Here is a 227058-nt window from a genome sequence, read left to right on the forward strand (position 1 = left end):
TGGCCGACCAAGTGACGTGACCCACCGGATGACCGGCTCGGGAATCTCCGCTTCGTACGATGACGTTCTGCAGGTCAGAATGCCGCCGCGTCGGCACTCGGTTCGGCATCGGCGGATGACGCCGGTGGCGACGCTCAACACGATTGGGAGATGGCAGTGGACGAGGTCCGCAACCTGATCATCATCGGCTCCGGGCCGGCGGGTTACACCGCAGCGGTCTACGCGGCGCGGGCGAACCTCAAGCCGCTGGTCATCGAGGGCGTACAGTCCGGTGGCGCGTTGATGACCACCACCGAGGTGGAGAACTTCCCCGGCTTCGCGGACGGCATCCTCGGTCCCGAGCTGATGGACAACATGCGCAAGCAGGCCGAGCGGTTCGGTGCCGAGTTCCTGACCGACGACGTCACCCGGGTCGAGCTGGCCGACACCGGCCACCCGGGCGCGATGAGCACCGTCTGGGTCGGTGAGAGCGCCTACCGCGCCTCGGCCGTCATCCTCGCCACCGGTTCCGCCTGGCGGCCGCTCGGTGTGCCGGGTGAGCAGGAGTACCTGGGCCACGGCGTCTCGTCCTGCGCCACGTGTGACGGCTTCTTCTTCCGCAACCAGCACATCGTGGTGGTCGGCGGTGGCGACTCCGCGATGGAGGAGGCCAGCTTCCTGACCCGCTTCGCCGAGTCGGTGACCATCATCCACCGCCGCGACTCGTTCCGGGCCAGCAAGATCATGGCGGAGCGCGCGCTGGGCAACGACAAGATCAAGGTCGAGTGGAACACCGTGGTCGAGGAGGTCCTCGGCGCGGACGGCAAGGTCACCGGGGTGCGGGTCCGCAACGTGCACACCGGCGAGGCCAAGGTTCTCGACGTCACCGGCGTGTTCGTGGCGATCGGGCACGACCCGCGCAGCGAGCTGTTCCGGGGCCAGGTGGAGATGGACGACGAGGGCTACGTCAAGGTCCAGGCGCCCAGCACCCGCACCAGCATCCCGGGCGTCTTCGCCGCCGGTGACCTGGTCGACCACACGTACCGGCAGGCCATCACCGCAGCCGGCACCGGCTGCGCCGCCGCACTCGACGCGGAACGTTTCATCGCCACGCTGCCCAAGGGCTGAACGAGACACATCCCGGAGGAGGGGTCACACAGTGGGAGCAACCAAGTCGGTTACCGACGCTAGTTTCGCCGCAGACGTACTCAAGTCTGACAAGCCGGTCCTGGTGGATTTCTGGGCCGAGTGGTGCGCGCCGTGCCGCAAGGTGTCGCCCTTGCTGGAGGAGATCGCCGGCGAGATGGGCGACCAGGTCAGCATCGTCAAGCTCAACATCGACGAGAACCCGGAGACCGCCCGCGCCTACCGGGTGATGTCGGTGCCGACGCTCACCGTCTTCAAGAACGGCGAGCCGGTGCAGTCGATCGCGGGCGCCAAGCCCAAGGGCGAGCTGGTCAAGCTGATCGAATCGGCGCTCTGACCCCAGCAGCATGATCGCCGACCCCGCCCCGGGACCGCCGGGACGGGGTCGGCGCGTTTTTCCCCGCCCGCACCCGCACCGAACGCCCAACGCCTAACCTCGAACTCGGGGGCCGCCGGACGCCGGTGAGCACCTGGGTCCCCGTCGCATTGCCACGCGTGCCGACACAGGACCCGGTTAGCCACCGATCGTGCAGAGGGGGCCGAACGTGCGTCCGATCCGTCCCGGGGACCGGGGACCCGCCGTGATCGAGATCCGAGCGGTGCTGACCAGCCTCGACCTTCTCTCCAAGGCGACCGGTCCGTTCAGCGACGAGTTCGACGCCGCCACCGAGCGGGCGGTACGAGCGTTCCAACAGTCCCGTGGGCTCAGCGTCGACGGTCGGGTCGGTGCCGAGACCTGGCGGGCACTCGACGCGGCCCGCTGGCGCCTCGGCGCCCGCACCCTCTATCACGCCGTCCCGGTGCCGCTCACCGGCGAAGACGTCCGGTCGTTGCAGGAACGCCTGCTGGAGATGGGGTACGACACCGGGCGCGCCGACGCCATCTACGGCATCCGCACCTCGCGGGCGATGGCCCAGTTCCAGCGCGAGGTGGGGCTGGCACCGGACGGCACCTGCGGCCCGCAGACCATGGACGCGCTGCGGCGGCTCGGCCGCAAGGTGGTCGGCGGCCGCCCGCAGTGGCTCCGCGAGTCCGACGCGATCCGGCAGTCCGGGCCGACCCTGGTCGGTCGCACCGTGGTCATCGACCCGGGCCACGGCGGCACCGACCCGGGCGTGGTGGTGCCCGACGGCCCCTTGCGCTGGACCGAGGCGGACCTGGTGCACGACCTGGCCAGCCGGCTCGAAGGGCGACTCGCCGCATCGGGCGTACGGGTGCAGCTCACCCGGGGACCGGCGTCGGAGACCTGCCTGCCCGACATCGACCGGGCGCAACTGGCCAACTCGCTCGGCGCGGACGTGTTCATCTCGCTGCACGTCGACGGGCACGCCAACCCGGAAGCCGAAGGCGTCGCCACATACCACTACGGCACCGACAACGGGGTGACGTCGGCGACCGGGGAACGGCTGGCCGGGCTGGTCCAGCGGGAGATCGTCGCGCGTACCGGGCTGCGGGACTGCCGTACCCACGCGAAGGCGTGGGACCTGCTGCGGATCACCCGGATGCCGGCGGTACGCGTCGAGGTCTGCTACCTCACCTCACCGGCGGACCGGGCACGGCTGATCGATCCCCGGTTCCGGGACCGGCTGGTCGAGGCGATCGTGGCGGCGGTGCAACGGATGTACCTGCCGATCGAGCGGGACGTGCCGACCGGCTCGATCGACGTGAGCGAACTGCGGGCGGCGGTCGCCGCAGGCACCGTCGTCGACTGACCGCCCGCTGCTGCCTCAGCCCGCCGTGGAGCGGGTGGCCGGTGCGGGTCGGACCGGACGCAGCAGCGACTCCGGGCTCATCGAGCCCAGCAGCTTCTCCAACGCGTACTCGACGTCCGACTTCCAGCTCAACGCCGTCCGCAACTCCAGCCGCAGACGCGGGTAGCGGGGGTGCGGTCGGACGGTCTTGAAGCCCACCGAGAGGAAGAAGTCGGCGGGTGCGACGCAGGCTCCGGCGGGATCGGCGGCGTCACCGAACTTGGCGTCGCCGAACGCCTCGATCGCCTTGATGCCCCGCTTGGTCAGGTCGCGGGCGACCCCCTGCACCAGCATCCGACCCAACCCGCCACCGGCGAAGGCCGGCACCACGTTCGCGGTGGTCAGCAGCGCCGCGTCGGCCGACACCGGCGAGGTCGGGAAGGCCATCGAGCGCGGCACGTAGGCCGGTGGGGCGTACATGACGAAACCGGCGGGCATGCCGTCGACGTAGATCAGCTTGCCGCAGGAACCCCACTCCAGCAGCGTCTGGGAGACCCACGCCTCCTTCTCCAGCCCCGGATCACCCGCGGCGCAGGCGCGATCGGCGGAAACCGGATCAAGCTCCCAGTAGACGCACTGCCGGCACGGACGGGGCAGGTCCTCCAGCGTGTCCAGGGTCAGACTGACCAGACGTCGCGACATTGGCGCTTCCCCACACTAGGCTCGGACTCGGGACCGACCCGGACGGCTCCGCCGCATCCCCGCCCCCGACGAGCGATCGTACGCCGCCGATCGGCGACGCGGGAGGGGACGCGCAAATGCCCTCCTCAGGCACGGTCGACACCGGTCCGGCATGTGGACGCGCGGTAATCGAGGGCGCTCCTGACGGTGTGTGGCGGCTACCATCGACACTCGGCGCGCCGTGTCGCCATGGTCGCCGGTGTCCTGGGTATCCCGGGACGGGAGCTGTCCGAGCAGCATCGAGGTGATGTCATGACCGGCACGACACTCGACGACTACACCGACCGGTACGCGCGCCGGGTGCGGGGCATGACCGCCTCGGAGATCCGCGCACTGTTCGCGGTCGCCAGCCGTCCGGAGGTGGTCTCGCTCGCCGGCGGCGCCCCGTACATCGCCGCGCTCCCGTTGGACGCCGTCGGCGAGATGCTCGGCCGGCTCGCCGCCGAGCACGGCACCACCAGCCTCCAGTACGGCATCGGCCAGGGCACGCTGGAGCTGCGCGAACGGATCTGCGAGGTGATGGCCCTCTCCGGGATCGACGCCGCCTGCGGCGCCTCGCCGGAGGACGTGGTGGTGACGGTCGGCGGCCAGCAGGCGCTCGACCTGGTGGCCCGACTCTTCCTCGACCCGGGTGACGTGGTGCTCGCCGAGGGGCCGACCTACGTCGGCGCGCTCGGAGTGTTCCAGGCCGCCCAGGCACAGGTCGTGCACGTCCCCATGGACGACGACGGCCTGATCCCCGAGGCGTTGGAGATCGCCATCGCCGAGCAGGCCCGGGCCGGGCGGCGGGTGAAGTTCCTCTACACCATCCCCACCTACCAGAACCCGGCCGGCGTGACGCTGAGCGAGGAACGCCGGGAGCGGGTCCTCGACATCTGCGAGCGCGCGGGCCTGCTCGTGATCGAGGACGACCCGTACGGCCAGCTGGGTTTCGAGAGCGAGGCGCCGGCACCGCTGCGCGCGCGCCGCCGGGACGGGGTCTTCTACCTCAGCACGTTCTCCAAGACGTTCGCCCCGGGGCTGCGGGTCGGTTGGATCCTCGCCCCGCACGCCGTGCGCGACAAGCTGGTCATCGCCAGCGAGGCGCAGATCCTCTGTCCCAGCGCCTACGCACAGGCCGCCGTGAGCACCTACCTGAGTACCATGCCGTGGCGCGAGCAGTTGAAGGTCTACCGGGAGGTCTACCGGGAGCGGCGGGACGCGATGCTGGCCTCCCTGGCGGACCTGATGCCGGCCGGGACGAGTTGGACCGTCCCCGGTGGCGGGCTCTTCGTCTGGGCCACGCTGCCCGAGGGCCTGGACTCGAAGGCGATGATGCCCCGGGCGATCGCCGCCCGGGTGGCGTACGTGCCGGGCACCGGCTTCTACGCCGACGGCACCGGCAACGGCCACATGCGGCTCAACTTCTCGTTCCCGCCCCCGGAGCGGATCCGCGAGGGGGTCCGTCGACTGGCCAGCGTGATGGAGCAGGACATCGCCATGCGGCGGGTGTTCGGGGCGGTCGGCGCGCCGGACGCGCGGCGAGGTCGGGCCGGCTCCGACACCCCGGGTCCCGACTTGGCATGATGCCCGGCATGGGTGCCACCGCTGCCAGAGAATCCGCCGTGTCCGGTCCCGCCACCACCGACCTCCGCGTCCTCGTGCTCGCCGGTGGCCTGTCGTACGAACGGGACGTGTCGCTGCGTTCCGGCCGCCGGGTGCTCGACGCGCTGCGCTCCGTCGGGATGGAAGCCGAGCTGCGGGACGCGGACGTGGCCCTGCTGCCCGCGCTGGACTCCGACCCACCGGACGCCGTGGTGATCGCCCTGCACGGCGCCACCGGCGAGGACGGCTCACTGCGTGGCGTCCTCGACCTCTGCGGTGTGCCGTACGTCGGGTGTGACTCCCGCGCCTCCCGGCTCGCCTGGGACAAGCCGTCGGCCAAGACGGTGCTGCGCGAGGCCGGGATCGCCACGCCGGACTGGGTGGCGCTGCCGCACGACCGGTTCAGCGAGTTGGGCGCGGTGGCCGTGCTGGACCGCATCGTCGCCCGGCTCGGACTGCCGCTGATGGTGAAGCCCGCGCAGGGCGGCTCCGGACTGGGCGCCGCCGTGGTGCGGGACGCCGCGTCCCTGCCGGCCGCCATGGTGGGTTGTTTCGCGTACGACTCGACCGCGCTCGTCGAGCGGTACGTGCCCGGCATGGACGTCGCGGTCTCCGTCATCGACCTGGGCGATGGCCCGCAGGCCCTGCCACCGGTCGAGATCGTGCCCCGCAACGGGGTCTACGACTACGCCGCCCGCTACACCGCCGGCCGGACCACCTGGCACACGCCGGCCCGGCTGGACGCGGCGGTGGCCGACGCGGTGGCGGAGGTGGCGCTGGCCGCCCACACCGCACTCGGTCTGCGGGACCTCAGCCGCGTCGACCTGATCGTCGACCCGGCCGGGCAGCCGCACGTACTGGAGGTCAACGTCTCCCCGGGGATGACCGAGACGTCGCTGCTACCACTCGCGGTACAGGCCGCCGGACTGGACTTCGGCCAGGTGATCGCCGACCTCGTCGCCCGAGCCGCCACCCGCTGAGCGCCTCCTGCCGGCTCCGGCGACTCCGTCGGCACCCTGGCCCCTGCCGATCAGCCGTACGGCCGTTCAGCGCCCGCTGGACGCTGTTGTCGGGCGAGGGGTCACTGTGCCGGGCGGGTGCCTTCCCCGCCGGGGGCCGCTGCTGCCGTCCCCGCCTTGGTGGACGACTCCACCGAGGTCACTTCGGCACCCGTCTCGCGGGGCTCCTGCCTCGCCACCGGGCGCTCCGCGGCCGGACCGTCCGCCGTAGCCGCCGGCTCAGCTTCCTGGTCGTCGGCGTCCTGGTCCTCGGCGGGTTCGTCCGCGACGTCCGTCGCCTCCCCGTCCGAATCCTCGACGGCCTGCTCCGGGAGCGTGGTGCCGGGCGGACCGCTCGGCCGTTCGGCCGGAGACTCGTCGTCGGCGAGCGGAACGTCCGGCGGTTCAGCCGTCTCGCCGATGGCGTCCAGAAGCGACCCGCCCTCGCTCGGCTGGGTCTTCTCGGCGGGTGCCGCCTGAGCGGCGAGGCTGGACGGTGCCTGCCACTGGATCCGGGGTGGCTCGGCCAACGGCCGACCGCCGAACTCCGCGAGCCAGGCGGCGACCAGCGCCAGGTTCTCCCGCCACTTGTCCTCGGAGATGGGCGGAAGGATCGAATCCCAGAGGGAGAGGAACGTGCCGCGCAGTTGGAGCCGCCCGTACGGTCGGGCGAGGAACCAGAGGTGCAGGTGCGCCGACCCGTCGCCCCAGCGGTTGACGTGCACCCGGGCCACCCCGTCGAGCGAGCGGATGGCGCGCTCCAGACGTACCGTCATCACCCCCAGCTCGGCCGCGAGCAGGTTGGGCAGGTCGCCGAGATCGAGGTGCGACCGGGACTCCAGGATGAGGACCATCGGCAGGCCGGTAGGACGGTCCATCGCCCGTACGCGCCACCTCTCACCCACCCAGATGTACGCCTCGTCGGGTGCCTGGCATGCGGTGCATTCACGGTGCGCCTCGCCCTTGCGGGGCGGCTCCACCGCGACCGGTTCGTCGAGTCGCTTGACTTGCAGGTCACCTTCGAAGGGGAATGACGGCCACTGGGTGAAGTCCGGGACTGAGGGAGGGGTGTCGTGCACGAGGCTGACCCTAACCGAGTACGGCACCAGTGTCCCTACCCGAAGCATGTTCGATTCCGCAGCGGCTCGGATCGCGGGACAGTGGCCCACCTCCGACTTTCCCCAGAGTTATCCACAGGCTTGCACCTCGACGTGTGGCCATCGTCATCCCCAGTTCGACAAGGGTTTTCGGCCTTTGTTTCACGTGAAACGACGCCGACCTGTGGACAACCGGTGTGGATAACTTTCTGGCCACTGGCGACCACTGCCGCTGCCGCTCGTTTCACGTGAAACGGCGGTGCCGGCGGGCCGGTCCGGTCGGCTCCGCTCCGAGCGGGACGACGCTCTCCGGTCCCGAATCCTCCACGTGAGCGGATCCCTCCGGCCTTGAACCCACGTCCTACCCCGTCTCACCGACCGGGAGACCGAGGTGCTGCGGCTGGTGGCCAAGGGGATGTCCGGCGGCTCTTCCTCCGGCGCAGAACCGGAGTAGTCGTCGTTGATTCCGCCCTCGCGGTAGGTGGCAACGCCCGCCCGCAGCCGACCTGCCGACTGTCGGCGGCAGGTTCCCACGCTCCCACCGCACTGAGCGCCCTCGCCAAGTTCGCTCCCATGGCGGATTCTCTGCCCGGAGCGCGTCCGCTTTACGATCAGGCCGGGCTCGCCCGCAGCGCCCAGGCAACGAGCGGTGGGGCATGCGGGTCGAAGCCCCTCGCTCTTCGGGTTCGCGGCCGACTGAAAGCCGTCGGCCTGATGCGCGGCATGCCAGGCATGCCGTCGACGCGCTGCAGGTGGGATCGACTGTCGGCGGGGTGTACCCCGGACCCCGGTCGAGGCCGCCGGGTCGCCATGCCGCGACGGAGTCGCCTCTTCCCGCTCCCGGCCGCAATCGAGTGTGAGCCGCAGATGGGGTGACGAAGTCGGACTGCACCGGCCCGTTTCACGTGAAACGGGCCGGTCGAGCGGAGCGTTGCCGAACATCACCGGGTCGACTGTGGCGGATACCGGAGGGCAGGAGTCGACTTCACTCAGCCGAATGCGCGGTGGGGACGAGCGGCAGCCGTGACTGCCATCGAGTTGCTCGCTCGACCTCCCGAGTGGGTTCGGCCCCCGCCCCCGCCCCCGCCCCCGCCCCCGCCCCCGGGGCAGCGTCGCCGGTGTCCACGCCGCCATGCACTGGCGTGCTGGTTCGTGCGACTCCGGACCACAGGCGATTTCCGTCGAGATGCGTCCATCCGCTGGCTTCTCCCCAAGACCAGATCCGCAGAGGCCGCTACACCGAGGCGGCCCTCATCGAAGGCGGTGCACCGAGGCTGTTTCGGTGGACTCATCGCCACCCGCACCTGGGGACTCGCGCTCGACCGGGCGGCAGCAGCGCCTTCAATAAGCAGCAGGAGGACCAATCTTCCGCCACCCGTACCCTCGGTTTCGAACTTCTCAGATCGTCCCGGGCCCCGGACGGGTCCGCGCTGGTGGCAGGCGCCTGCCGCACCTCCGCGAGCCCTACCACCCGCCAGCCCTACCGTCCGCGTACCTCCCTGCCGCAAACGGGAGGCCGTCCGCATCGGCCCGAGGCCCAACCACGACGCGGCCCCTCCGCTCGCGCCTCCTCCCGCTACGAACCCCTCCGCTCGCGCAAACTCCCGGCGCACCCTCGACGCCATGGTCGGTCACCGCAACGCGCGCTGGGAGCCCTTCCGCTCGCGCTCCACCGCCTCCGACCCTTGCGATCGCCGAGCTTGCGCCACGGCGAACACCGCCAGTCCGGGAGGCCGGCTCCTCCAGAGCGCTGAGCGGCCCGTGAGCGCCTCGCGCGACGCAGGTGCGTCGAGGAATTAGGGGACACGATCTCGCGACCTCAGGGGGCTCTCAGGCGGCGTTATCGAATGGGCCGTGCGGGTCCCTGGGGCAACGACAACGGCCGCGCCCTCTCGGGACACGGCCGTTGGTCGGAACGAAGGTGAGCTCAGTCCTGTGCTTCCTCGGCCTCGACCCCGATGATGCCGACGATCCGCTCCAGGTCGTCGACCGTGGCGAACTCGATCGTGATCTTGCCCTTGCTCCGCCCGATGTCGACCTTCACTCGGGTGTCGAACCGATCCGAGAGACGGTCCGCGAGGTCGTTCAGAGCAGGTGCGACGGGCTTCGGCCGGCGCTTGGCCGCCTCCTTCGTGCTGGGGCCTTCGCTGAGCGCCAGCGCGACGATCTCTTCGGTGGCGCGGACCGACAGCCCTTCGGCGACGATCCGCAGCGCGAGCTGTTCCTGCGTCTCCGCGTCCTCCAGGCTCAGCAGCGCCCGGGCGTGACCGGCGGAGAGCACTCCGGCGGCCACTCGCCGCTGCACCTGGGCCGGAAGATTGAGCAGGCGGATGGTGTTCGAGATCTGCGGCCGGCTGCGTCCGATACGGCGAGCCAGCTCCTCGTGCGTGGCCCCGAACTCCTCCAGAAGCTGCTGATAGGCGGCCGCCTCTTCCAGCGGGTTGAGGTTGGCGCGGTGGATGTTCTCCAGCAGGGCGTCCCGCAGCATCGCGTCGTCGCGGGTGTCCCGGACGATCGCCGGGATGCTCTCCCGACCGACAGCCTGGGCGGCTCGCCACCGCCGCTCGCCCATGACGAGTTCGAACTTCTCGTCGTCGAGCTGCCGCACCACGATCGGCTGGAGGAAGCCCACCTCCTGGATCGAGGTCTTCAGCTCCTCCAGCGCCTCCTCGTCGAAAACCTGCCGAGGTTGCTTCGGGTTGGGCACGATCGAGTCGACCGAGATCTCGGCGAACCGGGCGCCGGGCACCGGGCTGAGGACCGGGTCGGGAGTGACCGTGGGAAGCGGCGCTTCCGGTACGAGCGGCGCGGGTGCCTCCGGCGCTCCGACGGCAGCTCCGTTCGTGATGACGCCGGCACCGGCACCATCCGGCTCCTGTACCGGCCCGGTCGGGATGAGTGCCCCAAGGCCCCGCCCCAGACCGCCCCGAGGACGGTTCTTCATGCCACGCCTCCCAGCGCCTCTTCCGCACTACGCATTCCGGCCCACCGGCTCCTTGACGCCACGCTCGGCGATCTCCTGGGCGGCCTCGAAGTAACTCGTCGCCCCCCGCGATCCGGGATCGTAAGTCACCACCGACTGGCCGTAGCTGGGTGCCTCGGAGACACGTACGTTGCGCGGGATCACCGCCTGGAGCACCTTGTCGCCGAAGTGGTTCCGGACGTCCTGCTCGACCGCGTCAGCCAGGCGGGTACGCCGGTCGTACATGGTGAGCAGAATCGTGGAGACCTCGAGCTGCGGGTTGAGGTGCTGACGGACCAGGTTGATGTTGTTGATGAGCTGGTTCAGCCCTTCGAGCGCGTAGTACTCGCACTGGATCGGGATGAGCACCTCCTGGGCCGCGACCAACGCGTTCACGGTCAACAGGCCGAGCGAGGGCGGGCAGTCGATGAAGACGTAGTCGAAGTGGCCGGGGTAGGCGGTGATCGCCCGGGCGAGCCGCGACTCACGGGCCACCACCGAGACCAACTCGATCTCCGCACCGGCCAGGTCGATGGTCGCCGGTACGCACCAGAGGTTGGGGATGCCCTCGACCGCCTGGGCCACGTCCTCCAGCGGGACGGAGTTGATCAGGCAGTCGTAGACGTCCGGCACGCCGGTGTGGTGCGGCACGTTCAGCCCCGTGGAGGCGTTGCCCTGCGGATCGAGATCGACCACGAGCACCCGGTTGCCGTGCAGGGCCAAGGCCACTGCAAGGTTCACCGTCGTCGTGGTCTTGCCTACGCCGCCCTTCTGGTTCGCGACGCACATGACCCGGGTCCGGTCCGGCCGAGGCATGGTCACCTCGCCACTGGGGTTCAGGATCTGCACGGCGCGCATCGCCTCCATTGCCAACGGTGGATCATCCTCTTCGCGCGTCGGGGTTTCACGTGAAACGTACGCGGCCTCGGTGTCGGCCGGCTCGTAGGGCCCGGCCGAGGGGGTAGGCGTGTCGGGAGCCGGGCGGGGATCGGGCACCACTCCAGAGGCCGCTTGATATGTCGCCGCCTCGAACCGCGTGGCGGCCGAGGTGTTGCGGCGGATCGGGATCACACGTGCGTCAGGGGTGGCGTTCACAGGTCGACCGGCCCCGTCCGACGCGTCCCGGCCGGACGAGAACTCCGGACTCGGTGACCACGGTACGCCAGACGTCGGCCTGTCCCGCATGGACTCCGGCGGGTCCTGCGCGCCTCCCTGGGAGCGCCAGCTCGGGTAGTCGGTTTCACGTGAAACAGGGTCGCCCGCTGACCCGGTCACGCGCGGATCGTCGTACCTGCCGTCGTCATGCACCTGTCATCCCTGCCCGCTTCGGATGGTCGGTCTGCACCCGTCGTCACCCGGGCCTCTCGCGCTGTCCTCGCAGAGGTACCGCCCGGCGGGAGCGGCCGGTCTTCGGGGGAGACCCATCGCCGCCCGCTCCACACTATCGACGCGCGGTCAGCCTACGGCGCATGGGCGTGGCGGGTCCACGTCGGGTTCGCAACCCGCCGGTCAGGATGACGCGATCCGGGACAGGTGGCGGCCTCACGGAGGTGTTCGATCAGCGATGTCCGGCCGAAGGAGTTAGGAAGGGTCCCTTCCTATGCACGAGGCGTTAGAAAGGGTCCCTTCCTTACATCCGGCGGCGGGACTTCTTGGGGGCGCGCTTGGTAGCCGGGGCGATCACCCGTTCACGGACGACCTCGACCACAGTGGTCGGTGGCGCGATGACGTCCTCGCCACAGCGGCGCAGCACCGGCTCCCCGCCGCCGAGGCGGTGGATCGCCTGGGCGTGCTCGGCGATCTCGTCGGCGGCCGAGGCGCCCTTGAGTGCGATCAGGCGTCCGCCCGGCGCGGCCAGCGGCAGGCACCACCCGGCGAGTCGGTCCAGCGGCGCGACCGCCCGGGCGGTGACCACGTCACTGGGAAGCAGTTCCGGTTCGGCGACTGCCTCGTCGGCCCGTCCCCGGAACACCCGCACCGAGGCGGTCAGACCCAGCGACTCCACGGCCTCGTCGAGAAAGACGGTGCGCCGGGCCAGCGGCTCGACAAGCGTCACCGTGAGGTCGGGGCGGGCGATGGCGAGCACCAGACCGGGCAGACCGGCCCCCGATCCGACGTCGACCACCGTCGCACCCTGCGGGATCAGTTCGCCGACGACGGCGCAGTTCAGCAGATGACGGTCCCAGATCCTGGGTGTCTCGCGCGGGCCGATCAGTCCGCGTACCACGCCGTCGGTGGCCAGCAGTTCGGCGTAGGCGGCGGCGAGGTCGAGCCGGTCACCGAACAGGCGCCGGGCCGCCTCGGCCAGTTCGGGCGGCAGCACGGCCACCGCAGGGTCGGTACCGTCGGATGCGGCCGGGGACGGGTGGGGCCGGGGCGGAACAGCCGCCGGCCCGGGCGGCGTACCACCCGGGCCGGACGGGGAAACGCCCCTGGCGTCGTCTGCGGTCATCCGTCAGCCTGCGGGCTGAACGACGATGCGACGGTTCGGCTCGACGCCCTCGGACTCGCTCTCCACACCGTCGATCGCGTTCACCACGTCGTGGACGCACTTGCGCTCGAAGGCCGACATCGGCTCCAGGCGTACCGCCTCGCCGTGCTCCTTGACCTTCTCGACCGCGTTGCGCGCCACCGCGGCGAGTTCCTTGCGCCGGTTGGCCCGGTAGCCACCCACGTCGAGCAGCAGCCGGCTCGGCGAGCCGGTCTGCCGGAAGACGGCGAGCCGGGTCAGTTCCTGGAGTGCCTCCAGGGTGGCGCCGCGCTGGCCGACGAGGTTCTGCAGCCGGCCACCGACGACCTCCACCACCGGACGGCCGCCCGACACCAGCTCGTCGATGTCGCCGTCGTAGTCGAGGATGTCGAGCAGCCCTTCGACGTAGTCGGCTGCGATCTCGCTCTGCCGGAAGAGGTCACCCTCGCCGGCGGCCTTGCTCGGCGCCTTCTCGGCGTCGGTCTCCTCCGGCTCGCCGTCGACCGGAGCCGCCGCCGTCGGCTCCTCGTCGTCCAGGGGCTGGTCGGCGCGGGGGATGCTGGTGTCGGTCACGGTGTCATCTCCGTACTCACTCGGCCGGACCTCGGGTCCGCTGGTTCCCCGCGGCCGGCGGGACGTCGCCGGTGCCCACGGGCACGTCTGTAGGGCAGTGTCGCCCGTTCGCCGCGTCGTTCGCGGCGCTTCCGCGCTCCGGCGCCGGTCTCTCGGCGGCAGCACGTCGCGCAACGGGCCGCCGTCGGTCTCCCGACGGCGGCCCGGACGATTCAGCCCTGCCGTTTGGCGGGGCGGCCCTTCTTCGGGTTGGCCGGCTTGGCGCCCGGCTTCGGGCCGGCGACCTTCGGCGCGGCCGGCGCGGGCGGCGCCTCGGCCGGCTTGCTGCGGCCGAACAGGCCACGGTTCTTGGCCGGCTGCGCGCCGTTACGCGCGGCGGCGGTGGTGGTGGCCGGCTTGCTGGTGGCGGTCACCGGCGGGGGGAACTTCCGCAGCACCCACTGCTGCTGGCCGAGGGTGAAGAGGTTGTTGGTGACCCAGTAGATGATGACGCCGATCGGGAAGATGGCACCGGAGATGAGCAGCGAGAGCGGGATGCCGTAGAGCATCAGGCGCTGGATCATGCGCTGCTGCGGGTCCTCGGCCCAACCGGTCTTCAGGATCATCTGGCGGCTGGTGAGGTAGGTGGTGCCCATCATCACCAGCACCAGGACACCGGCCATGATCTTCACGACGGTGCCGTTGGCACCGAGCTGCGCCAGCTCCGCGGCGGTGGAGCCGAACTTGCTGGCGATCGGCGCGGTGAAGAGGGTCGCGTCCGAGGCGCTGTTGAACTGGTCGACCGTCCAGCCGTAGATGTCCTTGTTGTTCTTCGCCGGGTCCGGGTTGAGGCGACGCAGGACGTGGAACAGGCCGAGGAAGACCGGGATCTGGAGGAACATCGGAAGGCAGCCCATCAACGGGTTGGCCTTTTCCTTCCGATAGAGCTCCATCATCTCCTTCTGGAGCGTCTCCCGGTCACCCTTGTGCTTCTCCTGCAGCGCCTTCACCTGCGGCTGGAGCGCCTGCATCGCCCGCTGGGACTTGATCTGCTTGACGAAGACCGGGAACAGGATCACCCGGACGGTGACCACCAGGAAGACGATGGCGAGAATCCAGGCCCAGTTCGTGCCGAGGACCGTGGCGTCGGGAATCCCGATGGCCTCCCAGGCCGAATGCCAGGCCAGCAGGATCCACGAGATCGCGTAGTAGATCCAGTCGAGACTCAATTCTCGGCTCCAGTCACGTCGGCAGGTCGGCGGCTGCCCGGCTCCGGTACCGGGTCGTATCCACCAGGATGGAATGGGTGGCAGCGCGACAGTCGCCGGACCGTCAGACCGGCTCCCCGCAGCGCGCCGTGCCGGGCAATCGCCTCCAGGGCGTATGCACTGCACGACGGGTAGAACCGACAGCGGGCCGGCAACGCCGGACTTATCCACCGACGGTACGCGATGACGGGCAGGGTCAGCACTCGGGCACCGGTGGTAGCCGGGCGCGGCGACGTGGGTTCTGAGCTCACCGTGGCCGCCGTTCCCGGCCGGCCCGGGCGGCGGCGAGCGCCGCGTCCAGGTCCGCACCGAGTCGCTGGTACGTCGCGTCGGCGGCGGCCGGCAGCGCGCGTACGACGAGGGTGCTCCCGGCCGGCAGCGCGGCGAGCCGTTCCCGGGTCAGATGCCGCAACCGGCGACGGACCCGATTACGGACCACCGCAGGCCCGACCGCCTTGGAAACCACGAAGCCGGCGCGGGACACCGGTGCGGAGTCTTCCTCCGCACCGCCCCGCGCCGGCTTCGGCGCTACGTCTGCGGCTCCGGGTGTGACCGGCAGTGTCAGGTGCACGACGAGCGTGCCCCGACCGGCTCGTCGGCCACCGCGAACCGCTGCGGCGAAGTCGATGCTGCGCCGCAGTCGTTGTGCGGCCGCCAGCACGACTGCCGTCCCCGGAGCGGACCCTGTCGGCCTCAGGCCGACAGGCGGGTGCGGCCCTTGGCGCGGCGGGTCGAAAGGATGGCGCGGCCGGCCCGGGTGCGCATGCGCAGCCGGAAGCCGTGGGTCTTCGCGCGCCGGCGGTTGTTCGGCTGGTAGGTGCGCTTGCTCACGTCAGGCTCTCCGTTGTCGGACGCCCGGACACGTGGATCGTCCGGGTCGTGGTGGTCCAGGCCGCCGCTGCGGTGGCCCCGATCGGCGCTGCCCGGACGGCTTGTCACCCCGGCGTTACGGGGCGCGACCACGGGCAGCAAGCACCCATCACCCTAGCAGAGGGCGTGAGAGCAGCCCCTCCAGCCTAGGTCGGGGGGCAATCACCGTCAAACCGGCGCAGTCGGGCCTTCACCTGCGGCGACAACCGCCCGAAAGCGGGGGATTTCGCTGATGCCGACAACGTGCCAGGCGCGTCGACGGTTGATGATGCGGCGACATCGCTGTTACCGTGCCCGATTGCGGTCAGCGTCTCCAGTTCCGGGATGTCGCCGCCAGGCAAGACCGGACACGGTAGTGAATCGTTCGGCACGGTGAACCCGCTTCAGCGCCCGGCCACGGCAGGGGGCAGGTCCGACCCGCGCCCGGCGGGCGGCCACAATCGGTCGGTACACAGGCTGTGGATAACTTGTGGAGGACGACCGGTGCGGCGTCCGGGTGGGTGAGAGGTCACACCGCTCGGTACCAGGCATCCGGACAGCCGGGAAACGGCGGCGTCCGGGGGAGCAGAGGCGAGGGGGTGGCACGACGGTGGCCGGTACGACCGACCTTGCCGCGGTGTGGACGGCGACGACGGACGAGCTCGCCGACGAGATCATCTCCGCGCAGCAGCGGGCGTACCTGCGGCTGACCCGGCTACGGGCCATCGTCGAGGACACCGCGCTGCTCTCGGTGCCGGACGCGTTCACCCGGGACGTGATCGAGTCTCGGCTGCGCCCGGCCATCACCGAGGCGCTCACCCGTCGGCTGGGTCGGCCGATCCAGGTCGCGGTCACCGTCCGCGTACCCGAGGACGGGCACCCCACCGGCACCGTCTACCGCAGTTCGCCGGAGCCCGGCATCGGCGCCCAGGACGGCCCAGTCGACTTCGACGCTCGCGGGTCGGACGTCGGCCCCGCCGGTGACCTCGGTCGGCAACAGCTCCCGCTGATCCCGGAACAGCCGCAGCCGGGCCGGTTCGACCTGCCCGTGGCGGAGGTGCCACCGGCCGACGGCGGTGGGCGTACCGGTCACGGTCCTCCGTTGGTCGACGGCCAGGAGATGCTCTTCGGCCACGCCTTCGGTGAACCGTCCCGACCGCACGACCGGCCGACCGAGGTGCCCCGGCGGCCCGTCGACCGACTCGGCTTCACCGAGCAGGGCGGCCGGATGGACCAGCCGCCGGGCGGTCCGCGCGGCTTCGCCGGACGGTACGGCGAGGACCACGGGGTCTCTCCGCGCGACCAGCACGTGATCCGGGCGATGCCGAACGACGGCGGCACCGACAGCGGGCCCGGTCGGGGCAGCGCCGACCACCGCCCGGTCGGACGGGACGACCGTCGGCTGCCGACCGGCGCGGACAGCGGTGGCAACCGGCTCAACCCGAAGTACATGTTCGAGACGTTCGTCATCGGTTCCTCGAACCGGTTCGCGCACGCGGCGAGTGTGGCGGTGGCCGAGTCACCCGCGAAGGCGTACAACCCGCTGTTCATCTACGGCAGTTCGGGGCTGGGCAAGACCCACCTGCTGCACGCCATCGGGCACTACGCCACCACGCTGGGCAACGCCCGCTCGGTCCGGTACGTCTCGACCGAGGAGTTCACCAACGACTTCATCAACTCGCTGCGGGACGACAAGACCAGTGCGTTCCAGCGCCGCTACCGCGACGTCGACATCCTCCTGATCGACGACATCCAGTTCCTGGAGAACCGCGAGCGCACCCAGGAGGAGTTCTTCCACACCTTCAACACGCTGCACAACGCCAACAAGCAGATCGTGATCACCTCCGACCGCTCGCCGAAGCAGTTGGCGACGCTGGAGGACCGGCTGCGGACCCGGTTCGAGTGGGGCCTGCTCGCCGACATCCAGCCGCCGGACCTGGAGACCCGGATCGCGATCCTGCAGAAGAAGGCGGCCCAGGAGCGGCTGTACGCCCCGCCGGACGTGCTGGAGTTCATCGCGTCCCGGGTGTCGAACTCGATCCGGGAACTGGAGGGCGCCCTGATCCGGGTCACCGCCTTCGCCAGCCTGACCCGGTCGAGCGTGGAGCTGTCGCTGGCCGAGGAGGTGCTACGGGACTTCATCCCGGACGGCGCCGGCCCGGAGATCACCGCCGACCAGATCATGGTCGCCACCGCCGACTACTTCGGCGTCAGCCTGGAGGACCTGCGGGGGCACTCCCGCTCCCGGGTGCTGGTCAACGCCCGCCAGGTGGCCATGTACCTGTGCCGGGAGCTGACCGACCTGTCGCTGCCCCGGATCGGGCAGGCGTTCGGTGGACGGGACCACACCACCGTGATGCACGCCGACCGCAAGATCCGTCAGCAGATGGCCGAGCGGCGTTCGCTCTACAACCAGATCGCCGAGCTGACCAACCGGATCAAGCAGAACACCTGAGGCGTACGCCCGCTAAGCGGTGCCCACGACCCGGCCGGAGCCCTCCGGTCGGGTCTCTTTTCGGTCTCGACCGTGGACTCTCGACGAGGTGTAGACCACACCATCGGAGGCGTGTCCGCTCCGGCCCGCGCTCGTTGTCCACAGCTCGTTGTCCACCGCCGGTGGATAACCACAGAACGTCGGCACCCGGTTACCCACAGGCTGTGGAGAAACCCTGGGGACAACCCTGTGGACGCCTGTGGGTGACTGGGGACAACGCGTCGCTCTGTCCACCGACGACGACCCGCCTGTGGACGCCCTGTTGAAGGTTCTGGGGATGACGGGGTCCGAGACCGTCTCGGCTGTCCACAGGACTGGGGAGAAAGTCGGTGGACAACCGGTGGACAACCGGTGGACGACGGTGGACAACGTGGTGCACGACGAGGGCCTGTGGACCACCAGGCGAGTTTTACCCCGGGTTCTCCACAGCGAAACCACACGTGGATAACGTCCTGACCTGCGTCGACGCGAGTTCTCCACAGTTTGCACAGGTGCGATGAAGACGATGGGTTATCTCTGCTAAGAGAACGAAAACCAATCATCACCGTTGGACTTCCTGTGGATCGGGCCGATGCTGTCGGAGGCACCCGTCAGCATCGACTCGATCGCCGGGGTCGGGCGCACAGCCGATACCCTCGCGCCCTAAGGTGCGATGGGTACCCGCACGCCAGGTGGGTCGGTGGGTAGCGGCCGGCATGAGAGAGTTGACGACGTCGACGTCGACGCGGAGGCATTGATGAAGTTCCGAGTGGAGCGCGACGCGCTCGCCGAGGCCGTGGCCTGGACCGCGAAGAGCCTGCCCAACCGGCCGTCCGTACCGGTGCTGGCCGGGGTGCTGCTCCGGGTGACCGAGGGCAGCCTGCAGGTCTCCGGCTTCGACTACGAGGTCTCCAGCCAGGTGACCGTGGAGGTGCAGGGCGACGCCGACGGCGCCGCGCTGGTCTCCGGTCGCCTGCTCGCCGAGATCACCAAGGCACTACCGGCCAAGCCGGTGGACATCGCCGCCGTCGGCGCGCACCTCGAACTGGTCTGCGGCAGCGCCCGGTTCACCCTGCCCACCATGCCGGTGGAGGACTACCCGACCCTGCCGGAGATGCCGGAGAGCGCCGGCACCGTCGACGCCGCCGCCTTCGCCTCCGCGGTCGCCCAGGTCGCGGTCGCCGCCAGCCGGGACGAGACGCTGCCGATGATGACCGGCGTACGCGTCGAGCTCTCCGGCGGCACGCTGGCCATGCTCGCCACCGACCGCTACCGGCTGGCGCTGCGCGAGATGGAGTGGAACCCGGACGACCCGGAGACCAGCATCAACGCGCTCGTGCCGGCGCGGACCCTCAACGACACCGCCAAGACCCTCGGGCCGCTCGGTGGGCACGTCGTCCTCGCCCTCTCCCAGGGCGCTGCCGGCGAGGGCATGATCGGTTTCTCCGGTGGCACCCGGCGGACCACGAGCCGCCTGCTGGACGGCGCGAACTACCCGCCGGTGCGATCCCTCTTCCCGGCCACCCACAACGCCGACGCCCGGGTGGCCGTCAGCACGCTCATCGAGGTCGTCAAGCGCGTCGCGCTGGTCGCCGAGCGGACCACCCCGGTGCTGCTCAGCTTCAGCGCCGACGGCCTGGTCGTCGAGGCCGGCGGCACCGAGGAGGCCCGGGCCAGCGAGGCCATGGAGGCCACCTTCACCGGCGAGCCGCTCACCATCGGCTTCAACCCGCAGTACCTGATCGACGGACTGGCCAACCTCGGGTCCCAGTTCGCCGTGTTGCAGTTCGTCGACGCCTTCAAGCCTGCGGTGATTTCCCCCGCCGGCGAGGATGGCGAGCTCATCCCTGGGTACCGGTACCTCATCATGCCGATCCGCGTGTCCCGCTGACCGGCAGAGCACACCCGAAACCCACCGAAAGGTAAGAACCGATGCAGCTCGGCCTGGTAGGACTCGGCCGGATGGGCGGCAACATGCGCGAGCGGTTGCGCGCTGCCGGTCACGAGGTGGTCGGCCTCGACCACAACTTGGAGCTGAGTGACGTCACCAGCCTGGCCGAGCTGGCGGAGAAGTTGGACGCGCCCCGGGCGGTCTGGGTGATGGTGCCCGCCGCCGTCACCGATGCCACGATCGACGAGCTGGCCGACGTGCTCGGCACGGGCGACCTCATCATCGACGGCGGCAACTCGCGGTTCAGCGACGACGCCCTGCGCGCGGAGCGACTCAACGAGCGCGGCATCGGCTACGTCGACGTCGGGGTCTCCGGCGGGGTGTGGGGCCGTCAGAACGGCTACGGCCTGATGGTCGGCGGTGCCGAGGAGCACGTCGAGCGGCTGAAGCCGATCTTCGAGTCGCTCAAGCCCGAGGGCGAGTTCGGGTTCGTGCACGCCGGCCCGGTCGGCGCCGGCCACTACGCCAAGATGGTGCACAACGGCATCGAGTACGGCCTGATGCACGCCTACGCCGAGGGCTTCGAGCTGATGGCCGCCTCGGAGCTGGTCACCGACGTACCAGGCGTGATCAAGTCCTGGCGCGAGGGCACCGTGGTCCGCTCCTGGCTGCTGGACCTGCTCGACCGGGCGCTGGACGAGGACCCGGAGCTCAACCAGCTCAGCGACTACACCGAGGACACCGGCGAGGGCCGCTGGACGGTCGACGAGGCGGTCCGGCTCGCCGTACCGCTCCACGTCATCACCGCGTCGCTCTACGCCCGGTTCGCGTCCCGGCAGGACGAGTCACCGGCGCTGAAGGCCGTCTCCGCGCTGCGCCAGCAGTTCGGCGGGCACGCCGTCCGTAAGCGCTGACCGGCGCCCGGCCCCGTGTACGTCCGCCGGATCGAACTGGTCGACTTCCGCTCGTACGAGCGGGTCGGCGTCGACCTCGAACCGGGGCCGAACGTGCTGATCGGCGCCAACGGCGTCGGCAAGACCAACCTGGTCGAGGCGCTCGGTTACGTGGCGACGCTCGACTCGCACCGGGTCGCCACCGACGCGCCCCTGGTACGCGCCGGGGCCGGCGCCGCGGTGATCCGCTGCGCGGTGGTGCACGAGGGCCGGGAACTGCTGGTCGAGTTGGAGATCGTGCCGGGCAAGGCCAACCGGGCCCGACTCGGCCGCTCCCCGGCCCGCCGCGCCCGGGACGTGCTCGGTGCGCTGCGGCTGGTGCTGTTCGCCCCGGAGGACCTGGAACTCGTCCGGGGCGACCCGGCGGAACGCCGCCGCTACCTCGACGACCTGCTGGTGTCGCGTCAGCCCCGCTACGCGGGGGTCCGCGCCGACTACGAGCGGGTGGTCAAGCAACGCAACGCCCTGCTGCGGACCGCGTACCTGGCCCGCAAGACCGGTGGCTCCCGGGGCGGTGACCTATCCACCCTCGCCGTCTGGGACACCCACCTGACCCGGCACGGCGCCGAACTCCTCGCCGGTCGGCTGGAACTGGTCGCCGCGCTGGCACCGCACGTGGCCAAGGCGTACGACGCGGTGGCGGCCGGACGCGGCGCGGCGGGAATCGCGTACCGGCCGTCGGTGGAACTCGCCGAGCCGACCACCGACCGGGAGGCCCTGGCCGAGATCCTGGCCACCGCGCTCGCGGAGTCCCGGTCCGCCGAGATCGAGCGGGGCACCACCCTGGTCGGTCCGCACCGGGACGAACTCGCCCTCACCCTCGGCCCGCTGCCGGTGAAGGGGTACGCCAGCCACGGCGAGTCGTGGTCGTTCGCGCTCGCGCTCCGGCTGGCCGGATACGACCTGCTGCGCGGCGACGGCATCGAACCGGTCCTGGTGCTCGACGACGTCTTCGCCGAGTTGGACGCCGGCCGGCGGGAGCGGCTGGCCGACCTGGTCGGCGGCGCCAGCCAACTGCTGGTGACCTGTGCGGTCGCCGACGACGTACCGGCGGCTCTGCGCGGCGCCCGCTTCGAGGTGGCCGAGGGGACGGTGCGCCGTGTCGGATGAGCCGGACCGGCCGCGTACCGACGCGGCACCTGCCCGCGCCCCGCAGGCCGACGACAGCGCCGCAGCGCCCCGACGAGCGCCCCGGGGCCGGGGTACGCGGGGCGCGGGCCAGAGCGCCCCGACGGGCGGCGTGGAGGCGGGTGCCGGCGGGAAGCCGGCCGATGCTGGGCGGGACGCCGGCCCGGCCGGCGTGAGCGCCGACGCGGGAACGCCGGCAGCCGGGGAGGACGGCGTGTCCGGGCCGCAGCTCGCGCGGGCGGTGCTGGACGCGGCGAAGGCCCGCCGGGAGGCCGCCAAACCGCGCCGACGCGGCGTCACCGGAGCGGGTACGGGAGAGCGGCGGTTGCGCGGCTACTCCGGCCCGGGACCGGATCCGCGTGATCCGCAACTGCTCGGCACGGTGCTGGCCCGGCTGGTCAAGTCGCGCGGATGGCAGCAGCCGGCCGCCGAGGCGACCGTCTTCGGCGCGTGGGAGCGGGTCGTCGGGCCGGAGGTGGCCCAGCACAGCCGTCCGGTGAAGCTGGAGAACGGCGAGTTGACCGTGGAGGCCAGGTCCACCGCCTGGGCGACCCAGCTCCGCCTGCTCGCCGGGTCGCTGCTGCAACAGATCGGCCGGGAGGTCGGCCACAACGTGGTGCGCAAGCTGCACATCCACGGCCCGGCCGCGCCGTCCTGGTCGCGCGGCCCACGCCGGGTACGCGGCCGGGGCCCCCGCGACACGTACGGCTGAGGAATCCGTGTGGCGTACGCCGCACCCCGCGAGGTGCGGCGTACGCCTGCGGTCAGGAGTGCGCGGCGCGACGCGGCGCGGCCGACTCGGCGTAGACGGCGAAGCCCCGTTCGGCGCAGCGTCGGTAGAAGGCCGCCACCACACTCAGCTCGGCGCAGGTGAACGTCCACTGCGGCGGCGCACCGCTCTCGTCCAGCAGGGCGTCCAGCCGGCTGTCCAGCCACCGCAACTGCTGCTCGGCCAGGCGACCGTCGGCGAGCAGCGACCGCAGCACGGTGCCGACCGACTCGAAGGTGACCGCCTCACCGTGCGGACGGTGTGCGATGACGAAGCGCTCGATGCCGCCCGCGATCCAGGCGCAGCCGTCCGGGTCGATGACCGGGTCCTCGTCCTCGGCGGCCGCGTCTGTGGCGTAGAGCACACCGTCGAGTCCGAGGATCAGATCGACCACCTCTGTGTACGCGGTGGCCCGGACCGTTCCTGTCTTCGCGATCAGCTCGGCGAGCGCGGCGGTCGGCGCCGAGATCCCCGGCACGTCGACGATCTCGCCGAAGTCGACGAAGTCGGCCGGCGCGACCGGATCGTAGAACTGGCCGGTCCGCGGCCACTGGACCGCGACGTTGTCCAGCCCCATCTTGGTGTCACCTCTCAACGGCACGGGTGGGTCAATCGGGTCGATCGTCCGGTTCCGGCCGTGAAAGATCAAGGCCGGCCCGCCAACCCGAACGGACGGCAAGACCATGGTGGGCGATACCGGCCAGTAGCGCTGTCGGCAGCGCCGCCCGGGCCGTGTCGCCGTCACGCGACGGATCCGGCGATCATGCCCTTGCGTGTAGGGGGAGTCGCAGACAGCGCGGTTCGGCCCGCTGCGTTAATCTCAGCCGCCGCGAAGGGGTGCCGAGTGGTGGTTCTGTCGCCCGCGCACAGTAAGATTGGCGTGAGACGAAGACCCGGTGCGGAGCGACGGGTCACGGGTCCGGCACGGGCCCGCGATCATTGTCCGACTCGGGTCGAGCCGATCGCGATCCGCGGGCACCCGCGGCGACCGGCGCGTTCGACCCGTACCCCGGATTCTGTCCCCGGTGCCGGTCTGCGTGCCGACGTCGCGTCTGTCCGCCGAACCCGCGCCGGACGTGCCTGACGGCGCGGACGGCGCGAGAAAGTGGCCGAGGGTGGCAGCGCAGGACAATCAGCAGTACGGCGCCGAGTCGATCACCGTCCTCGAAGGTCTGGAGGCGGTCCGTAAGCGGCCCGGTATGTACATCGGGTCCACCGGCGAGCGGGGCCTGCACCACCTCGTGTGGGAGGTCGTCGACAACGCGGTGGACGAGGCGCTGGCCGGTCACTGCGACACGATCGACGTGGTGCTGCTCGCCGACGGAGGCGTCCGGGTCACCGACAACGGGCGCGGCTTCCCGGTCGACCTGCACCCCAAACTGAAGAAGCCGGGCGTCGAGGTGGCGCTGACCGTGCTGCACGCCGGTGGCAAGTTCGACGGCAAGGCGTACGCGGTCTCCGGTGGTCTGCACGGCGTCGGCGTCTCGGTCGTCAACGCCCTCTCCACCAAGATGGCAGTGGAGATCCACAAGGACGGCTTCGTCTGGCGGCAGCAGTACCACCACTCCAAGCCCACCACGCTGGAGAAGGGCGAGCCGACCGACACCACCGGCTCGGCGGTCTCCTTCTGGCCCGACCCCGACGTCTTCGAGACGATCGACTTCGACTTCCAGACGATCTACCGCCGCCTCCAGGAGATGGCCTTCCTGACCCGTGGCCTCAAGATCCACCTGCTCGACGAGCGGGTCGCCGAGGGCGATGAGGGCAAGCTCCGCGAGGTGACCTTCCAGTACGAGGGCGGCATCGCCGACTTCGTCCGGCACCTCAACGCCTCGAAGAGCCCGATGCACAAGACGGTGATCGAGTTCGGTGCCGAGGAAGAGGGCATGTCGCTCGAGATCGCCATGCAGTGGAACGAGTCGTACGGCGAGTCGGTCTACACCTTCGCCAACAACATCAACACCCACGAGGGCGGCACCCACGAGGAGGGCTTCCGGGCCGCGCTGACCAGCGTGGTCAACCGCTACGGCGCGGACAAGAAGCTGCTCAAGGGCGACGAGAAGCTCTCCGGTGAGGACATCCGCGAGGGCCTCGCGGCGATCATCTCGGTCAAGCTGACCAACCCGCAGTTCGAGGGTCAGACCAAGACCAAGCTCGGCAACACCCCGGTGAAGAGCTTCGTCCAGCGGGTCTGCAATGACCGGCTGGTCGACTGGCTGGACCGCAACCCGGCCGAGGCGAAGATCATCATCACCAAGGCGTCCCAGGCCGCTCGCGCCCGGATCGCCGCGCAGCAGGCGCGCAAGCTGGCCCGACGCAAGTCGTTGCTGGAGTCCGGCTCGATGCCGGGCAAGCTGGCCGACTGCCAGTCGACCGACCCGCGCGAGTCCGAGGTGTTCATCGTCGAGGGCGACTCGGCGGGCGGCTCGGCCAAGCAGGGCCGTGACCCGCGTACCCAGGCGATCCTGCCGATTCGCGGCAAGATCCTGAACGTGGAGAAGGCCCGGATCGACCGGGTGCTCAAGAACAACGAGGTGCAGGCGCTGATCACTGCGCTGGGCACCGGCATCCACGACGACTTCGACATGGAGAAGCTGCGCTACCACAAGGTGGTGCTGATGGCCGACGCCGACGTCGACGGTCAGCACATCCAGACGCTGCTGCTCACCCTGCTGTTCCGCTTCATGCGACCGCTGGTCGAGCTCGGTCACGTCTACCTCGCCGCCCCGCCGCTCTACAAGATCAAGTGGAACAAGAAGGGCGACGACGCGCAGTACGCGTACTCCGACCGGGAGCGCGACGGGCTGATCGCGCTGCGTCAGCAGAAGAAGCCGAACGCCAAGCCGGACGACATCCAGCGGTTCAAGGGCCTCGGCGAGATGAACTACCCGGAGCTGTGGGAGACCACGATGAACCCGGCGACCCGGACGCTGCGTCAGGTCACCCTGGACGACGCCGCCACCGCCGACGAGCTGTTCAGCGTCCTGATGGGCGAGGACGTCGAGGCCCGCCGTTCGTTCATCCAGCGCAACGCCAAGGACGTCCGCTTCCTGGACATCTGACGGGCGCGCCTGCCGGACCGGAACCCCGGTCCGGCAGGCCGGTCCACAGAGTTATCCACAACTTGGCCGCTATCCACAGCAGTTATCCACAGGCACAAAAACGACTCTCAGTCTGATAAGGGTTAACAGTGACCGATTCCCCCGAGTCCACACCGAACGAGCCCGAGGTCCCCGAGGCGCCGGCTGCCGTGGTCGCCCACGACCGCATCGAGCCGGTCGGGCTCGAGGTGGAGATGCAGCGCTCCTACCTCGACTACGCGATGAGCGTCATCGTCGGGCGGGCGCTGCCGGACGTCCGGGACGGGCTCAAGCCGGTCCACCGCAAGATCCTCTACGCCATGTTCGACTCGGGCTACCGGCCGGACCGTGGTTACGTCAAGTGTTCGCGCGTCGTCGGCGACGTGATGGGCCAGTTCCACCCGCACGGGGACTCGGCCATCTACGACGCCCTGGTCCGGATGGCCCAGCCCTGGTCACTGCGCTACCCGCTGGTGGACGGCAACGGCAACTTCGGTTCGCCCGGAAACGACCCGGCTGCTGCCATGAGGTACTGCATCACCGCAGATGTCCGTATTCGTACCGCTGGTGGCAGCGTGCGGATCGGTGACGTGGTGCCGGGCGCGGCGTCGAGCAGCGAGAGCGACATCGACCTCAAGGTTCGCGACCGCAACGGCGACCTGGTCCGCGCCTCGGCGTTCTTCCACTCCGGCGAGCACCCGACGCTACGGCTGCGCACCCGCGAGGGGTACGAGCTGACCGGCACCCACAACCACCCGGTGCTCTGCCTGGTGGACGTGGCCGGCGTGCCGACGCTGCTCTGGAAGCTGCTCGCCGAGATCTCCCCCGGTGACCGGGTGGTGCTCCAGCGCAGCGTGCCGGACGAGATCGGCTACCCGATGCTGGAGCACGTCGAGGCAGCCGTCCTCGCGGGTGCCTTCGTCAGCGAGGGCTGGGTCTCCGAGACCCGTGCGGGCTTCAACAACGTCGACCGCGAGTTCTTCGTCCGCGTCCTGGCGGCGTACGACCTCGCTGTCGGTGGGCGCCGGTATGTCAGCGAGCGGGTGATCGCGTCCGGGAGTGTCCTGCACGAGCTCGACATCCAGGATCTCTCCGCGCTCCGGGCCAGCATCCTCGGTGAGATGGTCGGTGCGCGCAGCGCCGACAAGTTCGTGCCGGAGTTCGTCTGGCAGGGACCGGCAGCGATCAAGCGGGCCTTCCTCCAGGCCCTCTTCGAGGGGGACGGCTCCTCCTCGCTGCTGCCGCGCAACACCATCCAGATCTCGTACTCCACGCGCAGCGAGCGGCTCGCCAGCGAGGTGCAGCAGTTGCTGCTGGAGTTCGGCGTCGTCAGCCGCCAGTGCCGGTACGACAACGGTGAGATCAAGGTCGTGGTGACCAACCGCCGGGACGCGCGGATCTTCGCCGCCCAGGTCGGCTTCCTCGGCCGCAAGCAGGCCAAGCTGGAGTCGGAGCTGGCCTCGGTCCCGGCGAGCAGCACGGCGCTCTCCAGCGACCACGTACCGCTGGTCGGTGACTTCATCCGCGAGCACGGCGCCAGCCGCTGGACCGAGCGGGACTGGCTGCGCCGGCACAACGTGGACCGGATCGAGCGCTGGGAGCGCGATCGCGACGAGATCGCCGCCCGGATCACCGAATCCGAGGTGCTCGACGTGGTCGAGCCGTTGGTGGACGGTCGCTTCTACTACGCCGAGGTGGCCGGGGTCACCGACGCGGGTGTGCAGCCGGTCTACAGCATCCGGGTGGACACCGACGACCACTCGTTCGTCTCCGACGGGTTCGTCAGCCACAACACCGAGTGCAAGCTCGACCCGCTCGCCATGGAGATGCTGCGGGACATCGACGAGGACACCGTCGACCTGCAGGACAACTACGACGGCCGGGCCAAGGAGCCCACCATCCTGCCGTCGCGGATCCCGAACCTGCTGATCAACGGCTCCGAGGGCATCGCGGTCGGCATGGCGACCAAGATCCCGCCGCACAACCTGCGGGAGATCGGCGCGGCGGTGCAGTGGTGCCTGGAGAACCCGGAGGCGGACGAGGCCACCACGCTTGAGGCGCTGTTGGAGATCGTCAAGGGTCCGGACTTCCCCACCCACGGTCTGATCGTCGGCCAGTCCGCGATCCAGGACGCGTACCGCACCGGTCGGGGTTCGATCCGGATGCGCGCGGTGGTGGAGGTCGAGGAGGACAAGCGCGGTCGGCCGGCGCTGGTGGTCAGCGAGCTGCCGTACCAGGTGAACCCGGACAACCTGGCCGAGCGGATCGCCGAGCTGATCAAGGAGGGCAAGCTCGGCGGGATCGCCGACATCCGCGACGAGTCCTCCGGGCGTACCGGTATGCGGATCGTGCTGGTGCTCAAGCGCGACGCTGTCGCGAAGGTCGTGCTGAACAACCTCTACAAGCACACCCAGCTCCAGGAGACCTTCGGCGCGAACATGCTGGCGCTGGTCGACGGGGTGCCGCGCACGCTGAACCTGGCGCAGTTCATCCGCTACTACGTCGAGCACCAGATCGAGGTGATCCGGCGGCGGACGGCCTTCCGGCTGCGCAAGGCCGAGGAGCGGGCGCACATCCTGCGTGGTCTCTCCAAGGCGTTGGACGCCCTGGACGAGGTGATCGCCCTGATCCGGCGTTCGCCCACCGTCGAGGACGCCCGGCAGGGCCTGATCCGGCTGCTGGAGATCGACGAGATCCAGGCGACCGCCATCCTGGACATGCAGCTTCGCCGGCTCGCCGCGCTGGAACGGCAGCGGATCCTCGACGACCTGGCCAAGCTGGAAGTCGAGATCGCCGACCTCAAGGACATCCTGGCCAAGCCGGAGCGGCAGCGGCGGATCGTCTCGGAGGAGCTGGGCGAGATCGTCGCGAAGTGGGGCGACGACCGGCGTACCCAGATCATCCCGTTCGACGGCGAGGTCTCGATGGAGGACCTCATCGCCCGCGAGGACGTGGTGGTGACCATCACCCGCACCGGGTACGCCAAGCGGACGAAGGTGGATCTCTACCGCTCGCAGCGGCGCGGCGGCAAGGGTGTCAGCGGTGCCACGCTGCGGCAGGACGACATCGTCAGCCACTTCTTCGTCTGCTCGACGCACGACTGGATGCTGTTCTTCACCAACAAGGGGCGGGTGTACCGGGCCAAGGCGTACGAGCTTCCGGAGGCCAGTAGGGTGGCCAAGGGCCAGCACGTGGCCAATCTGCTCGCGTTCCAACCGGACGAGCAGATCGCACAGATCATCGAGATCCCGAATTACCAGGTGGCGCCCTACCTGGTCCTGGCGACGAAGAACGGCCTGGTGAAGAAGACGCGGCTTGAGGAGTTCGACTCCAACCGGTCCGGCGGAATCATCGCGATCAACCTGCGCGATGAGGACGAGCTGGTCGGTGCTGCGCTGGTTGACCCCGGCGAGGACCTGCTGTTGGTCTCCAAGAACGCCCAGGCGATCCGCTTCAACGCGACCGACGAGGCCCTGCGGCCGATGGGTCGGGCCACGTCAGGTGTGATCGGCATGCGCTTCAGCGACGAGGACGAGTTGCTGGCCATGGAGGTCGTCCGCGAGGGGCTGGACGTGCTCGTCGCCACGAACGGGGGATACGCGAAACGTACCCCGATCGAGGAATACCCGGTCCAGGGCCGGGGAGGTAAGGGCGTACTGACTGCGAAGATCACCGAACGGCGCGGTGGTCTGGTCGGCGCTGTGGTGATCGACCCGGACGACGAGCTGTTTGCCATCACCAGCAACGGTGGCGTTATCCGGACTCCGGTGAAGCCTGTACGCCGTACACGCGACCGGAACACAATGGGGGTCAAGCTGATGGACCTCCCGGATGGCGTGACTATCGTGGCGATTGCTCGCAATGCCGACGAGCCTGACGAACAGGACTAGTTGAATGACGGAGACACAGGCGAAGTCGGGGAACGCGGGGACCTCGGCCAACCCGGTCGACGAGGACGCCGCGAAGACCGGCACGCCAGCAACCGGCCGCGCGGCCGTGGGCCGGGCGACCGTCCCGGCCGACGCGCCTGCCCCGAAGTTCACTCGGGCCCCCGGTATGGCTCCGCCGCCCGACAAGCCCACAGACGGGAAGGACGCCGAGGCGTCCGGCGACAAGCCGGGCACCGAGGCCGCCGGCTCCCCGGGCACACCGACAGTTGCCGCCAGCGCCGCCGGCAAGCCGTCGACCGCGTCGACGACCGGGCCTCGCCCGGGTCAGTCCTCGCCGGGCACCACCGGCGTGCTGCCGGCGGCGAGCACCGGGACGACAGGTACCCAGCCCCGGATCACCGGTCTCGGGGCGAGGCCGGACACCACTCGCCCGCTCGGCACGGGTCGCCCGACGAACGGTGGCGGTCTGCCTCCGGGAGTCGGCTCGTCGGCCGTCGGTGCCGCGCGGGTGGGCGAGGCGGTACGCGCCGCGCGTACCTCGGTCAGCTCGGCCGCGTCGCGCGGACCGCGCCGGGCCCGACTGAACCTCAAGCGGATCGACCCCTGGTCCGTGATGAAGTTCGCGTTCGCGGTGTCGGTGGTGCTGTTCATCGTCATCGTGGTCGCGACGTCGGTGCTCTACCTCGCGCTGGACGCGATGGGCGTCTTCGCCAGCGTGAACGACAGCCTGGCCGACCTGGTCAACGCGGGCGGTGGGCAGGGCACCAGCGGCTTCCAGATCACCGCACGCGGCGTGATCTTCAGTTCGGCACTGATCGGCCTGGTCAACGTCGTCCTGTTCACCGCGCTGGCCACGCTCGGTGCGTTCGTCTACAACGTCTGCGCCGACCTGGTCGGCGGCATCGAGCTGACGCTCGCCGAGCGCGACTGACACCTCAGCACCATCGCCTCCGGGCCGGCCGCTCTTCGCGGCCGGCCCGGTCGCCGTTTCCGCCCCCGACCCGGGGCGTCCCAGGTATCTCGGTGGGCTCGCCACCGGCTCTCGGGTAGGTTCGAGGACGACGGTGTCGGGCAGTCCCGAGGGCCTACCCCGATTTGGGGCGGCGTGAACGGATGGGTTAACCTTGCTCGTCGCTACGCGGGGCTATAGCTCAGTCGGTTAGAGCGCAGAGCTGATAACTCTGAGGTCGCTGGTTCGATTCCAGCTAGCCCCACCGCAATGGTCCGACGGTGCGTCGAGCGTAAGGGGCAGGCCCCATGTTCAAGAAGCTGTTGATCCTGGCCGGCGTCGTCGGTGTGGCCGCCGTGGTGGCCAAGAAGATCAAGGAAGCGAACGACGAGCGCGCGCTCTGGCACGAGGCCACCACCTCCCCGGACCTGCGCTGACCGTCGCCGTTCCGATCGGCGGGCGCCCCAGCCCGCGTACGGGGCCCTAGCTCAACTGGCAGAGCACTGCCTTTGCAAGGCAGGGGTTAGGGGTTCGAGTCCCCTGGGCTCCACTTCAGACGGATACCCAAACGGAGGGGCCAGTGTGGCGAAAGCCGCAGGCCACGGCCGATATCTCGGGTGCTCGTATCGCGGCTCGACGCCGCAATCCCGGACAGCTCGCCGCCTCGGGGCGGGGCGAAGAACGTGGCCAGAATTCTGACCAGTCGCTAGAATGGTTGCTATGGAGACCATTCCGATCACGGAAGCCAAGGCCCGGATCGCCGAGCTTGCCGACCGGGTCGCTCGGGAACACGACCACTTCACGATCACCAGGAACGGCCGCGCCGACGTGATGCTGATCTCGGTCGCCGAGTACGAGTCGATGCGGGAGACGCTCGACCTGCTCTCCGACGACGAGGCCCTCGCGGATCTGCGCCAGTCGCGGGAGGATTTCGCGGCCGGCGACACGTTCTCGATCGACGAGGCTCGCGCCGAGCTGGAACGGCGTCGCGGCAGGGCGGCCTGATGCCTCCGCAAAGCGGGCGGCGGGACGATACGCGCGAGGCGGCCAGCCCGTACACGGTGATGTTCTCGCGGCAGGCCCGCCGCAACCTGCACGAGGACCTGCCGCTGGAGGTCGCGGTCGCGGCGACGGAAACCATCCAGCACGCGATAGCGGTCAACCCCTATCGGGCGGGCAAACCACTCGACGAACCCTTCGACGCCTTCCACTCCGCCCGCCGCGGCACCTACCGGATCATCTACCGGATCAACGAGGCCAAGCGCGTCGTGGAGATCCACTCGATCCGCCACCGACGCGACGCCTACCGCTTCTAGGCCACGTCTGGAATCGCGCTTCATTGGGCTGGCCTGCCCGTTCGCAGCGGTAGTGGGCCACCGGCGATGGTCACCGACTGGTTCGCATGGTGGTACCTCCGGCCCACCAAATAGCACGGCTGCGCAGGCGGAGAGTCGACGGTTCCAGTGGACGCTCGGACGGCTGCTAGGAAGCTGACGACGAAGTCACTAGCACCTTTAGCTCTTCGATCGTCAGCCAAGGGCTGCCGCGGTGTGCCATCCGGTGGCAGTTCGAGCAAATCAGGGCAAGGTCGCTGAGGCGGGTGTTGGTCTCGCCGGAGACGTGCAGTGGAATCCGATGGTGACACTCGATGTAGTCGCGTCCTCTGTCACCGTAGACCCGCTGGAAATCGAATCCGCAGACCTCGCAAGCTATGGCGACGCCGCGACGTTTCGCATCGGCCAGCTTCTGGCGACGGAGCTTGGGGTTGCGCTCGCGTCGAAGATGAGCCCGCAACGTGACGCCACCCTCGCGTACTGATATCTCGTCGAGATCAGGATCGTTGCTCGCCGACTCTGCTTCGACCTCCTCGCGGAGCAACTCACGAATCCGGTCAGCCAGCGACCGCATCTCAGCCGGCCGGGCCCGGAACTCCTCACGGACCACTCTGTCGAGTTGGTTGCCGTTACTGCTGTCGGCAACGATGTTGTAAGTCTTCAAAGCGACACCGGCGGGGTTACGGAAATCCGGATTCCGGCGACCACGGTGGATAGCTGGGCTCTGCAGTAGGTCCGACAGTGCCCGTACCCGTTCGTCGTTGGCGTCGAGCTGATGCCAGCCATTGATCCAGACGAGGTCGCAAGCGAGGACGATCTCGTCTCGAGTCCAATCCGGGTTCGGCAGGAAGGCGACCGCGAAGCCGAGTACTTCCAGCCGCTGGGCCACTGTCTTGTCACCACCACTGAAGTCCTGCGGCCCCCAAGCGGTTCCGGTGCTAGCACCGTGCGCATAGCCGATGATCGCCTTTGAGTCGTAGAGGTTTCCCTGGTAGTCGAGGTAGTAGGCCCGTGACCTGCGAAAGCCGGTCGACTTGAGGAAGTCATCACGACCAAGATCGTCGAACTGTTGTACCGCGGCGAGTACACCGGCACGAGTTACATCGGCGAGGGCCACGAACCGAGGCTACGGGATCACTGCAACAGCGGCCGAGGGCAAGAGCATGGTGGGATTGACGGCAGGTGAGTGCTCCGCGTGGGGTGTCCGGGGCGACTTCACGATCGGTGGTTTCAAGTGAAGGACCGGGGTCGACGTTGGTGCAGGTCTTTGCGGCGTTCGGCGCCGGTTGTCACGGCGTGCCGCAACGGTGACGAGCCGATGGAGTTCGAGCAGACCGTGCTGGCTGCAGTGATGGCGCTGGCATCGACGTCCGGGCCGCTGCTGGTCCTCGATGACAGCGGTCGCCCGTACACCCGAGAGGGGATGGCAATGGGGGCTTCCGCTTTTCTCTACTGCTCGTGCAACCGGATCTGTTGGGGTCTCGGCAAGCCGCTGAGTGAACAGCCTGGCGCTGCGCTGACCCGGTATGCCGGTAACCCCGATCAGCCGGTCTTCTCGCAGTGTCGCTCCGCGTCGAGCGCCTTGTGGAAGCTGCTCGCCGATCACGGTGGGCACCGGTTGCGGGTGGCCCATGACTGGGACCCGGAGTTGCACCGGCAGATGGAGACCGGTTGTCTTCCGGCGATGCTGGACGGCGACGGGGAGAATGACATCTCCTTCTCGGCGTATCTGGCGGGCTGGCCGGAGGGTGGTTTCGCGGACCTGCTGTCTGCTGGGTTCGACGCGTCCGACGAGGGGTTCCTGCGCTGTGCGGAGTGCTCGAAGCGTCTATCGCTGGGCCGCGTGTTGCGGGATCGGGTGGGCGCGCCGTTGCTGTTCCACGCGGGTGCGGTTGACGGGATGCCCAACTCTCGGCAGCCGGACCTGAACCGGGCGGCCTGGCGCTTCCTGGCCGTGCACTTCACCCATCCGATGCGGGTCGTCACGACCGCCGTCGGGGAGGCGGGCGAGTACGCCGAGCAGGACCTTGGGGGTGATGTCACGGTCGGCGGTACGGGACCGGGGGCGGTGCCGCTCACGGCGTACGTCGCCGAGTTCTCCGGGTGAGTCGGGGCATGTCGGGTGAGGCGTCGGACGCAGGCTAGCGTCGAGGGTGTGAGCACTGGATCTCCGCGTGTCCTGCCTGCCGAGGGTGACCTGACCGAGGCCGCCTCGGTGCTGCGTACCGGCGGGTTGGTGGCCTTTCCCACCGAGACCGTCTACGGCCTGGGGGCGAACGCGTTGGACGCGCGGGCGGCGGCCCGGATCTTCGAGGCGAAGGCGCGGCCGAGTTTCGATCCGTTGATCACCCACCTTGCCGACGCCGCTGACCTGGAAGCGCTGGTGGGGGTGGTCTCGGCGGGCGTGGCGGCGTTGGCGGAGCGGTTCTGGCCGGGTCCGTTGACGTTGATCGTGGACCGGCCGGACGTGATCCCGCCGATCGTCACCTCCGGGTTGGCGACGATGGCGGTACGGGTGCCGGACAACGAGTACGCGCGGCGGCTGATCGCCACGGCGGGGGTGCCGGTGGCGGCGCCGAGCGCCAACCGGTTCGGGCAGCTCAGTCCGACCCGGGCGGAGCACGTGGTACGCGGGCTGGGTGGCGCGGTGGACGTGGTGCTCGACGGCGGGCCGACCCGGTGCGGGATCGAGTCGACGATCGTGGACGCCCGGGGGGACCGTCCGGTGGTGTTGCGTCTGGGCGCGTTGCCGGTCGAGGAGTTGGAGAAGGTCACCGGCCCGGTGACGGTGCGCCAGGGTAGTTCGGGGCAGCCGGTCGCGCCGGGGACGTTGGCCGCGCACTACGCGCCGCGTACGCCGCTGCGTCTGCGGGACGCGGGGACGTTGCCTGTCGAGGACGGGGTTCGGCGCGGCTACCTGGCGTTCCGGGATCGGCCGGCGGAGGGTTGGGCGGCGGTGGAGGTGCTCTCGACCGCCGGTGACCTGACCGAGGCGGCGGCGCGGCTCTTCGAGGCACTGCACCGGTTGGACGCCGCCGGGGTCACCGAGATCGTCGCCGAGCCGGTGCCGGAGAGCGGGGTGGGGCGGGCGGTCAACGACCGGCTGCGTCGCGCCGCCGCGACCTGGCATTCTGCGGGCTGACGCTCAGGATTCCTGCCGGCCGGGGCCGACCTGGGAAGCGCGACCGTCCGACGACACCCCATCGGCCCGCGCACCATCGGCCTGAGCGTCGTCACCCCGGTGACCGTCACCCCGCGCACCGTCCACCTGTACACCGTGGGCCCGAGCGTCTTCGACCAAGACGCCTTCGGCCCGGCGTCCGCCAGCCGACACGCCGTCGCCAGCAGCGCCGTCGACCTGAGCGCCGTCAGCAGGTGAGCTGTCGGCAGGAGCGGGGTCGGTCTGGGGTAGGCGGGCGACCAGCCTGGTGAGGGCGCCGTTGGCGAAGGTCGCGCCGAGCGCGGAGCCGGTCGCGATGGTCCAGCCGACCGGTCCGAGCGGAGTGCACCCGAAGAACTGGCTCACGCCGGGGGTCTGCACCACGACGGCCAGCACGCCGACGGAGGCGGCGGTGGAGGCGAGTACGGACGGGCTGGTGCCACCGGCCAGTACGGTCTGGCCGAGTTGGGTGCCGACCAGCGAGACCAGGGCGACGGTGCCGGCGCGGCGGCGGCTGCCGGTGTAGCGGGCGAGCGTCCAGCCGGCGGTGGCGCCGAGGGTGGTGGCGGCGGCGCGTAGCCCGATCTCTCGGGTCATGGTCTCGCCCAGGGAACTGTCGGGGCCCTCACGGAGCAGGCCGTCGGTGTGGTCGCCGTCGCCGGGTGGACGAACGGCGATGGCCAGTGCGGGTGCCATGTCGGTGAGCAGGTTGACCAGCAGCAGTTGGCGTCCGTTGAGGGCGGCCTGACCGGTGGCGGCGGCGGTCAGCACGCTGAACGCGATCTCGCCGAGGTTGCCGCCGACCAGGATGCTCAGCGCGTGGCGGACCGAGGACCACATCGCCCGGCCTTCGACCAGGGTGGCGATGATGGTCTCCAGCCGGTCGTCGGTGACCACCAGGTCGGCGGCGGCGCGGGCGGCCGGGGTGCCCCGTTGGCCGAGGGCGATGCCCACGTCGGCCAGTCGGATGGCGGGTGCGTCGTTGGCCCCGTCGCCGGTCATCGCGACGGTCCGACCGCACTTCTGCAACGCCTGGATGATCCGGACCTTGTGTGCGGGGGTGCACCGGGCGACCACGTCGGTGGCGGCGAGCCGGGCGGCGAGGGCGTCGTCGTCGAGGGTGTCGAGTTCGGTGGCGGTGACCACCCGCTGGGCGTCGCCCGCGCTGATGGTGGCGGCGATGGCCTCGGCGGTCGCCGGATGGTCACCGGTGATCATGATGGTGTGCACGCCGGCCTGCCGGATCCGGCGGACGGCGGGGGCGGCGCTGTCGCGTACGCCGTCGGCGATCGCCAGGAATCCGGTGAAGACCAGGCCGCGTACGTCGTCGTCGGTGAGGTCGGGATCGCTGACCACGCACTCGGCGACGGCCAGGATGCGGTGTCCGGCTCCGGCGCGCTCACCGAGCAGGCGGTGCAGCTCCGCCCGGCCCGCGTCGTCGAGCGGTTCGTCGCGGCCGTCGGTGCGGCGGGCGGCACAGCGGGGCAGTACGCGCTCCGGCGCGCCCTTCACACTGAGCAGCATCCGCCCCTCGGTCTCGCCCACGGTGGCGTGGTAGCCCCGGGACGGCTCGAACGGCAGGCCGCCGATCGCGCGCCAGCCCGGGGCCGCGTACTGCTCGGGGATGTCGGCGGAGGTCGCACCGCGCAGCACCGCGCGGTCGGTCTGCATGGACAGTTCCTCGGGATCGTCGGCGGCGGGGGTGGCGCGTAGCGCGGTGGCGAGGACCCGCCGGAGCCGGTCGTCGAGTCGGTCGGCCGGGGCGTACCCGTCGGCGTCGCCGACGCCCGCCAGCAGCAGGTGTCCCTCGGTGAGGGTGCCGGTCTTGTCGAAGCAGAGAACGTCGACCCGGCCGAGCGCCTCGATGGTGCGTGGGTTGCGGACCAACGCGCCGTGTTCGGCGAGCCGCCGGGCGGCGGCCAGTTGGGCGGCGCTGACCAGGAACGGCAGACCCTCCGGTACGGAGGCCACGGCCAGGTTCGCGGCGGTGGCGGCGGTCTGCGCCAGGGGTACGCCGCGGAGCAGCCCGGCACCGACGACGGCCAGGGCCGACCCGGCGGCCAGCGGGATCGCGGCCCGGGTCAGTCGTCCGAGCCGGGCCTCGACGCCGCTGGCGGGCGGGGCCTGCCGGGCGAGGGCGAGGCTGCGTCCGGCCTCGGTGTCGGTGCCGGTGGCGACCACCACGGCGACGCCGCGTCCGGCGGCGATGGTGGTGCCCTCGTAGAGCATCGACCGGCGGTCGGCGACGGCGGCGGCCACCACCGGCTGGTCGGTCTTGGCGACCGGCAGCGACTCGCCGGTCAGGGAGGACTCGTCGGTCTCCAGACCGACGCTGTCCAGCACGCGGCAGTCGGCGGGTACGGCGTCGCCGGATTCGAGCACGATCACGTCTCCGGGCACGAGGTCCTCGGCCGGGATCACCCGTTCCGTGCCGTCCCGGCAGACCCGGGCGGTGACCGCCGAGCGGGACAGCAGCGCGGCCAGCGACTTCTCGGTGTTGCGCTGGTGCACCGCGCCGACCAGCGCGGACGCGCCGACCACGCCACCGACCAGGGCGGCGTCGACGAGTGAGCCGAAGCTTGCGGAGAGGACCGCTCCGGCGGCGAGCACCGGTGTGAGCGGGTTGGCCAGTTCGTCGACGAAGGCCCGTAGCAGCCCGCCGGGGCCGGAGGTCTCGCCCGGTCCGGCGGCGCGTCGGCGTTCGGCCTCGGTCTCGGTCAGGCCGCCGCGTCCGGTGCCGAGCTGGTCGAGGACGGTCGGGACCGGCATCAGGTGCCAGGCGGTGATGGCCGGGGCCGCCGACTCGGTGCGGGCGGAGAGTCGGCCGGCGCGCCACATGCCGTGCGCGAAGGCCAGTGCCGCCGCGCCGTTGACCGAGGCGAGAGAACGGCCGGGCAGTAGCGCGGGGTCGGCGGTGAAGGCCGCGAGTGCGCCGAGGCCGCTGCCGGCCAGCCCGATGCGCATGTTCTGAGCGGTCATCCGGCGGGCCACCCCGGCCGCCTCGATGATCAGTGCGACCGATCGCAGGTCGGTGCCGACCAGCAGGTGTGCGCCCCAGGGTGGGGTGGCCTCCGGGTCGGCGACGCCCAGTCCGCAGTCCGCCGCGGCGAGCGCCGCGCGGTCGCCGGAGACGACCATCACCACCGCTCCCTCGCGTTGCAGGGTGCGGACCGATTCGGCCAGCCGGTCGTCGCCGGGCAGCAGCGCGTCGGCGGAGACGTACCGCTCGGTGTCGTCGCCGGCCACGACGAGCCGCAGGCCGGCCTGTCGGGCGACGGCGGGCAGGGTGTCGACGCCGGGCGCGGGTTCCGGTTCCACCCGCAGTACGGACGCCAGGGTGTCGCCCTGCACCAGGCCGAGCAGTGTGCCGCCGCGTTCGCGCAGCCGGCGGCTGTCGTCGGTGTCGCCGGGATCGTGGGCGTCGAGGTGGTCGAGGGGGCCGAGTCGCCACCCGTCGAGTCGGCGTACGTCGGTCGGGGCGGCCGGTTCGAACAGGGCGAACGCCCGTGCCGCCACCTGGGAGGTGTCGGCGCCGGGCAGCGGGGCCAGGTCGGCCAGGACGCCCCGGTCGGAGCCGAGCACCCGGGCGTCGAGGACCAGCGTGTCGATCCGGTCGAGTTCGCGCAGCACGCTCCGGTCCATCGCGATGACGCCCCGCCGGGCGAGGATGCGGCCGAGGTGGGCGGCGTACCCCTCACGGCCGCTGCCGGGTGCCTTGGGCAGCGTGGAGAGCCCCAGCGCGGCGGCGCGTTTCGGACCGACGACGGGTGTGGCGGCGGCGAAGGCCGCCGCGCCGGTGCCGAGCATCCGGGTGACGTACCGCTCCGGGGCGCCGTCCGGTTTCGGGCAGGGACGTTCGCCGACCGGCGAACGGGCCACGGCCCGGTCCGGCTCTCCGGTGAGCCGGGGTTCGGCCTTCTCCCAGGCGTGCAGTTGGGCGAGCCCCTCGCCCCACTGCACGATGCGCTGGGCGCCGTCCAGCACGATGCCCGTCCAGCCGCCGGTGAGGCCCTGCACCACCGCTTCGGCGAGCGGGAAGATGACCTCGGCGCGGGGGTCGCGGCGCAGGCCGAAACCGGCGAGGGCGTGCAGCTTCGGGTGCAGGTCGATGGCGCTGAGCAGGCCGGAGACCTCGGCGGGCACCGGGGTCACGGGCAGGATCCGGGTGGCCGCGGAGATGGTCAGGCCGAGCGCGTCGGAGGCGAGCGCACCGAGGGTACGGGCGGTACGCGGCCCCTCCTCGGGTGGGTGCGGGGGCGGGATCTCCGGGTCGGGCTCGTGGGGGCAGGTGCGTTCGACCCGGGAGATGGTGGCGATCAGCTCGCGTACCTTCGGCCCCGGTGTGTCGACGGCGACGACCACCCGTCCGGAGGGGGCGTTGACCCGGGCCCAGAGCACGCCGGGTGTCCGTTCCAGGGCCGCCTCGACCTGCCGGGCCAGCGTGTCGCCGCCGTCCTGGCAGACGCCGTGCACCTCGATGTGGTGGCGTCCCGGCCGGGACCACACCCGGCGGCTGGACAGCCCGATGGCCCGGGCCAGCCGGGTCGCGGCGGCGCCGACGCCGCGCGTGGCGTCGCCGACCAGCGGCGGTACGGATACGGGTCGCCGCATCTCGCCTCCTACCGTTCGGCCCGGCGGCCTGGCTTCCCGGCCGGGCGTCCCTTATGCCCGTCGGGACGGGGAAGTTTCTCGCCTCGGCGGGCATGGACCGCCTCGGCGGTGGAATCCGTGGTGGGCGTCGTCGTCCAAGGGAGGCGTCGTCGTCCACGGGGAGGCCGATATGAGTGCGCTGACACGAGAACTCAGCGGGACGCAGGAGACGCTGCGGGCGTTCGCCCACCGGGTGGAGATCCCATGGCTCGGCATGGTGGCCGTGCCGCCGCCGGACAAGCTCGCCTACTACGCGGGTATCGGGGTGCTCACCGCGCTCCAGGTGATCGAGTGGCCGTTGGCGCTGGTGATCACCGCCGGGCACCTGCTGGCCGATCAGCGCCTGTCGGGACTGGCCAAGGGCATCGGGGAGGCGTTGGAGTCGGCCTGAGGGTAAGCCGCGTCACCCTTGACCTGAACATGGCTTGAGGTCGCAGGATCTGGTCATGCCCATCGTCCCGTACCGGCGTTCCGTCGAGGTCCCGTCCTGCGCTGCGGGTGTTCGGTGACCGCCACCGCCTCGGCTCCTGGCCTGGCGTCGGCGGAGACGATCTTCGCCACCCGGCTGCGGGCGATGACGGTGGGCAGCGTCGCCCTGGTGTCGTTGCTGGCCTTCGAGGCGCTGGCGGTGGGCACCGCGATGCCGACCGTGGCCCGTGCCCTGGACGGTCTGGCCCTGTACGGGATCGCCTTCGGCGGCCCGTTCGCGGCGGGCGTGGTGGCCATGGTGATCTCCGGCATCTGGTGCGACGCCCGGGGACCGCGCTGGCCGATGTGGTCCGGTCTCGGTGGCTTCGTCGTCGGGCTGCTGCTCGCCGGGAGCGCGATCACGATGGGCACGCTGGTGGTGGGCCGGATCGTGCAGGGATTCGGCTCCGGTCTGCTGTCGGTCGCGTTGTACGTGATCGTCGCGAAGGCGTACCCGGAGCACCTGCACCGGCGGATCTTCGCCGCGTTCGCCGCCGCGTGGGTGGTGCCGTCACTGGTGGGGCCGCTGCTGGCGGGCCTGGTGGTGGAGCACGTCGGCTGGCGGTGGGTCTTCCTGGCGGTGCCGGTGGTGGCGGTGCCGGCGGTCCTGCTGGTCCATCCGGGCCTACGGTCGATCGGCGCGGGCCGGGCTACCGGAGCGGGCCGGTCGCCGGACGGGCCGGCGTCCGGCGTCGACGGGCCGGTGCGTCCGGCGACCGGCCCGTCCGGTCCGCTGACGCGGATCGGCTGGGCGTGCGGGGCGGGGGTGAGCGCCGCACTGCTGCACATCGGGGGTCAGCAGCGCGGCGCCACCGCCGTGGCGTTGGTCGCGTCGGCCCTGGTCGGTCTGCTGGTCTGCGCTCCGCGCCTGCTGCCCGGCGGCTTCCTGCGCGCCGGACGGGGCCTGCCCACCGTGGTCGGGCTGCGTGGGCTGGCCTCCGGCGCGTTCGTCGGCGCGGAGGTGGTGATCCCACTGATGCTCTCCCGGGAACGCGGATTCTCGCCCACCGCAGCCGGTCTGGTGCTGACCACCGGGGCGGTCGCCTGGTCGTTCGGGTCGTGGCTCCAGGGCCGGGTCCGCGCGCCACGCAGCCGTGCCACCCTGCCGAGAACCGGCCTGGCCTGCATCACCGTCGGTGTCGCGGTGGTGGGCCTCACGGTGGTGCCGGCCGTGCCGGTGGGAGTGGGCGTGGCCGGCTGGGCGATGGCCGGGACCGGCATGGGCCTGCTCTATCCGTCGCTGTCGGTGCTGACCCTGGAGTTGTCGGCCCCCGGCGAGCAGGGCCGTAACAGTTCGTCGTTGCAGTTGTGCGATTCGCTCGCCGCCGCCGTCGTGCTGGCGCTGACCGGTGCGGTGCTGGCGGCGGGCGCGGCACCGGGTCCGGGCAGCTACGGGGTGACCCTCGCGGCGGCGGCCGGGCTGGCGTTGGTCGGCGCGCTGCTCGCCGGTCGGGTGGTGCCCGGCGTACGGGTCGGGGCCGCCTGAGCCCGGCGGGTGTGCGCATCCGCCGAATCCGGAGTGCAGGGTGGTGGCAGCCGGGAGGATGGGCACGCGATGAACTTCCTGGCTCTCCTGCCGCTGGCCGTGGTCATGGTCGCCGGGACCCAGTTGGTGGCGGCGGTCTTCTTCGCTTCCTCCGACCGGCCCCGGGTCGCCTCGCTGGGCTACCTGGCCGGCGCGGCCATCGTGGTGTGCGGTGGTACGACACTGGCCTGGCTGGTCACCCACCTGTTCCGGATCAGCGTCGACGACCGTGACGGCCGGTTCGAACGGATCGTCGACTGGCTCGTCCTGGTGCTGCTGGCCGTCCTGGCGGTGGTGGTGTTCCTGCGGCGCCACTCCGGGCCACCCGCCTGGATGGGCCGGCTCCAACACGCCACCCCCCGTTATGCGCTCCGAGTCGGCGTGCTGCTCTTCCTGGCCATGCCGGCGGACGACCTGACCATGCTCACGGTCGGTGCCAGTGCCGCCCGGCAGGGTCTGCCGTGGTGGCACCTGCTGCCGTTCATGCTGCTCACCCTGACGCTGCTCGCTCTGCCGCTGCTGGCGTTGCTGCTCCTGGGCCGTCGGGCGGCGGCGGTGCTGCCCCGGATCCGGGACTGGGCCGACAGCCACGCCTGGCTGGTCAGCGAGGCGGTGATCGCGTTCTTCGTCGTACTCACCGTGCTGGACCTGGCCCGGTGAGGTGGCCCACAACTGTCACGCCATCCGGTCCTCGACCCGTCGTCGGAGTAGTCGATGAAGGAGGTTGACATGCGGGTACTGGTCACCGGAGCGGGCGGCCGACTCGGCGGGGCGGTGCTGCCCCGGCTGGTCGCCGAGGGATTCCAGGTGCGGGCCACCAGCCGGCGGGCGCGTACCGGATCGGGTGTCGAGTGGGTGGTGGCGGACCTGGCGACCGGCGCGGGCGTCGCGGCGGCGGTGGCCGGGGTGGACGCGATCCTGCACCTGGCGTCCTCGCCGACCCGGCGTACCCACGAGATCGACGTGCTCGGCACCCGCCGGCTGGTCACCGCAGCGGCCGGGGCGGGCGTGGCCCACCTGGTCTACATCTCGATCGTGGGCGTGGACCGCGTGCCGTACGTGTACTACCGGCACAAGCTCGCCGCCGAGCAGGTGGTGGCCGCCGGTGGAGTGCCGTGGACGGTGCTGCGGGCCACCCAGTTCCCGCAGTTCCTCGACGAGCTGCTGCAGAAGTCGAGCAAGCTCGGCCCGGTGATCGCCGACCGGGCGGTGGTGGCCCAGCCGGTCGATCCCGGTGAGGTGGCGGACAAGCTGATCGAGCTGCTGCGCGACGGTCCGCGCGACGGCATCGTGGAGTACGGCGGCCCCGAGGTGCTGCGGTTCGACGACGCGGTACGCACCTGGCGGCAGGCGCGGAAGTCCCGCCGACCGATGCTGCCGGTGCGGTTCCCCGGCCGCCTCGGTCGCGAGCTGCGCGACGGTGGACTGGTCACCGAGGCCCACCCGACGGGTCGGCGGACCTGGGCGGACTACCTGGCCGACACGTACGGGGGAACGGCGACAAGATGACGCTCGCTCTCGTTCACGTTCGCCCTACCGTCGGCTCATGCTCACGTTCGTCGTCACCTGCCTCCTGTACGTCTGCGGCTTCGTCTTCCTCTACGGGGTGATCCGGCTCGCGGTCCGACACGCCTTCGAGGACATCGAGGCGCGCCGCGTACAGGCGGAGCGGGCGGAGGAGATGGCCGTCGCCCGGGACCGGGCGATGCTCCAGGAGCACGGCTTCCTCACCAACGGCTGACCGGCGACGGGACTGGCGTGTCCTGGTGCCGGTCGCCCCACGGCTGGCCGCCGGCCCGGCGCGCGGGTGACCGTGGCGCACGCCGGGGGCCTCGGTGACCAGCGCACCCGCCCCGGATGCGACGATCGCATCCGTGATGGGAACTTTGCACACCGAGCCCGCCCGTGGTCGTCCCGACCTGTTGGCCGCACCGGTCGCCGACGCGCTGGCGCAGTGGCCCGCCGACGCGCCGGTGGACGTCGACGCGGTACTGGTCTCGGCGATCGACGCCGAACTCGCCGACACCGCCGCCTTCTGCGACGCGTACCAGGTGGGGCTGGACGAGTCGGCCAACTGCGTGGTGGTCGCGGGCAAGCGGGAGGGCGTCGTCCGGTACGCGGCCTGCGTGGTGCTGGCCACCACCCGGGCCGACGTGAACGGGGTGGCCCGGCGCGCGCTGGACGTACGCAAGGCGAGCTTCGCCCCGATGGCCGACGCGGTCGAGTCGACCGGCATGGAGTACGGCGGCATCACCCCGATCGGGTTGCCACCGGAGTGGCCGATCCTGGTCGACGCCCGGGTGGTGGCCGCACCTTACGTGATCATCGGGTCGGGTGTGCGGCACAGCAAGATCGCCCTGCCGGGCCCGGCGTTGGCCGTGTTGCCCGGCGCGCGGGTGGTGGAGGGACTGGCCAAGTCGGTCTGACTGTCGAACGGCGTCGATGTGGTTGCACGTGAAACATCGCCGCCGTCGATGGGTCAGGAGTCGGCGGCCTCACGCTCCGCGACTTCGTTGAGTGCGGCGAGCAGGGTGGCCGGATCCTGGGCGCCGGAGACTCCGTACTTCCCGGCGAACACGAAGGTCGGCACGCTGGTGATGCCGAGTTGCCGCGCCTCGGTCAGCTCCTCGTCGAGAGTGGTGACGCCCTCCTCGGAGTCGAGGAAACGGCGGGCCTGCGCGCCGTCCAGCCCGACACCGGCGGCGATCCCGGCGAGCGCCTCCCGGTCGCCGATGTCGACGCCGTCGGTGAAGTGGGCCTTGTGCAGGGCGTTCACCGTCTCGGTGCCACGACCCCGCTCGGATGCCCAGTCGATCAGCCGGTGCGCCTGGAACGTGTTGGCCGCGATCGCCTGCGAGAAGTTCAGCTCCAGCCCGACGCTCGCACCGATCTCGGTGACCTGCGCGGCCATCTGTTGGGCCCGCTCCGGACCGCCGAACTTCGCGGCCAACGCGTCGAGCAGCGGCACCGGCTCGGCCACCGGGGACGGGTCGAGCTGGAAGGGGCGATGCCGGACGGTGACCTCACCGTCGTACGAGGCGAGAGCCTCCTCCAGGCGACGCAGGCCGATCCAGCACCAGGGGCAGACCACGTCGGCGTAGATGTCGATCTCCATGCCCGGAGACAACCCGCCGGTACGCCGATCTGTTCCCGTACCTGCCGGTGAATGATCCGGCCCGCTCCCGCGCCTGCGACATCGAGACGGTCGGGCCGCTTCCGCGTCTGCCAGAAAGCCGACCCGCCTCCGTCCGGGCCTGCTGTCTCGACGTGGATCTCCGCCCGCGAAAAGCTGGCGGGAGATCGCGTCGACAGTTGCCCCGGGGCCTGTCGCATGCCCCGAACTTGCGCCCCCGACCCCACGTCTCCCCGACGCCTGTCGCGCGAGTCACGGGCCTGCTCCGGGACCTGTCGGTGCCGATCAGCCGACCTGTTCGCGAACCTGGCGCTTGAGTCGGGCCAGGATGGCATTGCCGCCGCGTACCCGCAGCGGGCTGATCGCCTGCGCCAGACCCATCCGCTGGTACAGGTCGTCTGGTACGGCGAGCACCTGCTCCGGGCTCGCGCCGGCCAGCCCTTCGGCGAGGATGCCGGCGAAGGCACGGGTGGTGGGCGCCTCCGGCGGGCAGTCGAACAGGGTGCGGACGATGCCCTCGGGCGTCACCTCGGCGCGCAGGAAGAACGACGTCTGGCACTCCGGCACCTGCTCCATGCCCTCGTGGCCGGTCTGGCCGTCGGGCAGCGGCGGCACCGCGTCGGAGTACTCCAGCAGCATTTCCAGCACCACCTCACGGGGTGCGGAGGCGAACTCGTCGACGATCTCCGCCAGCTTGGTCGGCATCTCGGGCATTCCGCCAGGCTACCGGCGGCGTGCTCGGCGCTGCGGTCGCGGCCGGAGTACGGCCGCGACCACGGTGGCAGCGCGGTGCGGTGAGCGCGGTCGCGCATGGTTGCCGTGCGCGTGTCGCGCTCGGAGCGTGGGCGTGGGCGTGGGCGCGGCTCGCGGGCGGGGGCGCGCGGTGGGCGGTGCGCGGATGCGCCGTGCGGTTCACGGTGCGCTCGGTGCGCGGGCGCAGGCGTGGGCTCACGGGCTGGGGTGCGCGGATGCGCGGTGCGGCTCACGGTGCACTCGGTGCGCGGGCGCGGGTGTGGTCGCGCGGTGCGTGGTCGCGCGGTGCGTGGTCGCGCGGTGCGGCTCGCGGTGCGTCGTGGGGTGTTAATAGGGGGCCCCTTCTCTACCGTAGGCGTTAAGAAGGGGCCCTTCCTTACACCTGGCCCTACACCTGGGGGGCCTGTTCGCTGATCTCGCTGAGGGCGGAGGTGGGGTCGAGCTGCATCGCCAGGTCGCCGAGGGAGACGATGCCGACCAGCTTGCGTTCGTGGTCGCAGACGAGGATGCGGCGAATGCCGCGTTCGCGCATCAGGGCGGCGGCCTTCGCGGCGGTGCAGAACTGCTCGATCATCACGACTTCGCGGGTGAGGATCGAGCCGATGGTGGCGGTCGTCGCACTGGCGTTCTCCGCCACCGCCCGGACCACGATGTCGCGGTCGGTGAGGATGCCGGCCAGTTCGGCGCCGTCGGTCACCACCACGTCGCCGATGTCGGCGTCCCGCATCACCCGGGCGGCCTCGTCCAGTGTGGTCTCCGCCGACAGGTAGATCACCTGCTTGGTCATCACGTCGACGACCCGATACTCGGTCATGAGAGCCTCCAGAACACCATCTGCCGATCGGAATGCCGTACCCCGTTACGTGACCGCTACACCACGTTTCGCGCCAACTCCTCGACGAGATGGTCCGTCACGTTCTCCACCGGGATCTCGGCACGTTCTCCGGTGGACCGGTCACGCACCTCGACGTACCCGTCGGCCAGGCGTCGGCCGACCACGACGGTGCGCGGGATGCCGATGAGTTCGGCGTCGGTGAACTTCACCCCGGCGGAGACTCCGGCCCGGTCGTCCACCAATACCCGCAGGCCGGCGGCGGCGAGTCGGGCGCCGAGGTCGAGCGCCGCCTCGACCTGGGGACCCTTGCCGGCCGCCACCAGGTGTACGTCACAGGGGGCGATCGCCGCCGGCCAGACCAGTCCCCGGTCGTCGTGGTGCTGCTCGGCGATCGCGGCCACCGCCCGGGACACCCCGATGCCGTAGCAGCCCATGGTGGGGCGTACCGGCTTGCCCTGCGGCCCGAGGACGTCGACTGCGAAGGCGTCGGTGTAGCGGCGGCCGAGCTGGAAGATGTGTCCGATCTCGATGCCCCGACGCATGGTCAGGCTCCCGCCGACGCAGGCGGGGCAGGGGTCGCCGGGGCGTACGTCGGCGGCCTCGACGGTGCCGTTCGGCGTGAAGTCGCGGCCACAGACCACGTTCGTGGCGTGCCGTCCCGGCTCGTTCGCCCCGGTCAGCCAGGCGGTGCCGGGCACCACCCGGGGGTCGACCAGATAGCGGATGCCGAGTTTGTCGAAGACCTGCGGCCCGATGTAGCCCCGGACCAGGTCGGGGCGCTCGTCCCAGGCGTCGAAGACGTCCACGGTGGCCGGTGCCAGCACCGCGGCCAGCCGCTTGAGGTCGACCTCACGGTCACCGGGCACGCCGATGACGAGTAGTTCGGTCTCGTCGATGCCGGGTCGGCGTACGGTCAGCACGACGTTCTTGAGGGTGTCGGCGGCGGTCCAGTCGTCGCGTCCGGCGAGTCGACGGTCGTTGGCCAGCGCGACCAGGCTGGCGATGGTGGGCGTCTCCGGGGTGTCGTGCACCTCGACGGGCGGCCGGGCCAGCGGGTCACCGGCTGCCGGGGCGGGCGTGGTCACCGCCTCGGTGTTGGCCGCGTAGTGGCAGTCCGTGCAGCCCACGAACGTGTCCTCGCCGACCGGCGCGATGGCCAGGAACTCCTCCGAGGCGGAACCGCCCATCGCCCCCGACGTCGCGTGCACCACCGTGTACTCCAGGCCCAGCCGGTCGAAGACCCGCCGGTACGCGTCCCGGTGCCGGTCGTACGCCGCGCGCAGCCCCGCCTCGTCCAGGTCGAAGGAGTACGCGTCCTTCATCAGGAACTCGCGTCCGCGCAGCAGTCCGGCGCGCGGCCGGGCCTCGTCGCGGAACTTGGTCTGGACCTGGAACAACGTGACCGGGAAGTCGCGGTAGGAGGTGAACAGGTCCTTCACCAGCAGCGCGGCCAACTCCTCGTGGGTGGGGGCGAGCAGGTGCTCGGCGCCACGCCGGTCGGCCAGCGTGAAGATGTCGTCGCCGTACTCGGTCCAGCGTCCGCTGGTGCGGTACGGCTCGGCCGGCAGCAGCGCCGGGAAGTGCACCTCCTGGTCACCGATCGCGGCCATCTCGGCCCGGACGATCTCGGCGACCCGGTCCAGCACCAGCTTGCCCAGCGGCAGCCAGGTGTACCCGCCCGGGGCGGCGCGGCGCAGGTAACCGGCGCGCAGCAGCAGCCGGTGACTCGGCACCTCCGCGTCGGCCGGGTCCTCGCGCAGTGTCCGGATCAGCGTGGTCGACATGCGCAGCAGCATGGCCGCAGCGTACGACCCGGGGTACGGGACGGCGATCCGATTAGCCGTGGTCGGGGTCGGCGAGCCCGGCGCGGTGGGCGATGACGGCCAACGCGGTCCGGTCCCGGGCGTCCAGCTTGGCCAGCAGACGGCTCACGTACGTCCGGGCGGTGGCGGGGCTGATGAACAGCGCGCGGCCGATCTCGTCGTTGGTCTCGCCCAGCCCGACGCGGGCCAGCACGGCCCGTTCCCGCGCGGTGAGCACGGCCAGCCGAGGGTCCGGCGGCGGCAGCCGGGGAACGGCGGCGAGTTGTTCCATCACCCGGCGGGTGACGGTGGGCGAGAGCAGGTTCCCACCGGCCGCTGCGGTGTGCACGGCTCGCCGCAGGTCGTCCGAGCCGGTGTCCTTGAGCAGGTACCCGGCGGCACCGAGCCGGACCGCCTCGACGATGTCCTCGTCGTCGTCGAAGGTGGTGAGGATCAGCACGCGCGTCCCGGTCAGCGTCTCGTCGGCGCGGATCGCGGCGGTGGCGGCCAACCCGTCCAGGATCGGCATCCGGATGTCCATCAGCACCACGTCCGGCCGCAGCCGGCGGGCCAGGTGCAGGCCGGTGCGGCCGTCGGCGGCCTCCCCGACGACGCTGATCTGCGCGTCAGACTCCAGCAGCGTGCGGATTCCGGCCCGGACCAGGTCCTGGTCGTCGACCACGAGCACGGTCGTCACGTCGTACCCGCCAACGGCAGTTCGGCCCGTACGGCGAAACCGGTGGCCTGGTGCTCGGCGGTGAGTGAGCCGCCGAGGCTCTGGGCCCGCTCCCGCATCCCGGCGATGCCGTGCCCGCCGCCGGTGGCCCGGTCGATGGTCGGCCGGTCCGCGCCGGAGTCGGTGACCGACACGGTCACCTGCCGGTCGTCCTGCGCGACGCTGATCTCCACTCGGCTGCCCGCCGAGTGCCGGACCACGTTGGTGACCGCCTCCTGGACGATCCGGTACGCGGCGGCCTCCACCGGTGCCGGCAGCGCGGCGCGCAGCCGGACCTGCACGTCGACGTCGAACCCGGCGGCACCGGCCGCCCCGGCCACCGCGTCGAGGTGCGCCAGCGACACGACCGTCCGGGGCGGGTCGTCGTCCCGGCGCAGCAGCGTCACCGTCCGCCGCAGGTCGTCCATGCTCCGGCGGGCGGTGGCGCGGATCAGCTCCAGGGCCGACCGGGTGGCCTCCTCGTCGCGGCCCAACGCCTCCCGGGCCACGTCGGCGTGCAACGCGATCACCGAGGTGGTGTGGCCGAGCGAGTCGTGCAGGTCCCGGGCGATCGCGAGCCGCTCACCCTGCACCCGGGCGTCCGCCTCCTGCCGGTATCGCTCCTCGGTCAGCTCGGCGATCCGTCGCGCGTCGGCCTGCGCGGCCCGCCGGGATCGCAGGCTGTCGCCGAGCGCGATCGCCGCGCCCATCAGCAGGACGTGACCGGCCAGCTCGTAGCCGACGACGAAGGAGAAGTTCTGGCCCTCGGCGAGACGGACCACCACCGAGACCACGACCACCAGCACGGCGGCGCCGACCGAGGCGGCGAGGCGACCCTGCTCGGCGGCGGAGAAGAGGGCGGCGGCCACCGGCACGGCCAGACCGACCGCCGGGTAGCCGGCGGCGTAGTAGGCGAACAGGCCGAGCACCGTGACGGCGAGCACCACCACCGGGTAGCGGCGGCGGGCCAGCATCAGCGCGCCGAGACCGACCGCCCACAGGTACGCGATCCGGTCCGGCTCCTGCCGACCACCCTCGTTGGCGGTGATCACCACCGAGACCACGGCGGTGACGCCCACGCCGAGGAGTACGTCGGTGAGCCAGGGCCGGACCCGGCGTACCGGAGGCTGGCTCGGCTGACCGCTCACCGGCCCAGCGTACGGCGCGGACGGGGGGCGCCGGAGTCGTCGGGAGGCGACGTCCGGGGTCGCCTCCCGACGTACCGCGATCGGGTCCGCGTGCGGATGGCGGGCGGCCCGGCCGTCCCTAGCGTTGCCGGCATGACCACTGTCTCGTCGCACCGCTCCGCGCTCGGCCTGCCGCTGCTCGCCCTGGTCGGGTTGGCGCTGCTCGGCCTGCCCCGGGTGGTGCTGCACGATCTGGGCCTGGTGCACGAGGGCACCTTCGTCAACCTGCTGCTGGTGGTCGTACCGCCGGTCGTCTGGATCACGGTGGCGCTGGTGCGGCGGGTACCCAACCCGTTCCTGACCCTGCTCGCGGTCGGCCTCTGCTACGGCGTCCTGTTGGCGGTCACCCACCAGCTCCTCTGGGACGTCGCCTTCGACGAGCCGCCGACGCTCGGCGGCAACCTCACCGACCTGGCCCCGGGTGCCCAGACGGTCGTCATCCGGTTCTTCGCCACCATCAGCAGCGTCTTCACCGGCGTCATCGTGGGCGTGGTGACCGGTCTCGTCGCCTGGGCGCTGAGCCGGGTACGCCCCTGACCGGTGCAGATCGGCGCATCTCCACACCGGGCCCGTCGCCGGTGACGCTCTGGGCGAGGATGGGGGCATGATGCGGGCGCCGGGCGGACTGTTGCTGGATTTCGGGGGCGTGCTGGCGGACGCACCGGGGAACGGGTGGGCGTCGCCGGAGGTCGTCCGGCGGATGTCCGAGGTGATCGACGGTGCCCTGCCGGACGAGCGGATCGCGGCCGACCTGACCTCGGGCGCGCGGGCGTACGGGCGGTGGCGGGACGAGACCGGCGTCTCGGCCGAGCCGATGGAGCTGACGCACGACCGGGTGTGGGCGGACTTCGTCACCCACACCTGGCCCGAACCGGCCCGGGCCGCCGTCGCGCGACAGGCCACCCCGCTGGCGTACGCGTCGACGTGGCGCTCCGAGTGGCAGGTGCGACCCGGAATCCCCGAGGCGTTGGCGGCCGCTGCCGAGGCAGGCGTGCCGATGGCCGTGGTCAGTAACGCGCTCTGCGGTGCTGCCCACCGCGACTTCCTGGCCGCCGCTGGACTGTCCGGCCGATTCGTCGCCGAGTTCTACAGCGACGAGACGGGGCTGCGCAAGCCGAATCCGCGCTTCGCCGCGTTGGCCGCCGACGCCATCGGCGTACCGGTGGATCGGTGTTGGTTCGTCGGCGACAGCCTGCACCGGGACATCGCCTGCGCGCGGCGGGCCGGTGTCGGGGCGGCGGTCCTGATGCGCTCGCCGCGCACCGACCGCGAGCCCGACGCGCCCGAGTTGGCGCCGGACGCCTGGATCGAGGACGGTCACGGGCTGCTCGACCTGCTGCGCGGCAGCGACGACGCGGGATTCTAGCCAGCGCCGCAGCGGCTGCCGCCGTCCTTGCCGGAACCGTCGTCGTCGCCTTCCGTCGCGTCCTACCGTCCGGGGGAGCGGTCGGTGATCGAGGGCGAGGAGTGGGGCGTTGTTCGATGACGTGCGGCAGATCGACGCGGGTGTCCTGAACGTGGGCTACGTCGACGCCGGACCGCCGGACGGGCCGGTCGTCCTGCTGCTGCACGGCTGGCCGTACGACATCCACAGCTTCGCCGACGTGGTGCCGCTGCTCACCGACGCCGGTCACCGGGTGCTCGTGCCGCACCTGCGCGGCTACGGCACGACAAGCTTCCGCTCGCCCGACGCCGTCCGCAACGGCGAACCGGCGGCCATGGCCTGCGACGCGGTCGCGTTGCTGGACGCCCTCGACGTCCGGCAGGCGACGGTGGCCGGGTTCGACTGGGGTGCCCGCACCGCCGACATCCTGGCCGCCCTCTGGCCGGACCGCTGCATCGGCCTCGTCGCGGTCAGCGGTTACCTGATCGACGGCCAGGAGTCGGGCAAGGCACCCTTGCCCCCGGAGGCCGAGCACGCCTGGTGGTACCAGTTCTACTTCGCCACCGACCGAGGCCGTCAGGGATACGCCCGCAACCTGCGGGACTTCGCCAAACTGATCTGGCGGACGGCGTCCCCGCAGTGGAGCTTCGACGACGCGACGTTCGACCGGAGTGCGGCCTCCCTCGACAACCCCGACCACGTCGACATCGTGATCCACAACTACCGCTGGCGGATGGGCCTGGCCGACGGCGAACCGCAGTACGCCGACCTGGAGGACCGGCTGGCCGACAAGCCCGCCGTCACGGTGCCCACCATCAGCCTCGAAGGCGACGCCAACGGCGCACCCCACCTGGAACCGCAGGTGTACGCCAAGCAGTTCACCGGCCCGTACGAGCACCGCACGATCAGCGGCGGCATCGGGCACAACCTGCCGCAGGAAGCACCGAGGGCCTTCGCCGACGCGATCATGCAGGTGACGTCGCTGACCTGACCCCTCCGCTGGTCCTGGCCGTGCTGGTGTTGTCGGCCTGGGACCCTACGGTCGTCAACGCTGACGGGCCTGGGGCGTGGTCGTTGCCGTCCGGGTCAGGGGCGTTTGGCCTCGGTGATGAAGGCGTGCCAGGCGGTCGGGGTGAAGACGAGCGCCGGGCCGGTGGCGTCTTTGCTGTCGCGGACGCCGACGATGCCGGGCAGGTTGGCGGCGACTTCGACGCACTCGCCGCTGCCGCTGCGGGTGGACTTGCGCCAGTCTGCGCCAGTCAGATCGTGGACCATGACTCCATCACTTCCTTCATCAGCAGCTCTGACTGTCCCTTAGGGAGGGCGACGCTACGGACGCTCTCCCACCTCGTGAGCAGCGTAGCGATTTCCTCGTCCCTGTCGATGGTCGTGCCGCCGACATGGTTCTCCAGGTGTCCTAGCCAGTCACCATCGGCGCCTCGGGCCAGAGTGAGCGGGCTGATGAGCCCGACATGCACGCTCACCTCTGCCGGAATTAGATGCACCAGCACGCCGCCACGCTTGACACATTCGAGCAGGTGACCGATCTGCTGAGTCATGATGCCTCGGAAACCCTCGTCGGCCCGGTGCAGCGTGGTCTCCTCGATCACCGCGACGAGGATCGGCGGGTCCGGTCGGGTCAGGATCGCCTGACGATCCATCCGTACTGCCAACCGCCGTTCGACCTCTTCGTCGCTGAGCATGTCGTCGGACTGGATCACCGCGCGGGCGTAGTGCTCGGTCTGTAGCAGGCCGGGAATCAGCGTCGGGTGGTAGCAGCGCAACTGCCGCGCGTTGCGCTCGGCGTCCAGCCAGGGGCGTAGCCAGTTCGGCTGGCCGTGCAGCTCGGCGATGCGCAGTAGCCCTGACAACAGGCCGTCGCTTTTCAGCACCTCGTCGGCCCGCTTGAGGAAGAGCCGGTCGAACGGGCGTTGCCCCAGCTCGATCGCGGAGACCTGCGAGCCGGAGAAGTGCACCAACTTGCCGAAATCCTCCTGGGTCAGGTCGGCCGAGAGTCGCAGCCTGCGCAACTGCGCCCGGATCAGTTCGGCGGTCGGCTCGGATTCCACACTGCCTCCACGAATTTTCGGCCGCTCGGATGGCTGCCCGGCCCGGCGTCACCATCGCCACGGCCGGTGTCGATGCCTTCCGACAGTAGTCGTCCGGTCAGCAGACTGTCACCCGGCGGTCCTGCTCCCATCCACCGGGGACGGGGTGGGACTGCACCGGGGCCGTCCCGACACCTCCCCCGTGCCGGGGCGGCCCCACCCGGAGGCGGAGGTCGAGATGTCCCACCCGAAGTCGTACCCGGTGCCGCGTCGTGGCCCGGCGGCCGAGCGGCCCCGGCAGCACCCGATGTCCGGCCCGCAGCATCTGCCGCTGCGTCCGCTCTGGTTGTGTCGGGCCTGCGGGCACTCGTGGCCCTGCGCCGAGGCGCGGTTGCTGCTCCGTGTCGAGTACGACGACCGCTGGCTCGACCTGGCCGTCTACCTGTCCGGGCTGTACTTCGAGGCGACCCTCGACCTGTTCCGGCTCGACCCGGACGGCGGCCCGACACCGCCTGAGCTGTTTGCCCGGTTTGTGGCCTGGGGGCCGTACCGTCGCTCGGCGGTCGACCCGCCGCGCGCCTGCACCGGCCGCTGCCGCCTGCCCGCCGCGTCGCCGGAGGGATGACGTCTGCCACGTTCGGCGAACGCGGGGCAGACCGGTGAATGCGACCGGTGCCAGACTCCCATGTGTTAGGAGAGGACCCCTGCTATACCGCAGGCGTTAATAAGGTGCCCTTCCTTACCGGCAGCCGCACACCGGCAGCCTTACCCGCAGCTTCGAGGAGTGAGCAGTGCGCTGGCGCAGTTACGTCGCGGTCGGGGACAGCTTCACCGAGGGCCTGGACGACGCGTACCCGGACGGCACGTTCCGGGGGTGGGCCGATCTGGTGGCCACCCGGCTGGCCGCCGAGGCCGGGCCCGAGTTCCGGTACGCCAACCTGGCCATTCGCGGCCGACTCTTCCCGCATGTGGTGGCTGAGCAGGTGCCGTCCGCGCTGGCGATGAGGCCCGACCTGATCAGCTTCGCCGCCGGCGGCAACGACGTGCTGCGCCGCAACTTCGACCCGGCCGCGCTGGTCGGCCGCTTCGACGAGGTCGTCCGCGATCTGCGTTCGGGCGGTGCCGACGTGGTGCTGTTCCGGTTCGCCGACGTGATGGCCCGACTGCCCGGGCAGCGGCTGATCGCACCACGGGTCGAGTTGCTCAACCGTGCCGTCGGGGAGACCGCCGAGCGGTACGGCGCGATCCTGGTCGACCTGTACGCCGACGACACGTACCTCAACCCGCTGCTCTGGAGCACCGACCGGCTGCACCTGTCGCCGGTCGGTCACCGCCGGGTCGCCGCCCAGGTGCTCGACGCGCTGGGCGTCGGCTGCGATGAGGAGTGGTTGCTCGTACCGCAGAAGCCGACGCCGAGCCCGTGGTTGGCCGCCCGTACCGCCGACCTGCGTTGGGCCGGTCAACACCTGGCGCCCTGGCTCAAGCGCCGCCTCACCGGCCGCTCCTCCGGCGACACCCGCACCGCGAAACGCCCCACCCTCACCCCCCTCCCCGACTGATCCCCCACCCCGCCCAGCCCCATCCCGCTTAGCCCCATCCCGCTTAGCCCCGTCGATCATGGAGTTGTGGTCGACAGTATGGGCGGATATTAGTGGCTTTGGCCGCACCACAACTCCATGATCGACGGGCAAAGGCCGACTGGGTGCTCCAGGCGGTGCTGCCGCTCGCTGCATGTTGTTAGGAGGGGTCCCCTGCTATACCGGAGGCGTTAGCAGGGGACCCCTCCTTACACACAACCCCACGCGGACGCGGCTGCTCGGCGTACCTTGGGGCTCATGTCTGTGCCCAGTGATCCCGATCCCCGACTCCAGTCGTACGCGGACCCGCAGCGACTGGTGACCACCGAATGGCTGGCGGAGCACCTCGGCGACGAGGGTCTCGTCGTGGTCGAGTCCGACGAGGACGTGCTGCTCTACGACACCGGCCACATTCCCGGCGCCGTGAAGGTCGACTGGCATCTGGAGCTGAACGACCAGGTGACCCGCGACTACCTGGACGCCGAGCGGTTCGCCGAGTTGTGTGCGGCCAAGGGCATCGGCCGTGACGACACGGTCGTCTTCTACGGCGACAACTTCAACTGGTGGGCCGCGTACGCCCTCTGGGTCTTCACTCTCTTCGGCCACCGGGACGTGCGGCTGCTCGACGGCGGTCGGCAGAAGTGGATCGCCGAGGGGCGGGAGCTGACCCGGGACAAGCCGGCCCGGCCGAGGGCGGAGTACCCGGTGCCGCAGCGCGACGACGCGCCGGTGCGCGCGTTCCGGGAGGACGTGTCGGCGCACGTCGCCGCCGACCGGCCGCTGGTGGACGTGCGGTCGCCGGGTGAGTACACCGGCGAGATGCTGCACATGCCGGACTACCCGCAGGAGGGCGCGCTGCGCGGCGGGCACATCCCGGGTGCGGTGAGCAAGCCGTGGAAGTCCGCTGCCAACGAGGACGGCACCTTCAAGTCGGCCGACGAGCTGCGCGCGATCTATGCCGACCAGCTCGGGTTGAGCCCGGACGACGACGTGATCGCGTACTGCCGGATCGGCGAGCGGTCCAGCCACACCTGGTTCGTGCTGCGGCACCTGCTGGGGTACCCGCGCGTGCGCAACTACGACGGCTCGTGGACCGAGTGGGGCAACCTGGTCCGGGCTCCCGTCGTCAAGGGCCCCGACCCGAAGTGAGCCGCCCACCGGGATGATCAAGAAGTTTGGGGGCTCCCACCGTCCGATCCTGACCAGAACTCCTTGATCGACTTGGCGATCGGGGTGTTCGCCACGCCGGGATCAGCCGGGCGTGGGGTCACGGAGGTAGCGCTGGATGGTGGGGGCCAGCCAGGCGACCAGGGCGGGTGGGGAGAGGTCGACCATGGGTGGCAGGTGCAGGACGTACCGGGTCAGGGCCACGCCGAGTAGTTGGCTGGCGACCAGGCCGGCTCGGTGTGGGGCTTCCGTCGGGTCGGCGACCACCCGGGCCACGGCCGTGCCGAGCTGGGTGGCGAAGATGTCGCGTACCCGCTCGGCGCCGCTCGGGTTGGTGCTGGCCGTGCGCAGCAGCGCCGGCAGCGTGGTGTCCCCCTCCCAGCGGGTGAAGAAGTAGGCGACCAGGGTCTCGCCGAGGCGGTCGGCCGGTGTGCCACTCAGGTCCGGTAGTCGCAGGTCGAACTCGGCCGCCGCCGCGAACAGGCCCTCCTTGCTGCCGTAGTAGCGCATCACCATCGACGGGTCGATGCGTGCGTCGGCGGCGATGGCCCGGATCGTCGCCCGGTCGTAGCCGTCGGCCGCGAAGCGCTCGCGGGCGGCCCGCAGGATGGCAGCGCGGGTCGCGTCCGCGTTGCGCGGGCGGCCACCGCCGGGTGCCGGCTCGTTCTGCGGTACGCCTTCCGTCATGTGCACGACGGTATGCCAACACGTGTTGACTTCTTCGCCCGGGGGCGCCTAGCGTTGCCAACAAGTGTTTGCCAACATTTGTTGGCAAGCTGATCGGGGGAGGTCGTCATGCTGCCCGGAACCACGGACGTCCTGATCGTCGGAGCCGGTCCGACCGGCCTGACCGCCGCGCTCACGTTGGCCCGCCGGGGGGTCGAGGTCACCCTGGTCGACCAGCAGGAGACACCGGCGGTGACCTCACGGGCGGCGGTCGTGCACGCGTACACGCTGGAGATGCTGGACCTGCTCGGCGCGGGCGCGCCGCTGGTCGCACGCGGACTGCCGTCGGCCCGGTTCAGCGTCCGCGACCGGGACCGGGTGCTGATCACCGTGCCGTTCGACCGGCTGCCCAGCCGCCACCGGTACGCGCTGATGGTGTCCCAGTCGGTCACCGAGGAGGTGCTCACCGAGCGGCTGGCCGAGGCCGGCGGGCGGGTGCTGCGGCCGTACCGGCTGACCGGGCTGCGCCAGGACGCCGACGGCGTGGTGGCGCAGTTCGGTGACGCCATCGTCCGGGCGCGCTGGGTCATCGGCGCCGACGGCATCCACAGCACCGTCCGCGAGCTGGCCGGTATCCCCTTCACCGGCCCGGACGGGTCGGCGGAGTCGTTCGTCCTGGCCGACGTACGCCTGGACAGCGCGCTGCCCCGCGACGGCGCGTCGGTCTTCCTCGCCATGGGCGGACCGCTGGTCTGGGCGCCGCTGCCCGACGACCGGGTGCGGCTGGTCGCCACCGTGACCGACCCGCCCGCCGAGCCGGACCTGCCCTACCTGCAACGACTGCTCGACGAGCGGGGCCTGCGACGGCGGCCGGACCAGGTCCGGGAGGTCCTCTGGTCCTCGCGGTTCCGGCTGCACCGACGCGTCGCGGAGACCTTTCGCGCAGGTCGGGTGCTGCTCGCCGGGGACGCCGGGCACGTGCACAGCCCGGCCGGTGGGCAGGGCATGAACCTCGGCATCTGCGACGCCGTCGACCTCGGCGAGACCCTGGCAGCCGTGCTGGCCGGGGGCACCGAGACCGTCCTGGACGAGTACGCCGCCCGGCGTCGTCCCCTCGCCCACGAGGTGGCGGGCTTCGCCGACCGGCTGACCCGGCTCGCCACCGTGCCCGCCGCCGGACGTCCGGCCCGGGACGCGTTGCTGCGCCTGTTCTCGGCGCTGCCACCGGTCCGTCGACGGGTCGCCCTGCGGCTCTCCGGGCTCAGCCAACGCGCGTCCGATAAGGTGGCCCACCCGGCGAGGTCTCGCTGAGGAATCGGGCACGCGGATGTCGGCCCGCACCGGTACGGTGGGCGCCGACATCCGGGAGCGGGGAGCGGACAAGGCGTGGACCGTACCTTCCAGGTGGACCTGCGTGGCGTGGTCGACCTGCTCAGTCATCACCTCTACGGCAGCCCACGGGTCTACGTCCGCGAGCTGATGCAGAACGCGGTGGACGCGATCACCGCGCGTCGGGCCGCCGAGCCCGACGCGCCGGCCCTGGTCCGGATCGAGCCGCCCGAGCTGACCGGCGACGGCACCCTGCGGGTACACGACACCGGCATCGGGCTGACCGAGGCGCAGGTGCACGAGTTGCTGGCCACCATCGGCCGCAGCTCCAAACGGGACGAGCTGGGCTTCTCCCGCCACGAGTTCCTCGGCCAGTTCGGCATCGGGTTGCTCTCCTGCTTCCTCGTCGCCGACGAGATCCGGGTGGTCACCCGCAACGGCGACCACCCCACCGTGCTCTGGACCGGCTACGCCGACGGCCGCTACGCGGTGCGCCTGGCCCCACCGCAGGAGGCCCGCGCCGAGGTCGGCACCACGGTCACCCTGGTGCCGCGTCAGGACGCCGACCAGTGGTACGCCACCGCCACCGTCACCGAGTTGGCCCGCCTCTACGGCAGCCTGCTGCCGGTGACCGTCCGGGTCGGCAGCGTGGTGACCACCACCGGGGAACCGCCCTGGCCGACCAGCCCGGGCGCGACCGTCGACCGGGCCGCCCTGATCGCGTACGCCCGCGAGACGCTCGGCGTCGACCCGTTCGACGTGGTGCCGCTGCGGGTGCCGGAGTCCGGGCTGACCGGGGTGGCGTTCATCCTGCCCACCGCCGTGAACCCGGCCGCCCGGGCCGGCCACCGGGTCTATCTCAAGCGGATGCTGCTCACCGAGCACGCCGACGGCCTGTTGCCGGACTGGGCCTTCTTCGCGCACTGCGTGGTCGACACCAGCGAGCTGCGGCCCACCGCCAGCCGCGAGGCGCTCTACGAGGACTCCCTGCTCACCAGCACCCGCGAGTCGCTCGGCGCGCAGATCCGTGGCTGGCTGGTCCGGCTCGCCAAGCACCAGCCGCACCGGTTGGCCGAGTTCCTCCAGGTGCACCACCTCGGCGTCAAGGCGCTCGCCCTGCACGACGACGAGATGCTCACCCTGGTCGACCAGTGGTGGCCGATGGACACCAACGTCGGCACGCTCACCCTGGCCGAGTTCCGGCAGCGCTACGGCCTGGTCCGGTACGCCGCCAGCCTGGACGAGTTCCGCCAGCTCGCGGCCGTCGCCGCCGCGCAGGACCTGGCCGTGGTCAACGGCGGCTACACGTACGACAGCGAGCTGATCGAGCGACTGCCCACGGTGGACCGTACGGTGCTCATCGAACGGCTCGAACCGAGCGACCTGACCACCCGGTTCCACGCCCTCGAACCGCACGTCGAGTTGGCGTTGCGGCCGTTCCTCACCGCCGCCGGTCGGGCCCTGGAACGCCTCGGCTGCGAGGTGCTGATCCGGGCCTACGATCCGGCCTCCCTCCCGGCGTTGTACCTGCTGAGCCGCTCGGCCGCGTTCACCGACCAGCTCGCCGCCAGCCGGGACAAGGCCGACGAGCTGTGGGGCGGCGTCCTCGACGCGTTGGCCGCCTCCGCTCCGGCGGACCGCCCGCAGCTCGTGCTCAACCACCGCAACCCACTGGTACGCCGGATCACCGCACTCGGTGACCCGGAGCTGGTCGGGCTCGCCGTCGAGGCGCTCTACGGGCAGGCGTTGCTGCTCGGGCACCATCCCATCCGCGCGGCGGACGCCGCCCTGCTCAACAGTTCCTTCCTCGGCCTGCTGGGTCGGGCCGTCCCTGGACAGGAGTGAGACGTCGTGGCCGACGAGGACCTGTGGCGGATGCTGCGCCAGACCGGCGAGATGCCGTACGGCGTCGGACAGATCGCCGCGTTGGAGCAGTTGCTGCGTCGGGCGGACGCCGGTGAGGACCGGCACCTCGCCTTCGCGGTCCGCATCCAGGGCATCACCACCTACATCTACGGCGGCGAGCCGGCCAAGTCGTTCGTCGTCTTCGCCTGGTGCCTGGCCGAGTTCGACAAGGACCCGCAGCCCTACCACCAGCGGTACGCCCAGCACCTGCTCTGGCACTTCAAGCACATGGTCAACGGGATGCTGAGCTTCCCCGAGGTGCCGTTGGACCGCACCCACGCGGTGCTCGACGACATGGAGCGGCGCTACCGCGAGGGCGGGCACAGCCTCCAGGCCGTCTACAAGTACCGCTACCGGGTGGCCGACCACCTGGGCGACCGTGAGCAGGCCGAGGAGTGGTACCGCAAGTGGCTCACCACACCCCGCGACCAGCTCTCCGACTGCGCGGGCTGTGACCCGACCACCCAGGTCAACCACCTGAGCCGGACCGGCCGCCACGACGAGGCGGTGGCCCTGGCCGAGCCGGTGCTGAGCGGGCGGCTGAGCTGCACCGAGCAGCCGCAGGGCATCCTCACCGCGCTGCTGCCGGCATACCTGCACAGCGGTCGGCACGACGAGGCGCGCAACGCGCACCGGGAGGCGTACCGCCGCCACCGGGGCAGCATCGCCGACCTGTGGGACGTCAGCGAGCACATCGAGTTCTGCACGTTGACCGGCAACGAGGCGCGGGCGCTGGAGATCGTCGAGCGCCACCTGGACTGGCTGGACCGGGCTCCCTCGCCGGGCGCCGCGATGCACTTCGCCGCGTCGGCCGCCGCCGCGCTGCGCCAGGTGGACGACCAGACCCTGACCGTGCACCGCCGCGCCTTCGGGGAGCGACCGGCCGCCGAGGTGACGCTTGGTGCGCTCGCCGCCGAGCTGGCCGAGACGGCGACCGGCATCGCCGCCCGGTTCGACACCCGCAACGGCAACAGCACCCAGTCCGAGGGCATCGCCCGGCGACTGGCCGTGACGCCGGTCGGCGACCACCTGCCCCTCTCGGCGAGCCTGCGGCGTCGACCGGTGCCCACCACCCGCACCGCCACCGCCGCCGAGACTGCCTCCGAGGCTGTCCCGTCGCGCGAGGTCACGGTCCCCGAGCCGCGTCGGTCGGCGGAGTTCGTCGTACCCGCCGAGGCGGACGCGGGCGAACTGCTGGCACTGGCCGAGCAGCGGTGGTCGGCCCACGACCGCGTCGGCATGCGTGCCGTCCTGACCGCCTTCGAGGAACGCTTCGGCGAGGCGGAGCTGTCGCCGCGCGAGCGTGCCCTCCGGGGCGAACTGCGCGCCGCCGAGCTGGTCGACGCCGGGGACGTCGCCGGCGCGGTGACGGCCAACCGGACGGCCATCGCGGCGTACGAGGAGTTGTCCGACCCGGCTCGCGCCCAGGTCGTCGCCAGCCGCCTCGGCGCGCTGTTGGCACAGGGCGAGGAGCCGGACGAGGAGGCGTACGCGCTGGCGCACACCGCCGCCGACTTCCTCGACGAGCACGGCGACGCCCGGCAGCGGGCCGCCGCGCACGATCGGCTGGCCGTGGTGCTGGCGCAGCAGGCCCGCTGGCCGGAGGCGCTGGCCGCCTCCGAGCGGGCGGCCGACGGCGCGGGAGACCCGTTCCTGGCGGCCCGGATCGCGCTGCACCGGGCGCACATCCTCGAACAGCTCGACGACGAGGACGCCTTCCGGACCGGCGCGGAGCAGGCCCATCGGCTCGCCCAGGAGGCAGGGGTCCCGGAGCTGATCGCCACCGCCGCCCTGGCGCACGCCCGCGTCGCGCAGGATCCGGCAGAGGCGGTCGCCGCGTGCGACGAGGCACTGGCCCACGCCGGGGACGCGCTGTTCCTGCCGGCGCGGGTGACCCGTGCCCGGGCGCTGATCGCGGCACAGCGCGCCGACGAGGCGGTGGAGGACTTCGCCGAGGCGGTGGCGCTCTGCGTCGAGCGGGGCGAGGCCGGTGACGCCTACCTGCGCTGGGAGTTGGCCACCGCGTACCGGGTGGCCGGGCGACTCGGCGAGGCGGCCGAGGTGGCCGAGGAGGCGGTGACCGGTCTGGACCGGCTCGGTCACCAGGCCGACGCCGATGCGGCCCGACACATGTTGGCCGGCATCTACCAGGGGCTGGGCGAGATCGACGCGGCGCTGGCTCTGTTGGACCGGCTCGCCGAGAACCTCGACGGACCGGACAATCTCCCGCATCGGGCGCAGGTGCTCGAAGACGCCGGGGACATCCTCTACCAGGCCGACCGGGACGCGGCGGCGGGACAGAAGTTCGCGGCGGCCGCCTCGGCGTACCAGCTCGCCGGTCTGCACCTGGACGAGCTGCGGGCCCGACGTCGGGAGGCGTCCGCGTACCTCTACGCGAATGAGACGGCCAGTGCGCTGCGCGCGGTCGAGGCGACCGACCGGCTCGCCGATGAGCTGACCGCCGGGGCCACCGACGAGCCCCCGGTGATCTACGAGGTGTCGTTGGCGGCCGAGACGGCGGCGCGGGTGCTGGCTGGGGACGACCGGGAGGGCGAGGCGCTGGACCGGCTGGCCGGGGTCGCGCACCGACTGCGATCCGTGGAGGCGTTCGGCGAGGCGGCCCAGGTGGAGATCCTCACCGGCGAGCTGCTGCTGCGGCAGGGCCGACCGGCCGAGGCGGAGCCGGTGCTGCGTGAGGTCCTGGGTGGTCTGCCGACCGAGTCGAGGCCGGCGTCTCAGGCCGCCTGGCTGCTCGCCCGGTCGTTGGACGAGCTGGGCCGCTCGGCGGAGGCGACCGACCTGCGCAAGCAGCACGGCCTGGACCACGACCACTGACGACCTGGGGAAACAGGGAGCGTTCCCGGCAATCGGACTGGCGGGTAACCGAGGGCCCACGTCTTACCCCCGGTGGGTCTACGCTGGCCCGGTGACGGTGGAGCAGCAGGCCCGGGGCGGGAGCAGCGGGGCCACGGGATCGGGGCGGCGCCGGTCCCGCAAGGACGAGATTCTGGAGATCGCGGTGGGGCTCTTCGCCTCCCGCGGCTACCACGGCGTGTCGATGGACGACATCGGCGCGGCCGCCGGGGTGACCGGCCCGGCGCTTTACCACCACTTCGCCGGCAAGGAGGCGATGCTGGTCGCCGCGCTGGTGCCGGTGAGCGAGGGCCTGCTGGAGGGCGGTCGGCAGCGGTCCGCCGCGCATCCCGGCGACCCTCGGGCGGTCCTGGAGTCGCTGATCGACTTCCACGTCGACTTCGCGTTGGCCAACCCGGCCGTCATCGCGTTGCACCTGCACGAGCTGGACCGGCTGCCCGAGGAGCCTCGGCGGCGCATCCGGCGACTCCAGCGCCTCTATGTCGAGGAGTGGGTCATCGTGCTGACCGCGTTGCATCCCGGCCTGCCGGCGGGCGAGGCGCGGGTGTTGGCGCACGCCGCCTTCGGCCTGATGAACTCCACCCCGTTCCTCGGGGGCGAGGTCGACCGTCGCCGCCGGGCCGAGCTGTTGCGCGCCGCCACCCTGGCTGCCCTGCTCGCCCCGACCGACCCGGCCTGACCCGCACCCGCGCGCACCACTCCGCATCCTTCTCCGGCCTGGGTGTTAGGAGGGGACCCCTGCTATACCGCAGGCGTTAGCAGGGGACCCTTCCTTACATCCGGGCCGGCGTGGTTGGCTTGCCCGCGTCCCACAAAATGGAACGCGGAGGAAGCATGATCGAGTCGTTGCTGGTCGCCAACCGAGGTGAGATAGCCCGCCGGATCATCCGTACCGCCAAGCGGCTCGGGGTACGCGCGATCGCGGTGCACTCGGAGGCCGACACCGACCTGCCGTTCGTCACCGAAGCCGACCAGGCGATCTGTGTCGGACCGGCCAACCCGGCGCAGAGCTACCGCAACGCCGAGGCCGTCCTCGCCGCCGCCGAGTCGACCGGGGCGCAGGCGATCCACCCCGGCTACGGCTTCCTGTCGGAGAACGCCGACTTCGCCCGCGCGGTCGAGGCGGCCGGTCTGATCTGGGTCGGACCGGACGCGGACGCGATCAGCGCCATGGGCGACAAGATCAATGCGCGGAACCTCATGGCAGCGGCCGGCGTACCGGTGGCACCCGGCACCACCGAGCCGGCGGCGGACCTGCCTGCGGCACGCGCCGCGGCGGCCGAGATCGGCTATCCGGTGATGGTGAAGGCCGCTGCGGGCGGTGGTGGCATGGGCATGGGCGTGGCCGCCGACGAGGCCGCGCTGGACACCGAGTACGACAAGGTGCGCGCGTTCGCCGAGCGGATGTTCGGCGACGGTTCGGTGCTGATCGAGCGCTACTTCCCCCGGGTACGTCACGTCGAGGTGCAGATCCTCGGGCTGGCCGACGGCCGGGTGGTGGCGTTGGGTGAACGCGAGTGCTCGGTGCAGCGCCGCAACCAGAAGTTGGTCGAGGAGTCGCCGTCACCGGCGGTTACGCCGGAACTGCGTACCCGCCTGCTGGCGGCGGCGGTCCGGGCCGGCGAGGCGGTGAAGTACCGCAACGCGGGCACGGTGGAATGCTTGTTGGTCCCGCGTCAGCGGGATCTCAGAGGGGACAGCCCCGCCTCCGAAGAATTCTTCTTCCTGGAGATGAACACCCGGCTTCAGGTGGAGCACCCGGTCACCGAACTGGTCTACGGCCTCGACCTGGTCGAGGAGCAGCTCCGGGTGGCCGCCGGGTTGGCGCCGACCTTCGACCCGGACGCGTTGACGCCGCGCGGGCACGCCATCGAGCTGCGGATCAACGCCGAGGACCCGAAGCGTTTCCTGCCCGGCCCAGGCGTGGTCAAGACCTGGGTCGAGCCGACCGGTGCCGGAGTACGCGTCGACTCCGGCTATGTCGCCGGCAACACCGTGACCCCGTTCTACGACAGCCTGATGGCCAAGCTCGTGGTCGACGCGCCCACCCGGGCCGAGGCGATCGCCCGCGCCCGCGCGGCGGTGGCCGGATTCGAGCTGGCCGGTCCCAAGAACAACCTGCCGTTCTTCGCCGAGTTGCTGGAGAACCCGGAGTTCGTCTCCGGCGACTACGACACCGGCGTCGTCTCCCGGATGCGCTGACCCCGCCGGTCCCGAGGTGCCCGTTGCGGCGTGCGCCTCGGGACCGTTGCGGTCACCGCCCGACGTGACACACTTGGACAGTCAGCGACAAGTGAGTGTCACAGTGAGGTGATGCCGTGATGGCGGAGCTGCCGAAGTCCGTGTCCATCCGCGAGGTCGGACCGCGCGACGGGTTGCAGAACGAGGACCCGATCCCGACCGAGGCCAAGGTGCGGCTGCTCGACGCGCTCTCCCGCACCGGCGTACGGCGGATCGAGGCGGTGTCGTTCGTGCACCCCCGGGCGATCCCGCAGATGGCCGACGCCGACGAGGTGTGGCAGCGGGCGGCGAAGGTCGACGGGGTGCGCTACTCGGCTCTGGTGCCCAACTCGAAGGGTGCGCAGCGCGCCCTGGCCGCCGGCTTCACCGAGATCGAGGTGGTCGTCTCGGCCAGCGACACGCACAACCGCCGCAACGTCAACCGGGGCACCGACGAGTCGTTGGACGACATCGCCGAGCTGATCGACCTGCTGCACCAGGCCGGAGCCACCGCCGAGGTGATCATCGCGACCAGCTTCGGCTGCCCCTACGAGGGGGACGTCGACCCGGCCCGCGTCGCCGCCATCGTCGACCGCGTGGTCCGCGACGGCGCCGACCGCGTCGCGTTCGGCGACACCACCGGCATGGGTACGCCCCGACGGGTCCGCGACCTACTCACCGCCGTACGCGACCGCAACGCGGACGTGCCGGTGCTGCTGCACTTCCACAACACCCGGGGCACCGCGCTGGCCAACCTGCTGACCGCCCTGGAACTGGGTGTCACCGAGTTCGACGCCAGCGTGGGTGGGCTGGGCGGCTGCCCCTACGCGCCCGGTGCCAGCGGCAACCTGGCCACCGAGGAGGCGGTGCACATGCTGCACGACATGGGCATCGAGACCGGCATCGACCTGGACGCCCTGATCGAGGTGGCCGAGCTGGCCGAGAAGCTGACCGGTCGACGCCTGCCCTCCGCCGTGCTGCGCGCCGGGCCGCGTACCCGGCTGACCCCGTCCCCGTCCTGACCCGGCCGTCCTGACCCGGCCCGGCCGGTGCCGACCAGGCCGGGCCCGGTGTCGGCGGGCTCGGCTACTGGGACCACCAGGTCGGCTGGCGTGACCAGCGGTGTCCGCGCAGGGTCTCCAGCAGCGCCGGGTCGAGCGGCTGCCCGTCGCTCACCGCGAGGTTGCGGTCGACGTGGGCGACCCGGCGCATCCCGGGGATGACGGTGGCGACCCGGGGTTCGGCGAGGATGAACCGCAGCGCCGCCTCCGGCATCGGCATCCCGGTCGGCAGGTCCTTGCGCAGTTCCTCGGCCCGGGCGACGCTGGCGGCGAGGTTCTCCGGCACGAAGTACGAGTTGCGCCAGTCCCCCTCCGGCCAGGTCGTCTCCGTCGTCAACGTGCCCGTCAACGTGCCCTCGTCGAACGGCACCCGGGCGATGACCGCCACGTCGTGCTCCGCCGCCGCCGGGAAGAGGTCGTCCTCGGGAGCCTGGTCGAAGATGTTGTAGATCACCTGGACCGCGTCGACCAGCCCGGTGGCCAGCGCCCGTACGCCGTTCCAGGACTCCCAGCGGTTCACCGAGATGCCGATGCCGCCGATCAGGCCCTGCTCACGCAGCCCGGTGAGGGTCCGCTGCCAGCGCGGGTCGTCCGCCCAGGAGTCCTCCCAGACGTGCAACTGCAACAGGTCGATGGTGTCCAGGCCGAGGTTGCCGAGACTCGTGTGGACGTACTCCTCGATGTGCTCCGGCGGGAAGACGTCGTCCAGCGTGGACTCGCGGGTCGACGGCCAGCGCATGTCCTTCGGCGGCACCTTGGTGGCGACGTACAGCCGGGTGTCCGGGTTGGCGCGTACCAACTCGCCCAGCACCCGCTCGCTGTGCCCGCGTCCGTACACCCAGGCCGTGTCGAAGAAGTTGCAGCCCAGGTCCACGGCCCGCTGGAGAGCGGCGATCTTCTCGTCGTCCTCGACGCCGGTCCAGCCGTGCAGACCGCCGCCGACGCCCCACATGCCGTACGAGACCTCACTGACCTGCCAGCCCAGTCGGCCGAACCTGCGGTAGCGCATGTGTCACCTCTCCGGTGCCCGAGGGGGTTGAGGGGGTGTGCCGTCGCCCCACACGCGTACCGCCTGCTGATGGTCCGAGCCGGGCGACGCGAAGGAACGCACGATCTCGGCGGAGACGCCGACCGGCGGTCGGACCAGACCGGCCGTCCAGCGCGGTTCGGCACCCCGCGCGCGTTTGGCGCCGTACGTGCCGGCACCGAGGTGCACCAGGCCCAGGCCGCGTTCCGCTGCCAGCTCCCGTGGCTGGTACATGCTGAGGTTGAAGTACGAGTAGGGCGCCGCCCCCTCGGCGAACCCGGCGGCACGGACGTACACCCCGTCGGGCCACAGGTAGTTGAGGCTGAACCCGACCACGGTGTCGCCCGCGTACTCCAGGAGCACGTGGCTGTACGCGTCGAGCGCGGGCACCTGCGAGGCGAAGTACGCGTGCATGTCGGCGTCCGTGTCGGGGCCGCCGTACTTGCGCTGGGTCGCGCCGAGCAGCGGGGCGATCACGTCCACGCAGGCGGAGAGCGGCACCGTCTCGACCCGGTCCACGATGGCCTCGTACCGGCGGCGTTCCCGTCGCCACTCGCGGCGTCCGGCCGCACCGGCGGAGCCCTCGCCGACGTGCACCGGCAGCACCGCCTCGGCCGACAGCGGCGCGGCCACCGGCGGCGGACCGTCCGGGCCGACCGCCCGCGTCCACGCGGCCTGGTACGCGGCGACGTTTCCCACCGGTGTGTAGAGCAGCGCGACGCTGGCCGCGCCGAGCCGCGCGGCCAGCGTCTCCACCTCGGTGAAGAGGGCGGTCAGCACGGCGTCCCGCCGGTCGTCGGTGAGGTCGTCGGCGATCGCCACCGCGCCGTGGTAGCCGGCCCGCGAGCCCACCAGCAGCACCGGCAGGAAGGCCGCGTGCTCCTCGGGCGACAGCGACCGCCCGAGGTTCTCCTCGGCCATGTGACTCGGGCTGTAGGCCAGGTTCATCGACGGCACGCTCGCGCCGTGCCAGAGGTAGGTGGCGACCGCCGCCAGCGTGGTGCCGGCCGCGTCCTGCACCACCAGGTAGGTGGTGTCGAACGACCTGTCGGTCTCCGCCCAGGCCACCCACGGATAGCCGAGGTAGAAGCCGTCACCGGCGGCGAGGCCGTTCCACACGTCCTCGCCGATCTCGGTGACCGAACGTCGGGTGGTGACCGACAGGTCGTCCATCAACTCCCCTGGCTGTCGCCGTCGTCGAACAGTTCCAGGGCCACCAGGTCGTCGTAGGTCTCCCGGCGGCGGATCAACGTCACCTGGTCGCCGTGCACCAGCACCTCGGCGGGCCGCTGCTGACTGTTGTAGTTGCTGGTCATCGTCATGCCGTACGCCCCGGCGGTGAAGATCGCGAAGTGCTCGCCGGGCTCCAGCTCGGGCAGCGAACGACCTCGCGCCAGGTAGTCGCTGGACTCGCAGATCGGCCCCACCACGTCGTAGGAGGTCAGCCCGGCCAGGCCGGACACGTCCCGGGAGACCGGGGTGGCGTCCGCCGGGGGCTGGACCGGCCACATGAAGTGGTAGCTGTCGTACATCGCGGCCCGGGCCAGGTGCGTCATGCCCGCGTCGAGCACCACGAGCTGCCGCTCACCGGCCTGCTTCAGGTAACGGACGGTGCTGACCAGGACACCGGCGTTGGCGGCGATGGTCCGACCCGGCTCGAAGATCACCTGACCGCCGAGGCGGGCGAACCCGGTCAGCCGGGGAATGATCGCCTCGGCGAAGTCGTCCCAGCTCGGCGCGGTGCGGTCGACGTACTCGGCGGGGAAACCACCGCCCAGGTTCAGCGTGGTGATGCGGTGCCCGGCCTGTTCGAGCTGGGCCACCAGGGCCATCAGCCGGTCGAGGGCGGTGGCGTACACCTGCGGGTCGAAGATCGGGCTGCCCAGGTGAACGTGGAAGCCCTCGATGCGCAGCGCCTCGTCGGCGGCGGCCTGCGCGAACAGCGCGGCGGCACGGTCGATGTCCACGCCGAACTTGCCGCCCCGCGTGCCGGTGGTCGTCCGTGCCGGGGTCCGCTCGTCCGGTGCCACGTCCGGGTTGACCCGGATCGCCAGCCGGGGACGTCGGCCCTCCTGCCGGGCGATGCGGGACAGCAGCTCCACCTCGGCCTCGGACTCGACGTTGATGCAGCGGATGTTGCGGACGACCGCCTCGCGCAGCTCGGCCTCCGACTTGCCGACCCCGGCGAGCACGGTGCGCTCCGGGTCGACGCCCGCCAGCATCGCCCGGTGCAGTTCGCCGCCGCTGACCGCGTCGACACCGGCGCCCTCCCGACCGAGCAGCCGGAGCAGGTGCACGTTGCTCAGCGCCTTCGCCGAGAAACAGACCAGCGGGTTGACCGCGTCGAACGCCTTCGCGAAGCGACGGTAGTGATCGATCAGGGTGCTCGCCGAATAGACGTAGGTGGGTGTGCCGAAACGCTCGGCCACCGAGGTCAGCGGGACCCCTTCACAGTGCAGCGTGCCGTCGCGATAGGTGAACTCGTCCATCTGTTCCTCATTCAGGAGATCAGCGCACAGGATATCCGTCCACTCAACGAAGATCGGCCCCTACCTGTGCTTGTAGAGGCGGTCCTGTTCGAGGGCACGAATACGCTGGTAATCCTCCTCCAAACGGCTCGGGTCGTCGGCGATCAGATAGAGATGGCCGGGCGAGGTGAACAGGTCGACGGTCCGGTGCACCGGCGTGTCCGGCAGCAGATTCAACGCCGACCCGCACAGCACCGAGGGGATCTCGGCCAGGCGGTCGGCGGCACCGTCGGCGATCAGACCGTCGTACGGGGCGACCAGGCAGACCACCATCAGGGCGCGGTGGCGGCGGTATCCGGCGCCGAGACGGCGGCGGAAGCGTTCCGGTGCGGCGTACCGCTCGACGGTCAGCGAGAGCTGGCTCTCCCCGGTCGCCTGCGCCGGCCCGTCCGGCGTGACGCCTCCTTCGAGGCGGGCACCGGACTCGATCAGCACCGGTCCCCGGTCGTCGACGAAGAGTTCGGTGTGTGCCGGGCCGTCGTGCACGCCGAGCGCGTCCAGCACCCGTTCGACGAAGACGCGGACCTGGTCCTGGATCTCACCCGCGCCGTCCAGCAGGACCTGCCGGTCGTACACCGGCCGCCCGTCGACGAAGATCCGGTCGTCGCGCCAGATCTCGTGGACGTGGTGCCGACCGTCGAGGCTCACGCTGTTGACGAAGTACTGCTGGCCGACCAACTGCTCCTGCACTAGCAGCGAGTCGTTGACCTGGGCCATCGCGTTGGCCGAGCCGAGCAGTTTGCCCGCCGCCGAGCGGGCCTCGGTGCCGTCCGCGCAGAAGTGGACCCCTTCGGAACCGGCGCTGGCGGCGGGCTTGACCACGACTGGGAGCACCCGTGTGGCGGCCAGCCAGTCGTCGAGCTCCTCGATGCTGCGGACCTGGGTGCCGAGCGGCACCCGCAGGTCGGCGCGGGCGGCGGCGGCCATCATCGCCGGCTTCTGCCGCCGGGGGCGGTCCTCGGTCCGGGAGTTGCCCGGCAGCCCCAGCTCGGCGGCGAGGTCGTCGGCCAGGTCGACGCCCCACTCGCAGCCCGGGATCACGTGGCCCGGTCGCATCGGGGCGAGCCGGTCGGCGAGCTGCCGGACCGCCGCCGCATCGTCGCCGGCCGCGGTCAGCACGTCGACGAACTGCTCCCGGCGGAGCCCGGCGGCGTAGCGCTCGTTGATCGTGCCGGTGAGGACGGCCACGCAGCGCCGACCGTGCCGGGCGAACTCGGGCGCCAGGAGCGCGCCGGTGGAGAACGGGTCGACGATCACGATGGTCTCGTCGGTGTCGGCGACGACGGTGTCGACGCCGTGGCCGGGAACGCCGTGCGGGGGCGCCGCGACCATCTCGGTCACGAACGACGCCCGGTAGGGACGCAGGTCCAGCCCGTCGGCGGGGCTCAGCACGTCCAGCCGCATCGGCAGCGGGTCCGCCCAGGTGGCCGCCCGGTCGGGCGGTCGGGCGTAGCAGAGGCTCAGCACCGGATCGGCGAGCCGGTCGGTGCGCAGCACCAACTCGGCCTCGTCGCAGCCGTCGTCGTCCGGGTCGAGGTGGTGCAGCGGGACCGGTACGAACCCGAGGCGGCTCTTGAAGCTGAACAGCCCCGCCTGCGCGATGTGGCCGTACAGGGTCGGGTCGGTGCCGAGCGAGATCCACGGGAGGCCGCGTCGGGCGCTCTCCTCGAACGCGGCCACGTAGAGCGCGCGGCTGATCATCCCGCGTCGGGCCTGCGGCCGGGCGGCCGAGTAGGCGACCCGCAGCGCCTCGGGCGTGACGCGGCACATCACGGCGCCGACCAGCTCACCGGCGGACCGGGCGGTGACCAGCACGAAGTCGGCGAGCGCGGCCTCGGTGGCGGCGACCGCGTGCGCCGCCGGCAGGCCGTACGGCATGGTGGCGATCTGCGCGTCGTAGACGGTGAGGAACTCGCCGAACAGGTCCGGGTCGATCCGGTCGTGCACCTCGACGTCGAGCCCCGCCGACTCGACGTACCGCAGTGCGTGGCGGACGTTCTGCCGTTCCGCCTTCGGCAGGGCGGCCAGGAAGTCCGTCGTCCGCTCCGGGGTACGCCGTCCCCAGGTCACCCAGCGTGGCTTGAGTCGGAAACCTGACGCCGTCAGATCCGCCCACCGGTCCCGGGCCGGATCGGTGACGATCACCAGGTCGACGTCGTCGACACCGACCCAGGCCCGGTCGAGCGCGTCCTCGGTGGACATCTCCCACCTGCGGACGCCGTAGTAGTCGCTCCCCCCGAAACCAGACACGCGTCCCCCTCGCTGCTGCTGCGGATTCCGGCCCGGTGGTGCCCGGCGACTGGTAGCTCAGCCGGTCACGATGCGCTGCCGACGCTGGCCGGGGCATCGACGCGACTCAGCGTATCCCGCACCCACAAGATGGCCGCGAGCGCGACGAGCGCGGCCACCGGCGACAGCAGACGGGCCTCGGCGGGGCCGAACCAACCCAGGACCGCACCGGCCACCAGGGTGCCCACCGCACTGCCGACCGCCATCATCGTCGCGGCCAGCGCGAACGACTCGTTGATCACCGTCTTGGGCACCAGCGTGCCGAGCAACCCGAACTCCTCGGCGCTGAGCGCCGCCAACGGCAGGCCGGCGAGGAACAGGCAGACCGCGAGCACCGGGATCGAGGTGGCGAAGACCAGCGGGACCATGCAGGCCAGCGCCACCGCCAGCAGCACGAGGTAGCGGTGCACCGGTCGGCGGGTGTGCTGCCGGGCGCCGTAGACCAGCCCGCCGAGGACGCTGGCCGCCGGAGGTAGTGACAGCAGCGCCACGCCGGTGGCCGCCGTGCTGCCCAGCGCCGCCACGGTGGCCGGCACCGCGACCTCCAGGACGGCGAAGGCCGCGGCGGCGGCACCGGCGGCGACCAGGATCGCCACCACGCCGGGGATCCGCCACGGCCGTCGGGTACGCCCGGGGTCGTCGCCGGTCGTCGCGTCGGACTCCGCCGACCCGTCCGGCTTGCGCAGCGTGGCGACGGCCGGGGCGCTGGCGTAGAGCAGCGAGCCGACCACCAGCATGCCGCCGGCCAGCAGGGTGGTGGCCAGCGCGCTGAAGACACCGGTGAACAGGCCGGTCGCCGCCGGCCCGATCACGAAGAACACCTCGATCAGCACCGCTTCCAGGGCGTTGGCGGTGTTCAGCTTCGGCCCGGGCGGCAGGATCAGGGCCCAGGCCGCCCGGACGGTCGAGCCGACCGGTGCCATGGTGAGCGCCACCGGCACCACGGACGAGATCAACATCCAGCCGGGCCCCTGGTTCGCGGCGACGAACCCGACCAGTGCCACCGCGTGCAGCAACGCCAGCACCGGCAGCACCCGGCGCAGCCCGTGACGGTCGATCAGCCGGCCGTGTACCGGCCAGGCGACCGCCAGGGCACCGGAGAACAGGGCGAGCGCGGTCGCGCCAGCCGAGTAGGACCCCGTCTTCTCACTGACGTGCAGAAAGATCGCGAGTGGCTCGATCGCCACCGGCAGCCGGGCGAGCATCGCGGGCAGCATCACCCGGGGTACGCCGGGGGTACGCCAGAGTTCGACGTACCGCCCGACGGCGTCAACCAGCGACACAGGCGTCCAATCAGGCCACCGGGGTGGCGTCGGCACCGGCCCTCGGCCGGTAGATCCCGTCGTACTGGTCGATCAGCGACCCGTTCAGCGCCTCGGTGAGCCGGAGCCGCTGCTCGAACAACTCGTAGTACGACAGGTGCTTGGACGGCATCGGCGAGAGGTAGACGCTGATCACCTCCGGGTTCTGTTCGATGTCGAAGGCGAGCCGGTCCGCCTTCTTCCGGAAGTCGGCGGTGCCGGGCAGCAGCGTCCGGTTGAACACGTTGAAGTAGTTGGTCGCCTCGGGACTGGCCTCGACCAGCCGGTCCTTGAGTTCGAGGCACCGGTCCAGATACATGTCGATCATCGATTGGTCATCGTCGTCGTGCCCGATCAGCATGTTGAACGTCAGATATCGGACGCCCAGGTCCAGCATGGACGTGATGATCCGCATCTGCTCCTGGAACGGACGCAGCTTACGGAACTTCTGGGTGGGCTCGTCACCGAGGTATTCCAACGGGATCTGGACCCGATAACAACCGACCCACCGGTCGCCGCTGGTGTCGTTCCAGAACAGCGTCTCCATCAGTTCCCGGTCCACCTCGCCCAGGTCCAGGAACTTGCCGAATTCGAGCCCGTTGGCGAACTCCCAGGAGAACTCGTACTCCCGGGCGATCCGGAAGATCTCCAGCGTGTCCTCGCGGCCGGAGTCGTGCAGCAGCGTGCCCCGGCCGGACCGCTGGATCCGGGAGAGCGTGTTGTCCTCCTGGAAGAGGATGTTCGAGATGCCGACCAACCGGAAGTGGTCGAAGTGCCGACGCACCACGTCCGGCTTCATGTAGCGGTAGTGTCCGCGCATCGGGGTCGCGCAGAACGAGCAGGTCCGGTAACAGCCGCGCGAGGTCTCGAAGCAGGTGAACGGCGCCCGTACCGTCATCGGCGGCTGGCCCTCGCCGGTGTCGTCATAGATGGACAGGTCGTCGATCAGGTCCAGTGCCATCGGCGGCAGTTCGGCCAGGTTGAGCTGGGGGCCGCCCATGATGACGATGCCGTCGCCGATCCGGCGGCTCAGCACCGACTTCTCGATCGGCTTGCCGGTGGCCCGGGCCTGGATCACCCGGGCGAAGGTCTGCTCGCCTTCGAGCTGGATCACCACGTCGAAGCCGTTGGCGAGGTACCACTCGGGCCGGGCGGTGACGTCCATCCCGCCGCCCACGACCAGCGCATCGGGATTGACCTTCTTGAGGTACTTGGCGAAGTCGGTCACCACCCGGGCCGAGTTGGTGAAGTTGTTCGAGATGCCGATGACGTCGGCGGCTTGGGCCTCGTCGGCGTAGTTCTCGAAGGCGCCGCCGTAGCGGATGCAGTCGATGGTGCGGGGCCCGTACGCGAACGAGGCGTAGTGCTCGGGCTCACCGGCGTCGACCTGGGTGTCGACGATCCGGAACTCCGCGTCGACACCCCATTCCCGCAGGTAGGCCCGTGCTCCGGCGGCCAACGTGACGAGAGCGCTCTTGGGATTGCGTACCCGAACCGGGCTGATCGTGGTGCCCTCGTCCCGGAACGACTGCCCCGGGTACGGGGCGTAGAAGAGGGTGACGCGCATGGCCGGACCTCCCGTCAACCCGCGTAGATGCCGTCGTAGAGACGGTGCATCTCGCGGTCGTTGAGCATGTTCGTCATTTCGAGACGCTTCTGATAGATGTCCCAGTAGGTGAAGTGATCGGTGTTGATGGCCGACAGGAAGATCCCGATCACCTCGGGGTTCTCGTCGATGTCGAACTGGAGCAGCGAGCGCAGCGTGACCCAGTCACGGGCACCCGGCAGCAGCGACAGGTTGAACACGTTGAAGTACGGCTTGTACTTGCCCTGTCCGACCGAGGTCAGCTCCTCCTTCAACCGCATGCAGTAGTCGGTGAAGATGTCGATGCCCTCGCGGTCGTGCTCCGGGTAACCGATGAACAGGTCGTACGTCTGGTGGCCGACGCCGTGGTCGGTGAGCATGGTGGCCAGCACGTTCACCTGCTCGTCGAAGCCGAGCAGCTTGGGGAACCGGCGCTTCTTGACGTTCATGTTGTCCAGCGGGATCTGCACCCGGTAGCAGCCGATCCACCGGCCGTCGACCGTCTCGCTGCCCAGCAGCGCGTCGGCGAGTTCGTGGTCGAAGCTGCCGTTCTGCATGAACTTGCCGAACTCGATGCCGTTGGCGAACTCCCAGGCGAAGCCGTACTCCCGGAACATCCGGAACATGGCGAGGACGTCCTCGCGTCCGGAGTCGTACAGGTAGCGGCCGGCGCCGTTCTGCTGGATCCGGGAGAGCGGGTTGTCCTCCTGCCAGACGATCGTCTTGATGCCGTACTCCTGGAAGACCCGGAGGTGCTTCTCCATCATCGGCAGGCTCATGTAGCGGTAGCCGCCCCGCGACGGCGCGGTGCAGAACGAGCACCGCCATGCGCATCCTCGGGACGTCTCCCAGCAGATGAAGTTGCCCTGCACGCCCTCCGGCGGCGGACCCTCGGCGGTGTCGTCGTAGATGGACAGGTCGGGGATGAGGTCCAGCGCCATCGGCTCGATCGAGTCCATCGGCACGGTCTCGGACGAGTCGACCTTGCTGGGGATCAGTCGGCCCGGCAGCGAGATGTTCGGCACCGTGGACAGGTCCCGCTTGCGGTAGACCGCGTCCACCAGCCGGGCGAAGGTCAGCTCGCCCTCCCCGCGCACCACCGCGTCGGCACCCCGGGCCAGGTAGTACTGCGGGCGGGCGGTGCAGTCGACGCCGCCCACCACGACGATCGCCTTGGGATTGATCCGCTTGATGTGCAGCGCCAGGTCGGCCACGATCTGCGCGCTGTTGGTGAAGTTGCAGGTGATGCCGTGCACGTCCGCCGCGCGGATCTTCTCGTCGGCCTCCTCGAACGGGGTGCCGTACCGGTAGCAGTCCATGATCCGCGGGCCGTACGGGAGCGACTTGTACTTCACCCGCTGCCCGCCGAGCTGGAGATCGACGATCTCGATGTCGCAGGAGTAGCCGAAGTGCGGCGCGTACGCCCGCAGCCCGGCGGCGATCGTGGTCAGTGCGCTCTTCGGGTTGTGCGGCCGCTCGGTGTTGATCGGCTCGCTCTCGCCCTGGAAGATCTGCGAGGGGTAGGGAGCGTAGTAGAGATTGACCTTCATGGCGTCTCCTGGACCCGTTGGTCGCGGTTCACTGAGCTGTCCCGCTGGACAGATGAGGACGGCCCACCGCTGCGTGGTACGTCCGGTTGAGACGGTCGATCATCACGTCGATCTCCCTGTCCCGGCTGGTGCCCCAGTCGAGGCCGAGTCCCCGAGCCAGCCGGGTGGCCAGGGGTGTCTCGGTGCCGACCAGGGCGTCGTGAACCACCTCGGCCAGTGGCTCGGTCTCCGCTGCGGTGCGGGGACGCAGGACGGCGAGGCAGCGCGCCACCTCGTCGTCGCCGACCGCGTCGGCGGCCCGGTCGTGGAACTCGTCGTAGCGGATCTCCGGCAGTGGTCGGCCCTCGACGCGTAGCCGGGCCAGCAGGTCGGCCACGGCCACGGAGGCGGGTGCCACCACGTTCAGCACGCCCTCGGCGGGCGTGGGGTGGTGCGGGTCGGCGAGCGCGGCCACCATCCGGGCCACCACGTCGACCGGCGTCCAGTCCACCCGCAGCCCGGTCGACGGGCGTACGCCGAGCCGCAGGCAGAGCCGCAGGATCATCGTCACCGACGAGCGCGGGTTGGCGTGGCCGGTGCGGGAGTGCGCCGCCACCTCCCCGAGCCGGACGACAGCGCCGGGTACGCCCTGCGCGGCGGCGCCCCGGACGAGCTGCTCGGCGACCCACTTGGACTGGCTGTAGCCGTCGACCGGCGGTGCCGAGGTGAGCGCGAGGAACGACTCGGCCAACGGCGTACCGGGGGCGCTCCGGACCGTGGTGGTGGAGAGCGTGACGAGCCGTTTGCGGAGCTGCGTGCCGGCGAGGTCGACGAGCGTCCGCAGCCCGTGCACGTTGGTGTCGCGCAGATCGAGGTAGTCGCGGAGGGTGTCCACCCGGCCCGCCGCGTCCACGATCGTGCCGACCTCTCGGCTCATCCGCCGCCAGTCGTCGCCGGAGAGACCGAGCTGCGGTCGGGCCAGGTCACCGGCGAGCGCGGACCAGCGGTGGACCGCAGCCGATCCGCCGGTCGCGGCCAGCGCGGCGGCCACCCGGCGCGAGGCGGCCTGGTCGTCGGCGGCCCGGACCAGGCAGACCACCGGCCGGTCGCCGTGGGCCAGCAGCGCCGCGAGCACCTGTGCGCCGACGAAGCCGGTCGCCCCGAGCAGGAGGATCGTGCCGGGGTCCTCGGCCGGTCTCGGCGGTGCGATGCCCAGCTCGCCGAGCCGGGCGTCCCGGGCCAACTCGGGTGGTACGGCGGTGGTCGCCGGCAGCGACCGGCCGCCCCGGACCAGCTCGGCCTGGGCCGCGACGGTGGAGGCCCGGACCAGGTCGCGGGCGGCGAGCCGCACCCCGAACGTCCGCTCCAGGTCGACCGCGAGTCGGGCGGCGCCGAGCGAGGTCCCACCGAGGCAGTAGAAGTCCTCGTCGTACGCGGTGAAGCCGAGCACCCGGGCCCAGATCTGGGCGATCCGCGCCTCGACGCTCCCCGCCGGGTACGCCGGGCCGGGCTCGCCGGTGCCCACCGGGCCGTCGGCGAGGTGGCCGCGCAGGCGCTGCTGGTCCACCTTGCCGTTGGTGAGCAGCGGCAGGCTGTCGAGACGCACGAACCGGCCCGGCACCAGCTCACCGGGCAGACCGGCGCGGGCGTGCCCGCGCAGCGTCTCCTCGCCGACCTCCCCGTCCGCCGAATAGAAGCAGACCAGCGTGGCCGTGGCACCGGTCTCGTCCACGAGCACCTTCACCTGCCGCAGGCCGGGCAGCGTGGCGATGGTGCACTCGATTTCGCCGAGGTCGACGCGTACTCCGGCGATCTGGACCTGGGCGTCCCGTCGCCCGGTGAACATCAGCAGTCCGTCGTGGCGTACCCAGCCGAAGTCGCCGGTGCGATAGAGCAGGTCACCGGGGACCTCGGCGTACCGGTTCGGCACGAAGACCTGGCGGGTGCGGGCGGCGTCGCCGTGGTAGCCCGCGCCGAGACACACGCCCGCGAGATGGATCTGCCCGACCTCGCCGCGCGGGGTGGGCGCGCCGTGTTCGTCCAGGAGCAGCACGGCCGTGTTGGGCAGCGGCAGGCCGAGCGGGATGACCTGGCGGTCGTCGTCGCCGACGGCGTGGAAGACCGAGCCGATCGAGGCTTCGGTGGGCCCGTAGGTGTTGGTCACCCGCACGTCCGGGAACATCCGCCGGAACGCCTGCACGGCCGGCGGCTTGGCGGCCTCGCCGCCGATGAAGACCTGCCGCATCGACGAGAGCAGGTGCCGATCCTGTGGCCGGCTCCGTAGGCGCTCGACGAGCAGGTCGAAGATGCTCGGCACGAAGTCGGTCATGGTGACCCGGTGCCGGTGGATCTGCGCCAGCGTGGCGTCGAAGTCGAGGATGCCGGTGCGGTCGGGGATGACGACGGTGGCGCCACGGGTCAGCGGCCACAGCAGTTGCCAGATCGACGAGTCGAAGGTGTGCGCGGAGTTCTGGAGCACCACGGCGCCGTCGGCGGCGAACCTCTCGGTCATCGACAGGAAGCGGTTCACCAGGCCCCGGTGCAGGTTGACCGCGCACTTGGGCAGGCCGGTGGAGCCGCTGGTGAAGAACGCGTAGATCGGGTCGTCGGGTCGCGGCCGGGAGGCGACGACGGGTCCGGCGACCGCGTCCGGTTCCGTCCGTACGCCGATCACCGGCCGGGCGGTGGACGGCGGTGGCGTGCCGACGACCGCCCGGGGAGCGAGGTCGTCGAGCATTCGTTGCTGCCGCTGCGCCGGCCAGGCCCGGTCGAACGGCACGAAGGCGGCGCCCGACCGCATGGTGCCGAGCATCGCGACGAGTTGTTCGACGCGGTCGTCGAGCAGCAGGGCGACGAAGTCTCCCCGGCGTGCGCCGTGGGCGAGCAGGTCGGCGGCGACCGCGTCGGCCAGCCGGTCGACGTCGCGGTAGGTCAGCGTGCCGGTGGGATGGACGACCGCCTCGGCGTCCGGGTGACGCCGTACGGCCTCGTCGACGAGGTCGACCACGGTCCCGTGGATCGGACGTGGCCGGGTGGGTCCTGTGAGGAGAGCGCCGACCTCAGCGGGATCGCGGTGGACGCGCTCCATTCCGAGAATCGTCAAAGCGCAGCTGAGGATGCCATTGAGGGCACCTCCCCCGAGGTGTGCTTCCGCGCGGCCGGCGGTCTCTGCCGGCGGCGCGAGTGGTAGGTCTCCATTGACCCGGGTCGGACCCTAACGGCGGCCTCGTACACCTGTCAACGCATTGACAGGTGTACGTCTCACCAGGGGTGGAAAGGGCAGGTGGGAGGCTTCGGGGAAATTGTCCGTCGGCGATGAGATGCCCCTTCCGCCCGCTGCGTCCCACGAGACGGAAAACCGATCCTCGGACGTCTGTCAGCGGACATCTGGATCAGGTACCGTGCGCTCTCACGGCCGTGGCTTCCGGCCAGCGGGGACGAACCGAAGGGACACCGCGTGACTGTGCAGAGCCCGGTCCGAAAGGTTTGCCTGGTAGTGGCGGTGGCCGCTCTCGTCGCGATGGCGGGATGCGCCAAGGAGGACAAGAGCGAGGTCCAGGCCAGCGGCGTCAAACTCATCGAAAAGGGCAAGCTGACCGTTTGCACACATCTGCCGTATCCGCCGTTTCAGTCCAAGGACGCGGCCGGCGAGGTGATCGGCTTCGACGTCGAGATGATCGACCTGGTCGCCCAGGAACTCGGCGTGGAACAACGGATCGTCGACACGCCGTTCGAGGGGATCAAGTCCGGCCAGGACCTGAACACCGGCAAGTGCGACGTGGCCGCCGCCGGAATGACGATCACCGAAGAGCGGCAGAAGGTGATGGACTTCTCCGCGCCCTATTTCGACGCGACCCAGGCGATGCTGGTCAAGACCGGTAAGCCGTACAAGTCGCTGGACGACCTGCGCGGCAAGAAGGTCGCGGTCCAGGCCGCCACCACCGGCCGCGACTACGCCCGTGGGCTCGCGGCGGAGAAGGGTCTCGAACTCGTCGAGTTCGAGGACCTGGCCGCCGAGCAGCAGGCCCTCGCCAACGGGCAGGTCGAGGCGGCCATCAACGACCTGCCGGTCTGGACCGAGTACATCAAGGAGAACCCGGGCGGGTTCGAGGTGGCGGCCGAGTTCGACACCGGTGAGCAGTACGGCTTCTCGGTCCGCAAGGACGAGAACCCCGAGTTGCTCAAGACCATCAACGAGGTGCTCGACCGGGCCAAGCAGGACGGCACCTACGAGCGGGTCTACGAGAAGTGGATCGGCCCACGGCCGTGAAGCTACGTCGTCGCCAGCGCGAGCGACTGTCCCTCTGGCTGCAATACCTGGCCTTCGTGGCGGTCGTCGCGCTGGTGATCGCCAGCGCCGACTGGGGCAGGCTCGCCGACGCCTTCTTCCGCGTCGACATCATCAAGTCGATGTTCCCGACGATCATCACGGTCGCGTTGCGGAACACGATTCTCTATACGTTGGGCGCGTTCGCCTTCGGTCTCGTGTTCGGCACGCTGCTGGCGTTGATGCGGTTGTCCCGGGTGGCGCCGTACCGCTGGGTCGCGACCGCGTACATCGAGTTGTTCCGGGGGCTGCCCGCGCTGCTGGTGCTCTTCCTGGTCGGGTACGGCATCCCGATCGCCTTCCCGGAGCGGGAGATTCCCGGCGGCGTGTTCGGCTCGATCGCGATCGGTCTCGGGTTGACCGCTGCGGCGTACATGGCCGAGACCATTCGCGCCGGTATCCAGGCGGTTCCCAAGGGGCAGATGGAGGCGGCCCGTACGCTCGGCATGTCGCACTTCACCGCGATGCGCGCCATCGTCATCCCGCAGGCGTTCCGGATCGTGATTCCGCCGTTGACGAACGAACTCATCCTGCTCACCAAGGATTCGTCGCTCGCCTACGTGCTCGGCGTGACCGCGCAGACCATCGAGATCACGAAATTCGGCCGGGACGCGCTCAACGACCGGGTGAACGCCACTCCGTTGCTGGTCGCCGGCTTCACCTATCTGCTCATCACGTTGCCGTTGTCCCAGCTCGTACGGCGTCTCGAACTTCGTTACGCGAAAGCCCGGTGATCCGGAATGTCGAATGATCAGGCCCGGCCCGCCGTACGGATCAGTGATCTGCACAAGTCGTTCGGTTCGCTGGAGGTGCTTCGCGGTATCGACGTCGAGGTCGGTCACGGCGAGGTCGTCTGTGTCATCGGGCCGTCCGGTTCCGGTAAGTCGACGCTGCTGCGGTGCGTGAATCTGCTGGAGCAACCCACCTCCGGCCGGATCTGGGTCGGCGACGTCGAGATGACCGATCCCGATGTCGAGATCGACACGGTTCGCCGGGGCATCGGCATGGTGTTCCAGTCGTTCAACCTCTTTCCGCACCTGACCGTGCTGGACAACCTCACCATCGCCCAGCGTCGGGTGCTGCGACGCGGTCGCGCGGAGGCCGAGCGGATCGCGCGGGGCAACCTGGCGCGGGTCGGTCTGACCGACAAGGCCGACGCCTTCCCGGCGCAGCTCTCGGGTGGGCAGCAGCAGCGGGCGGCGATCGCCCGGTCGTTGTCCATGGACCCGGAGCTGATGCTCTTCGACGAGCCGACCTCCGCCCTCGATCCGGAGTTGGTCGGCGACGTGCTCACCGTGATGCGGAAGCTGGCCGAGGACGGTATGACGATGATGGTGGTGACCCACGAGATGGCGTTCGCCCGGGAGGCCGCCGACCGGGTGGTGTTCATGGACGGTGGGGTGGTGGTCGAACAGGGCCCGCCGCAGGAGGTGCTCGGTGCCCCCCGGCACGAGCGGACCCGGGCGTTCCTCGCCCGGGTGCTCGACCCGACCCACGTCGCGGAACTGGGTCGGCCCGACCGTGCACCGGAGCCGCCTTCGGCTGGTGACGACGGTCGGTGACGCTTCACCGCGTGCCGGTGGCCGCCAGGTCGCCGGTGCCCCCCTCGATGCGTTAGCCTAACGATCGTTCAGGCTGGTTGACCCGTGCCGGAGTGCCGGTGTCGGGTATGGCGGCGAGGGGGCGGCGTGACGCTCGACGGTGAGGCTCTGGAGCAGCTACGCAAGCGGGTCCGCGCCGGTGGCGCGGAGAAATACCACGCGGCGAACGCGGCCAAGGGCAAGATGTTCGCCCGGGAACGGGTCGCACTGCTGGTGGACGAGGGGTCGTTCGTCGAGGACGGGCTCTACGCGAACGCGCTCGCCGACGGCCTGCCGGCCGACGGCGTGGTCACCGGCACCGCCACCATCGACGGCCGCCAGGTCTGCCTGATGGCCAACGACTCGACGGTCAAGGCCGGCAGTTGGGGCGCGCGAACCGTCGAAAAGATCATCCGGACTATCGAGCGGGCGTACGACACCGGCGTGCCGATGGTCTATCTGGTCGACTCGGCCGGCGCCCGGATCACCGACCAGGTCGACCTGTTCCCGGGCCGACGCGGCGCAGGCAAGATCTTCTGGAACCAGGTACGCGCCTCCGGCTCGATCCCGCAGGTCTGCGCGCTGTTCGGGCCGAGCGCGGCGGGTGGCGCCTACATCCCGGCGTTCTGCGACGTGGTGGCGATGGTGGACGGCAACGCCAGCATGTATCTCGGCTCCGACCGGATGGTCGAGATGGTCACCGGCGAGAAGACCACGCTGGAGGCGATGGGCGGGGCCAAGGTGCACTGTGCCGAGTCCGGTGTGGGGCACTTCCTCTGCAAGTCCGAGGCCGAGGCGCTCGACGTGGTCAAGCGCTACCTGTCCTATCTGCCGGCGAACTGGACGCAGCGTCCGCCGGCCGCCGAGGCCGCCGAGGCGCCCGAGAAGGCGGACCTGGCCGCGCTGGTGCCGGCGAGCGAGCGCCAGGCGTTCGACATGCGGCGGTACGTCAAGGGCCTGCTCGACGACGGTTCCTTCTTCGAGATCCAGGCGCTCTGGGCCAAGGAGCTGACCATAGGCTTCGGTCGGCTGAACGGCGAGGTCGTCGGCGTGGTCGGCAACAACTCGATGTTCAAGGGCGGCGTGCTCTTCGTCGACTCGGCCGACAAGGCGACCCGCTTCGTGCAGCTCTGCGACGCGTTCAACGTGCCGCTGCTGTTCCTGAGTGACGTACCCGGCTTCATGGTCGGCAGCGCGGTGGAGAAGCAGGGCATCATCCGGCACGGCGCAAAGATGATCACCGCGATCTCCGAGGCGACCGTACCCAAGATCTGTGTGGTGGTCCGCAAGGCGTACGGTGCCGGGCTCTATGCCATGGCCGGGCCGGGCTTCGAGCCGGACGCCACGATCGCCCTGCCCACCGCGAAGATCGCGGTGATGGGGGCCGAGGCCGCGGTGAACGCCGTCTACGCCAACAAGATCGCCGCGATCGAGGACGAGGCCGAGCGGGCCGCCTTCGTCGCCGCGAAGCGCGAGGAGTACGAGCGGGACATCGACATCGTGCGGCTGGCCAGCGAACTGGTGGTCGACGCGATCGTGGAACCGCATCAGCTCCGCGCCGAACTGGTCCGCCGGTTCACCGCCGCCCGGGGCAAGGAGCGGCACTTCTCCCGCCGTCGGCACGGCGTCACCCCCGTCTGAACCGTCGCACCGGCACCAGCCAGCACCGGCACCGCCCCGGCGTCACGAGCGCCCGGCGGGCACGTCCGCACAGGAGGAACCCGATGGACTTCCGGCTCACCGAGGAACACGAGGCGCTGCGCGAGAGCGTGCGGGAATTCGCCCGCGAGGTGGTCGCGCCGGTCATCGCCGAGCACTACGAGCAGCACACCTTTCCGTACGAGGTGGTCCGGCAGATGGGCAAGATGGGCCTGTTCGGCCTGCCCTTCTCCGAGGAGTACGGCGGCATGGGCGGCGACTACTTCGCGCTCTGCCTGGTGTTGGAGGAGCTGGCCCGGGTCGACAGCAGCGTGGCGATCACCCTGGAGGCGGCGGTCTCCCTGGGCGCGATGCCGATCTATCGGTTCGGCACCGCCGAGCAGAAGGCGCGGTGGCTGCCGAAGCTGCTCAGCGGTGAGGCACTGGCCGGCTTCGGGCTCACCGAGCCCGGTTTCGGCTCGGACGCCGGTGGCACCGAGACCCGGGCGGTGCTGGACGAGACGACCGGCGAGTGGGTGATCAACGGCTCGAAGGCGTTCATCACGAACTCCGGCACCGACATCACCGCGCTGGTCACCGTCACCGCCGTCACCGGCACCCGCCCGGACGGCGCGAAGGAACTCTCCACCATCATCGTGCCGAGCGGGACGCCGGGCTTCACCGTCGCGCCGGGTTACTCGAAGGTGGGGTGGAACGCCTCGGACACCCACGAGCTGACCTTCGACGACTGCCGGGTGCCGGCGGAGAACCTGCTCGGCGAGCGCGGGCGGGGCTTCGCCCAGTTCCTGCGGATCCTGGACGAGGGCCGGATCGCGATCGCCGCGTTGGCCGTCGGGCTCGCCCAGGGCTGCGTCGACGAGTCGGTGAAGTACGCCGCCGAGCGGCACGCCTTCGGTCAGCCGATCGGCAACTACCAGGCGATCCAGTTCAAGATCGCCGACATGGAGTTGCGGGCGTACACCGCCCGGCTGGCGTACTACGACGCGGCGGCCCGGATGTTGGCGGGTGAGCCGTTCAAGCGGCAGGCCGCCATCGCCAAGCTGCACGCCAGCACCGTCGCGGTGGACAACGCCCGGGAGGCGACCCAGATCCACGGCGGCTACGGCTTCATGAACGAGTACCCGGTGGCCCGGTTCTGGCGGGACTCCAAGATCCTGGAGATCGGCGAGGGCACCTCCGAGGTGCAACGCATGATCATCGCTCGCGACCTGGGCATGTGAGCCCGCTCCGACTCCCGCCCGACGCGAGGCGGTGAGCGCGGCCTCGGGGTCCGGTCAGCCCGACGTCAGGAGGCGACGCAGGGTCGACCGGTCCGCCGCGTCCCGTTCGGCACGGGCGATCAGGTCACGGGCGTCGACCTGGTCGCCCGCCGGCCCGATCAGGACACCCCGGACCGCCGGATGTGCCAACCGCCAGCCACGGCGTAGCAGGTTCTCCTCGACCAGCCATACCGACGCGGCGGGCGGTTCGTCCCACTCGCAGTCGCCCGGATCGTCCGACAGTTCGCCCACCGGCACGTGCATGGCGGCGGCCAGCACCTCCCGGGGGCGGGTCCGGATCACCTCGATGGCCTCGACGTCGTCGACGGGCGGTCGGCCCAGCACCGCGGCCACGTCGGCCCGGACCGAACCGGCCTCCCCGGCGGCCCGGCGCAGCCACCAGCGCGGCGGGGAGTCGGCGAAGGTGTGCCAGCGGATGTAGCGCGGGTAGGGGATGTTCAACAGCCGTCGGGCCAGCCGGCGGCGCTCCCGCCCGGACAGCGGGGCGACCGGCACGGGGTGGGCGGTCGGCACCACCGGCGGTGGCGTCCTGCCGAGGGCACGTAGCGCGTCGGCGAGCCGGGGATGCAGGGTGGCGAGCACCTGCGCCTCGTCCTCACCCCACTCGACGTCGGGCGTCCCGTGTCGCAGCAGGTGCCGCCACCCGTCGTCCACGTCGCTGATCCCCACCTCGGCCGGCCGCCACCATCGGTGCTCGGGCAGCGCCGTGCTCTCCAGGAAGTCGGTGTACCCCTGCGCGACGGCGTCCGCCATCGCGAACGCCCGTGCCGCCGCATCGGCGCCCGCCGCGAGCACGGCGGCCTCGTCGGCGTCGCGCTGCACCTTGGCGGCGAAGCCGGCCAGCGTACGCCGGAACTCGGCGACCCGGCGCAGGTCCGGGCCCTCCTCGTACGTCTCGGCGCGCACCGCCTCGGCCCAGAGGTGCAGCAGGCCGACGACCAGACCGCAGTGGCGGTGGCGGAGCAGAGCCAGCCGGTGGCCGACCAACGCCCGCAGTTCGGTCGCGCCGAGGCAGTCGAGCAGTGGTAGGCCGATCAGCAGGTGTCGGCGCCGGTGTGCGACGGCCAGGTCCACCGTCGGGGTGCCGGTGAGCAGCACCTGGTCGGGCATCGGGGTACCCAGCCGATCGGCGGTCTCCGCCACCAGGCCGGAGAGTTCCGGGTGGGTACGCCGGGCCACCGGTACGCCACTGTGGCGGCCAGCCTGCGGCTGACGGCCGAGTAGTCCGGCATATCGGGCCAGCAACCAGCGGGCCTGTCGGGTGTCGAGGTCACCCGGCAACCTGTCGCGGGACATGGGCGGCATTGTGACCGTCGCTGGTTACTTCGATCAATGGCTGATCGTCCAGTGCTGTCGACTGGTCGGCCGCTGTCGGGTTTCTTCGCGGAGGGGTCGGGTGGCCGACGATCCCGTGTCCAGTGTCGGGTGTGGCCCGTAGTGTCCGTGGCCATGCCTCCGGGTCATGATCGTCGGGTCGGGCCGGTCACGCACGCCGGTCTCCCGGAACTGTTGCGGTCGCACCGCCTGGCCGCCGGCCTCACCCAGGCCGAGCTGGCGGTACGCGCTGGCGTCGGCATCCGGACGGTTCGTGACCTGGAACGGGGACGATCCGTACGCCCGCAGCGCACCACCGTCGAACTGCTCGCCGGAGCGCTCGAACTGACCGGTGACGCCCGCGCCGCGTTCCTGACCGCCGCGCGGGGGACGGGTACCGCGAGCGCGCCGTCGCACCCGGGTCCGGCACTGGGCCTGCCGCCTGCGCCGGACCTGATCGGCCGGGAGCAGGACGTGGCCGAGGTGACCGCGATGTTGACCGATCCGCGTGGCCCCCGGGTGATCAGCCTGGTGGGGCTGGCCGGGGTCGGCAAGACGGCGCTGGCGTTGGCGGCGGTGCACGCCGTCGCACCGGCCCATCCGGGTGGCGTGGCCGGGGTGCTGATCGGTGCCGGGTCCGACGTCACCGACGTGCTGGCCGCCTCGGTGACGGTGTTCGGTGCCGCCCGGATCACCGAACTGGCCGCCCGGCTCGGTGACCGGCGGGCCGTACTGCTGGTGGACGCGGCGGAACGCGCGCCGGGACCGGTGGCGGCCACCCTGCACCGGCTCGTCGGCGGGGTGCCGTCGCTGCGGGTGCTGGTCACCGGCCGGCATCCGGTCGGGCTGCCGGGGGAACGGGTCCGTCCGGTGTCGCCGCTGGACGTACCGCCGCCGGGCGGCACCGACCCTGGGGCGCTGGCCACCTATCCGGCGGTCGCGTTGTTCACCGCGCGGCTGGCCCAGGTACGCCCGGAGCCGCCGTCCGACGCCGAGTTGCCGGCGCTGGCGTCGCTGGTCCGGCGGCTGGGCGGACTGCCGCTGGCGATCGAGCTGATGGCCGCGCGCGGGCGACTGCTCGACCTCACCGAGTTGCTCGACCGGTACGGCGACCGGGTGCTGGACCTGGACACCTCGGGCGCGGCACGCGGCGGGTGGGAGGCGGGCCCGAGCCGGGGAGACGACGCGCGGGCGGCCGTGGCGGAGACCCTCCGCGACGCGGTGGCCACCAGCTACCGGTTGCTGGCCGACGAGGAGCGGGCCGCGTTGCGTCGGCTGGCCGCGTTCGGCAACCGCTGGTCGGTCGAGATGGCCGAGGAGATGCTCGCGGGCACGGGGGCCGGTGCCGATCCGGTGCCGATGCTGAACCGCTTCCTCGAGCTGGGGCTGCTGAGCGTACGCGGCACCGGACCGTTCCGGTTCCGGCTGGTCGACGCCGTCCGTGACTACGCGGTCGAGCAGGCGTCCGGTGCCGGTGAGTCGACCGCGATCCGGCGTCGGCACGCCCGGGTGGTGACCCGGTTGGTGGAGCGGACCGTCCCGGCGCTCAGCGGTGCCGGTGCGACCGTCGCGGCGCACCGGCTGGACGAGGTCACCGGCGACATCAGTTCGGCGCTGGCGTACGCGGCGGTGGACGATCCGCTGACCGCGCTGCGCCTGGCGGCGGCGCTGTCTCGCTGGTGGCGGCTGCGGGGTCGGGACGTCCTGGGGCGGCAGTGGCTGCTGCGGTTGCTCGCCGATCCGCGTACCGCCGATGCCGATCCGGCGTTGCGGGCGTGGGCGTCGCTCGGCGTCGCGATGCTCGCCGGTGAGCACGGCGCTGCGGGTGAGGAGTTGCCGACGGCACAGGCCGCACTGGCGGCGTTCCGGCGTCTCGGTGACGTGCCGGGCGAGTTGGAGGCGCGGAACGTGCTGGGTGCGCTGCTGTCCGCGACGGGTCGGCCGGGACAGGCCCGGGAGCAGGCGGAAGCGGTGCTGGCGGTGGCGACCGAGGCCGGCCTGCTCCGGCAGATGGCGATCGCGCAGCACCACCTGGCCTGGCACGAGATGCGGGTGGCCGACCTCGCTGCCGCCCGTCGTCGACTGGCCACCGTGGACCGTCTCGGTGGGCAGTGTGGGGAGCAGCGGCTGCGGGTGCTGGCCCGGGGCACGGTCGCGGAGGTGCTCCGCCTGGAGGGCCGGTACGTCGACGCGGTCGACGAGGCCCGGCGGGTCCTGGCGGCCCTGGCCGACCTGGGGGTGCCCCGGCACCGCCGTCGGGTGCTGGGCACGCTGGGTCTGGCGCTCGCCCAGGACGGCCGTGCGGCCGAGGCCGCCGAGGTGCTCGTCGAGCTGCGGCCGTTGGACGGGACCGGCGCGCTGATCGAGGGACACCTGGCCCGGCACCGGGGGGACCGGGAGGTCGCCGTGGAGTGGTTCGCCGCCGCGGCCGAGATGAACGGGGAGGACCGGGACCGGCGTCGGGTGGTGGAGGCGTTGGTCGGCCTCGCGGCGAGCACGGCGGACCCGGCGGTGCTCGATCGACTGGACCTCGCCTGTCGCGCGGGCGGCGTCCGGTTGCTGTCGCAGGAGCAGGAGCTGTTGTACGCGTTGTCGGTCGGCCGTCGGGCGTCGGCGGTGAGCCGGACAAGCGTGGACGGTGCCGGAAAGCACGGCGGGCCGGGCTCATGGCCCGGCCGACCGGCGGCGGAAACTGGGGTGGCGCGGGCGAGGAAGCCCCCTGTTACCACCCCTCGCTCATCGCCCGCGCCGATTCCCCCCAATGCGCCCCCGCTGCAGCGAGATTAGCGAGCGACCACTGCGAGGTCTGTCTGCTTTGCGGTGATATCGCCGGTTGCTCGCCTGGTTCTGCCGGTCCTTCTGCCGGTGCGGTCACGCTCGGGTGTGCGGACCGGCACCGAAGGTCGGACCGGGTGTGCCTGGGCGGGTGTCGCGCTCAGCACGGGGACGAATCAGGTGTTCTCCGGGTCGCTTCCTCGTCCGGGGCGGTGTCGCTGCTGCCGGCGGTCGCGCAGGGGTGGACGGCGTCGCGGATCTGCCGCAGGCCGTCCAGCAGGGCGGTCAGCGCCGCCGGGTCGAGTTGCCCGGTGAACCAGTCCTCGATGAGTTGAAGGTGGCCGGGCAGGCTCTCGTCGAGCCGGCGCAGGCCGGCCGGGGTCACCACGGCGTACGAACTGCGTCGGTCGGAGGGGCAGGCGCGTCGGGTGATCAGGCCGTCGCGTTCCATCCGGTCCACGACCCGGGTGACGCCGCTGGTGGAGAGCGACGTCTGCGCGGCGAGGTCGGTCATCCGCAGCTGGTTGCCGGGCGAGCGGGTGAGCCGGGTCAGCACCTCGAACTCGACCGCTGACAGCCCGTGCTCGTCGAGTTGCGTGGCGAAGCGGGCGGAGAGGCCCGCGTGCACCTCGAAGAGGAGGCCGACAGCGGTGATCCGAGGGTCGTCGAACACGTTCGGGTTCACCGGCCCATCCTATCAGTACTTGACACACGGAATATTGCTACGACTATAGTTGCTGTCGCAGTCGTTGGGCTACTAAACAATCTCTTCCGGAGGGCAGTCTCTCATGACCAGCAGCACCGAGCCGGTTACCCGCGAGTGGAACGGCCTCACCATCCCGGCGGCCGGCACCTACCTGCTGGACGCGGCGCACAAGCGCGTGGGCTTCGTCGCCCGGCACATGATGGTAAGCAAGGTTCGCGGTGAGTTCGCCGACGCCGCCGCCACCATCACCATCGCCGAGGAGCCCCTGGGGTCCACGGTCAGCGCCACCATCCAGGCCGCCAGCATCAACACCGCGCAGGCCGACCGGGACGCGCACCTGCGCAGCCCGGAGTTCCTCGACGCCGAGCAGTTCCCCACCCTGGAGTACCGCAGCACCGGCGTGAAGTCGCACGAGGGCAACGAGTTCGTGCTCGACGGTGAGCTGACCATCAAGGGCGTGACGCGTCCGGTGGAGCTGAAGGTCGAGTTCGAGGGTGTCGGCCGCAGCCCGTTCGGCCAGGACATCTTCGGCTTCTCGGCGAGCACCGAGATCGACCGGGAGGACTTCGGTCTGACCTGGAACGTGGCCCTGGAGTCCGGCGGCGTGCTGGTCGGCAAGAAGGTCAAGATCGAGATCGAGGGCGAGGGCATTCGCCAGTCCTGATCGTCCCCGTACGCCGACGGGCCCGCGCCGACCGCGCGGGCCCGTCGGCGTTCCGGTGACGGTCGCGGTGCGGTTTGTCACAGGTTGTTAGCAGGGGGTCGGGTGGCGCGACGGACCCGGCCGGGTAGGAATGCCCGCGGGAGCGGCTCACCCGCCCCGTCGATGGGTCCGACCCACCCGCAAGGCGGGTGGACTGCGGCAATGGACCGATCTTCGGGCCATCCGGTTCGGCGCTTTCACCGAGTATGGTTCACACTGCGCTGCGGAACGGCACCGTTCCGTCGCGTCGCGCGCCGGGAGGAAACATGGGCAGGGACGTCGACCGAGCCGCCTTCTCCCGTGAGGATCGGATCCGGTACCGCCAGAAGGTCCGCCGCTGTCTGGACGTCTTCGCGTTGATGCTGGACGACTTCGGGTTCGACGCCGACCGGCCGATGACCGGGCTGGAGATCGAGCTCAACCTGGTCGACCCGCTCGCCGAGCCGGCGATGCGCAACGAGGAGATCCTCGCCGCCATCGCCGATCCGTTGTTCCAGACCGAGCTGGGCCAGTTCAATCTGGAGTTGAACGCCAACCCCCGGCTCATCTCCAACGGCGGGTTCGCCGACTACGAGCGTGACCTGCGCGGCAGCCTGGACCGGGCGAACGAGCGGGCGGCCCGCTCGGACACCCGGATCGTCCTGGTCGGCATCCTGCCCACGCTGACCGAGCGCCACCTGGTCGCCGACAACCTCTCCACCAACGAGCGGTACCGAGTCCTCAACGACCAGATCGTCGGTGCCCGGGGCGAGGACATCGAACTCGACATCCGTGGCGTCGAGCGCCTGCGTACGCACACCGACTCGATCGCGCCGGAGGCCGCCTGCACCAGCCTCCAGTTCCACCTCCAGGTCGCGCCGGACAGCTTCGCCGACTACTGGAACGCCTCCCAGGCCATCGCCGGAGTGCAGGTGGCGGTGGGCGCGAACTCGCCCTTCCTGTACGGCCGCCAACTCTGGGCGGAGACCCGGATCGCCCTGTTCGAGCAGGCCACCGACACCCGGCCGGACGAGCTGAAGGCGCAGGGCGTACGCCCCCGGGTCTGGTTCGGGGAACGCTGGATCACGTCCATCTTCGACCTTTTCGAGGAGAACGTCCGCTACTTCCCGCCGCTGCTGCCGATCTGCGAGACCGAGGACCCGGTGGAGGTGCTGCACGCGGGCGGCGTACCGGAGCTTGCGGAGTTGCGCCTGCACAACGGCACCGTCTACCGCTGGAACCGGCCGGTCTACGACATCATGGACGGCCGCCCGCACCTGCGGGTGGAGAACCGGGTGCTGCCCGCCGGGCCGACCGTGGTCGACATGCTGGCCAACGCGGCCTTCTACTTCGGGCTGGCCCGTGGCCTGGCCGAGGCCGACCGGCCGATCTGGAGCCAGCTCACCTTCAGCTCCGCCGAGGAGAACTTCCACGCCGCCGCCCGACGGGGCATGGACGCCGTACTGCACTGGCCACGGCTCGGTGAGGTGCCGGTCACCACGCTGGTGCTGGACGTCCTGCTGCCGATAGCCGCCGCCGGGCTCGACGGGTTCGGGGTGTCCCCGGCGGAGCGGGACCGCCTGCTCGGCATCATCGAGCAGCGTTGCCGTACCGGACGCAACGGTGCGGTCTGGCAGACCGCTGCGGTGTGGGCCGCCGAGCGGCAACACGGCCTGGACCGGACCGCAGCCCTGCACCACATGCTCCAGCGCTACGCCGAGTTGCAGCGCACCAACGAGCCGGTGCACACCTGGCCCATCGACTGACCGTCGCGACGACGCCGCGCAACTCGGCGCGCACGGCCGGGGTCAGCGGCTGCGGCGGCCCCGCCGACCGGTGCCCTCGGGTGGGGTGTCGGTGCCGGACGAGCCGTCGTCCGACGGCGTGGTGGCAGATGTGGGCGACGTCGACGCCCCGTCGGGGGCCGGTGCCGCGCCCGGTGAGGCCGGAGTGGCGGGTGCACCGTCGTCACCGGCCGACCCACTCCGCCCGCTGTCCGTGCCGTTCCTGGCGCCGAGCCGCCGCCGGGCCGGGCTGGTGCTCCGGGTCGCGGCGCGTACGGGTTCCTTGTCGTCGGCTCCCACCGGCCCGTCGACCGTCGTCGCCGGGTCGGGCGAGGTGGGGTCGACTGCGGTCGAGCCGGGCGCCGTCCGGGTACGCGCGTCGCTGTCGTCGGCCACCGGTGCGGTGGCCGCGTCGTCGGCCGCCACGCGTTGCCGGGGCACCCGGGGCGCGTCGCCGGTGGGCGGCAGCTCCTGCCTGCGCCGGGCAGCCCGCTGGGCGAGCGCCGCGACCAGGACCGACCCGCCGATGCCGACGATCACCGCGTACGGGGCGATCAGGTGGGCCGACACCTGTTCCGGGCTGATCGCGGTCAGCCTCGGCACGGCCAGGAAGTAGGCGACGGCCACCAGCAGCGGTCCGGCGGCACCGGACGCGGTGGCGCCGACCCGCCGGTGGGCTGGGCGGACGCCGTGGCGGGCGGCCAGCGCGCCGATCAGCAGCGCCGAGCCGAGCGAGAGGACCGCCCCGGGCCAGTAGAAGTAGTCGCGGACCCAGAACTGGGGGTTGTCCGAGCTGAGTTGCCAGATACCGAGCTGGGCCGTGGTGAGTCCGCGACCGGCGAGCACCGAGTCGACGACGGCGACCACGGCGAGCAGCCAGAGCCAACCGGCGGTGGCGATGACGTTGGTGGCGGCGGCCCGGCACCGCAGTGCCCAGACCGCCACCAGCACTCCGACCAGTACGCCGATCGCGGCGTAGCCGGCGGCCATGTTCCGTGGGGACGGGGTGTCCGGCACCTCCGCGACCCGTGCCGGCACGGCGACCAGCAGCACGGTGATCAGTGCGCCCAGCCCGGCGGCACCGGCCAGCGCGATCCACCAGAGGCCACCGCCGTCACCGACCTCACTCGACCCGGCGGCATGGGATCGGACGTCGTCGGACCGGACGGTGTCGGTCCGAGCGGTGTCGGCCCCGACCGTCTCGGACTGCGGGGCGGTGGCGGCCGACGGGACGGAGCCGGTGGGCGTACCGGCGTCGGGGGGTGCGATGGTCGGACCGGATGCGGGGTGCGGGCCGGTGCGGCGGTCGCGTAGGCGTTGCGCGCAGACCGCGCCGAAGATCGTCGAGGTGGCGGCGATCCAGGTGGCCCAGATCAGGCTCGCCACCCAGGCCGCGGTGCCGGCGGTCGCCTCGGTCGGTGCCCAGTTGAGAATGCCCAGGCCGTATCCGAAGCCCAGTTGGGCGGCCCCGGCGCCGGCTGCCACGCCGGCCGCGGTGGCGATCGATCCTCCCCAGCCCTGTCTGGCCATGCCGGGCAGCGTAACGTCCTGTGGTCGGTGCGGCGAGTCGTACGCGGCACCCGGCGGCAACGGTGACGGACAGTGCTTGGCGTCGGCGACTACGGTCGTCGGTGATAGGGCGGTGGGCGGAGATGACGGACGGATCCACGGACCGGGACGAGGTGCGCTCCGGCGCCGGCCCGGACCGCGCGAAGGTGGTGATCGGCGGCGGCCTCGCGGCGGCACTCCTCGCCGTCATCGGGGCGACCGGCGGGTGGGTGCTGGCCGGCGACCAGAAGTCGTCGCGCGGCCCGACACTCGACGCGAGCGGCAGCCGGGCCCCGACCGCCGAAAGTTCGCCGACACCGCGCGAGCGGCCGACGGCGACGGCGACCAGCCAGTCCGCCCGGCCCGCGCCGAACCGCACCGGCCTGACGGTGCCGGAACTCGTCGGCATGGACTTCGAGGAGGCCCGGGAGGAGCTACGGGACCGTGGGCTGGGCTGGCATTTCGTGTTCGGTAGCAGCGCCGACAGTTCCAGCGTGCGCGGCACCGAACCGGCCGCCGGTGCACCGGTGAAGCGCGGGGCCACCGTCAAGGTCATCGTGGCCGGTGCGGCACCGGAGAGTTCGGTCCCGGACCTGGTCGGCGACTCGTGCGGCGAGGCGCGGGACGAACTCGTCGACGACGGTTTCTCTCCGCGTTACCCCACCGGGAGGTCCGGCACGGTCACCGCCCAGAACCCGACCGCCGGCTCCGTCGGGCGATGGAACGACGCGGTCCAGATCTGGTGCGGCACGACCCCGAGCCCGGAGGCCAGCGAAGAGTCGTAGTGACGCGCGTCCGACACGCTGATGCCGGCCGATGGCCCGACGAACCGTTAGGTTGACCGTCGAGGGCCATGCCGCCCGCCGGACCGGCGGAAAGGACGTGCGATGAGCGACGACCGCCAGAATCCGCCCGGGGACGAGTCGGACGACCGGACCCGCCCGATTCCGCCGGCCACCGGACGTCCCGACGAGACCGCTCCGCTGGAGCGTACGCCCGGTGACACCGCACCCGACGCGACCGCGCCGTTGGGGCGTACACCCGGGGAGCCCGCACCGGCGGACGCGACCGCGCCGTTGCCCCCGACGCAGCGGTCCGGCTCGCCGGCGTGGTCGGGGCGGGCGGAGGTGCCGTCGGTCCGGCCGGGCTTCGAGGGTGAGCTGGCCGGTGGCGACTGGTACCCCGACGACCAGGCGAGCCGGCGCTGGTGGTTGCCGATTCTCTGGGGTGTCGTCCTACTGCTCCTGCTCGGCCTGCTCGGTCTGGGCCTGTGGCTGGTGAGGCAGGCGCTGGACGAGGACGGGGCGACGCCACCGTCCCCGCAGCCGACGACGCAGGTGCCGCCGACCACCGCGTCACCGTCGCCGACGACCCGGTCACCGTCACCAGCGCCGACCACCAGCGCTGCCCCGGCACAGCTTCCGGTGCCGCCGCTGACCGGGCTCTCCGAGGCGGCGGCGCGGGCGCTGCTGGATCAGCTCGATCTCGGTTACGAGGTGGAGTACCGGCCGTCGGACCAGCCGCCGGGCACGGTGATCGCCACCGAGCCAGGTGCGGGTGAGCTGGTCGAGGCGGGCGACGAGATCAGGCTGGTGGTGGCCGCCGCGAGCCCGAGCCCGTCGCCGACCACCGGTGCGCCGACCACCGAGCCGACCGTCACGGCCAGCCCGACCGCCTGAGGGCCGGTCACCACATCCGTCGTCTGGCGCCGACCAGTCCCAGCCCGGCCAGCGAGATCGCCAACCCGAACACGCCGGACCAGAACAGCGAGCGGCTCAGTTCCTGGCGGGGATCCGCGCGGGTGGCGTGGGCCGTCGGCTCCGTCTCCCGGTGCGGGGCGTCGACCGACGCGGAGCCGCCGTACGCGGCGGCCGGGTCGCCGCCCGGCTGGTCGGTCGTGCCGAAACCGTCCCAGCCGCCGGTCACGCCGTACGGGCCGACCGGCTCGGTCTGCACGACGGTGATCTCGGGTGCCGGGACCGGCTCGGCCAGCCGGGTGGACGAGAGAGCGGGGTCCCGGAACAGCACCAGCACGGTGGTGGCGGCGCCGAGTAGCGCCAGGACTCCGAAGGCGTAGGTGATGCGGGACCGATGGGGCTGTCGCGTGGGCAGATTGACCATGGCCATCCCAGGTTCAGGGCCCGGGACGCACGGGATGGAGACTTTGCCGGGGTGGGCATACCGATTCTATGGTGTCGGCATGCCCCCACGGCGGCTGTTCGTGATGCTCAGCCGACCCGGACCGGAGTTCGGGTGATCGGCCGGCGGGCCGAGCGGACGGTGTGCGGACGAGGAGGCTGCGGAGCGGCCTGGATCTGCTCCAGACCTGCCCGCTGGACGAAGATCGAACGCCGGTTGACCGCGTCCCCCGCCGCGTTCAACTCGTAGCCTTCGAGCCAGATCCAACCATCGTAGGTGGGTCGGTCGAGTACCCGGATCACCCGGAACTGAATGGGTTTGCTGGAGAACTGGACACTCGCCGCGCGAGTCACGTGCAGTACGTCACCGGAGCGGGGAAGCACATGGGCTCCTGAGAGGGTTGGCCGACGGGGAAGGCCGGCGGGGGCGAACGGGGGGAGGATGCGGCTCCGGCGACGAGGTCGTGTCTCGTGCGCCGGTTCGTGGCGCGGGCGTTGGTCGGTGCCGGGAACGCTGGTGGCGCGCCGCTCGACCGGTGCGGGCTCAGGTGGTGTCGCCGGAGCCGCCGCCGGAAGTGGGCGGCCGGCTCCCGCGCGGGAAATCCGGGCCCGTGGCCGACGGTCGGAGATACGCCCCGTCCGTGCCTCCGCCGCGAAGACCACGGGGGGAGACGACGTGGAGACGGTGCGTAACCCAGGTCATACGGACAGAGTGCATCAGAGAGGTGCTGCATGCAAGTTGCACGTAGACTTTTGCCGATAAGTGAGCGGCTCGCACGAAACGGCGCTTGAACGCGCGACCACCCGAGCGGCACACTGAGGGACGGTCTCGCCGCCGCGGCCGGCCGACGACCGGCACCACCCCAACGCCGCGAACGCTCGCCAGCCCCGACGGTCGCGCCCGAGGCGGGTGTCGAACCAGCGGCGCGTCGACGCGAGAGGTGACAACGGGTGAGCGAGCGCCGCAGTCCGACCATCCGGCGGCGCCGGCTCGGCGCGGAACTGCGCCGCCAACGCGAGGCCGCCGGCATCACCATAGAAGCGGTCGCCGAGCAGTTGGAGTGCTCGGCGTCGAAGGTCTCCCGCATCGAGACCGGCCACACCTCCGCCACGCCCCGCGACGTGCGGGACATGCTCCGGATCTACGGTGTGGTCGGCGCCGAGAGCGACGAGCTGGTGCAGATCGCCCGCGAGGCGCGACAGAAGGGCTGGTGGCACCCGTACAGCACGGTGTTGGTCGGCGCGTTCGTCGGCCTGGAGGCGGCGGCCAGCTCGATCCGCGCGTACGAGCAGCAGGTGATACCCGGACTGCTGGAGACCGAGGACTACGCCAGCGCGATGATCAAGGCCGCCCGTCCGGACTTCACCCCCGAACAGGTACAGCAACGAGTGCGTGTCCGACTCGGCCGTCAGTCGTTGTTGACCCAGGATGATCCGGTCGATCTGTGGGTGGTGCTCGATGAGGCGGTGCTGAGCCGTCCGGTTGGCGGGGACACGGTCATGCGTGACCAGCTCATACGATTGGCGGAGGTGGCCCAGCTGCCGAACGTGACGCTCCAGGTTCTGCCGTTCGAGGTGGGAGCGCACGCCGGCATGGACGGCACCTTCACGATCCTCAGCTTCCCCGAACCCGGTGATCCGGATGTCGTGTACGCGGAGAACGCCACGGGTGGGCTCTTCCTGGAGAAGAGCGACGAGCTACAGAAGTACAGCTTCATCTTCGATCACATTCGAGCAGCGGCCCGACGTCCGGAGGAGTCCGTCGAGTACATCGCGAGACTGGCAGAGGAGCCGTTGTGGAAGTGGCGACGCAGGGATTCTCCGTGGACCTGACGCAGGCGACATGGTTCAAGAGCTCGAAGAGCGGCCCGAACTGTGACAACTGCGTGGAGGTGGCGTACGTGACCGGGGCGGTCGGCGTCCGGGATTCGAAGGACAAGGCCGGTCCGGCCCTCGTCTTCGCTCCGGGGCACTGGCACGCCTTCGTCGCCGGCACCAGGGACGGCGCGTTCGGCCGGAGCTGACTGGCGGTAAGCGGTGTGAACGGTCCCCGTCCGGCTCGGCCGGACGGGGACCGTGCGTTACGGCGCCACCCCTCCGCGCCGCCACGGCGGCTGCCGTCGCCACATCGACCGTGTCTCGTTGTACCTGTCGGTACGCGCTGGTCGACATCCCCCCGGCAGGGCGGGTAACCGAGCGAGGCAGGCGAGACGGAATGACGAACATCGGATCAGAGAACATCAGCAACGGTCCGGCGAAGGCGGAGCGGTTCGGCGGACAGTACCGTGGCGCCCGCCGGGACGGCATCCTGACCGAGGTGTCGGCGGAGGGTGAACGCGGCGGCCGGGACGTCAGAGGCGTGACCGAGTCGCAGCATGCGCCGCCGTCGCTGGACCCGAACCCGCTCACCGAGGCGTCGTACCCACCCGCTGGCTGGCCGGTGGCGGAGAACAACTCCGCCCTCGCGGAGCATCCGCTGCTGCAAGGTCTGATGATGGAACTGCCGCCGCTGGGCAGTGTGCCGCCCCCCGGCTGGCTGGACCGCTGGTTCGAGGCGACCCGGGCGATCCTGGAACTGCTATACGTGCAGAGCGCCGGCCCGACGCGCTGACGTCATCGCCCGCTCCGGCATGGCCAACTCGGCGAGTCGGTTGTGCCGCAGCGCATGGCGTACGCCGATGGCCGCGACGCCCAACGCCCCCACGGTGATCGCCGGTCCGGCGGCATCGGGCCCGAGGAACTGACCGGCACCGCTCGCCGCGATCAGGGCCGGCAGCAGCGCCAGCCCGGTCACCTGCAACGGCAGGCCGATCAGCGGGTGGGCGGCGGCGGCCCGCAACCCGTGCGGGGCCGGGGTTCGGGGAGCCGTGGCGAGCGTGCTGGCTCCGGCCAGCAGTCGGCGTACCCGGCGGACCGTGCAGATCGCCACCACGGCGGCGGGAACGGCGGCCAGCGTGAGTCCGCTCGCGGCCCGGTCGGCCAGCGTGGCCCCGGGAGTGCTCAGTCCGGCGATCGGCAGCGCCACCGTCAGGGCGAGCCCTGCCCCGGTCAGGCCGAGCAACCAGCCGGTGTGTCGGCGCAGTCCGCGGGCGTGGGTCATCCGGGGCAGCCCGTCCGCGAGGTATCCGGCGACCCACCAGACGGTGGCGACCGGGAGCAGGAAGGCGAGATGGCTCTGCATGCCCATCAGACTTGCCCGATTTCCGCGCTCGCGAATCCGGGCCCGCCCCCCGTTCGCCCCGTACCCGGTCCCCGTAGGGGGGCCATCGCACCGGCGTGATGGGAGATCCGGCATGTTTATCTGCCTCCGGGCGCACCACTACTCTCACCTCGATCGGCACTCATCGATCAACCTGCCACGAACGGGTGGACGATCGTTGCCGGTCGGAGGGAGGTAGGAAGATGGTTCTTCCACACAGGTCCGTACTCGTCGGCCTGGCCGCGCTGGCCATGGTCGCCACGGCCACCCCGGCCATGGCGGCCGAGCCGGTCGGCACGATCAGGAGCGCCGGCGGTGCCACCGCCGTCGAGGGAAGCTACATCGTCGTGTTCAAGGACGCCGAGGTGGGCCGCAGCGCCGTCGGGTCGTCGGTGGACCGGCTGCTGCGTCGGCACGGCGGCAGCACGGCCCGCACCTACACCACGGCGGTACGCGGCGCGGAACTCCGGGTCAGCGCCAAGGCCGCGGCGCGGATCGCCGCCGATCCGGCGGTGGCGTACGTCGAGCAGAACCACACCGTCACGATCAGCGGCACCCAGGCGAACCCCCCGTCCTGGGGTCTGGACCGGATCGACCAGCGGAACCTGCCGCTGAACAGCTCCTACACCTACCCGAACACCGCCTCGAACGTCACCTCGTACGTCATCGACACCGGCATCCGGACGACCCACTCCGACTTCGGCGGCCGGGCGACCTGGGGCACCAACACCGTCGACACCAACAACACCGACTGCAACGGCCACGGCACCCACGTCGCCGGCACGGTCGGCGGCACCGCGTACGGCGTCGCCAAGGCCACCCGGTTGGTGGCCGTCAAGGTGCTGAACTGCCAGGGCAGCGGCACCAACGCCGGAGTCATCGCTGGCATCGACTGGGTCACCGCGAACGCGGTCAAGCCGGCCGTCGCCAACATGAGCCTGGGCGGCGGGGCGAACACCTCGGTCGACAACGCGGTGATCAACTCGATCAACGCCGGCATCACCTACGCGGTGGCCGCCGGTAACGGCAACGCGCTCGGCCAGCGGCAGAACGCCTGCAACTACTCGCCGGCCCGGGCCGCTCCGGCGATCACCGTCGGTGCCACCCAGAACAACGACGCCGCCGCGAGCTTCTCCAACTTCGGCACCTGCGTGGACATCCTCGCGCCGGGCGTGAGCATCACGTCGGCCTGGCACACCAACGACACCGCGACCAACTCGATCAGCGGTACGTCGATGGCGTCCCCGCACGTGGCCGGCGTCGCCGCGCTGGTGCTGTCGGCCAACCCGTCGTGGACCCCGCAGCAGGTCCGGGACTACCTGGTGGCCAACTCGACCCCGAACGTGGTCACGAACGTGGGCACCGGAACCCCGAACCAACTGCTGTACGTGGTCAACGGCGACACCCCGCCGCCGACCAACGACTTCTCGGTCTCGGTGTCGCCGACCTCCGGCTCCACCGCGCCCGGCGGCTCGGTGACCGCGAGCGTGGCCACCGCCACCACCAACGGGTCGGCGCAGTCGGTGAGCCTCTCGGCGAGCGGGCTGCCGTCCGGTGCCACCGCCTCGTTCAGCCCGGCCACCGTCACCTCCGGCGGGTCGTCGACGCTGACCGTCACCACCTCGGCCAGCACCCCCGCCGGCACGTACCCGGTGACGGTGACCGGCAGCGCCGCGTCCGGCAGCAAGACCGCGACGTACTCGCTGACGGTGACCGGTAGCGGCAGCGGCGGCTGCACGGGCACCAACGGCACCGACGTGGCGATCCCGGACGCCGGCGCGGCGGTGACCAGCTCGATCACGATCGCCGGCTGCAACCGGAACGCGGCGTCGACCTCGACCGTCGCGGTGAACATCGTGCACACCTACCGTGGTGACCTGGTCGTCGACCTGCTCGCCCCGGACGGCTCGTCCTACCGCCTGAAGAACAGCAGCATCTTCGACGGCGCGGACAACGTGATCGCCACCTACACGGTGAACCTCTCCACCGAGGCGGCGAACGGCACCTGGCGGCTCCAGGTGCGGGACGTCTACAGCGGAGACACCGGCTACCTCAACACCTGGACGCTGACCCTCTGACGTCCGTGACGGCACCGGGCCCCCGGCAGTACGCCAGGGGCCCGGTGTCGTGTCGGGTCAGACCGCGAACGTGCTCGGACGCTCGGTGGCCGGGGCCGGCGGCCGGGCCTTCCACAGCCCGGTCTTCTGCGCGAACAGCCGGCCGAGGTACGCCGGGTTGAGGATCACGTAGCGGCGCCAGAGCCGCTTCGGCTCCAGCCCGAGCCGCCAGAACCACTCCAGCCCGGCCCGCTGCATCCACGGCGGCGGCTGACGCAGCAGCCCGGCGTGGTAGTCGAAGGCCGCGCCGACCGCCATCATCGGCATGTCCAGCAGCGGACGCATCGCGTACGTGAAGACCTCCTGGCGCGGGCAGCCGAGCCCGACCAGGACGAGCCGGGCGCCGCTGGCCCTGATCCGGTCGGCGATCTCGACGTCCTCGCCCGGCTGCACGGCGCGGAACTTCGACGCCTCCACCCCGGCGATCTTCAACGCCGGGAACATCCGCTCCAGCTCCGGGATCAGCCGGGCCAGCGTCTCGTCGGTCGAGCCGTACAGGTAAACCGGCAGGCCCTCGTCGGCGAAGCGGGAGAGTACGTGCAGGGTCAGCAGCGGCCCGTACACCCGGTCGGTGAGGCCGGCGCCGTGCAGCAGGTTGAGCGCCCAGCGCACCGGCTGGCCGTCCGGGGTCACCACGTCGAACGAGTTGAGTCGGGCGTTGTGGGGCGGGTCCAGCACACCGGTCATCACGCCGTGCACGGCCAGCGCGGTCAACGCCATCGGACGACGTTCCTGCGCGGCGGCCACCACCCGCTCGGTCGCCTCGGCGTAGGTCGTGGCGTCGACGAGCACGCCGAGGACATTCTTCTTGGTCATGCTCCCGGCACCCACTTGTCCACGTTGGCCTCGTAGATCTCACGCATGATCATGGGTACGTCGTAGACCTGCTTCCAGTCCGGGTAGTCGGCCTGGAACGCCTCGTTGGAGCCGATCCACCACTTGTGGTCACCGACCCGGTTGGCCTCGACGTACTCCGAGATCATCTCTTGCCCGGTGATCCGCTCGGCCTCCGTGAACGCCTCCCGCATGGAGGTGTTGGAGTGCCGGCCGCCGCCGAGGTTGTACACCGCCGCCGAGCGCGGGTCGCGGAAGAACGCCTCGAACGCGGAGACCACGTCCGAGCTGTGGATCGCGTCCCGCACCTGCTTGCCCTGGTAGCCGTAGATCTTGTACGTCCGGCGCTCCATGTTGCAGCGCATCACGTACGCCAGGAAGCCGTGCAGTTCGGTGGCCGAGTGGGCCGGGCCGGTCAGCGTCCCGCCCCGGAAGCAGGCGGTCCTCATGTCGAAGTAGCGGCCGTACTCCTGCACCATCACGTCGGCGGCGACCTTGGAGGCGCCGAAGATGGAGTGCAGGCAGGCGTCGATCGACATGTCCTCGCGGATGCCCTGCTCGTACGGGTGGCCCGGCTCGATCTCCCACCGGGTCTCCAGCTCGACCAGGGGCAGGCTGTTCGGCCGGTCGCCGTAGACCTTGTTCGTCGAGCAGTGGATGACCGGAGCCTCCACGCAGTGTTCCCGGACGCTCTGCAGGACGTTCAGGGTGCCGGCGGCGTTCACGTCGAAGTCGGTGAACGGGTCACGCACCGCCCAGTCGTGCGAGGGCTGCGCGGCCGTGTGGATGACCACGGCGACGTCCCGGCCGTACCGCTTGAAGAGCGCGCCGAGCGCGCTGCGGTCGCGGATGTCGATGCTGTGGTGCGAGTACCTCTCACCCAGCTCGTCGGTCAGCCGGCGGACGTTCCAGGCGGTGGACGCCTCCTCGCCGAAGAACTCCTGCCGCATGTCGTTGTCGATGCCGACGACGTCGAGACCGAGGCCGGCGAAGTGCCGGACCGCCTCGGAGCCGATCAGCCCGCCCGAACCGGTCACGAATGCGACACTCACATGCCACTCCTGGTGCGTCGGAGGCAGAAACCATCGGAGCATAGCGTGACGTTTGGTACGCCTCGATACGGAGCGAGGGCCCCGCGTCGCCGCGGAGCCCTCGTCTGTGGTGGGGAAGGGGGGAGTTGAACCCCCACGCCCTTTCGGGCACACGGACCTGAACCGTGCGCGTCTGCCATTCCGCCACTTCCCCGTGGCATGACCTCGGACAGCGTAGCCCGGGCCGGCTCCACCGTCTCCGGCGGACCTCGGCAATGCTACGTGACCTTCGGTCGTTACCGCGAATGGCATTCGCTGCTTCCAGCGGTTACCGTTCGTGGCGGACGAAAGAGTAGCACGACGATTCGAGGCCGTCCGAACGGGCCGTGGCCTGCTGGCCGAGCGGCGTGTGAGCTGCGTGCGCTCTGGACGGATACCATCATGTCCTCGGGACCCGAGGAGGAGCCGGTGAGCGTGCTGCAACGCTTCGAGAAGCGTCTGGAAGGCCTGGTCGAAGGAGCCTTCGCCAAGGTCTTCAAGGGGGTCGTGCACCCCGTGGAGATCCTCAACGCCATGCAGCGAGAGGCCGAGGCGCACAAGGCCATCCTGGCCGGTGGGCGCACGTTGGTGCCGAACCGCTACGTGATCGATCTCTCGCCCTACGACCACAGTCGGCTGGCGCCGTACGCCGCCGCGCTGGCCCAAGAGTTGGCCCAGTCGCAGGCGGAGTTCATCGGCGAGCAGGCCTGGACGGTCTACGGCGACGTGATCGTCGAGATCGAGCGCGGTGAAGGGCTGGACACCGGCATGTTCCGGGTCACCGCCGAGGTCTACACCGGTGGCGAGGTCGCCCCGGTCTCGGCGCCCGGCGGCGGCGGGTACGACGCCGGCCCGCCCGGATACCCCTCGTACGACCAGGGCGGCGGCTACGGCCCCCCGCAGGGGCACGGTGGTGGCCGCAACGTCCGGCTGGTCTCCGGTGACGGCCGCACCTACCCGCTCCAGATGGGCTCGACCGTGATCGGTCGGGGCGACCAGGCCAACCTGCGTCTGCCCGATGTCGGCATCTCCCGGCGACACGCCCGGCTGGATTTCGACGGCGGCCAGGTCGTGCTGACCGATCTCGGCTCGACCAACGGCACGATGGTCAACGGCCAGCGGGTCTCCGCCGTGGCGCTGAACCCCGGCGACATGATCCAGCTCGGTACGACCACCCTGACCTTCCGCGTGGACGGCTGACCCGCCTTGCCGGAACTCGTCATCACCGTCGCCCGGTTCGGATTCCTCGTCCTGTTGTGGATCTTCGTGTTCACGGTGGTCGGCGTCATCCGTCGGGACCTGTTCGCGGGGGCCCGTTCGGGTCGGCTGGTGGCCGCACCCCGGGCGGTCGGCGCCTCGACCGGTCAGGCGACGGCGAAGCCGGCGAAGGTGAAGCGGGGACGGGCGGCACACCAGCTCGTGGTGACCGCGGGGCAACTGGCCGGCACCCGGATCACGCTGGGCGAGGCACAGATAACCATCGGTCGGGCCGAGGACTCCACCCTCGTCATCACCGACGACTACGCCTCCGCGCGACACGCCCGACTCGTACCGCGCGACGGGCAGTGGTTCGTCGAGGATCTCGGCTCGACTAACGGGACGTACCTCGATCGCGCTAAGGTCACCGGACCGACCCCCGTTCCCCTCGGCGTGCCGATCCGGATCGGCCGCACCTCTCTCGAATTACGGCCATGACTCTGACCCTGCGCTATGCGGCCCACAGCGACCGCGGTCTGATCCGTGACGGTAACCAGGATTCCGTCTACGCCGGACCGCGGCTTCTCGCCGTTGCCGACGGCATGGGCGGCATGGCCGCCGGTGACGTCGCCAGCAACATCGTCATCGGTGCCATGGCGCCGCTCGACGAGGACGTCCCCGGTGACGCCCTCGTCGACGCGTTGCGTTCCGCCGTGAGCACCGCCAACCAGCAGCTCCGCGACACCGTGGAGGCCAACCCACAGCTGGAGGGGATGGGCACCACGCTCACCGCGACCCTCTTCTCCGGCAGCAAGCTGGGCATGGTCCACATCGGTGACTCGCGGGCCTACCTCCTGCGCGACGGCGAGTTCGCGCAGGTCACCAAGGACGACACCTACGTCCAGATGCTCGTCGACGAAGGCCGGATCAGCCCGGAGGAGGCGAGCAGTCACCCCCAGCGCTCGCTGCTCACCCGGGCCCTGGACGGCCGGGACATCGACCCCGAGTACTCCGTGCGCCAGGTGCTCACCGGTGACCGCTACCTGATCTGCTCCGACGGACTCTCCGGCGTGGTCAGTGCGGAGACCATCGCCGAGACCATGCGCGAGTACACCGATCCGCAGCAGTGCGTCGAGCGACTCGTGCAACTCGCTCTGCGCGGCGGCGGCCCGGACAACATCACGGTGATCATCGCGGACGCCACCGACCGGGACATCGTCGAGGCGGCGCCGATCGTCGGCGGCGCGGCGGCCCGCGACCGTGGCATGGCGACCTCGGCCGACGTCTCCACCCCGGCCGCCCGGGCCTCGGCGCTGTCCGCCCCCCGCCCGGCCGTTCCGGAGGAGCCCGCCGGCAACGGCGACGACGAGCCGGAGGCCCGTCGCCGCCCGCTGCGCGCGCTGGCGATGACGACCGCCCTGGCGGTGATCCTCGGCGGCAGCCTCTACGGCGGGTACACCTACACCCAGCGGCAGTACTACGTCGGCGCCACGCAGGACGGCCAGGTGGCCGTGTTCCGTGGCATCCAGGGCCAGATCGCCGGGATGGACCTCTCCACGGTCCACTCCGAGAGCAGCGCCCAGCTCGACGATCTCACCCTCGCCGCGCAGGAGCAGGTCAAGCAGGGCATTCCGGCCAAGAGCGAGCCGGACGCGGAACGCCGGCTGGCCGAGCTGACGGTGGACAGCCCCACCAACGTCAACCTGAAGCCGGTCTGCCCGCCCACCACGAGCCCGCCCCCGAGTCCGACTCCCGACGCGGGCGGACCCTCGCCGGCACCGGAAGCGCCGAGCGGCTCGCCGAGCCCGGTCGGCAGCGCGTCGGTCTCCGCCACGGGCGCCTCCGCGACCCCACCGGTGCGCCCGTCCGACAACGGGGCGGCGATCCTGCCCACCGGTACGCCCGACGCCCCGCCCGACACCTTCTCGCCCACCGTCGACCCGGCGGCCTGCCGGTCGCCCGAGTAGGCACCGGCACCCGAACCGAGGACGATCGTGACCGCAGCGGCCACCCCGGCAACCTCGCCCGCCAGTGCGGGCGAGCGTTCCGGCGTACGCCAGGCCCGGTCCCGGCGTAACGCCGAGCTGTCGCTGCTGTTGCTGGCGATGGCCCTGGTCGCTGCGTACGGGGCGATGGTCGAGGCGAACGTGCTCGACACGGTCACCCCGACCTTCTGGGTGCCGGCCGCCGCGCTCACCGCGGTGTTCCTCGGCATGCACCTGGTGATCCGGTTCCTGGCACCCTTCGCCGACCCGGCCCTGCTGCCGGCGGTGGCCCTGCTCAACGGGCTCGGCGTCGGCTTCCTGCACCGGCTGGACCTGGCCCGGGCGGCCCCCGAGGACCGGGTCGACATGGCCACCTTCGCGGGCACCGGCGGGCGGCAGTTGGCCTGGACGCTGGTCTCGGTGATCCTCGCCGCCGGTCTGCTGGCCATCATGCGCGACCACCGCTCGATCTCCCGGTACGCGTACACCCTGGGCCTGGCCGGCATCGTGCTGGTCATGCTGCCGGCCGTGCTGCCGGCCAGCATCTCCGAGATCAACGGTGCCAAGCTCTGGGTCCGGATCGGCAGCTTCTCCATCCAGCCCGGCGAGTTCGCCAAGCTCGCCCTGCTGGTCTTCTTCGCCTACTACCTGGTCCGCAAGCGCGAGGTGCTCTCGCTGGCCAGCCACCGGTTCCTCGGCATCGACTTCCCGCGCGGTCGCGACCTGGGCCCGGTGCTGGTGGTCTGGGTGATCAGCCTGCTGGTCCTGATCTTCGAGAAGGACCTCGGCACCTCGCTGCTCTACTTCGGCATGTTCGTGGCGACGGTGTACATCGCCACCGAACGGGTCAGTTGGCTGCTCATCGGTCTGGTCCTCTTCTTCGGCGGCGCCTACCTCGCGTACGTGCTCGGGGAGCAGTTCGGTGGACCGTTCGCGAACTTCTACGTGCGGGCGGAGATCTGGCTCGACCCGTTCGCCGAGCCGTACGACTCCGGCTACCAGTTGGTGCAGGGGCTGCTCGCGCTCGGCACCGGCGGGATGTTCGGCGCCGGACCGGGCGGCGGTCAACCGCTGCTGCTGCCGGAGGTGCAGAACGACTTCATCTTCGCCGGCATCGGCGAGGAGATCGGCCTGTTCGGTCTCTCCGCGCTGCTGGTGATCTATCTGCTGATCGTGGAGCGCGGGCTGCGGGCCGCCATCGCCGTCCGCGACTCCTTCGGCAAGCTGCTCGCCGGTGGTCTGGCCTTCACCCTCGCGCTCCAGGTCTTCGTGATCGTCGGCGGCATCAGCGGGCTCATCCCGCTGACCGGTCAGACCACCCCGTTCCTCTCCGCCGGTGGCTCGTCACTGATGGCGAACTGGCTGCTGGTCGCGGTGCTGCTGCGGGTCTCCGACGCCGGGCGCCGCCCGGTGACCGGGGTCGGCGGCAAGGTGAACCGTCCGTCCGGCGGGCCGCCCGAGCAACTGCACGGTGCCCCCACGGAGGTGATCAAGCCGTGAACGCACCCCTGCGCCGGGTCGGCGTCGTCGTCATCGTCCTGTTCGCCCTGCTCTTCGCGAACCTGAACTGGATCCAGGCGTACAAGGCCGACGAGTACCGCACCAGCGACTACAACGGCCGGGTCCAGGTTGCCGAGTACGAGCGCCGTCGCGGCAACATCGAGGCGGGCGGCACCGCCCTGGCGGTCAGCAAGGAGACCGAGGGCGAGCTGAAGTTCCTGCGGACCTATCCGGGCGGGGCGAAGTACGCCCACGTGCTCGGCTACAAGCCGGTCAACCTCGGCGACACCGGGATCGAGCGCTCCGAGAACGACTTCCTCGCCGGCACCAGCGACCAGCTCATCGCCAACCGGATCAAGGACATGTTCACCGGTGACCGCACCGCCGGCGGAAACGTGCTGCTCACCCTCTCCCGGGGGGCCCAGGACGTCGCGTACGACCAGATGCGCAACAACAACCGGGGGGTGAAGAAGGGCGCGGCGATCGCCATCGACCCGAAGACCGGGGCGGTGCAGGCGTTGGTCTCCATGCCCAGCTTCGACCCGAACCCGCTGGCCAGCCACAACACCAGCGAGGCGACCAAGGCGTACAACGAGCTGGAGCAGGACCCGCAGCGTCCGCTGCGCAACCGGGCGCTGGCCGAGGTGCTGCCGCCGGGCTCCACGTTCAAGATGGTGGTGGCCGCCGCCGCGCTGGAGAACGGGATCGGCAAGGACACCAACATCCCGGCCGGGCCCAGCTACACCCCGCCGACCTCCGGCGAGGCGATCACCAACGCGGTGCCGTCGATCTGCCCGCAGTCCCAGGTCACCCTGATGAAGGCGGTCACCGACTCCTGCAACACCGGTTTCGCCAAGCTCGGTGTGCAGCTCGGCCCGGACGTGATCAAGGAGAAGGCCCGGCAGTTCGGGTTCGAGCAGGAGGACCTGACCGTCGGCCGGCTCGGCGAGGGCGGCCAGTCGGTGGCGGCCAGCCGTACCGGCGACATGCAGAACCCCGACGGCGGGGCCGACCCGGCGGCGCTGGCCCAGTCCTCCATCGGGCAGCGCGACGTGCGGATGAGCCCGCTGGAAGGGGCGATGATCGCCGCAGCGGTCGCGAACCAGGGCAGCCAGATGCGGCCCTACCTGGTACGCCAGCTCCTCGGACCGGACCGCACCACCGTCTACGACCCGGCCCAGCCGCGTGAACTGCGTCGCCCGGTCAGCCGTGAGGTCGCCGCCGACCTGCGGGACATGATGGTCAGCGTGGTGGAGAACGGCACCGCCCGTTCCGCGCGGATCAACGGCTACACCGTGGGCGGCAAGACGGGTACCGCCCAGTCGGCGCCCGACCGGCCCGACCACGGCTGGTTCATCGGTTTCGCCATCGACTCCAACGGGGAACCGGTCTCGGCGGTCTGCGTGCTGCTCGAAGAGGCCGGCAGCGGCGGCAGCGCAGAGGCGGCCCGGATCTCCGGGCAGATCATGCGCGCCGTCATCGCCGACCGTGGGGGGCGTTGACATGCTCAGTCCGGGAGTTCAGCTCGGTAACCGCTACCGTCTCGACGAGCGCATCGCCAGCGGTGGCATGGGCGACGTCTGGCGCGGCCTGGACCAGGTGCTCGGCCGTACGGTCGCGGTGAAGAGCCTGCTCCCGGCGCTGCTGGACGAGCCCGGTTTCGCCGAGCGGTTCCGGGGCGAGGCCCGCACCATGGCGACGATCAACCACCCGGGTGTGGTCGACGTCTACGACTTCGGCAACGACCAGCAGATCGCCTTCCTGGTGATGGAGTACGTGGAGGGCGACCCGCTCTCGGCCACGCTGAGCCGGGTCGGTCGACTCACCCCGGCCCGGACGATGGCGTTGGTGGCGCAGGCCGCCGACGCGCTGCACGCGGCCCACCTCAAGGGGATCGTGCACCGGGACGTGAAGCCCGGCAACCTGCTGGTCCGGCCGAACGGCACGCTGGTGCTGACCGACTTCGGCATCGCCCGCTCGGAACTCGTCGGCCAGCTCACCGCCGCCGGTTCGGTGCTCGGCACCGCCTCGTACATCTCGCCCGAGCAGGCCACCGGCCAGGTCGCCACCCCCGCCTCGGACGTGTACGCCCTCGGTGTGGTCGCGTACCAGTGTCTCGCCGGCCGCCGGCCCTTCGAGGGCGACAACCCGCTCGACATCGCCATGCGGCACGTGCGGGAGACCCCGCGACAGTTGCCGTCCGACATCCCGCCGCAGGTCTGCGCCCTGGTGGAGCGGGCCATGGCGAAGGACCCGAAGGACCGCTGGCAGAGCGCCGCCGCGCTGGCCGGGGTGGCCCGGCAGCTCAAGACGGCGTTGTCCCAGCAGGCGCGTGCGGGTGGGCAGAACGCCAACCCGATCTCGGCCGCCCCCGCGTCACCGGCTCCGGGACGCGCCCAGGTGCCGACGCCGCAGCCGCCCCGTCCGCCGGCGGCGCCGCACTCGACACCGCCCGGTCGCCCTCCGGCCGTGAACCACCGGCCGCCGGTGTCGCCGATGGCGGCCCGCCCTCCGGCGGCGCAACCACTGCGCCCCACGACTGTCGCCCCGGCCGTGCCGGCGATGCCGGTCGGTCGGCCGATGCCACCGCCCAACAACTACCCGCGTGCCGCCGCCGCGCCGGCCGGCTACCAGCCACGACCGGCCCCGCCACCGCAGGTGCCCGGACGGTCGCGCTCCGGAGTCCTGTTTCTGGCAGTGATGCTGGGCGTACTGGTCCTGCTCTGTTCCGGCGTGATTTCCTACCGAGTGCGGATTAACCAGAGCGCCGACCTGCCGGTCGGGGTCCCCGTGCAAACGGTGTCGTCCGTCGTGCCAGGGCACGACGGACGAGACGATCCGGCCGGTACGGCGTACCGTCGACTGGATCAGCCCCGCGTGGGCAGCCACGAGACGACGACGAGTGAAGGACGACGGACGCGATGACAGCGCAGGCCCGCCTGCTCGGTGGCAGGTACCAGGTCGGCGAGCTGCTCGGATACGGCGGCATGGCCGAGGTGCATCGCGGTCGCGACCTGCGTCTCGGTCGGGACGTCGCGATCAAGATGCTCCGGACCGACCTGGCTCGGGACGCCACCTTCCAGATGCGTTTCCGGCGGGAGGCGCAGAACGCCGCCTCGCTCAACCACCCGGCCATCGTCGCGGTCTACGACACGGGTGAGGAACAGGCGCCGACCGGCGAAACCCTTCCGTTCATCGTGATGGAGTTCGTCAACGGGCGCACCCTCAAGGAGGTGCTCGGCGCCGAGGGCCGGCTACAGCCCCGTCGGGCGCTGGAGATCTCCGCCGACATCTGCGCGGCGCTGGAGTTCAGCCACCGGCACGGCATCATCCACCGCGACATCAAGCCCGGCAACGTGATGCTCACCCAGACCGGCCAGGTCAAGGTGATGGACTTCGGTATCGCCCGGGCCCTGGCCAGCGGTGCCACCACGATGACGCAGACCAGCGCGGTCATCGGCACCGCCCAGTACCTCTCCCCGGAACAGGCGCGCGGCGAGGCCGTGGACGCCCGCTCCGACGTGTACGCCGCCGGCTGCGTCCTCTTCGAGCTGGTCTGCGGCCACCCGCCGTTCGTCGGTGACAGCCCGGTCAGCGTCGCGTACCAACACGTTCGGGAGACTCCGCCGACGCCGAGCGACCTGAACCCGGACGTCAACCCGGCGGTCGACGCGATCGTGCTCAAGGCGCTGTCCAAGAACCCGCTCAACCGTTACCAGAGCGCCGGTGAGATGCGTGCCGACATGCTCCGGGCGGCGGCCGGTCGTCCGGTGATGGCGACGCCGGTGCTGCGCGAGGACGAGACCGTCGCGATGGCGCCGTCCCCGGGCTACTCGGGGGGTGGGGCAGGTGCCACCCAGACGCGACAGATCCCCGCCCGGGTCGGCGACCCGCGCCAGCGGCGCGCCTCGTCCTGGCTGATCGCCATGTTCGCCGCGCTCGGCGTGCTCGCGGTGATCGCGCTGGTCGCCGCGCTGTTGCTGAACCAGCGCGATGACGAGGACACTCCGGTGCCCACCCTCACCGGGCTCAGCCAACAGGACGCATTCGCACAGATCGAGCAGAACGGCCTCACCGCGGCGCTCGGCGACCCCGTCCTCTCCTCCGACTGCACGAAGGGCGCCGTGGTCAGCCAGACCCCGGCCGCCGGCGAGCGGGTGCAGCCGAACAGCACGGTGACCGTGCAGATCTGCGACGGCAAGCCGGTGGTGACCATCCCGTCCGTGGTCGGTGGCACCCGTGAGTTCGCCGAGCAGCAGCTTGAGGAGCTGAAGCTCGACGTGGAGGTCAAGCAGGACGACAACGCCGCGCCCGAGGGCCAGGTGTTGGCGATCGATCCGGGCGCGGGCGAGCGGGTGGAGGAGGGGACCAAGGTCACTCTCACCGTCTCCAGGGGCAACGTGGTCCGGGTGCCTGACGTCGCGAACCTCACCGAGGACGAGGCACGGAAGAGGCTGCGGGACGCGGGCTTCGAGGTCCGGGTACAGACCGGTCGTGAGGTGCCTGCGGACCAGGCCGGTCGGGTGCTCAACCAGGACCCGAACGCCAACAGCCAGCGCACCAAGGGCAGCCGGGTGACGATCACCATCTCCGTCGAGGAGGAAGAGGAGGACCCGGAGCCGTCGCAGACGCCGCCGACCGGTACCCCGCCGACCACCCCGCCGCCGGATGAGGACGACGACGGTGGTGGCAGCGGTGGCGGCCAGGTCATGCCGACGCCGGGCTTCCCGCCGTTCCGGTTCCCCGGCGAGTGACCGACCCGGCCCCCGCCGCCCCGGTGCGGTGGCGGCGCCGCCTGATCAGGGTCGCCGCCCTCGTCGCCGTCGCACTGCTGCTGGTGAGCGTGCCGTGGCTCTGGACGACGGTGTCCGCGCGCGGACACGTCTACGCCGAGGCCGACGCGCCGAGCGCCGACGTGGTGATCGTCCTGGGCACGGCGGTCACCGAGAACGGACAGCGACCCGGCATCCGGCTCGCCGGACGCCTGGAGACCGCCGCCGAGCTGGTGCGCAGCGGGCGGGCCCGGGTGGTGCTGGTGTCGGGTGACGGCGGCGGGACGTCCGGGGACGAGCCGGCGGCGATGGCCGAGCACCTGACCGGACCGCTCGGCGTCGACCCGCAGCGCGTCGTCACCGACCCGCACGGTCTCGACACGTACGACAGTTGCCTGCGGGCCCGGGACGTCTACGGGATCGAGCGGGCCCTGATCGTCACGCAGTCCTACCACCTGGACCGTGCCGTGACGCTCTGCCGACACCTCGGCATCGACACCGACGGGGTCGTCGCCCGCTGCACCGGCTGCGGATCGAGCCTGCTGGCGCAGAAGGCGGCCCGCGACTACCTGGCCAGCGGCAAGGCGGTCCTGGACGCGGTTCGCCGCCGACCACCTGCGGTCAGCTCGCCCGCCGACCCGAGCGTCACCGAGGCACTGCGTCGGTGACCGCTTTCGCACCCTGGGCGGGCGGGCCACCCGCTGCGGCCGGGCCGGGCGGTCGGTGACCGTTTCGCTGTGTCGGGCGGATCGGCGTCAGGTGGTGGCGAAGGCGGCGCGGCGGCGGGTGTCGACCTCGGCGGCCAGCGCGGGGGCACGGTCCAGCGCCTCCCGGTAGCCGCAGCCGGCCAGCCAGTTCGCCAGCATCAGGTGGCCGCCCTCGGTGAGCACCGACTCCGGGTGGAACTGCACGCCCTCGATCGGCAGCGTCCGGTGCCGCATCGCCATCACCACGCCGGACTCCGTCCGGCCGGTGACCTCCAGCTCCTCCGGCAGCGTCTCGGGCAGGACGGCGAGGGAGTGGTAGCGGGTCGCGGTGAACGGGTCGGGCAGTCCGGCGAGTACGCCGACCGAGTCGTGGCGCACCTCCGAGGTCTTGCCGTGCAGTAGCTCCGGGGCGCGGGCGACGGTGGCGCCGTACGCCTCGCCGATCGCCTGGTGACCGAGGCAGACGCCGAAGATCGGGATCTCGCCCGCGTACCGGCGGATCACGTCGAGGCAGATGCCGGCCCGGTCGGGACTGCCCGGCCCGGGCGAGAGCAGGATGCCGTCGGCACCGACCCGGCCCACCTCCGCCACGTCGATCTCGTCGTTGCGCCGCACCTCGCACTCGACGCCGAGCTGGCCGAGGTACTGCACCAGGTTGAAGACGAACGAGTCGTAGTTGTCGATCACCAGGACGCGCATCGGCCTCACTCGTCTTCGTCCGGCGGCGGGGTGTTGTTCCGGTCGGTGTCGTACGGCAGGTCGTGCTCGTCACCGGGCGGGGCGTCGTCCTGCGGGTCCTCGCCGGGCACCACGTCGCTGCCGGGTACGCCGGGACCGTCGTCCTGCTGGGTGACCTGGACGTCCTCCCCGGTGAACGGGAGCAGCGGCCCGGCCCAGGGGAAGACCACGTACCAGAGCAGCGCCACTGCGGTGGTGGCGATCAGCAGGCTGCCGACGAGTTTGCCGGGCAACCCGAAGGGCAGCTTGCGCCAGATCCAGCCGTACATCGTCAGGCTCCCAGCTCCGCCGGGCGCCCCTCGGCCTTCGGCTGCGTACGGGTCAACTCGGCGTGGACGATCAACCGCTCGTAGTTGTCGAACTTGGGATTGCAGGTGGTCAGGGTCAGCATCCGCTTGGACGGCCGGGCCCCCGGCCGACCCGGTACGGGCGCGACCACCTCCACCTGGGACGGCTTCACGATGTGGTTCTCGGTGACCTGGTAGACGTACCACTCGTTGCGGCCCTCGACCACGATGGCGTCACCGTCGCGCAGCTCGTCCAGTCGCCAGAAGGTGGCCCGGTTGCGGTGCCCGGCAACGGAGAAGTTGCCGACCTGACCGGGCAGGGCGCTCTCCGGGTAGTGCCCCGGTGCGTACCGGATGTCCTCCTGGCGGACACCCTCGACGACGATCCACTCCTTGTCGAACTTGGGGATGTAGAGCCCGGCGATCGGCTTGCCGTTGACCGGTGGTTTCGGGGACGCGGACGGCGAGGCACTGGCCGAGGGGGCCACCGTCGGGTCGCCCTCGGGCCCCCACGCCTGCGCGAGCTGCTGGCTCAGCTCTCCCTGGTGCGCGTCGACGATCGCCGACTTGCCCCAGATCTCGTAGCCGGCGAAGAGGAGCACCACCAGGCCGAAGGTGATCAGCAGCTCCCCGCTGAACCGCAGGCCGGTGCGGACCCGGGACCATGCGGACGGCCGGGTCAGCTCGGAGTAGACGCTCTTGTAGCCCTCACCGGTCTGGTGCGGCCGGAGCTGCACCACCCGGTCACCCCGTCGCGGCTTCGGAGGCTCGGCACCCGGGCCGGCACCGTCAGCGGGGTCGTCGGTCTTCGGCGGTCGGGGCACGGCCCCCATCAGGGCGGTGGAGTCCATCGCGGGCGGGGTGCTCGGCCGGGTGCCGGTGATCGCGGGGATCAGGGCGGTGGCACCCGGATCGGCCGGCGGCCCGCCGTCCGACCGGGAGCCGACGGAGGCCCCGCCGGTCGGCGACAACGCCGGGATGTTGGCGGTCGGCGACGATGCGGGGGTGTTGCCGGTCGGCGACGATGCCGAGGCACCGCGCGTCGGCGACGAGGGCATGCCGCCGGCCGCAGAGGGCGTGGCAGCCCCGCCGGTCGGCGACGACGGGGGCGTGCCGCCGTTCGGGGAGGCGGCGGAGCGGGCCGGGCCGCCGATCGTCGGCATCAGTGCCGTCGGCCCTTCACCCGACCAGCTCTGCTCGGTGGGCTGCACCGAGGGCGGGGCGTCGCGGCCGTCCCGGTTGTCCGTCCGCCATGCCGCGGGCGGCTGCGGGCCCGTGGGCTGCGACGTCGAGTGCGGTGACGTCGGTTGGTGCTGCGATGCCGGTTGGTGTGGCGACGTCGGTTGGTGCTGCGATGCCGGGTGGTGCGGGGCGGTGGGCTGCTGGCGGGCGGGCCCCGACGGCGGGACCTGCCCGGGCTGCGCACCGTGCCGCGCCTGCGCCGGGTCGAGGCCGTGCCGGGCGTACGGCGGCTGTCCCGGCCCGGTAGGCGGAGTCTGGACGGGCGGGTGACCGGGCTGCGGCGTGGCTGGTCGCACCGGGCCGGCGTCCGGCCGGGTCTGTCCGGTCGCCGGCCGTCCCGGTGCGCCACCGGGCGGCGAGTGGCGTGGCTGCTGCCCGCCGGACCAGGCCGAGGAGGCACCCGGGCCGCTCGCCTGCGGCCCCGGGCCGCCGGGGGCGGTGCCGTCGGGCGGGGTGGGCGCGGCGGGGCGTCGCGCATCGAAGGCGCCGCGCCACGGCGTCGGCTCGACGGGGATGTCCGGTTCGCTGGAGGGCAGGGGTACGCCGTTCCACTGCCCGGCACCGGCCGGGCTCTGCCGTCGACCGGGTCCGTCGACCGGCGGCACGCTCGGCGACGGGCCCCACCGACCCGGCGACCGCTCCTGGCTCGGCGACCTCTCTTGGCTCGGCGCGGCGTCCCTGCGACCGGGTGCTCCGGAGTCACCCTGGCCGGCCGTTGCGCCGAAGCGAGGGTCCGGTCCACTGCTTGCCGGGGCGGAGGTGTCCCACCGGCCGGGCGTGGTGTTCCAGCGACCGGCCGGGCCGGCGGGCTCTCCGGACCGGGTGTCGGGGTGCCCCGACGGCCGATTGTCGGGCGAGACCGGCGGACGGCGCTCGGGCCCGGCCGACGACCGGGTGTCGGGCGTCGCGACGCGACGGCTGTCGGGCGTGGCCAGGTGGTGGCTGTCCGGCGTGGCCGGGTGGCGGCTGTCGGGCCTGGTCGGATGGTGGCTGTCCGGCGTTGCTGGATCCGGCCGCTCGATCTTGGGCAGGAAGGCGGTGGATTCGTCGGCCTGGTCGCGGTGTCGACCGTCGGGGTGCGGACTCACTGCGCGCTCACTGCGGCACCGTCGCCGATCGCAGGGTGGTGGAGTCCTCGAACGCGGGCACGGTGACGGTGCCGGGAAGCTCCTGGTAGCCGAGCTGGTAATTGTCGACCGCGTCCCTGAACCACCGGACTCCCTCGGAAGCGGCGAGGGCCTGCCGCAGTGCGGCGGGGTCGCCAATTGCTACGATCTTGAACGGAGGGGAGTACACCCGGCCGTGCAACAGCAGGGTGTTACCCACGCAGCGTACCGCGCTGGTCGCCAGGACGCGGACGTTCATGATTGACATGGCTTCGGCGCCGCCGGCCCACAACGCGTTCACCACTGCCTGGACGTCACCCTGGTGTACGACCAGGTCGTCGTTGGTGGCCCCTTCGGGCAGGTTGTTGAGCCGGGGTGCGTCGTCGAGCACGACGGTCATCCCCGAGCCGGTCAGCTCGGTGAAACCGGCGGTGCCGAGGCTGGCGGTGCCGCGCTCCTGCTGCTCCCGGATCGGCCCGTCCGAGTCGGCGAGGTCGGCCGTACGGCTCTCGACCTCCTTGCGCAGCGTCGCGGCGCGCTCCTCGTTCGCCGCCACCTGGGCGCGGCGGTCCTCGATGAGTTCGGTGAGCTGGGGGCGTCGGTCCTCGCGCAGGTTCGTGCCGCCTGCGGTGGTGGCGGTGGTGGTGAAGAGCAGGCCGGCCGCGGCGGCGATCAGCGGTACCCCGATCGACCAGCCCGGACGGCGCTGACGCGGCCCGTGGGGCAGCAACCCGGCGACGAGTCGTCGCAGCGCCTTCTGCCACGACGCTGCGCCGGACGTGTACTCCACGGCCGTTCCCCCTTGTCCTCCGGCTCCGGCACCCGTGGGGTGCGGCGGAGCGACGGTCGCCCGTCCGTCCGATTCTCCGATGCCGGACATCGGTCTGGCCTCATTCGTGGATTGGACGGGCCTTCCGGACTACGCTAGCTGTCGAACATTATTGGCCATGGACCGTCGCCCTCGCGCCCGGTTGTCAGGCCGGACGAGGTCGTAACCCCTCTGGAGAGCGTCGTGCCCAAGTCTCAGGTCCGCAAGAAGAAGGTGTACACCCCGCCCACGGATGTACGCCCGACGACGACATCGGCGTCCCGTAAGCCGAGCCCGGTCTGGCTGCCCGCCACGGCCGTGTCGTTGATCGCCTTCGGCATCGCCTGGCTGGTGGTCTACTACCTGTCTGAGCAGGAGTACCCGGTCATGGAGCTGGGGTACTGGAACCTCGCGATCGGTTTCGGCGCGATGGTCGGCTCCCTGATCCTGCTCTCCCGCTGGCGCTGATTCCCTGCTCAACGGCCACCTGCGAAGGCCCCGACCGAGCGGACTCGGCGGCGGCCTCCTAAGGTGTGCGCAGGGCGGCGTGGCCCAGGTGCGAGAAGTCTCACGTTACTGCTGAGTAACCTTGCGCGTAAGCTGCATCGCATGACCGAGTGGACCGAGGTCATCGACCGATCCGGGTCGAGGTGCGGCACCCTGGGGTGACCAACCGCACCCCGACCCCGGTCGCCGAGCCGCTCGACAGGCAGCAGACCGGGAGGCCAACTCGATGGGCAGCGTCCAGATCGTCACCACGATCCTCGCGGCCGCCATCACCGCCGTGGCGGTGTGGCTTGCGGTGCGTGCGGTCTCGAAGATGTTCGCCGTGATCCGGCTGGGTCAGCCCGATCCGTCCCGCTCCGGTGACCACGTCGAGCGTACGAAGACCATGCTCGCGGAGACGGCCGGGCACACCCGGATGCTCCGCTGGAGCGTGGTCGGCGCCGCGCACTGGTTCGTGATGGTCGGCTTCCTCGTGCTGTCGCTGCTGGTGCTCGAGGCGTACTTCGAGGTGGTGTCGCCGACCGCCGGGTTGCCGCTGATCGGTGGCTGGGCGCTCTACGGGCTGGTCACCGAGTGGATCGGCATCCTCGGTGTCGTCGGCATCGTGGTGCTGATCGCGATCCGGGTGGCCAACCGGCCGAGTCGGGCCGGACGCCGGTCCCGGTTCACCGGCTCCACCATGTGGCAGGGCTACTTCGTCGAGGCCGTCGTCCTCGCCGTCCTGGTCATGGGCTTCCTGATCCGTGGCTTCAAGGTGGCCACCGACCACTTCGAGTACCCGACCTGGGCCACCCCGCTGAGTCACGCGGTCGGCTCGGTGCTGCCGGACTGGGAGTCCGGGGTCAGCGTCGCCGCCCTTATCAAGATCGCGATTTCGATGACCTGGCTCATCGTGATCTCGCTGAACGTGACCATGGGCGTCGCCTGGCACCGCTTCCTGGCCTTCCCGAACATCTATTTCAAGCGGAAGCCGGGTGCGTCCGGCTCCGGCCTCGGGCCGCTGCGGCCGATGATGAGCGAGGGCAAGCCGCTCGACTTCGAGGAGGCCGATCCCGAGAAGGACCAGTTCGGCGTCGCACACGTCGAGCAGTTCACCTGGAAGGGCCTGCTGGACTTCAGCACCTGCACCGAGTGCGGGCGCTGTCAGTCGCAGTGCCCGGCGTGGAACACCGGCAAGCCGCTGTCGCCGAAGCTGCTGGTGCTCAGCCTGCGCGACCACGCGTACGCCAAGGCGCCCTATCTGCTGGCGGGCGGCGGCAAGGACCTCACCGGCGAGGAGAAGGCCACCGCCGCGCAGCTCGCCCACCTCGACGTGCTGGCGCTCGCCGAGGCGGAGAAGCCGCTGATCGGTGACGCCGAGGCGGGCGGCGTGATCGACCCGGACGTGCTCTGGTCGTGCACCACCTGCGGCGCCTGCGTCGAGCAGTGCCCGGTGGACATCGAGCACGTGGACCACATCGTCGACATGCGCCGCTATCAGGTGCTGATCGAGTCGAACTTCCCCTCCGAGGCCGGCGTGATGCTGCGCAACCTGGAGAACAAGGGGAACCCCTGGGGTGCGCCGCAGAACACCCGGGAGGACTGGACCAAGGGCCTCGACTTCGAGGTGCCCCGGGTCGGTGAGGTCGAGGACTTCGAGTACCTCTTCTGGGTGGGCTGTGCCGGTGCGTTCGAGGACCGGGCGAAGAAGACCACCCGGGCGGTCGCCACGCTGCTGAACGAGGCGGGCGTCTCGTTCGCCATCCTCGGTGAGGGCGAGACCTGCTCCGGCGACCCGGCCCGCCGCATCGGCAACGAGTTCGTCTTCCAGATGCTCGCCCAGCAGAACGTGGAGACGCTCAACGAGGCGTTCGAGGGCCGCGAGAAGGCCAAGCGGAAGATCGTCGCGACCTGTCCGCACTGCTTCAACACCCTGGGCAACGAGTACGGCCAGCTCGGCGGCGAGTTCGAGGTGGTGCACCACACCCAGTTGCTGGCGCACCTGGTCGCCACCGGCAAGCTCACCCCGGTGCAGCCGGTCGACGGCGGCGTCACCTACCACGACCCGTGCTACCTGGGCCGGCACAACCGGGTCTTCGCGCCGCCGCGCGAGGTGCTGGGCAGCGCCGTCGGCGCCGACGACGGCCTGGTCGAGATGCCGCGCAACAGCGAGCGCTCCTTCTGCTGCGGCGCCGGTGGCGCACGCATGTGGATGGAGGAGCGGATCGGCAAGCGGATCAATGTGGATCGGGTCGAGGAGGCCATGTCCACCGGTGCGCGGACCGTCGCGGTCGGCTGTCCGTTCTGCTCGACGATGCTGAGTGACGGAGTCAACGGCAAGGGCGCCGGCGATCAGGTCGAGGTGGTCGACGTGGCCAGCGTGCTGCTGCGTTCGATCAAGCCCGAGCAGGCCCGGGGCGCCGAGGAGGGTGAGCCGGTCGCCGGGTGACCAGCGCGTACGTCGGGACGTGTCGGCATCGGTACGGATGCCGACACGTCCCGATTTTTATATTGGCGTAGATAACTGTAACGAATTGGTCGACACCCTTTGTGTGCGGTCGGTCGCGCAAAGGTGAATGAGCCGTTGGTTGCCTTGATTCCGTCGCGCGCGTTCCCCTAATGTGAGGCACCGACCGCCGTGGGTCGTCTGTCTCGCCCCTTACCGCTAGCGGGACGCCCGGTGGTCGGTCGCAAAGGAGTCGGTGCCGGTGGCAACCATGCCCCTCCATCGTCGTGCGCCGGGACGTTCCACCCCCGCGCGCGGGCTGCGCAAGGCCGCTCGCCGTCTGGTCGTCCTGGTCGCCGCCGCTGCGGTCGGTGCCGGTCTGGTCGCCGCGCCCGCGTACGCCGAGCCGTCGGTGGACGAGATCGAGCGCCAGATCGACAAGCAGTGGCAGCAGCTCGAACCCACCATCGAGCAGTTCAACAAGGTGCGCTCGGAGCTGCGGGTCAACCGCGAGAAGGCCGAGAAGCTGGAGAAGAAGATCCAGCCGCTGGCCCTGGAGACCGAGCTGGCGATGAACCGGGTCGCCGGCCTCGCCTCCCGGTACTACATCACCGGCCCCTCGCAGGAACTCGGCGCGGTGCTGCTCAACGCGAAGCCGGACCAGCTCGGTGAGCAGATGGCCTTCCTCGACCGGCTGGCCTGGGAGGAGCGCCGCCAGCTCGAGGGCGTGATGAAGATCCGGAAGAAGTACGACGACCAGAAGGCCACGCTCGACGCGCTGATCGTCGACCAGGAGGCCAAGCAGAAGCAGCTCGCGGCGAAGAAGAAGCAGATCGACGCCGAGATCAAGCGGCTGGAGCGGTCCCTGCCGGTGACCACGGTGAAGACCACCAACTGCCCGACCATCAACGGTGTGGTCAGCGACGCGGCACGGACGGCCATCCGGACCGCCTGCGCGCAGGTCGGCAAGCCGTACGTCTGGGGTGCCACCGGGCCGAACTCGTTCGACTGCTCCGGCCTCACCCAGTACGCGTACAAGGCGGCGGGTATCTATCTGACCCACTTCACCGGTGCCCAGTGGCGCGAGGGCAAGGCCATCTCCCGGGCCGACGCCCGCCCCGGTGACCTGGTGTTCTTCCGCAGCGACGTGAGTCACGTCGGGATCTATCTGGGCAACAACAAGATGGTGCACTCGGCTCGGGCCGGGGTGCCGGTCAACGTCTCGCCGATCACGACGATGCCGGTCGCCGGCTTCCGTCGACCCGGCTGACGCCTGAGCCCGTACGCAGGAACGACGAAAGGCCCTCGGTCAAGCGACCGGGGGCCTTCTGCGTTGTCGGATTAATGCACCGAGAGTGACGGTGTGGGTGTGTTGCGCATCGACGCCGATCGTCCCTACGCTGGTCAATCGTTGGCCCGCTGGCAGGACCGCCCACCCGGGGCGGTGACGGTCCGACACCGCCGAGTCGCTGTCCGAGCGAGCCGGGGACCCAGGTTTCCGGGGTGAGTCCGCGATGGTCGCGGTAGGGCGTTCCCTTCCCGCCCGAACCCGTCAGCTAACCCGGTAGGCGGTCTGGGAAGAAGGAGTACGCAGCCCGGTGGCACACCATGCCCCGCGGCCTCCGTCGTACCGGTCGGCGAAGCCCGGCCCGACGACGGATGCGCCGCGATCCCGCTGGTACCGCTGCATCACCGCACTCGCCGCACTCGCCGCGACCGCCGTTCTGCTGACCGGTGGCGCGACGGCGGCCCACGCCGACCCCACGGTCGACGACATCGAGCGCCAGATCGACGAGGACTGGAACCGGCTCGAAGCCGTCATCGAACGACACAACGCCACCCGGCAGGACCTGGCCGCCACCCGCCGGGAGGCGGACGCCCTGACCGCCCGCATCGCCCCGCTGCAACAGCAGGTGGACGAGGCGATGAAGCGGGTCGGCGCGCTGGCCGCGCGGGCGTACCGGGGCGAGCCGGTCCGCGCCGTGAACACGCTGCTGGGCAGCCGGTCGCCCGGCGAGGTCATCGCCCAGCTCGGCGTGCTCGACCGGTACGCCCGCTTCCAGCAGGAGGACGTACGCCAGGCGCGTGAACTGCGGGACGAACTCGCCGCCGCCCGAGCCGGACTGGACCGCACCATCGCCGAGCTGACCCGCACCGAGGCCGACCTGGCCGGGAAGCGGCGGCAGATCGACACCGAGATCGAGCGGTTGCAGCGGTTGCGGCTGCGGGCGTACGACGACGGGGGTGGTGGTCCGTTGCGGCCGGCGCCCTGTCCGGCCACCTATCCGGGTGGCCCGGCCGGTGAGGCGGTCACCTTCGCGTGCGCCCAGATCGGCAAGCCGTACTCGTGGGGGGCCGAGGGGCCGCACGCGTACGACTGCTCGGGTTTGATGCTGGCCGCGTGGGCGCGGGCCGGAGTGGCGCTGCCGCACAACGCGGCGCGGCAGCGGCAGGTCACGGCCTCGGTCGGTCGCGGCGACCTGCGCCCGGGTGACCTGGTCTTCTATTTCCGCGACCTGCACCACGTCGGGATGTACGTCGGTGGCGGCTGGGTGGTGCACGCCTCCCGCGCGGGCAAGCCGATCGCGATGAAGCGGATGGACACCAGTCCGATCCACAGTTTCGGTCGGCCCGGCTGAGTCGCCGGGCGGACGGCCACGGGCCCGCGTCTCGGCAGCGCGGGCCCGCCGGTCGTCAGCGGGTCGGCCAGGTACGCCAGTTCTGCCAGGCGCGGCTCGGCGTCGGGCCGCGCTGGCCCTGGTAGCGCGAGCCGTAGACGAGCGAGCCGTACGGGTGCTCGGCGGGCGAGGAGAGCCGGAAGATGCAGAGCTGGCCGATCTTCATGCCGGGCCAGAGCATGATCGGCAGGTTGGCCACGTTGGACAGCTCCAGCGTGACGTGACCGGAGAAGCCGGGGTCGATGAAACCGGCGGTGGAGTGCGTCAGCAGGCCGAGGCGACCGAGGCTGGACTTGCCTTCGAGTCGGCCGGCGAGCTGGTCGCCGAGCGAGATCACCTCAAGCGTGGAGGCGAGCACGAACTCGCCCGGGTGCAGCACGAACGGCTCGCCGTCGGGCACCTCCACCGGCGAGGTGAGATCGTCCTGCTGGGTGGCCGGGTCGATGTGTGTGTAGAGGTGGTTGTTGAACACCCGGAACAGCTTGTCCAGGCGGACGTCGATGCTGGACGGCTGCACCAGGGTGGGCTCGAAGGGCTCCAGCGCCAGGGTGCCGGCCTTGATCTCGGAGACCAGGTCACGGTCGGAGAGCAGCATCGCCACACCTTAGCGGCCGGTAGTCGTGACCTGCGTGTCGGACTACCTGCTTAGAACGTATGTTCGATAGGATGTCGGCATGGCTTCCTGGTCCGAATTCGCCGTCGACGAGCCTCGACTCGCCGACGGGATCCGCCTTCTCATGCAGCAGTACGGCCCGGGCTTCGGCTACCTGGCCACGGTCCGCGCCGACGGCGGGCCCCGGGTGCACCCGGTCTCCCCGGTGATCACCGCCGACGGTCTCTTCTGCTTCGTGATCGACTCGCCGAAGCGGCGCGACCTGGAACGCGACGGGCGCTACGCGCTGCACTCGTTCCCGGCGGAGGAGAGCGACGACGAGGCGTACGTCGCCGGCCGCGCCCGACCCGTCACCGACGACGCCACGGTGGCCCGGCTGGCGCTCGCGGCCCGCGCCGCCCCGCACGCCGACTGGCGTCTGTTCGAGTTCACCGTCGACGTGGCGATGCTCGCCCGGCACGAGCGCGCCGCCACCGGCGGGCTGGTCGGTGAGCCGGCCGTGCAGGTCTGGCTCGACCCGGCCGGCGCCACCCCGCAGGCCGCCCGGCCCACGCCCCACCGGACCCGCGCGGCCCGACATGTCCGCGCCGCCTGAACCGACCGGTGCCGGCCCCGCCTGACGACGGGACCGGCACCGGAGGTACGCGCCGACGACTCCCGCGCTACGCGCGGTAGGTGTTCCACGCATTGATCATCCGGGTCGCCTGGCCCGGGGTGAACTGGTACATGCAGGTGTCGTACGTGTAGTCCATGAAGTTGGTGATCGGGTCCAGCCCTGCGGTGGAGCAGGTGTCCCGACCGGTCGGGCACTGGTAGGCCGGCGACGCCTCCGCCGGAGTGTCCGAGACCTGGTCGCCGCTGCCCGAGCAGCCGCCCTGGAACGTGTGATAGAGGTTCAGCCAGTGGCCGACCTCGTGGGTGCCGGTGTCACCCTGGTTGTAGTTGGTGGCGGTGCCACCCGGCAACGACTCGCTGAGCACGACCACACCGTCCATCACGTTCAGCGTGGTCTGCGGGAAGGTCGCCCAGCCGAGCAGGCCGTTGCTCAGCGCACCCAGATAGATGTTGAGCGTGCCCTTGGTGCCCTGGCGGAGCTGGGTCTTCATCTGCCGCTCGGCCGTCGAGCCCTGCCGGATCGGATACCACGACGTGTTGGTGACCCGGTTGATGCTCTGCAACTGGAACGCGAAGGCGGTGGCGGCACCACCCGTCGACCCCGCGAACGACTGGTTCAGCACGGTGATCTGCGACTGGATCAACGAGTCGGGGATGTTCCCGCCGGCGCGGGTGGTGTCCCTGCGGATCACGTGCACCACGACCGGAATCGTGACCGAGGCCGCCGCGGCCTGGGTGCTCAGCGTGCGCTGGCCGACCCGCTTGGCCCGCTCCTGCAACAGGTCGGCGAACTCCGCCTCCCGCTGGTGCAGTTGAGCCATGGTCAACTCGTTCGGGTCGTGCTTGACGACCGCGTCGCCCCGGACCCGGGCCGCCGTGCCCGTCTGGTCCTCACACACCTCGTCAGCGGAGACGGCGGCAGCCGTCGGAATGGCGGCCGTGGTGGCCGCCGGCAGCAGACCGACCGTGGCCACACCGAGCGCCACCGCCAGCGACGTCGATGCGATGCCGGCGATCCGCCGGTTCAGCAGGACGGGACGGAGTCCCATAAGCCCACCTCTTTCTGGCGACGCGACCGGGGGTTGTGTCGCGCCGTGCGGGAAACGTGGGCCAGACGTTACAACGCATAGACAAATTTGAGAATGGCTATGTGTTGCCGGCATGCAACTTCTTGCGCAGCGTGCGGAGGCGGGCCGGGCGGGGTGGTCGGCGGGGGTGGCTGGGTGCACCGGGACGACGGCTCAGGTACAGTGGTGCCGCTTGCGGGTGTAGTTCAATGGCAGAACATCAGCTTCCCAAGCTGACAGTGCGGGTTCGATTCCCGTCACCCGCTCCAACGCATGAAAGCCCTGGCCAGGACGTGAGTCCCAACCAGGGCTTTCGCGTTGCCAGGAGAACTGAAACCGGCCGTGGGCCATTAGCGGGCCATTAGCTCGCCTCGGTCGCTGGTCCGTCACCCTCGGCGGCCCGCCTCGGCGTGCGTCGTTTGCTCGGCTTGCGCCGGGCCGCCCTCACCGCCTTGTCGATCGCGTCGGCAATGCCCTGATCGGCTTCCCGGTTGGCGTGCTGGTAGATCAGCGCGGCGCGTGGGCTGTCGTGACCCATCCGGGCCATGATGTCCCGCAAGCTCGCACCCGGTGCCCGAGACGCGAGGGTGTTGCCGGTGTGCCGGAGGTCGTGGAAGTGCAGGCCGGGCACGCCCACGGCGGCTACCGCATCGGACCACTTCACCAGCTTGTTGAAGTTGCCACGCCAGAGGGTCCGACCGCTCTCCCCGGTGAAGACGAACGCCTCGGATGCCTGACCGACGTAGCTACTCATGTGCTGTTTTAGCGCGGGTAGGGCGGCCTTTGGTAGCGCGACGGTCCGCACTCCGGCCCTCGACTTCGGCGGCCCGAGGACCAGGCCGGTACCCCGGTGCTCCACGAACGCTTGCCGCACCCGCACCGTGCCAACCGTCAGGTCGACGTCACACCGTTGCAGGGCCACCGCCTCACCCCACCGCAGACAACCGAACGTCGTGACCAGGATCAGCGCCCGAAATCGGTCGGGCATCCGCTCGGCCAACACGAAGATCTGCGGAACGGAGAGGACCGGCCGCTCTGCGGGCTTCTCCTGGTCTGCGCCCACGACGCGACACGGGTTCACCCTGATCAGTTCGTCTTCCTTGACGGCAGTCATCAGGATGGCGCGCAGCAGTCGGTACGCCTTGGCGGCCATGGTCACCGACACGCCCTCGGCCAACAGGCGCGACCGCCACTCCCGCACCATCGGGGTATCGATCCGGTTGAGTGGCATATCGCCGAGGTGCGGAGTGACGTGCTTGCCGAGGGTCCACTGATAGAGGTGCACGGTTCGGGGCCGGAGGTTAGGCCGCTGGGCGATCCACCGTTCGGCGTAGTCGCGTAGGCGCACCTTGCCCCGCTCGGGATCGATCCACTCGCCTCGGGCCATCTGTACCTCGATCAGGGACAGGTACCGCTCGGCCTCGGGCTTGCGGGCGAATGTCTGCGGCGCAGAGCGCATCCGGCCGTCCGGACCGGGATAACGAGCCTGGTAGCGGCCCGATTCCCGCTTGCGAATGCTCCCGAATCGGCGGTGTCCGTCTTTGTTCGCCATGGTCAGGCAACACTCCTCAACTCGCGCCATACGGTCTCGGCGGTCATGGGCTCCACGCGGCCCGCCAGCACGAAGGCGGCGAGGTCGGCGGGATCGAATCGGATCGAACGCCCGAGGCGGTGAAACGCGATTCGGCGTTCGGCGACAGCGCGCCGCAGATAGCGCACGCTCATGCGGATTCGGGTGGCGGCCTCCTCGATGGTCAGCAGTTCCTCCGGCAGCACCGGGGCGGGCGTGATCTGGCGGGTGATCCGCTTAGTCATCGCTGCTCTCCTTCGGGGTGGCGTCGATGTAGAGGCGCTGAAACATCGGGGATCGGCGGTCGGGACAGGGCCGGGAGACTTGGCGGATGTGCAGCACTCGGGCGATGGCGTCGAGTGCTGCGGCTGTTTCAGCGGGTGTGCCGTGCAGCCTGATTCGCACGGTGTGGGCCTTTCGATCGGCGGCGGTCACTTGTGGAGGTATAGGGATGCATCACCGCAGAACAGCGCAAGGTGGCCCGCTGAGAGCGCCGTAGGCGCAAGATCCCGGGTGTCCCGGTGTAGGGCCGTAGGGCCTGACGCTCTCGGTCGCTCTCAGCGTGCCTCTGTCGCCACCGCGCGGGCTGATCGGATGCTCGGGTGTCGTCCGGCGGTGGGGGCAGGATGCGTTGACACGTTGACAATCCGCCGACGTGCGAGTGTTTCCGCAGGTGAAGGCGGGTTCCGGGGTGTCAACGGGCCGCGTTGACAGGCGTTGACACCCGTTGACACCGGATGGACCGGCGTCGGATTGTCAACGCCTGTCAACGGGTGTCAACGCGGCCCGTTGACACCCCGTGGGCGTGCTGAGCTGCGGAAACGCTGCTGTCGGGGTCGAATGTCAGCGTGTCAACGCTTCCGGGGTCCTCTGCCACGGCGCGGGGGTGCAACTCGTACCGGCCGTCCGGCCCGGTCCGGACCCATCCGAGTGCGGCCAGTTCGGCGAGTACCGCTGACACGTCGTCGGACTTGGGTAGCCGCCGGGACACGCGGCGGTGCAGTTCCCGGCGGGTGAAGGTGGCCATGCCCTTGCTGGTGAGAACGCCGAGCACGTATCGGGCGTTCTCCACTGCCGTGTCGGTGCCGATGGTGGTGATGGCGGTCCGGTAGTGGGCGGCGAAGAACTCGGCGAGGCGCACGGCGTCGGTCATGCGGTCGGCGTCGATGGGGCGTCGCCAGGCGTCCTGTGGGTGGTGGGCGACGTGCAGTAGCCCAGCCAGACGCAGCGTTGCGCCGGAGAGCTTGTTGCCCCACTCCCGCATGTCGTACAGGCTGCCGCCGGGCCGTAGCTCCGTCTCGACCTGCTCGGCGGCGGCCCGACGTACCTGCGTGGCCTCGGAGGTGAGCACCACCACGGCGGGGTCTTCCCACTCGGCGAGGGTGGCGGCCAGGTCGTGTACCCGGTGCCGGTATTCGGCGGTGACCTGTTCGGGGATCGGGGGTGTGTCGACGGCCCGGTAGCCGGCCAGGGATCGGGGTAGGGCGAACAGGAACCGGGCGGGTAGGCCGCGTCCGGCGAGGTCGGCGTTTCCGCCGAACTTGCGCAGCACGGTGGGTTGCGCCATGACGCACACGGTGAGGGCGGGTTTGTCGACGGATGCGCCTTCGCGGGTCTGCCGTTCGTTGCTCATCGGCTGACCGGCGTGGCCTTTGAGGTAGGGGTCGAGGTTGGGTGCGCCGGAGTACCGTCCGGCGAGGGTGTCGAAGATGCCTCCTTCGTCGGAGATGATGGCCATGCGTCCGCCGTTGGCGGCCATCAACCCGATGAGCGCTTCGGGGGTGGCGTCGTCCACGATCAGCTTCGGCAGGGTCGGCACGGTGATGGCCTCGGCCGCGATGGCGGCGGCCACGGCCTCAGCGGCGGCGTCGTCGCGTTTGTGCGGGTCGCTGGCCTTCGCGGCTTGCGTTTTGGCCTGCTCGGCCTGCCGGTCGGCGATGTCCCGCAACGCGGCGGCCTCGGCGATCCTCGGGCGCATCGCCTCGGCCAGCGTGGACTGCGCGGCGAACAACGGTGCGGTCATCGCCCGATGCACCGGCGACTTGCGCTCCCCGGGGCCTGCGATGACGGCGGCGAACACGTTCACCGGCTCGCGCCACCCGGCCACCGGTTCCACCTCCAACCGGCCACCCGCGCACGCGGACAGCACGGCCACGGCGAGCGTCCCGGCCATGGCCGGATCGGTCTGGGTGAACCGGGCCACGCCGGTCACCATGTCGCCCAACCAGCGAGGGAACACGTCGGCCGGGAACGGCGGCGGCGCGGCGGTCGGGCCGGTCAACGGCACCGGGACATCCCACAGCGGGCCACCCGGCAGGGCGTCGTCGGTGGGGTGCGGGTGGTCGGTGTTGACCAGATGCAGGCGGGCGGGCGTCATGCGGCGACTCCTTCGGCCCGGAAGCCGCCACGGATGGCGGCGCGGATGTCGCGGTCGGATTGCTCGGCGCGGTGGCCCGCGTCGGTGAGAGCGGCGATGCCGTCGGCGTGGTCGACGGCTCCGGCGGTGATCATGCGGGCTACGCCTCGGGCTGCGCCGTAGAGGGTGGTCCGCCGGGTGCCTTCGGGGGCGGCGGTGACGCGGTCGAGTAGTGCGGTGAGTAGTCGGTCGGGATGGGAGATGCCCCCCGCCTCACGTAGCCGCGTCGGACCGGTCGCGGTCACCACGGGTGGCGCTGGCGGCGGTAGGCAGGCCGTGAGCAGGGCGGGGGGCATCTCCTCCACCTGCCGGTCGTTGCGGGTGGCTGACCATCGGTACGGGCGTCCCGTCCGGGGGTGCACGGAGGGCGGCAGCACGACATAGCCGCCGTCTGCCTTCACGTCGACGCCAGGGCCGAGTCCCTGACCGGGCTTGCCCTGGCTGCACGGCACCCGGCGGCCCGGATGCCGGTAGAACAGGTGCCACCCACCCGACCCCGTGACCACGTACGCGGTCGGCGGCAACAGACCCCGGCCGATGAGGTCGGTCATGGTGGCGTGGCCGCCGTGGGCGGGGTCGATGTCGACCACGACGGTTCCCGACGCGGCGCCGGTGCGCAACGCGAGTTGTCCGGTGGGGACGGCGGCCACGATCGCGGTCACCCGGTCTGGGTCGGTGGTGGCGGCGTAGAAGCCGTGGCACGTCAGGCACGCGCACCGTTCTTGGTCGTGGGTCGGGTCCTCGTCCGCCTTCGGGCAGGCCGGACAGTTCGCCACGGGCCGTTTGGTGCGCCCGAGCATGAACACCGGCCACCCCCGACCGGCGTAGGTCAACGCGGGGATGACCAACCGGGCCGGGTCGGGCCGGAGAAACGGATCAGACATGAAGGGACTCCCTTCCAGGTGCGGCGGTGAGAGCCGAGGTCGGGCGGGTGCCGGCCACTCGGTGGTGAGCGCGCGAAGCGCGCCGATCAGGTCAGGCCGGGGCGAGCAGCGACCCGCCAGCAGCCGACGCGCCCGGGGCACGGCTGGGACGGCGGGTGGTGGGCGCGATGGTCAGCCGTAGGTAGAGCCGGTACCGGCCCGCGTCAGCGCCTGCCATGGCGTGCCGGGTGCCGCGTTGGATGAGGCGGCCGGTTGCGGTCAGGGCGGTCACGGCGGCGTCCAGTTCGGCCGGGGTGCCGATGAGCCAGATCTCTAGCCCGGACGGCCCGGCCATTACCCGGTCCTGCCGGGGCGAGGCTGCGCCGCGATGGCGGCGCGGGTGACGGCCTGCCGCACGTCAGCGAGCAGCCCGACCAGTTGACGGCGGGCCGCCACCTCGGCCGGTGCGAGCGCCACGCGCACGCGGATCTCGGCGTGGTCGCGTCCGGCAGTCGTCCGCACCCGCACCAGCACGGCCCGCGCCCGCCCGGCGATGTCGACCACGATTTCGTCGGAGCGGTGTTCGCCGAGGTTGCAGCGGTGGTCCCGGCCGCACCAGTCGGTGTGCTCGGCGGGGCTGTGGCGGTTCATTGGTTGCTTGCCCGGTACTCGTCGCGGACGCGTTCGATGATGCGGCGGCCGACGCGGACGCGCTTGCCGGTGCCGCCGCAGCGGTGGCATTCGTGCTTGAGTCGGATGATGCGTCCGCGTCGTTCTCCCTTGCCCTTGCAGCGGCGGCAGGGGCCGAACGGCAGGGCGTAGCACTTGATCAGGTAGTACGCTGCGTAACCGGGGATGATCAGGCTAGCTAGCGCGGCGATGGTCAGCACCAGATGCCTCCACAGGCCGTTTTGAGGGTGCAAGGAGCCGACGCCGCTAGGTGCTAGGGCGCTGGCCGGGGTTTTGATGGGTCGCTAGCGGTGCCGCTAGGTCTAGCGGTGGGTGCCGCTAGACCTAGCGGCCGATTGCGGGCTACTTGCGACCGTCGCTGCCGCTGTCACGGTCACGCTTGGTGAGCGCGTCGGCGACGTGGGCGCGGGTGATGCCCTTGCGGTTGGCGGCCTCGTTGGTGTCGGGGTCGGTGCCCCACACCTGGCCGGTCTTCACGCCCCACGGCTTGAGCGCTTCACGGAGCTGGTCGGCGGTGAACCCCGCGTACACGTCGGACCGCAGAACGGCTAGGCGCTCCACGATGACGGTGGACCACAGCTTCGGGTCCTCATCGCTCATGACCGCAAGCACGTCCTCAAGGATCGTGTCCCGGCGTACCGCGTCGGTGTTGACGGTGTGCCCGGCGGCGTGGCCCGTGATGTTCCCGGCCCGCTCCCGCAGCACTCGCGCCCGACTGACGACGGCCTTGGCGGTCGGGCCGTCGATCTCGAACGTGCGGGTGATCGTCGGGTCGTCACCCTCACCGGCCAGGTAGCCGATGCCCTTGTCCCGCTTGGCGAACATGGTCGCCCGAATGCCGCTTTTGAACATGGACTGGCCGAGAACCATGTCGTTCTCCCGGTAGCCCATGACCTTGAGGCAGAACCGCAGCACCGCGTTGGCGCTGATCCCGGTCGGAAGGCTCTTGTCGTCGGGGCGTTGGGTGGCCGGGATCAGGGTGATCCCGGTGGCCGGGCCACGCTTGATCAGGTCGGTGCAGATCTCCTCGAACTCGTCGCCGTACTTCGGGTGCTCGAACCACACCTGGCACTCGTCAATGCCGATGACGATCGGATGCAGCCCCAACGACTTCTTCGAGGCCAGGTCGTCGGTGACCTTGTTCTCCGGGCACAGGTCGGCCGGTAGTTCCCGGATCACCTTCGTGCGCCGCCGCATCTCGGTGCGCATCTCCCGCATCGCCGTGATGCCGTACTCGATGTCCTCTTCCTCGTCACCGGCCCGGTAGCGGTGCGCCACCGGCTCCAACGGCGACAGGTCACCCGTGCCCTTGAGGTCGAACGCCAGCACCCACGAACGCGGGTCCAGACACGCCCCGAGCAGCGCCAACCGCAGCGCGAACGTCTTCCCCATGCGCGGAATCGAACCGATGATCATCGAAGCGAACATCAGCGTCAGAGTCACGGACCGGCCGCGCGGGTCGGTACCGAACGCGAACGGCTTGAACAGGTTGACCGTGCCGGACCTGAGCAGCGGCCACGGGCTCTGCCTGGCGCGAGACAGATCCTTGTCGGCGACGAACAGGACCAACATGCCGGGGTGAACCTCGGCGTTGACCTCCGGCCACACACAGCCCAGCGGGCGGGTCAACGCGGCGGCCAACTCCTCGCGCTTGTCGACCACCGTGGAAGCGGTCACCCCGCGCGGTAGCTCCACCTCAGCCCTCCACCCGGTGCCGTTCTCCCGCACGATCGGGGCGGTGAACCACCGCTTGCCGTTGTCGCCCCGGCGGATCGCGTCGTTGATGCCCTTGATGTTCAACGCCGCGAGAGCGTGGAACACCTCCACCGACGTCAGCGGCGCGGCGGCGGTGCGCACCACAGCGGTGTCCAGCAACGGCTTGTCGGTCGGCGCGCCGACGAACCCGAACACCGCCACCGTCACCGCGAGGGTGGCGAGCTGCACCACCCCCGGGGCGAGCAACAGCATCCCGGCCACGGTGAACAGCACCAGCGCGGCAACGATCGCGGTCAGACCACGCCAGCGCACCCGCCGATCACGCTGCCGCGACAAGCCCTGATACGTGCGTGCCTCTTCCGGCTTGTCGATCGCGGCGCGCACCACCGACTGCCGAACCGGCTCGCCTTCCAGGTCGAACAACCACCGCCCGTAACCCCGCACCACCCGGCCGAGGCCGACCGGCGCACGCCAGGCGAGTTTCACGGTGTACTTCGGCAGCCGCAACGCGTGGTAGCCGGCGGCGTGCGCGGCGAACCCACCAGCCCACGCCAGGTTCCCGATGAACTCCGACCGCGAACGCAGCCAATCGGGCACGATCGGCACCCGCTGCGCGTCTCGGAACCCGGCCAGAGAGAACCGCGGACGGCGCTGCGCCTCCACACTGTCGACCAGCACCGGCCCACTCTCCGGCGGGTCGTCGTCCAGGTTGCTTTCGTTTCCGTCATCGGGCACGACGGACGCCTGTCGGCGCGACCGGGCGGCATCCAGGTTCACCACCTCGGCATCCGGCCCGGGGGTGTTGGTCAGGTCCGTCTCGGCGGCCTGCCAGTCGAAGCCCTCGTCAGGGGCAGTCATGATGGGGTCTTCCTCCAACCTGTCAGGGGATGAGGACCGGCGGCACAGCGCGGTTTCCAGGCCAGGTGCTGTGCCGCCGGGATGCGGGGGTCTACGGGTGGTCGGTCAGACCTGCCACTGCTGACCGCAGTGGGTGCACACGACGTACTTCCGGCCGTCGGCGTCGTACATGATGTGCGTGGCCGGGTGGGTGCAAGTCGCCATCGAACAGTCCTCTCGCGGTGCCGTCAGCGGGTCTGGCGGCCACCACCGACACCGGGTAATGAGCCGGTGGCGGCGGAAGCGGTCAGCGGTGCGGGGCGGAAGGGTTAGCGGCTGTCGCGCGGCGCGGCCCGGCCGTTGAGCTGCTGCCGGGCGCGGTGGGCTTCCGGGCTGTTGTGCAGTGCCTGCCGCTGGCGTTCGGCGGCGGCCCGGTCGGTGGCCTTGCCGGTGACGGCGGCGGTCGCTTCGGCGTCTTGCCACTGCTGGTAGGCGGCGGTGAACCGGCGGGCGCTCACCGGGTGGCCTGCCGGTCGGCGTTGGCCCTGTTGCGGTCGGCGGCCTGCCGCTGCGCCTCACGCATCTGCGCCTCGCGCTGCTCGCGGTTGCGGGTCACGCGCCGGTCGTGCTGCTCGCGGTACTGCGGGTCGGAGATGTGCATACTGGTGGTCCTCCCAAGACCCTTCGGGTTGCGGGGATGGACCGGCGGCACAGCACTGGTTCCTAGGCCATTCGGGCTGTGCCGCCGGGCTGAAACGGTGGTGCCGGTGGTGGTCAGCGGCTCTTGCACTGCGAGAGCAGTCCGAAGCGAATGCGCTCGTCCTCGTCGAGCACGGTCGGGGTGCGACCGGCGGCCCGTTCGTCGCGGATCTGGCGGTCGAGGTGCTTGGGGTCGACCTTGATCTCCCGGGACCGGCCGTTGGCGTCTTCGCTGAACAGGTACTTGCGGCCCACGTCGGGCCTCCCTTCCCAGTGGCGGCGGTCGGCGGGTCTGACCGCTCCCACGCGGGCACCCACCACGGCGGTGTGGGGGTGCCCGATGGGAGTGGTCAGGCGGCGCAGAACAGGGCGGCGATGAACAGGAAGCCGGTGTGCCAGGACTGGTCCAGGGCGTACATGCCGCCGCCTCTGGTGAGCCAGTGCGGGTCCTTGCCGAGCAGTTCGGCGAGGCGACGCAGCGGGGTGCGGCGGTCGGCGATGTAGTGCGACACCGCCGAGACGGTCAGCCCGACGCCGACGCCCCACGGGTCGAGGCGTAGGCCGGTGGCGAGGATCAGGGTGGCCAGGGCGATGACGGCGGTGAGGGTGTAGGTGGCGACGTGTGCGGTGCAGGCGAGGCGGCCCGGCCATCCGGGCTCGCTCTTGCAGTCGGCCTGCCGCTGCGTCTGCACCCAGTGATCGGCCACCTGATGCGCGGCGTAGAGAGCGGCGAACACGGCCGCGAACGCGATAGCGCCCGCGCCGGTCGGATCTGCGAACATGAAAGACAACTCCCGAGGTCGATACGGCTGACAGGGGTGGGCCGGCGGCACGGCACGGTTCCTAGGCCAGAGGCTGTGCCGCCGGGCGGGGCTACTTCGTGCGGGGCTTACGCACCTCGAAGGTGTCCGACGACCCCTGCCGCAACTTCTGCCGCTTCGCGTCAGCCGCGTGGCGTGCCTGCTCGGCGGTACCCGGCTCGCTCACAGACCGGGTCTTACCGGTGCGCCCGGATCGGCGGAACGCCTGAAAGTCGTTGTCGCTGCTCATGTCAGTGGTCCTCCCGGACGAGGTGGGCCAGGGCGGCGCCCATGCCGAGCACGGCGACCGGCAGGCACGCCACGGCGGTGGTGATCCACCACGGGGCCGAGGTGACACCGGCCGCTTCCAGCAGGTGATAGGCCACCTGCCCGAGCGCGCCGACCAGGAGTGAGGCGATCGCGGACCACTTGGCGAAGCGCAGCGCGCGGGGTGGGACGCGGCCGGACAGCCACACGTACAGGGCGTACGCGCCGTACGTCTCCACACCGATCGGAAGGGTGATCGCGGAGTTGATGGAGAAGCTGTCCCAGATGCCCGGCAGGGGGTGGACCACCCCGAACCCGGTGAGTTCGCCGAGTCCGACCCACCCGGACCAGATGGCGACGAACGCGGGCATCGCCAGCAGCACCACCGGCCACACCACGGCGCGGCGGGCGGGCCGTGGCGTGATGTTGGTGCCCGGGTCTACGACGGGTGCGGGCTGCGCCTCCACCGGCGGCGCGATGGTGTCGGCGGGCGGCGGCGGGTCCACCACCGGGACGGCGTCGGTCGGGCCGGTCGGGGTGGACTCCGCCGGGTCCGCCGGGAGGGGGGTGGACTCGGGCGTGGGGTCGATGTCGGGCGTCAGGGGCGTGTCGGGGGTGCGGGTCAGTTCGGCCAAGATGGCGTCGGCCTTCGGCCCGCCCACCCGCAACTCCTTCTTGATCCGGTTACGGGACGGGACCTCACCGATCCGGTCGGCCAACTCCCGGGCGGCGGGCACCAACTCGTCCACCGGCTTCGGGTACGCGGACAGGGTGGGGGCAGTCATCAGGGTGTCCTCCGGTCAGTCGGTGAGGATGTCCGCGAGCAAGTTGCGGTGGGCGGGGAAGACGGTGCCGACGTGCATGTCAGCCAGGTAGCGGGTCAGCTCGGCGTAGTCGTTGGCGGGTAGCCACCGGGCGCGGCGAGCGTCGTCGTGACCGGTCACGGTGGGCAGCGTGTAGTGGCCGCTGCCGAGATCGATGTGGACCGAGGTGGTGACCATCCACGACTCATCAGAGGCGCGGGGGTCGGGCACGTACCGAGCAGGCATCGTGACGTGGGCGCGGGCGCGGCGCACGATCAGACCGGTCTCCTCGGCCAGCTCCCGGTACGCGGCGGCGGCGGGCTCCTCGCCGGGGTCGACGTAGCCGCCGGGCAGTGCCCATCCGTGGCCATCTGCGCGTTCGACCAGCAGGAGCCACCGGCCGCCAAGCGGGCCTTTCAGCGTGACGATCGCGTCGGCGCACTGCTGCTCGCCCCAGTGGCCGAGTTCGTTGCGGCCGTAGCGGATGCCGGTCGGCGCGTACGGGTTGACCGGCCGACCATCCACCAGCGGGAACGGGATCGCGGCGGCGGCGCGGCGGGTCGTCCAGTCGATGTCGGCCGGGTTCATGGTCGGATCGGCCCACGACGCACCGGCGGCGATACCGGCCAGCACGGACGGGTGCGTGAACGTCCGGCCGCTCATCCCTCCACCGCCAGCACGGCGAGCCGGTCGACGGTGGCCGGGGCGAGAACCGGCCCGCTGGTGTATTCCTTGGCGTAGGCGTAGATCTCCCACCCGTGCCAGGTCGGGTAGGCGTACATCGTCCGGTAGGGACGGCCGTCGTCGGTGGTGCCGGTGCGCTCGTCGGTCAGCATGTCCGGGTCGGTAAGTCCGGCCAGGTGCAGCCACGACCGCAGGTCGGCGATGCTGTCGAAGTCGACCGCCAGCGACACGCCATCGGCGTGGGTGTGGATGTGCTTCGGGTCGGCCAGCAACAGCAACTCGGCCATCACGGCGCGGCGACTCTTACGGCTGCTCACGGGGCTACTCCTTCGGGATAGGCGCAGTCGACGCACTCACCGAGCGAGCGCGGAATGCAGTACGGGCGGACCACACCGCACACGCGGCAGGTACGGCGGGCCGTCAGGGCGGCGTTGATCGCGCGGCGTTGGGCGGGGGTGGCGGTGCGCTTCGGCCTAGCCAGCTCCACCCGGTACAGGTAGGCCGTCCGGACGCCACCGACGCCGCGCCAGAGGATCTGCGCGGCCACCGGCTGACCACCGGGCCGCAGACCAGCGGCACGCAGTTGACGGCGGGTGGCGTAGCCCGGCGGGGCACCCTTTCACCAGAACGTCGGAATCCCGTGGCGAGTCCCGTCCGGGTCGTGGAACGCGGCGCGAATGCGGGACATCAGGCAGCGCGATCCGGGCCGGTGGTGCGGGTCGCCACCTCGGCGGCAGCGCGGGTCACGCGGGACTCGGCCCGGCGCAGCCTGCGCCAGTCCAAGGCGGTCGGACCGCCGTGATCCTCGGCGTTGATGAGCGTGATCTCCGCGTCGAGGACGTCCAGCTCAGCGGCGATCAGCGGCCACTCGGTGTCAATCGCGGCCAAGTCGGCGGCGGTCGGCCCGGCGGTGGCGTTGCGGTCGGTGATCACTTGGTTCGGTTCCTTCCAGCACGGCGAGAACGCACCGGCGGGCACGCCCGGCAGTGACGCTCATCGGCAACCAGCGGAGCGAGCCGCTTGCACCGCACGCAGGTCTTCCAGGTGGCATTGCTCTTGGTGGAAATTCGAACGGCAGCAAAGACGCTCACGGCCATGACGGCTCACCTCCATAAGTGGGGAATCAGGTCGAAGAACAGCCGGAGCACGGCCAACGCGTGGCCGTACAACGGGGCGATCAACAGGGGCGTGCCTCGCTGGCACGCCGGGCGACCCTCGGTAGGACAAGCAAGGGGCCAAACCCCTAAAAGCGGACAAGTCTTGCGGCCGGACACGTCAACAGCCGACGCTCGCCTGCCATCCCTAGATCGCACGCATCGGGACCAATCGGAAAGATGAATCTCCCTGCGTCCCGGACCTCTGTGAAGTTCTCAATGGCACAAGTGCGCTGGTGGCTCGTGGGCGCGCAGCGCTGCGAAGCACTGCCTTCCCCGGGGCCAGCCGGGCGGCGTAGCTGATTTCAGCGCTAAAATTAGCGCTGAAGTTGCGCGATGTCAACGAGGGGCAGGGACTAGGATCAGCGGATCAGGCAGTCAGACAGGGAGGCATCGGGTGGACGATTGGCAGGCCGTGGCCAGTGCGATCAACAACCGGATGGCCGAGTTGCCGATCACTCAGCAGGAGTTGGCCGAACGCTCCAAAGTGTCTGTAGCGACACTGCGTGAGCTGCAATATGCAACCGCGACCCGCAAGCGGTCCGCTCGTACGCTCGCCGCGATCTCTCAGGCTCTCGCCTGGCCAGACGACTACCTTCGTTCTGTGCTGACCGGGGCCACGCCGCCTAGCGGTGCGGGCGGCGCTGGCCAAGCGGACAGTTCCTCGTTGGTGCTTGCGCGGCTGGATCAGCTTCACGCCGAGGTTCGGCGGCTCGCGGATGCCGTGGAGCGGATCGCGGTCGATGTCGGTCATGGGGACAAGGACACCAGTTCCGGACGCGCATCCGAACGCCGTTCACCAGCCGGGTAAGCGCCGTCCACTAGGCATCGACTAGGCGCGGGGGTGCGGCAATCGATGCCTACGCCAGCGAAGGAAGGGCCATCGTGCCAGGTCGCGCCAAAGACGCCACTCCGAACCACGCGCTTTACAACCTTCGTGACGCTGCGGGTGAGACTCAACAGGACGTGGCAGAGGGGCTCAACCGTCGCGGTGTGGAGCGCGGAAAGCGGCTGGCCGTAACCGCCAATCAGGTAAGCAGGTGGGAGCGGGGAATCACGTTCCCATCTGCCCTGTACCGGCAACTCCTTGCCGAGCACTTCGGCGTGTCCGTGCAGGATCTTGGCCTAACTCGGCAACGCGTCACGCCGCAGCAACGCGACAGTCCCGAGAGCGACGACTCTGGAGGTTTCACGATCTACCAGGATGCCGAGTCTCACCCACACGTAGAGGCCAGCCAGGAAGAGTGGCGTGCCGTCCGACGGAAGCTCAACATCCACCGGGTACAGCTAGCCCGGGAAGCGGCGCGCCTCTACGACGTGCAGCACCGAGTAGGCGACAGTGGCCTGATTGCACCACCTCAGTGGTTGCCGTCGACCCCCATCGAGCTGAGGCAGTTCGGCATCGGTGTCGCGCCGGAAGGAACCGCACCTGTCGTCAACGGAACTGAGGATGCGTCGGCCTGCGTACGACCGCTGGCGTCGGACGGGCGCCGACACCAGCGCTACAGCCTCGCGTTGCGGGATGTCGAACAGCCCCGACTCCTTGAGAATCGGCTCGCCTGGCACCTCGCGGGAGTCGACTGGAGCCAGCCCGACCGGGCACTGACCTTCACCACGGGCACATACTTTGGTGGCGTTGACGTCTCGGAAGCGCTGGCGCACGAGATGGCTATGTACCACGTGGCCGGCGACGGGAGCGGCATCCTGCCAGCATTCTGGCGGAACCTCGGCTTCCGTCGGCTCGTCGGCGACCCGTTCACGCCCGCTCACCGACCCACCGCGCCGTCAACCGACACGCTCACCCTGCGGGTCGACGACGACGGGGTGTCCTTCGTGCTGCACAACCGCGCGGCCGGCAACGTGGCCGTGGCCGGGGGGATGCTGCACATCATGCCAGCGGGGGTCTTCCAGCCGTCGAGCGTCCTGCCTGCCGCTCAATCAGCCGACTTCGACCTGTGGCGCAACATGATGCGGGAGTACAGCGAGGAGTTCCTAGGCAACGCCGAGCATGGCGGCGAGGGCGAGCCGGCGGACTACACCGCCGAACCGCTGGCGGCCTTCGATCGCGCCTACGCAGCCGGCGGGGTGCGAGTCTTCTGCCTGGGCGTGGCGCTCGACGCTCTCACCCTGTGGGGCGAGATCCTGACCGTCGCCGTATTTGACGGTCCCACCTATGACCACCTGTTCGCCAACATGGTAAGCGCCAACGCCGAGGGGACCGTGGTGACAACCGGGCGGGTACGCCCGACCTCGGCGCTCCCGTTCACCCGGCACACCATTGACGAACTGACCGCCAGCGGCCGGCTAGCTCCGGCAGCGGCCGGATGTATCCAGCTCGCGTGGGAACACCGTCGCACGATTCTGGAAAGAGGCTGAGGTGCACGTACTGGTAACCGGTGGCCTGGGATTCCTCGGCCGCGCCGTTGCGCACGACCTGGTCGCCACCGGCCACCGGGTCACCGTCATGACCCGGGGTCGCGGCGACCGCACCCCGCCCCCCGGCGTCGAGCTCGTGACAGGCGACATTCGGGACCGCACACGGGTCGCCGACATCGTCCAGGCAGGCGCGTTCGGCGGCGTCGTTCACCTCGCCGCGTTGACAAGTGGCCGGGACTCGTTCACTGACCCGTTGGGCTACTTCGACGTCAACGCGGGCGGCACCCTGAACCTCCTCATGGCACTCGACGCCGCCCGGACAACGACCGCGCCAGCCTCGCTAGTCTTCGCCTCCACCAACATCGTGTACGGATCGCAGCACCACGGCACACTCTCCGAAGACCTCGACCCGCACCCCGAGAGCCCGTACGCGGCGTCAAAGGTCGCGGCCGAGCACATGATTGCGGCCTACGCGGCAACCAGAGCGATCGGGGCAATCACCGTCCGGCCTTTCAATATCGCGGGAGCCGTTGACGGCGTTACCGACACTGATCGCACACGGATCATCCCGAACATCTTCCGCGCGATCACTGGCCAACGCGACCACGTCACCCTCAACGGAGACGGATCAGCAGTACGTGACTTTGTCCACGTTGCCGACGTCGCTACCGCCATCCGGCTCGCCCTGACCGCCTGCACCCCTGGTGTCTGCCAGACCGTCAATCTCGGGTCAGGCGTCGGAACGAGCATGGCCAGCGTGGTAGCCACCGCCGAGCAGGTGACCGGCCGCCTCGTAACCGTCCACCGCCAGCCGCCCAGGCCCGAGCCACCGAACCTGATCGCAGACATCAGCCGCGCCCAAACCGTCCTTGGCTGGACGCCTGCAAGGCCAGGACTGATCGACATCCTTACAGACGCGTGGGGGGCATGGCGGGAGACATTGTCCGGACCTCACGTTACTACGAAGCCGAAACAATCTTCATAGCCATCAATGCGCAGCCCGGGCCGGGGCGCGGCAACCGGCTCCGACGGAGCCGCCGCCCCGGCCGCCTACGGCGCTGGGGCAGAAAGTCAGCCGATCCGCAAACCCCGCCCCCGCCCCACGCGCCACCCCTAGAGTCGCTGGATAAACTCAGATGCGAGCCCCAGACTGACCAAGACCTTCAATTGTGGTCGCGAGAAGTTGCGATGACAACAGACCGAATACGGCGCCGCCTCGTTAGATGCCCTCTGACTCCTTCTTCCCCCCTGCTTCCGCCAGCAAGAAGGACATAGCTGCATTGTAGATCTTCAAATCGTCATCAGGGCCACTCCACCGCACAAGAGCAAAAGAATCTGTAGCATCAAGAAATTCTGAAATGTCCGGATCATTGCCTAGCATGTGCATGACTATCACTAGACGGATGGTCGGATCAATGTTCAGCATCTCGATGTGACGCTTCAAATGCACCTGAAGCTGGGTAGAGCTGAGCCGTAAACCAATTATTACATTAACCGCCATTGAGGGTTGAATGACAACGACACCATCAATGCCTCTACTGCTGTGCACTGGGAAGAACTCCCAACCAAGTCTTTCAAAAGCCGATTGCACCCCCTTGGAATAGGCGACCTCACCTTTGCTCATTATCTTGGGCATCGATATTGCACCCCTCGGCACCATCGACCGCTGCATCTCACGCACCCTCTCAAGGAGCTCGCGCATCATGTCATCGACACTGCGAGTCGGAGGGGTTTCTGCATCCGGTGCCGCCGGAGGAATTTGCGTTAGCTCTTGCTCGAAGTCCTTCCACCCCCTCTCGAACGCCTTTGCCAGCCGGGCGTCGTCCAAAGGCTCGGCGCATTGCTCGTTGAGTGAGCGGATAAGCTTCTGCATATCAGCCTTATCACTAACTGCCGTTGCTTGGAATTGGGACAGCGGCCCCTTTACTTCCGCCGGTCGCAGATCGAAAAGGATGGGCCGGACTCTACCCTCAGATAAGGACTTGGCAAGCGCTCCTGCCTCAAAATTGAGCCATGGTTCGTTAAAGTTCTCGCGTGTGACGCATATAAGCCCCTGGCTTCCGCTGTCCAGCCGAGCCCCCACCTCCGTTGCCCACCGTTGACCTTTGACGATGTCCTCGCTTGACATCCACGGTCGAACCTGCTGGATAACGTCAGGGATCCAGGAATACAGAATCAAGGCCAGACTCTGACTTCGCGGCTTTGACCAGCTCAGGAAAAGCTCCATCGGCTCTCTCTCATCCGCCATAGCTCGATCGACCGATCATTGTACGAGGCGGGCGCCTGGGTGAGAATCAGAAAATCAGACACTATTAGTGGCGCTTTGAACCATTTTATCCCCTTGTTCAGGGAGTGGTGCTACCGATCCCGTAGCAGCCTGGCGAACCTGATGGGGCATCCTTAGGCGATGACGGCCGCCATTACCGCAGCGAGCGCGAGCATTGTCGTAGCTGTGCTCGCATTCATCCTCAACCAGTACGGGCAGGCACGGCAGGAGCGCCGACAGGCTCGCCTCACCCGGGTCAACAGTCAACTGCGCGATCTCTACGGACCGCTGAACGCAATGGTAGACGCGAACGAACGGATATGGAAAGGTCTGCGTTCTACTCAACTGCCCGGCTCTTTGGAGCGGAAGCCCGGAGTCGGCGGCGACAAGTGGCGTCGATGGCGGGATGAGGCTTTGCAGCCAGCCAACCGCCGAATGAGAGACCTGATCTTTGCGCACGCCGATCTCTTGGTGGAAGTTGAGATTCCGGAACCTCTCAAAGAGTTCTGCGCGCATGTGGCTGCGCAAGATATCGTCAGTATCGCGGAGAGCGAGGGCGCCCCCGAAGCGATCCTCATCAACCACCCCGGGGAAACCTTCGTGTCCTATGTCCGTCGCACGTTCGCCGCGCTGAAGAAGGAGCAAGCGCGACTCCTGCGCCACTCAGCGTAACGGGCCGGTCTTCGGCGGCGCCGGGGTGGCGGGCCGCCGACGGCGGGGTGGCCGCATTGCAGGCTCGGCAGGAATGGTCGGGCGGGCGGGGTGTGGCTCGCAGGATTGGCCGCGCCCCGCAAGCCGGCCCGGATGGGAGGCGACGACGGGTCCAAGTGACGGCAAGGGTCCATCCAGGACGGCTGGAGTAGATCCACAATGTTGTTCGCGCTAATATGTCGTCTCCGTGTCGTTACGCCCCGAGTGGCCAGCGTTCGCGCTGGCCAGTGCGCTGATCGACGTGGTCTTGAAAGCTTGTAGGCGGTAGGCGGTAGGCGGTTGTCGGCAGTGCGCTACTCCTGCCCTGCCTAGACCTAGCAGGGGACCTGATGCAGCCATACGTGCCCAGGTGGCGCACGGGCGGCTGAGCCGTATTGTCGTAAGCCCTCCCTAAAATCCGTTGTTATGGATCTGGGGGAAGCGCTCCGCGGTGTTCAGTTGAAGGCCTACGTTCACTCGCAGGGGAGGGACCAGCCTGCGCAGCAGCACCTACAGGCGGTCCGGCGTGAGTTGCCAGCACTGGTGCCTTTGGGCATGAAGGTGCTGGCCAGCGGCGCCGGTCAGAGCTTGCCCGTGGTGCCGTGGATCGCGGTTCTCGACAGCAATGTGACCACGACGGCGCAGGAGGGGCTCTACGTCGTCTATCTGTACCGGCAGGATCTCTCGCGGGTCTACTTGAGCATGAACCAGGGTGCAACGCAGCATCAGCGGATCGCCGGAGAGGCGGGTCTAACCGGCGTCGCGCAGGATCGGGCAGCTCTCGCTGAGCTACGGGCGGAGACGGCTCTGCTGCGCAAGTACCTCAGCGATGAGGCGTTGGCCGGTCTGACGAAGGTTATCGAGCTTGGGGCGCCGCGGAATCGCTTCCTGCCATGCGGCTACGAAGAGGGCAACGTTGCCGCGATCGAGTATGACCCGGCGCGACTGCCGGACGAGGACACGTTGCAAGCTGACCTCGGTCGCTTCCTGGCGCTGTACGCGATGTGCGTCGAGATCAAGAGCGAGATTCGGGCGACCGACCCGGGCCTCAAGACGACGGCTGGCTCGGACAAGGCCAAGCCCAAGTTCAAGCCCAAGCCGCCGGCGTTCCGTCCCAAGACGCCCGCGGAGTACCGCGCGCAGATGAAGGCGTATGTCCAGGATCGCAAGCCACGCCATGAGGCGCTGCTAAACGACTTCGCCAAGCAAGCCAAGGCCGCTGGCCTCGTACCGGCAAACAACGCTCACCCCTGCGACCTCACCGTCACTGGCCAGAGCGACCACTGGCTAGTAGAGGTGAAGACGGTAGGCGCGAACGCGGAGCATGCAGTCCGAGACGCGATCGGGCAACTCTTCTCCTACCGGCACTTCTGCTACCGCGAGAACGGACGCACCGACCCGTCCCTGGTGGCGCTGTTCTCCGAGCCCGTGGGTGATGCACTGATAGATCTCATCGTGTCGTTGGGTATCGAAGCCGTCTGGCGGCGGGGCGCCGAGTGGTTCGGCCGTGCTCCTGTCGGCGCCCGTAGTCTCCTGGCTGCCGCTAGGCCCTTGAAGGCTCACACTGCCTAGTACGCGGTCCCTCCTCTGAGGCTGGTCGGGCCATTAGCGGGCCATTACCCCTGGCCGGTCTAGGTCACTCCAGGCCACGTGAAGGGTTGCCGAGTTGGCAGCAACGCCGGTTGTCGACGGATCTTGTACGGTTCCCAAGCTGACAGTGCGGGTTCGATTCCCGTCACCCGCTCCAGCGTGAAGCCCAGGTCAGGATGCGCTCCCGACCTGGGCTTCATTCATGCCGGCCGCTTTTCGGGCGTGTTGTGCCCACTGCGTGTCAGGGCGCAGAGCAGTCGATAGGCGAGGTCGACGGCGCGTTGCTCCCGTCTGCGTGAGCCCCAGATTCGGTTGATGGTGGCCAGTTCGGCGCGGATGTCGGCCGAGGCGTCGCGGCGGATCTTCGCGCAGTAGGAGGTGTTCGCCGCCCGTGTCTCGTCGTTGATGCGGCGGACCTCCGTCCGGCCGAGGCGACGGATACCGGTCACCGCGAGTTCCCTGATCTGGCTGATCGACAGCGCGTTGACGTCCGTTGGGATTCCGGCGGCGTGGATGGCGACAGCGAGTTGACCGTTCGACAGGCGGCCCAGGCGGGCTGCTGTCAACGATGAAGGGATGGCCGGTGCCGCGATATGGGCGGGAGCGCGGGTGACCTGCGCCAGGGTGCGTCTGGTGGCGACTCGGTCGATAGGCTGGATTGGCATCGTGTTCCTTTCGCTAGGGCGATGCGTCTGGCCTCGGCGGGCCGCAATCCCGTCGGGGCCTTCGCTTTGCGCGTCCGAAGTCCTCGTAAGGGCGGTCGCGCGTCGATCCATAGGTGAAGCTGGGCAAGCATTGAGGGCCGAGTCGACCGTAGATTTGCTTGACTAGCCAAGTCAAGGCTCTGCGGTAAACTTTCCTTGCCTGGCTAGCCAGCGTTAGGGTGTTGTGGTGAGCGAGAGCCCTGACTTCCTCGGTCAGCTTGATCCCGACGACCCGAAACAGGCGTCCCAGCAGATCGCCAACAAGCTGCGGGCTGCCATCCTCACGCGTCGACTTGCGCCGGGCGACAAGCTGCCGTCGCAACCCGAACTGGCCACCCGCTACGGCGTGGCCCGAGAGACGGTCAAGCGAGCCTTGGACCTGCTCCGGGCCGAGCGGCTGATCGTGTCCCGTCAGGGCAGCGGTGTGTTCGTCCGAGCGCAGACGCAGCGGGCCGTCGAACTACGCCCGCACGTCGAAGCCGCGTTCGAGCGGCCCCACGTCACCATCGACTTCGCCGGATTCTCCGGCGAGACGCTGCGCGACGCGCTCGCCGAGACCCTCGACAAGGTGCGCGTCGGTCGACTCGCGCCCGAGACCATCGCCGTGCGCGTCCTGATCTCCGACATGACCGCACCGATGGCACTGCCCACGCGGGTCGAGACACAGACCGACGACCCAGCGGTACGCGAACGCGCCGAGCGCATCACCCGCCGAGCAGTAGACGCGATCATCGATCAGGTGACCGAGCTGGGCGACCTCGGCCTGATCCGGTCGGCCACCGTCGAGGTGCGGCTACACCGGGCATCCCCGCAGTTCAAGCTCTACATCCTCAACAACGAAGAAGTCTTCTACGGCTTCTATCCCGTCACCGAGCGCTCCGTCTCGATCAAAGGCGAGTCGATGTCCATCTACGACCTGATGGGCAAGGACGTGCCCCTGTTCCACTACGCCGTAACCGACGACGACACCTCCCACGGCACGCAGTTCGTGGAAGCCTCCCGCCAATGGTTCGACTCGGTGTGGTCGACGATCGCCTACCGGTGCGACGCATGAACGCCGACCTCGGCCGACTACTCGGCAATGTCGACGCACTGCTGCTCGACTTCGATGGTCCGGTGTGCAGCATCTTCGCCGGATACCCCGCACCGCAGGTTGCCGCCGAGCTGGTTGACGTACTGCGGCGGCTCGGGGTCGACGTGCCGCCGGACCTCGCCAGCGAGCCGGACCCGCTTGAAGTGCTCCGCCGCACCGGCGCGGCCGGCGACCAGGCCGTCACCCAGGCAGTAGAAGACGCACTCTGTGCGGCCGAACGTCGCGCCGTAGAAGCTGCCGAACCCACGCCGTACGCTCGTGAGGTTGTCGTGGGGGCGAGGCAGGCTGGGATGCCAGTGGCAGCAGTCAGCAACAACTCAGCCAGCGCGATCGCCACCTACCTGACACTGCACCGACTCAACAAACATCTATCGCCGGTAATTGGTCGAGCCTACGCTCGGCCGGAACGTATGAAGCCTAATCCAGAACCAATCCTTCAAGCCGTGCGTGCTATCAATGGTAAGCCGCGTCGGTGCGTTCTTGTCGGCGACTCGCTTTCCGACATAGACGGCGCACGAGCGGCTGGAGTGCGAGTGATCGGCTATGCGAATCGTATGGCCAAAGTCGAGGCATTCCAGGCCGCCGGTGCAGACGCATTGATCACGAGTATGGGCGAAATAGCCGGATTTCTGATAGACTAGTCAACATTTGTTCAGGAATTCCCCGCAGCGTCGCGAGGGCGTGGGCGCTGGCGAACGTTTGTATTTACTAGGTGTTCGGAGTGTAGACAAACTTCAGGCGTCCCTTCCGCTATAAAGGCATACTTCCAGACCTGTCCGGATCGCAAAAGCTCCGGACCGAATCCCACCTTTTTGTACTCGTTCCCGTACTCGTAGTGAAGCATTGGCACGCTAGTTGGGGACGGAAGCTCAACAACCCGCTTTTCACCTGTGCAAATCTTAAAGAATATCGGGCGGCCCTCATCGAAAGCGGCAGTTTCCAAATCAATTTTTCCGACATTTGCGAGGTGTAGAATCCCGAGATGCGGATCCGAGACGGGATCACCGTCGATTTTCACCTCTACATGCTGTGCCCACTCCCTATGTCTTCCGCCCAATATCTGCGTTACTTCAAGCCACCACTCGATGTCCCGTCGCGGAGGGCGCATCGACCTTCTTCCATAGAAGACCGATGCGCCGATCCCAAATACGGCTAGCGCCGTGCCTATCAAGATCCATAAGTCGGGCATCGAATAATGCATTGGGGCAATCTACGTTACATCGTGCTGTTTCGGTGGAAGGGTGTCATGTTCCTGATAGAAAATCGCAGGATCGTGGGTCTGGGCGTCGCGGTGGGCGTTTCAAGCAGCGAGAGCGGATGTGGTGATCACGAGCGTGGGCCTTGTTGCTGAGGCGTCAATCGAGCGAGTAGGGAACTAGTGGGCAACAGCCCTACCTGGTCGAACCGCCGGAAGCTCATACCTTACGAATTAGTCGAGTTACCTAAAAAAGAGTATTCCGGTTAGTTGGATCAACAGAATTATCGCGGCCCCAAGCGCCATGCCCCGAAGAAATAGCTGCTTACGGCTGATCTTAACTTCAGGAGTCGACTCGGCTTGCTGGTGTTGGAGCGAGCGCAGCTCTTCTGCCGTGATAGTCGGGACAAAGTGGGCCGCAGCCGGAGGGGAGGGGGCCTCCTCGCGCTGATAAGGCACCACTCGACTGGCGTCGCTTGCGAGAGCACTCGCCGTGTTAGACAGCCTTGCAGTGGCTTGCTCGACTTGCTGTGCCGCCGTCTGCACTCTCTCCGCCTCCAGCCCTACTCGGACGGCTACCTCCTCCAAATTTCCCATTGCCGTAAGGTCGGGCATTGCGGAAATTGCATTCGAAAATTTGATCAGCATGCTGCCGTGATCAGCTAGTGAGGCTATCGCGTCGGCGGATTCAGCCAAGATTGGAGTGTGGTCTTGCAGGAATGAGAGCATTCCTGCTGAATGCTCTAGCGAGGCTAACGCATCAGGATCCACGATTGGTCGACGGTACGGCTCGTCGACGACCGTCTTCAGCATTTCTCTTACTTCCTGGCTTATTCCATGAACCTGCTCGATCGCTTCGAGGATTTCGTGGCGGGATCCTGCGGCCACTTTTCCTAAAAGTTCAATGAGTCGGTCCTCGGTTAGGGTCGCGAGACCTGCGATCCGCGAACCGAGATACTCTTCTCTCCGCTTCTTCCATTCTTCTAGCGTTTCGATTGGATACTTCTTCTCATTATTCTTGCTGTCGACCATTGTGTGATGCTTCTTGCAGAGAAGCAGTAAGTTCGAGAATGACTTGCGTTCCTCCGGCTTCATATGCGCTACCCAGCGAGGGCCGTTGGGGCGGGCAGCGCGGATGTGAGCGATGAATACCGTGACTTCCGGATCGCCGCCAGCTTCAAATCGAACGACCGGATTCTTGCAGGTAGGTGCGTAACAGAAGCCTCTGCTGAGAACAAATAGCATTTTCTCGACGCCCGACGTGTAGCTGTGCTCGGCACTCATATTCGCCGCCTACGTGTAGCTGACCGCGAGGCAGCAGGAGCTGCCTCCGTCGCCCACGATAGGTCACGCCTCCGACACGTAACGTGGTTCGCGTCGGACCGCCCGGCTCCCACGCATGCTGGCAGTGAGTAGTCCGTGTCGTGTAGGTGTCGTCAAGCGCGCAGGGCCTTGCGTATCACCAGGTCAGCGACATGGGGATCGTGGTCTTGAAAGCCTGCACCGGTGCGATGGCCGGAGTGTTGAACGACCTGGCCGGCGGCTGAGATGAAGCTGCCTAGTTCACCATGCGCATCGGCTGGCCGCTCAAGATGCTGTAGCCGAGAACAACCAAGATCATCAGACCAACCGCAGCGAAAGCTACGCCAATCGCGCGTTCCAGCAGGATGAAGCGCGCAAGACGCTGCTCGTGCGGGACGTCTGAGAGCCAGCGCCACGGCGGAACTCGCCGTAGCGCGCTAGCGGTGCACATCGACCGCCGTACGTGCCACTCCGTCACGCCGCGAAAGTTGGTGGCCAGGGCAACGCCTACGAGGCTCATAGCCAGGCTCGTGGCGACGCCCGCCAGGACACGCCATGTCTCCATCTGGCCTCCTTCCAGCGTCACCGGATCTTAGGTGGCTTGCGCGTAGGAGGTGCCCCCTCCTCTCACGCTGGTCGGGCCATTACGCCTGGCCGATCCAGATCACTCCAGGCCGCCCGAAGGGTTGTCGAGCTGGCACCACCTTCGATCATCAGCGGATCTTCTTTGGCCACGTCGGGCCGGGAGCGGTGGAGCTACGAGACGTCGAACAGGCGTAGGCCGTCGTACTCGGCGAAGTCGGCGTAGTCCTTGCTGTTGAAGGTCGCCAGCGGCAGCCGGTCGACCAGGCAGCAGGCCGCGATCCAGGAGTCATTCGTCGGGCGGGGACGCCCTCGATGCTGCGCCCGCGCCTGGAGATGCCCCCAGGTCGTCGCCACCGACTCATCGAAGGGCAGCATCACCACGCCGGATCGCCACTGTGCAAGGTCGGCCAGTGCGTGGCCCCCAGCACCGCAGCGCGGTCCACTTGGTCAGCTCCCCGAGCGTGACAAACGTGAGATGCACAGGGTCTTGCCCGCTAACCGGGCACGAAGCCGGTCATGCAGTCGACCCCGCAGGATCGCCGACGCCATGTCGGTGTCCAGGACGACCGGGCTCACGCCGCGCTGGCCCGCCGAGAGGCATACAGGTCGGCCAGGAACTCGTCCAACTCGTCGTCGGACTCGAACAGTTCCGGCCGAGCCAGGTCATCGACGGAGGCGACCGGTCGCACACCCTGCCGACGGGCCAACTCCTCCACCGGCACATGCTCAGCGGTCGGCCACTCGGGCATCCGCTCCGCATTGCTCGACATCACGACTCACCTCCTCCGCCACACACCGCCACTCATTGTCGCACGGTCAGCGCCGACACCACCCTCACTCACGCGGAGGGCCAGCGACACGGCAAGGCGGCCCGCAAGCGGGCCGGGCCGTCCGGCATGTCCGGGTGTAAGAACTGGGAGACAGAACCAGCGTGAGCATTTCATCGTGGTGAAGGTTGTCGCTCCGAGCTGTTGATCTGAAGTCGGGTTGAGGTTCTAGCCTCGGTCTGACCGATTCCCGGCACGAAGGAGGGCGGCATGACCGTCGTCTACCGAGTGGACAAGTTCGACGTCCCGGAACCTGCACGCGCGGAGTTCTGGCGACACGTACGGCGAACTCACGCGATCCTGCGGGATCAACCGGGATTCCTCGACGATGCCCTGCTGGAACAGCACTCCGGCCCGGGTCGCTTCAACGCCGTCACCATCGTGCGGTGGTCGTCTGCGGACGATCTGCCCTCGGCGCGTGCTGCCGTGCAGGCGGCGCATCGCGCGGAGGGGTTCGAGCCGGCTGCCTTCTTCACGGCGGCCGGCATCGAAGCGGACCTGGCGAACTATGTGGAGACCGAGGCCTGATGCGCGACGCCGGGCCGGGAGAGCAGTGACGATCATGGGATGTGGCGGACTTCTACGCTGCCGTCCATGAGCAGTTCCGTCCGCTCTTCGTGGCGCGGAACGCCGCTCTCGACGCGGACGACGACGAGGCCATGATGCGGATCGACGACGAGATCGGGGCTGCCCTCACCCTGGCCCGCCCGAATGGCAGCCGGGTCGCCGAGTTCCTGTTGAGCGTCGAGGACGACGAGGCCGGATTCCGCTGGTTGGACGAGCCTGTCACGGACGAGTAGACGTACCTCCCGGCTCATGTCGGACGGCGGTCGTACGGTGGGCGCATGGTCGAGATTCTGCTGTTCCACCATGCGCAGGGGCAGACGCCGGGGTTCCTGGCGCTGGCCGACCGGTGGCGGGCTGCCGGGCACACCGTGCACACCCCTGACCTGTACGACGGTGCCACCTTCGGCACGGTCGACGAGGGGGTCGCGCACGCCGAGTCGATCGGGTTCGGGGAGATCATTCGGCGCGGGACGGCGGCGGCCGAGGGGTTGCCCGAACGGATCGTCTACGCGGGCTGCTCGCTCGGGAACCTGCCGGCGCAGTCGCTCGCCCAGACCCGGCCGGGTGCCCTGGGCGCGCTGCTGCTCTACGGCGTGGTGCCGCCGGAGAACTTCGGCCCGTGGCCGGACGGTACGCCGGTGCAGATGCACGCGATGGCCGACGACGAGTGGGCCGAGGTGCCGGCGATGCGGGCGATGGCGGACGAGATCGACGGCGCGGAGCTGTATCTCTACCCCGGTGCCGGGCACCTCTTCGCCGATGCGGGCAGCGTCGACTACGACGAGTCCGCCGCCGAGCTGCTGATCGGTCGCACGCTGGACTTCCTCGACCGGCTGGGCTGAGCCCTCAGGCAGGCCGGCTCGGCTGAGGCCGCAGGCCGGTCGCCGTACTCTGGCGATCATGAGATTCGGCATCGTGATCCTGCCCGACCAGCGGTGGTCGGTCGCCCGCCACCGGTGGCAGCAGGCGGAGGAGTGGGGCTTCGACCACGCCTGGACGTACGACCACCTGGGTTGGCGGGATCTGGTGGACGGCCCGTGGTTCGACTCGATGGGTACGCTGACCGCCGCCGCGACGGTGACCTCGCGGATCCGGCTCGGCACGCTCGTCGCGTCCCCGAACTTCCGGCATCCGGCGGCCTTCGCCCGGCAGGTGACCTCGCTCGACGACGTGTCCGACGGGCGGGTGCTGCTCGGGCTCGGGGCGGGTGGCATCGGCTTCGACTCGGCGGTGCTCGGTGGCGAGACGCTGCCGCCGCGACAGCGGGTGGAGCGGTTCGCCGAGTTCACCGAGCTGCTCGACACGATCCTGGTCACCGACGGTACGACCTGGCGGGGCGAGTGGTTCGCGGCGGTGGACGCGCGGAACAACCCGGGCTGCGTACAGACGCCTCGGGTGCCGTTCGTGATGGCCGCCAACGGTCCCCGGTCGATGCGGCTGGTCAGCCGGTTCGGGCAGGGCTGGGTGACCACCGGACCGGACGTCGACGACGTGAGCGAGTGGTGGGACGGCGTGGCCGAGCTGGTGGCCCGGATGGATGCCCGACTCGCCGCCGACGGGCGTGACCCGGCCAGCCTGGGCCGCTACCTCTCGCTGGACTCGGCACCGGTCTTCTCGCTGAGCAGCGCGCAGTTCTTCGCCGACCAGGTGGGCCGCGCGGCGGAGCTGGGCTTCACCGACGTGATCACGCATTGGCCCCGAGAGAGTAGTTGGTACGCGGGCGACGAGGCGGTGCTTGTCGACGTGGCCACCCGGCTGCTGCCCGAGCTGCGCGGCTGAGGCGTCCTACGTCCCGTACGCGCCCTCGTCGCCTCGGCTGGCCAGCCGGAAGCGTACGCAGACGATCTCGGTGTCGTCGGTGACCGGCGTGCCGAGCCGGGCCCAGTAGGCGGCGTGCCCGGCCCGCCACTCCTCGATCGAGCGGTCGCCCTCCCCCTCGGAGCGGGCGAAGTCCCAGCTCACCTCGGCGAAGCGGGTCACCTCGACACCGGTCACCTGGACCACGGCCACCAGGGAGTCCTGGTCGTCGACCACGACCAGGCGTTCGCCGACATGCTCCAGGTCTTCGCGCTCCTCGGCGTACTCGGTGAGCAAGCCGGCGGTGGCGGTCTTCACCCCGCCCAGGACCAGGGTGTTGAGCCTCGCGCGAAGCTCGCCGGGCGTGCCGAGGGCGAGGGTGCGTAGTCCGCCGACGCGTGGCCACATGACGCGAGGTTACCGGCCGGGGCGTCGGGTTCCGGTGGGTTCTCGACGGGTGGAGAGTCCGCGTGGGAGCGTTACGGTCGATGCCCGACGAACGAGGAGATGTCGATGGCGGACCGACGCGCGGTGCTCATTCCCGGACGCGGCTACGACACCCGGTATCCGCTCTTCCTCTATCTGGGCGAGGCGCTGCGTCGGCTCGGTTTCGGGCTGCACGGCATCGCCTGGCAGGTGCCGGAGGACTTCGACCCGAACACCATCGGCCGGTGGGTCTGCGACGAGGTCGCGCCGACGCTGACCGAGCGCACCGACCTGCTGGTCGGCAAGTCGCTCGGCTCGCTGGCCGCGCCGCTGGCCGTCGAGCGGCGGCTGCCCGCCGTCTGGCTGACGCCGCTGCTGCACCGGGGCGAGGTGGTCGACGCGCTGCGCCGGTCGACCGCGCCGTTCCTGCTGGTCGGGGGTACGGCCGACTCGTCCTGGGACGGTGGGATCGCCCGTCGGTTGACCCCGCACGTACTGGAGATCACGGCCGCCGACCACGCGCTGATGGTGCCGGGGCCGTTGGCCCGGTCCGCCGAGGTGCTCGGCAAGGTCTGCACGGTGGTGGAGGACTTCGTCCGCTGACCCTCCCGGGCCGGTGGTGGGTGCCGGCTTCCGGCGGCGGCTGGTGCTCGGCGATGGCGGCTGTTCGGCGGCTGGTGCCGTCTTACAGCGGCGGGTTCCCGGCGGCGGCGCGGCGGGGTTCGGTTGTTAGCAGGGGACCCCTGCTATGCACGAGGCGTTAATAAGGTGCCCTTCCTTTCACAAGTCGGCGCTCGTGAGCAAGCCGCTTATGCGGAGTTCGGCGCTCAGCGCCGGTGCGCAGTCGACCACCACGGCGGAGGTGCCGAGTGCCTCGGCACCCCGGGCGGCGCAGATGTCATAGAGCGCGCGGACCTGGGCGGCGGTCGCCACCCAGTCGTCCACGACCAGCACCCGGTCGCCGGGGCCGAGGTGCCGGTCCCGGACGGCCAGGTCGACCTGCCGGCCCCGGAAGTCAGGTGGGCTCTGCGCCCAGGTGAGCGGCCCGGCGGGCAGTCGGCCGTCGCCGGGCTTGTGTGCCGCCACGAACCCGACGCCGAGGGCGGTGGCGGCCAGCGGGCCGAGCAGGAAGCCGGTGACGGCCGGGGAGACGACCACGGTGGGCCGGGCGGCCCGGAACGGCGCGACGAGCGCGGGACCGAGAGCGGCGAGTACGTCGGGATCGCGCCACCAGCCGGAGACGTCGCTGACCAGGTGGCTCGCCCCGGGACCGGGGTCGATCCAGCGGAACAGCTCGACCAGACGGGCTCTCAACTCGGCGGACATTCCCTCATCCTGCGGCACGCCATTCCTGCGCAGGCAGCGAGAGCCCGTGGCGGTGCCGGTGGCAGCCCATCGCGGGCGGGCCGACGACAGCTCCACTGGTTGCGCGGGGCCAGCGGCAGCTCACGGCTGCGGGGGCCGGCTGGCCCACCTCGGATCGGATGATCGGCTTCACGTATCGCCGCAATTACGGTCATACCATCATGATCACGTTGACGTCGGATGTGCTTCTCTCGTTATGGTCCGACCCGATTTGATCTGACAAGGAAAGGACCGGGCCGGTGACTGGTAGGCACTCCCGTACCCGCAGGATCACCTCGCCGGCCGGGTTGACGGCCACGGCGGTGCTCGCCGTCGCGCTCGCCGTCGGCGGGACGGTCGGTGCGGTGCGCCTGGCCGGTGACTCGGAGCCGGCCCGCCCGACCGCGATCGACCTGCCGACCATCCCGGACGCCACCGACCCGGCGACCGGCTCGCCGAGCGCGTCGCCGAGCGCCAGCCCGAGCCCGAGCGCCAGCGCCTCACCGAGCGCCACGGTGAGCCCGACGCCGGTCCGGACCACGCAGGCACCGTCGCGGAGCAAGACGCGTACGGCCAGCCCGACGCCGAAGCCGACGGCCACGAAGACGACCTCCCGTCCGGTGGTGGACACCGGCTCGTGCGGCGCCTCGTTCTACTGGCAGGGCCAGATGACCGCCAACGGCGAGACGTTCAACCCGGAGGCGATGACCGCCGCGCACAAGACCCTGCCGTTCGACACCCGGGTCCGCGTGACCAACCCCGCCAACGGCAAGTCGATCACCGTACGCATCAACGACCGTGGACCGTTCATCGAGGGGCGCTGCCTGGACCTGTCCCGGGCCGCGTTCGGCGAGATCGCCTCGCACGACCTCGGTCACATCCAGGTGCGCTACGAGGTGCTGGGCTGAGCACGTCCGGGCGGCGATCGGTGCGCGGGATGATCCTCGCGGCCAGATCATTCTCGTCCGACGGGTCAGGTTCATTTTTTCGTTCACGTCCATCGGGCATGCTGTCGGGTGTACGTACGCAACTCCTCCAGCCGGGCCGTGGCCGGCTGAGTCCCGGATCCCGCGCCGGTCTCGGCGCGGCCCTTGTCCTGCTCGCGCTCGTCTCCGCCGTGGAGTTGGCCGACGGCCGGTCGGCGAACTACATCGCGCTGATGGTGGCCGCTCCGTTCCTGGCCGCCGCGCTGGCGTCCTGGCGGATCGTGCTCGGTGTCGGTGCCGCCGCCTCCGTGCTCGGCGCCTCGTTCGCGTTGGCCGAGGAGAACGTCTCGCTCTCCACCGCCGTCGCGGTGGCGGGCATCGCGCTGGGCACCGGGATCGCGGCGGCGGTGGCGGCGGTACGTCAACGACAGGCCGAGCAGATCGCCGAGTTGTCCAAGCTCGCCGCGGTGGCCCAGCAGGCGGTGCTACGTCCGCTCGGTCCCCGGGTGGGCACGCTCGCGGTGGCCGGACGGTACATCTCCTCCACGGCCAAGGCGGAGATCGGCGGCGACCTCTACGAGGCGATCGACACCCCGTACGGCGTACGCATGATCATCGGTGACGTACGCGGCAAGGGCCTGGAGGCGGTCCGGCTGGCCAGCATCGTGCTGGGCTCCTACCGGCACGTGGCGTACGAGCGGTCGGACCTGCGCGGGGTGGTCGCGGACCTGGACCGGGCGGTGGCCCGCAGCGTGGGCGACGAGGATTTCGTCACCGCCGCGCTGGTCGAGGAGCGGGGCGGCACGCTCACCATCGTCAACTGTGGACACCCAGCACCGCTGCTGCTGCGCCGGGGTGCGGTGATCCCGCTCGAACCGCCCGCGCCGGCACCGCCGCTGGGCTTCATGCCGGTGGTCCGGCCTCGGGTGGAACGGTTGGAGCCGGGTGACCGCCTGCTGCTGTTCACCGACGGGCTCGGCGAGGCCCGCCGGGACGGGGAGTTCTTCCCGACCGCCGACCGGGCCTGGCGGCTGCTCGGGCACGGCACGGTCGGCGACGGTCTGGCCTCGCTGGAGACCGCCCTGGTGGAGTGGGTGCACGGCCGGCTGGACGACGACATCGCGCTGGTTCTGATGGAGTACACGGGCTCGCCGGGTGGGGCGACTGCGGCGGTGCCGAGCTGGGAGGTCGGGGCGGCCGAGGGCTGACCCGAGCTGACCCGGAGATCGGTCGATGGCGGCTGACCGGAACCTGAACGGTAAGTGTGTAATCCCTGTCACTTAGGTATGTGGGTTGTCGCTGCCTACCCGTCAGTAATAGAGTCTGTGGTTACTGATCGGTAACACCTGTCCGGAAGCGGGGCCAGCGACATGACCCACTACAAGAGCAACCTTCGGGACCTCGAGTTCAACCTGTTCGAGGTGTTCGGGGCGGACCGGTCGTTCGGCCAGGAGCCGTACTCCGAGCTCGACGTCGACACGGCGCGGAGCTTCCTCGCCGAGATGGACCGCCTGGCCCGCGAAGACCTTGCCGCCAGCTACACCGACGGTGACCGCAACCCGCCGGTCTTCGACCCGGCCAGCCACACCGCGCCGCTGCCGGAGTCGTTCAAGAAGTCGTACCAGGCGTTCATGGACTCCGAGTTCTGGCGGCTCGACCTTCCCCCGGAGCTGGGCGGCACCAACGCCCCCCGGGCGCTGTGGTGGGCGCTCGCCGAACTGGTGCTCGGCTCGAACGCCCCGGTCTGGATGTACGCCTCCGGCCCGTCCTTCGCGCACGTGCTGCACGTCGAGGGCACCGAGCAGCAGAAGAAGTGGGCCAAGCTCTTCATCGACCAGCAGTGGGGCTCCACGATGGTGCTCACCGAGCCGGACGCCGGCTCGGACGTGGGCGCCGGCCGCGCGCGGGCGATCCCCCAGCCGGACGGCTCGTGGCACATCGAGGGCGTCAAGCGCTTCATCACCTCCGGCGAACACGACCTGAGCGACAACATCGTCCACTACGTCCTGGCCCGTCCGGTCGGCGTGGAGGGCGTCGGTGGCCCCGGCACCAAGGGCCTGTCGCTGTTCGTGGTGCCGAACTATTTCTTCGACGAGGACAGCGGCGAGCTGGGCGAGCGCAACGGCGTCTACGCCACCAACGTCGAGCACAAGATGGGCCTGAAGGTCTCCAACACCTGCGAGCTGACCTTCGGCGAGCACGGCGTACCGGCCAAGGGCTGGCTGCTGGGCGAGAAGCACGACGGCATCCGGCAGATGTTCATGATCATCGAGTACGCCCGGATGCTGGTCGGCACCAAGGCGATCGCCACCCTCTCCACCGGCTACCTGAACGCCCTGGAGTACGCCAAGAACCGAGTGCAGGGCGCCGACCTGGTCCAGCAGGCCGACAAGAGCGCTCCCCGCGTCACCATCACCCACCACCCGGACGTCCGCCGGTCGCTGCTGCTGCAGAAGTCGTACGCCGAGGGCCTGCGCGCCCTGGTGCTCTACACCGCGTCCTGGCAGGACAAGATCGCCCTCGCCGAGGCGGCCGGTGACGAGAAGGCCACCAAGCTGGCGAAGCGGGTCAACGACCTGCTGCTGCCGCTGGTCAAGGGCGTCGGCTCGGAGCGGGCGTACGAGATGCTCGGGCACGAGTCGTTGCAGACCTTCGGCGGCTCCGGCTTCCTCCAGGACTACCCGCTGGAGCAGTACGTCCGGGACGCCAAGATCGACACCCTGTACGAGGGCACCACCGCCATCCAGAGCCTCGACCTGATCTTCCGGAAGATCGTCCGGGACAACGGCAAGGCGCTCATGGCGGTCGCCGGGGAGATCCAGGAGTTCATCACCACCGAGGCCGGCAACGGTCAGCTCAAGGAGGAGCGGCAGGCGCTCGGCAAGGCGCTCGCCGAGATCCAGAACATGATCGGTGTGATGACCGGCTGGCTGGGCGAGGCGCAGGGCGGCGACGCCCGGTCCCTCTACAAGGTGGGGCTGAGCAGCCGCCGGTTCCTGCTGGCGCTCGGCGACGTGGTGGTCGGCTGGCTGCTGCAGAAGCAGGCGGATGTGGCGCTGAAGGCGCTGGCCGGCGAGGTCTCCGCGACCGACAAGGCGTTCTACACCGGAAAGGTGGCCGCCGCCCGGTTCTTCGCCCGAGAGGTGCTGCCCCGCGTCGGCGCGGACCGGCGCATCGTCGAGGGCACCGACCTGGACATCATGGACATCCCGGAGGAGGCGTTCTGATCGGCCTGGTCGACACCGCGCGGTGACGTCGTCCGCGCTGTCTGGTGCAGCCGGTGGGGCAATTGCCCCACCGGCTGTTCCCGTTCGTGGCGCGCGCCCTTCCCGTGGTGCGGCGGGCCGGGGACCTTCGCGGTGTGAGGTCCAGGTGTCCCGAGCCGATGCCTTGGGTTGTAGCGGATAAAAGCCTCATATGTTCGGTGGACGACATGGGTTCGGCGGGCTTAACGGGGAGGTGGGTGGAGTTGTTGTCGCTAGAGCGACAACAACTCCACCCACCTCGCACAACGGACGCTTCGGCGGGGCCTCGCGTCCGGGATCACCAGACCACCGCGTCGTGTGCCGGGTCGTGTTCGCCGGTCGACGCCGCGGGTAACCCCGCGCCGGACGGGTATCCGTCGCTCACCAGTCCGAGTACGCCCAGAGCAACCGCACGGGGGAGTGCCGCGCACATGGGCATTGGTAGTGGAATCTTCCTGATCGCGATCGGCGCGATCCTGACGTTCGCCATCAGGGCCAACGTCTGGTGGGTCGACCTGCGGGCGGTCGGCTGGGTCTTCATCCTGGCCGGGCTGACCGTACTGCTCACCACGCTCTGGTTCTGGCAGGACCGCCGCAAGCGGGCCCGGACCCTGATCGTGGAGGAGAACCGGCTCTCCCATCCGACCGCGATGATGCCGCCGCCTCCCGATCCGCCGCCGCCGACCGCGCCGCCGAGCTGATCCGCCCGCCGCCGACCGGTTCGCCCGCCGTCGACGTCGCCGCGCTGATCTGCTCCGGGGCGGTGTCGACGCGCTGGTTCGGCCCGGGCAATGTCGTTGTGCCCGATCCGGCACCCGGGCTGGTGTCGTTGCGCCCGATCCGGTCCGTGGTGGTGTCGTTGTGCCCGATCTGGTCCAGGGCGGTGTCGTTGCGCCCGATCCGGTCCAGGGCGGTGTCGTTGCGCCCGATCCGGTCCAGGGCGGTGTCGCCGCGCTGATCCGGACGGTCGGTGGCACCTCGGTAGTGATGGGGCCGGTGTCGCCCCGGCCCGGTCAGCCGCGTGCGGTGTGCCGGACGTCGATCGGGGCCGTACCGCGTCCCAGCTCCGCCCAGGGCACCGTGGGCCGGTGTCGCACCAGGTCACTGGTGCGCAGCCCGTCCGGGTCGGCACCCTGTGGGTCGAGCGACTCGGACAGCAGCGAGATGCCGGGGTTGTGGGCGATCAGCAGGACGGTGCCGATGGCCGGCTCGACCCGGCGCAGCAGCGTCAGCAGGTCCTCCGGGTGTGCCTCGTACGCGTCCGGTTCGTAGCGGACGATCGGGAACGGTCCGGCCGGTCCGCCCTCCGGCGGCGAGCCGGTCATGCCCATCTCGACGTGGTGCCAGGTCTGCCGCGTCCGCAGCGCGGCGGAGCAGATCACCAACTCCGGCAGCAGCCCGTGCCGGGCGAGCCAGAAGCCGGCGGCCGCCGCGTCGGCACGTCCTCGCGCACTCAGCGGCCGCTCGATGTCCGGGCCGTCCGCCGTGGGCTGTTCGGCCTTGGCGTGCCGTAGCAGCACGAGCGTGCGTGGCTGTCCCGAGGCGTCCGTCATGCCACCAGCTTGCCCGATTGGCGATCTCCGTGCCGGGGTATGTCCCTCGATGCCGCAACCTCATCCATGGCCGCGGCGGAGTGGAATGCAGCTTCGAGCCAAGGAGACGACGACATGGGCATCGGTGGCAGTATCTTCCTGATCGCGCTGGGCGCGATCTTCGCATTCGCCGTGGAGGCGGACCTCGGTTGGCTCAACCTGAGCGTCGTCGGCTGGGTGCTGATGCTCGCCGGTGTGGCCGGGCTGCTCGTCACCCTCTACTTCTGGAACTCGCGGCGTCGTCCGGTCGTCGCGCCGGTGCGCGAGGAGCGGGTGGTCGCCGAGCGCGCCGTTCCCGTGCAGGACAACCGGGTGGTGCAGGAGTACCGCGAGGTGCGCCGACCCGACCCGATGGTCTGACCCCTCCGAGACGCAACCGGGGTGGCGGGAACGATCCGCCACCCCGTTGTCGTGCCACCCGCGTCCGCTCTGCTGTCTGCGTTCGTCGTGCCAGCCGCGTCCGTCGTACCGCCCGCGTCCGCTCAGGCGAACAGCGCGAAGTAGATCGCGATGTGGTGGCAGATCGCCGCGACCAGCGTGCAGGCGTGGAAGAACTCGTGATGACCGAAGACCGTGGGCCACGGGTTCGGCCGGCGCAGCGCGTAGAAGACCGCGCCGACGGTGTAGATGCCACCGCCCACGGCCAGCAGCACCAGGGCGGTGACCCCGCCGTGGCGCAGGATGTCCGGCAGCATTCCCACGGACACCCAGCCGAGTGCCAGATAGAGCGGAGCGGAGAGCCACCGTGACGCGTGCGGCCAGATCAGCTTCAGCGCCACCCCGCCCAGGGCCCCGCCCCAGACCAGCGAGAGCATGATCACGGAGGCGCGGGTCTCCAGCAACAGAACGCAGAACGGTGTGTACGTACCGGCGATGAACAAGAAGATCATCGAGTGGTCCATCCGGCGCATCACCTGGTACCCGCGTGTCGACCACACTCGACGGTGATAGAGCGCGCTGGTGCCGAAGAGGCCGCAGATGGTGAGGCTGTAGACGGCGGTGCTGATCAGGGGTGTCCAGCCGGGGCGGGCGGCGGCGATCGAGCAGAGCACGATGCCGCAGATCAGTGCGACGAAGAACGCGTACGTGTGCAGCCAGCCGCGCATCCGGGGTTTCCCGATGTCGACCGGCTTGAGCCGGGGCCGTGCTGAGGTGGTCACGGAATCAGGTTACGACACCGTAGGTTACCTTCGGGTAGTGCAACGCGTCACGCCGTCCGACCAGCAGTCGACGCGCCGGTGGGCGACCGTCGGCCAGGATGGCGACATGCGGATCAGACTGGTCGGCGCGCACGCCCTCCTGCTCGACCTCACCCCACCGCCGACACCCCGACCCGACGTCACCCCGGCCCCGAGCAGCGATGCCGACAAGGGTTTCCCGACCGTTGGCTTGCCTTCCGGCGGTTCCCCGACCGACGGCTCTCCGAGAGACGGTTCCCCGACGGACGGTTCCCCGACGGAGGGCTCTCCGACGGGCGGTTCCCCGACGGGCGGCTCTCCGACCAGTGGCGGGACGGTCGCCGGGCTGGTCGAGGCGTGGCGAGCCGAGCTGTGGCGTCGCCGCGAGGAGGGTGACCTGGTCGCCGACGAGATCGTGCCGGCCGCCACGACCGTCCTGCTCGACGGCGTGCCGGACCTGGAGGCAACCGCCACCCGCATAGCCGACTGGACCCCCACCCTCCGACTCGCGTCCAACCCCGCGCCTGCGCCTGCGCCCGCGCCCGACACTGACCCTGACCCCGCGACCGCGCCCGCGTCCGACCCCGCGCCCGCGTCCGACCCCGCGCCCGCGTCCGACCCCGCGCCCGCGTCCGACCCCGCGCCCGCGTCCGACCCAAGCGCGAACTGCCCCACTTCACCCCGTCGATCATGGAGTTGTGGCTGCGACAAAGAGCCACACAACGAGACAAATTCTCGACCACAACTCGATGATCGACGCGGAGAGCCCGCGACGGAGCGTGAGCCCGCGACGGAGCGTGAGCCCGCGACGGAGCGTGAGCCCGCGACGGAGCGTGAGCCCGCGATGGAGGCTGCGGCGTTGGGGGCCTCGGTGGGGGCCGGGACAGGGGAAAGGGCGGGGTGGGGCGGTGGCGGTGGGCTGGTCGAGGTGCCGGTCAGCTTCGACGGGGAGGATCTGCCACGAGTCGCCGAACTCTGGCGGGTGGACGTACCGGCGGTGGTGCGTCGGCTGCGGGACACCGAGTTCCGGGTGGCGTTCTGCGGCTTCGCGCCCGGCTTCGGGTACCTGACCGGGTTGCCCGCCGAACTGGCGGTGCCCCGGCTGGCCACCCCCCGTCCCCGGGTGCCGGCCGGTTCGGTCGGGCTGGCCGGGCCGTACGCCGGGATCTATCCGACCGCCTCGCCCGGCGGCTGGCTGCTGGTCGGACGGACCGGGCTGACCCTGTTCGACGTGACGGCGGAGCCGCCTGCGCTGCTCACGCCCGGTACCCGCGTCCGGCTGGTGCCGGCGTGACCGGCGGAACGGCCCGTGGTCCGCAGCGCGCCGAGGCGGCGACCGTCGAGGTGCTGCGGGCTGGGGCGTTGACCACGGTGCAGGATCAGGGACGCGTCGGCTGGGCGCATCTCGGGGTGCCGCGTGCCGGTGCGCTCGACCCGGCGGCGTTGCGGCTGGCCAACCGCCTGGTCGGCAATCCGGAGTCGGCGGCTGGACTGGAGATCACTTTGACCGGCTGCGACCTGCGGATGAACCGGGCCGCCACGGTCGCGGTGGTGGGCGCCGAGGCCGACGTGTGGATCGGTACGCGGCCCGGCGACACCGGTCGCCCGCTGGCCGTGCCGGGCGGGGCGGTGCTCCGGATAGGTCCCGCCCGACGGGGTCTGCGCTGCTGGTTGGCGGTAGCCGGGGGCATCGCGGTGGACCCGGTGCTGGGCAGCCGGTCCACGGACACACTCGCCGGGCTCGGACCGGCACCGCTGCGCGACGGCGATCTGCTGCCGCTCGGTGTCGTGCCCGGTCCGCCCGCGCCCGTCGACCTCACCGTGCCGCCGCCGTTCCCGGCGGAGGTGCACCTGACGGTGCGGCTCGGTCCACGGCAGGACTGGTTCACCCCGGCCGCGCTGGACCGGCTGCTCGGCACGGCGTACCAGGTGAGTCCGTTGAGCAACCGGGTCGGTGCGCGGCTGTCCGGCGCGCCGCTGCCCCGCGCGGTGGCCGGTGAACTGCCCAGCGAGGGCATCGTTCTCGGCGCGGTGCAGGTGCCGGCGGACGGCCAACCGCTGGTCTTCCTCGCCGACCATCCCACCACCGGCGGCTATCCGGTCATCGCGGTGGTGGACGACGTGACCCCGCTCGCGCAGGCCCGTCCAGGCACTACGGTCAGATTTCATGGACCTGAACGCTGACCTCGGTGAGGGATTCGGTATCTGGCCGCTCGGCGACGACGAGGCCCTGCTTGATCTGATCACCTCCGCCAACGTCGCCTGCGGCTTCCACGCCGGGGACGCGCCCACGATGCGTCGGGTCTGTGCCACGGCGGCGCAGCGGGGGGTGGCGATCGGTGCGCAGGTCGGCTACCGGGACCTCGCCGGATTCGGCCGGCGGGCCATCGCGTACGAGTTCGCCGAGCTGCGGGACGAGGTGCTCTATCAGCTCGGCGCGCTCCACGCGTTCTGCCGGGCGTACCGCACCCGGGTCCGCTACCTCAAGCCGCACGGGGCGCTCTATCACGCGGCGGCGTGCGAGGAGATGCCGGCGGCGGCGATCGTCGCGGCGGTCGACGACTTCGACCGGGACCTGCCGCTGCTCTGCCCGCCCGGCTCGGTGCTGGCCCAGCTCGCCCAGGGTGCCGGGATGCGCGTGGTGGCCGAGGGGTTCGCCGACCGCAACTATCTGCCCAACGGCCGGCTGGTGCCGCGCACCTCGCCCGACGCGCTGGTCAGCGACGCTCAGAAGGTGGCGAACCGGGCGGTGCGGATGGCCACCGAGCGCGCGGTGACGGCCGTCGACGGGAGCGTGATCCCGTGTGTCGTCGAGTCGATCTGCCTGCACGGCGACAGCCCCGGCGCGGTGGCCGCCGCGGAACTCGTCCGCGCCGCCCTGATCGACGCCGGAGTGACGCCGACCGCGTTCAGCTGAGTAGATGTTAGGAGGGGTCCCCTGCTATACCGCAGGCGTTAGCAGGGGACCCCTCCTTTCACTTTCAGCCGGCGTCCATGCCGCGCAGCACCAGCGGGAGGCGGGTGCCACCGTCGGGGACCACCCGCAGCGGCACGCCCCAGTCCTGCCGGGTCAGGTGACAGGCCGCGTGCTCGACGTCCGCGTCACAGGTGGCCGCCTGGGCGGTCACCTGGAGCACGCCGTCGGTCACCGAACCGTCGATCACCAGTCGGCGGGACAGGTCGGTGCCGGTGCCCGTCCCCTCCAACAGCAGCTCCGGCGGCGACGCGGAGACCACCAGGCGGGTCGACGGGCCGTACGTCTCGTCCAGCTTCTGCCCCGGCGCCGGCGTGAAGACGACGTCCAGCATGACCTCCCCGGCGGCCAGGTCGGTCGGCTTGCGTTCGGTGCGGTGCCGGGGGCCGTCGACGGTGTCCGCCCCGGCCGCCGAGAGCGCACCCGGGGCCAACCGGGTGATCCGGTGCGCGGACGACTCCACCACCAGCACCGCGCCGTCGGGCGTGAGCACCAGGTCGCTCGGTTCGCCGAGTTCGGTGGCCACCGTGGAGACCCGCTCGGTCGCGGGGTCGTAGCGGCGTACCGCGCCGTTGTAGGTGTCCGCGATCAGCACCGACCCGTCGGGCAGCGCGCAGACGCCGAGCGGGTGCTGGAGCAGCGCCTGCGCCGCCGGCCCGTCCACGTGACCGAAGTCGAACAACCCCTGGCCCACGGCGGTACGCAGGACACCGTTCTCGACGTACCGGACGGCGCTGGTCTCGCTGTCGGCCACCCAGAGGCGGGTGCCGTCGGCGGAGACCGAGAGCCCGGACGGCTGGGCCAGCCACGCCTCGGCCAACGGGCCGTCCCGCAGCGCCTCCACGGTGGTGCCGGCGTACATCCCGGCGGTGCGCTTGATCGGGTCGAACCACCAGAGCTGGTGGATGCCGGCCATCGCGATGACGATGCGGTCGTCGTACCAGGCGAGGTCCCACGGAGAGGAGAGGTCGATCGAGAGCGCGTCGTGCGCGTGGTCGTCGACCGTGGAACGCCACTGACGGCCGGTGCCGGCCACGGTGACCACCTCGCCGGTGGCCAGCCGTACGCCGCGCAGCAGGTGGTTGACGGTGTCGGCGACCACCAGGTCGTAACCGGCGACCTCGGCGACGTGCTCGGGCAGCAGGCACAGGCCCTGCGGCTCGGAGAAGGTGGCGGCCTCGGCCGGTCCGTCGCCCCGGCCCCGGCTGCCGGTGCCGATGGTGCGGACCACCGTCTCGCCGTCGTCGGCCAGCTCGACCACCCGGTGCCGGGCCGAGTCCGACACCAGCAGGCCGCCGTCGGGCAGGGCCACCGCCTTGCCGGGGAAGCGCAGTGTCGTCCGTGGCTCGGCCGGCGGCACGTACGGGCCGTCGCCCCGCCGCAGGGTGCCCTTGGCCTCGTGGGTGGCGATCAGCTCGTCGATCAGTCGGGCCAGCCCTTCGGCGTGACCCTCACCGGCCATCGTGGCCACCACGTAACCCTCCGGGTCGACCACGGCAAGGGTCGGCCAGGCACGGGCCGCGTACTGCTGCCACATGTCCAGCTCGGGGTCGTCGAGCACCGGGTGGTGCACGCCGTACCGCTCGACGGCGGCGGCCAGGGCGTCCGGGTCCTTCTCGTGCTCGAACTTGGGTGAGTGCACACCGATCACGACGAGGACGTCGGCATACTTCTCTTCGAGCGGTCGCAGCTCGTCCAGCACGTGCAGGCAGTTGATGCAGCAGAAGGTCCAGAAGTCCAGGACGGTGATGCGACCCCGCAGATCCGCCAGACGCAGGTCCTTGCCACCGGTGTTCAACCAGGCCCGACCCCGGAGCTCGGGTGCTCGTACGCGTGCACTCATGCACCCCATCGTGCCCTACCGGCCGGACCTCGGTGCCCGTGCGCTGCGGGTACGAACACCGAGGGCGGGACACGGTGACCGTGCCCCGCCCTCGGTGTGACGTGATCAGCTCTCGGTTGCCGGCTTCAGGCAGAGGAACGGGTTCGACGAGACGCCCCGGAGCTCCACCAGCGGCATCGCCGGGTCGGGGCAGCTGTCCCGGGTCTCGACCTTGGACACCACGGTGAAGGCGTCGGTCTCGTCACAGTTGGCGGACACCGCGCTGTTGCCGGACCGCTTGACGCAGGAGCCGACCGCCGGGTCGAAGGCACCTGCCTCGTTCGATCCGCCGATCTTGCCGAGGAGCAGCAGCAGACCGAGCGGGATGGCCAGGATGAGCACTGCGGCGACCAGCACCGCGGCGAGGACCCGACCGTTGCGGACCTTCGGCGCCGGGGTCTCCGGAGCCGGTTCGGCCACCGGCTTGAAGGAGTCGAAGCGACCCTGCTCCGGATCGGACGGCCCGGAGCCGGTGCCGACGTTCGCGCCCCACTGCGGCGGCGACTGCCCCGGCGGCGGGAACGCCGCAGTGTGGTCGGCGCCCGGCTCGGGACGCTTGGCACCGTAGGTGCCGCCCGGACGCTCGGACGGCCCACCGAAGGGCTCACCGCCCGGAGCCCCGAAGCGGTCACCGCCGGGCGGAGCGCCGAAGTGGTCGTTGCTGGGCGGAGCGCCGAAGTGGTCGTTGCCGGGACCACCGAAGCGGTCACCGGGTGCGCCACCGAAGGAGGGTGCGGCACCCGGACCACCGAACGGGTCGCCACCGGGGTGCCCGCCGAAGCGGTCGCCACCGGGCGGGCCGCCGAAGCCGTCGCCGCCGTGCGGGCCGCCGAACGGGTCGGCGGGACGCTCCGGCTCCGGGTGCGGCTTGGTGCCGTTGACCGGGCGGCTGGTCGGCGGCGAGTCGGCGAAGGAAGGCATCCCGGCCGGGAAGGCCGGTGGTGCCACCGGGGAGCCGGGAGCAGCCGACCCGGAGTAGACGCCCGGCCCGCCGATCGGCGGCTCGCGGTCGGTGAAGTGCGGCTCCGGGCTCTGGTCGAACCGGGGTGCCGGCGGCTCGTCCCGCTCCGGAGTCGACTCGCCGGACTCGGGGCGGGCGGGGCGGCCGTACACCCGCGACTGCGCAGCGGGCGGCCCGGCGGGGTGTGCCGAGTGGTCGGCGGGCGGCGTCACCCGGCTGGCCAGCGGCACCGACGCGCTCGCGGAGACCCCACCGGCGGCGGCCGTCGGCGGGACGGCCCGGCCGGCCTCGGGGCTGGTGCGGGGCGCGGGGATGACCGGGGCGGCCGAGACCTGCGGGTCGTCGTGCCGTGGCTCGGGCTGTCCCCAGGCCATGCCGCCGCCCGCCTGGTCGCCGGGGTGGTTGGCGGGCCCGGACTGGTCGGTGCCGTACGCCGGCGGTTGGCCGTAGTCGGCGGGCGGCACGGCGGCCAGGCTGGCACCGGGCACCCGCTGCTCCTGCGGCGGCAACGGCACCTTGTTGCTCGGCGAGATGCCGGGGGCCGGCGCGGGCTGGTAGATCGGAGTGTCCCCGGACCGACCCGCTGCGGGGTCGACGTCGGCCCGACCGGAGTCCGCAGCGCCGCTGCTGCCCCACGCCTCGCCGGGCGCCCACGGTTCCACATCGGTCATTCCGGGCCGGTCGGCGGCGGTACGCGAGGGCAGCGGCTCTCCGCCGGGCGCCCAGGTCGGGGGCGGACCGGCGTCGGTGGGGCGGGCCGATCCGGTGGCGGGCTCGGACGGGGCCCACGCCGGGGCGGACTGCTCCTGGGACGGCGTCGACCACTGCGGCCGCTCCTCGGCCGCCGCACGGGCGCTCGCCCAGTCGGCCGGTGCGTCCGGCTGCGGGGTGGCCCAGTCGGGCTGCGGCGGGCGGTCACCGCTCTGCTGCCAGCTCTCGGCCTGCTGGTCGCCGGGCCAGCCGGGGGCGGGCTCGCGCTGCTGGCCGGTGGCCCAGGCGGGCTGGTCCTGCTGCTCGGGCTGCCACGCGCCGGGTCGGCCCGGCTCGTCGACGCCGGGCTGGTGCGGTGCCGGGTTGGGCGGCGGGACCTGCGCGGTGGCCCGTGCCGGCGGCTCGGCGCGTACCGGTGCCGGCGGGTCGGCCGGTGCCCACTCGGGCTGGGCCGGCTCGGGCGGGGACGCCGGGGCGGCCCAGCCGGGGGTGTGATCGTCGTCTCGTGGTGCGGTGGCCCACTCCGGCTGCTGGCCGCCGCCCCAGCCGTTGGTCGGGCCGGAGGTCGGCTGGCCGGAGGTCGGTTGCGCGGTGGCCCAGTCGGGCTGCCCGGACGTGGGCTGGTGGGGCGTCCACTCCGGCTGCTGCGGAGCGTCCGATGTGGTGGGGGCGCCCCAGGCCGGGCTCTGCTGTCCGCCGGTGGCCCAGGCGGGCTGGTCCGGAGTGGACTGCGCGGCGGGCGTCGCCCAGGCTGGTGGGGCCTGGTCGGCCTGGCCCGGCCACTGCTGCGCAGGAGACTGGTCCCAGTTGCCGGGGGGCGGGGCGTCCGCCTGTCGGGTGGCCTGCGCGCTGCCCCACTGGGCACCCTGCTGGTTCGCCCAGGAGGGTGCGGGTGTGTCGGGTCGCGCGGGCGGTGGGGGAGCCCAGCCGAGGTCGGGGGCGGTTGCGGTGTACCCGCCGTCCGGCTGAGCCGATCGGTCGCCGTATGGCGCCGGTCCGCCGCCCGGCGGCACCTCGTCCGGCTCCTGGCCGGGGCGGTGCGGGCCCTCGGACGTCATGTGTACGCCTCCTCCATCACATGTCGGCCGCCGTCGCCGATGGTCTCGGCAGGGCAGCCGGCGGTGCCGGCGCACCGGCCGTGCCGGCTCCCCGCACCGTATCCCGGTGGCCGCCGATGGGCTCCCGGGGAGCGTCCGTCGTCACCGTCCGTCGTCGATCGGTGTCGAGGTGCTTCTATCGCCTCGACCACTCTCGGCCGTGGACGACGACCGTGCCCCACCGTACCGGGCGCTGCGGCGGGGCGGTATCCCGGTGTCAATGGCCGGTGGAACGCCGACGCCCCGCCCGGGGTGCCCGGGCGGGGCGTCGATCTGGAGGAGGTGATTAACGTCGTGTGGCGTCAGTGCATGTGACGCTGGGCGATCACGAGGATCTCGTCACGGACCGCCGGCGAGTTGGCGGAGCGCAGGGCCCGCTCGATGGCGCGGGCGCGGCGGCTGGCGTCGCGGCGGCTACGGATTCGCTCGATCATGCTCATGGGGGTTCTCCTCCTGCTATTCGGTTGTCGGCCCCTCGATGTCTCTATTCAACCGCAAGCAGGGCGGAACATCCAGCGATTATTAGGTGAGCTGAGCCACCAGCCTACGAATCTTAGGTCGACTGCCTTCTGTGAAGAGTGTTTCGTCAACCAGCGGCAACGGCCGGTGTGCCGGGCGTTCACCCGTGGCACACCGGCCGTCGTGGAGCGGATCAGGTCCAGGCGAGCAGCGCCGCCTCCGGGTCGGCGAGGAAGTCGCCGATGTCGCGCAGGAACTTCGAGCCCAGCTCACCGTCGATGATGCGGTGGTCGAAGGAGAGGCCGAGCGTGGTGACCAGGCGCGGCTTGACCTTGCCCTTGTGCACCCAGGGCATCTCCCGGACCGCGCCAAAGGCCAGGATCGCCGACTCGCCCGGCGGCAGGATCGGCGTACCGGTGTCCACCCCGAACACTCCGACGTTGGTGATGGTCAGGGTGCCGCCGGACATGTCGGCCGGCGAGGTCTTCCCGGCCTTGGCGGTCTGCACCAGGTCGGTCAACGCGTCGGCCAGCTCGCGCAGCGTGAGTCGACCGGCGTCCTTGACGTTCGGCACGATCAGGCCCCGCTCGGTGGCCGCCGCGATGCCGAGGTTGACGTACTCCTTGACGACGATCTCGTCACCGGCCCACGTCGAGTTGACCATCGGGTGACGCTTGACCGCGAGCAGCACCGCCTTGGCGACCAGCAGCAACGGCGAGACGCGTACGTCCCGCCACTCCCGCCGACCGCGCAGCCGGTCCAGCGCCTTCATCGCCCGGGTCACGTCCACGGTCAGGAACTCCGTGACGTGCGGGGCGGTGAAAGCGGACCGGGACATGTTCTCGGCGGTGAGCTTGCGTACCCCCTTGACCGGGATGCGCTGCTCGCGGTCGGCGCCGAAGCTCGCCGCCGCCGGGGCCGAGGCGGTGACCGTGAGCGGCTCCGCCGCCGGGGTCGCCGCCCGCTGCACGTCCTCCCGGGTGATCGAGCCCGACGGCCCGGACCCGGTCAGCGTGCTCAGGTCCACGCCGAGATCCTTGGCGAGCTTGCGCACCGGCGGCTTGGCCAGCACCAGGCCCGCGAGTCGACCGTTGCCGTTGACCGCCGGGGCGGGCGCGACCGGAGCCGCAGCGGGCGTGACCGGGGCGGGCGCGACCGGAGCGGCGGTGGCCTGGGCCGGGACGGCGCCCTTGCGGGGACGGCGCTTCGCCGTGGTGGTCCGTGGGCCGTAGCCGACCAGGACAGCGGTCCGGCCACCCGGTGCCGGGCCGCCGATCAGGCCCGGCTCCACGGCACCCTCGGCCGGCGCCACCTCGACGGCGGCCAACGAGGCCGCCGAGGGAGTGGGCAGGTCACCGGCGGGCGCGCCGGTCGTCGAGGACCCGATCGGCCCGGCGCCCGGGTCGGTGTCGATCGCGATGATCGGCGTACCGACCTCGACCGTGGTGCCCTCCGGGTGGAAGATCGCGTGCACCTGACCGGCCCACTTCGCCGGGATCTCCACCGCCGCCTTGGCGGTTTCCACCTCGACGATCGGCTGGTTCAGCTCGATGGTGTCGCCGACCTTGACCAGCCAGCCGAGGATCTCGCCCTCGGTCAGGCCCTCGCCCAGGTCGGGCAGGTTGAACTCCTTGATCCGGGACATGCCGCTCACCAGCCGAAGGAGCGGTCGACGGCGTCGAGCACCCGGTCGAGGTCGGGCAGGAACTCCTCCTCGACCCGGGCCGCCGGGTAGGGGGTGTCGAAGCCGGTCACCCGCAGCACCGGAGACTCCAGTGAGTAGAAGCACTCCTCGGTGATCCGCGCCGCGATCTCCGCGCCGAGGCCCACGTTGGACGGTGCCTCGTGCACCACCACCGCGCGGCCGGTGCGCCGCACCGACTCGTAGACCACGCCGAGGTCCAGCGGGGAGAGCGTGCGCAGGTCGATGACCTCCAGCTCACGGCCGTCCTCGGCGGCGGCGGTCGCCGCGTCCAGGCAGGTCCGGACCATCGGGCCGTACGCGAGCAGGGTGACGTCGGTGCCGGCCCGCACCACCCGCGCCGAGTGCAGCGGGTACGCCTCGGAGAGCGGGGCGTCCAGGTCGACCTGGCCCTTCTCCCAGTAGCGCCGTTTCGGCTCCAGGAACACGATCGGATCGTCCGAGGCGACCGCCTGCTGGATCATCACGTACGCGTCCTGCGGGCTGGCGCAGGAGACGACCTTCAGCCCGGCGGTGTGCGCGAAGTACGCCTCGGGGGACTCCGAGTGGTGCTCCACCGCGCCGATGCCGCCGCCGAACGGGATCCGGATCACCATCGGGATGTTCAGCTTGCCGCGCGAGCGGTAGTGCATCTTCGCCACCTGCGACACGATCTGGTCGTACGCGGGGTAGACGAAGCCGTCGAACTGGATCTCGCAGACCGGGCGGTAGCCGCGGATGGCCAGACCGACCGCGGTGCCGATGATGCCCGACTCGGCCAACGGGGTGTCGATCACCCGCTGGTCGCCGAAGTCCTTTTGCAACCCGTCGGTGATCCGGAAGACGCCGCCGAGCTTGCCGACGTCCTCGCCCATGATGACGACCTTCGGGTCGTTCTCCAGGGCGCGACGCAGACCGGTGTTGAGGGCCTTGCCGAGGGTGAGCGTCTCCGTGGCCATCAGTGCGCGCTCCCCTCGAACGACTCCAGGTACCGGCTGAACTCCGCTCGCTGCTCGTCCAGCAGCGGCGACCCGTTGGGGTAGACGTGGTCGAAGAGCGTGGTGGGCTCCGGGTTCGGCATGGCCAGCACCCGCTCTCGCAGGTCCACGGCCTCGCGGCGGGCCTGCTCGTCGACCTCGGTGAAGAAGCCGGCGTCGGCGATCTTCTCGCGCTCCAGGAACGCCTTCACCCGGGCGATGGGGTCCTTGGCCTGCCAGGCCTCGACCTCGCTGGCGATCCGGTAGCGGGTCGGGTCGTCGGAGGTGGTGTGCGCCCCCATCCGGTACGTGTACGCCTCGATCAGGCTCGGGCCCTGCCCGTGTCGGGCGTTGTCCAGCGCGTGCCGGGTCACCGCGTACGTGGCCAGCACGTCGTTGCCGTCCACCCGGATGCCGGGGAAGCCGAAGCCGGCGGCGCGGCGGTAGAGGGGGATGCGGGTCTGCCGCTCCAGCGGCTCGGAGATGGCGTACTGGTTGTTCTGGCAGAAGAAGACCAGTGGGGCGTTGAACACGCCGGCCCAGACGAACGACTCGTTGACGTCGCCCTGGCTGGTGGCGCCGTCACCGAAGTACGCGATGACCGCCTCGCCGTCGTCGGTGCCGGTCTTGCCGTCCATCGCGACGCCCATGGCGTACCCGGTCGCGTGCAGGGTCTGCGCCCCGATGACGATCGTGTACATGTTGAACTTGAACTCGTTCGGGTCCCAACCGCCCTGGTCGACCCCGCGGAACAGGCCCAGCGGCATGATCGGGTCGATGCCCCGGCAATAGAGCACGCCGTGCTCGCGGTAGGTGGGGAACGCCATGTCCTGGGTCCGCAGCGCCCGGCCGGAACCGACCTGGGCCGCCTCCTGGCCGAGCAGGCTCGCCCAGATGCCCAGCTCGCCCTGCCGTTGCAGGGCGGTCGCCTCGGCGTCCAGCTTCCGCACCAGCACGAGGTCGCGATAGAGGCCGCGGTACTCCTCGTCGGTGAAGTCGACGCGGTACTCGACGCCGTCCGGGCCGGTCACGCTGTCGACGCGCGCACCCTCGGGGGTGAGCAGTTGTACGAGTTCCGGGTCGCCGGTCGCGGCTTTCCTGGATCGGGGTGCGGCTCGCCGGCCGCGGGGGCCGGCCCCGGGGTCGCCCTTTGCCATCCGTCTCTCCCTGTCGTGTCTGCGTCGGCACCGGGGGGTCACCCGGCCGCGCGACTCGTGCGCCCGCCCCGGCTGGTGCCGGGATCGGTTCCTGGCGGCCACGCATAGCCCCGGTGGGGGTTGCCGCGCGGCGTGAGCCGGATTCTTGGCCGAACCCGGTTCGGGAGCGCCGACGCCCAGTCGCGCCTACCGCGTGGGTGCGCGGAGGTCCCGGCTGCGCTGCCGTCGTGACTCCATATTCGCATCAGAGGTGAGCCGCCCCACACTCCACCTGCCCCGCGTCCCAGGATGGGCCCGGTTCGTTACCTGAAATACCGGAGTGCCGGGTCATGCGACGCGCGACCGATCCGGTGATGGTTTGCCACCATTCGGCCAGATAAGCGTGTCGACACGCGGTGTGGGGTTGGCCGACGCAGAGTCACTGAATCACGCTGGTCGGGCGGACCCCCGAACCAGCTCAGGCGGTCCGCCGGGGCCGCGTCGACGGCCCCGGCCAGGGTCGACGACGAGGAGTGCGCGGTGTCCGAACCAGGTGAGGGTCCCGGGGGGCCGTTCCTCGGCCGGCACCGGGCACCCGGCGGCTATCGCCGGGTGGTGGGCGCCCACCGTGCCGCGCGTGCCGCCACGCCGTCACGGGGCTACCTGCTGACCGTGGCGCTGCTCGCCGGTACGGCCTCGATGCCGGTGCTGGCCGCGATCAGCACCGGGTCGGCGACGGTCGGCAGCACCGCCCTGCCGGGCAGCAGTACGCCGCCGTTCATCCCGACGCCCTCGGTCGGCCCGGTGGTGATCCCGCCGCCGCCCGGCGGTATCCCGACGACCGTGGCGCCCGCGCCGCCGTCGGTCGGCCCGGCCGCGCCGCCCACCGACCCCCGGCCGGAGCGGCGTCCGATGCCGGCTGCCCTGCCGTACGCGCCGCCGCCGGGCCACCGCCCGGAGCCGCCGGACCCGCTGCCCGCGCCCCGGCCGCCCGCCACCACGCCGGCCCCGGTGCCCATCCCGACGCCGAGCCGTACGCCGAGGCCCATCCCCTCGCCGAGTCCGTCGCCGCCGACCGCCTCGCCCTCGCCCTCGCCGACCGATCCGCCCTCCTCCCCGACGGCGTCGGTCGACCCGAGCATCTCCACCGACCCGGGGACCACCCCGGACCCGTCGGAGTCCACCGGCCCGACCGCCTCGACCGATCCGACCGCCTCGGACGGACCGACGGAGACGGGTGACCCGCCGTCGGGCGGCCCGACCATCTCGGGTGACCCGACCGATCCGACCGACCCGCCGTCCAGCCTGCTGCCCGGGCCGGTGCTGCCGCCGTCCGACGGTAACGGCCACGCCCGGTCGCGCGCCCGGTTCCGGCTTCGGAAGCGGGGGTGTGCGTCGGAGTCCACCGGGCCCGCGTCCGAGCGTTGAGGGCCGCCTGAACGGCCGGAGCCACCCGCGCACAAGCGCTGCGGTTCCGGTGCTTCAGCCCTAGCTCGGGCGCGGCGGGTCGGGTCGCAGCATCGGTGGGTGCAGGATCGCGGCCGGTCCACGCCGGAACAGTTGTGCCGGTCGACCTCGCTCGCCCTCGGTGGAGCGGCCGACCGGGTCCAGGAAGCCCGGCGTGCCGGTCACCTTGCGATGGAAGTTGCGCGGGTCGAGGGTCGTCCCCCAGACCGTCTCGTAGACCGCCCGGAGCTGGGCCACCGTGAACTCGGGCGGGCAGAACGCGGCCGCCAACGGGGTGTACTCCAGCTTGGCCCGGGCCCGTTCCAGGCCGTCGGCCAGGATCCGCTCGTGGTCGAAGGCGAGCTGGCCGGGGACCAGCCGCGCCAGCGGGAGCCAGTCGGCCGAGGCGGCGTCCGTACCGGCCACCGGGTTGGCCTGGTCGGGCAGCAGCGCCAGCCAGGCCACGGTGACGACCCGGCCGCGCGGGTCCCGGTCGGGACGGCCGTACGTGCCGAGTTGCTCCAGGTGCCCGGCCGGCTCGGCCAGGCCGGTCTCCTCGGCCAACTCCCGGGTGGCGGCGGCGGCCAGGTCCTCGTCGATCCCGACGAACCCGCCGGGCAGCGCCCACCTGTCCAGGTACGGCTCGATGCCGCGCCGGACCAGCAGGACGCAGAGCTGCTCCGCGCGCACGGTCAGCACGACCAGGTCGACGGTCACCGCGAACGGCGGGTACTCGCTCATCTCTTTATCACCACCTTGACGACAAAGTAGCAGACCCTTTATCGTCATGGAGACGACAAAGGGAGGCGAGAGTCATGGCCGACGTGACGAGGCGACTGTTCCTGCGCCACCTGCGTGGCACCCCGACCAGTTGGGTGCGCCTGCACGTGGGCGGCCGGATCCGTCGCGAGGGAGTGGGCCAGTCGTTCTGGTACCGCCCACTGCGCGCCGTGCTCAGCGAGGTGCCGGTGGACGACCGCGAGCTGCCGCTGCTCTTCCACGCCCGCACCGGCGACTTCGCCGACATCACCGTGCAGGCCACCGTCACCTACCGCGTCGCCGACCCGGCGCTGGCCGCCGGACGGCTCGACTTCTCGGTCGACCCGCGCACCGGCAAGGCGCGGGCCCGCCCGCTGGACCAGGTGGCCACCCTGCTGGCCGAGCTGGCCCAGCAACCCGCGCTCGACCTGCTCGCCCGGGTGCCGCTGGCCGAGGCGCTGACCACCGTCGCGCCGGTCCGCGAGGCGGTCTCCGACGCGCTGGCCACCGAGGCCCGGCTGGCCGACATCGGGGTGGCCGTGGTCAGCGCCCGGGTGGTGGCGATCCGGCCCGAGCCGGAGCTGGAACGCGCCCTGCAGACCCCCACCCGGGAGGCGGTGCAGGTCCAGGCCGACCGGGCCACGTACGCCCGTCGGGCGCAGGCCGTCGAGCAGGAACGCGCGATCGCCGAGAACGAACTCCAGAACAAGATCGAACTGGCCCGGCGCGAGCAGCAGCTCGTCGAGCAGCACGGGGCGAACACCCACCGCCGGGCCGAGCTGGAGGCCGCCGCCGAACTGGCCGCCGCCCAGGGACGGGCCGAGCGGGACAAGGTGACCGACGCCGCTGCCGCCGACCGGGCTCGGGTGCTCGCCGCCGCCGAGGCCGAGAAGGACCGGATGCTGGCCGCCGCGAAGGCCGAGGGCGTACGCGCCGTCGGGCACGCCGAGGCCGAGGCGGAGGCGGCCCGCCTGGCCGCGTACGCGGAGCTGCCGCCGGAGGTGCTGCGGGCCCTGACCGTCCGGGAACTCGCCGGTCAGTTGCCGCAGATCGGCCAGCTCACCGTCACGCCGGACATGCTGACCGACCTGCTCGGTCGGCTGGCACCCGGCCGATGAGCGCCGACCGGGGCCCCGACGGGTGGGCCGGGCCGGGGCTGGCCCCCCGGGTGGTGGTGGTCAGCCGGCGCAGTGAGCTGGACGAGCTGCTGGCCCGGCACGGCACCCGGGCCGCCGCCGAGTGGTACCTGGCCGCCCGGGGACGGTCGCTGACCGAGGTGATCGACCGGCACGAGGCACTGGCAGCGGCGCTGACGACGGTCGGCGCCGCCGTGCCGGCCGACTGGCGACGCGGCGCGGTGGACCGCGACGACCTGCCGCGCTTCCTGTTCGCGCCGGAGGACGTCGTGGTCGCCGTCGGGCCGGACGGTCTGGTCGCCAACGTGGCGAAGTACCTGACCGGGCAGCCGGTGATCGGGGTCGACCCGGAGCCGGGCCGCAACGCCGGAGTGCTGGTCCGGCACCGGGCGGACGGGCTGGCCGCGCTGCTGCCGGCGGTGGCGGCGCAGCGGGCGACGACCCGGTCCCGGGCGATGGTCCGCGCCGCCCTGGACGACGGGCAGGAACTCCTCGGCCTCAACGAGGTGTACGTCGGCCACGCCTCCCACCAGTCCGCCCGCTATCTGCTCTCGGTGCCGGTCGACGGGCGGGAGCGCCGGGAACGGCACTCCTCCTCGGGCGTGGTGGTGGGCAGCGGTACGGGGGCGACCGGCTGGTGCGCGTCCATCGCGCGGGACCGTCCGGGGGCGCCGCGCCCACCCGCGCCGGAGGAGGCGGCCCTGTGCTGGTTCGTCCGGGAGGCGTGGCCGTCCCCGGTGACCGGGGTGAGCCTCACCGCCGGCCGCCTCGACGACGGCGACCGGCTGGAGTTGACCGCCGAGTCCGACGGCCTGGTGGTCTTCGCCGATGGGCTGGAGGCCGACCGGCTCACGCTCGACTGGGGGCAGCGCCTCACCGTCGACGTCGCACCCCGCCGACTCACCCTGGTCGAGCCGTGACGCGGTCAGCCGTCGTCGGCGAGGCGGTGCCGGTTGGCCTCGATCCAGGCGTCCAGGGCAGCCGGGTCGTCCGGGTCGACGCCGTCGGCCATCAACTGGGCGACGGCGGCGGTCGCCGGGCTGCGCCGCTCACCGGTGGCGTAGAGCCGGACGAACTCCGGCACCATCTCCTCGATCCCGGTGTCCGTCGCGGACACCGCCGACGCCGGCAGTCCCCGCTTGCGGGCCGCGTACGCGGTGAAGGCGCGCAACACCCGGGGCAGCATCGCCGCGTCGTCCATGTCGAGTACGGCCCGCCGGTGCACCCAGTCGAGCAGGAACAACCCGGCCACGGTGGGGCTCCACCGCAGCGGGTCGGTGTCCGGGAAGGTGGCCGCGTGGTCGAGCAGCAGGCCCAGGCAGAAGTGCAGGGAAGCGAGGTCCCCGCCGTCGATGCTGTCCAGCCCGGCCCGCGCCGCCTCCGGCGAGGCCAGGAAACGTCGGATCAGGTCGGAGCGCTCGGTCTCCGTGAGCGGTTCGTCGTCCGGCCGGTCCGATGCCGACGGTGTGGCCGGTAGCAACGCCAGCCGGGCCCCGACCAGGGCGCGGTCGGTGGCGAGCGAGCCCGCGCCCGGCAACTGCCCCAGGCGGTCGGTCACCGCCAGGTGGCGGCCCACCTCGTCACGCATCCGGGCCGGTTCCTCCTCCCGGAACCACGTCAGCTCGTCGTCGGCGCAGAGCTGCCGGACCTGGTCGAGGATCCGGGCGGCCGGCCCGCCGACGAAGACGTCCTTGGTGATGCCGATGTTGTGGTCGACCAGGGCCACCAGCGCGTGCTCCGGCCCGCCGGTGGCGTCGTCGTAGGCGAAGGTGGCCAGGTAGGAGGTCTGGTCGCCGTACACGTCGCCGTACGCCCAGGCGCCGGTGAGGTGCACCTTGCCGAGCTGCCCGGACCAGGCGGGTGCGGTGGCGCCGGGACGTACCCGGTCGGCGCCGGTGGCGTCCGGGACCAGAGCGGCGAAGACCGCGCGGACGGTGGTCGCCGCGGCGGTCCGCCGTCGCGAGGTGGCGGCGAGGAAGCCGCCCACGAAATCGCGGATCGCCGTCTCCCGGTCGGTCTCCGCCACCTCGTAGACGCTGCCCAGCAGCGCCGCGCCGAGCATCTCCGCGTCCAGCGCCGTATCGAGCTTGGTCACGTCGCGAGCGGCGTGCAGCACCGCGTCGTAAGGGGTCTGTGGCGTGGCCATGACCCGACACTACGCCGCCGGTCACGCAGTCGGTTGCCGAGCCAACCGACCGGCGTGGCCCCCGACCGAGGCTCAGCGGTGCCGGGCGACCTCCAGCACGGTCCGGGCGTCGGCGTGCGCGGCGATCACGGCTCGCACCGGTGACAGCACGTACTCCTCGCCGACCTGGCCCATCGCCCTGGTCAGCCGGTCCTCGGCCCGACGGCGTACGCGGCGGGCGGCCCACCGGCTGATCGGCCGGGTCAGGGCGGCCAGCAGCAGCCCGGACAGCAACCCGCCGAGCAGCAGCAGCGTCGGCGCCGGCACCGCGCCGACCATCGGATGCTCCAACTCGGGCAACCCCAGGATCCGCAGCGCGTAGCCCAGGAACAGCCAGCCCAACCCGGCCACCGCAGCGACGGTCACCACCCACTGCAACCCGCCGACCAGGCGCCACCAGGTGCGGGGACGGTGTAGTCCCAGGTCGGTGCCGGCGAGCGCGCGGTCCAGCGCGTCCGGCAGGTCGGCGAGGCGCGATCGGGCCGCCGCGCTCACCGCCGCCGGCCAGGCGCTCGGCAGTCCCTCACCGGCCCGCTCCGCCACCGTACGCAGCGCCAGGGCCAGCGCCGACTTGTCGGCCGCACCGGGCTCGGGTACGGACGTCGCGGCGGCCAGGGCCTGCTCGGGGTCGTCGGCGCCGGGCTGCGGACCGGTCAGGTGCAGTCGGCGCAGCGGATCGGGGCGCAGCCGCCGCCAGAACCGGACCAACGGCCAGCCGGTACGCGACGCGGCCCGGTGCCGGTACGCCTGCTCGACCGCACTGAGCACGGTCGGCACCCCGGCCACCGCGCTCAACGCCCGGTTCAGCTTGGCCACCGCAGGGTCGTCGGCGGCGAGGGCCGTCCGGGGTGCCCCGACCATGTCGTCCAACGTGTCCACGACCGCGTCCAGGTCACCGGTGAGGCGGCGCAGTGCCGCCTGCCGCTCGGCGACCGTGCGTTCCAACTCCGTCCGGAGCACCTCGTGGCCGCTCGGTTCGACGATCGTGGTGGCCAGCAGCGGCACGCCGTCCAGCCCGTCCGCGTCGAGCAGCCGGCGCAGGTCGGCCAGCACCCGGGGCACCTCGGCCGGGGGCAACCGGTCGGCCTGGTTGAGCACGACCAGGGTGACGTCCCGGTGCCGCTGGAACTCGCGCAGGTAGGCGGCGTGCACCACCCGGTCGGCGTACTTCTCCGGGTCGACCACCCAGATCACCAGGTCGACCAGGCCGAGTAGCCGGTCCACCTCCAGACGGTGCGCGTGCTGCACCGAGTCGAAGTCCGGCAGGTCGAGCAGGATCAGCCCGTGCAGGGTGGACTCGTCATCGCCGTCGAGCAGGCTCTCCCGGACGAACCGGTGCTTGGGCAGCACGCCGAGCCAGTCGAGCAACCGGGCGCCGCCGTCGAGCGGGCCCCACACGCAGGCGTGGGTCACGCCGGTGGTCGGGCGGCGTACTCCGACCGGCGACAGGTTCCTGCCGGCCATCGCGTTGAACAGGCTCGACTTGCCGCTGCCGGTGGCGCCGGCCAGCGCGACCACGGTGTGGTCACGGGAGAGCGACAACCGGGTGCCTGCCCGTTCCACCAGGGTGCGCGCCGGGCTCAGCGGGGTGTCGGGAAGGTATCCGTCGACGAGGCCGAGGAAGCGGTGCACCGCCTCCAATCGGGCGGCCAACTGGTCCGCGTCCACCCGTCCGTCGCTGATCCGCAACGCCTCGCGGAGGCGTCCCCCCATGCCCATCACGCCGCCGCCCCACTGCGATCGTCCGTGGCGAAACCGCTGCGCGTCCGGGCCGCCTCCACCTGGGCGGCCGCCTCGCGCAGCGCCGTCGCGTGCCGGGCCGCCGGCCGGGCCTGGTCGGTCCGGCCCAGATACCGGGCGGCCTCCTCGTCGAGCAGCGCGCATACCCGGTCCAGCAGGTCCTCCCGAGCCTTCGCGGCCAGCGTACGCACGGCCTGGTCACCGAAGATCGCCTGAAGTACGGCCTGGCCGGCGACGGTGGTCCCGGCCCCGGTGGCGACCTCCAGGCCGGTCGGGATGAACGCCGTCGAGGCGAACACCGCGATCATGACGGCCAACCCGGTGGCGTTGACCGCGTACGCCGCCGTGCGGGCCACGAAACGCCGGTCACCGCCCTCGGCCCGGACCAGCTCCAGCACCCCGCGTTGCCAGTCCCGGACCAGCCGCTCGGCCCGCTCGGGCAGGTCGGCCGAGTGGTGCGCCAGATCCGGGGTGAGCAGTGCGGCACCCGCCGGATGCGCCTTCCACCCGGTGTGCGCGTGCTCGGCCGCCTCGGCCGCCACGCCCCGCAGCAACGTCGTCAACTGGGACTCGATGGCGTCGCGCAACTCCACGGCGGGAGCCGGACGTCGGCTGAACGTCGCCGTGAGGCGGTCGCGCAGCCGCCCGATCCGCGCCTCCAGGCTGCGGAAGAAGTCGCTGGTGCCGATGAACTCCTGCCACCGGGCCAGGACCTCGCCCCGGAGCAGCCGCCCGTCGCGCAGGCCCTGCTCGACCATCCGGTTCGCGGCCCGGTAGGCGGCCAGCACCCGTTCGTCGAGGGCGTCGGCGGCGGTCACCTGCTCGTCGGCGGCGACGGCCAGACTCTCGACCGACGGCGCCAGCGCGGCCAGCGCGCCACCCAAGGTCTGCCGGACCACCGCCGCGCGGGCGTCCGCGTCGGCGGCCAGCCGGGCGAACCAGTCCGCCAGCGGCGCGGTGACCCGGTCCGGCAGCAGCCCCTGGCCATCGACCCAGGTCTCCGGCAGGACGAACAGCGGTGCCGCGCCGAGGTTCTGCTCGGCCAGCATCTCGGCGAGATGGGCGGCGACCTCGTCGGTGGCCTCGGCGGGCACCCGGTCGAGCACCAGCGCGATGACCGCGCCCCGGGCCCGCGCCCCGTGCAGCAGCTCCCAGGGCACGGCGTCGGCGTACCGGGCGGCGGTGGTGACGAAGAGCCAGAGGTCGGCGGCGGCGAGCAGTTGGTTGGCCAGCGCGCGGTTGGCGTCGACCACCGAGTCGATGTCGGGGGCGTCCAGGAACGCCAGCCCGGGGGCCAGGGCCGGGGCGGTGACCAGATGCAGCGAGCGGGGGTCGTCGCTGGGCTGGTTGGTGCGGGTCAGGCCGGGGAGGAGCTCCCCGCGACGGAACCAGGGCGAGTCGGCCGGATTGCAGACCAGGACCGGGGAGCGGGTGGTCGGCCGCAGCACCCCGGCGGCGCTGACCCGCGCCTGGACCAGGCTGTTGACCAGGGTCGACTTGCCGGCGCCGGTCGATCCGCCGACCACCACCAGCAGCGGCGCGTCGAGGCGGGAGAGCCGGGGTATCAGGTAGTCGTCGAGCTGGTCGGCGAGAGCGGCGGCGGTCCGGCCGGCAGGCTCCGCCGAGGGCAGGACCAGCGGGAAACGCGCCGCTCCGATCGCGGCCCGCAGGCTGGTCAGCGCGTCGGGCAGGGCGTCGTCCCCGAATGCCGCGGGCCGGTCCTCCCCGCCGGTGGAGCCGGTGCGGGCTGCGACGGCGGGCGTGCCGAAAGGTGAGGCGGAATCGCCGTTCGTCGTCACCGCTAAAGCGTGCCCGACCGACACAAGGTAAGACAACCAGTCGGTATCGAACGGTGACTTGCGCCAACCCGACTCAACCCTGACTTGACGATTCCGGGAGGCGTGGCAGTATTGAGTCAAGTTCACTCAACTTGAGGTGGGGTCGCTGTGGGCGGCGCCGCCGGTCAGGGCGACGGGGGGCCCGTCACCTGCACAACGTTACGAAGCGAGGAAGCGAAGATGGCACGTGCGGTCGGTATCGACCTCGGCACGACGAACTCCTGCGTCAGCGTCCTGGAGGGCGGTGAGCCCACCGTCATCGCCAATGCCGAGGGCTCGCGGACGACCCCGTCGATCGTCGCGTTCGCCCGCAACGGCGAGGTGCTCGTCGGCGAGGTGGCCAAGCGCCAGGCGGTGACGAACCCGGACCGGACGATCCGCTCGGTCAAGCGGGAGATCGGCACCAACTGGTCCGTCGACATCGACGGCAAGAAGTACACCCCGCAGGAGATCTCGGCCCGGACGCTGATGAAGCTCAAGCGGGACGCCGAGGCGTACCTGGGCGAGCAGATCACCGACGCGGTGATCACCGTCCCGGCGTACTTCAACGACGGCCAGCGTCAGGCCACCAAGGAGGCCGGCGAGATCGCCGGCTTCAACGTGCTGCGGATCGTGAACGAGCCGACCGCGGCCGCCCTGGCGTACGGCCTGGACAAGGGCTCCAAGGAGCAGACCGTCCTGGTCTTCGACCTCGGTGGCGGCACCTTCGACGTGTCGCTGCTGGAGCTGGCCGAGGGCGTCATCGAGGTCAAGTCGACCAGCGGTGACAACCTGCTCGGCGGTGACGACTGGGACCAGCGCATCATCGACCACCTGGTCAAGACCTTCCGGGGCGAGCACGGCATCGACCTGTCGCAGGACAAGATGGCGCTGCAGCGGCTCAAGGAGGCCGCCGAGAAGGCCAAGATCGAGCTGTCCGCCGCCACCACCAGCAACATCAACCTGCCGTACATCACCGCCGGCTCCGCCGGCCCGCTGCACCTGGACGTGACGCTCAGCCGGGCCGAGTTCCAGCGGATGACGCAGGACCTGCTGGACCGCTGCAAGGGCCCGTTCGAGCAGGCGGTCAAGGACGCCGGGATCAAGGTCTCGGACGTCGAGCACGTGATCCTGGTCGGTGGTTCGACCCGGATGCCGGCCGTGACCGAGCTGGTGAAGCAGCTCACCGGCCGCGACCCGAACAAGGGCGTCAACCCGGACGAGGTCGTCGCCGTCGGCGCCGCCCTCCAGGCCGGTGTGCTCAAGGGCGAGGTCAAGGACGTCCTGCTGCTCGACGTGACCCCGCTGAGCCTGGGCATCGAGACCAAGGGCGGCATCTTCACCAAGCTGATCGAGCGCAACACCACCATCCCGACCAAGCGGTCCGAGGTGTTTACCACCGCCGACGACAACCAGCCGTCGGTGCTGATCCAGGTCTTCCAGGGTGAGCGCGAGATCGCCGCGTACAACAAGAAGCTCGGCACCTTCGAGCTGACCGGTCTCCCGCCGGCCCCGCGTGGCGTGCCGCAGATCGAGGTCACCTTCGACATCGACGCCAACGGCATCGTCAACGTGCACGCGAAGGACCTGGGCACCGGCAAGGAGCAGAAGATGACCATCACCGGCGGCTCCTCGCTGCCGAAGGATGACATCGAGCGGATGCGCCGGGACGCCGAGGAGCACGCCGAGGAGGACAAGCGTCGTCGCGACGAGGCCGAGAGCCGCAACGTCGCCGAGGCCCTCCAGTGGCAGACCGAGAAGTTCCTCGCCGAGAACGGCGACAAGCTGCCCGCCGAGAACCGCGACAAGCTGAACGAGGCGCTCGGTGAGCTGCGCGGCGCGCTCGGTGGTAGCGACATCGATAAAATCAAGTCGGCACACGAGCGGCTGGCGCAGGTCTCCCAGGAGGCGGGCTCGCTGCTCTACGCGCAGCAGGCCGAGCAGGCTCCGGGCGGCGAGGCGGGCGGCGCGGCCGGTGCTGGTGCCGCCGGTGCTGGTGCGGCTGGTGCCGGTGCCACCGGCGGTCCGGCCGGCGGCGCGCGGCCCGGCGCGGACGACGTGGTCGACGCGGAGATCGTGGACGAGGACAAGAAGTGACGGTCCTGGTCGAGGCGATCTTCACGGGCAGAGGGATGAGGTAGTCGTATGACGGAGAAGCCACGAGCCGCTGACCCGGGCGACACCGGGTCGGCGCCGGGTGGCTCGGCGTCCGAGCCGGCCGCCGGTGAGACGCCGCGCGTCGTCATCCGCAACAACCGCAAGATCAGCCAGACCCGCGAGCCGGAGGGGACGGCGGCCGACGCCGGCTCCGACGTACCTGCCGAGGGGCTGGTCGAGGACGCCGAGGTCGTGGTCGACGCGATCGAGGTCGAGGCCGAGGCGCTGAGCGAACCGACCACCGACGGCCCGCCGGTGGTGGACTCCCCGGCCAAGCCGGTCGGGGAGCCGTCCGAGGCGGCCGGTCGTGGGCTCGGTGCCGAGGTGGGGGCGCTCCGCGCCGACCTGGAGGAGCGCACTCGGGACCTGCAACGGGTCACCGCCGAGTACGCCAACTACCGCAAGCGGGTCGAGCGGGACCGTGGCCTGGTCACCGAGCAGGCGACCGGCTCGGTGCTGGCCGCGCTGCTGCCGATCCTGGACGACCTGGACCGGGCCCGGGAACACGGCGATCTGGTCGGTCCGTTCGGTTCGGTGGCCGAGCAACTCACCACCGCGCTGGGCAAGTTCGGGCTGACCCCGTTCGGCGAGCAGGGCGACCCGTTCGACCCGACGCTGCACGAGGCCGTGGCGCACCAGACCTCGGCCGACGTCACCGAGCCCACCTGCGTGCAGGTGATGCGTCGGGGCTACCAGATCGGTGAGCGGTTGTTGCGGCCCGCGATGGTCGCGGTCGCCGACCCGGAATAGTGCACGACGGTGACCGGGCCGTCCCGCCCGCCGAACTCCGGCGGGCGGGACGGCCCGGAGCCGGAGGTGGGGAGGAGGTGGACGGTTGAGTTCCAAGGACTGGATCGAGAAGGACTACTACGCGGTCCTGGGCGTGGCGAAGACCGCCTCCGCTGACGAGATCAAGAAGGTGTACCGCAAGCTCGCCCGCGAGTCGCACCCGGATCACAACCCCGGCGACCCCAAGGCCGAGGAGCGCTTCAAGTCGGTCTCCGAGGCGTACGCGGTGCTCGGTGACGACGCCAAACGCCGCGAGTACGACGAGATGCGCTCGCTGTTCGGCTCGGGCGCGTACCGGCGCGGTGCCCGCCCGGGTGGCCAGCCCGGCGGCATGCCGTTCGACGTCTCCGACCTGTTCGGCAACGCGCAGTCGGCCGGCGGTGGCCGGTTCGCCGGTGGCGGCATCTCGGACCTGTTCAGCTCGATCTTCTCGGGCGGCGCGGGTGGCGCAGGCGCTACCGGCCCGGCCCGGGGACGCGACATCGAGACCGAGGTGGCGCTCGACTTCGACGACGCGGTCCGGGGGGTGACCCTGCCGCTGACCCTGCGGGCACCCGGGGTCTGCGACACCTGCCACGGCAACGGTGCGAAGCCGGGCACCGTGCCGAGGACCTGCCAGGTCTGCCACGGTGCCGGGGTGAACCACCGCAACCAGGGTGCGTTCAGCCTCGCCGAGCCCTGCCGCAACTGCCAGGGCGCCGGGACCGTGGTCGACGAGAAGTGCCCGGAGTGCCAGGGCACGGGCGGCGTCACCAAGGCCCGTACGCTCAACGTCCGTTTCCCGGCCGGGGTGGCCGACGGACAGCGGATCCGGCTGGCGGGCCGGGGCGAGCCGGGCGAGCGCGGCGGCCCGGCGGGAGACCTGTTCGTGCACGTCAAGGTGCGGCCGGACGAGCTGTTCGGGCGCTCCGGTGACGACCTCACGCTGACCGTGCCGATCACCTTCACCGAGGCGGTGCTCGGCACCGACCTGCGGGTGCCGACGCTCGACGGCGCGGTGACCCTGCGGGTGCCGGCGGGTACGCCGAGCGGGCGGATCCTGCGTGCCCGGGGCAAGGGGGTCAGCCGTCGGGACGGCCAGACCGGGGACCTGCTCGTCACGCTCGACGTGGTAGTGCCGGCCCGGGTCTCCGACGAGGCACGCGCGGCCCTGGAGACGTTCGCCGCGCAGACCCCGCCGGCGGCGCGAGAACATCTCGACGCGCGGGTGCGTCGGAGCGGATGATGGGTGTAGCGGTGCGGAGGTGAACGGGATGGACGGGTTCGTCGGTTCGGATGACCCCACCTACGAGGCCAAGGTGCTGATGATCTCGGTCGCGGCGCGGATGGCGGGGATGCACCCGCAGACGTTGCGCCAGTACGACCGGCTCGGCCTGGTGCAGGCCGGCCGGGCGGCCGGTGGGGGTCGCCGCTACAGCGTGCGGGACGTGGTCCTGCTGCGCGAGGTGCAGCGGCTCAGCCAGGACGATGGTGTCAACCTGGCCGGGATCAAGCGGATCATCGGCCTGGAGCGGCTGTTCGAGCAGGCACAGCAGCGGGTCGCCCACCTGGAGGCCGAGCTGGAGGCCGCGTACCGCCGGATCGCCGAGCTGGAGTCGCTGGCCCGCTTCCCCGGGCGTGACCTGGTGCCGACGAACCAGACCTCCACGGCCCTGGTGGTCTGGCGTCCCCGACGCAGCCCCGGCCGCTGACGATCGATATCCGGCCCCGGTGCGGTGACAACCGCGCCGGGGCCGTCTCGTGTCTGCGCTCGGGGCGGGATCGTGTTGGCGGCCACGACCGGGCCGAATCCACCCCGTCCCCAGCCCGTCTCCGTTACGCTGAAAATCAGGTCCAAACAACTCAATTCGGACTTCGGCGCTGGCAGGGGGAGCCATGACGGACGCGGCGAAGAAGGTGGCCGAGCAGGCGGAACGCCGGCTCGACAGGTTGTCCGAGAACGTCCAGCGGCGATTCGACCGGATCACCAAGGGGCGGTTCGCCGACCAGGTCCGCAGCGGTCGTTTCAGCGGCCAGGGCGGCCGGTCCACCGGCCCCGCCCCGTCGGGCGGCCGGTCCGCCGGCCCGGACCAGGGCCGAGCCGGTCACGGCGCCGGCCGGGTGCGGACCGACCAGCACCGCCGAGAACACGGCGGCCCACCCCGCTGAAGACCACAGAGGGGCCACAGACGTACGGGCCGGGAGCCACGGGGGTTCCCGGCCCGTCCACACCCCCCAAGTCACACCCCCGGCTGCTCCCCGACATGCCCCGCCCTCAACAGACGTCAACCCCCACGAGGTCGGCAGGCGACGACACGTCCGCCGGCTGGGTGTGGCCCTACCGTGCCCGGCGCAGGGATCAAGCCTGACCGCCCGGAGCCGGGCACGGTAGGGCCACACCCCCCACAGCAACCACTAGAGCCGCCGACCCTCGCGAACCAACCCACCTTCGCACCACTCGCGATACACGAACAGCTCCGGCCGGGACAGCAGCACCCGGCTGTTGTGCGCCCAGGTGCGCATCATCTCGTCGCCGTTGCGCTCGGCCTGGTCGACCAGCTTGCGGAAGCGTCGCTTCGGGTGTGCCCGGAAGTTCGTCCGGATTCCGTCGGCGGCATAGATGTAGAGGCAGTGCAGCGCGAACCGGCGGGCCGGGCAGTGCGCGTCCATCGCCAGGTCGAACAGCGTCATGATCAGCCGGTCGCCGGAGACCAGCAGGTCCCAGTCGGGTGGCATGGACGTCAACGGCACCGAGTCGGGCTGGTACGCCCACGATCGCAACTCCGCCGGACTCGGGTCGACGGGGTTGGCGAAGCCGTGGAACGTTGATTCCTGCACGCTCACCGGCCAACCTTCCGTTCGCGTCGGCGCCGAGGCGTCCGCCCCCCGCGAACCCCGGCTGCTGGGGCGAAACGGTAACGCGGTACCCGTGAGTACGGGTAGCCCCTACAGAAAGCAATTCGGCATCGGTTGCCTGGCCGGGGTGGTCCGGACGGCCGACGATCACTTTCAGTCAGGTCGTGATCACCGGTCATGGTCTATCCGGGGCTGCCGCCCCGGCTGCCTGCACCGCCGCCCGCCGCCGCGACCAGCGTTTGAACCAGGCGGCATCGGGCAGTCGGGCCAGCACCGGCCCGGTCACCACCGTGATCAATACGTACGTGGCGGCCAGGGCGGCAAGTTTCGGCGAAACGGTGCCGGCGCTCACCGCGAGGCCGGCGATGACGATGGAGAACTCCCCTCGGGGCACCAGGGTCAACCCGGCCCGCCAGCGTCCCGGTTCGGTGATGCCGACCCGCCTCGCGGCCAGGTAGCCGGTCAGCGTCTTGGTGGCGATGGTGACCAGGGCGAGCAGTACTGCGGGCAGCAGCACCGGCGGAATGTGCCGAGGGTCGGTGGCGAGCCCGAAGAAGACGAAGAAGACGGCGGCGAACAGGTCGCGCAACGGCGTCAGCAGCTCGGTGGCGTGATGGGCCACCGGCCCGGAGAGCGCGATACCGACCAGGAAGGCACCGACCGCCGCCGACACCTGGAGCTTCGCGGCGACCCCGGCGACCAGCAGGGTCAGGCCGAGCACACCCAGCAGCAGCGCCTCGGGATGGTCGGCGGACATGGCCCGGGAGACGAGATCGCCGTAGCGGAGCGCCACCACCAGCACGACGACCACCGTCAGCACCGCGACGCCGAGCGCGACCCCACCCTTGACCAGCCCGACCCCGGCCAGCAGCGCGGTCACCAGTGGCAGGTAGAACGCCATCGCGAGGTCCTCGACCACCAGCACCGACAGGACCACCGGCGTCTCCCGGTTACCGAGCCGACCCAGGTCCGACAGGATCTTGGCGATCACCCCGGAGGACGAGATCCAGGTGATCCCGCCGAGCACCACCGCGGCCACCCAGCCCCAGCCGAGCAGCAGCGCGAACGCCGCACCCGGCAGCGCGTTGAGCACCGCGTCGAGCACCCCTGCCGGTGCGGCCGACCGCAGGTTGCCGACCAGCTCGTCGGCCGAGTACTCCAGGCCGAGCATCAGCAGCAGCAGGATCACGCCGATCTCCGCGCCGATCGCGAAGAAGTCCTCGCTGGCGTGCAGCTCCAGCACGCCGCCGTGGCCGAGGACCAGACCGGCCAACAGGTAGAGCGGGATCGGCGAGAGCCCGATCCGCCGGCCGAGCCGGCCGAGCAACCCGAGCAGGAACAACAGCGCGCCGACCTGGATGAGCAGGTTGGTGAAGTCGTGCATCCGAGGCTCAGCCGACCGGTGAGCGCACGGCGGACGACCGGGACGCGCCGGGGACGTCCCGGCGGGAGAGTGTCCCCGGCGGGTGGCCGAATTCCGTCATCATGTCGTGGCGTACGCCGCTGCTCGGTTGAGCGGTCTGCTCGACGCGTGCTCGCACGGGCTCAGGCTACTCTCGCGACGGAGGCCGCATGACCGCCCGACGAACTCGTTGCCTGGCAGTTCTCCCGCTGTTCACGCTGCTCGCGGGATGCTCGATCGGGGACATCCGGCGCAGCGCCCCGGCCCCCGAACCACCGCAGGTCACGGCCACCCCCGCGCCGACCACCACGCCGGTCGCGGAGACCCGCACCGCCCGCCTGGCCGTGCCGCAGCGGTACGCGCCGCCGTTCGTCGAGTTCGTCGACGCCGAGAACGGATATGCCCTCTTCGCCGCCTGCGACGACCAGACGCCCGCTTCGGACTGCCCGGCCCTGCTCTGGTCGACCCGGGACGGCGGCCGCTCCTGGCAGCAACTGCGCCACCCACAGCCGGATACCACCCCGCAGCGGGACGGCGACGTCCAGCAGCTCTACACCGCCGAAGGCATCCTGGCCCTGTACGCCCCGCAGGTGGGATGGTGGACGTCCACCGGTCGCGGGGACACCTTCCGGCGCACTCCGGGCGAGGCACCGCCCCGGGCATGGCAGGCGGCCCAGGGACGCTTCCAGCTCATCGAGAGTTCGGGAAAGGTGGGCCGCTGGACGGGACGCACACTCCGCCCGCTGCCTGTCCAGCCGAAGCTGCCCGTGGTGCAATCGGTGGTGGAAACTGACTGGCAGTTCAACAGTAAGGAAAACTCAGGGCCGTTGGTGGCAGCCGGAGCCGACGATGACGGCCGGCCGTACGTCGCGATCTCCGTTGACGAGGGACGGAGTTGGCGGCCGACCTCGGTGGAGTTCGACGGTGCAGTCGGTGTGCTCCGAGTGGTGCGCACACAGAGTGATCTGTGGCTGGTCGGCGAGCGGCCCGATCGCACCGGGTTTCCGGCAGTGTGGCGGCATGGTCCCGCCTGGGAGAGGGTGCCTGCCGAGGGACACCCGGAGACGGGGCAGGTCGTCCCGTTGGGTTTCGGAGTGGCTGCGGTCGTCGGTCCACGGGGCGCCGGTGCGCTGATCGGCAGCGGGTACGTCGACCTGCCCTGGCCGCTGACCGACGAACATCACCTGCGGATGCTCCCCGACAACACTCTCGTCGCCACTGGGCCGCAGTCCGTCCTGCTCGGCACCGGCCATGCCGGCGACCGCACCTGGACAGCGGTGATCATCGAGACGGAGTGACCCGCGTCGAGGAATCGCTCGGGTCCTACTCGGATGGCTTTCGGACGTACGTGCCCTTGCCCTGGTGACCTTCGATCAGGCCCTCGGCCTGCAAAATCAGGAGGGCGGACCGTACGGGTTCTGCCGAGACGCCGTAGTGCGCGGTCATCTCACGCAGGGACGGCAGCTTGGCTCCGGGCGAGTAGTCCCCGGAGCGGATCTTGTCGCGGATGTCCTGTGCGATGCGTTGGCGGTCGGAAACTCGGGGCATGGCAGCAACTCCTGGTAGGCGCCGATCCCTCCAAGGGCATCCCGTCCCAGGACCTACTGTTTGTCGGCCACGAAGACGCCGACACCCTCCAGCGTCTCGGTGAGTCCGGTCGCGCGCAGGATCATCATGGCCTTGCCGACCACGGTGTCCGAGACGCCGTACTCCTTGCAGAGCTGGGCTCTGCTCGGCAGCTTCGTGCCGGGCGGCCACTCACCTGATTCGATCTTGTTCCGCAGTTCGTCTGCGAGCACCTGATACTGCTGCTTGGGCATACACACTCCCCGGATGGCATGCCCATTCGATCACGCGGGGGTCTTCTGCGACCGTCCGCTCGACGGTGGGCGGCGCTGCGTCCTGCACACGGACCATCGGAGCCCCTGCACGACCCGACTGCCGCGTTGACAGCACAGACGGTTCAGCTCGACAGGGCCCGGCACGCGCGTTGACCAGCGGCGGAGGTTCAGGACGCCAGGCGTTTGAACTGGCCTTCCTCTGCGGGGGTGTGCGCGAACAGCAGCCTGTGCAGGTGCAGCAGAAGTCCCGAGTTCAGTGGCTGCCGCGACCGTTGGAACAGGTAGTCCTGGGCGTCCCGGTAGCCGGCGAGTTCCTGCTCGCTGCGAGTGCGGAGGTTGGCGACACGGCCGGCGAGGATGCGGTCGGCCCGTGCGCCGTCGGGGACCACGACACCCCTCGATGGCGGACGAGGCGGTGATGCTGGCGACACGTGCCCGGTCGGCCAACTGGCTGAGGAGGCCCGGCAAACTACATAAAGTTCTGACCCGACATGCAGATTAGTAGTTTCTTTGGGTAGTTCTGCAGGGCTCGCGAATGGGGTGGAGTGGCGGATGTCACACCTCTGAGGTTGAGTGGAATAGGCTCAACTCTGGTTCTGTCGGTACCAGTGGACACACCGATCCAGGGGAGCCCATGAACACCGAACGCCTCACCACCAAGAGCCGCGAGACCATCACCGGTGCCGTCGCCCTGGCCAATCAGCGCGGCCACGCCACCGTGGAGCCGTGGCACCTGCTGCTGTCGCTGCTGGACACCGAGGGCTCGACCGCTGCCGGCCTGCTGCGCGCCGTCGGGGCCGACCCCGCCGAGCTGCGCCGGGCCGCCCAGCGGGCGGTCGACGCGCTGCCCGCCGCGCGCGGCTCCAGCATCGCGGAGCCGACCCTGGCCCGCGAGTTCGTCAACGCCATCGGGGCCGCCGAGCAGATCGCCCGGCCGCTCGGCGACGAGTACACCTCCACCGAGCACCTGCTGGCCGGGCTGGCCCGGGTCGGTGGTGCCGTCTCCGGTGCGCTCAAGTCCGCCGGTGCCACCGAGGAGACGCTGGTCGCCGCGTTCCCGACGGTGCGCGGCGGGGACCGTCGGGTCACCACCGCCGACCCGGAGCAGACCTACCAGGCGCTGGCCAAGTACGGCGTCGACCTGACCGCGAGCGCGCGGGACGGCAAGATCGACCCGGTGATCGGGCGGGACTCCGAGATCCGCCGGGTGATCCAGGTGCTGTCCCGGCGTACCAAGAACAACCCGGTGTTGATCGGCGAACCCGGTGTCGGCAAGACCGCCATCGTCGAGGGCCTGGCCCAGCGGATCGTCGCCGGTGACGTACCCGAGTCGCTGCGGGACAAGAAGCTCGTCTCGCTGGACCTCGGCGCGATGGTCGCCGGTGCGCAGTACCGGGGCCAGTTCGAGGAGCGACTCAAGTCCGTCCTAGAGGAGATCAAGAACTCCGACGGGCAGGTCATCACGTTCCTCGACGAGCTGCACACGGTGGTCGGCGCGGGCAAGGGCGAGGGCTCGATGGACGCCGGCAACATGCTCAAGCCGATGCTGGCCCGGGGCGAGCTGCGCATGGTCGGCGCGACCACGCTGGACGAGTACCGCGAGCACATCGAGAAGGACCCGGCCCTGGAGCGGCGCTTCCAGCCGGTGCTGGTCGGTGAGCCCACCGTCGAGGACACCATCGGCATCCTGCGCGGGCTCAAGGAGCGCTACGAGGTGCACCACGGCGTACGCATCACCGACGCCGCCCTGGTCGCCGCCGCCGCGCTCTCCGACCGGTACATCACCGACCGCTTCCTGCCGGACAAGGCGATCGACCTGGTCGACGAGTCCGCGTCCCGGCTCCGGATGGAGATCGACTCCCGGCCGGTCGAGGTGGACGAGATCGAGCGGGCGGTCCGCCGGCTGGAGATCGAGGAGATGGCGCTGGCCAAGGAGCCGGATGCCGCCTCCGCCGAGCGCCTGGAACGGCTGCGCAAGGAGCTGGCCGACAAGCGCGAGCAGCTCACCGCGCTCTCCGAGCGGTGGCACCTGGAGAAGAGCCACATCACCAAGCTCTCCACCGCCAAGGAGGAGCTGGAGCGGTTGGGTGGCGAGGCCGAGCGGGCCGAGCGTGACGGCGAGCTGGAACGCGCCGCCGAGCTGCGTTACGGGCGCATCCCTTCCCTCCAGGCCGAGTTGACGAAGGCCGAGGAGGAACTCGCCCGGTTGCAGTCCGCAGGCGCGATGCTCAAGGAGGAGGTCGGCGCGGACGACATCGCGGCGGTCGTCGCCTCCTGGACCGGCATCCCCGCCGGCCGGCTGCTGGAGGGGGAGACCGCCAAGCTGCTCCGGATGGAGGAGTCGCTGCGCGAGCGTGTCGTCGGCCAGCCCGAGGCGGTCGGCGCCGTCTCCGACGCGGTACGCCGGGCCCGTGCCGGTGTCGCCGACCCGGACCGCCCCACCGGCAGCTTCCTCTTCCTCGGCCCGACGGGTGTGGGCAAGACCGAGCTGGCCAAGGCGCTCGCCGAGTTCCTCTTCGACGACGAGCGGGCGATGGTCCGCATCGACATGAGCGAGTACGGCGAGAAGCACTCGGTGGCCCGTCTGGTCGGCGCTCCGCCCGGCTACGTCGGCTACGAGGAGGGCGGCCAGCTCACCGAGGCGGTGCGTCGCCGGCCGTACTCGGTGATCCTGCTCGACGAGGTGGAGAAGGCCCACCCGGACGTCTTCGACATCCTGCTCCAGGTGCTCGACGACGGTCGGCTCACCGACGGCCAGGGTCGTACCGTCGACTTCCGCAACGCGATCCTGATCCTTACCTCGAACCTCGGGTCGGCGGTGATCAGCGACCTGACGCTCGCCGAGGAGCAGCGCCGGGAGGGCGTCCTCGCGGTGGTCCGGTCGCACTTCAAGCCGGAGTTCCTCAACCGGCTCGACGACATCGTGGTCTTCGCCGCACTCCAGGGCGACGATCTGCGCTCCATCGTGGACATCCAGTTGGCCCGCCTGCGCAAGCGACTGGCCGACCGCCGGCTCTCGCTGGACGTCACCGACGCGGCGCGGGGCTGGCTCGCCGAGCACGGGTACGACCCGATCTACGGTGCCCGGCCGCTGCGTCGACTGGTCCAGTCGGCGATCGGCGACCAGCTCGCGAAGGCGCTGCTCGCCGGCCAGATCCGGGACGGCGACACGGTGCGGGTGGAACTCGCCGACGCCAAGGACGGCCTGTCGGTGAGCGCCGCCTGACCCGTACCCACGACGTCGGACCTCCGCCGCCGCCCCGCCTCAGCGGGCGGCGGCGGGCCGTCCGGGTGAGGATGGAGACATGTTCGGGATCGGGCGCAAGAAGGACCCGGAGCTGACCGCTGCCGTCACGGCGCTCGCCGAGGCCGGCCGCGTCGCGTTCGGCGGGGTCGGGATCGCGGGCGCGACGCTGCCGGAGACCGAGGCCTACGAGCGCGTCGCGGCGATCGCGGCCGACCGTCCCGACGAGGTACGCGAGCAGCTCGACCGCCTGCTCACCACCGGCTCCCCGGCGGCCCGGGTGTACGCCGCCACGCTGCTCGAACAGCTCGACCCGACGGCCGGACGGACGGCCTGGACCAGGCTGCGTTCCGACGCGGCGGAGGTGGACACCGCCGTCGGTTGCGTGCTGGACCGCACCACGGTCGGCGAGTACGCCGCCCGACGACTCGACGATTCGTGATCTGACGGCCGGTCGGCTCCGTCCGATCGGTGCTGCCGGATCTTGTCCGGTCCTCCTACGCTCCGTGCCATGACCGCGACCGCCGAGGATTCGGCCGCCGTACCTCCGCCTCGCCCACCCCGCCCCGGGACCGTCACCGCGGCCTTCTGGTTGCAGCTCACCATCGCGCTGATCCTCTTCGGACTCGTCGCGCTGATCGTCGTCGAGGCGTTCCAGTGGGATGCCGCGATCGACCGGGCGGCACGCCAGGTGCCCGATGCCGACCCCGGCGAGGTACGCGCCGAGCGGGTCAGCAGCGTCAGCATGTCGCTGGTCTTCGGCCTCCCCGCCCTCGCCCTGGGGCTCTGGATGGCGCTGACCGCCGTCGGCGTACGGCGGGGCAGCAACGTCGCCCGGGTCATGGTCTTCGCGGCCAGCGGTGCCGAGCTGCTGCTCTGCTTCTTCCAGGCGTGCGCCGGCGTCTTCTTCATCCCGTTCATCGCGATCGCCGCCACCGGGGCGGTCGATGTCGGGGAGGCCCCACCGCCGGACGACGAGTTCTGGCAGGAGTCGGAGTTCTTCGAGGTGCTGTACGGCGAGCCGCGCACCTTCGAGATGGTGTTCTTCCCGCTGGCCGGTCTCGGTGTGCTGACGGTGCTGGCTCTCACCGTGGTGGTCGTGCTGCTGTTGACGATTCCGCCGGCCAACCGTTGGTTCGTGCCGAAGCCCGAGGCGGCCGTGCCACTGACCGCCGGAGGAGACATTCCGAACGCCTACCTCGCCACCTACCCCCTCCCGACGCCCTACCCCGCACCCGGCTATCCCGCACCCGGCTATCCCGCACCCGGCTATCCGGCACCTGGTTATCCCGTGCCTGGCTATCCGGTGCCGCCCGGCTTCCCGGTCCCGCCCGGCCAGCCCGCGCCGTTCGGCGGTCCCGTCCCGACCGGCTACGTCGTGCCCCCCGGCTATCCGGTGCCCCCGGGCTTTCCCGTGCCCCCCGGATATCCCGTACCTCCGGGCTATCCGGTCCCGCCGGGCTATCCCGTGCCCACTGGCCATCCGGTCCCGCCGGGCTACCCGTCGCCGTCCGGTCAGCCCGGTCAGCTCGTGCCCGGCCATCCCGTCGCACCCGGTCAGGTGGGCTCCCACGAACCGGACACGCATGCCAGTCCGCCGGCCTCGTCCGACCTGTCAGCAGAGTCAGGGCCGCAGGCCGAGCAGCCCGCACCGGTGGGCGAGCAGTCGGCGTTGACGGACGGGCAACCTGCGCCGTCGGGTGAGCAGGCCGCACCCTCGGCCGTTGACCCGGGCGCCGTTGACCCGGGCGCCGTTGACCCGGGCGCCGTTGACCGGGGCGACCGATCGGCTCCGGATTCGGGCGGGAACGGGCGATAGTCGGCCGGCGACGACTTCACCCGCGCCGGTCGCGGTTACCGTCGTCACCGACGTACCTGGGGAGGTGACGGGTGGACGAGGTGACGGCGTACCTGGTGATCGCGCTCGGGTGTCTGCTGGCCGCGCTGGCCGTCGTCGCGCTCGTGGCGCGGCGGCGGGGCCGGCGTCGGCCGGCGGCCGGGCCCGGCCGGCGTGCCACCGGCGGGCCGAGGACCGATCCGCGTCGCATCGAGGTCGGCGACATCGTCGAGATCGGTGACCTGTCGTACGTGGTGCGCGGATCGATCCGATTGGTCGAGGGCGAGTGGAGCTGGGCCGAGCACCTGCTCGACGACGACAGCGGGCGGTACCGGCTGTCGGTGGCCGAGAACCCGGAGTTCGAGCTGGTGCTCTGGGAGCCCCAGCCGGGGAGGGTGCGGACCGTCGGAGCCCCGGCGGTCGACGCCGCCGGGCGACGGTACGTCTGGCACGAGTCCGGCCAGGCCCGGTACACCGCGACCGGTGTGACCGGACTCGCCCCGAGCGGGACCGTGCGCTACCACGACTATCGGGCACCGGGCGGAGCGCGGCTCACCTTCGAGGCGTACGGCGAGTCGGGCTGGGAGGTGGCCCTCGGCCACCGGTTGGATCCGGGCGACGTGACCGTGTACCCGCAGGGGCGCGGCTCGTGAGAGCAGATCCGGTTCAGCTCGACAGCGGCCTACGACGACATCACCGAGGACGGATCTGGGTACACCGCTCCTGAGCCGACGCGCCCGCCCAGACGGCGTCGTGCCGTGCCGGGTTGGCCAGCAGCCGATACGGTGAGTCGCGTTCCACGGAGGGAGAAAGATGGTCGACCCGCAGAACACCCCGGTCCGGCAGCGGCCGGGTGTGGTGACGATATCCACCTACTTGCTGTTGCTCTTCGCGATCTGCCAACTGATCAGTGTGGTCGTCACGCTGGCCACGATCGGCACGGTCCGTGACGTGATGGACGAGGCGTACCGCGGCACCAGTGTCGAAGGAGCGGAGAACCTCGCCGACGTCGCCGTCGTCTTCGGCGTCGCCACCGCCATCTTCCTGCTCGTCGTGGCGCTCGCGTTGTTCGGCCTCGGCTTGCTGAACCTGCGCGGAAAGAACGGTGCCCGGATCGCCACCTGGGTCGTCGGCGGCATCATGCTCTGCTGCACCGGTTTCAGCCTGATCAGCGGGCTGGCCGGCGGTATGAGCATGCCCGGTGGCGAGACCAGCGGCGACATGCCGAGCGCCGACGAGGTCCAGCGCCGGATGGAGGAGGCACTGCCCGGCTGGGTCACCCCGGTCAGCCTCCTGCTCGGTGTGATCAGCCTGCTCGCGCTGCTGGCCGCGCTGATCCTGCTGGCGCTGCCGAAGGCGAACGAGTTCTTCCGCAAGCCGACCCAGCAGTGGGAGCCGCCCATGCCCGGCGGCAACTACCCGAACCAGCCCGGTTACCCGCAGACGCCCGGTTACCCGGGTGCCGCGCCGCAGTCGGCCGATCCGGGCTACCCGCCCACTCCCGGTCAGCCGCCCGCCGGTGGCCCTGGTGCGCAGCCTCCGCAGTTCGGAGGTCCGGGACAGCCCGGCGATCAGCCGCCGACCGACCGGCCCAACTGACCGCCGGTGAGTTAGGCGCGACTGCGACGGTCCCTCCGAGTAGGTTGCAACCCGAACACCTACCGGAGGGACTCGTCGTGTCGTACCCCGAACAGGCGCCGCCGCGCCGGCCGGCCGTGGTCGTGACGGCCGTGGTGGTGCTGGCGGTGATGGCGGTGGGTGCGCTCGGGTACGCCGTGGCCGGCCTGAGCATCGTCGGCGGCACCGGGTCCCGGTTCCGCGCGGCGGCCGTGGGTACGTCGGCCGACTCCGCCCAGGTCGACGCGATGGTGACCCTGCTGCGGGGGGTGGTGGTCGGGGCCGCCGTGCTGAGCGTGCTCGCGGCCCTGCTTCTCGCCGGTCTCGCGGTCGGCCTGATCGGCGGTCGGCCCGCCGCCCGGGTCTCCACCTGGGCGGTCGCCGGGCTCGGGATGCTCCTCGGTTGCTGCGGCATCGGAACCCTCCTGGTCCAACGCGCCACCCCCCTGGACTTCGGCGACGACCAGGCCGCTGCCGAACTCGTCGCCCTGGTGGCGGACGCCTACCCGTCGTGGTGGATTCCGATCACCACGACTCTTTCGGTCGCGCAGGTGCTCGGTTACCTTGTGGTAGCCGTACTGCTGGCGATGCCGTCCGCCAACGCCTGGTTCCGTCGCCGCCCGGTGCCCCCGCACCACCCCCAGCCACCGTCGTACCCACCCGTGCACCACCAGCCGTCCGCGTATCCGCCGCCGGTCGCGCCGCACCAGACCTATCCGCCGCCCGGGGCGCCGCCGTCGTCCCCGTATCCGCCGAGGTGAGCAGACCAGTGACGCCCGACCAGCCGAGTAGCGAGCGATGGGCGTTGATCACCGGGGCGACGGCGGGGATCGGAGCGGCCTTCGCCGATCGGCTCGCCTCCGACGGATGGCACCTGGTGCTGGTCGCCCGGGACGCTGAGCGACTCGCCGCGCAGGCCGCCGAGCTGACCGGCCGGTACGGCGTCGAGACCGAGACGGTGCCGGCCGACCTGTCCACCGACGACGGCTGTGCCGAGGTGGAGCGACGGCTCGCCGCCGCCCCGCCGGTGGGGCTTCTGGTCAACAACGCGGGGATCAGTCTGAACAAGCCGTTCCTCAGGTCGAGCCTTGAGGACGAGACCCGACTGCTCCGGCTCAACGTGCACGCGGTGATGCGATTGACACTCGCTGCGCTGCGCACGATGACTGAACGGCGAGATGGGGCAGTGATAAATGTCTCTTCCGTCGCTGGTTTCGGTGCGATCATGCCGGGATCGACGTACTCCGCCAGCAAGGCGTGGGTCACGAACTTCAGCGAGTCCGTCGGCCAGTCCGCCCGCCCCTTCGGCGTACGCGTGATGGCGCTCTGTCCCGGCTACACCCGGACCGAATTCCACCAGCGAGCCGGCATCGACATGTCGAAAACTCCCGAGTGGTTGTGGCTCGCCGCGCCCGACGTGGTCGCGGAAGCCTTACGTGACCTGCGAAAAGGCAAGTTGGTCAGCGTTCCATCGTGGAAATACAAACTGGCCGTCGCCGGTCTGCGGCACGCCCCACGCGGATTGCTCGACCGGGTGGCCCGGGACACCCGTGGGCGCATCGGCCGCGATCGCGGTTGACGGCGACACGTCGTCGTCCGGTGCAGCGGCGGCGAGCGCGAGATCACTCGATCCGAACCGCCGATCGACGTAGCGTAGTCGGACATCGCCACTCATCTGTCCCCCGGAAGGGTTGCCCGGGGTGGCCCGTCCACCCGGCACACAGACTTGCGCAGTACCCTCTATCGCCATGGGGGACCACGACGACCTGCGTAAATTCATCTCCGACCTGGCTGTGGTCCACGGCCGGGTAGTGCTCTCCTCCGGGCAGGAGGCTGACTGGTACGTCGATCTGCGTCGCATCACGCTCCATAACCGGGCGGCCCCCTTGGTCGGTCGGGTGATGCGGGAGTTGACCGCCGACTGGTCGTACGACGCGGTCGGTGGCCTGACATTGGGCGCCGACCCGATCGCCATGTCGATGCTGCACGCGACCGGCCGTCCGTTGGACGCGTTCGTGGTGCGGAAAGCGGGCAAGGCGCACGGGTTGCAACGCCGAATCGAAGGCCCCGACGTGACCGGACGTCGGGTGCTGGCGGTGGAGGACACCTCCACCACCGGCGGAAGTGTGATGACCGCCGTCGAGGCCCTTCGCGAGGCCGGGGCCGACGTGGTGGGGGTGGCGGTTATCGTTGATCGTGGTGCCGGCGACGCGGTGCGAGCCGCCGGATTGCCCTATCGGGCGGCCTATACGTTGGCTGACCTCGGCCTTGTGGCGTAAAAGTCTGCCGATTCGGATCTGCTGATATGCAGCCGGATCGATGCTGCTGGTGGAAGGATGGAATACGTGGGAACTGCGTTGGCCGAAATGACTATGCCTCAGATCTCGCCGCTTGCCGGCGAGCCGATCGAACGCGCCGACGCCGAGCGGCTGGCAGGGGTCCTCAAGGCCCTTGCCGACCCCGCCCGGCTGCGGCTGCTCAGCCTGATCCAGTCGGCGCCCGAGGGTGAGGCGTGCGTGTGCGACTTGACCGCACCGCTCGGACTCTCCCAGCCGACCGTCAGCCACCACCTGCGTATCCTCACCGAGGCCGGCTTGCTGGAGCGGGAGAAGCGCGGTGTGTGGGCCTACTACCGGCTGGTCCCGAGCGCGATCGCGACGATCGCCGACCTGCTGACTCCGCCGCGGAAGCGGGCCACCAAGAAGGCTCGCTGAACCGAAACCGCTTGGTGGCCGCCCAGCCGGGCAGCCACCAAGCGGTGGACGTCAGCGCACCTGCGTCGGCTCGTACGCCTCGGTGAGCGCCTGGGCGGCCCGGTTCACCCGGCGCCGCTCGGCGATCACCATGGCCAGGACCACGGCGAAGCCCAGCAGGAACAGCGCGGTGATGGCCAGGATGCCGTCACCCGGTGCCTGCAGGGTCCGGTCCTCGGACTGCCATGGCCACAGCGAGCGCAGGCTGCCGATCAGCGCGCCGGACATCACCGCCAGAGTCATCCGGCGATGCTTGTCCAGCAGCCACTGGAGCAGCTTGACGAAGAGCGACAGGCCGATGACCATGCCGGTGGCGAAGATCGCCAGGTAGCCCCAGTCCCGGTCGTTGAGGGCGGCGATGGTCGGTTCATAGAGACCGACGGTCAGCAGCAGGAACGATCCGGAGACGCCGGGCATCACCAGCGCGCAGACCGCCACCGCCGCCGCGACCAGCAGGATCATCGGGCGTGGTTCGAGGGTGGCCTGTGGCAGGCCGGTGAGCGCGAACGCGACCGCCGCGGCGATCACCAGGCCGACCACCTCGCGCCGCCGCCACGGCTTGCCGACCATCGAGACCGGCACCAGCACCGAGGCGAGCACCAGGCCGAGGAAGAGGCCACGGGTGTGTTCGGGGTAGCCGGTCAGTAACGGCTCCAGCAGCTTCGCGGCGAGCAGCAGGCCGGGCACCATCCCGATCATCAACGGGATCACCACGTCCCAGTGGGCCTGCCGCATCTGGTGTCCCGCCCGCGTCCAGCCACGCCCCCGAGGTACGTCCGACGCGGCGTACCGGACGGCGTTCACCACGTGGCCGGCGGACACGATCAGCCGTTCGTACACCCCGGTGACCAGCGCGATGGTGCCACCGCTGACCCCCGGCACGGCCTCCGCCACGCCGATGGCCCCACCGCGCAGGACATGGCCTACCCGTTCGCCCAATGCCATTAAGAATCGGTCTCCTGCCTCGCTCGCCCGGTCGCCTGGATGGCGCCCGCCACGGCCGCCCAGGTTACCGGGGTCGCGAGCCACGCCCTGGTGGCGTCAGAGGCGGGGGTCCACCGGCTCGGACTCGCACGCCAGGATCGCGAACACCAACTCGTGCCGACGCCACAGCGGAGCGCCGTCGACCAACGCGTCCAACGCGGCCAGTCCGAGCCCGTGCTCCCGCAGCGCCATCCCGCGCTTGCGTCCCAGGGACCGCTTGCGCAGCGCGGCCAACTCCTCCGGCTCGGTGTAGCCGGGACCGTAGATGATCCGCAGGTACTCCCGTCCCCGGCACTTGATGCCCGGCTGGAGCAGCGAGCCCCGCTCGCTGCGGGCCGCCGGACCGGCGTACGGCTTGACCACCATGCCCTCGCCGCCGGCCTCGGTCAGTTCCCGCCACCAGCGGGTCGCGGCCTGGACCGCGTCCGCGTCGCCGAGGTCGACCACCTGGCGTCGGTTCGGGGTGAAGAACTCCGGGTCCGCCGCGCAGAGCCGGTCGGCCTGGGCCAGGTGCCAGCCGTGGTCGCGGTCGGCGTACCCGGCAGAACCGCCGGCCAGCACCGCGAACGGGGCCAGCGTCACCCCGCGCAGTCCGTCGGTCGGTCCCACGTACGCCCGGTAGGCGGAGGTGTAGGCGAGCACGTCGTCCAGGCGACGGGCGGTCCGTTCGCGCAGCGCGGTCACGTCCAGCCCGCGCGCGACGGCGGCGTCCACCGCGGCCAGTGTCGCCGGCAGGGCGGCCCGGCCGGCGGCACCCACCCCGGCGTACTGCTCCCGGATCAGGCCACCTGCCTTGGCCGACCAGGGCAGCAGCTCACAGTCGAGCAACAGCCAGTCGGTCTCCAACTCCGCCCACAGCCCGGCGGCGGTCACCGCCGCGCGGACCCGGTCGAGCAGTTCGGTGTCCAGCGGACCGCCGAAGAACGGCCGTCCGGTGCGCGTGTGCACCACCCCGCCGCCCGGCCCGAACGGGCCGCCGTCCGGCTCCCGGCAGACCAGCACCACCGCGCGGGAGCCCATGTGCTTCTCCTCGCAGACCACCCGGTCCACCCCGGCCGCCCGGTAGTCGGCGAACGCCTCCGTCGGGTGTTCCAGGTAGCCGTCCAGACGGGACGTCGAGCAGGGCGCCATGGTCGGCGGCAACCAGACCAGCCAGCGCGGGTCGACGGCGAAGCGGCTCATCACCTCCAACGCGGCGGCGGCGTTCTCCGCCGGCACCGTTAACGAGCCGTAGCTGTGCTCCACGTGCCGCCGCCCGGCCACGTCGGTCAGCTCCAGCACCGCGTCCGGGCGGGACGGGGCGGCGACGAGCGGGCGTACCGGCGCGTACCACTCGCGTTCCGCCGGCACCGAGACCAGCTCGCGCTCCGGGTAGCGCAGCGCGGTCAGCCGCCCGCCGAAGACGCACCCGGTGTCGACGCAGATGGTGTTGTTGACCCACTCCGGCTCGGGGTTGGGGGTGTGACCGTAGACGACCGTGGCGGCACCCCGGTACTCGCGGGCCCACGGGTAGCGCACCGGCAGGCCGTACTCGTCGGTCTCGCCGGTGGTCTCGCCGTAGAGCGCGAAGGCGCGTACCCGGCCGGAGGCCCGGCCCTGGTACTCCTCCTTGAGCCCGGCGTGCGCGACCACCAGCCGGCCGCCGTCGAGCAGGTAGTGGCTGACCAGCCCGTCGACGAAGGTGGCCACCTCGGCGGTGAACTCGGCCGGCTCGGCCGCCAACTGGTCCAGCGTCTCGGCCAGCCCGTGCGCCACCTTCACGTTGCGTCCGCGCAGCTTGCGCAGCAGCTTCTGCTCGTGGTTGCCGGGTACGCAGAGCGCGTGCCCGGCCGCGACCATCCCCATCACCAGACGGAGCACCCCGGGCGAGTCCGGGCCGCGGTCCACCAGGTCACCGACGAACACGGCGGTACGCCCCGACGGGTGGGTCGCGTCCACCGCGCGGCCCGCCTCGTCGTGGTGCAGTCGCCAGCCCAGCCGGAGCAGCAGCGTCTCCAGTTCGGCCCGACAGCCGTGCACGTCACCGACGATGTCGAACGGCCCGGTCAGCTCGCGCCGGTCGTTGAACATCCGTTCGTACCGGATCTCGGCGCGGTCGATCTCGTCGGTCCCGCGCAGGACGTGCACCTTACGGAAGCCCTCCCGGGCCAACTGGCCGTAGCTGCGACGCAGGTCGCGGGACATCCGGGCGAGCACCTGCCGACCGAAGGTGCGGTCGCTGCGCGCCTCGGTACGCTCCCAGGCCAGTGCCTCGGGCACGTCCAGCACGATCGCCACCGGCAGCACGTCGTGTTCCCGGGCGACCCGGACCAGGGCGGCTCGGGCGTGCGGCTGGAGGTTGGTGGCGTCGACCACGGTGAGCCGACCGGCGCGCAGTCGCTTGGCAGCCACGTAGTGCAGCGCGTCGAAGGCGTCGGCGGAGGCCGACTGGTCGTTCTCGTCGTCGGCGACCATCGCCCGGAACGCGTCGGAGGAGAGCACCTGGCTGGGCGCGAAGTGCCGGCCGGCGAACGTGGACTTGCCGGAGCCGGAGACTCCGACGAGCGCCACCAGGGCCAGCTCGGGAATGTCCAGGACGCTCATCACCACTCCTGCTCGGTGGTAAGGAAGGGCACCTTGTTAACACCTCCGGTAGAGCAAGGGCCCCTTGTTAACAGTCAGATCCGGGTGAACACGGCGAGTTGAGTGGGTGCACCCACCTCCGGGTCGTCGTCGCCGACGCCGGACGAGGCAGCCGTGTAGCCGTACGTCGCGCAGACTCGGCGTACCCAGTCGGCGAACTCGGCGCGGGACCACTCGAAGCGGTGGTCGGGATGCCGGAAGGCACCCGGCGGCAGCCCCTCGTACCGCACGTTGTGCTCGACGTTCGGCGTGGTCACCACGACCGTCCCCGGTCGGGCGTACCCGAACACGCTGTCCTCCAGCGCCGGCAACCGAGGCGGATCGACGTGCTCGACCACCTCCATCAGCACCGCCGCGTCGTACCCGCGTAGCCGGTCGTCCCGGTAGGTCAACGCGGACTGCCGCAACGTCACCCGGTCACGCTGACGCTCCGGCAGCCGGTCCAGCCGCAGCCGTCGGGCGGCCGACGCGAGCGCCTGGGCGGAGACGTCGGTGCCGACGATCTCGGTGAACCGGCGGTCCCCGATCAACGTGGCCAGCAACACGCCGCCGCCGCAGCCCAGGTCCAGCACCCGATGCGCCCCGGACTCCACCAGCGCGGCGTGCACCGCCGTCCGGCGTCGCGCGGCCAACGACGCCCGGTTCCCGGCCCGGTGGGCAGACACGTCGTCCGCGTCGTCGTCCACCGCCGGCTCGTCGGCGGGCCGCTGGGCGGCCAGCCGCTCCAACGCCGCACCGGCCAGCGCCCGCTGGTGCGCCAGATAGCGGCGGACGATCAGCGCCCGCTCCGGGTGCTCACCGAGCCAGCCCGCACCCGCCCGCAGCAGCTTGTCGACCTCGTCCGGGGCCACCCAGTAGTGCTTCGCGTCGTCCAGCACGGGCAGCAGGACGTACAGGTGGTGGAGCGCGTCGGCCACCCGCAGCGTGCCGGTGAGGGTCAGGTCGACGTACCGGCTGTCGCCCCACTCCGGGAACTCCTCGTCGAGCGGGACGGCGGTGGCGGTGACGGCCCAACCGAGCGGAGCGAAGAGGCGTACGGCCACGTCGGCGCCGCCCCGGCAGCGCAGCACCGGCACCCGTACCTCCAGCGGGATGGCCGTACCGGCCAACTCCGGGCGGTCCCGCGACTCGCCGCGCAGCGCCGACCGGAACACCCGCGACAGCGCCGAGGCGAGCAGGCTGGACGCGGCGTACTGCCGGTCGTTGACGTACCGCCCGAGGGTGAAGGTCTCCGGCGCGGTGGCCGAGTGCCGACCCCGACCCCGGCCCTGCGCGGCCAGCTTCGCCGCGTCGACGTCGAGCAGCAGCGCGGCGGTGCAGCGCCGCTCGTCGGCCTCGGGATAGAAGACGTGCGCGGTGCCGACGGGCACGTCGAAGGCGTGCGTCCGGTCGGGGTGCTTGACCAGCAGGTGCCCCAGGTCGGTCGCGGGGTGGTGCGTCGTGGTCAGGGTGAGCAGCACGCGGCTCATCGTGCCAGGTTCGTCGATCTTGCGCTGTTTGGTTTTTCTTTGGGTGGTTGCGGTGGGGGTTTCCGGGGAGCCCCACCCGCTCCGGGCGGTCAGGCTTGATCCCTGCGCGGGTGGGGCTCCCCGGAAACCTGACGTGCGCACGCGCCGTCGGAGGGCGAGGGGGAGTCGTGCTGCTCAGAGGGGGAGCTTGCAGGGCGGGCTGCTGCTCGGAGGGGGAGCTTGCGGGGTGGGTTGCTGCTTAGCGGGGAGTCTGGGGGGAGGGGTGGTGCGGGAGGGTCAGCGGTAGTCGTCTTCGTCGGGGGCTACTACCCGGGCCTGCTCCATGGCGTCCCAGTCGTCGACCTCCAGGCCGCGGTGCGGTTCGTCCTCGACCTCCGCGGGGTTGACCACCGTGGCCTGCTCGACCGCGTCGGCCGGCTCGGCCTCCAGGTCGCGTTCGTCAGCGGTGAGGTGGTCGCCGGGGGCGAAGTCCTCGCCGGGCTGGCCCATCGGTGCCTCCGGGATGTCGGTGGACGGTACCCGCTCCACGGTACGGGCTGTGCCGGTGTTGCGCTGGGAACCGGCACGTCACCCGGCGGGGCGAAGGGTACGCGGGAGGTACGGCCCAGTCGGGCGAATCGCCCCACCGGCGGCTCGCCCCGGTGCCAGGATGGTCCCGTGGGCTTCCTCATCCGGCTGGTGACGACCGCCGTCGCGCTGTGGATCACCACTCTGATCGTGCCCGGGGTCGAGGTGACCGGGCGGACCGGCTACGACACCGTGTTCACCCTGTTGATCGTTTCGTTGATCTTCGGGGTGATCAACGCGGTGCTGAAGCCGTTGATCAAGGTGGTGGGCTGCGTCTTCTATCTGTTGACCCTGGGCCTGTTCGCGCTGGTGGTCAACGCGCTGTTGTTCCTGCTGACGGACTGGATCGCCGGCACCCTCCGCCTGCCGTTCCACGTGGACGGCTTCTGGCCCGCCTTCTGGGGAGCCATCGTGATGGCGGTGGCCACCTGGCTGATCAGTGTCGTGGTGCCGGACCGCGCGGACCGTCGGTGAGCCGCCCGGCACCGGGCCGGTTGTGCCGGGCCGGTCCAGCTACGGGATACTTCCCGCGTAGGACAGCGCGGTCCGGCGCACCAATGGAGATCAGGCGGCCATCCGGCCGACCGCCAACGGAGTTTCGCGCGGCTGCCCGGCCGACCGTCGACAGGCGGCCGAACGGCCGGCGCACGAAGAGCGGCGGCCGCACGGCCGTCAGCGGCAAGTAAGGAGCGTTCGACATGCCCATCGCTTCCCCCGAGGCTTACGCCGAGATGCTGGACCGCGCCAAGGCCGGCCGGTACGCGTACCCGGCGATCAACGTGACGTCGTCGCAGACGCTCAACGCGGCGCTCAAGGGCTTCGCCGACGCGGAGAGCGACGGCATCATCCAGGTCTCCACCGGTGGCGCCGAGTACCTCTCCGGTCCGTCGGTGAAGGACATGGTCACCGGCGCGGTGGCGTTCGCCGCGTACGCGCACGAGGTGGCCAAGAAGTACCCGGTCAACATCGCGCTGCACACCGACCACTGTCCGAAGGACAAGCTGGACAAGTTCGTCCGGCCGCTCATGGCCATCTCGCAGGAGCGGGTCAAGAACGGCCAGGAGCCGCTCTTCCAGTCGCACATGTGGGACGGCTCGGCCGTGCCGGTCGCGGAGAACCTGGAGATCGCCGAGCAGCTTCTCGCCGAGGCCGCCAAGGGCAAGATCGTCCTGGAGATCGAGGTCGGCGTCGTCGGCGGTGAAGAGGACGGCGTCGAGAACGCCATCAACGACAAGCTCTACACCACGGTCGAGGACGGTCTCGCCATGGTCGAGGCGCTGGGCCTGGGTGAGAAGGGCCGCTACATGGCCGCCCTGACCTTCGGCAACGTGCACGGCGTCTACAAGCCGGGCAACGTCAAGCTGCGGCCCGAGGTGCTGAAGCAGATCCAGGACGCCGTCGGTGCCAAGTACGGCAAGGACAAGCCGCTCAGCCTGGTCTTCCACGGTGGATCCGGCTCGCTGCTCTCCGAGATCCGCGAGTCGCTGGACTACGGCGTGGTGAAGATGAACATCGACACCGACACCCAGTACACCTTCTCCCGTCCGGTGGCGGACCACATGTTCCGCAACTACGACGGCGTACTCAAGGTCGACGGCGAGGTCGGCAACAAGAAGCTGTACGACCCCCGGGTGTGGGGCAAGGCCGCCGAGGCCGGCATGGCCGCCCGGGTCGCGGAGGCCTGCGAGCACCTGCGCTCGACCGGCACCACGATGACCAAGTGACGTACTGACGTCGCCGACGACGGCGGCCGGTTCCTCCCACGGAGCCGGCCGCCGTCGCGTTTCTGGGCTTCGTGTGTAAGGAGGGGACCCCTACTAACGCCTGGTGCATAGCAGGGGTCCCCTCCTTTCACCGAGGTCGCTCAGGACGACGAGCGCAGGAGCAGGCGGACCGCCTCGTGCACGTCGTCGGTGAGGTGGACGGTGCCGGACAGGTCGCCGAAGGGTGACGTGGCCAGCAGCGGCTTCAGCAGCGACTCCACCGGCAGTTCGGTCGTCCAGTACTCGCGGTCCAGGAACACGTACGCCCCGCTGGCCCCGTCCGTGCCGTAGTAGGTCTTGGTGGCCGCCTGGAACACCTCCTGCACGGTGCCCGCCCGACCGGGCGCGAAGACGATCCCGCCCCGCGCCAGCCGCAGGATGGTGTCCTCGCGGATGGCGTTGGAGAAGTACTTGGCGATCCGGCCGGCGAACAGGTTCGCCGGTTCGTGGCCGTAGAGCCAGGTCGGCACGGCCAGCCCGCCGCAGTTGGCCCAGTCCAGGTCGCCGGTGGTCAGCGCGGCCGAGTCGGCCCGGTACGCGACGGCCGGCTCGGCTCCGTCCTCCGGTGGCGTGACCGAGCGACCGTACAGCTCCCGGACCCGCAGCGCCGCCGCCGTGTAGCGGTCGTGGTCGGTGAAGTCGGGTGCGGTGGCGAGCAGGTCGATGGCGGCGGTCAGGTCCTCGGCCGGTCGGGTCGACAGGTACGCGCCCAGGTTGGCGGCCTCCATCACACCCGGGCCGCCGCCGGTCACCACCAGGCGGTGGGCGCGCGCCAGCTCCCAGCCCAGCACTGCGGCCGTCCGGTACGGCGCGCTGCCCCGGCGTACCGCGTGCCCGCCCATCACCCCGACCACGGACTGCGGCCCGTGCGTGGTCAGCCAGGCCCGGGTGGCGTCGGCCAGGGCGTTGTCCACACCGTGGTCGTGCAGTCGCTGACCGAGCGCCTCACGTACGTCGGGCTGCGCCCCGCCGTGCGCGCGGAAGTGCGCGTACACGCGGCTGTCGTACATCGCCTCGAAGCCGCCCTCGGCGAAGCCGGCGGCCAGTTCCTCGGGGGTGTAGAGGTGCGGCGGCTGGGTCGGGTACGGCAGGCCCGAGAAGGGTGGCACCACGTTCGCGCCCCGCCGGACCAGGTCCGCGCCGACCTGCCGGGAGGCGAAGCGGCAGCCGACGAAGAGGGTTCCGGCGACCTCGATGTCGCTGAGGTCGGGGACCGGGTCCAGGTCCAGCCGGAGTCCCTGGACGGTCAGTCCGACCAGGGTTCCGTCGGCGAGCCGCCGGTCGAGTTCGGCCCGGGTCTGGATCTCGTTCAACCAGGTGTGCGGCTCGATGACGTCCGCAGGGGGTGGGGTCGGCACCCGGCCATCCTGCCCGGTTGCCGCAACCGCGCCCGAGCTGGCCCCGGCCCGACGAGACGATGGGGCGGGAGCCCGGCGGCCTGGCCGAGCTCCCGCAACTCCGGTTCCTGGGGAGGCTCCGGTCATTCAGTTGTAGTGGAAAGGACCGGGCGGCGGCATGGGCCGCAGGCGTGACGGACCTCTCGGCCGTTCAGTCAGCCGGCTCGCCGGACCCCCTCGCGGGCGCTGGCCGGAAGCGGGTTGAATGGGACGATGCAGAACCTCTTGCCGGAGCCCCCGGCCACGCTCCTGCCCGCACACGACGAGGCCGACTCCACGCTGGCCACGGCCGAGCAGGACGGCGGCGACGAGGCGTTGGCCGCGGTGGCCGCCCGGTTCCCGACGCACAGCGCCGCCTGGGCCGCGTTGGCCGCTCGGGCCCTCGCCGAGGGCCAGGTCGTCGCCGCGTACGCGTACGCCCGCACCGGTTACCACCGGGGACTCGACCAGTTGCGCCGCAGCGGCTGGAAGGGGCACGGGCCGGTGCCCTGGTCGCACGAGCCGAACCGGGGCTTCCTGCGCTGCCTCTATGTGCTGTCCCGTGCCGCCGACGCGATCGGTGAGGCGGACGAGGCCGCCCGTTGTGCCCAGTTCCTCCGCGACTGTGACCCGGCCGCCGCCGACGCGCTGGCCAGTAACTGACCGTCCGCCGAGCCGCCGGCTCGGAGCATGTGCTCCGTGGGCCGGCGGTTCGACGTGACGCCCACCGCCGAGACTGCGCAGTCAGAGCGGTGGTCTAGAGCCCCTCGGCGACCGAGGCGGCGATCTTGAGCCAGGCGTCCCGGGTCGCCGACGAGAGTTGGGCGTACCGGATCGGCTCGCCGGTGTCGATGAGCCGCTCGTACGGAGCCAGCAGCACGCCCCGGGTACGCGCGGCGAAGTGCTCCTGGATCGCGGGCAGGTCGATCTCCTTGCGGGACGGCGGCATGGAGACCACCGTGACCGCCTGCCGGACCAGCCGTTGCCGACCGCTCTGCTCCAGGTGGTCGAGCATCCGGGCGGCGGTCTCGGCCGAGTCGTTACGGGCCGACATGGTGACCACCAGTTGGTCGGTGGCGTCCATCGCGGCCTGCCAGTTCTGCGCCCGTACGTTGTTGCCGGTGTCCACGAAGATCAGCTTGTAGAACCGGCTGACCACCTCTCGGATCTCGCCGAAGGCCGAGGCGGTGAGCATCTCGCCGCCGGTGGCCGACTCGTCGGAGGCGAGGACGTCGAACATCCCCTCGCCCTGCGAACGGACGTACTGCGACAGGTCACCGACCCGCCCGTGGGCACCGTGGAACTGCCCCAGGTCGCGCAGCAGGTCCCGCACCGTACGCGAGTGGAAGTCCTGCTGGGCACGCATGCCGAGGGTGCCCTGGGTCTCGTTGTTGTCCCAGGCCAGCACGTACCCGCCGCGCTTCTGACCGAACGTCATCGCGAGCAGCAGGATGGCGACGGTCTTGCCCGCCCCGCCCTTCGGGTTGACCACCGTCACCTGCCGGAGGCCGCCGAAGTTGCGGCGAACCGTCTCGATGTCCCGCTTCAGTTCCAGCTCCTGCCGGCCGGGCGGCAGTTTCACCAGACCGGTGCGGTTCACCACCGCCCGTACGCCCATGGTGGCGACCGGGTCGGCAGGACGGACCTGCCGCCGCCGGGCGAAGTCCTCGGCGGTGGGCGGGACGCCCGGCTCGGCCGGGTTCCAGGCCGGATCCGGGTAGCCGACGGGCGTCGGGGTCGCGGCCGGGTGGGGCAGTTGCGGTGCCGGGGGTGCTGCCGTCGGGGGTGGCGCACCCTGCTGCCAGGGCGCCGGGTTCCAGGCCGGCTGCGGCGGGAACGGCCCGGGCGGAGAGTCCGCCTGGTGCGGCGCCGGGTACCCCGAGCCGTCCGCCTGGTGCGGAGGCGGGTACGCCGAGCCGTCCGGCTGTGGCGGCACCGCGCCGGGCTGAGGCGGCAGCGCACCAGCCTGCGGCGGCACTGCACCGGGCTGCGGCGGTATCGCGCCGGGCTGGGGCGGGAACAGGCCGGGCTGGGGCGGCGGCATGGGCACGCCGTGTTGCGGCACGGGCGGCACCGCCGTGCCCTGGTGCTCCGGGAGCGGGCCGACATGCGGCGTCGGGATCGCGTCCCGGTGCGGCGGCGGCACCGGGGTGCCGTGCTGCGGTGCGGGCACGGGATACGTCCCGGCCTGCGGCGGCACCGGCCGACCGGGCCCGGCCTGCGGCGGCACCGGCGGGAGCGGCTGCACGCCGGTGGCCCAGTCGGGACGTGGCGCACGGTCAACGGTCCCGGACGGGTCGCTGCCCTCCGGCGCGCCGGCGGTGGGGCGCTGCGGTGGTTGCGCCCAGGGCGACTCCGTCGACGGCCGAACCGGCGGCGGGCCGTCGCCGTCGCCGTCGAGGTGGTCGCCACCGCTCGCCGAGGTCTCGGCCGTCGCCGCCTCGGGTCCGCCGACCAGGTCCGGCCCACCGGCGGCGGCCGGGTCAACGTCGGTTGCGGGACGCGGGCCGGGAACGGCCGTCGCACCAGCGTTGCCGGGCGTGTCGTCGCGCGCAGGCGCGACCGAGGTCGGCCGGTCGAGAGTGAACGGCAGGTCCAGGTCGACCCGGCCGTGCTCCGGCTGCGTCGGCACGGGTGCCCAGCCGGTGGGCGGCGGCACACTCGCCCGTCCGCCGACAACCGGTGGTGGCACACTCGCCTGCCCGCTGGCCACGGGCGGCGGCACACTCGCCTGGCCACCGACGGGCGGCGGCGCGGGTGCCCATCCGGGACCCGGCGTCGCACCCGACTCGCCGCCGACACCGGCGGTCAGCGACGGGTAGTCGGCGGGCGAGGGCGGCCCGGCCGGTTGGCCGGTGGACGGCAGGTGACCCGGCTGACCGGCGGTCGGCGGCACCGGGTAGGCCGACCGGTCAGGAGCGGACGGCGCGGTGGGCGGCGTCGGCGGGGTCGCCCATGCGGGCGTGCCGAAGCCCTCGACCTGATCCGGCGGCCAGAGTGGTTCGATGTCCCGTTCCGGCGCCCCTTGCTGGCCGGGCACGTGCGCCCGGTCGGCGTTCTCGTCCACCACGGTTCCTCCCCCATTCCCTCTGCCGAGGATAGGCCCACCGGCCGACCTCGGCCGCCGACGCGGGGTGGGGTCAGACGGTCCAGACCGCCCAGGCGCCCGACTCGGTCCACCAGGACCGCTTACGGGTCAACTGCCCCTCCACACCGTCGTCCAGATACGGCAGCGCACCCTCGTCCCGGGGCAACACGGACACCGCCCGGCCCCGGGCCCGACGCACCTCCAGGCGTACCCGTCGGCGACCCAGCCGCGACCGGGTCACCACCGGGACCGCCACCGCCACCTCGACCAGCCCGTCCGTGGGGTCGGGCGCGGCGAGCAGGGTGACGTCGTCGAGCCGGGCGTAACCGGCGGCGTTGCCGATCGCGCAGGCCAGCAGCGGGTCGTCGCCGTGCGAGAGCACCGCGTCGTCCACCTCCACCCGACCACGCCAGTGCAACGGGCGTCCGTCCTCGGCGGCGGCACCGAGCAGCGCGCCGTCGAGCGTGACCGAACCGCCGTCGTTGCGCAGCAGGTCCAGTCGGCGGGGGGTGCCGTCGAGCACGGCGGCGGCCACCGCCGCCGGATCACGCGGCAGGCCGAGCTGCGCGGCGAGGTCCCGGTGTGTCGTGCTGCGGGCCGGGTCCAGCGGCAGTACGCCGACCGGCGGCAGGTCCGGCACGGTCCGGCCGTCGGCCAGGTCGGCCGGACGACGACTCGGCGGTGGGGCGTACCGCCGGACCAACCGGCGTATCACGGCCCGCAACTGTGCGTCACCGGCGACTGCCACCACGAGACGGACCTTGGAGTCCGGGTCGGGCCAGGTGAGCCCGTCCGGACGCGGCGGCGCGTCCAGTCGGGCCAGCACCTCGTCGATCTCCGCGTCCGAGCGGGCGGTCACCGTCTCGACTCGTGCGCCTCGGGCGGTCAGTGCGTCCGCGCAGGCCAGCACCGGTACGCGCGGGGTCTCGCAGCGTTCCGGGCGGTCCGGGGCAGCCTCGGACGCTCCGCCACAACAGGCTCCGCCGCTGCCACACCCGGCCCCGGGAGCGTCCCGCTCCGAGCCGAGGGTGAGCAGCACCACGTCGTACACGGGTAGGCCCCTCCTGCCTCTCGGCGCGACCCCTGCCGGTCGTGCCGTCACTACTTGTTAACCTGACACCCCGGGCTCGCTGACCGGTCGCCATCTGGCACCCGAGCCTTCTGGAGGCGAAGAGATGCCAGCGATCGTGCTCATCGGCGCTCAGTGGGGTGACGAGGGCAAGGGCAAGGTTACCGACCAACTGGGTGAGCGGGTCGACTACGTCGTGCGCTACTCCGGCGGCAACAACGCCGGGCACACCGTGATCACCCCTGACGGCCAGAAGTACGCGCTGCACCTCATGCCCTCGGGCGCGCTCTCCCCGAACGCCGTGATCGTCATCGGCAACGGCGTGGTGGTCGACCCGAAGGTGCTGCTGTCCGAGATCGACGGGCTCGCCGAGCGCGGCGTGGACGTCTCCCGGCTGCGCATCTCCGGCGACGCGCACCTGATCATGCCGCACCACCGGGCGCTGGACCGGGTGGTCGAGCGCTACCTCGGCAGCTCCCGCATCGGCACCACCGGCCGGGGCATCGGCCCCGCGTACGGCGACAAGGTCGCCCGGATGGGCATCCGGGTGCAGGACCTGCTCGACCCGGGCATCTTCCGCAAGAAGCTGGAACTCGCGCTGCGCGAGAAGAACCAGGTGCTGTTCAAGGTCTACAACCGCAAGGCGGGGGACGTCGACGCCACCATCGAGGAGTACCTGGAGTACGCGGAGCGGCTGCGGCCGTACATCGCGGAGACCCGGTCGATGCTCTGGGACGCGCTGGACCGGGGCGACACCGTACTGCTCGAAGGTGCCCAGGCCACCATGCTCGACATGGACCACGGCACGTACCCCTTCGTCACCTCGTCGAACCCGACGGCCGGCGGCGCCTGCGTGGGCGCGGGCATCCCGCCGACCGCGATCACGAAGGTGATCGCGGTCAGCAAGGCGTACACCACCCGGGTCGGTTCGGGTCCGTTCCCGACCGAGCTGTTCGACGACAACGGCGCGCACCTGCGCAAGGTCGGCCACGAGTACGGCACCACCACCGGCCGGGAGCGCCGCTGCGGCTGGTTCGACGCGGTGGTGGCCCGGTACGCCTGTCGCCTCAACGGCGTCACCGACCTGGTCGTCACGAAGCTGGACGTGCTCACCGGCCTGGCCACCGTGCCGATCTGCGTCGGCTACGAGATCAACGGCAAGCGCGTCGACGACATGCCGATGACCCAGACCGACTTCCACCACGCCACGCCGATCTACGAAGAGCACGACGGCTGGTGGGAGGACATCACGAAGGCGCGGACCGAGGACGACCTCCCCGAGAACGCCCGGCGCTACATCGCCCGCATCGAGCAACTCTGCAACACCCGCGTCAGCGTCGTAGGCGTAGGCCCCGGCCGCGAAGAAAACGTAACCCGCCACCCCCTCCTCCCCTAACCACCCCCACCCCACCCCTCCCTCCCACCCCACCCACCCCCTCTCCGCGTTGATCAAGAAGTTTTGGTCGCGGTGAGGGGGTCCGGGTGACCCAAATCCCTTGATCAACCCCGCTGGCGGCGGAGGTTGTCCACAGGGGGCGGCGGGTTATCCACAGGGGGTGGAGAAACGGGGGGTGTTGGCGGTGGGGTGGGGGGATGGGGGAGACGGGATTCGGGACGCGCAGCAGTGTGGTGACGGTGGAACAGGCGCTGTCGGCGGGGTTCACTCGGGGGCAGATCCGCCACCTGGTCCGGTCGGGGCGCTGGGTCAGGCTGGCCCGAGGCCGCTTCACGCCGTCCACCGAACCTGACCCGTTGGCGCTACGACGGGCCCGGATCCGGGCAGCGGTGGACAGTCTGGGGCCGGGGGCGGTGGCCGTACTGGGGACCGCCGCCGAGTTGCACGGGATCGCCGGGCTGCGTGCCGCGTCCGAGATCCACGTCTCGGTGCCGGTGCAGTGCCCGCGCCCGCAGCGGCGTACCGATCCGGAACTCGTCGTACACCAGTTGACGTTGGGTCCGGACGATGTCGACGTGCTGGCCGGTGTGCCGGTCACCAACGCTGTGCGTACCGTCGCCGACGTCATCCTGCGCGCGGAACGGTACCCCGCCGTCTGCGTCCTGGACTCGGCGCTCAACCGGCGGCTGCTCACCGAGGCGGACCTGGCGTCGATCCCCGCTCTGATCGCCGGACGGCGCGGTGCTGTCGCCGCCCGGCGGCACCTCACCGAGACGGACGGCCGAGCCCAGTCGCCGCTGGAGACGCGTGCCCGGCTGCGGTGCGTCGACGGCGGTGTCCCGCCGGACGTGCTCCAGGTGGAGGTGCGTGACGAGGACGGCTGGCTGCTGGGGGTCGGTGACCTGGGCTGGCGCCGGGCTCGCCTGATCGCCGAGGCGGACGGCAGGGGCCCACACGACGGACCGCAGGCGGTCTACGCGGATCGGATGCGACAGAACCGCCTGGTGAACGCCGGCTGGCGCATCCTCCGCTTCACCTGGTCCGACACCCTCCACCCCGACTACATCCCGCAAACCGTCAAACAAGCCCTCCGCACCCCCCACTAACCCCACCCACCCCCACTGCCCGCCCCCGCCCCGCCGGCCCCCGCCCCGCCGCGTTGATCAAGAAGTTTGAGCGTCGAGACGCCCAAATTGAGACGCAAACTTCTTGATCAACAGTGCCGGGGTGGGCGGTGGGTAGGATGCCGGCTGTGCGTGTTCTGTTGCTGGGTAGTGGTGGACGGGAGCACGCGCTTGCGCTGCGGCTCGCCGAGGATCCGACCGTCGAGCAGGTGATCGCGGCACCGGGCAATCCCGGGATCGCGGGCGTTGCCGAGCTGCGGGAGGTCGTGGCGACAGATCCCGAATCCGCGGCGGGGCTGGCGGTCGAGGTGGCTGCCGACCTGGTCGTGATCGGGCCGGAGGCGCCGCTGGTCGCCGGAGTCGCCGACGCGCTGCGGGCCAAGGGCATCGCGGTGTTCGGTCCGTCGGCTGAGGCGGCGCAGTTGGAAGGCTCCAAGACGTTCGCCAAGGACGTGATGACGGCCGCCGGAGTGCCCACGGCCCGCGCCCACACCTGCACCGACGCGGCGAGCACGGCCGCAGCGCTGGACGAGTTCGGGCCGCCGTACGTGGTGAAGAACGACGGGCTCGCCGCCGGCAAGGGCGTGGTGGTGACCGAGGACCGCGACGCCGCGCTGCGGCACGCCGCCGAGTGCGGTCGGGTGGTCGTCGAGGAGTACCTGGCCGGTCCGGAGGTCTCGCTGTTCGTGGTGACCGACGGCGAGGCCGCGGTGCCGCTGCTGCCCGCGCAGGACTTCAAGCGGGTCGGTGACGGTGACACCGGCCCGAACACCGGCGGCATGGGTGCCTACGCGCCGCTGCCCTGGGCGCCGTCCGACCTGGTCGACGACGTGATGCGCGACGTCGTGCACCCCACGCTGGCCGAGATGCGGAGTCGGGGCAAGCCCTTCGCGGGCCTGCTCTACGTCGGGCTGGCGATCACCGCCGACGGCCCCCGGGTGATCGAGTTCAACGCCCGCTTCGGTGACCCGGAGACCCAGGTGGTGCTCGCCCTGCTGGAGACTCCACTGGCCGGTCTGCTGCACGCCGCCGCCACCGGCACGCTGGCCGAGCACCCGCCGCTGGTCTGGCGCGACGGCGCGGCGGTCACCGTCGTGGTCGCCGCCGAGGGTTACCCGGCCCCGCCGCGTACCGGTGACGTGATCACGGGCGCGGACCGTCCGGGCGTCCTCCACGCCGGCACCGCCCGCCGGGCCACCGACGGTGCCCTGCTCTCCGCCGGCGGCCGAGTCCTCTGCGGTACGGCCACCGGCCCCGACCTGGCCGCCGCGCGCGACGCCGCCTACCAACTGGTACGCGGCATCACGCTGGCCGGGTCGCACCACCGTGGTGACATCGCGTCGTCCGCGATCGACGGCAGGATCACGCTCCCCGTCTGAGCCCACGGAGCCGGCGTCGGCCGCCCCGGCCACCCCGGCGGTGTGTCGACCGGCCCTGGCGGCTTCGCCCAGTCCGGCGGCGTCGGCCGGGCACGGCGGTGTCGATCGGTCCGGTGGCGTCGGCTGGTCCGGCGGCTTCGATCGGCCCGACGGCGTCGAACCGCCCGGCGGTGTGTTGATCGGGCTCGGCGGCCTCGCCCAGTCCGGCGGCCTCGCCCAGTCCGGCGGCCTCGCCCAGTCCGGCGGCGTTCGACTGGGATCGGCGGTCCGACCGGGATCGGCGGTCCGACCGGTCGGTCGGCTGTCCGGCTGCCCTGACGGTGCTGATCCGGTTCGTCGGGCGAGCCGCCGCGCCGGACGTCGGTGGCCGAACGGTCGGCGGTTCTGGTCGACGGGCCGCAACGCAACGACCTCCCCGCAGCGTATTTAGTGGCGAGGGAGGTGGGATGGAAGCCGACGAGTTCGAGACGTTCGTCCGCCGGTCCACTCCGGCGTTGCGCCGGTACGCACGTGCGGTCGCCGCCGACCCGGACCAGGCGGAGGATCTCCTCCAGGAGACCTACGTCCAGGTGGCCGGGGTGTGGCATCGCGTGTTCGCCGACGGCAACCCGTTCGAGTACGCGAAGACCACGATGATCCGACTGCACATCGGTCGGCTCCGGACGCTGGTCCGCCGCATCCGGCTCACTCCGGCAGCGTCACCGTTGGTCGTCGACGGTGGGACCGGCAGCAGCACCGAGGTCGGTCTCGGCCGCGTCACCGGGCGTGGGCCCGATCGCGTTGACGACGCCTGGCCCAGCGACGGCGTCGAGGACGGCTGGTCCGGTGACGGCGTCGAGGACGGCTGGTCCGGCGACGGCGTCGAGGACGCTGATCTGCTGCGTCGACTGCTGGCCGGGTTGCCGCCCGTGCAACGGGCGGTGCTCGTCATGGCGTACCTCGACGATCTGGACGACGCGGCGATCGCCGAGGCGATCGGGCGACGCCCGGCGACCGTCCGGTCGATGCGGCACCGGGCGCTCGACGCGATCCGCCCGGGTCTGTCGGGCGTCCGGGCCGAAGCCGGTCGGAAGGTGGCGGGATGACCGACGTCCGGGACGCGCTCCGCGAGGTCTGGGACGACGAGACCGACCGGTACCCGTCGGGTCCGGATCCGCTGCCGGGGGTGCGGGCCCGCCTGCGTCGTCGTCGCCGTCTCCAGGCCGTCGCCGTGGCGCTGGCCTTGTGCACGGTGGTCGGCCTGGGGGTCTTCACCGTGGTGACCGCCGGCCGACCGGCACCCGCGCCGCAGGTCGCGGCGACCGCCGGCCCCGCCGTGCCCGAACTGCGTGGCCTGCCGGCCTATCTGCGACCGGCCGATCCCGCCGAGGCGGTGCTGCGGATGGCCCGCCCGCAGGCGGTGCCGAGCGGCGACCGGGTGGCGTACGAGGGGGCCGGCCCGGTGATCCGGGTGGTCGCGGTCTTCGACTTCGAGGCGGCGCTGGGACTGCCCGGGGTGCCCCGCGAGGTAACGGTGGCGACTGTGGCGCAGGTGTTGGCCACGGACGACGTGGCGACCTCGACGGCGTACCTGTCGGCGTGGCTTCCCGACGGGCGTACCCTGTTCGTCTCAGTGACCGGGGACACGCCGCAGGTCCGTGCGGCGACGCTGGATGCGCTCGTCGAGGCCAACCTGGGCTGATCTTGGCCGGTCAGACCGGGTGGACCGGCCGATCGGCCCTGACCGTGCGGTTGACATCCCGTGTCACGATCATCGTGCCGGTGGCCTGGTCGGGCCGCCGGGTGCGGGGAGGAGGACAAGGTGACCGGCTTTCTGGCCACGGCACTCAGTTTCCCCACCGTGCTGTTCAGCTTCCTGCTCGTGGTCGTCGTCGGCTACTGGCTGCTGGTGCTGACCGGGGTGCTGGATCTGGGTGACGACCTGGACGTCGACGGCGGACCCGGTACGTTCCTCGCCGGGCTCGGGCTCGGCGGCGTACCCAGTGCGATCATCTTCTCCCTGCTCGTCGCGGTGGCCTGGTTCGTCAGCCTGGCCGGTACCGCGCTGCTCGACGGCATCGGGCTCGGCGCCGGTACCCGGATCGCGGTCTCGGTCGGCGTGCTGCTGGCCGCCGCGTTCTGCGCGTACGCGGTGACCCGGCTGATCGCGGTGCCGTTGGGACGTCTCTTCCCGACCGACTCGGACGCCAGCCGGAACACCTTCGTCGGCCGCCTCTGCGTGGTGCGGACCGGTACGGTCACCGCCGACTTCGGTCAGGCCGAGGTGACGGCGGCGGACGGCTCGTCGGCGGTGGTGCAGGTCCGGCAGCCGGGCGACGAGAAGATGACGGCCGGCAGTTCCGCGTTGATCTACGACTACGACACCGAGGGTGAGTTCTTCTGGGTGATGCCCGCCGGGCCCACCTTCGACCCCCTGAGACATGCCCCCGAGTAATCGCCCCTGGTGAGTCCGCTTCCGCGCGGATCACCCCGACCTCGTCCGAGGCGGTCGGTGCGAACCCCCTTCGTCCGGCCCGCCCGCCACGCTGCCCCTGACGTATCCCCTCGAAAGGAGGATGCGCGGCGCCCCGCCCCGGCCCCGTCGCCGGCTGCCGCCGTCCGCGCGCCCAACCATGGAAGTGATCACCACCGGAATCGGTGTACTCCTCGCCGTCGTCCTGCTCGTCGCGCTCGGCGTGGTGTTCATGGTCAGTCGGCTGTTCCGCAAGGTCGAGCAGGGCAAGGCACTGATCATCTCCAAGATCCGGCGGGTCGACGTGACCTTCACCGGTGCGGTGGTGATGCCCGTGCTGCACAAGGCCGAGGTCATGGACATCTCGGTCAAGACGATCGACATCGAACGGACCGGCAACGAGGGTCTGATCTGCCGCGACAACATCCGGGCCGACATCCGGATCACCTTCTTCGTTCGGGTGAACAAGACGAACGAGGACGTCATCAAGGTGGCGCAGGCGATCGGCACCGCGCGGGCCAGCGACCGGGAGACCCTCCAGGAGCTGTTCAACGCGAAGTTCTCCGAGGCGCTGAAGACCGTCGGCAAGCAGCTCGACTTCGTCGACCTCTACACCAAGCGTGACGAGTTCCGCGACCAGATCATCCGGGTCATCGGCACCGACCTCAACGGCTACAGCCTGGAGGACGCGGCGATCGACTTCCTCGAGCAGACGCCGATGTCGCAGCTCGACCCGAAGAACATCCTCGATGCGCAGGGCATTCGGAAGATCACCGAGCTGACCACGCAGGAGCACGTCCGGACCAACGAGTTCCGGCGCAGCGAGGAGAAGGAGATCACCCGCCAGAACGTGGACGCCAAGGAGGCGATCCTCGAACTGGAGCGGCGGCAGGCCGACGCCGAGGCCAAGCAGCAGCGCGAGATCGAGACCGTGCGGGCCCGCGAGCAGGCCGAGACCACCCGGGTACGCGCCGAGGAGCGGCTGCGGGCCGAGACGGCGAACATCCGTACCGACGAGCAGTTGGGCGTCCAGCACGAGAACCGGGCGCGGGAGATCGCGGTGGCGGAGAAGAACCGCGAGCGGGTCATCGCGATCGAGACCGAGCGGATCGAGAAGGACCGCATGCTGGAGGTGATCGGCCGGGAGCGGGAGACCGAGCTGAGCACGATCGCCAAGGACAAGGAGGTGGAGGCCGAGAAGCGGGCCATCGCCGAGGTCGTCCGGGAGCGGATCGCGGTGGAGAAGACCGTGGCCGAGCAGGAGGAGAACATCAAGCGGCTGCGCGTGGTCGAGGAGGCCGAGCGGACCCGCCAGGCGGTGGTCATCCAGGCCGAGGCCGAGGCGCAGGAGAGCCTGGTCAAGGACATCAAGGCGGCGGAGGCCGCCGAGGCGGCGGCGAAGTACAAGGCCCGCGAGGAACTGGTGCTGGCCGAGGCCCGTCAGCAGGCCGCAGAACTGGACGCCCGGGCGAAGATCCGGCTGGCCGAGGGAGTCCAGGCCGAGACCGCAGCGGCGGGCCTGGCCGAGGTGCAGGTCAAGGAGCGCAGTGCCGAGGCGATCGAGAAGGTCGGTCGGGCCGAGGTCGCGGTGGAGCGGGAGAAGGCGCTGCTCGTCGCCGACGCGGTGCGCGAGAAGCTGAAGGGCGAGGCAGAGGGTCTCACCGAGAAGGCCGCCGCGATGGCCGCGCTGGACGACGCGACCCGCGAGCACGAGGAGTACCGGCTGCGCCTGGAACTGGAGAAGGAGGTCCGGCTCGCCGGGCTGGACACCCAGCGGCAGGTCGCCGAGGCACAGGCCGCCCTGGTCTCCACCGGTCTGGAGAAGGCGAACATCGACATCGTCGGTGGGGACAGTGTCTTCTTCGATCGGCTGCTCAGCTCGATCTCGTTCGGCAAGAGCGTGGACAGCTTCGTGGCCCACTCGGACGTGGCGAAGAACCTCGCCCAGCCGTGGCTGGACGGCAAAGCCAGCTTCACCGACGACCTGACCCGGATGATCGGCTCGCTGAACACCGCCGACGTGCAGAACCTCACGCTCTCGGCGTTCCTGGCGCAGCAGATGCGCTCCGGCGGTGCCGACAAGGGCAAGCTCCAGGAGCTGCTGAAGGCCGCGCAGCGCCTGGGTGTGGCGGACACCCCGGTCGCCGCCCTCACCGGTTCGCGGCAGCCCGCCGGTGAGTGAGCCGACCGCCGGTCCGGCGACCACCGGGCGTATGCCCGGTGCCGCCGGGCCGGCCCCGGCGGGCCGGTCCGGCGACGGACCCGATCCGGCCGAGGTCGTGTCGGACGGCGGTACCCGGCCCGGGCTGGACGACGGCAGCTACGAGGTGCTGCGCAGGCGCCTCGCCGGACAGGCCGCCGAGTTGGCCCGGCGGGCCGAGTCGCTCAACGCCCGCCGGTTGGAGGTCTTCGGCAGCACCGAGCTGCGGCTGCTGAGCACCGAGCGGATCCGTACCGAGCACAACTGCGTGCCCCGGGACATCATCTCGGTCGGCGGACTGATGCTGTTCGGCTACAACGTCTTCATCGGCCTGAAGCCGGAGACGACCGTCGACGACGTCTTCTCGCTGCACCGGTTCACCCGCGAACAGCGCGAGGGTGAATCGGAGGAGGTCGTCTTCCGGTTCGACGAGGCCGGTCAGGACGAGTTGCCCGGCCTGCTGCGTCACCCGCAGTTCGTCCGGGACTTCAGCGAGCTGTACCGCTACTACCGGCAGGCGCGTCTGCTGCAACTGCGCCGGGTCGACGCCCGGCTGCTGGCGGTGTTCCAGACCGGGCCGCGTACCGAGGACATCCGGGTGCTGCGCTGGCAGGTCGGCGTGGACGGCATCCCGGAGTACCTGGACAGCCGGGGGGAGCGGGACCACGTCTTCCCGCCGAGCCACGACTTCGAGTGGATCGAGACGACCCGGCAGGACCACGTCCTCGGCCGGCACCCGCACATCGACATCGACGGCGAGGTCTTCGTCGAGACGGTGGGCGGCACGCTGACCGTCAAGGTGGAGAACAACACCGAGGTCGGCGAGGGCATCTACAGCGAGCCGGTGGACGAGCCGTTGCAGAGCCTGGCCGACGCCGACGTGCAGTGGGCCCGGGTGGGTCCGCTGATCCTGCTGCGGATCCTGCCGTACAAGGAGACGCAGTGGCGGCACCTGGTCTTCAACACGCTCACCCGGGAGGTGGTCCGCCTCGACGGCATCGGGGTGGCCTGCCAGCGGCTGCCCGAGGACCACGGCATCATCTTCCCGGGCGGCTACCACCTGGCCACCGGCGTCACCCGCACCTTCGACACCGAGGTCGCCGACCTGGAGTTCGAGCGGGTGGTGCGCTCGCCGAACGGTGAGGACGTGCTCTACGTCTTCCACGCCCGGGCCGAGGGGCGCTCGCTGCTGCTGCCGTACAACGCGATCCGCAAGGAGGTGGCCGCGCCGATCCCGTGCCACGGCTTCTCCCTGTTCGACGACGGCACGCTCGTGGTGTTCCGGGCCGTCTCCGAGGAGCCGACCCGGGTCCACCCGATGCAGATCTGGCAGACGCCGTACGTCTCCGACGCGTACGCGGCGGCGCAGCCGGCCGGCACCGGTCCGCTGGAGCGGATCGGCAACGCCGACCTGGTACGCGGTATCTCGGACTGCCTCTCGGCGGCGCGGATGGTGCAGGACAGCGCCACCGCCGGGGTGTACGAGGCGCTGATCGCGGCCTGTGCCCGGATCACCGACCACTTCCACTGGCTCGGCGAGGACGAGCTGGGTGACCTGGCCACCCCGCTGAGCGGCCTGCGGCGTACCGCCAGCTCCGTGCTGGAGGAGCACGAGAAGGTCCGTACGCTCACCGAGCAGGCCCGCGCGGAGCTGGACGAGAGCGCCGAGCAGATCGCCTCGCTGGCCCGCCGGGCCCGGGGCGAGGCACCGCTGACCGCCGACGACTGGGTCACCCAGCTCGGTGGGTTGCGTCGGGCGCGCGGACACCTGGAGTCGCTGCGCGAACTGCGGTACGTCGACCACGACCGGATCGACGAGCTGGCCGCCCGGCTGGACGAGGAACTGTCGGTGGCGGGCCGGCGGGCGGTGGAGTTCCTCCGTCGCGACGAGGCGTTCACCGGCTACCAGCAGGAGGTGGATCGACTCGCCGCGCGGGCCGCCGAGATCGGCACGGTGGCCGAGGCCGGTACCGTCCGCGACGAGCTGGCCGCCCGTACCGACGGCCTCCAGACCATCACCGACGTGGTGGGTGGGCTGGACATCGCCGACGCGACCGTGCGGACCGGCATCCTGGGCCGGGTCGGCGAGGTGCTGGGCGCGGTCAACCGGGCCCGGGCGGTGCTCGACAAGCGGCGCCAGGAGCTGGCCGCAGTCGAGGGCCGGGCCGGTTTCGCCGCCGAGTTCGCGCTGCTCGGGCAGGCGGTCACCGGGGCGCTGGCGGCGGCGGACACCGCCGAACGCTGCGACGAGCAGCTCGGCCGGCTGCTGCTGCGGGTGGAGGAGCTGGAGTCCCGGTTCGGGGAGTTCGACGACTTCCTCACCGAGCTGTCGACCCGGCGTACCGACATCTACGAGGCGTTCTCGGCACGCAAGCAGGCGTTGCTGGACGAGCGGTCCCGGCGGGCCGACCGGCTGGTCGGGTCGGCCGAGCGGATCCTGGTCAGCGTGCAGCGGCGGGCCGGCACGCTCGGCTCGCTCGACGAGATCAACACCTACTTCGCGGCCGACCCGATGGTGGGCAAGCTCCGCTCGGTGGTGGAGGAGCTGCGTACCCTCGGCGACGCGGTGCGGGCCGAGGAGCTGGACGGCCGGATCCGGGCCGCGCGCCAGGAGTCCGGACGCGGCCTGCGCGACCGCCTCGACCTGTACGCCGACGGTGGCGAGACGATCCGGCTGGGCCGGCACCGCTTCGCGGTGAACACCCAACCGGTCGACGTGGCGGTGGTGCCGGCCGAGGGCCGCATGGTGGTGGCGGTGACCGGCACCGACTACCGCGCACCGGTGCGTGACGAGGAGTTCCAGCAGACCCGGCGGTTCTGGGACCAACTGCTGGTCTCCGAGTCGGCGCAGGTGTACCGGGCCGAGTACCTGGCCACCGCCATCCTGGCCGCCGCCGAGGCGGGCCGTGACGGGCTCACCCTGGACGCGCTGCACACCGCGGCGGTGGACGCCAACGGGCTGCGGGACCTGGTGCGGCGGATCGCCGAGACCCGCTACGACGAGGGGTACGAGCGGGGCGTGCACGACCACGACGCCGCCGAGATCCTGCGGGTGCTACTGCGCCTGCACGCCGGTGCCGGGCTGCTGCGCTACCCACCGGCCGACCGTGCCGCCGCGCAGTTGTTCTGGCGGTACGGCACCGACGAGCCGACCCGGTCCGTCTGGACCGCCCGGGCGGCTTCGCTGGCCCGCGCCCGGCAGCGGTTCGGACGCCCCGAGGGCGAGGACGCCGCCGACCGGCTCGGCGCGCAGCTCGCCGAGGCGGCCGAGACGTTCCTGCGGTCCGCCGGACTCCCGGTGCCGCCCGGTGGGACGGCGGTGGCCGGCGAGTACCTGTTCGAGGAGCTGTCCTCACCGCCGGTGCGGTTCGTCACCGGCGGCGGGGCACGGACCCTGCTGGACCGGTTCCGCCGGGCACTCGGCGGCCCGCAGTCGCGCTCGTCCCGCGAGTTCGACGACGACCTGCGGGCCCTCGGTGACGACCTCGCCGGCCGTCACCAGCTGGTGGCGGCGTGGCTGACCGCGTTCCTGGCCACCGACGACGGCAACCTGTCCGGGTACGACCTGCCGGAGGCGGTCGCCGTCGAGCTGTGCGGTGCCGAACCGGCGCGGCAGGACAGCACGGCGACGATGACCGAGACGGTTGGCGGGCTGCTCGGCGCGCACCCGCGAATCGACGGCTCCACGCTGGACGTACGGCTGGACGAGATGTTGGCCCGGACCCGGGCGTTCCGCACCGACCTGGTCCCGGCATACCGGGACTACCAGCGGCGACGCAACGCCCTGGTGGACGCCGAGCGGGACCGCCTGCGGCTGGAGGAGTACCGGCCGAAGGTGATGAACGCCTTCGTCCGCAACCGGCTGCTCGACGAGGTCTACCTGCCGCTGATCGGCGACAACCTGGCCCGGCAGCTCGGTGCCACCGGCGACGGCAAGCGGGTCGACCAGTCCGGCCTGCTGCTGCTGATCTCACCGCCCGGGTACGGCAAGACGACCCTGATGGAGTACGTGGCCAGCCGACTCGGACTGGTCTTCGTGAAGGTCAACGGACCGGCCCTGGGCACCAAGGTCACCTCGCTGGACCCGGCCGAGGCGCCCGACGCCACCGCCCGGCAGGAGGTCGAGAAGATCTCCTTCGCCCTGGAACT

Annotated in this window: 202 protein-coding genes, 4 tRNA genes, 7 pseudogenes and 1 riboswitch (1 of these 214 cut by a window edge); of the genes and pseudogenes, 116 read left to right on the forward strand and 97 right to left on the reverse strand. The window is 71.0% G+C overall.

The features are described 5' to 3' along the window. The first annotated feature begins 156 nt into the window (after window positions 1-156). The 3 genes from trxB (at window position 157) to ACWDVW_RS02040 (ending at window position 2837) form a co-directional block, all read left to right on the forward strand. Window positions 157-1107, forward strand: a complete 951-nt coding sequence (trxB, locus tag ACWDVW_RS02030; protein ID WP_449944171.1) for a thioredoxin-disulfide reductase — start codon at window positions 157-159, stop codon at window positions 1105-1107. Between the two features lie 31 nt (window positions 1108-1138). Continuing rightward, a complete protein-coding gene (trxA, locus tag ACWDVW_RS02035; protein ID WP_117228228.1) occupies window positions 1139-1462 on the forward strand; it encodes a thioredoxin in 324 nt (107 codons plus the stop codon). Between the two features lie 208 nt (window positions 1463-1670). Continuing rightward, window positions 1671-2837, forward strand: coding sequence for an N-acetylmuramoyl-L-alanine amidase (locus ACWDVW_RS02040; protein ID WP_449943636.1), 1167 nt, complete (start codon window positions 1671-1673; stop codon window positions 2835-2837). A 15-nt stretch (window positions 2838-2852) separates the two neighbouring features. Here ACWDVW_RS02040 and ACWDVW_RS02045 read toward each other — a convergent pair whose 3' ends face one another. Then, on the reverse strand, window positions 2853-3518 hold the full coding sequence (locus ACWDVW_RS02045; protein ID WP_131052118.1) for a GNAT family N-acetyltransferase: 666 nt from the start codon (window positions 3516-3518) through the stop codon (window positions 2853-2855). Window positions 3519-3809: 291 nt separating this feature from the next. On the opposite strand from ACWDVW_RS02045, the gene ACWDVW_RS02050 reads away from it, so the two are divergent. Both ACWDVW_RS02050 and ACWDVW_RS02055 read left to right on the forward strand, forming a co-directional pair. Further along, window positions 3810-5123, forward strand: coding sequence for a PLP-dependent aminotransferase family protein (locus tag ACWDVW_RS02050; RefSeq protein WP_396743730.1), 1314 nt, complete (start codon window positions 3810-3812; stop codon window positions 5121-5123). Window positions 5124-5131: 8 nt separating this feature from the next. Further along, on the forward strand, window positions 5132-6121 hold the full coding sequence (locus tag ACWDVW_RS02055) for a D-alanine--D-alanine ligase family protein (protein ID WP_449943641.1): 990 nt from the start codon (window positions 5132-5134) through the stop codon (window positions 6119-6121). Between the two features lie 101 nt (window positions 6122-6222). Here ACWDVW_RS02055 and ACWDVW_RS02060 read toward each other — a convergent pair whose 3' ends face one another. The 9 genes from ACWDVW_RS02060 to rpmH form a co-directional block, all read right to left on the reverse strand. Continuing rightward, a complete protein-coding gene (locus ACWDVW_RS02060; protein WP_449943644.1) occupies window positions 6223-7218 on the reverse strand; it encodes a hypothetical protein in 996 nt (331 codons plus the stop codon). Window positions 7219-9163: 1945 nt separating this feature from the next. Further along, a complete protein-coding gene (locus ACWDVW_RS02065) occupies window positions 9164-10180 on the reverse strand; it encodes a ParB/RepB/Spo0J family partition protein (protein ID WP_449943647.1) in 1017 nt (338 codons plus the stop codon). Window positions 10181-10207: 27 nt separating this feature from the next. After that, entirely contained in the window at window positions 10208-11266 is a 1059-nt protein-coding gene (locus tag ACWDVW_RS02070) for a ParA family protein (RefSeq protein ID WP_449944173.1), read from the reverse strand. 562 nt (window positions 11267-11828) lie between these two features. Beyond that, window positions 11829-12650, reverse strand: a complete 822-nt coding sequence (gene rsmG / locus ACWDVW_RS02075) for a 16S rRNA (guanine(527)-N(7))-methyltransferase RsmG (RefSeq protein ID WP_449943650.1) — start codon at window positions 12648-12650, stop codon at window positions 11829-11831. 3 nt (window positions 12651-12653) lie between these two features. Further along, window positions 12654-13241 (reverse strand): Jag family protein, encoded by a 588-nt coding sequence (locus tag ACWDVW_RS02080; protein ID WP_449943653.1) that lies wholly within the window; start codon window positions 13239-13241, stop codon window positions 12654-12656. 212 nt (window positions 13242-13453) lie between these two features. After that, window positions 13454-14449 carry a membrane protein insertase YidC gene (gene yidC, locus ACWDVW_RS02085; RefSeq protein WP_449943656.1) on the reverse strand — a complete coding sequence of 332 codons (996 nt, stop codon included), beginning with the start codon at window positions 14447-14449 and terminating at the stop codon, window positions 13454-13456. After that, a complete protein-coding gene (yidD, locus tag ACWDVW_RS02090; protein ID WP_217706055.1) occupies window positions 14446-14691 on the reverse strand; it encodes a membrane protein insertion efficiency factor YidD in 246 nt (81 codons plus the stop codon). The genes yidC and yidD overlap by 4 nt, the downstream gene beginning before the upstream one ends. A gap of 44 nt (window positions 14692-14735) precedes the next feature. Next, window positions 14736-15149, reverse strand: coding sequence for a ribonuclease P protein component (gene rnpA, locus ACWDVW_RS02095; RefSeq protein WP_396743749.1), 414 nt, complete (start codon window positions 15147-15149; stop codon window positions 14736-14738). Between the two features lie 32 nt (window positions 15150-15181). Then, the gene (gene rpmH, locus ACWDVW_RS02100; RefSeq protein ID WP_067300964.1) at window positions 15182-15319 is read right to left on the reverse strand and encodes a 50S ribosomal protein L34; all 138 of its coding nucleotides are present in this window, start codon (window positions 15317-15319) and stop codon (window positions 15182-15184) included. Between the two features lie 628 nt (window positions 15320-15947). Here rpmH and ACWDVW_RS02105 point away from each other — a divergent pair. The 6 genes and pseudogenes from ACWDVW_RS02105 to ACWDVW_RS02130 all read left to right on the forward strand — a co-directional run. Continuing rightward, window positions 15948-16266, forward strand: a pseudogene (locus tag ACWDVW_RS02105) (chromosomal replication initiator protein DnaA); the annotation flags it as partial. A gap of 74 nt (window positions 16267-16340) precedes the next feature. Continuing rightward, window positions 16341-17792, forward strand: a pseudogene (dnaA, locus tag ACWDVW_RS02110) (chromosomal replication initiator protein DnaA); the annotation flags it as partial. Between the two features lie 775 nt (window positions 17793-18567). Next, entirely contained in the window at window positions 18568-19701 is a 1134-nt protein-coding gene (gene dnaN / locus ACWDVW_RS02115; RefSeq protein ID WP_396743755.1) for a DNA polymerase III subunit beta, read from the forward strand. 41 nt (window positions 19702-19742) lie between these two features. Next, on the forward strand, window positions 19743-20615 hold the full coding sequence (gene gnd / locus ACWDVW_RS02120; RefSeq protein ID WP_449943662.1) for a phosphogluconate dehydrogenase (NAD(+)-dependent, decarboxylating): 873 nt from the start codon (window positions 19743-19745) through the stop codon (window positions 20613-20615). Window positions 20616-20630: 15 nt separating this feature from the next. Next, window positions 20631-21764, forward strand: a complete 1134-nt coding sequence (recF, locus tag ACWDVW_RS02125; RefSeq protein ID WP_449943665.1) for a DNA replication/repair protein RecF — start codon at window positions 20631-20633, stop codon at window positions 21762-21764. A gap of 190 nt (window positions 21765-21954) precedes the next feature. Continuing rightward, the gene (locus ACWDVW_RS02130) at window positions 21955-22494 is read left to right on the forward strand and encodes a DUF721 domain-containing protein (RefSeq protein ID WP_449944176.1); all 540 of its coding nucleotides are present in this window, start codon (window positions 21955-21957) and stop codon (window positions 22492-22494) included. 52 nt (window positions 22495-22546) lie between these two features. Here the strand turns inward: ACWDVW_RS02130 and ACWDVW_RS02135 are convergent, their stop codons facing one another. Beyond that, on the reverse strand, window positions 22547-23128 hold the full coding sequence (locus tag ACWDVW_RS02135) for a hypothetical protein (protein ID WP_396743764.1): 582 nt from the start codon (window positions 23126-23128) through the stop codon (window positions 22547-22549). A 538-nt stretch (window positions 23129-23666) separates the two neighbouring features. Here ACWDVW_RS02135 and gyrB point away from each other — a divergent pair. The 8 genes from gyrB (at window position 23667) to ACWDVW_RS02175 (ending at window position 31786) form a co-directional block, all read left to right on the forward strand. Then, window positions 23667-25613 (forward strand): DNA topoisomerase (ATP-hydrolyzing) subunit B, encoded by a 1947-nt coding sequence (gyrB, locus tag ACWDVW_RS02140; protein ID WP_449943669.1) that lies wholly within the window; start codon window positions 23667-23669, stop codon window positions 25611-25613. 128 nt (window positions 25614-25741) lie between these two features. Beyond that, on the forward strand, window positions 25742-29521 hold the full coding sequence (gene gyrA / locus ACWDVW_RS02145; RefSeq protein ID WP_449943672.1) for an intein-containing DNA gyrase subunit A: 3780 nt from the start codon (window positions 25742-25744) through the stop codon (window positions 29519-29521). 4 nt (window positions 29522-29525) lie between these two features. Continuing rightward, window positions 29526-30452: a DUF3566 domain-containing protein gene (locus ACWDVW_RS02150; RefSeq protein WP_449943675.1), complete on the forward strand. Its 927-nt coding sequence runs from the start codon at window positions 29526-29528 to the stop codon at window positions 30450-30452. Between the two features lie 209 nt (window positions 30453-30661). Continuing rightward, window positions 30662-30735: transfer RNA gene (locus ACWDVW_RS02155), tRNA-Ile, on the forward strand. Between the two features lie 43 nt (window positions 30736-30778). Beyond that, entirely contained in the window at window positions 30779-30907 is a 129-nt protein-coding gene (locus ACWDVW_RS02160; protein ID WP_217705935.1) for a DLW-39 family protein, read from the forward strand. Window positions 30908-30947: 40 nt separating this feature from the next. After that, window positions 30948-31020 (forward strand) — tRNA-Ala (locus ACWDVW_RS02165). A 170-nt stretch (window positions 31021-31190) separates the two neighbouring features. Then, the gene (locus ACWDVW_RS02170; RefSeq protein WP_449943679.1) at window positions 31191-31475 is read left to right on the forward strand and encodes a type II toxin-antitoxin system Phd/YefM family antitoxin; all 285 of its coding nucleotides are present in this window, start codon (window positions 31191-31193) and stop codon (window positions 31473-31475) included. Next, window positions 31475-31786: a type II toxin-antitoxin system RelE family toxin gene (locus ACWDVW_RS02175; protein ID WP_449943682.1), complete on the forward strand. Its 312-nt coding sequence runs from the start codon at window positions 31475-31477 to the stop codon at window positions 31784-31786. Before ACWDVW_RS02170 ends, ACWDVW_RS02175 begins: the two co-directional genes overlap by 1 nt. A gap of 166 nt (window positions 31787-31952) precedes the next feature. Here ACWDVW_RS02175 and ACWDVW_RS02180 read toward each other — a convergent pair whose 3' ends face one another. Then, window positions 31953-32921: an HNH endonuclease gene (locus ACWDVW_RS02180; RefSeq protein WP_449943685.1), complete on the reverse strand. Its 969-nt coding sequence runs from the start codon at window positions 32919-32921 to the stop codon at window positions 31953-31955. Between the two features lie 201 nt (window positions 32922-33122). Between ACWDVW_RS02180 and ACWDVW_RS02185 the strand changes: the two genes are divergently transcribed. Together ACWDVW_RS02185 and ACWDVW_RS02190 are read left to right on the forward strand one after the other, a co-directional pair. Continuing rightward, window positions 33123-33911, forward strand: a complete 789-nt coding sequence (locus ACWDVW_RS02185; RefSeq protein ID WP_449943688.1) for a hypothetical protein — start codon at window positions 33123-33125, stop codon at window positions 33909-33911. Window positions 33912-33959: 48 nt separating this feature from the next. Beyond that, window positions 33960-34946 (forward strand): L-threonylcarbamoyladenylate synthase, encoded by a 987-nt coding sequence (locus ACWDVW_RS02190; RefSeq protein ID WP_449943691.1) that lies wholly within the window; start codon window positions 33960-33962, stop codon window positions 34944-34946. A gap of 264 nt (window positions 34947-35210) precedes the next feature. Here the strand turns inward: ACWDVW_RS02190 and ACWDVW_RS02195 are convergent. Next, window positions 35211-39575: pseudogene (locus ACWDVW_RS02195) on the reverse strand (HAD-IC family P-type ATPase); the annotation flags it as partial. Between the two features lie 169 nt (window positions 39576-39744). Here ACWDVW_RS02195 and ACWDVW_RS02200 point away from each other — a divergent pair. From ACWDVW_RS02200 to ACWDVW_RS02225, 6 genes are all read left to right on the forward strand, one after another. Beyond that, complete coding sequence (locus tag ACWDVW_RS02200) at window positions 39745-40005, forward strand: hypothetical protein (RefSeq protein ID WP_396743787.1); 261 nt, start codon at window positions 39745-39747, stop codon at window positions 40003-40005. Window positions 40006-40119: 114 nt separating this feature from the next. Then, a complete protein-coding gene (locus ACWDVW_RS02205) occupies window positions 40120-41568 on the forward strand; it encodes an MFS transporter (RefSeq protein ID WP_449943695.1) in 1449 nt (482 codons plus the stop codon). A 69-nt stretch (window positions 41569-41637) separates the two neighbouring features. Continuing rightward, window positions 41638-42267: a GAP family protein gene (locus ACWDVW_RS02210; RefSeq protein ID WP_449943697.1), complete on the forward strand. Its 630-nt coding sequence runs from the start codon at window positions 41638-41640 to the stop codon at window positions 42265-42267. Between the two features lie 69 nt (window positions 42268-42336). Then, window positions 42337-43116, forward strand: coding sequence for an SDR family oxidoreductase (locus ACWDVW_RS02215; protein WP_449943700.1), 780 nt, complete (start codon window positions 42337-42339; stop codon window positions 43114-43116). A gap of 37 nt (window positions 43117-43153) precedes the next feature. Further along, the gene (locus tag ACWDVW_RS02220; RefSeq protein ID WP_396743799.1) at window positions 43154-43348 is read left to right on the forward strand and encodes a hypothetical protein; all 195 of its coding nucleotides are present in this window, start codon (window positions 43154-43156) and stop codon (window positions 43346-43348) included. Between the two features lie 136 nt (window positions 43349-43484). Further along, complete coding sequence (locus ACWDVW_RS02225) at window positions 43485-44033, forward strand: YbaK/EbsC family protein (protein WP_449944179.1); 549 nt, start codon at window positions 43485-43487, stop codon at window positions 44031-44033. A 53-nt stretch (window positions 44034-44086) separates the two neighbouring features. Here the strand turns inward: ACWDVW_RS02225 and ACWDVW_RS02230 are convergent, their stop codons facing one another. The 6 genes from ACWDVW_RS02230 to ACWDVW_RS02255 all read right to left on the reverse strand — a co-directional run bounded on the left by ACWDVW_RS02230 (window position 44087) and on the right by ACWDVW_RS02255 (window position 49993). Continuing rightward, entirely contained in the window at window positions 44087-44908 is an 822-nt protein-coding gene (locus tag ACWDVW_RS02230) for a DsbA family oxidoreductase (RefSeq protein ID WP_449944182.1), read from the reverse strand. A 117-nt stretch (window positions 44909-45025) separates the two neighbouring features. Then, window positions 45026-45454 carry a SufE family protein gene (locus ACWDVW_RS02235; RefSeq protein ID WP_449943703.1) on the reverse strand — a complete coding sequence of 143 codons (429 nt, stop codon included), beginning with the start codon at window positions 45452-45454 and terminating at the stop codon, window positions 45026-45028. Between the two features lie 427 nt (window positions 45455-45881). Further along, window positions 45882-46307: a CBS domain-containing protein gene (locus tag ACWDVW_RS02240; RefSeq protein WP_350697960.1), complete on the reverse strand. Its 426-nt coding sequence runs from the start codon at window positions 46305-46307 to the stop codon at window positions 45882-45884. Window positions 46308-46363: 56 nt separating this feature from the next. After that, window positions 46364-48124 carry a proline--tRNA ligase gene (locus tag ACWDVW_RS02245; RefSeq protein ID WP_449943707.1) on the reverse strand — a complete coding sequence of 587 codons (1761 nt, stop codon included), beginning with the start codon at window positions 48122-48124 and terminating at the stop codon, window positions 46364-46366. Window positions 48125-48164: 40 nt separating this feature from the next. Next, window positions 48165-48827, reverse strand: coding sequence for a response regulator (locus tag ACWDVW_RS02250; RefSeq protein ID WP_449943710.1), 663 nt, complete (start codon window positions 48825-48827; stop codon window positions 48165-48167). Next, window positions 48824-49993 carry a sensor histidine kinase gene (locus ACWDVW_RS02255; RefSeq protein WP_449943712.1) on the reverse strand — a complete coding sequence of 390 codons (1170 nt, stop codon included), beginning with the start codon at window positions 49991-49993 and terminating at the stop codon, window positions 48824-48826. Before ACWDVW_RS02255 ends, ACWDVW_RS02250 begins: the two co-directional genes overlap by 4 nt. A 132-nt stretch (window positions 49994-50125) precedes the next feature. Between ACWDVW_RS02255 and ACWDVW_RS02260 the strand changes: the two genes are divergently transcribed. From ACWDVW_RS02260 to ACWDVW_RS02270, 3 genes are all read left to right on the forward strand, one after another. Further along, window positions 50126-50569, forward strand: coding sequence for a hypothetical protein (locus ACWDVW_RS02260; protein ID WP_396743818.1), 444 nt, complete (start codon window positions 50126-50128; stop codon window positions 50567-50569). Window positions 50570-50636: 67 nt separating this feature from the next. Next, window positions 50637-51398, forward strand: coding sequence for an HAD family hydrolase (locus ACWDVW_RS02265; RefSeq protein WP_449943716.1), 762 nt, complete (start codon window positions 50637-50639; stop codon window positions 51396-51398). A 109-nt stretch (window positions 51399-51507) separates the two neighbouring features. Continuing rightward, window positions 51508-52407, forward strand: a complete 900-nt coding sequence (locus ACWDVW_RS02270) for an alpha/beta fold hydrolase (RefSeq protein ID WP_449943720.1) — start codon at window positions 51508-51510, stop codon at window positions 52405-52407. Window positions 52408-52502: 95 nt separating this feature from the next. Here the strand turns inward: ACWDVW_RS02270 and ACWDVW_RS02275 are convergent, their stop codons facing one another. Continuing rightward, the gene (locus tag ACWDVW_RS02275; protein WP_449943723.1) at window positions 52503-52691 is read right to left on the reverse strand and encodes a DUF397 domain-containing protein; all 189 of its coding nucleotides are present in this window, start codon (window positions 52689-52691) and stop codon (window positions 52503-52505) included. Continuing rightward, on the reverse strand, window positions 52676-53485 hold the full coding sequence (locus ACWDVW_RS02280; protein WP_449943726.1) for a helix-turn-helix domain-containing protein: 810 nt from the start codon (window positions 53483-53485) through the stop codon (window positions 52676-52678). The genes ACWDVW_RS02275 and ACWDVW_RS02280 overlap by 16 nt, the downstream gene beginning before the upstream one ends. Window positions 53486-53702: 217 nt before the next feature. Between ACWDVW_RS02280 and ACWDVW_RS02285 the strand changes: the two genes are divergently transcribed. From ACWDVW_RS02285 to ACWDVW_RS02295, 3 genes are all read left to right on the forward strand, one after another. Next, window positions 53703-54089, forward strand: coding sequence for a hypothetical protein (locus ACWDVW_RS02285; protein WP_396743832.1), 387 nt, complete (start codon window positions 53703-53705; stop codon window positions 54087-54089). Window positions 54090-54255: 166 nt separating this feature from the next. After that, the gene (locus ACWDVW_RS02290) at window positions 54256-55023 is read left to right on the forward strand and encodes an SGNH/GDSL hydrolase family protein (RefSeq protein ID WP_449943730.1); all 768 of its coding nucleotides are present in this window, start codon (window positions 54256-54258) and stop codon (window positions 55021-55023) included. A 276-nt stretch (window positions 55024-55299) separates the two neighbouring features. After that, on the forward strand, window positions 55300-56190 hold the full coding sequence (locus tag ACWDVW_RS02295; RefSeq protein ID WP_449943733.1) for a sulfurtransferase: 891 nt from the start codon (window positions 55300-55302) through the stop codon (window positions 56188-56190). A gap of 102 nt (window positions 56191-56292) precedes the next feature. On the opposite strand, the gene ACWDVW_RS02300 is transcribed toward ACWDVW_RS02295, so the two are convergent. Then, entirely contained in the window at window positions 56293-56895 is a 603-nt protein-coding gene (locus tag ACWDVW_RS02300; RefSeq protein ID WP_449943735.1) for a TetR/AcrR family transcriptional regulator, read from the reverse strand. A 108-nt stretch (window positions 56896-57003) separates the two neighbouring features. Between ACWDVW_RS02300 and ACWDVW_RS02305 the strand changes: the two genes are divergently transcribed. The 6 genes from ACWDVW_RS02305 to ACWDVW_RS02330 all read left to right on the forward strand — a co-directional run bounded on the left by ACWDVW_RS02305 (window position 57004) and on the right by ACWDVW_RS02330 (window position 66224). Continuing rightward, window positions 57004-58185, forward strand: a complete 1182-nt coding sequence (locus ACWDVW_RS02305) for an FAD-dependent oxidoreductase (protein WP_449943737.1) — start codon at window positions 57004-57006, stop codon at window positions 58183-58185. Window positions 58186-58260: 75 nt separating this feature from the next. Then, complete coding sequence (locus ACWDVW_RS02310) at window positions 58261-60048, forward strand: HSP90 family protein (RefSeq protein ID WP_449943740.1); 1788 nt, start codon at window positions 58261-58263, stop codon at window positions 60046-60048. Between the two features lie 6 nt (window positions 60049-60054). Continuing rightward, window positions 60055-62943 (forward strand): hypothetical protein, encoded by a 2889-nt coding sequence (locus tag ACWDVW_RS02315; RefSeq protein ID WP_449943743.1) that lies wholly within the window; start codon window positions 60055-60057, stop codon window positions 62941-62943. A gap of 91 nt (window positions 62944-63034) precedes the next feature. Next, entirely contained in the window at window positions 63035-63661 is a 627-nt protein-coding gene (locus ACWDVW_RS02320) for a TetR/AcrR family transcriptional regulator (protein WP_350697946.1), read from the forward strand. Window positions 63662-63816: 155 nt separating this feature from the next. After that, window positions 63817-65184: an acetyl-CoA carboxylase biotin carboxylase subunit gene (locus ACWDVW_RS02325; RefSeq protein WP_449943747.1), complete on the forward strand. Its 1368-nt coding sequence runs from the start codon at window positions 63817-63819 to the stop codon at window positions 65182-65184. 128 nt (window positions 65185-65312) lie between these two features. Further along, window positions 65313-66224: a hydroxymethylglutaryl-CoA lyase gene (locus ACWDVW_RS02330; RefSeq protein WP_449944185.1), complete on the forward strand. Its 912-nt coding sequence runs from the start codon at window positions 65313-65315 to the stop codon at window positions 66222-66224. A 64-nt stretch (window positions 66225-66288) separates the two neighbouring features. On the opposite strand, the gene ACWDVW_RS02335 is transcribed toward ACWDVW_RS02330, so the two are convergent. The 8 genes from ACWDVW_RS02335 to ACWDVW_RS02370 all read right to left on the reverse strand — a co-directional run bounded on the left by ACWDVW_RS02335 (window position 66289) and on the right by ACWDVW_RS02370 (window position 79529). Then, complete coding sequence (locus ACWDVW_RS02335) at window positions 66289-67272, reverse strand: aldo/keto reductase (protein ID WP_449943750.1); 984 nt, start codon at window positions 67270-67272, stop codon at window positions 66289-66291. Window positions 67273-67275: 3 nt separating this feature from the next. Beyond that, a complete protein-coding gene (locus ACWDVW_RS02340) occupies window positions 67276-68463 on the reverse strand; it encodes a GNAT family N-acetyltransferase (protein ID WP_449943752.1) in 1188 nt (395 codons plus the stop codon). Continuing rightward, window positions 68463-69779 (reverse strand): diaminopimelate decarboxylase, encoded by a 1317-nt coding sequence (lysA, locus tag ACWDVW_RS02345; protein WP_449943754.1) that lies wholly within the window; start codon window positions 69777-69779, stop codon window positions 68463-68465. The genes ACWDVW_RS02340 and lysA overlap by 1 nt, the downstream gene beginning before the upstream one ends. 60 nt (window positions 69780-69839) lie before the next feature. Continuing rightward, complete coding sequence (locus tag ACWDVW_RS02350) at window positions 69840-72068, reverse strand: GNAT family N-acetyltransferase (protein WP_449943757.1); 2229 nt, start codon at window positions 72066-72068, stop codon at window positions 69840-69842. A gap of 65 nt (window positions 72069-72133) precedes the next feature. Then, window positions 72134-73390: an MFS transporter gene (locus ACWDVW_RS02355; protein ID WP_449943760.1), complete on the reverse strand. Its 1257-nt coding sequence runs from the start codon at window positions 73388-73390 to the stop codon at window positions 72134-72136. Window positions 73391-73400: 10 nt separating this feature from the next. Beyond that, window positions 73401-74975, reverse strand: a complete 1575-nt coding sequence (locus ACWDVW_RS02360) for a cobalamin-dependent protein (protein WP_449943762.1) — start codon at window positions 74973-74975, stop codon at window positions 73401-73403. Window positions 74976-74989: 14 nt separating this feature from the next. Continuing rightward, complete coding sequence (locus ACWDVW_RS02365) at window positions 74990-76543, reverse strand: B12-binding domain-containing radical SAM protein (RefSeq protein ID WP_449943765.1); 1554 nt, start codon at window positions 76541-76543, stop codon at window positions 74990-74992. Window positions 76544-76571: 28 nt separating this feature from the next. After that, window positions 76572-79529 carry a non-ribosomal peptide synthetase gene (locus ACWDVW_RS02370; protein ID WP_449943767.1) on the reverse strand — a complete coding sequence of 986 codons (2958 nt, stop codon included), beginning with the start codon at window positions 79527-79529 and terminating at the stop codon, window positions 76572-76574. 450 nt (window positions 79530-79979) lie between these two features. On the opposite strand from ACWDVW_RS02370, the gene ACWDVW_RS02375 reads away from it, so the two are divergent. From ACWDVW_RS02375 to ACWDVW_RS02395, 5 genes are all read left to right on the forward strand, one after another. After that, window positions 79980-80792, forward strand: coding sequence for a basic amino acid ABC transporter substrate-binding protein (locus ACWDVW_RS02375; RefSeq protein WP_449943770.1), 813 nt, complete (start codon window positions 79980-79982; stop codon window positions 80790-80792). Beyond that, the gene (locus ACWDVW_RS02380) at window positions 80789-81583 is read left to right on the forward strand and encodes an amino acid ABC transporter permease (RefSeq protein WP_449943773.1); all 795 of its coding nucleotides are present in this window, start codon (window positions 80789-80791) and stop codon (window positions 81581-81583) included. Before ACWDVW_RS02375 ends, ACWDVW_RS02380 begins: the two co-directional genes overlap by 4 nt. Before the next feature lie 6 nt (window positions 81584-81589). Continuing rightward, window positions 81590-82411 (forward strand): amino acid ABC transporter ATP-binding protein, encoded by an 822-nt coding sequence (locus ACWDVW_RS02385; RefSeq protein ID WP_449943776.1) that lies wholly within the window; start codon window positions 81590-81592, stop codon window positions 82409-82411. A gap of 126 nt (window positions 82412-82537) precedes the next feature. Continuing rightward, complete coding sequence (locus ACWDVW_RS02390; RefSeq protein WP_396743893.1) at window positions 82538-84070, forward strand: acyl-CoA carboxylase subunit beta; 1533 nt, start codon at window positions 82538-82540, stop codon at window positions 84068-84070. A gap of 83 nt (window positions 84071-84153) precedes the next feature. Then, window positions 84154-85308, forward strand: a complete 1155-nt coding sequence (locus ACWDVW_RS02395) for an acyl-CoA dehydrogenase family protein (RefSeq protein ID WP_449943780.1) — start codon at window positions 84154-84156, stop codon at window positions 85306-85308. 54 nt (window positions 85309-85362) lie between these two features. Here the strand turns inward: ACWDVW_RS02395 and ACWDVW_RS02400 are convergent, their stop codons facing one another. Beyond that, the gene (locus tag ACWDVW_RS02400; protein ID WP_449943783.1) at window positions 85363-86664 is read right to left on the reverse strand and encodes a hypothetical protein; all 1302 of its coding nucleotides are present in this window, start codon (window positions 86662-86664) and stop codon (window positions 85363-85365) included. A gap of 153 nt (window positions 86665-86817) precedes the next feature. On the opposite strand from ACWDVW_RS02400, the pseudogene ACWDVW_RS02405 reads away from it, so the two are divergent. Continuing rightward, a pseudogene (locus ACWDVW_RS02405) lies at window positions 86818-89277 on the forward strand (ATP-binding protein); the annotation flags it as partial. Between the two features lie 340 nt (window positions 89278-89617). Here the strand turns inward: ACWDVW_RS02405 and ACWDVW_RS02410 are convergent. Beyond that, window positions 89618-90142, reverse strand: coding sequence for a MarR family winged helix-turn-helix transcriptional regulator (locus tag ACWDVW_RS02410; RefSeq protein ID WP_449943786.1), 525 nt, complete (start codon window positions 90140-90142; stop codon window positions 89618-89620). 103 nt (window positions 90143-90245) lie between these two features. Between ACWDVW_RS02410 and ACWDVW_RS02415 the strand changes: the two genes are divergently transcribed. Both ACWDVW_RS02415 and ACWDVW_RS02420 read left to right on the forward strand, forming a co-directional pair. Continuing rightward, window positions 90246-90827 carry a YceI family protein gene (locus tag ACWDVW_RS02415; RefSeq protein ID WP_350697928.1) on the forward strand — a complete coding sequence of 194 codons (582 nt, stop codon included), beginning with the start codon at window positions 90246-90248 and terminating at the stop codon, window positions 90825-90827. Window positions 90828-91132: 305 nt separating this feature from the next. Further along, complete coding sequence (locus ACWDVW_RS02420) at window positions 91133-92611, forward strand: glutamate--cysteine ligase (RefSeq protein WP_449943790.1); 1479 nt, start codon at window positions 91133-91135, stop codon at window positions 92609-92611. Window positions 92612-92653: 42 nt separating this feature from the next. Here the strand turns inward: ACWDVW_RS02420 and ACWDVW_RS02425 are convergent, their stop codons facing one another. Further along, window positions 92654-94159 carry a hypothetical protein gene (locus ACWDVW_RS02425; protein ID WP_449943793.1) on the reverse strand — a complete coding sequence of 502 codons (1506 nt, stop codon included), beginning with the start codon at window positions 94157-94159 and terminating at the stop codon, window positions 92654-92656. Between the two features lie 122 nt (window positions 94160-94281). On the opposite strand from ACWDVW_RS02425, the gene ACWDVW_RS02430 reads away from it, so the two are divergent. Further along, on the forward strand, window positions 94282-94962 hold the full coding sequence (locus ACWDVW_RS02430) for a PASTA domain-containing protein (RefSeq protein ID WP_449943795.1): 681 nt from the start codon (window positions 94282-94284) through the stop codon (window positions 94960-94962). Between the two features lie 102 nt (window positions 94963-95064). Beyond that, on the forward strand, window positions 95065-95856 hold the full coding sequence (locus tag ACWDVW_RS02435; RefSeq protein WP_449943798.1) for a PASTA domain-containing protein: 792 nt from the start codon (window positions 95065-95067) through the stop codon (window positions 95854-95856). 7 nt (window positions 95857-95863) lie between these two features. On the opposite strand, the gene ACWDVW_RS02440 is transcribed toward ACWDVW_RS02435, so the two are convergent. Then, entirely contained in the window at window positions 95864-96304 is a 441-nt protein-coding gene (locus tag ACWDVW_RS02440) for a hypothetical protein (protein ID WP_449943801.1), read from the reverse strand. A 101-nt stretch (window positions 96305-96405) separates the two neighbouring features. Next, window positions 96406-96699 carry a hypothetical protein gene (locus ACWDVW_RS02445; RefSeq protein ID WP_449943803.1) on the reverse strand — a complete coding sequence of 98 codons (294 nt, stop codon included), beginning with the start codon at window positions 96697-96699 and terminating at the stop codon, window positions 96406-96408. Between the two features lie 567 nt (window positions 96700-97266). Between ACWDVW_RS02445 and ACWDVW_RS02450 the strand changes: the two genes are divergently transcribed. The 3 genes from ACWDVW_RS02450 to ACWDVW_RS02460 all read left to right on the forward strand — a co-directional run bounded on the left by ACWDVW_RS02450 (window position 97267) and on the right by ACWDVW_RS02460 (window position 98926). Continuing rightward, window positions 97267-98148, forward strand: coding sequence for a helix-turn-helix domain-containing protein (locus tag ACWDVW_RS02450; protein WP_449943806.1), 882 nt, complete (start codon window positions 97267-97269; stop codon window positions 98146-98148). Further along, window positions 98118-98339 (forward strand): DUF397 domain-containing protein, encoded by a 222-nt coding sequence (locus tag ACWDVW_RS02455; protein ID WP_131051387.1) that lies wholly within the window; start codon window positions 98118-98120, stop codon window positions 98337-98339. The genes ACWDVW_RS02450 and ACWDVW_RS02455 overlap by 31 nt, the downstream gene beginning before the upstream one ends. Before the next feature lie 191 nt (window positions 98340-98530). Further along, window positions 98531-98926, forward strand: a complete 396-nt coding sequence (locus ACWDVW_RS02460) for a hypothetical protein (RefSeq protein WP_449943809.1) — start codon at window positions 98531-98533, stop codon at window positions 98924-98926. On the opposite strand, the gene ACWDVW_RS02465 is transcribed toward ACWDVW_RS02460, so the two are convergent. Beyond that, the gene (locus ACWDVW_RS02465) at window positions 98894-99496 is read right to left on the reverse strand and encodes a hypothetical protein (RefSeq protein ID WP_449943812.1); all 603 of its coding nucleotides are present in this window, start codon (window positions 99494-99496) and stop codon (window positions 98894-98896) included. The two genes, ACWDVW_RS02460 and ACWDVW_RS02465, sit on opposite strands and share 33 nt — an antisense overlap. A gap of 221 nt (window positions 99497-99717) precedes the next feature. On the opposite strand from ACWDVW_RS02465, the gene ACWDVW_RS02470 reads away from it, so the two are divergent. Beyond that, the gene (locus tag ACWDVW_RS02470) at window positions 99718-101592 is read left to right on the forward strand and encodes a S8 family peptidase (RefSeq protein WP_449943814.1); all 1875 of its coding nucleotides are present in this window, start codon (window positions 99718-99720) and stop codon (window positions 101590-101592) included. Window positions 101593-101649: 57 nt separating this feature from the next. Here ACWDVW_RS02470 and ACWDVW_RS02475 read toward each other — a convergent pair whose 3' ends face one another. The 3 genes from ACWDVW_RS02475 to ACWDVW_RS02485 all read right to left on the reverse strand — a co-directional run bounded on the left by ACWDVW_RS02475 (window position 101650) and on the right by ACWDVW_RS02485 (window position 103710). After that, window positions 101650-102447 (reverse strand): WecB/TagA/CpsF family glycosyltransferase, encoded by a 798-nt coding sequence (locus ACWDVW_RS02475; RefSeq protein WP_449943817.1) that lies wholly within the window; start codon window positions 102445-102447, stop codon window positions 101650-101652. Beyond that, the gene (locus ACWDVW_RS02480; protein ID WP_449943820.1) at window positions 102444-103559 is read right to left on the reverse strand and encodes an NAD-dependent epimerase/dehydratase family protein; all 1116 of its coding nucleotides are present in this window, start codon (window positions 103557-103559) and stop codon (window positions 102444-102446) included. The genes ACWDVW_RS02475 and ACWDVW_RS02480 overlap by 4 nt, the downstream gene beginning before the upstream one ends. Before the next feature lie 65 nt (window positions 103560-103624). Then, window positions 103625-103710, reverse strand: a tRNA-Leu gene (locus ACWDVW_RS02485). Between the two features lie 227 nt (window positions 103711-103937). Here ACWDVW_RS02485 and ACWDVW_RS02490 point away from each other — a divergent pair. From ACWDVW_RS02490 to ACWDVW_RS02525, 8 genes are read left to right on the forward strand one after another with little or no spacing between them, the layout of a single operon-like run. Beyond that, window positions 103938-104735: an FhaA domain-containing protein gene (locus ACWDVW_RS02490; RefSeq protein ID WP_449943823.1), complete on the forward strand. Its 798-nt coding sequence runs from the start codon at window positions 103938-103940 to the stop codon at window positions 104733-104735. A 6-nt stretch (window positions 104736-104741) separates the two neighbouring features. Continuing rightward, window positions 104742-105230, forward strand: coding sequence for an FHA domain-containing protein FhaB/FipA (locus ACWDVW_RS02495; RefSeq protein WP_111242783.1), 489 nt, complete (start codon window positions 104742-104744; stop codon window positions 105228-105230). Then, a complete protein-coding gene (locus tag ACWDVW_RS02500) occupies window positions 105227-106699 on the forward strand; it encodes a PP2C family protein-serine/threonine phosphatase (RefSeq protein WP_449943826.1) in 1473 nt (490 codons plus the stop codon). The genes ACWDVW_RS02495 and ACWDVW_RS02500 overlap by 4 nt, the downstream gene beginning before the upstream one ends. Window positions 106700-106726: 27 nt before the next feature. Then, complete coding sequence (locus tag ACWDVW_RS02505) at window positions 106727-108217, forward strand: FtsW/RodA/SpoVE family cell cycle protein (RefSeq protein ID WP_350697913.1); 1491 nt, start codon at window positions 106727-106729, stop codon at window positions 108215-108217. Continuing rightward, the gene (locus ACWDVW_RS02510; RefSeq protein ID WP_449943830.1) at window positions 108214-109719 is read left to right on the forward strand and encodes a peptidoglycan D,D-transpeptidase FtsI family protein; all 1506 of its coding nucleotides are present in this window, start codon (window positions 108214-108216) and stop codon (window positions 109717-109719) included. Before ACWDVW_RS02505 ends, ACWDVW_RS02510 begins: the two co-directional genes overlap by 4 nt. Before the next feature lies 1 nt (window position 109720). Continuing rightward, a complete protein-coding gene (locus ACWDVW_RS02515; RefSeq protein ID WP_449943833.1) occupies window positions 109721-111142 on the forward strand; it encodes a protein kinase domain-containing protein in 1422 nt (473 codons plus the stop codon). Then, the gene (gene pknB, locus ACWDVW_RS02520) at window positions 111139-112971 is read left to right on the forward strand and encodes a Stk1 family PASTA domain-containing Ser/Thr kinase (RefSeq protein WP_449943836.1); all 1833 of its coding nucleotides are present in this window, start codon (window positions 111139-111141) and stop codon (window positions 112969-112971) included. Before ACWDVW_RS02515 ends, pknB begins: the two co-directional genes overlap by 4 nt. Then, window positions 112968-113657, forward strand: coding sequence for a SanA/YdcF family protein (locus ACWDVW_RS02525; protein ID WP_449943838.1), 690 nt, complete (start codon window positions 112968-112970; stop codon window positions 113655-113657). Before pknB ends, ACWDVW_RS02525 begins: the two co-directional genes overlap by 4 nt. A gap of 87 nt (window positions 113658-113744) precedes the next feature. Here ACWDVW_RS02525 and ACWDVW_RS02530 read toward each other — a convergent pair whose 3' ends face one another. The 4 genes from ACWDVW_RS02530 to ACWDVW_RS02545 are packed head-to-tail and all read right to left on the reverse strand — an operon-like array spanning window position 113745 to window position 117859. After that, a complete protein-coding gene (locus ACWDVW_RS02530) occupies window positions 113745-114395 on the reverse strand; it encodes an aminodeoxychorismate/anthranilate synthase component II (RefSeq protein WP_449943840.1) in 651 nt (216 codons plus the stop codon). A 5-nt stretch (window positions 114396-114400) separates the two neighbouring features. Beyond that, the gene (locus ACWDVW_RS02535) at window positions 114401-114703 is read right to left on the reverse strand and encodes a hypothetical protein (protein ID WP_449943843.1); all 303 of its coding nucleotides are present in this window, start codon (window positions 114701-114703) and stop codon (window positions 114401-114403) included. 2 nt (window positions 114704-114705) lie between these two features. Continuing rightward, window positions 114706-117051 carry a class E sortase gene (locus ACWDVW_RS02540; protein WP_449943846.1) on the reverse strand — a complete coding sequence of 782 codons (2346 nt, stop codon included), beginning with the start codon at window positions 117049-117051 and terminating at the stop codon, window positions 114706-114708. A gap of 7 nt (window positions 117052-117058) precedes the next feature. Beyond that, entirely contained in the window at window positions 117059-117859 is an 801-nt protein-coding gene (locus ACWDVW_RS02545; protein WP_449943848.1) for a DUF881 domain-containing protein, read from the reverse strand. Window positions 117860-118081: 222 nt separating this feature from the next. On the opposite strand from ACWDVW_RS02545, the gene ACWDVW_RS02550 reads away from it, so the two are divergent. From ACWDVW_RS02550 to ACWDVW_RS02565, 4 genes are all read left to right on the forward strand, one after another. Continuing rightward, window positions 118082-118345: a cell division protein CrgA gene (locus tag ACWDVW_RS02550; RefSeq protein ID WP_396743965.1), complete on the forward strand. Its 264-nt coding sequence runs from the start codon at window positions 118082-118084 to the stop codon at window positions 118343-118345. A gap of 265 nt (window positions 118346-118610) precedes the next feature. Beyond that, window positions 118611-120812 carry a (Fe-S)-binding protein gene (locus ACWDVW_RS02555; RefSeq protein ID WP_449943851.1) on the forward strand — a complete coding sequence of 734 codons (2202 nt, stop codon included), beginning with the start codon at window positions 118611-118613 and terminating at the stop codon, window positions 120810-120812. Between the two features lie 253 nt (window positions 120813-121065). Further along, complete coding sequence (locus tag ACWDVW_RS02560) at window positions 121066-122079, forward strand: NlpC/P60 family protein (RefSeq protein WP_449943853.1); 1014 nt, start codon at window positions 121066-121068, stop codon at window positions 122077-122079. A 179-nt stretch (window positions 122080-122258) separates the two neighbouring features. Continuing rightward, window positions 122259-122395: riboswitch (cyclic di-AMP (ydaO/yuaA leader) on the forward strand. 12 nt (window positions 122396-122407) lie between these two features. Further along, a complete protein-coding gene (locus ACWDVW_RS02565) occupies window positions 122408-123448 on the forward strand; it encodes an NlpC/P60 family protein (protein WP_449943855.1) in 1041 nt (346 codons plus the stop codon). Window positions 123449-123503: 55 nt separating this feature from the next. Here ACWDVW_RS02565 and dcd read toward each other — a convergent pair whose 3' ends face one another. Beyond that, window positions 123504-124082: a dCTP deaminase gene (gene dcd / locus ACWDVW_RS02570; protein ID WP_350697664.1), complete on the reverse strand. Its 579-nt coding sequence runs from the start codon at window positions 124080-124082 to the stop codon at window positions 123504-123506. A 79-nt stretch (window positions 124083-124161) separates the two neighbouring features. Between dcd and ACWDVW_RS02575 the strand changes: the two genes are divergently transcribed. Further along, on the forward strand, window positions 124162-124695 hold the full coding sequence (locus tag ACWDVW_RS02575; protein WP_449943860.1) for a pyridoxamine 5'-phosphate oxidase family protein: 534 nt from the start codon (window positions 124162-124164) through the stop codon (window positions 124693-124695). A gap of 67 nt (window positions 124696-124762) precedes the next feature. Here ACWDVW_RS02575 and ACWDVW_RS02580 read toward each other — a convergent pair whose 3' ends face one another. After that, window positions 124763-125764 (reverse strand): zinc metalloprotease, encoded by a 1002-nt coding sequence (locus ACWDVW_RS02580; protein ID WP_449943863.1) that lies wholly within the window; start codon window positions 125762-125764, stop codon window positions 124763-124765. A 213-nt stretch (window positions 125765-125977) separates the two neighbouring features. Between ACWDVW_RS02580 and ACWDVW_RS02585 the strand changes: the two genes are divergently transcribed. After that, a tRNA-Gly gene (locus tag ACWDVW_RS02585) sits at window positions 125978-126051 on the forward strand. Between the two features lie 92 nt (window positions 126052-126143). Here ACWDVW_RS02585 and ACWDVW_RS02590 read toward each other — a convergent pair. From ACWDVW_RS02590 to ACWDVW_RS02675, 18 genes and pseudogenes are all read right to left on the reverse strand, one after another. Next, complete coding sequence (locus ACWDVW_RS02590; protein ID WP_449943866.1) at window positions 126144-127334, reverse strand: tyrosine-type recombinase/integrase; 1191 nt, start codon at window positions 127332-127334, stop codon at window positions 126144-126146. A gap of 2 nt (window positions 127335-127336) precedes the next feature. Beyond that, window positions 127337-127597 (reverse strand): helix-turn-helix domain-containing protein, encoded by a 261-nt coding sequence (locus ACWDVW_RS02595; RefSeq protein ID WP_449943868.1) that lies wholly within the window; start codon window positions 127595-127597, stop codon window positions 127337-127339. A 521-nt stretch (window positions 127598-128118) separates the two neighbouring features. Continuing rightward, entirely contained in the window at window positions 128119-129729 is a 1611-nt protein-coding gene (locus ACWDVW_RS02600) for a YfjI family protein (RefSeq protein WP_449943871.1), read from the reverse strand. Continuing rightward, window positions 129726-130652: a bifunctional DNA primase/polymerase gene (locus tag ACWDVW_RS02605; protein WP_449943874.1), complete on the reverse strand. Its 927-nt coding sequence runs from the start codon at window positions 130650-130652 to the stop codon at window positions 129726-129728. The genes ACWDVW_RS02600 and ACWDVW_RS02605 overlap by 4 nt, the downstream gene beginning before the upstream one ends. Window positions 130653-130743: 91 nt before the next feature. Further along, the gene (locus ACWDVW_RS02610) at window positions 130744-130986 is read right to left on the reverse strand and encodes a hypothetical protein (RefSeq protein ID WP_449943876.1); all 243 of its coding nucleotides are present in this window, start codon (window positions 130984-130986) and stop codon (window positions 130744-130746) included. Further along, window positions 130986-131282, reverse strand: a complete 297-nt coding sequence (locus tag ACWDVW_RS02615; protein ID WP_449943879.1) for a hypothetical protein — start codon at window positions 131280-131282, stop codon at window positions 130986-130988. Before ACWDVW_RS02615 ends, ACWDVW_RS02610 begins: the two co-directional genes overlap by 1 nt. Beyond that, complete coding sequence (locus tag ACWDVW_RS02620) at window positions 131279-131521, reverse strand: hypothetical protein (protein ID WP_449943882.1); 243 nt, start codon at window positions 131519-131521, stop codon at window positions 131279-131281. The genes ACWDVW_RS02615 and ACWDVW_RS02620 overlap by 4 nt, the downstream gene beginning before the upstream one ends. Window positions 131522-131663: 142 nt before the next feature. Continuing rightward, window positions 131664-133895, reverse strand: coding sequence for a cell division protein FtsK (locus ACWDVW_RS02625; protein WP_449943883.1), 2232 nt, complete (start codon window positions 133893-133895; stop codon window positions 131664-131666). A gap of 308 nt (window positions 133896-134203) precedes the next feature. Continuing rightward, on the reverse strand, window positions 134204-134392 hold the full coding sequence (locus ACWDVW_RS02630) for a hypothetical protein (protein ID WP_449943885.1): 189 nt from the start codon (window positions 134390-134392) through the stop codon (window positions 134204-134206). Further along, window positions 134389-134535 (reverse strand): hypothetical protein, encoded by a 147-nt coding sequence (locus ACWDVW_RS02635; protein ID WP_449943887.1) that lies wholly within the window; start codon window positions 134533-134535, stop codon window positions 134389-134391. The genes ACWDVW_RS02630 and ACWDVW_RS02635 overlap by 4 nt, the downstream gene beginning before the upstream one ends. Before the next feature lie 113 nt (window positions 134536-134648). Then, window positions 134649-134828, reverse strand: a complete 180-nt coding sequence (locus ACWDVW_RS02640; protein WP_449943889.1) for a hypothetical protein — start codon at window positions 134826-134828, stop codon at window positions 134649-134651. Window positions 134829-134923: 95 nt separating this feature from the next. After that, window positions 134924-135355 (reverse strand): DUF3307 domain-containing protein, encoded by a 432-nt coding sequence (locus tag ACWDVW_RS02645; protein WP_449943892.1) that lies wholly within the window; start codon window positions 135353-135355, stop codon window positions 134924-134926. A 91-nt stretch (window positions 135356-135446) separates the two neighbouring features. Next, window positions 135447-135623, reverse strand: a complete 177-nt coding sequence (locus tag ACWDVW_RS02650) for a hypothetical protein (protein ID WP_449943895.1) — start codon at window positions 135621-135623, stop codon at window positions 135447-135449. A gap of 1 nt (window position 135624) precedes the next feature. Continuing rightward, window positions 135625-136425 carry an ABC transporter permease gene (locus ACWDVW_RS02655; protein ID WP_449943898.1) on the reverse strand — a complete coding sequence of 267 codons (801 nt, stop codon included), beginning with the start codon at window positions 136423-136425 and terminating at the stop codon, window positions 135625-135627. 15 nt (window positions 136426-136440) lie between these two features. After that, window positions 136441-137106: an NUDIX domain-containing protein gene (locus ACWDVW_RS02660; RefSeq protein ID WP_449943900.1), complete on the reverse strand. Its 666-nt coding sequence runs from the start codon at window positions 137104-137106 to the stop codon at window positions 136441-136443. Further along, entirely contained in the window at window positions 137103-137414 is a 312-nt protein-coding gene (locus tag ACWDVW_RS02665; protein ID WP_449944188.1) for a hypothetical protein, read from the reverse strand. Before ACWDVW_RS02665 ends, ACWDVW_RS02660 begins: the two co-directional genes overlap by 4 nt. 26 nt (window positions 137415-137440) lie before the next feature. Further along, window positions 137441-137815 (reverse strand): annotated as a pseudogene (locus tag ACWDVW_RS02670) (RRQRL motif-containing zinc-binding protein). After that, complete coding sequence (locus ACWDVW_RS02675) at window positions 137815-138060, reverse strand: DUF6284 family protein (protein ID WP_449943903.1); 246 nt, start codon at window positions 138058-138060, stop codon at window positions 137815-137817. The pseudogene ACWDVW_RS02670 and the gene ACWDVW_RS02675 overlap by 1 nt, the downstream one beginning before the upstream one ends. A gap of 618 nt (window positions 138061-138678) precedes the next feature. On the opposite strand from ACWDVW_RS02675, the gene ACWDVW_RS02680 reads away from it, so the two are divergent. The 3 genes from ACWDVW_RS02680 (at window position 138679) to ACWDVW_RS02690 (ending at window position 141642) form a co-directional block, all read left to right on the forward strand. Then, complete coding sequence (locus ACWDVW_RS02680; RefSeq protein ID WP_449943906.1) at window positions 138679-139092, forward strand: helix-turn-helix domain-containing protein; 414 nt, start codon at window positions 138679-138681, stop codon at window positions 139090-139092. Window positions 139093-139166: 74 nt separating this feature from the next. Further along, complete coding sequence (locus ACWDVW_RS02685) at window positions 139167-140657, forward strand: helix-turn-helix domain-containing protein (RefSeq protein WP_449943909.1); 1491 nt, start codon at window positions 139167-139169, stop codon at window positions 140655-140657. Between the two features lies 1 nt (window position 140658). Then, on the forward strand, window positions 140659-141642 hold the full coding sequence (locus ACWDVW_RS02690; RefSeq protein ID WP_449943912.1) for an NAD-dependent epimerase/dehydratase family protein: 984 nt from the start codon (window positions 140659-140661) through the stop codon (window positions 141640-141642). Window positions 141643-141876: 234 nt separating this feature from the next. Here the strand turns inward: ACWDVW_RS02690 and ACWDVW_RS02695 are convergent, their stop codons facing one another. Then, a complete protein-coding gene (locus ACWDVW_RS02695; RefSeq protein ID WP_449943915.1) occupies window positions 141877-142884 on the reverse strand; it encodes a hypothetical protein in 1008 nt (335 codons plus the stop codon). A gap of 180 nt (window positions 142885-143064) precedes the next feature. On the opposite strand from ACWDVW_RS02695, the gene ACWDVW_RS02700 reads away from it, so the two are divergent. Further along, window positions 143065-143595: a hypothetical protein gene (locus ACWDVW_RS02700; protein WP_449943917.1), complete on the forward strand. Its 531-nt coding sequence runs from the start codon at window positions 143065-143067 to the stop codon at window positions 143593-143595. Window positions 143596-144039: 444 nt separating this feature from the next. Further along, the gene (locus ACWDVW_RS02705; RefSeq protein ID WP_449943920.1) at window positions 144040-145185 is read left to right on the forward strand and encodes an MrcB family domain-containing protein; all 1146 of its coding nucleotides are present in this window, start codon (window positions 144040-144042) and stop codon (window positions 145183-145185) included. A gap of 218 nt (window positions 145186-145403) precedes the next feature. Here the strand turns inward: ACWDVW_RS02705 and ACWDVW_RS02710 are convergent, their stop codons facing one another. Next, window positions 145404-145979, reverse strand: coding sequence for a hypothetical protein (locus ACWDVW_RS02710; RefSeq protein ID WP_449943923.1), 576 nt, complete (start codon window positions 145977-145979; stop codon window positions 145404-145406). 115 nt (window positions 145980-146094) lie between these two features. Here ACWDVW_RS02710 and ACWDVW_RS02715 point away from each other — a divergent pair, with 115 nt between their 5' ends. After that, entirely contained in the window at window positions 146095-146961 is an 867-nt protein-coding gene (locus tag ACWDVW_RS02715; protein ID WP_449943926.1) for a GntR family transcriptional regulator, read from the forward strand. Then, window positions 146958-147641 (forward strand): HAD family hydrolase, encoded by a 684-nt coding sequence (locus ACWDVW_RS02720; RefSeq protein ID WP_449943929.1) that lies wholly within the window; start codon window positions 146958-146960, stop codon window positions 147639-147641. Before ACWDVW_RS02715 ends, ACWDVW_RS02720 begins: the two co-directional genes overlap by 4 nt. A gap of 797 nt (window positions 147642-148438) precedes the next feature. On the opposite strand, the gene ACWDVW_RS02725 is transcribed toward ACWDVW_RS02720, so the two are convergent. The 4 genes from ACWDVW_RS02725 to ACWDVW_RS02740 form a co-directional block, all read right to left on the reverse strand. Beyond that, a complete protein-coding gene (locus ACWDVW_RS02725; protein ID WP_449943932.1) occupies window positions 148439-149479 on the reverse strand; it encodes a hypothetical protein in 1041 nt (346 codons plus the stop codon). 274 nt (window positions 149480-149753) lie between these two features. Continuing rightward, window positions 149754-150062, reverse strand: coding sequence for a hypothetical protein (locus tag ACWDVW_RS02730; protein WP_449943935.1), 309 nt, complete (start codon window positions 150060-150062; stop codon window positions 149754-149756). Window positions 150063-150253: 191 nt separating this feature from the next. After that, entirely contained in the window at window positions 150254-150493 is a 240-nt protein-coding gene (locus ACWDVW_RS02735; protein ID WP_449944191.1) for a PIN domain-containing protein, read from the reverse strand. 161 nt (window positions 150494-150654) lie between these two features. Further along, window positions 150655-150852 (reverse strand): hypothetical protein, encoded by a 198-nt coding sequence (locus ACWDVW_RS02740; protein ID WP_449943938.1) that lies wholly within the window; start codon window positions 150850-150852, stop codon window positions 150655-150657. A 267-nt stretch (window positions 150853-151119) separates the two neighbouring features. Here ACWDVW_RS02740 and ACWDVW_RS02745 point away from each other — a divergent pair, with 267 nt between their 5' ends. The 4 genes from ACWDVW_RS02745 to ACWDVW_RS02760 are packed head-to-tail and all read left to right on the forward strand — an operon-like array spanning window position 151120 to window position 153255. After that, a complete protein-coding gene (locus tag ACWDVW_RS02745) occupies window positions 151120-151437 on the forward strand; it encodes an antibiotic biosynthesis monooxygenase family protein (RefSeq protein ID WP_449943941.1) in 318 nt (105 codons plus the stop codon). 41 nt (window positions 151438-151478) lie between these two features. Beyond that, complete coding sequence (locus tag ACWDVW_RS02750; RefSeq protein ID WP_449943944.1) at window positions 151479-151709, forward strand: hypothetical protein; 231 nt, start codon at window positions 151479-151481, stop codon at window positions 151707-151709. A gap of 45 nt (window positions 151710-151754) precedes the next feature. Continuing rightward, window positions 151755-152318: a dienelactone hydrolase family protein gene (locus tag ACWDVW_RS02755; RefSeq protein ID WP_350697654.1), complete on the forward strand. Its 564-nt coding sequence runs from the start codon at window positions 151755-151757 to the stop codon at window positions 152316-152318. 58 nt (window positions 152319-152376) lie between these two features. After that, a complete protein-coding gene (locus ACWDVW_RS02760) occupies window positions 152377-153255 on the forward strand; it encodes an LLM class flavin-dependent oxidoreductase (RefSeq protein WP_449943947.1) in 879 nt (292 codons plus the stop codon). A gap of 6 nt (window positions 153256-153261) precedes the next feature. Here the strand turns inward: ACWDVW_RS02760 and ACWDVW_RS02765 are convergent, their stop codons facing one another. Further along, window positions 153262-153681, reverse strand: coding sequence for an ASCH domain-containing protein (locus ACWDVW_RS02765; protein ID WP_449943950.1), 420 nt, complete (start codon window positions 153679-153681; stop codon window positions 153262-153264). A 105-nt stretch (window positions 153682-153786) separates the two neighbouring features. On the opposite strand from ACWDVW_RS02765, the gene ACWDVW_RS02770 reads away from it, so the two are divergent. Further along, window positions 153787-154302, forward strand: coding sequence for an alpha/beta hydrolase (locus ACWDVW_RS02770; RefSeq protein ID WP_117228054.1), 516 nt, complete (start codon window positions 153787-153789; stop codon window positions 154300-154302). 177 nt (window positions 154303-154479) lie between these two features. Here ACWDVW_RS02770 and ACWDVW_RS02775 read toward each other — a convergent pair whose 3' ends face one another. Beyond that, window positions 154480-155025: a phosphoribosyltransferase gene (locus ACWDVW_RS02775; RefSeq protein WP_449943952.1), complete on the reverse strand. Its 546-nt coding sequence runs from the start codon at window positions 155023-155025 to the stop codon at window positions 154480-154482. Window positions 155026-155303: 278 nt separating this feature from the next. Here ACWDVW_RS02775 and ACWDVW_RS02780 point away from each other — a divergent pair, with 278 nt between their 5' ends. The 4 genes from ACWDVW_RS02780 to ACWDVW_RS02795 all read left to right on the forward strand — a co-directional run bounded on the left by ACWDVW_RS02780 (window position 155304) and on the right by ACWDVW_RS02795 (window position 159915). Further along, complete coding sequence (locus ACWDVW_RS02780) at window positions 155304-155951, forward strand: septal ring lytic transglycosylase RlpA family protein (RefSeq protein WP_449943954.1); 648 nt, start codon at window positions 155304-155306, stop codon at window positions 155949-155951. A gap of 98 nt (window positions 155952-156049) precedes the next feature. Further along, on the forward strand, window positions 156050-157177 hold the full coding sequence (locus tag ACWDVW_RS02785) for a PP2C family protein-serine/threonine phosphatase (protein WP_396744011.1): 1128 nt from the start codon (window positions 156050-156052) through the stop codon (window positions 157175-157177). A 162-nt stretch (window positions 157178-157339) separates the two neighbouring features. Further along, window positions 157340-159196, forward strand: coding sequence for an acyl-CoA dehydrogenase (locus tag ACWDVW_RS02790; protein ID WP_449943957.1), 1857 nt, complete (start codon window positions 157340-157342; stop codon window positions 159194-159196). A gap of 449 nt (window positions 159197-159645) precedes the next feature. Then, window positions 159646-159915, forward strand: a complete 270-nt coding sequence (locus ACWDVW_RS02795; RefSeq protein ID WP_221086904.1) for a DUF6458 family protein — start codon at window positions 159646-159648, stop codon at window positions 159913-159915. Between the two features lie 312 nt (window positions 159916-160227). Here ACWDVW_RS02795 and ACWDVW_RS02800 read toward each other — a convergent pair whose 3' ends face one another. Further along, a complete protein-coding gene (locus tag ACWDVW_RS02800; RefSeq protein ID WP_396744017.1) occupies window positions 160228-160767 on the reverse strand; it encodes a SixA phosphatase family protein in 540 nt (179 codons plus the stop codon). A 114-nt stretch (window positions 160768-160881) separates the two neighbouring features. Here ACWDVW_RS02800 and ACWDVW_RS02805 point away from each other — a divergent pair, with 114 nt between their 5' ends. Beyond that, window positions 160882-161166, forward strand: coding sequence for a DUF6458 family protein (locus ACWDVW_RS02805; protein ID WP_131051719.1), 285 nt, complete (start codon window positions 160882-160884; stop codon window positions 161164-161166). A gap of 122 nt (window positions 161167-161288) precedes the next feature. Here the strand turns inward: ACWDVW_RS02805 and trhA are convergent, their stop codons facing one another. Beyond that, entirely contained in the window at window positions 161289-161966 is a 678-nt protein-coding gene (gene trhA / locus ACWDVW_RS02810) for a PAQR family membrane homeostasis protein TrhA (RefSeq protein ID WP_396744020.1), read from the reverse strand. A gap of 364 nt (window positions 161967-162330) precedes the next feature. Here trhA and ACWDVW_RS02815 point away from each other — a divergent pair. The 4 genes and pseudogenes from ACWDVW_RS02815 to ACWDVW_RS02830 all read left to right on the forward strand — a co-directional run. Continuing rightward, window positions 162331-162442: pseudogene (locus tag ACWDVW_RS02815) on the forward strand (allophanate hydrolase subunit 1); the annotation flags it as partial. A gap of 386 nt (window positions 162443-162828) precedes the next feature. Beyond that, window positions 162829-163278: pseudogene (locus ACWDVW_RS02820) on the forward strand (5-oxoprolinase subunit B family protein); the annotation flags it as partial. Then, a complete protein-coding gene (locus ACWDVW_RS02825) occupies window positions 163275-164168 on the forward strand; it encodes a 5-oxoprolinase subunit C family protein (RefSeq protein ID WP_449943964.1) in 894 nt (297 codons plus the stop codon). The pseudogene ACWDVW_RS02820 and the gene ACWDVW_RS02825, both read left to right, overlap by 4 nt. Continuing rightward, the gene (locus ACWDVW_RS02830; protein ID WP_449943967.1) at window positions 164152-164901 is read left to right on the forward strand and encodes a LamB/YcsF family protein; all 750 of its coding nucleotides are present in this window, start codon (window positions 164152-164154) and stop codon (window positions 164899-164901) included. Before ACWDVW_RS02825 ends, ACWDVW_RS02830 begins: the two co-directional genes overlap by 17 nt. A gap of 64 nt (window positions 164902-164965) precedes the next feature. Here the strand turns inward: ACWDVW_RS02830 and ACWDVW_RS02835 are convergent, their stop codons facing one another. The 8 genes from ACWDVW_RS02835 to ACWDVW_RS02870 form a co-directional block, all read right to left on the reverse strand. Next, window positions 164966-166801, reverse strand: a complete 1836-nt coding sequence (locus ACWDVW_RS02835; protein ID WP_449943970.1) for an NHL domain-containing thioredoxin family protein — start codon at window positions 166799-166801, stop codon at window positions 164966-164968. A gap of 105 nt (window positions 166802-166906) precedes the next feature. After that, on the reverse strand, window positions 166907-169570 hold the full coding sequence (locus tag ACWDVW_RS02840; protein WP_449943973.1) for an LppU/SCO3897 family protein: 2664 nt from the start codon (window positions 169568-169570) through the stop codon (window positions 166907-166909). A gap of 341 nt (window positions 169571-169911) precedes the next feature. Continuing rightward, window positions 169912-170049, reverse strand: coding sequence for a hypothetical protein (locus ACWDVW_RS02845; RefSeq protein ID WP_162854370.1), 138 nt, complete (start codon window positions 170047-170049; stop codon window positions 169912-169914). Between the two features lie 212 nt (window positions 170050-170261). Next, window positions 170262-171713 carry a dihydrolipoamide acetyltransferase family protein gene (locus ACWDVW_RS02850; protein ID WP_449944194.1) on the reverse strand — a complete coding sequence of 484 codons (1452 nt, stop codon included), beginning with the start codon at window positions 171711-171713 and terminating at the stop codon, window positions 170262-170264. Window positions 171714-171718: 5 nt separating this feature from the next. Next, on the reverse strand, window positions 171719-172708 hold the full coding sequence (locus tag ACWDVW_RS02855; RefSeq protein ID WP_449943976.1) for an alpha-ketoacid dehydrogenase subunit beta: 990 nt from the start codon (window positions 172706-172708) through the stop codon (window positions 171719-171721). Then, a complete protein-coding gene (gene pdhA / locus ACWDVW_RS02860) occupies window positions 172708-173883 on the reverse strand; it encodes a pyruvate dehydrogenase (acetyl-transferring) E1 component subunit alpha (RefSeq protein ID WP_396744038.1) in 1176 nt (391 codons plus the stop codon). Before pdhA ends, ACWDVW_RS02855 begins: the two co-directional genes overlap by 1 nt. A 638-nt stretch (window positions 173884-174521) precedes the next feature. Then, window positions 174522-175127 carry a hypothetical protein gene (locus tag ACWDVW_RS02865; RefSeq protein WP_449943979.1) on the reverse strand — a complete coding sequence of 202 codons (606 nt, stop codon included), beginning with the start codon at window positions 175125-175127 and terminating at the stop codon, window positions 174522-174524. A gap of 223 nt (window positions 175128-175350) precedes the next feature. Then, window positions 175351-176049 carry an NUDIX hydrolase gene (locus ACWDVW_RS02870; protein ID WP_449943982.1) on the reverse strand — a complete coding sequence of 233 codons (699 nt, stop codon included), beginning with the start codon at window positions 176047-176049 and terminating at the stop codon, window positions 175351-175353. A 74-nt stretch (window positions 176050-176123) separates the two neighbouring features. Here ACWDVW_RS02870 and ACWDVW_RS02875 point away from each other — a divergent pair, with 74 nt between their 5' ends. Next, window positions 176124-177185, forward strand: coding sequence for an SPFH domain-containing protein (locus tag ACWDVW_RS02875; RefSeq protein ID WP_396744047.1), 1062 nt, complete (start codon window positions 176124-176126; stop codon window positions 177183-177185). Continuing rightward, window positions 177182-178123: a hypothetical protein gene (locus tag ACWDVW_RS02880; protein ID WP_396744050.1), complete on the forward strand. Its 942-nt coding sequence runs from the start codon at window positions 177182-177184 to the stop codon at window positions 178121-178123. The genes ACWDVW_RS02875 and ACWDVW_RS02880 overlap by 4 nt, the downstream gene beginning before the upstream one ends. A 5-nt stretch (window positions 178124-178128) precedes the next feature. Here ACWDVW_RS02880 and ACWDVW_RS02885 read toward each other — a convergent pair whose 3' ends face one another. From ACWDVW_RS02885 to ACWDVW_RS02895, 3 genes are all read right to left on the reverse strand, one after another. Continuing rightward, on the reverse strand, window positions 178129-179349 hold the full coding sequence (locus ACWDVW_RS02885; protein WP_449943986.1) for a hypothetical protein: 1221 nt from the start codon (window positions 179347-179349) through the stop codon (window positions 178129-178131). Between the two features lie 72 nt (window positions 179350-179421). Next, on the reverse strand, window positions 179422-181101 hold the full coding sequence (locus ACWDVW_RS02890; RefSeq protein ID WP_449943989.1) for a GTPase family protein: 1680 nt from the start codon (window positions 181099-181101) through the stop codon (window positions 179422-179424). A 5-nt stretch (window positions 181102-181106) separates the two neighbouring features. Beyond that, window positions 181107-182927, reverse strand: a complete 1821-nt coding sequence (locus tag ACWDVW_RS02895; protein WP_449943991.1) for an ABC transporter — start codon at window positions 182925-182927, stop codon at window positions 181107-181109. A gap of 219 nt (window positions 182928-183146) precedes the next feature. Here ACWDVW_RS02895 and dnaK point away from each other — a divergent pair, with 219 nt between their 5' ends. From dnaK to ACWDVW_RS02920, 5 genes are all read left to right on the forward strand, one after another. Beyond that, a complete protein-coding gene (dnaK, locus tag ACWDVW_RS02900; protein ID WP_449943994.1) occupies window positions 183147-185042 on the forward strand; it encodes a molecular chaperone DnaK in 1896 nt (631 codons plus the stop codon). A 48-nt stretch (window positions 185043-185090) separates the two neighbouring features. Further along, entirely contained in the window at window positions 185091-185852 is a 762-nt protein-coding gene (gene grpE / locus ACWDVW_RS02905; RefSeq protein ID WP_449943997.1) for a nucleotide exchange factor GrpE, read from the forward strand. Between the two features lie 85 nt (window positions 185853-185937). After that, window positions 185938-187116 (forward strand): molecular chaperone DnaJ, encoded by a 1179-nt coding sequence (gene dnaJ, locus ACWDVW_RS02910; RefSeq protein ID WP_449943999.1) that lies wholly within the window; start codon window positions 185938-185940, stop codon window positions 187114-187116. 28 nt (window positions 187117-187144) lie between these two features. After that, complete coding sequence (locus tag ACWDVW_RS02915; protein ID WP_350697629.1) at window positions 187145-187582, forward strand: heat shock protein transcriptional repressor HspR; 438 nt, start codon at window positions 187145-187147, stop codon at window positions 187580-187582. A 184-nt stretch (window positions 187583-187766) separates the two neighbouring features. Continuing rightward, window positions 187767-188039 (forward strand): hypothetical protein, encoded by a 273-nt coding sequence (locus tag ACWDVW_RS02920; protein WP_449944002.1) that lies wholly within the window; start codon window positions 187767-187769, stop codon window positions 188037-188039. Between the two features lie 246 nt (window positions 188040-188285). On the opposite strand, the gene ACWDVW_RS02925 is transcribed toward ACWDVW_RS02920, so the two are convergent. The 3 genes from ACWDVW_RS02925 to ACWDVW_RS02935 all read right to left on the reverse strand — a co-directional run bounded on the left by ACWDVW_RS02925 (window position 188286) and on the right by ACWDVW_RS02935 (window position 190267). Continuing rightward, a complete protein-coding gene (locus ACWDVW_RS02925; protein ID WP_396696562.1) occupies window positions 188286-188714 on the reverse strand; it encodes a hypothetical protein in 429 nt (142 codons plus the stop codon). 187 nt (window positions 188715-188901) lie between these two features. Further along, window positions 188902-190110: a cation:proton antiporter gene (locus ACWDVW_RS02930; RefSeq protein ID WP_449944006.1), complete on the reverse strand. Its 1209-nt coding sequence runs from the start codon at window positions 190108-190110 to the stop codon at window positions 188902-188904. 7 nt (window positions 190111-190117) lie between these two features. After that, window positions 190118-190267, reverse strand: coding sequence for a hypothetical protein (locus ACWDVW_RS02935; RefSeq protein ID WP_449944009.1), 150 nt, complete (start codon window positions 190265-190267; stop codon window positions 190118-190120). A 31-nt stretch (window positions 190268-190298) separates the two neighbouring features. Between ACWDVW_RS02935 and ACWDVW_RS02940 the strand changes: the two genes are divergently transcribed. Next, entirely contained in the window at window positions 190299-191426 is a 1128-nt protein-coding gene (locus ACWDVW_RS02940; protein WP_449944011.1) for a hypothetical protein, read from the forward strand. Window positions 191427-191451: 25 nt separating this feature from the next. Here the strand turns inward: ACWDVW_RS02940 and ACWDVW_RS02945 are convergent, their stop codons facing one another. From ACWDVW_RS02945 to ACWDVW_RS02955, 3 genes are all read right to left on the reverse strand, one after another. After that, on the reverse strand, window positions 191452-191676 hold the full coding sequence (locus ACWDVW_RS02945) for a winged helix-turn-helix domain-containing protein (RefSeq protein WP_350697623.1): 225 nt from the start codon (window positions 191674-191676) through the stop codon (window positions 191452-191454). Between the two features lie 53 nt (window positions 191677-191729). Then, window positions 191730-191948 carry a winged helix-turn-helix domain-containing protein gene (locus ACWDVW_RS02950; RefSeq protein WP_387258524.1) on the reverse strand — a complete coding sequence of 73 codons (219 nt, stop codon included), beginning with the start codon at window positions 191946-191948 and terminating at the stop codon, window positions 191730-191732. Between the two features lie 188 nt (window positions 191949-192136). Further along, complete coding sequence (locus tag ACWDVW_RS02955; RefSeq protein WP_449944017.1) at window positions 192137-192358, reverse strand: hypothetical protein; 222 nt, start codon at window positions 192356-192358, stop codon at window positions 192137-192139. A 245-nt stretch (window positions 192359-192603) separates the two neighbouring features. Here ACWDVW_RS02955 and clpB point away from each other — a divergent pair, with 245 nt between their 5' ends. From clpB to ACWDVW_RS03000, 9 genes are all read left to right on the forward strand, one after another. After that, the gene (gene clpB / locus ACWDVW_RS02960; RefSeq protein ID WP_449944020.1) at window positions 192604-195195 is read left to right on the forward strand and encodes an ATP-dependent chaperone ClpB; all 2592 of its coding nucleotides are present in this window, start codon (window positions 192604-192606) and stop codon (window positions 195193-195195) included. A 79-nt stretch (window positions 195196-195274) separates the two neighbouring features. Continuing rightward, window positions 195275-195655, forward strand: coding sequence for a hypothetical protein (locus tag ACWDVW_RS02965; RefSeq protein ID WP_449944023.1), 381 nt, complete (start codon window positions 195275-195277; stop codon window positions 195653-195655). Window positions 195656-195724: 69 nt separating this feature from the next. Continuing rightward, complete coding sequence (locus ACWDVW_RS02970; protein WP_449944025.1) at window positions 195725-197032, forward strand: hypothetical protein; 1308 nt, start codon at window positions 195725-195727, stop codon at window positions 197030-197032. Window positions 197033-197103: 71 nt separating this feature from the next. Beyond that, complete coding sequence (locus ACWDVW_RS02975; RefSeq protein WP_449944027.1) at window positions 197104-197703, forward strand: DUF4178 domain-containing protein; 600 nt, start codon at window positions 197104-197106, stop codon at window positions 197701-197703. 160 nt (window positions 197704-197863) lie between these two features. After that, complete coding sequence (locus tag ACWDVW_RS02980) at window positions 197864-198649, forward strand: hypothetical protein (protein WP_449944029.1); 786 nt, start codon at window positions 197864-197866, stop codon at window positions 198647-198649. Window positions 198650-198726: 77 nt separating this feature from the next. Beyond that, entirely contained in the window at window positions 198727-199428 is a 702-nt protein-coding gene (locus ACWDVW_RS02985; RefSeq protein WP_449944031.1) for a hypothetical protein, read from the forward strand. A gap of 8 nt (window positions 199429-199436) precedes the next feature. Continuing rightward, window positions 199437-200246 carry an SDR family NAD(P)-dependent oxidoreductase gene (locus ACWDVW_RS02990; protein ID WP_449944197.1) on the forward strand — a complete coding sequence of 270 codons (810 nt, stop codon included), beginning with the start codon at window positions 199437-199439 and terminating at the stop codon, window positions 200244-200246. Between the two features lie 169 nt (window positions 200247-200415). Then, a complete protein-coding gene (locus ACWDVW_RS02995) occupies window positions 200416-200946 on the forward strand; it encodes an orotate phosphoribosyltransferase (RefSeq protein ID WP_131055681.1) in 531 nt (176 codons plus the stop codon). A gap of 57 nt (window positions 200947-201003) precedes the next feature. Beyond that, on the forward strand, window positions 201004-201381 hold the full coding sequence (locus ACWDVW_RS03000) for an ArsR/SmtB family transcription factor (protein WP_007454255.1): 378 nt from the start codon (window positions 201004-201006) through the stop codon (window positions 201379-201381). A gap of 51 nt (window positions 201382-201432) precedes the next feature. Here ACWDVW_RS03000 and ACWDVW_RS03005 read toward each other — a convergent pair whose 3' ends face one another. From ACWDVW_RS03005 to ACWDVW_RS03020, 4 genes are all read right to left on the reverse strand, one after another. After that, complete coding sequence (locus tag ACWDVW_RS03005; RefSeq protein ID WP_431728207.1) at window positions 201433-202365, reverse strand: DUF368 domain-containing protein; 933 nt, start codon at window positions 202363-202365, stop codon at window positions 201433-201435. Window positions 202366-202461: 96 nt separating this feature from the next. Then, complete coding sequence (locus tag ACWDVW_RS03010) at window positions 202462-204987, reverse strand: polynucleotide kinase-phosphatase (protein WP_449944036.1); 2526 nt, start codon at window positions 204985-204987, stop codon at window positions 202462-202464. Window positions 204988-205061: 74 nt separating this feature from the next. Then, window positions 205062-206486, reverse strand: a complete 1425-nt coding sequence (locus ACWDVW_RS03015; protein WP_449944200.1) for a 3' terminal RNA ribose 2'-O-methyltransferase Hen1 — start codon at window positions 206484-206486, stop codon at window positions 205062-205064. 285 nt (window positions 206487-206771) lie between these two features. Further along, window positions 206772-206984, reverse strand: coding sequence for a hypothetical protein (locus tag ACWDVW_RS03020; RefSeq protein ID WP_449944203.1), 213 nt, complete (start codon window positions 206982-206984; stop codon window positions 206772-206774). 168 nt (window positions 206985-207152) lie between these two features. Here ACWDVW_RS03020 and ACWDVW_RS03025 point away from each other — a divergent pair, with 168 nt between their 5' ends. Further along, window positions 207153-207536: a phage holin family protein gene (locus tag ACWDVW_RS03025; RefSeq protein WP_449944039.1), complete on the forward strand. Its 384-nt coding sequence runs from the start codon at window positions 207153-207155 to the stop codon at window positions 207534-207536. 224 nt (window positions 207537-207760) lie between these two features. Continuing rightward, on the forward strand, window positions 207761-208786 hold the full coding sequence (gene fbaA / locus ACWDVW_RS03030; protein ID WP_350697607.1) for a class II fructose-bisphosphate aldolase: 1026 nt from the start codon (window positions 207761-207763) through the stop codon (window positions 208784-208786). Window positions 208787-208926: 140 nt separating this feature from the next. On the opposite strand, the gene ACWDVW_RS03035 is transcribed toward fbaA, so the two are convergent. Next, window positions 208927-210183 carry an LOG family protein gene (locus ACWDVW_RS03035; RefSeq protein ID WP_449944043.1) on the reverse strand — a complete coding sequence of 419 codons (1257 nt, stop codon included), beginning with the start codon at window positions 210181-210183 and terminating at the stop codon, window positions 208927-208929. 252 nt (window positions 210184-210435) lie between these two features. On the opposite strand from ACWDVW_RS03035, the gene ACWDVW_RS03040 reads away from it, so the two are divergent. Continuing rightward, window positions 210436-210864 (forward strand): DUF3151 domain-containing protein, encoded by a 429-nt coding sequence (locus ACWDVW_RS03040; protein WP_350697605.1) that lies wholly within the window; start codon window positions 210436-210438, stop codon window positions 210862-210864. Window positions 210865-210958: 94 nt separating this feature from the next. Here ACWDVW_RS03040 and ACWDVW_RS03045 read toward each other — a convergent pair whose 3' ends face one another. Further along, window positions 210959-213013 (reverse strand): chromosome partitioning protein, encoded by a 2055-nt coding sequence (locus ACWDVW_RS03045; RefSeq protein WP_449944205.1) that lies wholly within the window; start codon window positions 213011-213013, stop codon window positions 210959-210961. Window positions 213014-213341: 328 nt separating this feature from the next. Then, the gene (locus ACWDVW_RS03050; protein WP_449944046.1) at window positions 213342-214340 is read right to left on the reverse strand and encodes a hypothetical protein; all 999 of its coding nucleotides are present in this window, start codon (window positions 214338-214340) and stop codon (window positions 213342-213344) included. 124 nt (window positions 214341-214464) lie between these two features. Between ACWDVW_RS03050 and ACWDVW_RS03055 the strand changes: the two genes are divergently transcribed. The 8 genes from ACWDVW_RS03055 to ACWDVW_RS03090 all read left to right on the forward strand — a co-directional run. Then, on the forward strand, window positions 214465-215754 hold the full coding sequence (locus ACWDVW_RS03055; protein ID WP_396744136.1) for an adenylosuccinate synthase: 1290 nt from the start codon (window positions 214465-214467) through the stop codon (window positions 215752-215754). 197 nt (window positions 215755-215951) lie between these two features. Beyond that, window positions 215952-216860 (forward strand): type IV toxin-antitoxin system AbiEi family antitoxin domain-containing protein, encoded by a 909-nt coding sequence (locus ACWDVW_RS03060; protein ID WP_449944050.1) that lies wholly within the window; start codon window positions 215952-215954, stop codon window positions 216858-216860. A 146-nt stretch (window positions 216861-217006) separates the two neighbouring features. Then, window positions 217007-218257: a phosphoribosylamine--glycine ligase gene (gene purD, locus ACWDVW_RS03065; protein ID WP_449944053.1), complete on the forward strand. Its 1251-nt coding sequence runs from the start codon at window positions 217007-217009 to the stop codon at window positions 218255-218257. A gap of 446 nt (window positions 218258-218703) precedes the next feature. After that, window positions 218704-219342: an RNA polymerase sigma factor gene (locus tag ACWDVW_RS03070; protein ID WP_449944056.1), complete on the forward strand. Its 639-nt coding sequence runs from the start codon at window positions 218704-218706 to the stop codon at window positions 219340-219342. Further along, on the forward strand, window positions 219339-219938 hold the full coding sequence (locus tag ACWDVW_RS03075) for a hypothetical protein (RefSeq protein ID WP_449944059.1): 600 nt from the start codon (window positions 219339-219341) through the stop codon (window positions 219936-219938). The genes ACWDVW_RS03070 and ACWDVW_RS03075 overlap by 4 nt, the downstream gene beginning before the upstream one ends. Window positions 219939-220058: 120 nt before the next feature. Further along, complete coding sequence (locus ACWDVW_RS03080; protein WP_350697598.1) at window positions 220059-220691, forward strand: hypothetical protein; 633 nt, start codon at window positions 220059-220061, stop codon at window positions 220689-220691. Window positions 220692-220869: 178 nt separating this feature from the next. Then, window positions 220870-222891, forward strand: a complete 2022-nt coding sequence (locus ACWDVW_RS03085; protein ID WP_449944062.1) for a flotillin family protein — start codon at window positions 220870-220872, stop codon at window positions 222889-222891. Beyond that, window positions 222884-227058: the 5' portion of a DNA repair ATPase gene (locus ACWDVW_RS03090; RefSeq protein WP_449944065.1), read on the forward strand. Its footprint extends 901 nt past the window's final position; only the first 4175 of its 5076 coding nucleotides appear in the window; its start codon is at window positions 222884-222886; its stop codon lies off the right edge, out of view. Before ACWDVW_RS03085 ends, ACWDVW_RS03090 begins: the two co-directional genes overlap by 8 nt.

Source organism: Micromonospora sp. NPDC003241, from assembly GCF_053589795.1.

What these genes read in the sequence shown, in the direction of transcription:
- ACWDVW_RS02535 (WP_449943843.1), bottom strand. Translation starts at nt 114,703, where the DNA reads ATGTACGGCTGGATCTGGCGCAAGCTGCCCTTCGGGTTGCCCGGCAAA.
- ACWDVW_RS02700 (WP_449943917.1), top strand. Translation starts at nt 143,065, where the DNA reads ATGACGGCCGCCATTACCGCAGCGAGCGCGAGCATTGTCGTAGCTGTG.
- ACWDVW_RS02740 (WP_449943938.1), bottom strand. Translation starts at nt 150,852, where the DNA reads ATGTCGAGCAATGCGGAGCGGATGCCCGAGTGGCCGACCGCTGAGCAT.
- ACWDVW_RS02590 (WP_449943866.1), bottom strand. Translation starts at nt 127,334, where the DNA reads ATGGCGAACAAAGACGGACACCGCCGATTCGGGAGCATTCGCAAGCGG.
- ACWDVW_RS02915 (WP_350697629.1), top strand. Translation starts at nt 187,145, where the DNA reads ATGGACGGGTTCGTCGGTTCGGATGACCCCACCTACGAGGCCAAGGTG.
- ACWDVW_RS02940 (WP_449944011.1), top strand. Translation starts at nt 190,299, where the DNA reads ATGACCGCCCGACGAACTCGTTGCCTGGCAGTTCTCCCGCTGTTCACG.
- ACWDVW_RS02645 (WP_449943892.1), bottom strand. Translation starts at nt 135,355, where the DNA reads ATGTTCGCAGATCCGACCGGCGCGGGCGCTATCGCGTTCGCGGCCGTG.
- ACWDVW_RS02465 (WP_449943812.1), bottom strand. Translation starts at nt 99,496, where the DNA reads ATGCAGAGCCATCTCGCCTTCCTGCTCCCGGTCGCCACCGTCTGGTGG.
- ACWDVW_RS02875 (WP_396744047.1), top strand. Translation starts at nt 176,124, where the DNA reads ATGGCCGACGTGACGAGGCGACTGTTCCTGCGCCACCTGCGTGGCACC.
- dcd (WP_350697664.1), bottom strand. Translation starts at nt 124,082, where the DNA reads ATGCTGCTCTCCGACCGTGACCTGGTCTCCGAGATCAAGGCCGGCACC.
- ACWDVW_RS02625 (WP_449943883.1), bottom strand. Translation starts at nt 133,895, where the DNA reads ATGACTGCCCCTGACGAGGGCTTCGACTGGCAGGCCGCCGAGACGGAC.
- pknB (WP_449943836.1), top strand. Translation starts at nt 111,139, where the DNA reads ATGACAGCGCAGGCCCGCCTGCTCGGTGGCAGGTACCAGGTCGGCGAG.
- ACWDVW_RS02950 (WP_387258524.1), bottom strand. Translation starts at nt 191,948, where the DNA reads ATGCCCAAGCAGCAGTATCAGGTGCTCGCAGACGAACTGCGGAACAAG.
- ACWDVW_RS02325 (WP_449943747.1), top strand. Translation starts at nt 63,817, where the DNA reads ATGATCGAGTCGTTGCTGGTCGCCAACCGAGGTGAGATAGCCCGCCGG.
- ACWDVW_RS02220 (WP_396743799.1), top strand. Translation starts at nt 43,154, where the DNA reads ATGCTCACGTTCGTCGTCACCTGCCTCCTGTACGTCTGCGGCTTCGTC.
- ACWDVW_RS02980 (WP_449944029.1), top strand. Translation starts at nt 197,864, where the DNA reads ATGGTCGACCCGCAGAACACCCCGGTCCGGCAGCGGCCGGGTGTGGTG.
- ACWDVW_RS02615 (WP_449943879.1), bottom strand. Translation starts at nt 131,282, where the DNA reads ATGAACCGCCACAGCCCCGCCGAGCACACCGACTGGTGCGGCCGGGAC.
- ACWDVW_RS02595 (WP_449943868.1), bottom strand. Translation starts at nt 127,597, where the DNA reads ATGACTAAGCGGATCACCCGCCAGATCACGCCCGCCCCGGTGCTGCCG.
- ACWDVW_RS02695 (WP_449943915.1), bottom strand. Translation starts at nt 142,884, where the DNA reads ATGGAGCTTTTCCTGAGCTGGTCAAAGCCGCGAAGTCAGAGTCTGGCC.
- ACWDVW_RS02995 (WP_131055681.1), top strand. Translation starts at nt 200,416, where the DNA reads ATGGGGGACCACGACGACCTGCGTAAATTCATCTCCGACCTGGCTGTG.
- ACWDVW_RS02555 (WP_449943851.1), top strand. Translation starts at nt 118,611, where the DNA reads ATGGGCAGCGTCCAGATCGTCACCACGATCCTCGCGGCCGCCATCACC.
- ACWDVW_RS03060 (WP_449944050.1), top strand. Translation starts at nt 215,952, where the DNA reads ATGGGGGAGACGGGATTCGGGACGCGCAGCAGTGTGGTGACGGTGGAA.
- ACWDVW_RS02885 (WP_449943986.1), bottom strand. Translation starts at nt 179,349, where the DNA reads ATGGCCACGCCACAGACCCCTTACGACGCGGTGCTGCACGCCGCTCGC.
- ACWDVW_RS02265 (WP_449943716.1), top strand. Translation starts at nt 50,637, where the DNA reads ATGATGCGGGCGCCGGGCGGACTGTTGCTGGATTTCGGGGGCGTGCTG.
- ACWDVW_RS02755 (WP_350697654.1), top strand. Translation starts at nt 151,755, where the DNA reads ATGGTCGAGATTCTGCTGTTCCACCATGCGCAGGGGCAGACGCCGGGG.
- ACWDVW_RS02415 (WP_350697928.1), top strand. Translation starts at nt 90,246, where the DNA reads ATGACCAGCAGCACCGAGCCGGTTACCCGCGAGTGGAACGGCCTCACC.
- ACWDVW_RS02340 (WP_449943752.1), bottom strand. Translation starts at nt 68,463, where the DNA reads ATGGACGACCTGTCGGTCACCACCCGACGTTCGGTCACCGAGATCGGC.
- ACWDVW_RS02395 (WP_449943780.1), top strand. Translation starts at nt 84,154, where the DNA reads ATGGACTTCCGGCTCACCGAGGAACACGAGGCGCTGCGCGAGAGCGTG.
- ACWDVW_RS02610 (WP_449943876.1), bottom strand. Translation starts at nt 130,986, where the DNA reads ATGGCCGGGCCGTCCGGGCTAGAGATCTGGCTCATCGGCACCCCGGCC.
- ACWDVW_RS02430 (WP_449943795.1), top strand. Translation starts at nt 94,282, where the DNA reads ATGACGGACGGATCCACGGACCGGGACGAGGTGCGCTCCGGCGCCGGC.
- ACWDVW_RS03005 (WP_431728207.1), bottom strand. Translation starts at nt 202,365, where the DNA reads ATGGCATTGGGCGAACGGGTAGGCCATGTCCTGCGCGGTGGGGCCATC.
- ACWDVW_RS02365 (WP_449943765.1), bottom strand. Translation starts at nt 76,543, where the DNA reads ATGAAGGTCAATCTCTACTACGCTCCCTACCCCTCGCAGATCTTCCAG.
- ACWDVW_RS03040 (WP_350697605.1), top strand. Translation starts at nt 210,436, where the DNA reads ATGCAGAACCTCTTGCCGGAGCCCCCGGCCACGCTCCTGCCCGCACAC.
- ACWDVW_RS02800 (WP_396744017.1), bottom strand. Translation starts at nt 160,767, where the DNA reads ATGACGGACGCCTCGGGACAGCCACGCACGCTCGTGCTGCTACGGCAC.
- ACWDVW_RS02805 (WP_131051719.1), top strand. Translation starts at nt 160,882, where the DNA reads ATGGGCATCGGTGGCAGTATCTTCCTGATCGCGCTGGGCGCGATCTTC.
- ACWDVW_RS02655 (WP_449943898.1), bottom strand. Translation starts at nt 136,425, where the DNA reads ATGACTGCCCCCACCCTGTCCGCGTACCCGAAGCCGGTGGACGAGTTG.
- ACWDVW_RS02795 (WP_221086904.1), top strand. Translation starts at nt 159,646, where the DNA reads ATGGGCATTGGTAGTGGAATCTTCCTGATCGCGATCGGCGCGATCCTG.
- ACWDVW_RS02760 (WP_449943947.1), top strand. Translation starts at nt 152,377, where the DNA reads ATGAGATTCGGCATCGTGATCCTGCCCGACCAGCGGTGGTCGGTCGCC.
- ACWDVW_RS02890 (WP_449943989.1), bottom strand. Translation starts at nt 181,101, where the DNA reads ATGGGGGGACGCCTCCGCGAGGCGTTGCGGATCAGCGACGGACGGGTG.
- ACWDVW_RS02765 (WP_449943950.1), bottom strand. Translation starts at nt 153,681, where the DNA reads ATGTGGCCACGCGTCGGCGGACTACGCACCCTCGCCCTCGGCACGCCC.
- ACWDVW_RS02635 (WP_449943887.1), bottom strand. Translation starts at nt 134,535, where the DNA reads ATGCACATCTCCGACCCGCAGTACCGCGAGCAGCACGACCGGCGCGTG.
- ACWDVW_RS02515 (WP_449943833.1), top strand. Translation starts at nt 109,721, where the DNA reads ATGCTCAGTCCGGGAGTTCAGCTCGGTAACCGCTACCGTCTCGACGAG.
- ACWDVW_RS02050 (WP_396743730.1), top strand. Translation starts at nt 3,810, where the DNA reads ATGACCGGCACGACACTCGACGACTACACCGACCGGTACGCGCGCCGG.
- ACWDVW_RS02770 (WP_117228054.1), top strand. Translation starts at nt 153,787, where the DNA reads ATGGCGGACCGACGCGCGGTGCTCATTCCCGGACGCGGCTACGACACC.
- fbaA (WP_350697607.1), top strand. Translation starts at nt 207,761, where the DNA reads ATGCCCATCGCTTCCCCCGAGGCTTACGCCGAGATGCTGGACCGCGCC.
- ACWDVW_RS02660 (WP_449943900.1), bottom strand. Translation starts at nt 137,106, where the DNA reads ATGAGCGGCCGGACGTTCACGCACCCGTCCGTGCTGGCCGGTATCGCC.
- ACWDVW_RS02275 (WP_449943723.1), bottom strand. Translation starts at nt 52,691, where the DNA reads ATGGTCCACGATCTGACTGGCGCAGACTGGCGCAAGTCCACCCGCAGC.
- ACWDVW_RS02575 (WP_449943860.1), top strand. Translation starts at nt 124,162, where the DNA reads ATGGCTTCCTGGTCCGAATTCGCCGTCGACGAGCCTCGACTCGCCGAC.
- ACWDVW_RS02045 (WP_131052118.1), bottom strand. Translation starts at nt 3,518, where the DNA reads ATGTCGCGACGTCTGGTCAGTCTGACCCTGGACACGCTGGAGGACCTG.
- ACWDVW_RS02285 (WP_396743832.1), top strand. Translation starts at nt 53,703, where the DNA reads ATGTCCCACCCGAAGTCGTACCCGGTGCCGCGTCGTGGCCCGGCGGCC.
- ACWDVW_RS02830 (WP_449943967.1), top strand. Translation starts at nt 164,152, where the DNA reads ATGGACCTGAACGCTGACCTCGGTGAGGGATTCGGTATCTGGCCGCTC.
- ACWDVW_RS02855 (WP_449943976.1), bottom strand. Translation starts at nt 172,708, where the DNA reads ATGGCCACGGAGACGCTCACCCTCGGCAAGGCCCTCAACACCGGTCTG.
- dnaK (WP_449943994.1), top strand. Translation starts at nt 183,147, where the DNA reads ATGGCACGTGCGGTCGGTATCGACCTCGGCACGACGAACTCCTGCGTC.
- ACWDVW_RS02215 (WP_449943700.1), top strand. Translation starts at nt 42,337, where the DNA reads ATGCGGGTACTGGTCACCGGAGCGGGCGGCCGACTCGGCGGGGCGGTG.
- ACWDVW_RS02385 (WP_449943776.1), top strand. Translation starts at nt 81,590, where the DNA reads ATGTCGAATGATCAGGCCCGGCCCGCCGTACGGATCAGTGATCTGCAC.
- ACWDVW_RS02360 (WP_449943762.1), bottom strand. Translation starts at nt 74,975, where the DNA reads ATGCGCGTCACCCTCTTCTACGCCCCGTACCCGGGGCAGTCGTTCCGG.
- ACWDVW_RS02200 (WP_396743787.1), top strand. Translation starts at nt 39,745, where the DNA reads ATGAGTGCGCTGACACGAGAACTCAGCGGGACGCAGGAGACGCTGCGG.
- ACWDVW_RS02490 (WP_449943823.1), top strand. Translation starts at nt 103,938, where the DNA reads ATGTCCTCGGGACCCGAGGAGGAGCCGGTGAGCGTGCTGCAACGCTTC.
- ACWDVW_RS02725 (WP_449943932.1), bottom strand. Translation starts at nt 149,479, where the DNA reads ATGAGTGCCGAGCACAGCTACACGTCGGGCGTCGAGAAAATGCTATTT.
- ACWDVW_RS02580 (WP_449943863.1), bottom strand. Translation starts at nt 125,764, where the DNA reads ATGGGACTCCGTCCCGTCCTGCTGAACCGGCGGATCGCCGGCATCGCA.
- ACWDVW_RS02335 (WP_449943750.1), bottom strand. Translation starts at nt 67,272, where the DNA reads ATGCGCTACCGCAGGTTCGGCCGACTGGGCTGGCAGGTCAGTGAGGTC.
- ACWDVW_RS03010 (WP_449944036.1), bottom strand. Translation starts at nt 204,987, where the DNA reads ATGAGCGTCCTGGACATTCCCGAGCTGGCCCTGGTGGCGCTCGTCGGA.
- ACWDVW_RS03020 (WP_449944203.1), bottom strand. Translation starts at nt 206,984, where the DNA reads ATGGGCCAGCCCGGCGAGGACTTCGCCCCCGGCGACCACCTCACCGCT.
- ACWDVW_RS02730 (WP_449943935.1), bottom strand. Translation starts at nt 150,062, where the DNA reads ATGGAGACATGGCGTGTCCTGGCGGGCGTCGCCACGAGCCTGGCTATG.
- ACWDVW_RS02475 (WP_449943817.1), bottom strand. Translation starts at nt 102,447, where the DNA reads ATGACCAAGAAGAATGTCCTCGGCGTGCTCGTCGACGCCACGACCTAC.
- ACWDVW_RS02400 (WP_449943783.1), bottom strand. Translation starts at nt 86,664, where the DNA reads ATGTCCCGCGACAGGTTGCCGGGTGACCTCGACACCCGACAGGCCCGC.
- ACWDVW_RS02835 (WP_449943970.1), bottom strand. Translation starts at nt 166,801, where the DNA reads ATGAGTGCACGCGTACGAGCACCCGAGCTCCGGGGTCGGGCCTGGTTG.
- ACWDVW_RS02705 (WP_449943920.1), top strand. Translation starts at nt 144,040, where the DNA reads ATGGATCTGGGGGAAGCGCTCCGCGGTGTTCAGTTGAAGGCCTACGTT.
- ACWDVW_RS02945 (WP_350697623.1), bottom strand. Translation starts at nt 191,676, where the DNA reads ATGCCCCGAGTTTCCGACCGCCAACGCATCGCACAGGACATCCGCGAC.
- ACWDVW_RS02435 (WP_449943798.1), top strand. Translation starts at nt 95,065, where the DNA reads ATGAGCGACGACCGCCAGAATCCGCCCGGGGACGAGTCGGACGACCGG.
- ACWDVW_RS02840 (WP_449943973.1), bottom strand. Translation starts at nt 169,570, where the DNA reads ATGACGTCCGAGGGCCCGCACCGCCCCGGCCAGGAGCCGGACGAGGTG.
- ACWDVW_RS02210 (WP_449943697.1), top strand. Translation starts at nt 41,638, where the DNA reads ATGAACTTCCTGGCTCTCCTGCCGCTGGCCGTGGTCATGGTCGCCGGG.
- ACWDVW_RS02920 (WP_449944002.1), top strand. Translation starts at nt 187,767, where the DNA reads ATGACGGACGCGGCGAAGAAGGTGGCCGAGCAGGCGGAACGCCGGCTC.
- ACWDVW_RS02235 (WP_449943703.1), bottom strand. Translation starts at nt 45,454, where the DNA reads ATGCCCGAGATGCCGACCAAGCTGGCGGAGATCGTCGACGAGTTCGCC.
- rsmG (WP_449943650.1), bottom strand. Translation starts at nt 12,650, where the DNA reads ATGACCGCAGACGACGCCAGGGGCGTTTCCCCGTCCGGCCCGGGTGGT.
- ACWDVW_RS02605 (WP_449943874.1), bottom strand. Translation starts at nt 130,652, where the DNA reads ATGTCTGATCCGTTTCTCCGGCCCGACCCGGCCCGGTTGGTCATCCCC.
- ACWDVW_RS02440 (WP_449943801.1), bottom strand. Translation starts at nt 96,304, where the DNA reads ATGGCCATGGTCAATCTGCCCACGCGACAGCCCCATCGGTCCCGCATC.
- ACWDVW_RS02425 (WP_449943793.1), bottom strand. Translation starts at nt 94,159, where the DNA reads ATGGCCAGACAGGGCTGGGGAGGATCGATCGCCACCGCGGCCGGCGTG.
- ACWDVW_RS02965 (WP_449944023.1), top strand. Translation starts at nt 195,275, where the DNA reads ATGTTCGGGATCGGGCGCAAGAAGGACCCGGAGCTGACCGCTGCCGTC.
- ACWDVW_RS02850 (WP_449944194.1), bottom strand. Translation starts at nt 171,713, where the DNA reads ATGTCCCGGATCAAGGAGTTCAACCTGCCCGACCTGGGCGAGGGCCTG.
- ACWDVW_RS02710 (WP_449943923.1), bottom strand. Translation starts at nt 145,979, where the DNA reads ATGGATCGACGCGCGACCGCCCTTACGAGGACTTCGGACGCGCAAAGC.
- ACWDVW_RS02305 (WP_449943737.1), top strand. Translation starts at nt 57,004, where the DNA reads ATGCTGCCCGGAACCACGGACGTCCTGATCGTCGGAGCCGGTCCGACC.
- ACWDVW_RS02970 (WP_449944025.1), top strand. Translation starts at nt 195,725, where the DNA reads ATGACCGCGACCGCCGAGGATTCGGCCGCCGTACCTCCGCCTCGCCCA.
- ACWDVW_RS02065 (WP_449943647.1), bottom strand. Translation starts at nt 10,180, where the DNA reads ATGAAGAACCGTCCTCGGGGCGGTCTGGGGCGGGGCCTTGGGGCACTC.
- ACWDVW_RS02185 (WP_449943688.1), top strand. Translation starts at nt 33,123, where the DNA reads ATGGAGTTCGAGCAGACCGTGCTGGCTGCAGTGATGGCGCTGGCATCG.
- ACWDVW_RS02790 (WP_449943957.1), top strand. Translation starts at nt 157,340, where the DNA reads ATGACCCACTACAAGAGCAACCTTCGGGACCTCGAGTTCAACCTGTTC.
- ACWDVW_RS02665 (WP_449944188.1), bottom strand. Translation starts at nt 137,414, where the DNA reads ATGGCCGAGTTGCTGTTGCTGGCCGACCCGAAGCACATCCACACCCAC.
- ACWDVW_RS02870 (WP_449943982.1), bottom strand. Translation starts at nt 176,049, where the DNA reads ATGAGCGAGTACCCGCCGTTCGCGGTGACCGTCGACCTGGTCGTGCTG.
- ACWDVW_RS02865 (WP_449943979.1), bottom strand. Translation starts at nt 175,127, where the DNA reads ATGGTCGGGCCGCCCGACGGCGGGTCACCCGTCTCCGTCGGTCCGTCC.
- clpB (WP_449944020.1), top strand. Translation starts at nt 192,604, where the DNA reads ATGAACACCGAACGCCTCACCACCAAGAGCCGCGAGACCATCACCGGT.
- ACWDVW_RS02225 (WP_449944179.1), top strand. Translation starts at nt 43,485, where the DNA reads ATGGGAACTTTGCACACCGAGCCCGCCCGTGGTCGTCCCGACCTGTTG.
- ACWDVW_RS02720 (WP_449943929.1), top strand. Translation starts at nt 146,958, where the DNA reads ATGAACGCCGACCTCGGCCGACTACTCGGCAATGTCGACGCACTGCTG.
- ACWDVW_RS03055 (WP_396744136.1), top strand. Translation starts at nt 214,465, where the DNA reads ATGCCAGCGATCGTGCTCATCGGCGCTCAGTGGGGTGACGAGGGCAAG.
- ACWDVW_RS02135 (WP_396743764.1), bottom strand. Translation starts at nt 23,128, where the DNA reads ATGGGGCTGGACAACGTCGCGGTCCAGTGGCCGCGGACCGGCCAGTTC.
- grpE (WP_449943997.1), top strand. Translation starts at nt 185,091, where the DNA reads ATGACGGAGAAGCCACGAGCCGCTGACCCGGGCGACACCGGGTCGGCG.
- ACWDVW_RS02745 (WP_449943941.1), top strand. Translation starts at nt 151,120, where the DNA reads ATGACCGTCGTCTACCGAGTGGACAAGTTCGACGTCCCGGAACCTGCA.
- ACWDVW_RS02055 (WP_449943641.1), top strand. Translation starts at nt 5,132, where the DNA reads ATGGGTGCCACCGCTGCCAGAGAATCCGCCGTGTCCGGTCCCGCCACC.
- ACWDVW_RS03070 (WP_449944056.1), top strand. Translation starts at nt 218,704, where the DNA reads ATGGAAGCCGACGAGTTCGAGACGTTCGTCCGCCGGTCCACTCCGGCG.
- ACWDVW_RS02775 (WP_449943952.1), bottom strand. Translation starts at nt 155,025, where the DNA reads ATGTCCGCCGAGTTGAGAGCCCGTCTGGTCGAGCTGTTCCGCTGGATC.
- ACWDVW_RS02530 (WP_449943840.1), bottom strand. Translation starts at nt 114,395, where the DNA reads ATGCGCGTCCTGGTGATCGACAACTACGACTCGTTCGTCTTCAACCTG.
- ACWDVW_RS02300 (WP_449943735.1), bottom strand. Translation starts at nt 56,895, where the DNA reads ATGACGGAAGGCGTACCGCAGAACGAGCCGGCACCCGGCGGTGGCCGC.
- ACWDVW_RS03075 (WP_449944059.1), top strand. Translation starts at nt 219,339, where the DNA reads ATGACCGACGTCCGGGACGCGCTCCGCGAGGTCTGGGACGACGAGACC.
- pdhA (WP_396744038.1), bottom strand. Translation starts at nt 173,883, where the DNA reads ATGGCAAAGGGCGACCCCGGGGCCGGCCCCCGCGGCCGGCGAGCCGCA.
- ACWDVW_RS02600 (WP_449943871.1), bottom strand. Translation starts at nt 129,729, where the DNA reads ATGACGCCCGCCCGCCTGCATCTGGTCAACACCGACCACCCGCACCCC.
- ACWDVW_RS03000 (WP_007454255.1), top strand. Translation starts at nt 201,004, where the DNA reads ATGGAATACGTGGGAACTGCGTTGGCCGAAATGACTATGCCTCAGATC.
- ACWDVW_RS02500 (WP_449943826.1), top strand. Translation starts at nt 105,227, where the DNA reads ATGACTCTGACCCTGCGCTATGCGGCCCACAGCGACCGCGGTCTGATC.
- ACWDVW_RS03085 (WP_449944062.1), top strand. Translation starts at nt 220,870, where the DNA reads ATGGAAGTGATCACCACCGGAATCGGTGTACTCCTCGCCGTCGTCCTG.
- dnaN (WP_396743755.1), top strand. Translation starts at nt 18,568, where the DNA reads ATGAAGTTCCGAGTGGAGCGCGACGCGCTCGCCGAGGCCGTGGCCTGG.
- ACWDVW_RS02160 (WP_217705935.1), top strand. Translation starts at nt 30,779, where the DNA reads ATGTTCAAGAAGCTGTTGATCCTGGCCGGCGTCGTCGGTGTGGCCGCC.
- ACWDVW_RS02175 (WP_449943682.1), top strand. Translation starts at nt 31,475, where the DNA reads ATGCCTCCGCAAAGCGGGCGGCGGGACGATACGCGCGAGGCGGCCAGC.
- ACWDVW_RS02295 (WP_449943733.1), top strand. Translation starts at nt 55,300, where the DNA reads ATGTCTGTGCCCAGTGATCCCGATCCCCGACTCCAGTCGTACGCGGAC.
- ACWDVW_RS02240 (WP_350697960.1), bottom strand. Translation starts at nt 46,307, where the DNA reads ATGACCGAGTATCGGGTCGTCGACGTGATGACCAAGCAGGTGATCTAC.
- ACWDVW_RS02170 (WP_449943679.1), top strand. Translation starts at nt 31,191, where the DNA reads ATGGAGACCATTCCGATCACGGAAGCCAAGGCCCGGATCGCCGAGCTT.
- ACWDVW_RS02460 (WP_449943809.1), top strand. Translation starts at nt 98,531, where the DNA reads ATGACGAACATCGGATCAGAGAACATCAGCAACGGTCCGGCGAAGGCG.
- ACWDVW_RS02880 (WP_396744050.1), top strand. Translation starts at nt 177,182, where the DNA reads ATGAGCGCCGACCGGGGCCCCGACGGGTGGGCCGGGCCGGGGCTGGCC.
- ACWDVW_RS02845 (WP_162854370.1), bottom strand. Translation starts at nt 170,049, where the DNA reads ATGAGCATGATCGAGCGAATCCGTAGCCGCCGCGACGCCAGCCGCCGC.
- gnd (WP_449943662.1), top strand. Translation starts at nt 19,743, where the DNA reads ATGCAGCTCGGCCTGGTAGGACTCGGCCGGATGGGCGGCAACATGCGC.
- ACWDVW_RS02650 (WP_449943895.1), bottom strand. Translation starts at nt 135,623, where the DNA reads ATGAGCAGCGACAACGACTTTCAGGCGTTCCGCCGATCCGGGCGCACC.
- ACWDVW_RS02785 (WP_396744011.1), top strand. Translation starts at nt 156,050, where the DNA reads ATGCTGTCGGGTGTACGTACGCAACTCCTCCAGCCGGGCCGTGGCCGG.
- ACWDVW_RS02420 (WP_449943790.1), top strand. Translation starts at nt 91,133, where the DNA reads ATGGGCAGGGACGTCGACCGAGCCGCCTTCTCCCGTGAGGATCGGATC.
- ACWDVW_RS02260 (WP_396743818.1), top strand. Translation starts at nt 50,126, where the DNA reads ATGACCACTGTCTCGTCGCACCGCTCCGCGCTCGGCCTGCCGCTGCTC.
- ACWDVW_RS02470 (WP_449943814.1), top strand. Translation starts at nt 99,718, where the DNA reads ATGGTTCTTCCACACAGGTCCGTACTCGTCGGCCTGGCCGCGCTGGCC.
- ACWDVW_RS02480 (WP_449943820.1), bottom strand. Translation starts at nt 103,559, where the DNA reads ATGCTCCGATGGTTTCTGCCTCCGACGCACCAGGAGTGGCATGTGAGT.
- lysA (WP_449943754.1), bottom strand. Translation starts at nt 69,779, where the DNA reads ATGGACGAGTTCACCTATCGCGACGGCACGCTGCACTGTGAAGGGGTC.
- ACWDVW_RS02245 (WP_449943707.1), bottom strand. Translation starts at nt 48,124, where the DNA reads ATGCTGCTGCGCATGTCGACCACGCTGATCCGGACACTGCGCGAGGAC.
- ACWDVW_RS02930 (WP_449944006.1), bottom strand. Translation starts at nt 190,110, where the DNA reads ATGCACGACTTCACCAACCTGCTCATCCAGGTCGGCGCGCTGTTGTTC.
- ACWDVW_RS02150 (WP_449943675.1), top strand. Translation starts at nt 29,526, where the DNA reads ATGACGGAGACACAGGCGAAGTCGGGGAACGCGGGGACCTCGGCCAAC.